Source organism: Caulobacter sp. BE264 (assembly GCF_031457805.1).
Taxonomy (GTDB): Bacteria; Pseudomonadota; Alphaproteobacteria; order Caulobacterales; family Caulobacteraceae; genus Caulobacter.
In genome coordinates this window covers 1-221,833 of the sequence record NZ_JAVDXI010000004.1, presented here as the reverse complement: position 1 = coordinate 221,833, position 221,833 = coordinate 1, and the positions used below count along the sequence as shown (strand labels likewise).

200 protein-coding genes, 4 tRNA genes and 9 pseudogenes are annotated in these 221,833 nt (G+C 67.8%); 97 read left to right on the top strand and 116 right to left on the bottom strand.

Going from position 1 to position 221,833, the window contains the following annotated elements; genetic code table 11:
• The first annotated feature begins 196 nt into the window (after window positions 1–196).
• On the top strand, window positions 197–1,186 hold the full coding sequence (locus tag J2X45_RS11685; RefSeq protein ID WP_310214829.1) for a substrate-binding domain-containing protein: 990 nt from the start codon (window positions 197–199) through the stop codon (window positions 1,184–1,186).
• 33 nt (window positions 1,187–1,219) lie between these two features.
• Here J2X45_RS11685 and J2X45_RS11680 read toward each other — a convergent pair whose 3' ends face one another.
• The 3 genes from J2X45_RS11680 to gloB form a co-directional block, all read right to left on the bottom strand.
• Window positions 1,220–1,660 carry a hypothetical protein gene (locus tag J2X45_RS11680; RefSeq protein ID WP_310214826.1) on the bottom strand — a complete coding sequence of 147 codons (441 nt, stop codon included), beginning with the start codon at window positions 1,658–1,660 and terminating at the stop codon, window positions 1,220–1,222.
• 213 nt (window positions 1,661–1,873) lie between these two features.
• Window positions 1,874–2,344: a cupin domain-containing protein gene (locus tag J2X45_RS11675; protein WP_310214824.1), complete on the bottom strand. Its 471-nt coding sequence runs from the start codon at window positions 2,342–2,344 to the stop codon at window positions 1,874–1,876.
• Window positions 2,341–3,090 (bottom strand): hydroxyacylglutathione hydrolase, encoded by a 750-nt coding sequence (gene gloB / locus J2X45_RS11670; RefSeq protein ID WP_310214822.1) that lies wholly within the window; start codon window positions 3,088–3,090, stop codon window positions 2,341–2,343. Before gloB ends, J2X45_RS11675 begins: the two co-directional genes overlap by 4 nt.
• 65 nt (window positions 3,091–3,155) lie before the next feature.
• Between gloB and J2X45_RS11665 the strand changes: the two genes are divergently transcribed.
• From J2X45_RS11665 to J2X45_RS11655, 3 genes are all read left to right on the top strand, one after another.
• A complete protein-coding gene (locus tag J2X45_RS11665) occupies window positions 3,156–3,962 on the top strand; it encodes a class I SAM-dependent methyltransferase (RefSeq protein ID WP_310214819.1) in 807 nt (268 codons plus the stop codon).
• A gap of 72 nt (window positions 3,963–4,034) precedes the next feature.
• Window positions 4,035–4,379, top strand: coding sequence for a P-II family nitrogen regulator (locus J2X45_RS11660; RefSeq protein ID WP_010918409.1), 345 nt, complete (start codon window positions 4,035–4,037; stop codon window positions 4,377–4,379).
• Between the two features lie 84 nt (window positions 4,380–4,463).
• The gene (locus J2X45_RS11655; RefSeq protein ID WP_310214817.1) at window positions 4,464–5,981 is read left to right on the top strand and encodes a phospholipase D-like domain-containing protein; all 1,518 of its coding nucleotides are present in this window, start codon (window positions 4,464–4,466) and stop codon (window positions 5,979–5,981) included.
• Here the strand turns inward: J2X45_RS11655 and J2X45_RS11650 are convergent.
• The 3 genes from J2X45_RS11650 to J2X45_RS11640 are packed head-to-tail and all read right to left on the bottom strand — an operon-like array spanning window position 5,938 to window position 8,533.
• On the bottom strand, window positions 5,938–6,717 hold the full coding sequence (locus J2X45_RS11650; protein ID WP_310214814.1) for an endonuclease/exonuclease/phosphatase family protein: 780 nt from the start codon (window positions 6,715–6,717) through the stop codon (window positions 5,938–5,940). The two genes, J2X45_RS11655 and J2X45_RS11650, sit on opposite strands and share 44 nt — an antisense overlap.
• A complete protein-coding gene (gene metW, locus J2X45_RS11645; protein WP_310214811.1) occupies window positions 6,714–7,382 on the bottom strand; it encodes a methionine biosynthesis protein MetW in 669 nt (222 codons plus the stop codon). Before metW ends, J2X45_RS11650 begins: the two co-directional genes overlap by 4 nt.
• Entirely contained in the window at window positions 7,379–8,533 is a 1,155-nt protein-coding gene (locus tag J2X45_RS11640; protein ID WP_310214808.1) for a homoserine O-acetyltransferase, read from the bottom strand. The genes metW and J2X45_RS11640 overlap by 4 nt, the downstream gene beginning before the upstream one ends.
• Before the next feature lie 78 nt (window positions 8,534–8,611).
• Here J2X45_RS11640 and J2X45_RS11635 point away from each other — a divergent pair, with 78 nt between their 5' ends.
• The 6 genes from J2X45_RS11635 to J2X45_RS11610 are packed head-to-tail and all read left to right on the top strand — an operon-like array spanning window position 8,612 to window position 12,999.
• On the top strand, window positions 8,612–9,124 hold the full coding sequence (locus J2X45_RS11635; RefSeq protein WP_310214805.1) for a histidine phosphatase family protein: 513 nt from the start codon (window positions 8,612–8,614) through the stop codon (window positions 9,122–9,124).
• Complete coding sequence (locus J2X45_RS11630; RefSeq protein ID WP_310214803.1) at window positions 9,121–9,465, top strand: DUF952 domain-containing protein; 345 nt, start codon at window positions 9,121–9,123, stop codon at window positions 9,463–9,465. Before J2X45_RS11635 ends, J2X45_RS11630 begins: the two co-directional genes overlap by 4 nt.
• On the top strand, window positions 9,462–10,520 hold the full coding sequence (locus J2X45_RS11625) for a quinone-dependent dihydroorotate dehydrogenase (protein WP_310214801.1): 1,059 nt from the start codon (window positions 9,462–9,464) through the stop codon (window positions 10,518–10,520). Before J2X45_RS11630 ends, J2X45_RS11625 begins: the two co-directional genes overlap by 4 nt.
• The gene (locus tag J2X45_RS11620; RefSeq protein WP_310214799.1) at window positions 10,517–11,254 is read left to right on the top strand and encodes a TVP38/TMEM64 family protein; all 738 of its coding nucleotides are present in this window, start codon (window positions 10,517–10,519) and stop codon (window positions 11,252–11,254) included. Before J2X45_RS11625 ends, J2X45_RS11620 begins: the two co-directional genes overlap by 4 nt.
• Window positions 11,255–11,263: 9 nt before the next feature.
• Window positions 11,264–12,757: a HAMP domain-containing sensor histidine kinase gene (locus tag J2X45_RS11615; RefSeq protein WP_310214796.1), complete on the top strand. Its 1,494-nt coding sequence runs from the start codon at window positions 11,264–11,266 to the stop codon at window positions 12,755–12,757.
• A gap of 11 nt (window positions 12,758–12,768) precedes the next feature.
• Complete coding sequence (locus J2X45_RS11610; protein ID WP_310214795.1) at window positions 12,769–12,999, top strand: hypothetical protein; 231 nt, start codon at window positions 12,769–12,771, stop codon at window positions 12,997–12,999.
• A 7-nt stretch (window positions 13,000–13,006) separates the two neighbouring features.
• On the opposite strand, the gene ggt is transcribed toward J2X45_RS11610, so the two are convergent.
• A complete protein-coding gene (ggt, locus tag J2X45_RS11605) occupies window positions 13,007–14,746 on the bottom strand; it encodes a gamma-glutamyltransferase (RefSeq protein ID WP_310214794.1) in 1,740 nt (579 codons plus the stop codon).
• Window positions 14,747–14,999: 253 nt separating this feature from the next.
• Here ggt and J2X45_RS11600 point away from each other — a divergent pair.
• Window positions 15,000–15,076: transfer RNA gene (locus J2X45_RS11600), tRNA-Arg, on the top strand.
• A 602-nt stretch (window positions 15,077–15,678) separates the two neighbouring features.
• Here the strand turns inward: J2X45_RS11600 and J2X45_RS11595 are convergent.
• Window positions 15,679–17,925, bottom strand: a complete 2,247-nt coding sequence (locus J2X45_RS11595; RefSeq protein ID WP_310214792.1) for an FG-GAP-like repeat-containing protein — start codon at window positions 17,923–17,925, stop codon at window positions 15,679–15,681.
• A 199-nt stretch (window positions 17,926–18,124) separates the two neighbouring features.
• On the opposite strand from J2X45_RS11595, the gene J2X45_RS11590 reads away from it, so the two are divergent.
• Complete coding sequence (locus tag J2X45_RS11590) at window positions 18,125–19,945, top strand: alpha/beta fold hydrolase (RefSeq protein ID WP_310214791.1); 1,821 nt, start codon at window positions 18,125–18,127, stop codon at window positions 19,943–19,945.
• A gap of 152 nt (window positions 19,946–20,097) precedes the next feature.
• Here J2X45_RS11590 and J2X45_RS11585 read toward each other — a convergent pair whose 3' ends face one another.
• The 6 genes from J2X45_RS11585 to J2X45_RS11560 form a co-directional block, all read right to left on the bottom strand.
• Complete coding sequence (locus tag J2X45_RS11585) at window positions 20,098–20,826, bottom strand: response regulator transcription factor (protein ID WP_310214789.1); 729 nt, start codon at window positions 20,824–20,826, stop codon at window positions 20,098–20,100.
• 7 nt (window positions 20,827–20,833) lie between these two features.
• Window positions 20,834–23,512, bottom strand: coding sequence for a sensor histidine kinase KdpD (locus J2X45_RS11580; protein WP_310214787.1), 2,679 nt, complete (start codon window positions 23,510–23,512; stop codon window positions 20,834–20,836).
• Window positions 23,512–24,105: a potassium-transporting ATPase subunit KdpC gene (gene kdpC / locus J2X45_RS11575; RefSeq protein ID WP_310214785.1), complete on the bottom strand. Its 594-nt coding sequence runs from the start codon at window positions 24,103–24,105 to the stop codon at window positions 23,512–23,514. The genes J2X45_RS11580 and kdpC overlap by 1 nt, the downstream gene beginning before the upstream one ends.
• Window positions 24,106–24,132: 27 nt before the next feature.
• On the bottom strand, window positions 24,133–26,193 hold the full coding sequence (gene kdpB / locus J2X45_RS11570; RefSeq protein WP_310214782.1) for a potassium-transporting ATPase subunit KdpB: 2,061 nt from the start codon (window positions 26,191–26,193) through the stop codon (window positions 24,133–24,135).
• 11 nt (window positions 26,194–26,204) lie between these two features.
• On the bottom strand, window positions 26,205–27,917 hold the full coding sequence (kdpA, locus tag J2X45_RS11565; protein WP_310214779.1) for a potassium-transporting ATPase subunit KdpA: 1,713 nt from the start codon (window positions 27,915–27,917) through the stop codon (window positions 26,205–26,207).
• Between the two features lie 425 nt (window positions 27,918–28,342).
• Window positions 28,343–28,419 (bottom strand) — tRNA-Arg (locus J2X45_RS11560).
• 84 nt (window positions 28,420–28,503) lie between these two features.
• Here J2X45_RS11560 and J2X45_RS11555 point away from each other — a divergent pair.
• From J2X45_RS11555 to J2X45_RS11545, 3 genes are all read left to right on the top strand, one after another.
• On the top strand, window positions 28,504–29,757 hold the full coding sequence (locus J2X45_RS11555) for a dicarboxylate/amino acid:cation symporter (protein WP_310215298.1): 1,254 nt from the start codon (window positions 28,504–28,506) through the stop codon (window positions 29,755–29,757).
• Between the two features lie 169 nt (window positions 29,758–29,926).
• Window positions 29,927–31,072 (top strand): HWE histidine kinase domain-containing protein, encoded by a 1,146-nt coding sequence (locus J2X45_RS11550; RefSeq protein WP_310214775.1) that lies wholly within the window; start codon window positions 29,927–29,929, stop codon window positions 31,070–31,072.
• Window positions 31,069–31,422, top strand: a complete 354-nt coding sequence (locus tag J2X45_RS11545; protein ID WP_310214772.1) for a response regulator — start codon at window positions 31,069–31,071, stop codon at window positions 31,420–31,422. The genes J2X45_RS11550 and J2X45_RS11545 overlap by 4 nt, the downstream gene beginning before the upstream one ends.
• Before the next feature lie 9 nt (window positions 31,423–31,431).
• Here the strand turns inward: J2X45_RS11545 and J2X45_RS11540 are convergent, their stop codons facing one another.
• The 6 genes from J2X45_RS11540 to J2X45_RS11515 form a co-directional block, all read right to left on the bottom strand.
• Window positions 31,432–32,616 (bottom strand): DUF563 domain-containing protein, encoded by a 1,185-nt coding sequence (locus J2X45_RS11540; protein ID WP_310214769.1) that lies wholly within the window; start codon window positions 32,614–32,616, stop codon window positions 31,432–31,434.
• A gap of 7 nt (window positions 32,617–32,623) precedes the next feature.
• Complete coding sequence (locus tag J2X45_RS11535) at window positions 32,624–33,676, bottom strand: glycosyltransferase 61 family protein (protein ID WP_310214767.1); 1,053 nt, start codon at window positions 33,674–33,676, stop codon at window positions 32,624–32,626.
• On the bottom strand, window positions 33,673–36,129 hold the full coding sequence (locus J2X45_RS11530; protein ID WP_310214765.1) for a glycoside hydrolase family 99-like domain-containing protein: 2,457 nt from the start codon (window positions 36,127–36,129) through the stop codon (window positions 33,673–33,675). Before J2X45_RS11530 ends, J2X45_RS11535 begins: the two co-directional genes overlap by 4 nt.
• A complete protein-coding gene (locus tag J2X45_RS11525) occupies window positions 36,126–36,878 on the bottom strand; it encodes an ABC transporter ATP-binding protein (protein ID WP_310214763.1) in 753 nt (250 codons plus the stop codon). The genes J2X45_RS11530 and J2X45_RS11525 overlap by 4 nt, the downstream gene beginning before the upstream one ends.
• Before the next feature lie 9 nt (window positions 36,879–36,887).
• Window positions 36,888–37,679: an ABC transporter permease gene (locus J2X45_RS11520; RefSeq protein WP_310214761.1), complete on the bottom strand. Its 792-nt coding sequence runs from the start codon at window positions 37,677–37,679 to the stop codon at window positions 36,888–36,890.
• Window positions 37,680–37,812: 133 nt separating this feature from the next.
• Entirely contained in the window at window positions 37,813–38,619 is an 807-nt protein-coding gene (locus J2X45_RS11515) for a hypothetical protein (protein ID WP_310214757.1), read from the bottom strand.
• Between the two features lie 87 nt (window positions 38,620–38,706).
• Between J2X45_RS11515 and J2X45_RS11510 the strand changes: the two genes are divergently transcribed.
• Entirely contained in the window at window positions 38,707–39,714 is a 1,008-nt protein-coding gene (locus J2X45_RS11510) for an AraC family transcriptional regulator ligand-binding domain-containing protein (protein ID WP_310214755.1), read from the top strand.
• Here the strand turns inward: J2X45_RS11510 and J2X45_RS11505 are convergent.
• The 8 genes and pseudogenes from J2X45_RS11505 to J2X45_RS11470 form a co-directional block, all read right to left on the bottom strand.
• Window positions 39,711–40,938: pseudogene (locus J2X45_RS11505) on the bottom strand (NAD(P)/FAD-dependent oxidoreductase); the annotation flags it as partial. The gene J2X45_RS11510 and the pseudogene J2X45_RS11505 overlap by 4 nt on opposite strands.
• Window positions 40,919–41,314, bottom strand: a complete 396-nt coding sequence (locus J2X45_RS11500; RefSeq protein ID WP_404980051.1) for a type II toxin-antitoxin system VapC family toxin — start codon at window positions 41,312–41,314, stop codon at window positions 40,919–40,921. The gene J2X45_RS11500 and the pseudogene J2X45_RS11505, both read right to left, overlap by 20 nt.
• Window positions 41,314–41,553, bottom strand: coding sequence for a type II toxin-antitoxin system VapB family antitoxin (locus J2X45_RS11495; protein ID WP_310214753.1), 240 nt, complete (start codon window positions 41,551–41,553; stop codon window positions 41,314–41,316). Before J2X45_RS11495 ends, J2X45_RS11500 begins: the two co-directional genes overlap by 1 nt.
• A 249-nt stretch (window positions 41,554–41,802) precedes the next feature.
• Window positions 41,803–42,492 (bottom strand): 50S ribosomal protein L1, encoded by a 690-nt coding sequence (gene rplA, locus J2X45_RS11490; RefSeq protein ID WP_310214751.1) that lies wholly within the window; start codon window positions 42,490–42,492, stop codon window positions 41,803–41,805.
• Between the two features lie 4 nt (window positions 42,493–42,496).
• The gene (gene rplK / locus J2X45_RS11485; protein ID WP_310214747.1) at window positions 42,497–42,928 is read right to left on the bottom strand and encodes a 50S ribosomal protein L11; all 432 of its coding nucleotides are present in this window, start codon (window positions 42,926–42,928) and stop codon (window positions 42,497–42,499) included.
• Between the two features lie 178 nt (window positions 42,929–43,106).
• On the bottom strand, window positions 43,107–43,820 hold the full coding sequence (locus J2X45_RS11480; protein ID WP_310214744.1) for a hypothetical protein: 714 nt from the start codon (window positions 43,818–43,820) through the stop codon (window positions 43,107–43,109).
• A gap of 404 nt (window positions 43,821–44,224) precedes the next feature.
• Entirely contained in the window at window positions 44,225–44,854 is a 630-nt protein-coding gene (locus J2X45_RS11475) for a 2-hydroxychromene-2-carboxylate isomerase (protein ID WP_310214741.1), read from the bottom strand.
• On the bottom strand, window positions 44,851–45,588 hold the full coding sequence (locus tag J2X45_RS11470; RefSeq protein WP_310214738.1) for an SDR family NAD(P)-dependent oxidoreductase: 738 nt from the start codon (window positions 45,586–45,588) through the stop codon (window positions 44,851–44,853). The genes J2X45_RS11475 and J2X45_RS11470 overlap by 4 nt, the downstream gene beginning before the upstream one ends.
• A 95-nt stretch (window positions 45,589–45,683) precedes the next feature.
• Between J2X45_RS11470 and J2X45_RS11465 the strand changes: the two genes are divergently transcribed.
• The gene (locus J2X45_RS11465) at window positions 45,684–46,142 is read left to right on the top strand and encodes a helix-turn-helix domain-containing protein (protein WP_310215297.1); all 459 of its coding nucleotides are present in this window, start codon (window positions 45,684–45,686) and stop codon (window positions 46,140–46,142) included.
• A gap of 3 nt (window positions 46,143–46,145) precedes the next feature.
• Here the strand turns inward: J2X45_RS11465 and J2X45_RS11460 are convergent, their stop codons facing one another.
• From J2X45_RS11460 to J2X45_RS11440, 5 genes are all read right to left on the bottom strand, one after another.
• Window positions 46,146–47,675 (bottom strand): cryptochrome/photolyase family protein, encoded by a 1,530-nt coding sequence (locus tag J2X45_RS11460; protein WP_310214737.1) that lies wholly within the window; start codon window positions 47,673–47,675, stop codon window positions 46,146–46,148.
• 12 nt (window positions 47,676–47,687) lie between these two features.
• Window positions 47,688–48,326, bottom strand: a complete 639-nt coding sequence (locus tag J2X45_RS11455; RefSeq protein WP_310214735.1) for a ChrR family anti-sigma-E factor — start codon at window positions 48,324–48,326, stop codon at window positions 47,688–47,690.
• Complete coding sequence (locus J2X45_RS11450; RefSeq protein ID WP_310215295.1) at window positions 48,323–48,934, bottom strand: sigma-70 family RNA polymerase sigma factor; 612 nt, start codon at window positions 48,932–48,934, stop codon at window positions 48,323–48,325. Before J2X45_RS11450 ends, J2X45_RS11455 begins: the two co-directional genes overlap by 4 nt.
• Window positions 48,935–49,012: 78 nt before the next feature.
• Window positions 49,013–49,387 carry a DUF6491 family protein gene (locus J2X45_RS11445; RefSeq protein WP_310214733.1) on the bottom strand — a complete coding sequence of 125 codons (375 nt, stop codon included), beginning with the start codon at window positions 49,385–49,387 and terminating at the stop codon, window positions 49,013–49,015.
• Between the two features lie 93 nt (window positions 49,388–49,480).
• Window positions 49,481–50,782, bottom strand: a complete 1,302-nt coding sequence (locus tag J2X45_RS11440) for a DUF5690 family protein (RefSeq protein WP_310214730.1) — start codon at window positions 50,780–50,782, stop codon at window positions 49,481–49,483.
• Window positions 50,783–50,986: 204 nt separating this feature from the next.
• On the opposite strand from J2X45_RS11440, the gene J2X45_RS11435 reads away from it, so the two are divergent.
• Entirely contained in the window at window positions 50,987–53,305 is a 2,319-nt protein-coding gene (locus J2X45_RS11435; RefSeq protein ID WP_310214728.1) for a PAS domain S-box protein, read from the top strand.
• A 69-nt stretch (window positions 53,306–53,374) separates the two neighbouring features.
• Here J2X45_RS11435 and J2X45_RS11430 read toward each other — a convergent pair whose 3' ends face one another.
• The gene (locus tag J2X45_RS11430) at window positions 53,375–53,878 is read right to left on the bottom strand and encodes a CarD family transcriptional regulator (RefSeq protein WP_024265581.1); all 504 of its coding nucleotides are present in this window, start codon (window positions 53,876–53,878) and stop codon (window positions 53,375–53,377) included.
• A 348-nt stretch (window positions 53,879–54,226) separates the two neighbouring features.
• Window positions 54,227–54,568 (bottom strand): ferredoxin FdxA, encoded by a 342-nt coding sequence (gene fdxA / locus J2X45_RS11425; RefSeq protein WP_096052358.1) that lies wholly within the window; start codon window positions 54,566–54,568, stop codon window positions 54,227–54,229.
• 264 nt (window positions 54,569–54,832) lie between these two features.
• On the opposite strand from fdxA, the gene J2X45_RS11420 reads away from it, so the two are divergent.
• A complete protein-coding gene (locus J2X45_RS11420; protein WP_310214724.1) occupies window positions 54,833–56,923 on the top strand; it encodes an EAL domain-containing protein in 2,091 nt (696 codons plus the stop codon).
• 129 nt (window positions 56,924–57,052) lie between these two features.
• Here J2X45_RS11420 and J2X45_RS11415 read toward each other — a convergent pair whose 3' ends face one another.
• Complete coding sequence (locus J2X45_RS11415; protein ID WP_310214723.1) at window positions 57,053–57,349, bottom strand: RNA-binding S4 domain-containing protein; 297 nt, start codon at window positions 57,347–57,349, stop codon at window positions 57,053–57,055.
• The gene (locus J2X45_RS11410; protein ID WP_310214719.1) at window positions 57,346–59,913 is read right to left on the bottom strand and encodes a helicase-related protein; all 2,568 of its coding nucleotides are present in this window, start codon (window positions 59,911–59,913) and stop codon (window positions 57,346–57,348) included. Before J2X45_RS11410 ends, J2X45_RS11415 begins: the two co-directional genes overlap by 4 nt.
• A gap of 154 nt (window positions 59,914–60,067) precedes the next feature.
• Here J2X45_RS11410 and J2X45_RS11405 point away from each other — a divergent pair, with 154 nt between their 5' ends.
• Window positions 60,068–61,942: an ATP-binding protein gene (locus J2X45_RS11405; protein WP_310214717.1), complete on the top strand. Its 1,875-nt coding sequence runs from the start codon at window positions 60,068–60,070 to the stop codon at window positions 61,940–61,942.
• Between the two features lie 11 nt (window positions 61,943–61,953).
• Here J2X45_RS11405 and J2X45_RS11400 read toward each other — a convergent pair whose 3' ends face one another.
• Window positions 61,954–63,588, bottom strand: coding sequence for an amidohydrolase (locus J2X45_RS11400; RefSeq protein WP_310214714.1), 1,635 nt, complete (start codon window positions 63,586–63,588; stop codon window positions 61,954–61,956).
• Between the two features lie 80 nt (window positions 63,589–63,668).
• Here J2X45_RS11400 and J2X45_RS11395 point away from each other — a divergent pair, with 80 nt between their 5' ends.
• On the top strand, window positions 63,669–64,241 hold the full coding sequence (locus J2X45_RS11395; protein WP_310214712.1) for a methylated-DNA--[protein]-cysteine S-methyltransferase: 573 nt from the start codon (window positions 63,669–63,671) through the stop codon (window positions 64,239–64,241).
• 251 nt (window positions 64,242–64,492) lie between these two features.
• Here J2X45_RS11395 and J2X45_RS11390 read toward each other — a convergent pair whose 3' ends face one another.
• The gene (locus J2X45_RS11390; RefSeq protein WP_310214709.1) at window positions 64,493–64,990 is read right to left on the bottom strand and encodes a DUF3617 family protein; all 498 of its coding nucleotides are present in this window, start codon (window positions 64,988–64,990) and stop codon (window positions 64,493–64,495) included.
• A 265-nt stretch (window positions 64,991–65,255) separates the two neighbouring features.
• On the opposite strand from J2X45_RS11390, the gene rpmB reads away from it, so the two are divergent.
• From rpmB to J2X45_RS11360, 6 genes are all read left to right on the top strand, one after another.
• Complete coding sequence (rpmB, locus tag J2X45_RS11385) at window positions 65,256–65,555, top strand: 50S ribosomal protein L28 (protein WP_010918547.1); 300 nt, start codon at window positions 65,256–65,258, stop codon at window positions 65,553–65,555.
• Window positions 65,556–66,211: 656 nt separating this feature from the next.
• A complete protein-coding gene (locus J2X45_RS11380; RefSeq protein ID WP_062099076.1) occupies window positions 66,212–66,421 on the top strand; it encodes a cold-shock protein in 210 nt (69 codons plus the stop codon).
• A 141-nt stretch (window positions 66,422–66,562) separates the two neighbouring features.
• Window positions 66,563–66,922 carry a DUF6481 family protein gene (locus tag J2X45_RS11375; RefSeq protein WP_310214707.1) on the top strand — a complete coding sequence of 120 codons (360 nt, stop codon included), beginning with the start codon at window positions 66,563–66,565 and terminating at the stop codon, window positions 66,920–66,922.
• A gap of 102 nt (window positions 66,923–67,024) precedes the next feature.
• Window positions 67,025–67,231 (top strand): hypothetical protein, encoded by a 207-nt coding sequence (locus J2X45_RS11370; protein WP_310214704.1) that lies wholly within the window; start codon window positions 67,025–67,027, stop codon window positions 67,229–67,231.
• Window positions 67,232–67,422: 191 nt separating this feature from the next.
• On the top strand, window positions 67,423–67,632 hold the full coding sequence (locus J2X45_RS11365; RefSeq protein ID WP_310214701.1) for a hypothetical protein: 210 nt from the start codon (window positions 67,423–67,425) through the stop codon (window positions 67,630–67,632).
• Window positions 67,629–67,826, top strand: a complete 198-nt coding sequence (locus tag J2X45_RS11360) for a hypothetical protein (protein WP_310214698.1) — start codon at window positions 67,629–67,631, stop codon at window positions 67,824–67,826. The genes J2X45_RS11365 and J2X45_RS11360 overlap by 4 nt, the downstream gene beginning before the upstream one ends.
• Before the next feature lie 136 nt (window positions 67,827–67,962).
• Here the strand turns inward: J2X45_RS11360 and J2X45_RS11355 are convergent, their stop codons facing one another.
• From J2X45_RS11355 to cobT, 4 genes are all read right to left on the bottom strand, one after another.
• Window positions 67,963–68,253 (bottom strand): hypothetical protein, encoded by a 291-nt coding sequence (locus J2X45_RS11355; protein ID WP_310214695.1) that lies wholly within the window; start codon window positions 68,251–68,253, stop codon window positions 67,963–67,965.
• A 262-nt stretch (window positions 68,254–68,515) separates the two neighbouring features.
• Window positions 68,516–68,815, bottom strand: coding sequence for a hypothetical protein (locus J2X45_RS11350; protein ID WP_310214693.1), 300 nt, complete (start codon window positions 68,813–68,815; stop codon window positions 68,516–68,518).
• A gap of 205 nt (window positions 68,816–69,020) precedes the next feature.
• Complete coding sequence (locus J2X45_RS11345) at window positions 69,021–70,097, bottom strand: esterase-like activity of phytase family protein (RefSeq protein ID WP_310214691.1); 1,077 nt, start codon at window positions 70,095–70,097, stop codon at window positions 69,021–69,023.
• Entirely contained in the window at window positions 70,094–72,022 is a 1,929-nt protein-coding gene (cobT, locus tag J2X45_RS11340; RefSeq protein WP_310214689.1) for a cobaltochelatase subunit CobT, read from the bottom strand. Before cobT ends, J2X45_RS11345 begins: the two co-directional genes overlap by 4 nt.
• Before the next feature lie 107 nt (window positions 72,023–72,129).
• Between cobT and J2X45_RS11335 the strand changes: the two genes are divergently transcribed.
• Window positions 72,130–72,312, top strand: a complete 183-nt coding sequence (locus J2X45_RS11335) for a DUF1328 family protein (protein ID WP_310214688.1) — start codon at window positions 72,130–72,132, stop codon at window positions 72,310–72,312.
• Between the two features lie 139 nt (window positions 72,313–72,451).
• Here J2X45_RS11335 and J2X45_RS11330 read toward each other — a convergent pair whose 3' ends face one another.
• Window positions 72,452–73,609, bottom strand: a complete 1,158-nt coding sequence (locus J2X45_RS11330; RefSeq protein WP_310214686.1) for a DUF3089 domain-containing protein — start codon at window positions 73,607–73,609, stop codon at window positions 72,452–72,454.
• Between the two features lie 143 nt (window positions 73,610–73,752).
• Here J2X45_RS11330 and J2X45_RS11325 point away from each other — a divergent pair, with 143 nt between their 5' ends.
• Window positions 73,753–74,844, top strand: coding sequence for an IMCp domain-containing protein (locus tag J2X45_RS11325; protein ID WP_310215294.1), 1,092 nt, complete (start codon window positions 73,753–73,755; stop codon window positions 74,842–74,844).
• Window positions 74,845–74,848: 4 nt separating this feature from the next.
• Here J2X45_RS11325 and J2X45_RS11320 read toward each other — a convergent pair whose 3' ends face one another.
• Window positions 74,849–75,163, bottom strand: coding sequence for a hypothetical protein (locus tag J2X45_RS11320; protein ID WP_096032523.1), 315 nt, complete (start codon window positions 75,161–75,163; stop codon window positions 74,849–74,851).
• Between the two features lie 39 nt (window positions 75,164–75,202).
• Complete coding sequence (locus tag J2X45_RS11315; RefSeq protein ID WP_310214684.1) at window positions 75,203–75,334, bottom strand: hypothetical protein; 132 nt, start codon at window positions 75,332–75,334, stop codon at window positions 75,203–75,205.
• An 88-nt stretch (window positions 75,335–75,422) separates the two neighbouring features.
• Here J2X45_RS11315 and J2X45_RS11310 point away from each other — a divergent pair.
• Window positions 75,423–75,524: pseudogene (locus J2X45_RS11310) on the top strand (hypothetical protein); the annotation flags it as partial.
• A gap of 172 nt (window positions 75,525–75,696) precedes the next feature.
• On the opposite strand, the gene groL reads toward J2X45_RS11310, so the two are convergent.
• Both groL and groES read right to left on the bottom strand, forming a co-directional pair.
• A complete protein-coding gene (gene groL / locus J2X45_RS11305) occupies window positions 75,697–77,340 on the bottom strand; it encodes a chaperonin GroEL (RefSeq protein ID WP_310214683.1) in 1,644 nt (547 codons plus the stop codon).
• A gap of 56 nt (window positions 77,341–77,396) precedes the next feature.
• Window positions 77,397–77,687 (bottom strand): co-chaperone GroES, encoded by a 291-nt coding sequence (gene groES, locus J2X45_RS11300; RefSeq protein WP_013080760.1) that lies wholly within the window; start codon window positions 77,685–77,687, stop codon window positions 77,397–77,399.
• A gap of 175 nt (window positions 77,688–77,862) precedes the next feature.
• Here groES and J2X45_RS11295 point away from each other — a divergent pair, with 175 nt between their 5' ends.
• A complete protein-coding gene (locus J2X45_RS11295; RefSeq protein WP_310214681.1) occupies window positions 77,863–78,273 on the top strand; it encodes a VOC family protein in 411 nt (136 codons plus the stop codon).
• Window positions 78,274–78,291: 18 nt separating this feature from the next.
• On the top strand, window positions 78,292–78,720 hold the full coding sequence (locus J2X45_RS11290) for a DUF4345 family protein (protein ID WP_310214680.1): 429 nt from the start codon (window positions 78,292–78,294) through the stop codon (window positions 78,718–78,720).
• Between the two features lie 59 nt (window positions 78,721–78,779).
• On the opposite strand, the pseudogene J2X45_RS11285 reads toward J2X45_RS11290, so the two are convergent.
• Both J2X45_RS11285 and J2X45_RS11280 read right to left on the bottom strand, forming a co-directional pair.
• Window positions 78,780–79,414: pseudogene (locus tag J2X45_RS11285) on the bottom strand (methylated-DNA--[protein]-cysteine S-methyltransferase).
• 61 nt (window positions 79,415–79,475) lie between these two features.
• The gene (locus tag J2X45_RS11280) at window positions 79,476–80,783 is read right to left on the bottom strand and encodes an acyl-CoA dehydrogenase family protein (RefSeq protein WP_310214675.1); all 1,308 of its coding nucleotides are present in this window, start codon (window positions 80,781–80,783) and stop codon (window positions 79,476–79,478) included.
• Between the two features lie 157 nt (window positions 80,784–80,940).
• On the opposite strand from J2X45_RS11280, the gene J2X45_RS11275 reads away from it, so the two are divergent.
• The 4 genes and pseudogenes from J2X45_RS11275 to J2X45_RS11260 all read left to right on the top strand — a co-directional run bounded on the left by J2X45_RS11275 (window position 80,941) and on the right by J2X45_RS11260 (window position 83,974).
• Window positions 80,941–81,537, top strand: a complete 597-nt coding sequence (locus J2X45_RS11275) for a GNAT family protein (protein WP_310214673.1) — start codon at window positions 80,941–80,943, stop codon at window positions 81,535–81,537.
• Window positions 81,538–81,722: 185 nt separating this feature from the next.
• Window positions 81,723–81,797, top strand: a pseudogene (locus J2X45_RS11270) (hypothetical protein); the annotation flags it as partial.
• A gap of 75 nt (window positions 81,798–81,872) precedes the next feature.
• Window positions 81,873–83,132 carry a hypothetical protein gene (locus J2X45_RS11265; RefSeq protein ID WP_310215292.1) on the top strand — a complete coding sequence of 420 codons (1,260 nt, stop codon included), beginning with the start codon at window positions 81,873–81,875 and terminating at the stop codon, window positions 83,130–83,132.
• A gap of 74 nt (window positions 83,133–83,206) precedes the next feature.
• On the top strand, window positions 83,207–83,974 hold the full coding sequence (locus J2X45_RS11260) for a MerR family transcriptional regulator (RefSeq protein WP_310214671.1): 768 nt from the start codon (window positions 83,207–83,209) through the stop codon (window positions 83,972–83,974).
• 27 nt (window positions 83,975–84,001) lie between these two features.
• Here J2X45_RS11260 and J2X45_RS11255 read toward each other — a convergent pair whose 3' ends face one another.
• From J2X45_RS11255 to putA, 5 genes are all read right to left on the bottom strand, one after another.
• A complete protein-coding gene (locus tag J2X45_RS11255) occupies window positions 84,002–85,618 on the bottom strand; it encodes a carboxylesterase/lipase family protein (protein ID WP_310214669.1) in 1,617 nt (538 codons plus the stop codon).
• Between the two features lie 84 nt (window positions 85,619–85,702).
• A complete protein-coding gene (locus J2X45_RS11250) occupies window positions 85,703–87,031 on the bottom strand; it encodes a cellulase family glycosylhydrolase (protein ID WP_310214668.1) in 1,329 nt (442 codons plus the stop codon).
• 74 nt (window positions 87,032–87,105) lie between these two features.
• Complete coding sequence (locus tag J2X45_RS11245; RefSeq protein WP_310214666.1) at window positions 87,106–87,387, bottom strand: type II toxin-antitoxin system RelE/ParE family toxin; 282 nt, start codon at window positions 87,385–87,387, stop codon at window positions 87,106–87,108.
• The gene (locus tag J2X45_RS11240; protein ID WP_310214664.1) at window positions 87,384–87,647 is read right to left on the bottom strand and encodes an antitoxin; all 264 of its coding nucleotides are present in this window, start codon (window positions 87,645–87,647) and stop codon (window positions 87,384–87,386) included. Before J2X45_RS11240 ends, J2X45_RS11245 begins: the two co-directional genes overlap by 4 nt.
• A gap of 38 nt (window positions 87,648–87,685) precedes the next feature.
• Window positions 87,686–90,775 (bottom strand): bifunctional proline dehydrogenase/L-glutamate gamma-semialdehyde dehydrogenase PutA, encoded by a 3,090-nt coding sequence (gene putA, locus J2X45_RS11235; RefSeq protein WP_404980048.1) that lies wholly within the window; start codon window positions 90,773–90,775, stop codon window positions 87,686–87,688.
• 443 nt (window positions 90,776–91,218) lie between these two features.
• Between putA and J2X45_RS11230 the strand changes: the two genes are divergently transcribed.
• Window positions 91,219–91,686 carry an Lrp/AsnC ligand binding domain-containing protein gene (locus J2X45_RS11230; RefSeq protein WP_096052310.1) on the top strand — a complete coding sequence of 156 codons (468 nt, stop codon included), beginning with the start codon at window positions 91,219–91,221 and terminating at the stop codon, window positions 91,684–91,686.
• Here J2X45_RS11230 and J2X45_RS11225 read toward each other — a convergent pair.
• From J2X45_RS11225 to J2X45_RS11210, 4 genes are all read right to left on the bottom strand, one after another.
• Window positions 91,683–91,847, bottom strand: a complete 165-nt coding sequence (locus J2X45_RS11225) for a hypothetical protein (RefSeq protein WP_310214662.1) — start codon at window positions 91,845–91,847, stop codon at window positions 91,683–91,685. The two genes, J2X45_RS11230 and J2X45_RS11225, sit on opposite strands and share 4 nt — an antisense overlap.
• A 221-nt stretch (window positions 91,848–92,068) precedes the next feature.
• Window positions 92,069–93,472: an efflux transporter outer membrane subunit gene (locus tag J2X45_RS11220; RefSeq protein ID WP_310214659.1), complete on the bottom strand. Its 1,404-nt coding sequence runs from the start codon at window positions 93,470–93,472 to the stop codon at window positions 92,069–92,071.
• 1 nt (window position 93,473) lies between these two features.
• A complete protein-coding gene (locus tag J2X45_RS11215; RefSeq protein WP_310214658.1) occupies window positions 93,474–96,629 on the bottom strand; it encodes an efflux RND transporter permease subunit in 3,156 nt (1,051 codons plus the stop codon).
• Between the two features lie 12 nt (window positions 96,630–96,641).
• Window positions 96,642–97,817: an efflux RND transporter periplasmic adaptor subunit gene (locus J2X45_RS11210; protein WP_310214656.1), complete on the bottom strand. Its 1,176-nt coding sequence runs from the start codon at window positions 97,815–97,817 to the stop codon at window positions 96,642–96,644.
• A 187-nt stretch (window positions 97,818–98,004) separates the two neighbouring features.
• On the opposite strand from J2X45_RS11210, the gene J2X45_RS11205 reads away from it, so the two are divergent.
• On the top strand, window positions 98,005–98,601 hold the full coding sequence (locus J2X45_RS11205) for a TetR/AcrR family transcriptional regulator (RefSeq protein ID WP_310214654.1): 597 nt from the start codon (window positions 98,005–98,007) through the stop codon (window positions 98,599–98,601).
• 179 nt (window positions 98,602–98,780) lie between these two features.
• Here J2X45_RS11205 and J2X45_RS11200 read toward each other — a convergent pair whose 3' ends face one another.
• Window positions 98,781–99,551, bottom strand: coding sequence for a TIGR00730 family Rossman fold protein (locus J2X45_RS11200; RefSeq protein WP_310215288.1), 771 nt, complete (start codon window positions 99,549–99,551; stop codon window positions 98,781–98,783).
• A gap of 146 nt (window positions 99,552–99,697) precedes the next feature.
• Between J2X45_RS11200 and J2X45_RS11195 the strand changes: the two genes are divergently transcribed.
• A complete protein-coding gene (locus tag J2X45_RS11195; protein WP_310214652.1) occupies window positions 99,698–101,290 on the top strand; it encodes an MBL fold metallo-hydrolase in 1,593 nt (530 codons plus the stop codon).
• Here the strand turns inward: J2X45_RS11195 and J2X45_RS11190 are convergent.
• The 3 genes from J2X45_RS11190 to J2X45_RS11180 all read right to left on the bottom strand — a co-directional run bounded on the left by J2X45_RS11190 (window position 101,287) and on the right by J2X45_RS11180 (window position 105,534).
• Window positions 101,287–102,144, bottom strand: a complete 858-nt coding sequence (locus tag J2X45_RS11190; RefSeq protein ID WP_310214650.1) for a rhamnogalacturonan acetylesterase — start codon at window positions 102,142–102,144, stop codon at window positions 101,287–101,289. The genes J2X45_RS11195 and J2X45_RS11190 overlap by 4 nt on opposite strands.
• Before the next feature lie 68 nt (window positions 102,145–102,212).
• Window positions 102,213–103,835, bottom strand: coding sequence for a family 43 glycosylhydrolase (locus tag J2X45_RS11185; protein ID WP_310214648.1), 1,623 nt, complete (start codon window positions 103,833–103,835; stop codon window positions 102,213–102,215).
• A 262-nt stretch (window positions 103,836–104,097) separates the two neighbouring features.
• Entirely contained in the window at window positions 104,098–105,534 is a 1,437-nt protein-coding gene (locus tag J2X45_RS11180) for a sugar porter family MFS transporter (RefSeq protein WP_310214645.1), read from the bottom strand.
• 367 nt (window positions 105,535–105,901) lie between these two features.
• On the opposite strand from J2X45_RS11180, the gene J2X45_RS11175 reads away from it, so the two are divergent.
• The gene (locus J2X45_RS11175; RefSeq protein ID WP_310214642.1) at window positions 105,902–108,100 is read left to right on the top strand and encodes an outer membrane beta-barrel family protein; all 2,199 of its coding nucleotides are present in this window, start codon (window positions 105,902–105,904) and stop codon (window positions 108,098–108,100) included.
• 194 nt (window positions 108,101–108,294) lie between these two features.
• Here J2X45_RS11175 and J2X45_RS11170 read toward each other — a convergent pair.
• From J2X45_RS11170 to J2X45_RS11140, 7 genes and pseudogenes are all read right to left on the bottom strand, one after another.
• Window positions 108,295–108,690: pseudogene (locus tag J2X45_RS11170) on the bottom strand (GNAT family N-acetyltransferase); the annotation flags it as partial.
• Between the two features lie 55 nt (window positions 108,691–108,745).
• Window positions 108,746–108,952, bottom strand: a complete 207-nt coding sequence (locus tag J2X45_RS11165) for a hypothetical protein (RefSeq protein WP_310215286.1) — start codon at window positions 108,950–108,952, stop codon at window positions 108,746–108,748.
• Window positions 108,953–109,161: 209 nt separating this feature from the next.
• Window positions 109,162–110,937 carry a xylonate dehydratase XylD gene (gene xylD, locus J2X45_RS11160; protein ID WP_310214640.1) on the bottom strand — a complete coding sequence of 592 codons (1,776 nt, stop codon included), beginning with the start codon at window positions 110,935–110,937 and terminating at the stop codon, window positions 109,162–109,164.
• Entirely contained in the window at window positions 110,930–111,796 is an 867-nt protein-coding gene (locus J2X45_RS11155) for an SMP-30/gluconolactonase/LRE family protein (protein ID WP_310214637.1), read from the bottom strand. The genes xylD and J2X45_RS11155 overlap by 8 nt, the downstream gene beginning before the upstream one ends.
• 97 nt (window positions 111,797–111,893) lie before the next feature.
• Window positions 111,894–112,640 (bottom strand): D-xylose 1-dehydrogenase, encoded by a 747-nt coding sequence (gene xylB / locus J2X45_RS11150; RefSeq protein WP_310214635.1) that lies wholly within the window; start codon window positions 112,638–112,640, stop codon window positions 111,894–111,896.
• Window positions 112,641–112,645: 5 nt separating this feature from the next.
• Window positions 112,646–114,082, bottom strand: coding sequence for an aldehyde dehydrogenase family protein (locus J2X45_RS11145; RefSeq protein WP_310214633.1), 1,437 nt, complete (start codon window positions 114,080–114,082; stop codon window positions 112,646–112,648).
• A gap of 76 nt (window positions 114,083–114,158) precedes the next feature.
• On the bottom strand, window positions 114,159–115,313 hold the full coding sequence (locus J2X45_RS11140; protein WP_310214631.1) for a fumarylacetoacetate hydrolase family protein: 1,155 nt from the start codon (window positions 115,311–115,313) through the stop codon (window positions 114,159–114,161).
• Window positions 115,314–115,509: 196 nt separating this feature from the next.
• On the opposite strand from J2X45_RS11140, the gene J2X45_RS11135 reads away from it, so the two are divergent.
• Together J2X45_RS11135 and J2X45_RS11130 are read left to right on the top strand one after the other, a co-directional pair.
• Window positions 115,510–115,992: a hypothetical protein gene (locus tag J2X45_RS11135; protein ID WP_310214629.1), complete on the top strand. Its 483-nt coding sequence runs from the start codon at window positions 115,510–115,512 to the stop codon at window positions 115,990–115,992.
• A gap of 82 nt (window positions 115,993–116,074) precedes the next feature.
• Entirely contained in the window at window positions 116,075–116,596 is a 522-nt protein-coding gene (locus J2X45_RS11130) for a hypothetical protein (RefSeq protein WP_310214628.1), read from the top strand.
• A 148-nt stretch (window positions 116,597–116,744) separates the two neighbouring features.
• On the opposite strand, the gene J2X45_RS11125 is transcribed toward J2X45_RS11130, so the two are convergent.
• Genes J2X45_RS11125 through J2X45_RS11110 form a run of 4 tightly spaced genes read right to left on the bottom strand, consistent with a single transcriptional unit; the run spans window position 116,745 to window position 119,115 of the window.
• Window positions 116,745–117,182 carry a DUF1178 family protein gene (locus J2X45_RS11125; protein WP_310214626.1) on the bottom strand — a complete coding sequence of 146 codons (438 nt, stop codon included), beginning with the start codon at window positions 117,180–117,182 and terminating at the stop codon, window positions 116,745–116,747.
• 19 nt (window positions 117,183–117,201) lie between these two features.
• Entirely contained in the window at window positions 117,202–118,038 is an 837-nt protein-coding gene (locus tag J2X45_RS11120; protein ID WP_310214624.1) for a carbon-nitrogen hydrolase family protein, read from the bottom strand.
• Window positions 118,035–118,289, bottom strand: a complete 255-nt coding sequence (grxC, locus tag J2X45_RS11115) for a glutaredoxin 3 (protein ID WP_310214622.1) — start codon at window positions 118,287–118,289, stop codon at window positions 118,035–118,037. Before grxC ends, J2X45_RS11120 begins: the two co-directional genes overlap by 4 nt.
• Window positions 118,290–118,317: 28 nt before the next feature.
• A complete protein-coding gene (locus J2X45_RS11110) occupies window positions 118,318–119,115 on the bottom strand; it encodes a ComF family protein (protein WP_310214620.1) in 798 nt (265 codons plus the stop codon).
• On the opposite strand from J2X45_RS11110, the gene J2X45_RS11105 reads away from it, so the two are divergent.
• Entirely contained in the window at window positions 119,114–120,025 is a 912-nt protein-coding gene (locus tag J2X45_RS11105; protein ID WP_310214618.1) for a methyltransferase domain-containing protein, read from the top strand. The genes J2X45_RS11110 and J2X45_RS11105 overlap by 2 nt on opposite strands.
• A gap of 9 nt (window positions 120,026–120,034) precedes the next feature.
• On the opposite strand, the gene J2X45_RS11100 is transcribed toward J2X45_RS11105, so the two are convergent.
• A complete protein-coding gene (locus J2X45_RS11100; RefSeq protein WP_310214616.1) occupies window positions 120,035–120,208 on the bottom strand; it encodes a Flp family type IVb pilin in 174 nt (57 codons plus the stop codon).
• A complete protein-coding gene (gene mutT / locus J2X45_RS11095; protein WP_096052285.1) occupies window positions 120,187–120,591 on the bottom strand; it encodes an 8-oxo-dGTP diphosphatase MutT in 405 nt (134 codons plus the stop codon). The genes J2X45_RS11100 and mutT overlap by 22 nt, the downstream gene beginning before the upstream one ends.
• 399 nt (window positions 120,592–120,990) lie before the next feature.
• Here mutT and J2X45_RS11090 point away from each other — a divergent pair, with 399 nt between their 5' ends.
• Together J2X45_RS11090 and J2X45_RS11085 are read left to right on the top strand one after the other, a co-directional pair.
• The gene (locus J2X45_RS11090) at window positions 120,991–122,421 is read left to right on the top strand and encodes a DEAD/DEAH box helicase (protein WP_310214610.1); all 1,431 of its coding nucleotides are present in this window, start codon (window positions 120,991–120,993) and stop codon (window positions 122,419–122,421) included.
• A 155-nt stretch (window positions 122,422–122,576) separates the two neighbouring features.
• Window positions 122,577–124,841, top strand: coding sequence for a PAS domain-containing protein (locus J2X45_RS11085; RefSeq protein ID WP_310214608.1), 2,265 nt, complete (start codon window positions 122,577–122,579; stop codon window positions 124,839–124,841).
• Between the two features lies 1 nt (window position 124,842).
• On the opposite strand, the gene J2X45_RS11080 is transcribed toward J2X45_RS11085, so the two are convergent.
• The 7 genes from J2X45_RS11080 to J2X45_RS11050 form a co-directional block, all read right to left on the bottom strand.
• The gene (locus tag J2X45_RS11080) at window positions 124,843–126,402 is read right to left on the bottom strand and encodes a hypothetical protein (protein WP_310214606.1); all 1,560 of its coding nucleotides are present in this window, start codon (window positions 126,400–126,402) and stop codon (window positions 124,843–124,845) included.
• Complete coding sequence (locus J2X45_RS11075; RefSeq protein WP_310214602.1) at window positions 126,399–127,151, bottom strand: ABC transporter ATP-binding protein; 753 nt, start codon at window positions 127,149–127,151, stop codon at window positions 126,399–126,401. Before J2X45_RS11075 ends, J2X45_RS11080 begins: the two co-directional genes overlap by 4 nt.
• Before the next feature lie 141 nt (window positions 127,152–127,292).
• Window positions 127,293–127,595, bottom strand: coding sequence for a glycine zipper 2TM domain-containing protein (locus J2X45_RS11070; protein ID WP_310214600.1), 303 nt, complete (start codon window positions 127,593–127,595; stop codon window positions 127,293–127,295).
• 101 nt (window positions 127,596–127,696) lie between these two features.
• The gene (locus J2X45_RS11065; RefSeq protein WP_310214598.1) at window positions 127,697–128,713 is read right to left on the bottom strand and encodes a glycine zipper domain-containing protein; all 1,017 of its coding nucleotides are present in this window, start codon (window positions 128,711–128,713) and stop codon (window positions 127,697–127,699) included.
• A 129-nt stretch (window positions 128,714–128,842) separates the two neighbouring features.
• Window positions 128,843–129,607 (bottom strand): bifunctional 2-polyprenyl-6-hydroxyphenol methylase/3-demethylubiquinol 3-O-methyltransferase UbiG, encoded by a 765-nt coding sequence (gene ubiG, locus J2X45_RS11060; protein WP_310214597.1) that lies wholly within the window; start codon window positions 129,605–129,607, stop codon window positions 128,843–128,845.
• On the bottom strand, window positions 129,604–129,996 hold the full coding sequence (locus J2X45_RS11055) for a type II toxin-antitoxin system VapC family toxin (RefSeq protein WP_310214592.1): 393 nt from the start codon (window positions 129,994–129,996) through the stop codon (window positions 129,604–129,606). Before J2X45_RS11055 ends, ubiG begins: the two co-directional genes overlap by 4 nt.
• Entirely contained in the window at window positions 129,986–130,519 is a 534-nt protein-coding gene (locus tag J2X45_RS11050) for an AbrB/MazE/SpoVT family DNA-binding domain-containing protein (RefSeq protein ID WP_310214590.1), read from the bottom strand. The genes J2X45_RS11055 and J2X45_RS11050 overlap by 11 nt, the downstream gene beginning before the upstream one ends.
• Before the next feature lie 205 nt (window positions 130,520–130,724).
• Between J2X45_RS11050 and J2X45_RS11045 the strand changes: the two genes are divergently transcribed.
• From J2X45_RS11045 to J2X45_RS11035, 3 genes are all read left to right on the top strand, one after another.
• Entirely contained in the window at window positions 130,725–131,972 is a 1,248-nt protein-coding gene (locus J2X45_RS11045) for an aspartate kinase (protein ID WP_310214588.1), read from the top strand.
• Window positions 131,973–132,137: 165 nt separating this feature from the next.
• Complete coding sequence (locus J2X45_RS11040) at window positions 132,138–132,602, top strand: hypothetical protein (RefSeq protein WP_310214585.1); 465 nt, start codon at window positions 132,138–132,140, stop codon at window positions 132,600–132,602.
• 120 nt (window positions 132,603–132,722) lie between these two features.
• Entirely contained in the window at window positions 132,723–133,076 is a 354-nt protein-coding gene (locus J2X45_RS11035; protein WP_310214582.1) for a CZB domain-containing protein, read from the top strand.
• A gap of 3 nt (window positions 133,077–133,079) precedes the next feature.
• Here J2X45_RS11035 and J2X45_RS11030 read toward each other — a convergent pair whose 3' ends face one another.
• Both J2X45_RS11030 and J2X45_RS11025 read right to left on the bottom strand, forming a co-directional pair.
• A complete protein-coding gene (locus tag J2X45_RS11030; RefSeq protein WP_310214579.1) occupies window positions 133,080–133,523 on the bottom strand; it encodes a nuclear transport factor 2 family protein in 444 nt (147 codons plus the stop codon).
• 90 nt (window positions 133,524–133,613) lie between these two features.
• The gene (locus J2X45_RS11025; RefSeq protein ID WP_310214576.1) at window positions 133,614–134,540 is read right to left on the bottom strand and encodes a PHB depolymerase family esterase; all 927 of its coding nucleotides are present in this window, start codon (window positions 134,538–134,540) and stop codon (window positions 133,614–133,616) included.
• A 120-nt stretch (window positions 134,541–134,660) separates the two neighbouring features.
• On the opposite strand from J2X45_RS11025, the gene J2X45_RS11020 reads away from it, so the two are divergent.
• The 9 genes from J2X45_RS11020 to J2X45_RS10980 all read left to right on the top strand — a co-directional run bounded on the left by J2X45_RS11020 (window position 134,661) and on the right by J2X45_RS10980 (window position 143,971).
• A complete protein-coding gene (locus J2X45_RS11020) occupies window positions 134,661–135,602 on the top strand; it encodes a DMT family transporter (RefSeq protein WP_310214574.1) in 942 nt (313 codons plus the stop codon).
• Window positions 135,603–135,811: 209 nt separating this feature from the next.
• A complete protein-coding gene (locus tag J2X45_RS11015; protein WP_310214572.1) occupies window positions 135,812–136,210 on the top strand; it encodes a glycine zipper 2TM domain-containing protein in 399 nt (132 codons plus the stop codon).
• Window positions 136,211–136,447: 237 nt separating this feature from the next.
• On the top strand, window positions 136,448–138,712 hold the full coding sequence (ptsP, locus tag J2X45_RS11010) for a phosphoenolpyruvate--protein phosphotransferase (RefSeq protein WP_310214570.1): 2,265 nt from the start codon (window positions 136,448–136,450) through the stop codon (window positions 138,710–138,712).
• 159 nt (window positions 138,713–138,871) lie between these two features.
• Window positions 138,872–139,936, top strand: a complete 1,065-nt coding sequence (locus J2X45_RS11005) for a helix-turn-helix domain-containing protein (RefSeq protein WP_310214568.1) — start codon at window positions 138,872–138,874, stop codon at window positions 139,934–139,936.
• Window positions 139,937–140,117: 181 nt separating this feature from the next.
• Window positions 140,118–141,257 (top strand): flavodoxin-dependent (E)-4-hydroxy-3-methylbut-2-enyl-diphosphate synthase, encoded by a 1,140-nt coding sequence (gene ispG, locus J2X45_RS11000; protein WP_310214565.1) that lies wholly within the window; start codon window positions 140,118–140,120, stop codon window positions 141,255–141,257.
• 13 nt (window positions 141,258–141,270) lie between these two features.
• Window positions 141,271–141,678: a hypothetical protein gene (locus J2X45_RS10995; protein WP_310214562.1), complete on the top strand. Its 408-nt coding sequence runs from the start codon at window positions 141,271–141,273 to the stop codon at window positions 141,676–141,678.
• A gap of 117 nt (window positions 141,679–141,795) precedes the next feature.
• Window positions 141,796–142,263 (top strand): hypothetical protein, encoded by a 468-nt coding sequence (locus tag J2X45_RS10990; RefSeq protein WP_310214561.1) that lies wholly within the window; start codon window positions 141,796–141,798, stop codon window positions 142,261–142,263.
• A 2-nt stretch (window positions 142,264–142,265) separates the two neighbouring features.
• On the top strand, window positions 142,266–142,676 hold the full coding sequence (locus J2X45_RS10985; protein WP_310214558.1) for a hypothetical protein: 411 nt from the start codon (window positions 142,266–142,268) through the stop codon (window positions 142,674–142,676).
• Between the two features lie 137 nt (window positions 142,677–142,813).
• Window positions 142,814–143,971: an acyltransferase gene (locus tag J2X45_RS10980; protein WP_310214556.1), complete on the top strand. Its 1,158-nt coding sequence runs from the start codon at window positions 142,814–142,816 to the stop codon at window positions 143,969–143,971.
• Between the two features lie 261 nt (window positions 143,972–144,232).
• Here J2X45_RS10980 and J2X45_RS10975 read toward each other — a convergent pair whose 3' ends face one another.
• On the bottom strand, window positions 144,233–145,000 hold the full coding sequence (locus J2X45_RS10975; RefSeq protein ID WP_310214554.1) for a pseudouridine synthase: 768 nt from the start codon (window positions 144,998–145,000) through the stop codon (window positions 144,233–144,235).
• A 3-nt stretch (window positions 145,001–145,003) separates the two neighbouring features.
• Window positions 145,004–146,074 (bottom strand): peptide chain release factor 1, encoded by a 1,071-nt coding sequence (gene prfA / locus J2X45_RS10970; RefSeq protein ID WP_310214552.1) that lies wholly within the window; start codon window positions 146,072–146,074, stop codon window positions 145,004–145,006.
• 196 nt (window positions 146,075–146,270) lie between these two features.
• On the opposite strand from prfA, the gene J2X45_RS10965 reads away from it, so the two are divergent.
• Window positions 146,271–148,478, top strand: coding sequence for an EAL domain-containing protein (locus J2X45_RS10965; RefSeq protein ID WP_310214550.1), 2,208 nt, complete (start codon window positions 146,271–146,273; stop codon window positions 148,476–148,478).
• Window positions 148,479–148,594: 116 nt separating this feature from the next.
• Window positions 148,595–149,128 carry a DUF1993 domain-containing protein gene (locus J2X45_RS10960; RefSeq protein ID WP_310214548.1) on the top strand — a complete coding sequence of 178 codons (534 nt, stop codon included), beginning with the start codon at window positions 148,595–148,597 and terminating at the stop codon, window positions 149,126–149,128.
• A 3-nt stretch (window positions 149,129–149,131) separates the two neighbouring features.
• On the opposite strand, the gene J2X45_RS10955 is transcribed toward J2X45_RS10960, so the two are convergent.
• Window positions 149,132–149,977: a serine aminopeptidase domain-containing protein gene (locus tag J2X45_RS10955; protein WP_310214545.1), complete on the bottom strand. Its 846-nt coding sequence runs from the start codon at window positions 149,975–149,977 to the stop codon at window positions 149,132–149,134.
• A gap of 61 nt (window positions 149,978–150,038) precedes the next feature.
• A complete protein-coding gene (locus tag J2X45_RS10950; RefSeq protein ID WP_310214543.1) occupies window positions 150,039–150,710 on the bottom strand; it encodes a LysE family translocator in 672 nt (223 codons plus the stop codon).
• Between the two features lie 108 nt (window positions 150,711–150,818).
• Here J2X45_RS10950 and J2X45_RS10945 point away from each other — a divergent pair, with 108 nt between their 5' ends.
• The gene (locus J2X45_RS10945; RefSeq protein WP_310214539.1) at window positions 150,819–152,201 is read left to right on the top strand and encodes a PLP-dependent aminotransferase family protein; all 1,383 of its coding nucleotides are present in this window, start codon (window positions 150,819–150,821) and stop codon (window positions 152,199–152,201) included.
• Between the two features lie 4 nt (window positions 152,202–152,205).
• On the opposite strand, the gene J2X45_RS10940 is transcribed toward J2X45_RS10945, so the two are convergent.
• From J2X45_RS10940 to J2X45_RS10925, 4 genes and pseudogenes are all read right to left on the bottom strand, one after another.
• A complete protein-coding gene (locus J2X45_RS10940; RefSeq protein WP_310214536.1) occupies window positions 152,206–153,096 on the bottom strand; it encodes an endonuclease/exonuclease/phosphatase family protein in 891 nt (296 codons plus the stop codon).
• 716 nt (window positions 153,097–153,812) lie between these two features.
• Window positions 153,813–153,944, bottom strand: a pseudogene (locus J2X45_RS10935) (hypothetical protein); the annotation flags it as partial.
• A gap of 79 nt (window positions 153,945–154,023) precedes the next feature.
• The gene (locus J2X45_RS10930) at window positions 154,024–154,551 is read right to left on the bottom strand and encodes a GNAT family N-acetyltransferase (RefSeq protein ID WP_310214534.1); all 528 of its coding nucleotides are present in this window, start codon (window positions 154,549–154,551) and stop codon (window positions 154,024–154,026) included.
• Between the two features lie 89 nt (window positions 154,552–154,640).
• Window positions 154,641–155,861, bottom strand: coding sequence for a YihY/virulence factor BrkB family protein (locus tag J2X45_RS10925; RefSeq protein WP_310214533.1), 1,221 nt, complete (start codon window positions 155,859–155,861; stop codon window positions 154,641–154,643).
• A gap of 105 nt (window positions 155,862–155,966) precedes the next feature.
• On the opposite strand from J2X45_RS10925, the gene J2X45_RS10920 reads away from it, so the two are divergent.
• Window positions 155,967–156,728, top strand: a complete 762-nt coding sequence (locus tag J2X45_RS10920; RefSeq protein WP_310214532.1) for an MOSC domain-containing protein — start codon at window positions 155,967–155,969, stop codon at window positions 156,726–156,728.
• Here the strand turns inward: J2X45_RS10920 and J2X45_RS10915 are convergent, their stop codons facing one another.
• Together J2X45_RS10915 and J2X45_RS10910 are read right to left on the bottom strand one after the other, a co-directional pair.
• Window positions 156,729–157,019 (bottom strand): type II toxin-antitoxin system RelE/ParE family toxin, encoded by a 291-nt coding sequence (locus J2X45_RS10915; RefSeq protein WP_310214529.1) that lies wholly within the window; start codon window positions 157,017–157,019, stop codon window positions 156,729–156,731.
• Window positions 157,016–157,282 carry a type II toxin-antitoxin system ParD family antitoxin gene (locus J2X45_RS10910; RefSeq protein WP_310214527.1) on the bottom strand — a complete coding sequence of 89 codons (267 nt, stop codon included), beginning with the start codon at window positions 157,280–157,282 and terminating at the stop codon, window positions 157,016–157,018. Before J2X45_RS10910 ends, J2X45_RS10915 begins: the two co-directional genes overlap by 4 nt.
• 73 nt (window positions 157,283–157,355) lie before the next feature.
• On the opposite strand from J2X45_RS10910, the gene prmC reads away from it, so the two are divergent.
• From prmC to clpB, 7 genes and pseudogenes are all read left to right on the top strand, one after another.
• On the top strand, window positions 157,356–158,225 hold the full coding sequence (gene prmC / locus J2X45_RS10905) for a peptide chain release factor N(5)-glutamine methyltransferase (protein ID WP_310214525.1): 870 nt from the start codon (window positions 157,356–157,358) through the stop codon (window positions 158,223–158,225).
• Window positions 158,226–158,262: 37 nt separating this feature from the next.
• Window positions 158,263–158,487, top strand: a pseudogene (locus J2X45_RS10900) (hypothetical protein).
• Window positions 158,484–159,524: a DUF4167 domain-containing protein gene (locus tag J2X45_RS10895; protein WP_310214522.1), complete on the top strand. Its 1,041-nt coding sequence runs from the start codon at window positions 158,484–158,486 to the stop codon at window positions 159,522–159,524. The pseudogene J2X45_RS10900 and the gene J2X45_RS10895 overlap by 4 nt, the downstream one beginning before the upstream one ends.
• A gap of 158 nt (window positions 159,525–159,682) precedes the next feature.
• Window positions 159,683–160,726 (top strand): PAS domain S-box protein, encoded by a 1,044-nt coding sequence (locus J2X45_RS10890; RefSeq protein ID WP_310214521.1) that lies wholly within the window; start codon window positions 159,683–159,685, stop codon window positions 160,724–160,726.
• A gap of 10 nt (window positions 160,727–160,736) precedes the next feature.
• Entirely contained in the window at window positions 160,737–161,078 is a 342-nt protein-coding gene (locus tag J2X45_RS10885) for a response regulator (RefSeq protein ID WP_310215285.1), read from the top strand.
• A 74-nt stretch (window positions 161,079–161,152) separates the two neighbouring features.
• A complete protein-coding gene (locus J2X45_RS10880) occupies window positions 161,153–161,908 on the top strand; it encodes a M48 family metallopeptidase (protein WP_310214519.1) in 756 nt (251 codons plus the stop codon).
• Between the two features lie 157 nt (window positions 161,909–162,065).
• Window positions 162,066–164,645, top strand: coding sequence for an ATP-dependent chaperone ClpB (gene clpB / locus J2X45_RS10875; RefSeq protein WP_310214517.1), 2,580 nt, complete (start codon window positions 162,066–162,068; stop codon window positions 164,643–164,645).
• Window positions 164,646–164,655: 10 nt separating this feature from the next.
• On the opposite strand, the pseudogene J2X45_RS20335 reads toward clpB, so the two are convergent.
• Window positions 164,656–164,813, bottom strand: a pseudogene (locus tag J2X45_RS20335) (hypothetical protein); the annotation flags it as partial.
• A 51-nt stretch (window positions 164,814–164,864) separates the two neighbouring features.
• Between J2X45_RS20335 and J2X45_RS10870 the strand changes: the two are divergent.
• Window positions 164,865–165,197 carry a hypothetical protein gene (locus tag J2X45_RS10870; protein WP_012640079.1) on the top strand — a complete coding sequence of 111 codons (333 nt, stop codon included), beginning with the start codon at window positions 164,865–164,867 and terminating at the stop codon, window positions 165,195–165,197.
• A gap of 98 nt (window positions 165,198–165,295) precedes the next feature.
• Here J2X45_RS10870 and J2X45_RS10865 read toward each other — a convergent pair whose 3' ends face one another.
• Window positions 165,296–167,515 (bottom strand): hypothetical protein, encoded by a 2,220-nt coding sequence (locus tag J2X45_RS10865; protein ID WP_310214516.1) that lies wholly within the window; start codon window positions 167,513–167,515, stop codon window positions 165,296–165,298.
• 131 nt (window positions 167,516–167,646) lie between these two features.
• The gene (locus J2X45_RS10860) at window positions 167,647–168,018 is read right to left on the bottom strand and encodes a hypothetical protein (protein ID WP_310214515.1); all 372 of its coding nucleotides are present in this window, start codon (window positions 168,016–168,018) and stop codon (window positions 167,647–167,649) included.
• A gap of 425 nt (window positions 168,019–168,443) precedes the next feature.
• Here J2X45_RS10860 and J2X45_RS10855 point away from each other — a divergent pair, with 425 nt between their 5' ends.
• The gene (locus J2X45_RS10855; RefSeq protein WP_310214514.1) at window positions 168,444–169,013 is read left to right on the top strand and encodes an OmpA family protein; all 570 of its coding nucleotides are present in this window, start codon (window positions 168,444–168,446) and stop codon (window positions 169,011–169,013) included.
• A 210-nt stretch (window positions 169,014–169,223) separates the two neighbouring features.
• Window positions 169,224–170,603, top strand: a complete 1,380-nt coding sequence (locus J2X45_RS10850) for a M28 family metallopeptidase (protein ID WP_310214511.1) — start codon at window positions 169,224–169,226, stop codon at window positions 170,601–170,603.
• Here J2X45_RS10850 and J2X45_RS10845 read toward each other — a convergent pair whose 3' ends face one another.
• The gene (locus J2X45_RS10845; RefSeq protein ID WP_310214509.1) at window positions 170,604–171,584 is read right to left on the bottom strand and encodes an AraC family transcriptional regulator; all 981 of its coding nucleotides are present in this window, start codon (window positions 171,582–171,584) and stop codon (window positions 170,604–170,606) included.
• Window positions 171,585–171,723: 139 nt separating this feature from the next.
• Between J2X45_RS10845 and J2X45_RS10840 the strand changes: the two genes are divergently transcribed.
• On the top strand, window positions 171,724–172,557 hold the full coding sequence (locus tag J2X45_RS10840; protein ID WP_310215283.1) for a DUF2306 domain-containing protein: 834 nt from the start codon (window positions 171,724–171,726) through the stop codon (window positions 172,555–172,557).
• A 4-nt stretch (window positions 172,558–172,561) separates the two neighbouring features.
• Here J2X45_RS10840 and J2X45_RS10835 read toward each other — a convergent pair whose 3' ends face one another.
• Window positions 172,562–172,831 (bottom strand): GNAT family N-acetyltransferase, encoded by a 270-nt coding sequence (locus J2X45_RS10835; protein WP_310214508.1) that lies wholly within the window; start codon window positions 172,829–172,831, stop codon window positions 172,562–172,564.
• Window positions 172,832–172,976: 145 nt separating this feature from the next.
• On the bottom strand, window positions 172,977–174,164 hold the full coding sequence (locus J2X45_RS10830; RefSeq protein WP_310214506.1) for an acetyl-CoA C-acyltransferase: 1,188 nt from the start codon (window positions 174,162–174,164) through the stop codon (window positions 172,977–172,979).
• A 235-nt stretch (window positions 174,165–174,399) separates the two neighbouring features.
• Between J2X45_RS10830 and J2X45_RS10825 the strand changes: the two genes are divergently transcribed.
• Together J2X45_RS10825 and J2X45_RS10820 are read left to right on the top strand one after the other, a co-directional pair.
• The gene (locus tag J2X45_RS10825) at window positions 174,400–174,903 is read left to right on the top strand and encodes a helix-turn-helix domain-containing protein (protein ID WP_310214503.1); all 504 of its coding nucleotides are present in this window, start codon (window positions 174,400–174,402) and stop codon (window positions 174,901–174,903) included.
• A gap of 90 nt (window positions 174,904–174,993) precedes the next feature.
• Complete coding sequence (locus J2X45_RS10820) at window positions 174,994–177,027, top strand: EAL domain-containing protein (protein WP_310214500.1); 2,034 nt, start codon at window positions 174,994–174,996, stop codon at window positions 177,025–177,027.
• Between the two features lie 6 nt (window positions 177,028–177,033).
• On the opposite strand, the gene mnmA is transcribed toward J2X45_RS10820, so the two are convergent.
• The 5 genes from mnmA to J2X45_RS10795 are packed head-to-tail and all read right to left on the bottom strand — an operon-like array spanning window position 177,034 to window position 182,739.
• Window positions 177,034–178,257, bottom strand: coding sequence for a tRNA 2-thiouridine(34) synthase MnmA (gene mnmA / locus J2X45_RS10815; RefSeq protein ID WP_310215280.1), 1,224 nt, complete (start codon window positions 178,255–178,257; stop codon window positions 177,034–177,036).
• A gap of 43 nt (window positions 178,258–178,300) precedes the next feature.
• A complete protein-coding gene (locus J2X45_RS10810) occupies window positions 178,301–179,539 on the bottom strand; it encodes an FAD-binding domain-containing protein (protein WP_310214497.1) in 1,239 nt (412 codons plus the stop codon).
• Between the two features lie 41 nt (window positions 179,540–179,580).
• Window positions 179,581–180,504: a flagellin gene (locus tag J2X45_RS10805; protein ID WP_310214495.1), complete on the bottom strand. Its 924-nt coding sequence runs from the start codon at window positions 180,502–180,504 to the stop codon at window positions 179,581–179,583.
• 3 nt (window positions 180,505–180,507) lie between these two features.
• A complete protein-coding gene (gene flgK, locus J2X45_RS10800; RefSeq protein WP_310214493.1) occupies window positions 180,508–182,619 on the bottom strand; it encodes a flagellar hook-associated protein FlgK in 2,112 nt (703 codons plus the stop codon).
• A gap of 3 nt (window positions 182,620–182,622) precedes the next feature.
• Window positions 182,623–182,739, bottom strand: a complete 117-nt coding sequence (locus J2X45_RS10795; protein WP_310215278.1) for a hypothetical protein — start codon at window positions 182,737–182,739, stop codon at window positions 182,623–182,625.
• Between the two features lie 1,309 nt (window positions 182,740–184,048).
• On the opposite strand from J2X45_RS10795, the gene J2X45_RS10790 reads away from it, so the two are divergent.
• The 11 genes from J2X45_RS10790 (at window position 184,049) to flhA (ending at window position 195,570) form a co-directional block, all read left to right on the top strand.
• On the top strand, window positions 184,049–184,771 hold the full coding sequence (locus J2X45_RS10790; RefSeq protein ID WP_310215275.1) for a flagellar hook-length control protein FliK: 723 nt from the start codon (window positions 184,049–184,051) through the stop codon (window positions 184,769–184,771).
• An 11-nt stretch (window positions 184,772–184,782) separates the two neighbouring features.
• The gene (locus tag J2X45_RS10785) at window positions 184,783–185,463 is read left to right on the top strand and encodes a flagellar hook assembly protein FlgD (RefSeq protein WP_310214491.1); all 681 of its coding nucleotides are present in this window, start codon (window positions 184,783–184,785) and stop codon (window positions 185,461–185,463) included.
• A gap of 145 nt (window positions 185,464–185,608) precedes the next feature.
• The gene (flgE, locus tag J2X45_RS10780) at window positions 185,609–187,384 is read left to right on the top strand and encodes a flagellar hook protein FlgE (protein WP_310214489.1); all 1,776 of its coding nucleotides are present in this window, start codon (window positions 185,609–185,611) and stop codon (window positions 187,382–187,384) included.
• A gap of 168 nt (window positions 187,385–187,552) precedes the next feature.
• Window positions 187,553–187,834, top strand: coding sequence for a CtrA inhibitor SciP (sciP, locus tag J2X45_RS10775; protein WP_010918787.1), 282 nt, complete (start codon window positions 187,553–187,555; stop codon window positions 187,832–187,834).
• Window positions 187,835–187,855: 21 nt separating this feature from the next.
• A complete protein-coding gene (locus J2X45_RS10770) occupies window positions 187,856–188,080 on the top strand; it encodes a hypothetical protein (protein ID WP_310214486.1) in 225 nt (74 codons plus the stop codon).
• Window positions 188,081–188,098: 18 nt separating this feature from the next.
• Window positions 188,099–189,763, top strand: a complete 1,665-nt coding sequence (gene fliF, locus J2X45_RS10765) for a flagellar basal-body MS-ring/collar protein FliF (RefSeq protein WP_310214484.1) — start codon at window positions 188,099–188,101, stop codon at window positions 189,761–189,763.
• Window positions 189,763–190,785 carry a flagellar motor switch protein FliG gene (gene fliG / locus J2X45_RS10760; protein ID WP_310214482.1) on the top strand — a complete coding sequence of 341 codons (1,023 nt, stop codon included), beginning with the start codon at window positions 189,763–189,765 and terminating at the stop codon, window positions 190,783–190,785. The genes fliF and fliG overlap by 1 nt, the downstream gene beginning before the upstream one ends.
• 10 nt (window positions 190,786–190,795) lie before the next feature.
• Window positions 190,796–191,434, top strand: coding sequence for a flagellar assembly protein FliH (locus tag J2X45_RS10755; protein ID WP_310214479.1), 639 nt, complete (start codon window positions 190,796–190,798; stop codon window positions 191,432–191,434).
• Between the two features lie 15 nt (window positions 191,435–191,449).
• The gene (gene fliN / locus J2X45_RS10750) at window positions 191,450–191,782 is read left to right on the top strand and encodes a flagellar motor switch protein FliN (protein ID WP_310214476.1); all 333 of its coding nucleotides are present in this window, start codon (window positions 191,450–191,452) and stop codon (window positions 191,780–191,782) included.
• A gap of 68 nt (window positions 191,783–191,850) precedes the next feature.
• Window positions 191,851–193,218 (top strand): sigma-54-dependent transcriptional regulator FlbD, encoded by a 1,368-nt coding sequence (flbD, locus tag J2X45_RS10745; RefSeq protein WP_310214474.1) that lies wholly within the window; start codon window positions 191,851–191,853, stop codon window positions 193,216–193,218.
• 249 nt (window positions 193,219–193,467) lie between these two features.
• On the top strand, window positions 193,468–195,570 hold the full coding sequence (flhA, locus tag J2X45_RS10740; RefSeq protein WP_310214471.1) for a flagellar biosynthesis protein FlhA: 2,103 nt from the start codon (window positions 193,468–193,470) through the stop codon (window positions 195,568–195,570).
• Between the two features lie 238 nt (window positions 195,571–195,808).
• Here the strand turns inward: flhA and J2X45_RS10735 are convergent, their stop codons facing one another.
• Entirely contained in the window at window positions 195,809–197,131 is a 1,323-nt protein-coding gene (locus tag J2X45_RS10735; protein ID WP_310214468.1) for an oxygenase MpaB family protein, read from the bottom strand.
• Window positions 197,132–197,254: 123 nt separating this feature from the next.
• Between J2X45_RS10735 and J2X45_RS10730 the strand changes: the two genes are divergently transcribed.
• From J2X45_RS10730 to J2X45_RS10720, 3 genes are all read left to right on the top strand, one after another.
• Window positions 197,255–197,863: a TetR/AcrR family transcriptional regulator gene (locus J2X45_RS10730; protein ID WP_310214466.1), complete on the top strand. Its 609-nt coding sequence runs from the start codon at window positions 197,255–197,257 to the stop codon at window positions 197,861–197,863.
• An 85-nt stretch (window positions 197,864–197,948) separates the two neighbouring features.
• Window positions 197,949–198,473, top strand: a complete 525-nt coding sequence (locus J2X45_RS10725) for a hypothetical protein (protein WP_310214464.1) — start codon at window positions 197,949–197,951, stop codon at window positions 198,471–198,473.
• A gap of 126 nt (window positions 198,474–198,599) precedes the next feature.
• A complete protein-coding gene (locus J2X45_RS10720; protein ID WP_310214461.1) occupies window positions 198,600–198,992 on the top strand; it encodes a DUF4282 domain-containing protein in 393 nt (130 codons plus the stop codon).
• 104 nt (window positions 198,993–199,096) lie between these two features.
• Here the strand turns inward: J2X45_RS10720 and J2X45_RS10715 are convergent, their stop codons facing one another.
• The gene (locus tag J2X45_RS10715; RefSeq protein WP_310214458.1) at window positions 199,097–199,543 is read right to left on the bottom strand and encodes a MarR family transcriptional regulator; all 447 of its coding nucleotides are present in this window, start codon (window positions 199,541–199,543) and stop codon (window positions 199,097–199,099) included.
• Window positions 199,544–199,553: 10 nt separating this feature from the next.
• Window positions 199,554–199,970 (bottom strand): organic hydroperoxide resistance protein, encoded by a 417-nt coding sequence (locus J2X45_RS10710; protein ID WP_310214454.1) that lies wholly within the window; start codon window positions 199,968–199,970, stop codon window positions 199,554–199,556.
• 127 nt (window positions 199,971–200,097) lie between these two features.
• Between J2X45_RS10710 and J2X45_RS20330 the strand changes: the two are divergent.
• A pseudogene (locus J2X45_RS20330) lies at window positions 200,098–200,188 on the top strand (hypothetical protein); the annotation flags it as partial.
• Window positions 200,189–200,200: 12 nt separating this feature from the next.
• Here the strand turns inward: J2X45_RS20330 and J2X45_RS10705 are convergent.
• Window positions 200,201–200,902 carry a DnaJ domain-containing protein gene (locus J2X45_RS10705; RefSeq protein ID WP_310214451.1) on the bottom strand — a complete coding sequence of 234 codons (702 nt, stop codon included), beginning with the start codon at window positions 200,900–200,902 and terminating at the stop codon, window positions 200,201–200,203.
• Window positions 200,903–201,007: 105 nt separating this feature from the next.
• Here J2X45_RS10705 and pdxH point away from each other — a divergent pair, with 105 nt between their 5' ends.
• Complete coding sequence (gene pdxH, locus J2X45_RS10700; RefSeq protein WP_310214449.1) at window positions 201,008–201,676, top strand: pyridoxamine 5'-phosphate oxidase; 669 nt, start codon at window positions 201,008–201,010, stop codon at window positions 201,674–201,676.
• Between the two features lie 15 nt (window positions 201,677–201,691).
• On the opposite strand, the gene J2X45_RS10695 is transcribed toward pdxH, so the two are convergent.
• Window positions 201,692–202,312: a TetR/AcrR family transcriptional regulator gene (locus J2X45_RS10695; RefSeq protein WP_310214447.1), complete on the bottom strand. Its 621-nt coding sequence runs from the start codon at window positions 202,310–202,312 to the stop codon at window positions 201,692–201,694.
• Between the two features lie 143 nt (window positions 202,313–202,455).
• On the opposite strand from J2X45_RS10695, the gene J2X45_RS10690 reads away from it, so the two are divergent.
• Window positions 202,456–203,955 carry an AAA family ATPase gene (locus tag J2X45_RS10690; RefSeq protein WP_310214444.1) on the top strand — a complete coding sequence of 500 codons (1,500 nt, stop codon included), beginning with the start codon at window positions 202,456–202,458 and terminating at the stop codon, window positions 203,953–203,955.
• Window positions 203,956–204,194: 239 nt separating this feature from the next.
• Here the strand turns inward: J2X45_RS10690 and J2X45_RS10685 are convergent, their stop codons facing one another.
• Window positions 204,195–205,955, bottom strand: a complete 1,761-nt coding sequence (locus J2X45_RS10685; RefSeq protein ID WP_310214443.1) for an ATP-binding protein — start codon at window positions 205,953–205,955, stop codon at window positions 204,195–204,197.
• Between the two features lie 237 nt (window positions 205,956–206,192).
• Here J2X45_RS10685 and J2X45_RS10680 point away from each other — a divergent pair, with 237 nt between their 5' ends.
• Window positions 206,193–209,141 carry a long-chain-fatty-acid--CoA ligase gene (locus J2X45_RS10680; protein ID WP_310214441.1) on the top strand — a complete coding sequence of 983 codons (2,949 nt, stop codon included), beginning with the start codon at window positions 206,193–206,195 and terminating at the stop codon, window positions 209,139–209,141.
• A gap of 7 nt (window positions 209,142–209,148) precedes the next feature.
• Here J2X45_RS10680 and J2X45_RS10675 read toward each other — a convergent pair whose 3' ends face one another.
• Entirely contained in the window at window positions 209,149–210,042 is an 894-nt protein-coding gene (locus J2X45_RS10675) for an MBL fold metallo-hydrolase (RefSeq protein ID WP_310214440.1), read from the bottom strand.
• Window positions 210,043–210,225: 183 nt separating this feature from the next.
• Between J2X45_RS10675 and J2X45_RS10670 the strand changes: the two genes are divergently transcribed.
• Complete coding sequence (locus tag J2X45_RS10670; protein ID WP_268066882.1) at window positions 210,226–210,372, top strand: hypothetical protein; 147 nt, start codon at window positions 210,226–210,228, stop codon at window positions 210,370–210,372.
• Here the strand turns inward: J2X45_RS10670 and J2X45_RS10665 are convergent.
• Window positions 210,369–210,785: a TIGR01244 family sulfur transferase gene (locus tag J2X45_RS10665; protein ID WP_310214436.1), complete on the bottom strand. Its 417-nt coding sequence runs from the start codon at window positions 210,783–210,785 to the stop codon at window positions 210,369–210,371. The genes J2X45_RS10670 and J2X45_RS10665 overlap by 4 nt on opposite strands.
• Window positions 210,786–211,390: 605 nt before the next feature.
• Here J2X45_RS10665 and J2X45_RS10660 point away from each other — a divergent pair.
• Window positions 211,391–214,420 (top strand): TonB-dependent receptor, encoded by a 3,030-nt coding sequence (locus J2X45_RS10660; RefSeq protein WP_310214435.1) that lies wholly within the window; start codon window positions 211,391–211,393, stop codon window positions 214,418–214,420.
• A gap of 427 nt (window positions 214,421–214,847) precedes the next feature.
• On the opposite strand, the gene sppA is transcribed toward J2X45_RS10660, so the two are convergent.
• Entirely contained in the window at window positions 214,848–216,632 is a 1,785-nt protein-coding gene (gene sppA, locus J2X45_RS10655; RefSeq protein WP_310214434.1) for a signal peptide peptidase SppA, read from the bottom strand.
• Window positions 216,633–216,816: 184 nt separating this feature from the next.
• Window positions 216,817–216,893, bottom strand: a tRNA-Pro gene (locus tag J2X45_RS10650).
• Window positions 216,894–217,057: 164 nt separating this feature from the next.
• Here J2X45_RS10650 and J2X45_RS10645 point away from each other — a divergent pair.
• From J2X45_RS10645 to J2X45_RS10635, 3 genes are all read left to right on the top strand, one after another.
• Window positions 217,058–217,131 (top strand) — tRNA-Gln (locus tag J2X45_RS10645).
• A 95-nt stretch (window positions 217,132–217,226) separates the two neighbouring features.
• Window positions 217,227–218,987: a site-specific integrase gene (locus J2X45_RS10640; RefSeq protein WP_310214431.1), complete on the top strand. Its 1,761-nt coding sequence runs from the start codon at window positions 217,227–217,229 to the stop codon at window positions 218,985–218,987.
• A gap of 929 nt (window positions 218,988–219,916) precedes the next feature.
• Window positions 219,917–221,638, top strand: a complete 1,722-nt coding sequence (locus J2X45_RS10635) for a hypothetical protein (RefSeq protein WP_310214429.1) — start codon at window positions 219,917–219,919, stop codon at window positions 221,636–221,638.
• The last annotated feature ends 195 nt before the right edge of the window (window positions 221,639–221,833 follow it).

The window sequence follows — 221,833 nt, the reverse complement described above, 5'->3', positions numbered from 1 at the left end:
GCGCCCATAAACGTGCAGTAGCGGTTTACGAGGCTTTTGGGGAACGGTAGTCGATACCGCCTCAACGGTGTCGACGCGCGAACGCAACCTGGCGTCATGCGACGCCAGCGAGCCTTTTCGCTCGGTTACAGGGTCTTATTGTCGCGACATGGTGAACCCCGATACCGCCCAACCGCCCGAGAGAAGCCGCCTGAAGATGGCCGACATCGCGCGCATGGCGGGCGTGTCGATCTCGACGGTGTCCCGGGCCCTGGCGGGTAATCCGCTGATCCCCAAGCCGCTCCGCGATCAGATCGTGGAGATCGCCCAGACGCACGGCTATGTCGTCAACCAGTCCGCCCGGTCCTTGCGCTTGCGCAAGACCGATACGATCGGCGTCATCATCCCGCTGGCTCACGAGACGGGACAACTGATCTCGGATCCGTTTTTTCTGGAGATGATCGGGCGGCTTGCCGATGAGATCACCCGCCGAAACTATGCGGTTCTCCTGCATAAGGTGGTCGTGACGGAGACGGGCTGGCTGGAGCGGATTATCCAGGCGCATCGCGCCGATGGACTGCTCCTGATCGGGCAGAGCAATCAGCACGAGGTCCTGAACAAGGTCGCGCGAACGTACAAGCCCTTGGTGGTCTGGGGCGCCCAGTTGCCCGGTCAGTCCTATTGCTCAGTCGGCAGCGACAATGTCGCCGGGGGGCGTCTGGCGGTGGCGCATCTGGCGAAGACGGGACGCAAGCGGATCGCCTTCCTGGGCGCCGTTGACGCGCCCGAAGCGGCCCAGCGGTTTGACGGCTATCAGCAAGGCCTGGCGGACGCGGGGTTGCCCTTCGATCCGGCGTTGGTCGTCCCGGCGCACTATACGATGGATCAGGCGCGCGAGACGATCGCCGCCTTTATCGCCAGCGGCGTGAGCTTTGACGCGGTCTTCGCCTTTTCCGACGTCATCGCGCTGGCCGCCATCGCCGCCTTGACGGAGGCCGGCAGGAGTGTCCCGGGGGACGTCGCGGTGGTCGGCTTCGACGATATCGTGCTGGCGCGCCACAGCGCGCCGCCCCTGAGCACGGTGCGTCAAGACCTGGCGCTTGCGGCGCGCGAGATGGTGGATCGGCTGTTCGCCCGCATGGCCGGCGACCCCGCGGGGTCGGTCTTGTCGCCGGTGGAACTGATTGTGCGGGGCTCCAGCGCTTAGTTGGGGCCGGGCCGCTGTCGCCAGTCTGACGCGCTAGGCCGCCTCGATGCCGATCGCCTTCAGGTCCTTCAGGAAGCGCGTCAGGCTCTGGTGCGAGCGGCGCAGGCCCTGAAGCACCTCGGGCTTGGTCAGGGCGGAGTGGGGAACGATGAACCCTTCGCGGCCCACGCGTTGGGCCATGCCCTTCTCGAGCATCTCGACGAAGCGGCGACGCACGGTTTCGTAGGGCAGGCCCAGCGAGTCGGCGACCTGGCGAACGGTCAGGGGGCGGCGTTCGTGATCGGGCGGCACGTCATCGACATCGGCGTAATGACCGCCGCGGATATGTGAGCAGTTCCCAGCCCACAGCGTTGTGAAGACAAGCGCGTAAAGCAGGTCCGAGCCGTGGACCTCGTTCGCGATCTCCACCCAGCGCAAAATGTAATCGGTCGCGTACCGCGATGCGGCGCGAGCGTTGGCGTACTCTTCGGACATAGGCGACTTAGTTCCCCCCGGAGTCGGCGCTTCCAATGTGGTTGGAAATGGATTGCATGGCTCACTTAACGACGCCATGCGACCTAGTTGCCCACAATGGGTACCCGCTTTGAGCGCCTGCGGCATGCTGACGCAGGTGGCCTCAAGTTTGGCCAGGAGTGTGTGATCGCGCGCTGATCTGGAACAAGGAAAAGCGTCTTTGCGGCCGCCGACTCAGGGTTGGGAGGGCGTCCAGTCCGGCGGAGCCATCTCGAAACCCTCAAAGCGGAACCCGGGCGCGACCGTGCAGCCGACGAGGGTCCAGGCGCCCAAGCTGACCGCCGTCTGCCACCACAGCGTCGGCACGATCGCCTGCGGGCGGCATCCGGCGCGCAGGTCGGGACCCAGCACATAGGCGGTCGCGCCTTTCCCGTCGGGCGGCGAGAGAGTCAGCGAGATCGGCGCGCCGGCGTAGTAGTGCCAGGTCTCCACCGCATCGACACGGTGCCAGGCTGACATCTGTTCGGCCTCGAGCAGATAGTAGATGCACGTCGACGCGGGTCGCCCGTCGACGCCGGGCGCATCCTGGAAGGTCTGCCGATACCAGCCGCCCTCAGGATGGGGCTGAAGATCGAGCATCCGTACGATTTCCTTGGCGCCCAGATCGCCCGACATGCCCAGGCCTTGCTTGGTCATGTCGCTCATCCCTTGAACCCGTCCTTGGCCGCGCGGATCTCGGCGAAAGCCTCCGCCGGCGAGGGCGCGTCTGGTCGCAGAAGCGGCGCGCGAAGGAACGGGTTGGTGGCCTTCTCGGCGCCGATGCTTGTCGGCACGGTCGGCTCGCCGCGCTCGCGGGCCGCAAACACGGCGTCGGCCCTTTCTGTCACTGCGGGGGCCGTGTCGACGGACAGGGCGAAGCGGGCGTTCGAGGCGGTGTACTCGTGGGCGCAGTAGACGGTCGTGGCGTCCGGCAGATCCGTCAGCCGCTGCAAAGACGCCCACATCTGTTCGGCCGTCCCTTCGAAAAGGCGACCGCAGCCGAGCGCGAAAAGCGTATCGCCGACGAAGGCGATGGCGTTCTTAGCGTCGTGATAGCTGATGTGGCCCAGGGTGTGGCCGCCGGTGTCGATGACCTCGAACCGGGTCTCGCCCAGCATCACGACGTCGCCGTCGACGAGCGCTTTGTCGAGCGGCGCGATGCGGGTCACCTCGGCCGGTCCGACGATCTCGGCGCCCGTCGCCGTCTTCAGCGCCGCATTGCCGCCCGCGTGGTCCGGATGCCAGTGGGTGTTGAGGATCATGTCGAGGGACCATCCCAGCTTGCCCAGCTCGGCGAGGATGGCGTCGGCGTCGGGGGTGTCGACCGTGGCGACCTTGCCGGTCGCCGCGTCGCGAACCAGGAAGCCATAGTTGTCTGACAGGCAGGGGAATTGGTGGACGATCAAGGCCATGGGGGTGCTCTGGTGCGGTGACGCAGGCGAGCCTACAACGAAGGCCTCGTGGTTCGGGAGACTCAATGCGTCGCGACGTGCTCGATCTCAGGGCCTTCTACGCCTCGCCGCTGGGCCGCGCGGCGCGGACCATGCTGACGCGCAAGGTCGAGGAGGCCTGGGGCGACACCCGTGACCTCGACGTCTTGGGCGTGGGCTATGCGACGCCTTTCCTGGACGCGGCGCGCGCCAAGGCGCGTCGTGTGGTGGCCGCCATGCCCGCTCAGCAGGGCGTCGAGGTTTGGCCGCATGGTGGCCGCAACCAGGCATGCCTTGTCGAAGACGCTGCTCTGCCCTTGCCCAACGCGCTCTTTGACCGGGTTCTGGCGGTCCATGCTCTGGAGGAGGCCGACGACCCGGCCGCGCTCTTGGCCGAGATCGGGCGAGTCATGGCCCCCACCGGCCGCTTGATCGTCGCGGTCTCGTCCCGCGACGGGGTCTGGGCGGGCGCCGAGGGCACCCCGTTCGGCCATGGCCGGCCCTACAGCCGCAGCCAACTGGAAAGCCTGATCCGCGAGGTCGGGCTTGAGCCGGCGGGGTGGACGCGGGCGCTCTATGTCCCGCCGGTCGGCGCCATGTCGAGCTGGGCCGAGGGCTTTGAGCAGGTCGGCGCGACGCTGTGGCCCCGTTTTGCAGGCGTGATCCTGATGGAGGCGATCAAGCAGACCTTCGCGGTCAAGCCGCGCGGCCATCGCGCCCGGGCCAGGGTCTTCGCCCCGGGCGTCCTGTTGCCCAGTCCGGCCGGACCGACTCCCGTGCGCCAGGCCGGTGAGCGGCCGGTTCCGGTCAACAAGGCGCCCGTTCCTAAGGCGCCGAGCAGCCTTGATCGCTGAACGCACTTGGAGCTGGGCCTTTGCGCGCCTAGCTTGGACTCGTAGAAACCGTTCGCTCCCGGGAGCCGCGCCATGAAGATGATCGTCGCCGTGATTAAGCCGAGCCGCCTGGATGCAGTGCTCGAAGCGGTCACCGAGGCGGGCGCGTCAGGTCTGACCGTCACCGAGGTGCGCGGCTACGGCCGCCAGAAGGGCAAGACCGAGGTCTATCGCGGCGCCGAATACGAGGTGAAGCTGCTGCCAAAGGTGAAGCTTGAGATCGCCGTGCCGACCGACGTGCTCGAGCCAGTGATCGAGGCTCTCCAGCGTACCGCCAACACCGGCAAGATCGGCGACGGCAAGGTCTTCGTCATGGACCTGGAACAGGCCCTGCGCATCCGCACGGGCGAGCGCGACGCCGCGGCGATCGCGGGCTGATCTGAGCAAGAGTTCACAAGACCGCGCGCTCAAGCGGAGCCATAACACCTTCCCGCGCGTTCCTCAGTGAGTCGCGGCTTTAGGGTGGACATGGTCGAGCGCGCTTCCGTCTTTCAACCGGGCTACAACTGTTGGCGGGTCGAGCCCGCCGACCGCGTCGCCCTGTTCATCGACAACGACGAAACCTTCGACGCGCTGAAGCCCTTGCTGCTGGCGGCGCGCAAGTCGATCTGGATCCTGGCCTGGGTTTTCGACCCCCTGACCCGGCTCGATCCCGACCGTGTACGCAAGAGTCGGGATCCCACCTCCGCCGACCGCATCGGGTTGATCCTGCGTCGGCAGGCGGCCCTCAATCCGGCGCTCGACGTGCGGGTGCTCACCTGGGACATGCCGTTTCCCATCGCCGCCTCGCAGCTGTTCGGGCCGCACCGCGGCGCGGCGTTCTTTGCGGGATCGCGGGTCAAGTACAGACTGGACGCGACGCTGCCGGCCAGCGCCTGCCATCACCAGAAGGCGGTGATCATCGACGGCGTCACGGCCCTGGTGAGCGGCGGCGACATCGGCGTCGACCGCTGGGATGACACCCGACATCTGGATGACAATCCGCTGCGGCGGCTGCCGACCGGCCGACGCTATCCCCCACGCCACGAGGTCTCGATGCTGGTCGACGGCCGAGCCGGCGAGGCGATGGCGGACCTGTTCGTCGATCGCTGGCGGGCGTCGGGCGGCGACACCATCGAGCGACCTGTCCGACCCGAGGAAACGCCGTGGCCGGAAGGCCTCATTCCCGATCTCCGCCGCACGCCCGTGGCGGTCGCCCGCACCTCGGCCGCCTGGCGGGGGCGGCCCGAGGTCACCGAATGCATGCTGCTGCACCTGTCGGCCATCCGCCGGGCCAAGCGGCTGATCTATCTTGAGAACCAGTATGTGACCTCGCCCGTGCTGGTCGAAGCGCTGGCCGAGCGTCTGGCCGAGCCTGACGGCCCTGAGGTGGTCACCATCGGACCGGCGCGGAGTCCCAGCTATTTCGATCAGATGACCATGGACAGCGCGCGAACGGCGGCGATCAACCGGCTGCGCGAGGTCGACGTTCATCACCGCTTCGCGGCGTTCTCGGCCCATACGCCAAAGGGCGGACCGATCATTGTCCATTCCAAGGTGTCGATCATCGACGACCAGGTCTTGCGGATCGGATCGGCTAACCTCAACAACCGCTCGATCGGGCTGGACAGCGAGTGCGACCTGGCGTTCGAGGCCCGCGACGATCGCGAGCGCGAGACGATCAGGGGCTTTCTTGGCCGACTCGTCGGTCATTTCATTGACCGCAGCGCGCTCGACGTCCTGGAGGCTATGGAGCGGGAAGGGGGGCTCGCGGCGGCGATCAACGCGCTCGACGTCCATGGCGGTCCGCCGCGACGGCTTCAGCCCGTGCCGATCCGCAAGCTGACGGGCGTCCAGCAGTTCATCGCCGACTGGAGCCTGGGTGACGCCATCGCGCCCGACGACGCCTGGCGGCCCTGGGGGCGTCGCAAGCGTCTGCGACGCGACCTTGCCCGTCTTACCGCGCCGCCGCCGCTGCCGCCGGACCACCTGCGTCCGTGATCTCCAGATCGACGACCAGCGGCAGGTGATCGGAGGCCAGGCGCGCCCGCGCGTCGTATGGCGACTTCACGGCGCGCGTCTCCAGGCCCTTGGTCAGGAAGACGTGGTCGATCCGCATGAACGGAAAGCTCGAGGGGAAGGTCGCCGTGGCTGGGCGCAGCCAGGCCGGGCTGGGCGCCTGAGCGTCGCGCAACGCCGTGCGGAGCATGCGATAGGTCGCCGAATAGGGCGTCGCGTTGAAGTCGCCCAATACGACCCCGGGCGCTGTCCAGGCGTCATCGCCCATCCAGTCCGGACCCAGCAGCGCGGCGGCCTGGCGCTTCTGTTCCTGCGGCACCAGGCCGAGGTGGGTGTTGATGATCTGGACCTTGGCGCCGCCCACCTCGACCTCGATCCAGAGCGCGCCGCGCGGCTCCAGGCCCGGCACCCGACGATAAAGCGGCAGGCCCTGCGCCTTTATGCGGCGCTCGGGCAAGGCCGTCAGGATCGCGTCGCCATAAAGCTCTTCCTCGACGGCCATGGCCGGATGGAAGTGGAAGCTCATCTTCAGGAGTTCAGCCAGGCGGTGGGCTTGATCGACGCTTTGGGTGCGCGCGCGGCCCACATCCAGCTCCTGAAGGGCCACGACGTCGGGGCGTTCAGCCGCGATGACCTCGGCCACACGCTCGACGTCGAGCTTGCGGTCCGTGCCCACACAGCGGTGGACGTTGTAGGTCATCAGACGAAACGTCTTCATCCGTCGAAGAGATCGCCCGAGCTTGACGGAAGTTCCCGAACAGGCGGCGCGCTGTTGCGGCTGAGCATGAAGAGGCAGGTTTCGGTCCGCCAGTTCTCCAGCGCGCTGGTGGGATTCATGGCGCGCGCCGCGCCCTTGCCGGCGAAGGCCGCGCTGGCGTCGACTCGCAGGTTCAGGTCCTCGGTCAGCGCCATGAAGTCGGCCAGGGTGCACAGGTGAATGTTCGGGGTCGACCACCAGGGCAGGGGCAGGGCCTTGGTCTCGGGCATCCGGCCGCGGCTCAGCAGCGACCAGCGCACGCGCCAGTGGCCAAAGTTCGGGAACGAGACGATGGCGCGATCGGCGATACGCAGCAACTCGTCCAGCACGTGACGCGGATTGCGCGTCGCCTGCAGGGTTTGGGACAGCACCGCATAGTCGAAGGAGCGATCCGGGAAGTGGTCGAGATCCAGGTCGGCGTCACCTTGCACGACCGAGAGGCCGCGCGCCATGCAGGCGGCTACGCCCGAAGCGCTCAGCTCCAGGCCTCGGGCGTCGACCTGCTTTTCGTGGGCCAGCAGGTCCAGCAGCGCGCCTTCGCCGCAACCGACGTCCAGCACGCGCGAGCCCGGACGCACCAGGCGCAGGATTTCGCGGAAGTCCTCGCGGATGACGGCGTTGGTCAAATCAGCCCCCGGTCGCGTTCGGCCGAGGCCAGGAAGCCTTCGAGCGCGGCGTCCATCACCGGTTCGTCCAGCAGGAAGGCGTCATGGCCCTTGTCGCTCTCGATCTCGGCGAAGGCTGCGCGGGCGCCAGCGGCGGTCAGGGCGCGGACGAGGTGACGGTTCTCGGCGGTCGGATAGAGCCAGTCGCTGGAGAAGCTGAGCACGCAGAAACGCACGTGGCGCGCCCGCGTGAACGCCTTGGCCAGCACCCCGCCGTGGCCGGCGGCGATGTCGAAATAGTCCATGGCGCGGGTGATATAGAGATAGCTGTTGGCGTCGAACCGGTCGACGAAGCTGGATCCCTGGTGGCGCAGATAGCTCTCGACCTGGAAGTCGGCGTCAAAGCCCCAGGACAGGCCGTCGCGCTGCAGCTCGCGGCCGAACTTCCGCTGCAGGGCGGGCTCGGACAGATAGGTGATGTGCGCGGCCATGCGGGCGACGGCCAGGCCCTTCTCGGGCCGCACGCCGTGGTCGGCATAGGCGCCGCCGCGCCAGTCGGGGTCGGCCATGATCGCCTGGCGGCCCACCTCGTGAAACGCGATGTTCTGGGCCGAGTGGCGCGAGGCCGAGGCCAGCACTACGGCGCTGAACATCCGCTCGGGATAGTCCACGGCCCATTGCTGCACCTGCATGCCGCCCATCGAACCGCCGACGACGGCGAACAGGGTCTCGACCCCCAGCGCCGAGACCAGCATGGCCTGGGCCCGCACCATGTCGGCGATGGTGATGACCGGGAACGACAGGCCGTAGGTCTTACCCGTGGCCGGATTGATCGAGGCCGGGCCCGTCGAACCCATGCAGCCGCCGATGACGTTCGAGCAGATGATGAAGTGCCGCGCGGGGTCCAGCGGCTTGCCGGGACCAACGAGACGGGGCCACCAGCCCGGCTTGCCCGTCACCGGGTGCGGCGAAGCCACGTACTGGTCCATGGTCAGGGCGTGACAGATCAGAACGGCGTTGGATTTGTCCGCGTTGAGCTGGCCGTAGGTCTGGTAGGCGATCTCCAGGCCTTCGATGATCCCGCCGGAATCCAGCCGCAAGGGTTCGTTGGCGGGAAACCGCCAGGTTCCCCCGCCGGACAGGACGGGTGTGACCAGATCGAGAGCAGCCATGTCGCCTTGGAGCGCTTGGCGAAGAAGGTGTCAACCGCCGGCTTCCTGACAGGGCCTCGGACGGCTATGGAGAGCGCCATGGAGCGACTGATCCTGATGCGCCACGGCAAGGCCGAGCGGCACGCCCAGAGCGGCGGCGACTTCGAGCGCGCCCTGGCTCCGAGCGGCCGCGCCGACGCATCGCTCATGGGCAAGGTGCTGGCGGGTCTGGCCTATGAGCCGGACCTTCTTCTGGTCTCGTCGGCGCGGCGGACCCGCGAGACGGCCGAGCAGGTGACGGCGCATTTCCCCAAGGCGCGCGTGGAGCACCTGCGCGATCTCTATCACGCCGATCCGGAGGAGATCCTCCAGGCCGTCGAGGACGCGGTCGACGCCGCCGGCACGGTGATGGTGGTCGGGCACAATCCGGGCATGCACGAACTGGCCCTGCGGCTTTGCCTGGGCGGTGAAGCCTCGCCGATCCAGACGAACAAGCTGAGGGGCCGCTTTCCCACCTCGACCGTCGTGGTCCTGGCGTGGGACGGGACGGAGAACCCGCGCCTGGAGCATCTGCTTTACGCCAACGAGAACGGGGGAATGGGCGGCGAATGACCCTGATCTACAAGATCCTGTCCCGCGCCGAGTGGGACGCCGCCAAGGCCCAAGGGCGTTTCGAGGGCTCGGCCGTCGATCTGGCCGACGGTTTCATTCACCTGTCCCCCGCCGACCAGGCCCAGGAGACCGCCGCCAAGTGGTTCAGGGGGCAGGCGAACCTCGTCCTGCTGGCCGTCGAGGCCGAGCCGCTGGGCGAAGCGCTAAAGTGGGAGGCCTCGCGCGGCGGGGCGCTTTTCCCGCACCTCTATCGTCCGCTGCTCGCGTCGGAAGTGGCGAGCGAGGCGGATCTTGACCTGGACGCTGACGGCGTGCCGCAACTGGGCGACCATCTCGCATGAGCCTTCACGACATCGCCGCCCGCGCCCTGCACGCCTTCGAGCCCGAGGACGCTCACGGCTGGGCCATCCGGGGTCTGAAGTGGGGTCTTGGCCCGCGGGATGCGCAGCCCGACGATCCGATCCTGGCGGTGAAGCTGGCGGGCCTGGACCTTCCCAACTGCGTGGGCCTGGCCGCCGGCTTCGACAAGAACGCCGAGGTCCCCGACGCCATGCTGGCCGCCGGGTTCGGATTCGTGGAGGCCGGCACGGTCACGCCGCTGGCCCAGGCGGGCAATCCGCGTCCCCGCCTGTTCCGGCTGACGGAGGACCAGGCGGTGATCAACCGCATGGGCTTCAACAACGGCGGCCTGGAGCCGTTCGCCCAGCGCCTGTCGGCGCGTCAGGGCCGAGAGGGTGTTGTGGGCGCCAATATAGGGGCCAACAAGGACGCGAGCGACCGCATCCAGGACTATGTGACCGGCCTTACGCGCCTGTGGGGCCTGTCGGACTATTTCACCGCCAATATCTCATCGCCCAACACGCCGGGGCTGCGCGCGCTGCAGACCAAGGCGGCGCTCGAAGAGCTTCTCGGGCGGCTGGCGGAGACCCGCGCGGCGCTGAAGGTGGCGTCCGGCGTGGACTATCCGATCTTCCTGAAGGTCGCCCCCGATCTGGAGGACGGCGAGGTCGAAGCCATTGTCGAGACCGTGGTCGATGCGGGGCTCGACGCCATCATCGTCAGCAACACCACCATCGCCCGGCCTGAAACGTTGAAGTCGCGCTTCGCCGGCGAAAGCGGCGGCCTGTCGGGCGCGCCGCTGCTGGAGGCCTCGACCGCCGTGCTGGCGCGCTTCCATGCCGCCGCTGCGGGGCGCGTCGCGCTGATCGGCGCGGGCGGCGTGGCCGACGGGGCGGGCGCCTACGCCAAGATCCGGGCCGGCGCGCGGGCGGTGCAGCTCTACTCGGCGCTCGTCTATGGCGGTCCGGGCCTGGTCACCCGGATCAAGCGCGATCTTGCCGCCCGTCTTCGCGCCGACGGCTTCGCCGCCGTCGAGGACGCGATCGGGGCCGCATGACGCGCGCGCAGATCTTGATGCGCTTGCGGCGTTTCGGGCCGTTGGCGGTGGCCGCGATCCTGTGCGTCGCCGCCTTCGCCAGCGGTCTAGTCGAGCATCTATCTCTGGAAGAGCTGCGCCAACGCGGGACCGAGCTTCAGGCCTTCGCCCGGGAGCACCCATGGGCGTGCGCGGCGGCGTATCTGGCCATCTACACCGGCTCGGTGGCGATCTCGTTGCCGGGCGCCCTCATTCTCTCCCTGTCGGGGGGCTATCTGTTTGGCCCGATCGGCGGCGGCTTCGCTGCGGTGGCCGGCGCCACGGCCGGGTCCACGATCACCTTCCTCGTCTTTCGCTCGGCCTTCGGGGACGCCCTGCGCCGAAAGTCGGGCGCCTTCGTCTCGCGGATCGCCGAAGGCTTTAAGGGCGACGCCTTCAACTATCTGCTGACCTTGCGCCTGATCCCGGCCTTTCCGCTGTTGGCGGTCAATGTCGCCGCCGGGGTGATGAACGTCCGAGGACGCACCTTCCTGCTGGCCTCGGTGCTGGGCATGATCCCCAGCTCCTTCGTCTATGCGGGGATCGGCGCGGGCTTGGGACACGTGTTCGCCAAGGGAGGGCCCGTCACGATGGAAAGCCTCTTGTCGCCACGGATCTATCTGCCGATCATCGGTATGGGCGTGCTGGCGTTTCTGCCGCCGTTGTGGCGCCATTGGCGCAATGGGCGCGCGATCGCGTCGCTGGACGAGAAGTAACCGCCCCGGATGGTCGAACCCGGCTCGCCTTCGGAAGACAAAACCCAGAAGCCCCGGAAGCGCTTTCCGTGGCCGGGCGGTCTGTCGGCGCGCCTGCTGTTGTTCACCGCCGTCGTCGTCAACTTTGGCGGCCTGCTGATCCTGCCGCCCGCCCTGGCGGCCTATGAGGAGCAATGGCTCCTGGACCGGGTCCGCGCCGGGGAACTGGCCTCGACCATCGCCGAGTCTGACCCCGAGCTGCGGGTCAGCGACGCGGTCGCCAACCAGATGTTCGACCAGGCCGGCGCGGTCACGGTGGCGGTGCAGGTGGATGGCGCGCGCCGTCTTGTCCTCCCGCCCAAGCAGCCGTTCGAGACGCCGTATCTCGTCGATCTTCGCCGCCAGAACCCCGGCTCCTGGCTGGCCGCGCCCTTCTACACCCTGACCAGCCCCAAGGGCGCGATGGTCCGCGTGATGGCCGAGCCGCGCTTCCGCAAGGCTGAGTTCATCGAGGTGGTGCTGCCCGACGCGCCGCTGAAGGCCAGACTCGTCGCCTATTTCTGGCAGTTGGCGGGTGTGACGATCTTCGTGGCCACCCTGGCGGGCGTGCTGGTCTACGCGTTCCTGAACATCTTCCTGGTGCGGCCGATGCAGCGCATCACCCTGGCCATGGAGGCGTTCCGCAGCGATCCTGACGATCCGGCCGCTCGCATCGCCCTCTCAAATCGCCGTGACGAGATCGGCCGCGCCGAGCTCGAGCTCGACCGCATGCAGGCCGACCTGCTGGCGGCGCTCTCGTCCAAGGCCCGCCTGGCCGCATTGGGTGAAGCGGTCGCCAAGATCAATCACGACCTGCGCAACATGCTGACCAGCGCCCAGATGGCCTCGGACCGTCTGGCGGCCCTGGGCGACCCCAAGGTCGCCCAAGCCCTGCCGCGTCTGGAGCGCGCCCTCGACCGCGCCATCAACCTGGCCTCCGACGTCATGGCCTATGGCAAGTCCAAGGAGCCCGAGCCCGTCACCCGGATCATCCCGCTGCGACCCGCGCTGGACATGGCCGCCGAGGATGCGGGCCTCTCGCCCCAGGGCGTCAGCCTGGAGACCGTCATCGGCCCGCGCGAGCAGGTGCTGGCCGATCCGGACCAGCTGCACCGCATCCTGACCAACCTCTTGCGCAACGCCCGTGAGGCTATCGAGGGCGCGCCCGATCGCGGCGGCAAGGGCAAGGTGTTTGTCGAGCTGCGCCGGGCGGAGGGGACGAGCATCCTGCGCCTGTCCGACGACGGGCCCGGCGTGCCCGAGCGCGCTCGCGCCAATCTGTTCCAGCCGTTCGTGGGGTCGGTGCGTCGGGGCGGCACGGGCCTTGGCCTGGCCATCGCTCGCGAGCTGGCGCAGGGCCATGGCGGCGATCTGGCGCTGGTGGAAACCGGACCCGGGGGTTCGGTGTTCGATCTGACCTTGGCCGGGGCGCCTGAGCCCCTGCCTGAACCTGACGACAAGGCCGCCGACGCGTCGGCGAGCTAGAGGAAGTCGATATGGCCACGACCTGGACCATCGCGGTGAAGTTGGGCGCCTCCCCGGAAGCCGCGCCGATCCATGAAATCACGGTCGAGGCGCCCGACGCGCCCTCGGCCCTGCGCCGGGTGGCGGCGATGGTCGCTGTCCAGAACGCCGCCGACGCGGAGCTTCTGGTCGACGGCCAGGAAGAGGTCTTCTCCCGCGCTGAGGTCGAGGCGGGCCTGGAGGAGCACCAGGCCCAGACCTGAGCGGGGCTTAAAGCCCCTTGGCCACGCCCTCGCGCCGCGGGTCGGCGCCGCCTTCCAGCACATTGCCCGGGCGCACGATCACGCCCTGCAGGCCCGAGGTCTCCAACTGGCCGACCTTGACGGCCACGCCGCGCGCATTGAGCGCCGCCAGCATTTCCGGACCGAAGAGGTCGGCGTCGCCCGAGAAGTTCTCGCCGCGCGCCACCAGGTTCGGCAGCGAGACGGCCTGCTGCATGTTCAGGTTCCAGTAGAACAGCCCGACCATGGCCTTCAGATTGTAGGACAGGATGGCGTTGCCGCCCGGCGAGCCGACGGCGGCCAGGAACTTGCCCTTCTTGTCCAGCACGATCAGCGGCGACATCGACGAGCGGGGCCGCTTGCCCGCCGCGATGGCGTTGGCCGCCGGCGCGCCGTCCTTCTCCACCGGCGAGAACGAGAAGTCGGTCAGCTGGTTGTTCAGGAAGAAACCGCCCACCATCCGGCCGTTGCCGAAGATGCTCTCCACCGTGGTGGTCATCGAGACGACGTTGCCTTGTGTGTCGGCCACCACGAAGTGGGTGGTGCCGCCCGGCTCGTGGGTCTTGTCGTCGCCGACCTTGGGCGCGCCCTTGGGCTTGCCGAACGGCGGCGCGGCGCCGGCCTTGTCGGTGATCAGCTTCGCGCGCTTGGCGACATATTTCGGGTCCAGCAGGCCCTCGACCGGGACGGTGACGAAGTCGGGATCGCCGACATAGCGGTCGCGGTCGGCGTACATCACCCGCTCGGCCTGGGCCAGCAGGGTCCAGGCCACCGGATCGGTCGGACCACGCTTGCCGATGTCGGTGTGCTCCAGCATCCGCAGCGCCTGGATGATCGCCAGGCCGCTGGACTGCGGGTTGGGCGTGCAGACGGTGTAGACCTTCCACGGACGGCACAGGGCGGTTCCCGAGCGCGGCTTGTAGCGCTTCAGGTCGTCCAGCGAGATGCTGCCGGGCAGTTCGCCCTCGCGCACCCGGTCGACGATCGCCTGGGCGATCGGTCCTTCATACATCGCCGAAGGACCCTCTGCGGCGATCCGGCGGACCGTCTCGGCGTAGGCCGGGTTCTTCAGCACGTCGCCGGCCTTGTAGCGGGTCCCGTCCGGCTTGGTGTAATACTTGACCGCGTCGGGCTGCGAGGCCTGCGGCGCGCGGCCGGCGATCATGCCGGCCAGGCGGGGACTGACCACGAAGCCGTCGGCGGCCAGGGTCTCGGCGTCCTTGAAGAGCGTGCGCCAGGCGACCTTGCCGTGCTCCTTCTGCGCCTGGGCCAGCATGGCCACCGCGCCGGGAACGCCGGACGAGCGGCCTGACAGCAACACCTTCACAAAAGGCAGGGGCTTGCCGTCCGGACCCATGAACATGTCGGGCGTCGCGCCGCTCGGCGCAGTCTCGCGGCCGTCATAGGCGGTCACCTTGCCGGTCTTGGCGTCGTACAGCATCAGGAACGCGCCGCCGCCCAGGCCAGAGCTCTGCGGTTCGACCAAGCTCAGAACCGCCTGGATGGCCACGGCCGCATCGACGGCCGACCCGCCGTCGCGCAGCACCCGCAGGCCCGCCTCGACCGCCAGCGGATTGGCCGCGGCGACCATGCCCTTGGCTGGAGTCGAGGTCGCTGCCGGACGCGGCGTCGGCATCGCCAGCGGGATCGACTCGGCCTGCGCGGCGACCGGGGCCAGGGAGAACTGCAACGCGACGGACAGGGCGAGCAGGGAAGCCAAACGACGCATACGGATCCTCATGACGGGCGCTAGGGACGGCCTGCCCGCCGTCCTGGATGTCTCCATGGACACCAAACCTGTGGCGGTGTCACGCCCCGATGGACCGCCCGCAACCCCAAACGCGGTCCCTGAACCGCCGCTGCGCAGGGCTTTGCACGTCCGCGAACAGTGGTGCGCGAAACTTTTCGAAATTATCGTGCAAACCGGGCTTGCGTCCCCGGAACGGCTGGGCTATCTCCCCCGCCTCGCCGCAAGGCAGTGCGCGCCCGTAGCTCAGCTGGATAGAGCATCAGACTACGAATCTGAGGGTCGGACGTTCGAATCGTTCCGGGCGCGCCATTCTTCCAAAGACCGTTGAAAGCCCTGCTGTTTCAACGCTTGGAAGGCAGTCTTCGGACGATTGCTGCGCAAACCTGCTAGACAACCGCGACCGCAATCATGGTCTAAGCGCCTATAAGGGCTCGGGAAAAAGCCGGGTCACGATCGGGAGATTCTCCGGCTCGGCGGCGGTCGCCAGGCGATGAGAGCCGCGCTGGTTGTTGAGGCAGGTCGCTGGCCGGCCCGCTGCTTGATGCGGCGCCGTATGAGGCTAGAGCGACCAACTGACGATCGTTTCCTGGAAAAAAGCCATCACCGTTGAAATCGCCAACAGCGCGACAGGTCACATTGACGGTGAAGATGCCCGGTTCGTGGCGATCGGCGACGATCGGATAGGAGTAGAGCCCGTGGTCTCCCGGATGGACACCGTCAGAAGGCCCAACTGCTCCGCCTTGTAGTAAGCGATCGAAACAGGTGGCTTTTGCGCGCTGAGCGTAACGGGCAAGGCGATCTCCGCGGTGAGCCGGAGGCCGGTCACGGCGCATAGCCTTGCGAACAGGGGCGCGTCGCGCGCCGCGTTGCTGGATCCGCGCCGCCGCCTCGCGGGCGCGCTGCGGCGATCTTCATCCGCCTCCGAAGATGAAGTCCGCCTTGTAGTAGCCCTTGGCGGGATCAAGAATGTCGATCGCGAAGGGCGCGACGCCGTCCGCCAGATCGGTCAGCCAGGCGGCGTTTGATCTGGCCATGACGCCGACGTCCGCCTTTTCCGCCTCGGCCAGAAGCCAGCCCACCATAGCGGCCTTGGTTCCCAGGCCGTTCGGGCCATCCCCGCCGTAGCTCGCGAAGTAGTCGACCCTGGCGTCAATCAGCAGGTGGACCTTGGCGTCGGTCGGCGTCCCGCCGAAGATCGCCGCGTAAGCCTTCTTGGTGGCGTCGAAGAGCGACAGCGAACCATAGTCGGTGGAGAACTTGGCGGCCCCTTCGCCGACCTTGCCGAGGTTGACCGCGAAATTGATATAGCGGTTCTCCAGATTGAAGGTCTGGTAGTAGGCGCTGTTGAGGTTGTTTGCGTTCGGTCCGGTGGACGAGACCAGATAGTCGACGCCAGCCTGGCTGGGGATCTTGCCAGTAAAGAACAGATAGCTGAGCGTCGCGACCGAAGTCGTCTGGTCGGCGGCCTTCACCACCTCGGCGATGGCGGCGGAAGAGGTCAAGGCGCCGGCGGTGATCTTGGCCGTGAGATCGGCTGTAAGAGCCCCGCCGGCGTCCGCCGCTGCGCTGCCGCGCAGCAGCGAAGCGATCGCCAACCCCACCGTGGCGTCGCCCAAGCTGATGGACCTGTCCGCAAAGACCAGGTTTTCGACATTGATCAGGGTGTCGGCGCCGTCGCGCGGATTGGCGCGGGCGTCGGAAACGGTCCAGCCCGACGCCGTGACGCCGATCGTGTAGTCGGTCGAGAGGCCGCCGTAACGCGCTTCGTCGACGCCAGTCCCGCCATCGATCCGGTCCGCGCCCGCGCCGCCGACCAGAATGTCGGCGCCGTCGCCGCCACTCAGCACATCATCGCCCGCGCCGCCGAAGATGACGTCGTTTCCGGCCAGGCCGCTCAGGGTCTCGGCGCGCGCGTCGCCCACCAGGGCGTTGGCGGCGGCGTCGCCGCTCACCGAGACGCCGGCGTCACTGGACAGGTGTATGGCGAAGTGTTCGGCCCCCTCCCAGATCCCGCGCCAGGCGATCACGTCCGTGCGGCCGTCGCCGTTCACATCGGCCGCCTGAAGCCGGTCGTACTGCGAGATGTTCAGCCAGCCCGTGGGCAGCTGCACGAAGCGGCCCGCGCCGTCATTCAGGAACACCGCCTGCCTGTGGCTGTTCGACGCGACAAGGTCGACATAACCATCGCCATTGATGTCGATCACCTGGGTGCGGGCGTACCAGTCTTCGGTGCTCTGGACCGGCAGGCGCTTTGCGGTCTCGTTGGCGAAGCCGCCCTGGCCGTCGTTGATCCAGACCTGGGTCGTACCGGGCTTGAACAGATCCACAACCGTCGTCATGACGAGGTCGAGCTTGCCGTCGCCGTTGATGTCGACGGCCTTGGCGTCGATCACAGTCTCGGAGGCGCCGTTCCGGGGCATCGCGAAGGCGGAGAGGGCGCTGAAATTGCCTTTTCCGTCATTCTTCAGCAGACGGGCGTTCTGGGTCTGGGTCTCATTCGGCGTCAGGAGCAGATCAAGGTCACCGTCGCCATCAGCGTCGAACAACAGGCTGGTCGGCGAATTGTACTGGCCCGCCACGAGGTCGGCCGGCAGGCCCGCGCGGCTCAAGGTGAAGTTGGCGGCGCCGTCATTGAGCAGCAGGTACGACGCTTCTTCGGCGCCGCCGTTGTAGTTGCCGACATAGAGGTCGATATCGCCGTCGCCATCGATGTCTCCGGCCGTCGCCGAGTGGCTGAAGTCGGTCAGGGTCGGGAGCCGCGCGGTGGCGTTGACCACGCCCGTAGCGCCGGAGGACAGAAAAAGGGCGTTGCGCGCGCCGGGGAAGGGCGCGGCGTCATAGCCATGGTCGGCGAAAAAGGCGTCAGCCCGACCGTCCTTGTTGAAGTCGGCCACCACGATCTGGCGATTGTGCACCGTTACGGGGGGCTGGTCGCCGAAGAGAGCGCTCGTCGCGTCTGTAAATCCGCCCGCACCGTTTCCGGTGAGCACCCGGATCGGGATCGCCCGATCTTCCAGCGGATAGAGGAAGTAGCCCAGGGCGATGTCGATCTTGCCGTCGCCGTTGAAGTCGGCGACCGCGATCTCGTGCACCGATGCTGTCGTAAAGCCAGCGCGCAGGTTGAACGCCAGATCCTGGGTTTGAAAGGTGATGGCCATCGAACTTCTCTCGGGTGCGCCGAAACGTGAGCCGGCGCGCAGCGGCAGCTAACCCAACTGCAGCGGAGCGGGCATCGCCATTTGTAAGGGGGCGCCAATGTTCCCTGGACGTCCGGACAAGCGCGCTCCAAGGTCTGGTCACGCGCCGGATCGATCGCTTGAAAGGCGCGCGTGTGATGGCGGAATCGGATTTCAGTTCTTGGTTGAGGGTGGCTTTCCGTCTTTCCTGCAGGCCGTCCTGGATGATGCGGACGCCGTCCTCGCAACGACTCAAGCCGCCCCCGGCGCTTTGGGCGACTTGATCGAGACGGATGCGGCGGAGGCCAGATTTCTGCCCCTGCTGGACGCGCAGAGCGTCGCGGCGGCATTGCTGGACGCTCACGGCGCAGTCCAAGTGGCCTCGCGCGTTTTTTCTGAAGAAGGGGGCGAGCGCTACATCGACGCGGGACTCGCTGACCGCGCGCTGCGGTCGCTCAAGCCCGTCGTGGCGCCTGTCGCTGTTGAAACCGACACCGGTACGGACTCCGCCATATTCGTCTACGCCTCCGCAGCTGCGGCCTTCCCGCGGTGGCATTTGCCGCCTGAGCTCATGACCGCGGCCTCGGCGGGCAAGGTGGTGGTGCTGACCACCCTGGCCGCGCGCGCCGGACCAATCGAACGCGCTTGCGCCGCCTTCGGCCTTACGCCGGCGCAAACTCGCGTGGTGTCGGCGGTGGTTCGAGCGGGGTCGATCAAGGCGGCGGCCGCAAGGCTTGAGCTGTCCCACGTCACGGCGCGCGAGACGCTGACGGAAGTCTATCGGCGCACGGGTGTGCGGCGCTTGCCGGAGCTTGTCGGGCTTCTCTCAGGTCTCGCGTTCGGACTCTTGCCGTCGCGCGCCGATCACTCCGGGTTGCTGGTCGATGTCTGGGGGCTGACCCAGAAGCAGGCCTCGATATCGCTTCTGCTCGCCGGCGGCGCCTCGCGAGAGGAAGCCGCCCGCACACTGGGTCTGTCGGTTTCGGTCGTGCGCAAGGATCTGGAGCAGATCTTCGCCGCTCTACGTGTGACCTCGGCCACCGAACTCGCGCGCACTGTGTCGACCATGAGCATGCTCGGCGCCCTGCTGGGCGCGACCCGCGGACAGCTGGGCTTCTCGGATCCTCGCGCTGAACCGTTGCGATTGCTGCCTCGGGGCGATGGAACACGCATTGCGTGGAGTGACTACGGTCCGGCGGGCGGACGCCCCGTGCTGATCGTACACTCAAGCATGACCTCGCGGCTGGCGCCCTCTGGCCTGGTGGCCGCGTTGCAGGCGGAAGGCTTTCGCGTTCTGTCGATCGATCGTCCGGGCTTCGGTATGAGCGATCCCATCCCCGGTCTGCGGCCGGGCGAGCACGATCCCTTCGAAACGGCCGCCGAAGATTTTATCACCTTGCTGGACGCGCTGCGTCTGCCGACCATCGACATCGTCGCTCGCGGCGGCGCCCAGGCCGTGCTCGCCATGGCCAGACGCGCGCCTGAGCGCCTGGGCAAGGTGGTGCTGGTCAATCCCGACCCGCCTACGAGCGCCGACGGGCGTCGACACGGGCCCCTGGGCGCCTTCAAGGAAGCCTATTTTCGCCGGCCCGAACTGATCGCGACGTTCGCGCGCCTCCTGGCCGGCAGCCTGACGCGTGAGCGTTTGGACAGGATCATGAAGCAGTCGATGCGCGGCAGCCCGCCCGACGAGGCCGCCGCCGCCGACCCGCGTTTCGCCGAGGACTACTGGCGATCGGTGCGCATGTTCGCCACGGGCCGGATCGAAGGCTATGTCAATGAGCAGGTCGCCATCGCGCGCGGCGGTGAGCTCGCGCCGATGCAGGGTCTCTCGCATTGGTCGATCCTGATCGGCGCGCATGACACCATGCACGATCCGCGGCACGTCGAGCGCTATTGGCGCGACGTGCTCCCAGACAGCCACTTCGAGCTCACGCCGGACGCGGGTCGCTTCTTGGCGATGACCCATCCTGAACGCATCGCACGGGTTCTCGCGGGCTGACGCGCCAGAGGCGGCGACGCATCAGCCGCCATCGGCCGGGCTGGTTCGGCGCTGTGATCGGCCGTTCATCTGGCCGACAGCGCGGTTTCACCCGCCGCTCTTAGTCCTGGTCGTGCGGGCTATGGCCCGCGCCACAGGCCGTCCTATCCGGTTTAGCCGGGCCCATCTAAACCAGACGGGCTCCAGCGGGTCTGGGCCTGGAGGCGATAGCCAACCCCAGGTTCGGTCTGGATCAAGGCGGGATGCGCGGGGTTGTCCTCAAGTTTCTGCCGGAGTTGTCCCACAAAGACCCGCAGGTACTGGGTGTCCCCGGCGTGGGCGGCGCCCCAAACGCTGACAAGGAGTTCCTTGTGCGTCAGCACCTTCCCGGGCGAGAGCGCCAATCGTGAGAGGAGCTCAAACTCCTTGGGCGAAAGCTTAACGGCGGCGCCGGATTTGGTCACCAAACGCCGATCGAGATCGATCACGACCTCGCCGAAAGACACCGGCCCCGTCGGCCGCTTCGGCGCCGCCGACTGCCTGAGCGCCACGCGCAGCCGCGCCAGGAGCTCCCCCACGCCGAAGGGCTTTTCGACATAGTCGTTGGCGCCCCGGTCCAGCGCCTCGATCTTCTCGACTTCGCGATCGCGGGCCGAGAGGATCAGGATCGGACCTTCATAGAAGGCCCTGGCCTTTTCCAGGACGTCCTTGCCGTCCATGTCAGGCAGGCCAAGATCCAGCACCACGGCGTTTGGGGACCAGAGGGCGATGCCGCGCAAGCCCTCCTGGCCGCTGTCGGCGCGCAGCGCCTCGTAGCCCGCCGCATCGAGCGCCGGCCCCAGGAAGCGGTGGATCTGCGGTTCATCGTCGATGACGAGGATGCGGTGGCGAAGCGCGCTCATGGGGCCGTCATAGCAGGTGATGCGGCATCGTGACGGACTTGGGCAGGCTGATCAGGATCCGCGCGCCTTTTCCGTCGTGGATCGGGCTGGCGGCGGCGATCCGTCCGCCCAGAGCGTCGATGAAGCCCTTGGCGATCGAAAGCCCCAAGCCTGCGCCCTGGGTGCGATCGCTGGGCTCCTCCATGCGGCGGAACTTGTCGAACACCCGCTCCAGCTCCGACGGCGGGATGCCACGCCCCTCGTCCTCGATGCTGATCACCACGTTCGAGCGGTCCTCATAGGCGGCCATCTCGATGCGCGCCTCGACTGGGCTATAGGCGATGGCGTTCTCCAGCACATTGACCACGACCTGTTCCAAGAGACTCGCGTCGGCCTTAACCAGCGACAGCTCGCGGGGAAAGTCCCGGGTGAGCGCGCGTCCCCCCAGGCGGCGTGACACCCGGTCAGCGGCGGCGTTCAGCACGTCGCGGACGTCGATCCAGTCGGTCCGCAGCCGCAGGGCGCCGCCTTCGATCCGGGTCATGTCCAGCAGGTTGGCCACATAGCGGTTCAGCCGCTCGGCCTCCTCGCGGATGCTGACGATCAGGTCCTCGCGCACGTGCTTGGCCAGCTTGTCGCCGTAGTCGATCAGGGTTGTGGAGGCCCCCAGCACCGTCGAGAGCGGCGTGCGCAGGTCATGGCTGACCGAATTCATCAGGGCCGAGCGGAAGCGGTCCGCCCGGCGAAGCGTCTCGGTCTCGACGGCCTCGGCCGCAAGCTGCGAGCGCTCCAGCGCCACGGCGCCCTGTTCCAGCAGCGCCAGGACGAGCCGCTCCTGGTCCGCGCCGAGCGGCGCCGCCCCCGCCGCCAAACCGGCGACGCCTGTGCGCGCCCGCACGCCGTCCAGAGGCCAGAAGGTCCACCGGGCTTGAGGCAAGGTTCCTGTCCCAAAGCCGGCGGCCTCGCCCTTATCCCAGGCCCAGCGCGCGGCGGCCATCTGCGCGGCGTCCAGGGGCGCGAGCTCGGGCGAGCCATGCGCCAGCGCGATCTCATCCCCCTGCGGCAGAAGGACGACGGCGCTCGCCCCGGCGGCGGCGGAGAGCTGCTCGGCCAGCGCCTTGGCCACGGCGTCGCGACCGCTTGCGGCGGAGAACGTCCGGCTGGCGGCCAGCAGCGTGGTGACAGCGGCGGCGCGGCGCTGAGAGCCCAGCGCCTGTTCGCGCACACGGCCAGCCAGCCCGCCTGACGCCAGGGCCACCGCCCAGAATACGACCAGGGTGATGAAATCCGTGGGCGAACCGACCACGAAACTGTAGCGGGGTTCGAGGAAGAGGTAGTTGTAGACCAGAAACGCCACGGTCGCGGCCGCCAGGGCGGGCCTCAAACCGTGCAGCACGCCCGCCGCCAGCACGGCCGCCAGGAAGATCATCCCGAGGTCGACGCGATTGAACGCGACGTCCAGGCCCCAGGCGGCCAGGGTGGCCGCGGCGATGAACAGAGCCCCGACCGCATAGCCACGCCAACGATCGGGTTGGGGCGGATCAGGCGGTCGCGATGCGCGCTCTGGCGCAGCCTCGGTGACGACGTGAACCGCGACGCCGCGCGCCTCCCGTAACAGCGCGCTCGCCAGGGAGCGCCCCATAAGCTCGCGCCAGCGGCTCTCGATCGACTTGCCGATGACGATCTGGGTGACGTTCTGACGGCGCGCATAGGCCATCACCGTATCGACGATGTCGCCGCCGCTGAGGGCGACGGTGGCGCCGCCCAACTGCTCGGCCAGGCGGTAGGCCTCGCGCAGGCGCGCGGCGTCACCGTCCTTCGCCAGCGGGCGGTCAGTCCGCTCGACATGGGTGACGGTCCATGGGGCGTCCATCATCATGTCCGACAGACGCCGCCCTGCGCGTACGAGGGTGGCCGCCATGGTGTCGCCGCTGACCAGCACCAGGATCCGCTCGCCCGCCGCCCAAGGACCCTCGACGCCCTTTTCGCGCATCGTGGCGATCAGCTGATCGTCCACCGTCTGCGCTGCGCGGCGCAGCGCCAGCTCGCGCAGCGCCGTCAGGTTCTCGATCTTGAAGAAGTTGTCTGCGGCAAGGCGGGCGGTCTCTGGCACATAGACCTTGCCGGCGGCCATGCGCTCGCGCAGCTCGCCGGGCGTGATGTCCACGAGCTCGATGTCGTCGGCGCGCGACAGGGCGCTGTCGGGCACCGTCTCGCGTTGCCGCACCCCCGTGATGCGCTGGACGACGTCGACCAAACTCTCCAGGTGCTGGACGTTGAGGGTGGTCCAGACGTCGACGCCGGCCGCGAGCAGCTCTTCGACATCCTGCCAGCGCTTGGGATGCCGCGAGCCGATGGCGTTGGAATGAGCGTATTCGTCGACCAGCAGGATCTTGGGCTTACGCGCCAAGGCCGTGTCGATGTCGAACTCCATCTGGACGCGGCCGCGATGCTCGATTGGCCTGCGGGGCAGGACCTCCATGCCACGTAGCAGGCTCTCGGTTTCGCGGCGGCCATGGGTCTCCACCACACCGATCAGAACATCGGCGCCCTCGGCCTTTCGGCGGCGGGCGGCGCGCAGCATCTCGTAGGTCTTGCCCACGCCCGGCGCCATGCCCAGAAACACCTTCAGGCGCCCCCGGCGCGCCTTGTTGGCGGCGGCCAGGAGCGCCTCGGGGTCCGGTCTTTTCGGGTCGTCGGCCGGCACTAGCCGCCTTTCTCGTTGGCGATGAGCGGATAGCGAGTGTCGAGCGCCCGGTTTAGGGTCAGAACATTGACGCGCGGCTGGCCAATGAAGCCGAGCAGCGGCGACCGGACCTGACCGTCGATCAGGGCGGTGACCTCATTCTCCGGAACGCCGCGCGCCTTGGCGATACGGGGCGCCTGGAAGCGGGCGTTGGCCGGCGAGATGTCCGGATCCAGGCCCGAGGCCGAGGTGGTGACGGCGTCGGCGGGGATCGTCACGTCCGGGTTTTCCGAGCGCAACGCCGCCGCGTGGGCTTTCTGCCGGGCGATCAGCGTCTCGTTCAGCGGGCCCATGTTGGAGCCGCTCGACGCGCCGGCGTCGTAGCCCGAGCCCGCAGCCGAGGGGCGACCGTGGAAGTACTCGGGCCTGGCGAAGGCCTGACCGATCAGGGCCGAACCGACCACCTTGCCGTCCGCATTGCGGATCAGGCTGCCATCGGCCTGCGTGGGAAAAGCCGCCTGGGCGACGCCCGTGACGGCCAGGGGATAGGCCAGGCCCAGCAGGGCGGTGAACAGACCCATCGAAACCAGGGCCGGGCGAAGATGTGAAAGCATGACGGATGACTCTCCGATGGCTTGTGTTTACGCCAGACCCAGGGCCGAGACCACGAGGTCGATCAGCTTGATGCCGACGAACGGCGCGATCAGGCCGCCCAACCCGTAGAGGGTCAGGTTGCGCGACAGCAGCTTGCCGGCGCCGACGGCGCGGTACTTCACGCCCTTCAAGGCCAGGGGGATCAGGGCGACGATCACCAGGGCGTTGAAGATCACCGCCGACAGGATCGCGCTCTGCGGGCTGTGCAGCTTCATGACGTTCAGCGCGCCTAGCGCCGGCAGCGAGACCACGAACATCGCCGGAATGATGGCGAAGTACTTGGCCACGTCGTTGGCGATCGAGAAGGTCGTCAGGGCGCCGCGGGTGATCAGCATCTGCTTGCCCACCTCGACGATCTCGATGACCTTGGTCGGATCGCTGTCGAGGTCGACCATGTTGCCGGCCTCGCGCGCGGCCTGAGCTCCTGTTTGCATGGCGACGCCGACATCGGCCTGGGCGAGGGCGGGTGCGTCGTTGGCGCCGTCGCCGCACATGGCCACCAGGCGACCCTTGCCCTGTTCCTCTCGGATCAGTCGCAACTTGTCCTCGGGCGTGGCCTCAGCCAGGAAGTCGTCGACGCCGGCTTCCGAGGCGATGGCGGCGGCGGTCACAGGATTGTCACCGGTGATCATCACCGTCCGCAGGCCCATGCGGCGAAGGTCCGCGAAGCGCTCCTTCACCCCGGGTTTGACGACGTCCTTCAGGTGGATGACGCCGACCAGGACGCCGTTCTCACTGACCGCCAGCGGGGTGCCGCCCGAGCGGGCGATGCGATCCACGGCCGCGGTCAGCTCGGTCGGAATGCTCTTGGGCTCCAGCGACAGCGACCGATAGACGGCGTCCACCGCGCCCTTGCGCCAGCTATGACCCTGATGGTCGAGACCGGACTGGCGGGTCTGGGCCGTGAACGGGATCGCGGTCGCGCCTTCCGGTGGCTCGACGGTCAGGCTCGCGTTGCGCGCCAGTTCGACGATCGAACGACCCTCCGGCGTCTCGTCGGCCAGCGAGGCCATCAGGGCCGCTGTCATCGCCGCATCCGGACGCACGCCCGGGGCGGGGATCACCTCGGTCGCCATGCGGTTGCCGAAGGTGATGGTGCCGGTCTTGTCCAGCAGCAGGGTGTCGACGTCACCGGCCGCTTCGACCGCGCGGCCGGAGGTGGCCAGGACATTGACCTTCAGCAGGCGATCCATGCCGGCGATGCCGACGGCGCTCAGCAGGCCGCCAATGGTCGTCGGAATAAGCGTGATGAACAGCGCGCCCAAAACGATTGGGTCCAGCGCGACGCCCGAGAACTTGCCCAGGCCCAGCAGCGTCACCACGGCGATCAGGAAGATCAGGGTCAGGCCGGCCAGAAGAACCGCCAGGGCGATCTCGTTGGGCGTCTTGCGCCGGTCCGCGCCTTCGACCATGGCGATCATCCGGTCAAGGAAGGTCGAGCCCGCCTCGGCCGTGACGCGGACCTTGATCCAGTCGGAGACCACGGTGGTGCCGCCGGTGACGGCTGAGCGGTCGCCGCCGCTTTCGCGGATGACCGGCGCGCTCTCGCCGGTGATGGCCGCTTCGTTGACGCTGGCCATGCCCTCGATGATCTCGCCATCGGTCGGGATGACCTCGCCGGCCTCGACCAGGATCACCTCGCCGACGCCGAGCTTATGCGCAGGGGTCGGGATCCAGGTTCCGGTCTTGGGGTCGATGATGAGCTTGGCCTTGGTCGTCACGCGGGTGGCGCGCAGGCTATCGGCGGCCGCCTTGCCCCGCCCTTCGGCGACGCTTTCGGCGAGGTTGGCGAACAGGACCGTCGCCCACAGCCAGACGGCGATCTGGACGGCGAAGCCCGCAGCCTGGTGGGTGACCACGGCCGCGACCGCCGAGATGGTCGACAGCAGGGCCACCAGCCAGGTGGCGAAGATCACCGGATTGCCGGTCAGCTTGCGCGGATCGAGCTTGAGGAAGGCGTCCTTGGCGGCGCGGGCCAGCACGGCGCCGGACAGGCCGCCCGCCAGGGCGCGTCGCCCCTCGCCAGCGTGGATATCTACGGATGTCATGGGATCACCACTCAGCGGAGGGCGGCGACCGCGTCGAGCGCCTGGAAGTGCTCGACGATCGGTCCCAGCGCCATCGCGGGGAAGAACTGCAGGCCGCCCAGGATCAGGATCACCCCGATCAGGAGGCCGATGAAAAGACCGCCGTCCGTCGGCAGCGTGCCGGCGTTGGGGGTCAGCTTAGGCTTGGTCACGAGGCTGCCGGCGATGGCCAGCACCGCGATGATCGGCAGGAAGCGGCCCAGGGCCATGGCGATCCCGAGGGTCACATTCCACCAGGGCGCGTTGGCCGTCAGGCCGGCGAAGGCCGAGCCGTTGTTGGCCGTACCGGACACATAGGCGTAGAGGATCTCCGACAGGCCGTGCGGCCCGCTGTGCATCAGGCCCTTCAGCGCCTCGGGTAGCACCGCCGCGACGCTTGAGAAGCCCAGCATCGACAGCGGGATGATCACGACCGCCAGGATCGAGAACTGGATCTCGCGCGCCTCGATCTTCTTGCCCAGATACTCCGGCGTGCGGCCGACCATCAGGCCGGCGACGAACACCGACAGCAGGGCCATGACGACCATGATGGCGACGCCCGAGCCGATGCCGCCCGGCAGGATCTCGCCGAGCTGCATCAGGAACATCGCGATCCCGCCGCCCAGGGGCATCAGGCTGGAGTGCATGCCGTTGACCGAACCGTTGGACGCCCCGGTGGTCATGGCGACCCAGGCGGCCGTGGCGGGCGCGCCGAAGCGGACCTCCTTGCCCTCCATGTTTACGCTGGTGTCGACATTGGCCGCGACCTGGGCAGGGGGGGCTTGAGTTTCCGTCGCATAGACGCCCGCCGCGCCGGCGAACAGCAGCACGAAGGCGGCGATGACCAGGGCGCGCACGTCCTTCCTGGCCAGTACGGTGCGACCGAAGGCGAAGAAGGCGGCCCAGCCCAGGGTGTTGATCGAGACGGCCGTGATCAGGTTGGTCAGCGGCGTCGGGTTCTCGAACGGGTGGGCGGAGTTGGCGTTGAAAATCCCGCCGCCGTTGACGCCCAGCATCTTGATCGCCTCTTGGGAGGCCACCGCGTAGAGCGAGATCTTTTGCTCTGCGCCTTCAAGCGTATGGGCGGTGACGCCAGCGGTCAGGGTCTGGGGCAGGCCCAGGGCGGCCAGCACGACCGCGACGACGAAGGCCAGCGGCAGCAGCAGGTAGAGGGTCGTGCGCACGAGGTCGGCCCAGAAGTTGCCGACGCCCTCGCCGCGGTTGGCGACGAACGCCCGCGCCAGGGCCGCCGCGACGGTCGCGCCGGTCGCGGCCGAGACGAAGTTCTGCACCGTCAACACCAGCATCTGGCTGAGCGTCGACATCGTGCTCTCGCCCGCGTAGCTCTGCCAGTTGGTGTTGGTGACGAAGCTGAAGGCGGTGTTGAACGCCAGATGGCCCGACAGGCCCGGAAAGCCCTGCGGGTTCAGCGGCAGAACGCCCTGCAGACGTAGCACTGCGTAGACAAAGACAAAGCCGACCAGATTGAAGGCCAGCAGGGCGGCGGCGTAGCCGTGCCAGCTCTGGCTCTTGCTCGGATCAACGCCGCAGGCCTTGTAGAACAGGCCCTCGACCGGACGCAGGACCGGATCGAGGAAGGTCTTCTCGCCGTTCCAGACGCGCGAAAGAAAAACGCCCAGCGGCCAACCGATGGCGACCGCCAGGCTCAGGGTCAGGGCGATCTCCGCCCATCCTTGCCAAGTCATGGAAAAGGGTCCGTCAGAACTTGTCGGGCCGCAGCATCGCCGCAACCATGTAGCCGGCGATCACGATCGCGCCGGCGCCCCAGAGAATGTTCGTCAGCATCGTCAGACGCGCCTCAGCGCGGCGACGAACGCGCCAAACAGGGCGAACAGGCCTAGCGCCAGCGCCCCCAAGAGAAGATCAGCCATCGCGGCCTCCTTGGATGTTGGAGGCCAAGGACCATGGACCGGCGTAAAGGCTCCATATCGAAGCAGGGGGGGGCGTGTAAGGGCCGCATAAAGATCGGAAGCCGTTGCTTCCGGGCGGCGGGGACGGGTGGGAAGAGCGCCGTCAACAGCGGTGGACGCGTCCGAAACCGACCGCGCTTGTGGGGTCTCTCGAGCGTTTCGGGGCGACGTCAAGTTGCAACGACACATACACTGTGCCCTGGCGGCCCGGGAGGGACTCGAACCCCCGACCTTCGCTTTAGGAAAGCGCTGCTCTATCCTGCTGAGCTACCGGGCCGCGCGGCGCGCGGGTCAGGGTCAATAGCGCAAGACGCGAACGGTTAGAACCCCGTCCGCGAGGCTGGGGGAACGCGTGCGGCATTTGAAGTCGATCTATGTGCAGGTGCTGATCGCGATCGTCCTGGGGGTGCTGGTCGGGGCGATATGGCCGCAGATCGGGGTGGCGCTGAAGCCGCTGGGCGATGGGTTCATCAAGCTGATCAAGCTGGTCATCGCGCCGGTGATCTTCTGCACCGTGGCCGGCGGTATCGCGCGCATGGGCGACATGAAGGCCTTCGGCCGGGTGGGCGTGAAGGCGCTGATCTATTTCGAGGTGGTCTCGACCCTGGCCCTGGTGCTGGGCCTCGTGGTCGGACGGCTGGTGCAGCCGGGCGCGGGGTTCAACATCGATCCGACCACGCTCGACGCCTCGATCGCCGCCGGCTACGTCGAAAAGGCCCAGCACGGCGAGGGCATGGTCGCCTATCTGCTGCACCTGATCCCCGACACCTTCATCGGGGCTTTCGCCGACGGCAACCTGCTGCAGGTGCTGGTGATCGCGATCCTGACCGGCTTCGCCTGCGTGCGGATGGGTGACTTCGGCGAGCGGGTCGCCCATGTGCTGGACGAGACGTCGAAGCTGTTCTTCGGGATCATCCACATCGTCGTGCGCCTGGCCCCGATCGGCGCGTTCGGCGCCATGGGCTTCACCATCGGCAAGTACGGGGTCGAGGCGCTGGTGCAGCTGGGCGCGCTGGTGGCGACCTTCTATGTCACCTCGCTGCTGTTCGTGCTGGTGGTGCTGGGAGGGATCGCCTGGGCCAGCGGGTTCTCGATCTTCCGCTTCCTGGCCTATATCCGCGAAGAGCTGCTCATCGTGCTGGGCACCAGCTCCTCGGAGTCGGTGCTGCCCCAAATGATGGAGAAGCTGGAGAACGCCGGGGCCCGCCGTTCGGTGGTGGGGCTGGTGATCCCCACCGGCTACAGCTTCAACCTCGACGGCACCAACATCTACATGACGCTGGCCACGCTGTTCCTGGCCCAGGCCACGAACACGCCGTTGTCGCTGGGCCAGGAGCTGGCGCTGCTGGGCGTGGCGATGCTGACGTCGAAGGGCGCGTCGGGCGTGACGGGGGCGGGTTTCATCACCCTGGCCGCGACCCTCGCCGTCGTGCCCGACATCCCGATCGCCGCGCTGGCCATCCTGGTCGGCGTGGACCGGTTCATGAGCGAGTGCCGGGCCCTGACCAACCTGGTCGGCAACGGTGTCGCCACATTGGTGGTGGCGCGCTGGGAGGGGGCTCTGGATCGCGGGCGGCTCGACAAGGTGCTGCGCGGCGCGCCTGCGACCGAGTGACGCCCCCCCCCGCTGAAGCTTGAGACTTATCAAGGCGCAGGCGCGGCGGGCGTGCGAGTTTCCACAGGTTCGCGCGGTTTGGCGTCATGATTTGCGCATGGCGGTCGCGCTTGTTCGGCGCCGTCTACATGTTAGGGTTTTACGGCGCAACCATCGTGCGATTGGAGCTATGCGGGAGCTCGACAGCACAGAAAGCATCGGCGACGCCGACACCGGCCTGACGACTCTGATCGAGATGATCGAGGCGCTGTCGGCGACACGCACGATCAACGAGGTCGCCGACGTGGTGCGCAGCGCGGCGCGGCGCATCCTGGGCGCCGACGGCGTGGCCTTCGTCATGCGCGACAAGGACCAGTGCTGGTACGTCGACGAGGACGCGATCGGCCCTCTGTGGAAGGGCAAGCGTTTCCCGATGGATCAGTGCGTCGCCGGGCGCGCGATGAAGAGCGGCCGCGTGGTGATCTGTCCCGACATCTACGCGGATTCAGACGTTCCGCACGACGCCTATCGGCCCACGTTCGTGAAGAGCCTCGTGGTCGCGCCGGTCAGGCCTCGCGACCCGATCGCCGCGATCGGCGTCTATTGGGCGCGCCCGTATGATCCCGCGCCAGAAGTGCTCCGCAAGCTTCAGGTTATCGCGCGGGCGACGGCCCCGGCCCTGGAAAGCGGCCGCCTGAACGACTATCTGGCCGCCTCGCTCGAGCATGGTCATTTCCTGCTGCGCGAGCTGGATCATCGCGTGAAGAACACGCTGGCCATCGTGCAGTCGATCACCCGCCAGACTCTGCGAACCTCTCCGTCGGCCGAAGATTTCGCCGATGTCTTCGAAAGTCGCATCCTGGCCCTGTCGCAGGCGTATGAACTGCTGACCCGCCGTGCGTGGGGACGGCCGCAACTGGAGGAGATCCTGCAGCGCACCGTGGCGACCTTCGCCAACGACTTCGCGACGCGGTTCGACTTTCACGGACCTGCGCTGGCGTTCAACGCCGAGACAGCGGTCTCGGTGCATATGACGATCCATGAACTGATCGCCAACGCCGCGCGACACGGCGCCTTGTCGACGCCGGAGGGGCGGGTCGCGATTACCTGGAGCGTCGACGAGGCCACCGCGCCGGGGCTTCTGACCCTGATCTGGCGCGAACAGGGCGGGCCCCAGCTCTCGGGCCAGCCGTCGCGCCGGGGTTTCGGGTCCAAGATGGTTCATCAAGGCCTGGCGCGGGATCTGGGCGGCCAGGCGGAGCTCGATTTCAGGCCGACAGGATTGGTCTTCACGCTGCGCGCGCCGATCTCCGAACGGATGAGTCTGGCCGCATGAAGACTGCGCGCGTCATGATCGTCGAGGACGAGGCCCTGGTGGCCATGATGGTCGAGGACATGCTCGGCGACATGGGTTGCGAGGTCGCCGGGTCGTTTGGCGCCGTGGGCGCGGCTCTGGCGTGGCTCCGGGATCATCCGTCGCCGGACGGCGCGGTGCTGGACGTCAATATCGGCGGCGAGATGGTGTTTCCGGTCGCCGAGCGCCTGCGCGAGCGCGGCGTGCCGTTCGTGTTCGCCACCGGCTACGGCGACCTGCCGAGGGCGGGGTTCGAGTCGGTGCAGGTTCTGGCCAAGCCGATCAACGCCGGCGCGCTGCGGATGGCCGTCGATCGCTTCCGCGCGGGCTGAGCTGGCGTCTCAGAGGCGAAGATCGGGGCCTTCGGCCGGGAACGGCGCGTCGTCCCAACCCGCCATGGCCCTGCGCGCCTGGGCGCGTTCGACCGCGACGGCCAGCTTCTGACGAAACTCGGCAGGGTCGATGGTGAACGGCTGATTGGCCTGCGGTTCGATCGAATAGAGCCGGGCCTGGCCGTCGGCGGGCAGGATGTAGCCGACGTCATGGCGACGGAAGTTGCCGATCCGCGACTGTACCTCCACCAGCCAGTTCAACGACACCACCTGGCAGCCCTGCGGCGAGAGCAGGGCGTTGTGCAGGCCCGAGCCGAATTCGCCGGCCACCAGTCGCGCACGGGAGAAGAGGCGCGCCTGCTGGTCCCAGCCCAGGGTCTCGGGACGCACCAGGGTAAGGCCGGCCTCCTGGGCGAGGCCTTCGATCTCGGCTTCGTTCTCCAGTTCGCGGAAGGACTGGGCGGTGCGCACGCCGCCCCGGCTAACGAACAGCATGGCCGGCTCGCCGCCGCGGGTCCAGGTCAGGGCTTCCCGCTCCAGGCTCCAGCGCAGGAAGTCGTGGAAGACGTAGTTGCGGTTCAGCATGTGCGGCAGCAGGGCCGCGCCGATCTCCACCGCCTCGTCGCGCGGGTCGTAGGTGACGATCTCCTGTTCGGGCAGCATCATCCGTACGATGCGCGCCACATAGCCGGGCGCGGTCCTCGGCAGCAGCAGCGGCGCGGTGATCCCCGCCGCGTTCAGGGCGCGGATCACGAACAGCTTCGGATACATCTCGGTCAGCCAGTGACCCCAGACGAAGTTGAAGTGGGTGATCACGAAGGCCCGGTCGAGCCGGTGGGTCACCGGCGCGTCGAAGTCCCAGGCCGGGCGCGCGATGTCGTGTTCGTACCAGTGCCGGACGTAATAGGGGTAGGCGCCCTCGGCGTAGACGAGCTGGTCGTCCAGCTTGAGGTGCGCGCCCGAGCCGCCGGCCACCACGCGCCTGGCCACCATCAGGTCGATGTCGGGCGCATGCAGGTCGCCCAGGATGTGCAGGCCGTTCAGCATGTCGCCGGCGCAGGGCCACAGCATCGGACGCGGCGGCACCAGGGCGCCGCCCTTGATCAGCAGCGCGCGGGCCACACGCGCGGGGCCGTGCAGGGCGCCCGAGAGGGGGACGAGGTCGGTCTGCGAAAGGTCGACGAACGAAGCCATCCGCGCCTCAGGCCCTCTGCGCCAGGAACGCCAGCAGGGCGGCCGCGTCGGCGCGCCAGCTAAACGCCGCAGCCGGAGGCAGGATCGGATCCAGCGGTGTGCCAGGCGCCTCTATAGCGCCCGCCGCATCGAAGCCATGCCAGGTCACGCCGACCCGCGCGGCCAGGTCTTGCGCCCACACGCTCGTCGCTCCCGGGGGGCGGATCTCCACGATCCGGGCGTCCGGCGCGCAGAAGAGGATGTTGGCCAGCGCCGCGCCGGTCGGAGCCACGATGGTCTCGGCCTCGCGGAACAGGCTGATCAGCTCGCGCGCCGAGGCCGTCTCGGGACGGACGATCGTGTAGCCGCGCGCCGCCAGCTCGATCTCGACGCCCTCTTCGTCGAGCATCACGGCGTTCATGGCATCGGCGCGGCTGACGTAGAGCTTGGGGCGGGCTTCGCTGGCCGGACCCAGCGCCAGCAGGATCCGCGCTCGGACCTCGGGAAGCAGCGGGTGAGACGGGGCGGGGAGGAGCGGCGGCGACACCATCGCCTCGTCCAGAACTATCCACGGCGCGTCGCTCGTCTGCGGGGCGTCCAGTCCGGCCAGGGCCAGAAGGTCGGCCTGCCACGCCGCCAGCGGCGGCGCCACGAACGGATGCTCGCCAAGCGCCCCGGCCTCCGACGCCGCCAGCAGCGCCGGCAGGGTGTTGAGCAGGAAACCCGCATAGCTGCGCAGATCGCCCCAACCCGCCAGTACTGCGCCCTTGGTTAGGCGCGGCGGCGTGTCGGGCAGGATGAGGCGGCTCGCGCCATCGTTGGCGCGCACCCTCGGCAGCGCCGACAGGTCGGGACTGAAGCTCAGGGCCTGGCTTGCGACGCCGCCCAGCACCTGACCGCCGGAGTCGACCAGCACGCCGAAGGCGGGCGCGCACCAGACATTGCGCACCGTGGTGAAGTCTGGGTTCCCGACCCCATCCAGGCGCAGGGGCAAGGACGGCGGTTCGGGCGCTTTCGGCGTCGGCGCCATGGCCTTCAGCTTGCGACCGACCCGGCGGGCGAGACGGGCCAGTCGAATCACAGCTCGAAGCTCGCGCGATAGCCGGCGCGCTCGACGATGGCCGCCGTCAGGCGCTCGATCGCGTGGGCGGTGGTCCCGTCGACGCGGCCCAGCTCCGGCCCGAAGGCGATCTCAGCGTCTGACAGGTCAGTCAGCGGCGCGAAGGCCTCGGTCCGTCCCCAGAACATCGAGCCGGCGGCGAACGGCGTCTCCGGACGCGGCTTCAGGCCCATGCGCGCCGACAGCCGGTCGGCCTCGGCGCGGTTGTTGTCCATCACGTCGGGATCGCCGATCCGCATGCGGGCGCCGGCGGCGGCCAGCAGGCCAAGCTTCGGATCCTGGGCGAAGGCGCGCAGGGCCAAGGCGGCCGCCTCCCCGCCCAGCAGGCCCTCGACCAACTTGGCCCGCCACTGGTCGCCCTTGGCTTGGTGCGGCGAGCGCTTGGAGTGCAGCTTGCAGAACACCGAATAGCCCAGCGCCCGGGCGCGACGCAGGGTCTCCACGAACGGCCGGATGTCGCGGCCGCGGTTCTCGGCGACCGCCAGATGCGCGGCGGGGAAGGCGACGCGCACGCGGGAAAGATCCGCCTCGCTCCAGGTCTCCGGCACGGTGATCATCAGGTCGAGGACGTCCGTCGTGGCGGCCAGGCGCTCGGCGAACCAGTCGATCAGTTCGGGATAGAACAGGTGCAGCAAGGTCACTGCATCGGCGCGCTTGGCGAACTGGCCTTGCGCTTCGGCTATGATCGGATGGGCGTTGGTCAGGCGCGGCAGCCAGGCGCTGAGCGCCGTTCGGGTGGCGTGCAGATAGCCGTGGCCGAACCACCGGTCGGGCTCCAGATAGGCCCCTTCGCCCCATTCGTTCCAGGCGTTGACGAAGACCAGGGCCTCGCCCTTGGGATGCTTGGCCTCGGCGTGCTTGAGCGCGCCCGACAGCCAGCCGAAATAGCTTTCGGGGTCGGCGTTGTGGAAGGCCACCCCGGCCCAGGGCTTGCGGGCCTGGTTATCCCAGCCGGGCATGACGCCGGGCACGAAGGCGGCCGGGACCTGCTCCAGCTCGTCCAGCTTGTGGCGGGCGACGGCGGGATAGTCATAGACCTTGCCGGTGAAGCCCGCGTGCAGCGGCGTCACCCGGTTGGTGATCTCGCCTTCCACGATCGCATGCGGCGGGAAGTCGACGATGCCGTCGAAGCCGTGGCCGGCGTAGTCCTGGAAGCCGAAGGCGGTGGTGCACAAAAGGTGCAACTCGCCCAGGCCCATAGCCCGCGCCTGCTCGCGCCAGCGGTCTGTGGTGGCCTTGGCGTCGGGCAGGATCTCGGGGCGGTACAGCACCAGGAGCGGCTTGCCGCCCACGCGAAGATAGCGCGGATCGCGCATGTAGCGGGCGAGGTCCTCGAAGACCGCGCGGTCGTCTTCGGGCGAGTGATCCTGACCCATCAGGATGTCGCTCTCGTCGCCGTCCCAGCGTCGGGTCCAGTTCTCGTTGGCCCAGCAGAGGGCGAACGGCAGGTCCAGGCTGGGATCGTTCAGGAACAGGTCCAGTGGTCGCTCCAGAAGGCGCTTTCCGGCGAACCAGTAGTAGTGGAAGCAGAAGGCGTGGACGCCCGCGCCCTTGGCCAGGTCCACCTGCTGGGCCAGCACCTCGCGCTGGCGCAGGTCGTAGAAGCCGAGGTCCGCCGGCAGACGCGGCTGGTAGTGGCCCAGGAACTGCGGCTGGGCCTTGGAGACATTGGTCCACTCGGTGAAGCCCTTGCCCCACCAGGCGTCATTCTCCGGGAACGGATGAAACTGCGGCAGGTAGAAGGCCACCACCTTGGGCGCGTCGGCCGGCAGGGTGATCGGGGCGGCGATCGGCGCGGCGTAGTGCGGGCTGCGCAGGTTGCGGGAGACCGCGATCGCGTGGGCGTAGGTCGCGCCGACCGCGCTCTCGTCGCGTCCCGCCGGACGCGCCACGCGCCCCTTGGCCAGCAACGCCCGCCCACGGCGCCAGGCCGCGCCGGCGGGGCCGCGCAGGGGCCCCAGCATCGGCTTCAGCGCCTGGATCGCCGCGCCGCGCAGGCCGCGCGGATCGCGGCCCAGGTCGCCGATCCGTGTGACCTTGAAGGCCTCGACCGTGAAGGCGCAGGCGCCTTCGGACGGATCCAGCCGCACGCCGTTCAGCTGGAAGCTGCGGGCCGGCAGCGAGGCGAACCAGCCGTCGGGACCGGCCTTCAGGCGGGCGTAGGAATCCTCGGAAAATCCATCGCCCCAGTCGGCGTAGAGCGCCGGGCCGACCAGCTTGCCCTCAACCGCCTCGAGCTTGACGTCGATCCGCACCGCCTTGGCCGCCCGCAGCGCCTTGCGCTCTTCGCGGGTGGGCGTCCAGACCATCTGCGGGTCGCCGTCGCGCGCCGCCAACACCGTGCGGCCGGCCGCGTCGACGCCGGTGACCGACACGTCGCGGCCGGTCTTCAGGCCGGGCGGCAGGCGGCTCATGCGGCCTGGGTTTCGCGGTAGGCCAGCCACGCCTCGGTCGAGCCGAGGAAGGCGATCTTGCCGCCCTGCAGTTCGCAAACCCGGTTGCAGACGCGCTGGACCAGGTCATGGTCGTGCGTGGCCATCACCACGATCTTGGCGTCCTCGACCATCCGGTGCATTCGCTGGGCGGCCTTCTGCACGAAGGCGGCGTCGCCGGCGCTGAGCCATTCGTCCAGCACCAGGATGTCGGCCTCGAACTCGGTGGCTACGGTGAACATCAGGCGCGCCAGCATACCGGCCGAATAGGTTCGCACCGGCAGGTGCAGAAAGTCGCCCAGGCCGGAGAACTCGGCGATGGCGTCGACGCGGCTGTCGATCACCTTGCGCGACAGCCGGCGCATCAGGCCCAGCTTGTGGATGTTGCGAAGGCCCGTGGCCTCCATGTCGAGACCGGCGTTGATGGCGATCATCGAGGTGATGTCGCCGTCGATCGACAGCTCGCCGCGCGTCGGCGAATAGATGCCGGCGATGACCTTCAGCAGGGTCGTCTTGCCCGAGCCGTTGTGGCCGACGAGGGCGATGCGGTCGCCTTCGTTGATCTCCAGATTGATGTCGTGCAGCGCCTTAACGGCGGCCACGTCGCCCGCCGCCTTGTACATCCGTCCGCCGACCGCGAGGTTGAACACGGCGCTGCGCAGCGACTGCGAGCGCAGGCTGTAGACGAAGTAGTCAAGATCGACGTTGGTCAGCTTGATCTGGTGCGTCATCGCGGTCCCCTACAGCCAGAAGACCACGCGCTTGCGGAACATCGCCAGCAGGGTGATGGCGACGACGGCGAGCACGCCCAGGGTTCCGAGCGTCCACCACCAGTGGATGGCCTCGGGCGCATGGCCAGTCAGCGGCGCGCGCAGCAGCTCCACCTGGTGGGTGAAGGGGTTCAACTCGACCACCCAACGGTGCTTTTCGCTGACGTTCGCGGTCATCCAGAACACCGGCGTCACGTAGAACAAGAGCTGGACCACATAGCTCATCATGTAGGCCACATCGCGGAAGCGGGTCGACGGGATGGCGATGATGAAGCCCTGGAAACAGACGATCAGCAGCATCACCACCAGCGCCGGGATCAGCGTCCAGTGTGGGAACGAGAAGCGGTTCAGCACCAGCATCGTCGCCCAGAAGGCGATCGCCTGGAACAGGAAGTTGGTCGCCGACTTCTGGGCGTGCAGGAAAACGTAGAAGCTGAGCGGCAGGCGTTGGCTCTGCATCAGGCCGGCGTTGTAGAGAAAGATCGCCTGGGCCTCGGCGATGGTGGTGCCCACCAGCGACCAGGCCAAAAGGCCCGCCACCACCTGCGGATAGCTCTTCATCATGTCCACGCCCATCAGGGCGCTGACGACGAAGGCCAGGGCGAAGGCGATGACCAGGAGATTGCAGGCCATCCAGAACGGCCCCAGCACCGAGCGCTGGAAGCGCGACGCCGTCTGGTCCAGGCCCAGCCGCCACCACAGGGGCGCGAGACGGATCCCGTCTCCCACATCCTTCAGGGCCGCCATCAGGGGACTCGGCATTCGCAACCTTCCAAAGCGCCGTGAGGCGTTCAGCAAGGCGCTTGCTTATAGGGGCCAAAGCGTCGGGACAATGGCTTGAGCCATCGCCGGGCGGCGGCGAATGACGCTTCCTGCGATGTGTTGCGTAAAAACTTTAGTTTGCGCGCTCGCGACGGCGACGGAGCGCCTCGTCGACATAAACCTTGCCCAGCCAGAACAGCAGGATCGGCAGCGGCGCCAGGGCGGCGACGTAGAGCACGGCCGAATCCTGCAGCGCCTTGGGAAACACCTGCTGCTGGCCCAGGAAGAAGGACCCTGAGGCGATGAACAGCGAAAAGCACATCCGCCAGAGGTGCCGCGCGATCCGTGAGGTCCGGGACAGCTGCTTGCGCAGCAGCGCGTGGGCCTCGCCCGCCGCCGCGAAGACGCCGGCGACCGTGAACAGCAGGAAGGCCTGCGGCGGCGAGCCATCGACTGTCCCGGTAGGACTGGCCGCGCCCATCCGCATGAAGGTCACGCCGGCGGCGGTGATCGACAGGGCGATGATCAGGCCGATGACCTCGGCCGCGCCGGCCTTGGCGTCGCGCCGTCGGGCCGCCATCGTCCCGCTGATCAGCAGGTATAGCGCCATCACGCCGGCCACGAAGTTGGGGCGCTGCCCCGTCTGAAGGAACGGCGCCACGCCTGCGCCGATCGCGTAGGCGGTGAACATCGCCAGGACGAACACCGAGCCCGCCGCGCGGTGGACGCGCTGGCCCTTGCGCGCGGCCAAGGCGATGACGCCGGTGATCATCCCGATCGCCCCGCCGGCGATGTGCGCCCACAAGAGGGCGTTGGCCCCCAGGTGCATCCAGGCTGGATCGCCGGGCCTGGCCTCCAGGTTTTCCGCCAGAGCGATCGAGGGCGCCAGCAGGGCGACGGCGAACAGGATGGGGGCGACAGAAGCGAACCGGGTTGTCATGGCCCATTACTTGTCGATGGGTTGGCTGCGCGCCATGATCGCGGCCGTCGTGCGCATGATCGTTTGTAACACGAGGGGCCCCTGACGATGTCGAACCTGACCACGTCAGCGGGAGTCGCCGCTGGCCTGCTCGCGTTCGCCGTCGAGCGCGGCGCGGATTTCACGATGCTGATGGACCGGGCCGGCCTTGTCCCCGACGACCTGGAGGACCCCGATCAGCGCCTGCCGCTCGCGACCTATATGGCGCTGATGCGCGCGGCTCAGGAGCTTTGCGACGATCCGGCGCTGGCGCTGCATTTCGGCGAGGCGGTCGATCTGGCGGAAATCTCGATCGTCGGGCTGATCATGAACGCCTCGGCCACCATGGGCGACGCCTTCGCCCAGATGCAGCGTTTCGGTCGGCTAACCCTGGAGACCGAGGGACTCAGCGACGGACCACGCTTTGTGCTGACTGTCCGCGACGGTCACCTCTGGGCGGTCGACACCCGCAGGGATCCGAACAGCTTCCCGGAGCTGACCGAAGGGGCCTTCGCCCGGCTGGTCTGCGGTCCGCGTCGCTTCCTGCCCGAGCCGCACGTGCTGGAAGTACAGTTCACCCATCCGGCGCCGGCCTGGCGCGCAGAGTACGACCGCATTTTCCAGTGCCCGGTGACCTTCTCCAGCGGATGGAACGCCATGCGGCTTGATCCCCGCATCGCCACCTGGCCCGTGGCGCTGCAGCCGCGCTACGTGTTCGGAGTCCTCGTTGAGCGGGCTGATGACCTGTTGCGCGAGCTTGAGGACCAGAGGACCGTCCGCGGCCGGGTCGAGGCCGAGCTGCTGCCGCTGCTGCATACCGGCGAGATCAGCGCCGACTCGGTCGCCCGCGCCCTGGGCTTCAGCCGCCAGACCCTGTTTCGCAAGCTGAAGGCCGAAGGCGCCACCTATAAGACCGTGCTGGACGACCTGCGCCACCGCATGGCGCTGCGCTATCTTTCGGGCGCCAAGGCCTCGGTCAATGAGACCGCCTACCTCGTCGGCTTCTCCGAACCCGCCGCCTTCTCCCGCGCCTTCAAGCGCTGGACCGGGAAGAGTCCGCGCGATGTCCGGCTCTAGCCCAGCCGCTCCAGCGCCGTCCGGCCGGCGGCGACGCCGGTGGCGAAGCAGGCCTGCAGCAGGTAGCCGCCGGTGGGGGCCTCCCAGTCCAGCATCTCGCCGGCCAGCAGCACGTCGGGACGCGCCTTCAGCGTCAGGCCGTCCAGGCTCTCAAAGCGCACGCCGCCGGCTGAGGAGATCGCGCGGTCCAGCGGCTGGACTCCGGTCAGGCGCAGCGGCGCGGCCTTGATCGCGGCGGCCAGGGCGGCGGGCTCTACGGGCAGGTCCAGGCCATGGGCCTCGCGCAGCAGATTGACCTCGACCGGCGACAGCTTGACCGCCTTGCGCAGGAAGTTGGCCAGGGTCTGGCCGCCGCGCGGCGCGTGGAGTCGACGCTCCAGGGTCTCGACGGGAATGTCGGGCCGAAGGTCCACGGTCAGAGTCGCGCCGCGCCCCAGGGCCGCGTCGCGCGCCGCCCCTCCCAGAGCGTAGATCGCGCCGCCTTCCAGACCGTAGCGGGCGATGACCGCGTCGCCACGCGCGCGCGCCTCGCCCAGGCGCAAGGCGATGTTCTTCAGCGGCTCTCCGGCGAAGCGGTCACGGAAGACCTCGCTCCAGGCGACGTCGAAGCCGCAGTTGGCGGGCCGGAACGGCGCGATCTCCGAGCCGCCCACCCGCAGCAGCGGCGCCCAGGCGGCGTCCGAGCCGAGCTTGGGCCAGCTGGCCCCGCCCAGCGCCAGGATGGTCAGCCGCGCGCGGATCGCGTGACGGCCGTCGGCGTCCTCGATCAGCAGGGCGCCCATGGCGTCCCACCCTTTCCAGGTCGAGCGCGGCCGCAGCGACACGCCCTGGCTTTCCAGGCGGGCCAGCCAGGCGCGCAGCAGCGGCGAGGCTTTCATCGCCTTGGGAAACACCCGACCGCTGGCCCCGACGAAGGTCTCCTGGCCCAGCCCTTCGGCCCAGGCCACGAGGTCGCTGGGCGTGAAGGCGTCTAGCATCGGGCGCAGCGTTGCGGACCGTTCGCCGTAACGTTCAGCGAAGCGCTCGAAGTCTTCCGAATGGGTCAGGTTCAGGCCGCCGCGCCCGGCCATCAGGAACTTGCGGCCGAAGGTCGGCATCTTCTCGAACACGGCCACGGACCGGCCGGCTTTCGCCACCGTCTCGGCCGCCATCAGCCCGGCGGGCCCGCTGCCGATCACGGCGACGTCGAGGAGGGTGTCGGGCATCAGGCGGCCTCGATGTCGGTCAGGGCGAAATCCTCGCCCTTGTAGAGCAGCGGCACGCCATGAACCCTGGCGCAGGCGTAGGAAAAGCAGTCGCCCATGTTCAGCCTGGCGGGGTGGACGCCCTTGCCGAAGCGGGCGTGGGCGTCGAGGGCGAGGCGGCCCTCCTCGGCGCCGATCGCGACGATCCGCGCGTCCGCGCCGGCGAGCAGCGTGTCCAGGCGAAGGCTGGCGTTCTGAACCGTGTCGCCCGTCCCGCGCACGATTGCGCGAACCGTCTCCCAGACCGCGACGGGCGATGTCAGAACGAGCTCGGCCTCGGCCAGGACGATCAGAAACCGCGCCCGCTCAGGCTCGCGAAGAACGATCGCCGTCCAGGCTGAGGCGTCAACGAACATCAGTCGTCGTTGAGACTGTCGAAGAACGCCTTGTCGGCCTTCAGGCCGGTACGCGGCAGGGCGTCAAACTCGGCGCAAATAGCCTCCATCCGCGCCAGCTTCTCAGCCCGGGCTTTCTCGCGCGCGGCCAAGGCCTCGGTCGCGGCCAGCTTCACGGCCTCGGTGATGCCGAGCTTGGTCTTCTGAGCCAGCTCACGCACCAGGGCGTCGGTCTCGGGGTCGCGAACATGGAAGGGCATCGGAACCTCCGTCTAGACGGAACGTAGCATCGGCTAGCCGGAGCGGCAATGTGAGGCGCTCCCTGCGTCCTTCGAGGCGCGCCCAAGCGCGCACCTCAGGATGAGGGACTCACAAAAGCCGCCCTGATCCTGAGGTGTGAGCCGAAGGCGAGCCTCGAAGGACGCAGGGCCGCCAAGCCCCCCAAACGCAGAACGGGCGCTGGATTGCTCCAGCGCCCGTCCCGGTACGCTTACTAAAACCTAGGTGGCTCAGGCGCCGATCGAGGCGATGTCGACCTTGAAGCCCGGACCCATCGTCGACGACAGGCCGACGCGCTTGATGAACACGCCCTTGGCGCCCGAGGGCTTGGAGCGGTTCAGGGCTTCGATCAGAGCCTTGACGTTGATAACCAGGGCTTCGTCGGTGAACGAGGCCTTGCCGATGCCGGCGTGAACGATACCGGCCTTTTCGACGCGGAACTCCACGGCGCCGCCCTTGGCGTCCTTGACGGCTTGGGCGACGTTCGGGGTCACGGTGCCGACCTTCGGGTTCGGCATCAGGCCGCGCGGGCCCAGCACCTTACCGAGGCGACCGACCAGGGCCATCATGTCCGGGGTCGCGATGACGCGATCGAAGTCCATGAAGCCGCCGGCGATCTTTTCGTACAGGTCGTCAGCGCCGACGTGCTCGGCGCCGGCCGCGGTGGCTTCGGCCGCCTTGGCGTCCTTGGCGAACACGGCGACGCGGACGTCACGGCCGGTGCCCGAGGGCAGGTTCACGACGCCACGGACCTGTTGGTCGGCGTGACGCGGGTCGACGCCCAGGTTGACCGAGATTTCGATCGACTCGTCGAACTTGGCCTTGGCGTTGGCCTTGACCAGGGCGATGGCGGCTTCGACCGAGTGAGCCGCGTCGCGGTCGCCGGTCCAGGCCTTGATGCGCTTGGGTTGCTTAGCCATTGGATTAGGCCTCCACGATCTTCAGGCCCATGGCCTTGGCGGAGCCTTCGATGATCTTGGCCGCAGCCTCGAGATCGTTGGCGTTCAGGTCCTTCATCTTCTTTTCGGCGATCTCGCGCAGCTGAGCGCGGGTCACCTGGCCGACGGTCTCACGACCGGTCAGCTTCGCGCCCGACTTCAGACCGGTGATCTGCTTCAGGTAGTGCGTCGCCGGGGGCGTCTTGGTGATGAAGGTGAACGACTTGTCTTGGTAGACCGTGATCACGGTCGGCAGGGGGGTGCCCTTTTCGACGTTCTCGGTGCGCGCGTTGAACTCCTTGCAGAAGCCCATGATGTTGACGCCGCGCTGACCCAGAGCCGGGCCGATGGGGGGCGAAGGCGTGGCCGAGCCAGCCTTCACCTGGAGCTTGATGTAGCCCAGGATCTTCTTAGCCATAGTGTCCTCACTGGTGAGCCGTGGTGCGGGCTTGGCGTCCCTCCCACGGATTTGAACCCGCCATCACCCAGAACGGATAACGACGAGCACGCCCCAGGACGAGGTCCGGGAGCGAGGCGCGGCGTGTAGCAGGCGGGGGCGGGGGAGTCTAGGGGGTGAGGGGGCTCTTCACTTCCATTCAGATTTGGGGCTCGTCGGTGGGGATCTCAAAAGCGCGGTGGATCTCTGGGCGCAGTAGGCCCATCATTTCTCGATGATGTTCCGAGAGCCTGCTTTTGGCTTCGCCCAAATCCCGGTCCAAGTCTTCGCCGACTTGAAGCCCGGCCATCCCCGTTCGAACTGATACGTGCGCGACCCGCGATAGTCGATCCGCTGCACGCCGCGCATCAAGGACTGCTTTCGGATGTGGCGGGGCTGTTGGAAGTATCGCGTCTAGAGCAGAGGACGCGGCGTTCGCACATGCTCTTAACTCCTCACTCGGGAAGAGTAAGTTTTCGCCCTCCTCTGCAGTCAGTCGCATCCTGTCGATTTGGATCTCCCTCTGCACTTCGGCCATAATTCCGTTGGCTGTTGTAACGAAATCCAAGAGATGGTTTAGCCGTCTCGCTTCATCCGCGCGTCGTGCGTCCACTATGGCTTGGAGACGCTGCGCTTCTTCCCGAGAGCGCTGCTCTTCCCGTGCAGCCTCCGCGTACTCAATCCGCTTGCGTTCAGCTTCTTCTGCTTCCGCCTTAGCCGCGTTGGCGCGCTTGTTTTCCTGGATAAAGGCCCACAGTGCGAAGAAGAGAGCCACAAGCGTGATGAAGCCCTGATTTCGTTCAAGCAAAGGGAACAGGCCTTCATCCCCCCAAGCCCTCTCCCAGCACCATTGCAAGAACCAGATCGGATGCATCGGTCGTCTCCTTGCGCCTTGCATAGCGCGGGAAGCTGCCTTTGACACCCGACCTCCCCAGGTCGGCGCTGTCCTTACATCTCTTGGAGGCTGCAGCGTGCAGGGCGGGTCAGGTCAGTCAAGGACGGCTCCGCCGCCGCGACGCGACCGCCCGGAGGGCGGTCCTTGAGTGACCTGACCGGCCCTGCGATCGTCTCGCCGTGAGATGTAAGGATGGCTCCCTCTCTGGGGAGAGGCGTTCCAAGCTAACCAACACGCCCCGTCATCCCGCGCTTCATGCGCGGGACCCATCTGTCCGCCGCGCGGGAAGCGCAGGCCTGGACGCTCACGGGGAAGCCGCACCATGGGTCCCGCGCATGAAGCGCGGGATGACGGGTTGGGGTAGGGGTTGGATTGGCATTCCGCTACCCCTTCGCCAGTTCCGCCTCGACCTGCCCGAGGCGCTCCTTGCCGAAGAAGATCTCGTCCCCCACGAAGAAGGTCGGGATGCCGAACGTCCCTCGCGCGACCGCCGCCTCGGTGTTGGCGACGAGCTGCGCCTTCACCTCAGGATCGCCGGTCGCCGCCAGGATCGCCGCGCCGTCCAGACCCGCGGCGTTGGCGGTCGCCACGAACACCTCCGGATCATCCAGCTTCTGCGCGTCCTCCCACATGCCCTTCAGCATCGCCTCCAGATAGATCTCGCCGACGCCCATGCGCTGGGCGGCGATCATGCCGCGCATCAAGAGCAGGGTGTTGACCGGGAAGTGCGGGTTGAAGCGGAAGGCGGTCAGGCCGTGGGCGGCGATGAAGCGCCGGGTCTCCAGCATCTCGTAGTCCATCTTCCCCTTGATCCCGCCGAAGGCGACCATCGGAGCCTGGTTGCCGGTGGCCTTGAAGATGCCGCCCAGGAGGCACGGGATCAGCCGGACGCTGGCGCCCTGGCGCGCGGCGATGTCCGGCAGCAGCTTCCACGACAGGTAGGCGTTGGGGCTGCCGAAGTCGAAGATGAAGTCGACGGTCTTCTGGGTGTCGGTCATGGCGGGGCTCCTCACCAGGTCTCGGACCAGGGGCGCAGATCAAGCTCGTGCGTCCAGGCCGAGCGCGGCTGGTTGTGCAGGTGGACGTAGTTGGCCGCGATGTCGGCGGGCTTGAGGATCAGGTCCTGGTCCAGCAGGTCGTCGACCTCGCCCCGCATCGCGCGGATGAAGACGCCGTCGATGGCCCCGTCGACCACCACATGGGCGACGTGGATGCCCTTGGGGCCGAGCTCCCGCGCTGCGCTCTGGGCCACCGCGCGAAGGCCCGCCTTGGCCGAGGCGAAGGCGGAGAAGCCCTCCTTGCCCCGCAGCGAGGCGCTGGCGCCGGTGAACAGGATCGAGCCCCGGCCGCGCGGAGTCATGACACGGGCCGCCTCGCGCGCGGTCAGGAACCCGGCGAAACAGGCCATCTCCCAGACCTTGCTGAACACCTGGGCGGTGGTGTCGGTCAGGTCAAAGCGCACGTTCGCGCCGATGTTGAAGACCACGACCTCCAGCGTGCCGATCTCGGCCTCGATGCGGTCGACCAGGGCGACCATGTCGGCCTCCTGGCGGGCGTCGACGCCGAAGGCGCGGGCGTCGTGACCGCCGCTTCTGATCTCGGACGCCAGGACCTCCAGCTGATCGAGATGCCGGGGCCGGCGGGTCATGCAGACCGTGTAGCCTTCGGCCGCGAAGGCCTTGGCGATGGCGCTTCCCACCCCGTCGCCCACGCCCACCACCAGGCAGGCGCCCTTGGTCGCCGTCATGTCTGTTTCCTCCGCGTCTTGGCGCTCAAGTTCGTATTGAATCTGTACGGAGTCAAATGCAGAATGGCGAAGACCTGAACCGCCGTGAGCCGCCGATGAAGTGGGACGACCTCTCCGCCCAGCCCTGCTCGATCTCGCGGGCCCTGGCCGTGATCGGCGACCGCTGGACGCTGATGATCCTGCGCGACTGCTTCTTAGGCGTGCGGCGGTTCGAGCTGTTCCAGAAGCGCCTGGGCGTCTCGCGCACCATCGTCACCGACCGCCTGCGCACCCTGGTTGACGAGGGCGTGCTGCGGCGCGTTCCGTACCAGGACAATCCCGTGCGTCACGAGTATCGCCTCACCGAGAAGGGGCTCGACCTGCACCCGGTGGTGATGGCCATCGCCCACTTCGGCGACACCCACTACGCCGGCGCCGAGGGGCCGCCGGTGCTGCGCCGGCACAAGGCCTGCGGCTGCGACTTCCACCCCGTGCAGGTGTGCTCCGAATGCGGCGAGCCGGTCAGCGCCCGCCAGGTCGAGGCGCGGGCGGGGGCGGGTTTTCCGGCGCCTTAGCGTCTACCCCGTCACGCCCATCTTCGCGCGCAGCGCCTTGGCCTGCTTACGGAACGCCTCACGCTCGGCGTCGGGCGTCTTCTCCAGGGTCCGCAGCGGCATCATCATCCGGCCGTTGCCCGCCAGCCGCTTGGCGTGACGATCGATGAAGTCCCAGTAGAGGGCGTTGAACGGGCAGGCGTCGTCGCCGAGCCGCTTCTTCACGTCGTAGCGACAGCCTTTGCAGTAGTCGCTCATGCGGTCGATATAGGCCCCGCTGGCCGCATAGGGCTTGGAGCCGACAATGCCGCCGTCGGCGAAGGTGGCCATGCCGCGGGTGTTGGGCATCTCGACCCACTCATAGGCGTCGGCGAACACCACCATGTACCAGTCGTCCACCGCGTCGGGATGCACGCCCAGCAGCATGGCGAGGTTCCCGGTCACCATCAGCCGCTGGATGTGGTGGGCGTATGCGTAGTCATGGGCCGCGCGGACGGTGTCGGCCACGCAGGCCATGTCGGTCTGGCCGGTCCAGTAGAACCAGGGCAGCTTGCCTTCGGCGTCCAGGGCGTTGCGCTGGGCGTATTCGGGCATCTTCAGCCAGTAGATCCCGCGTACGAACTCGCGCCAGCCGATGATCTGGCGGATGAAGCCCTCGACCGCGTTCAGCGGCGCGCGGCCCTCGCGCCAGGCGGCCTCGGCGCGGCGGCAGATGTCGAGCGGGTCCAAGAGGCCGATATTCAGAGCCGGCGAGATCAGCGAGTGCCACAGGAACGGCCGCCGCCAGCTCATCGCGTCCTGCCAGTCGCCGAAGCTGGGCAGCATGTCGGCGATGAAGTGGTCGAGGATCGCGGTCGCCTCGTCCGGATTGGTCGGCCAGCCAAAGCCCTCGGTCGCGCCGAAATGGTCGTCGAAGCCGCGCGAGACCTGCTCCAGCACCGCCTGTGTCGTCGGGTTGGGCGGGATGCGCAGGCGCTCGGGCGGACGCAGGCCCGGCGGCAGCTTGCGGCGGTTCTCTGCGTCGAAGTTCCAGCGACCGCCCGCCGGCTGGTCGCCGTCCATCAGAAGGCCGGTCTTGCGGCGCATCTCGCGGTAGAAGAACTCCATCCGCAGCTCGCGCCGGCCCTCGGCCCAGGCGGCGAACTGGGCGCGCGAACACAGAAAGCGGTCGTCCTCGCGGGTCTCCATCGGGACGGGCAGGTCGAGGCTGAGGAGGTGGCTTTCCAACCCCCACTTGCCGCAGGCGGTGCGGACCACGCGGTCAAAGCCGCCGGCCTCCAGCGCGCGGCGCAGCTCGCCGCCGATCGAGCCGGTGTTGCCGGGGTCTTCCAGCGTCACATAGCGTACGTCGAAACCACGTGCGCGCAGGCGCTCGGCGAACTGGCGCATGGCCGACCAGACGAGAACGAGCTTCTGCTTGTGGTGCTTCCAGGCGGTGGCTTCGACCCGGCTCTCGACCATCAGCACCTGGTCGCGCGACAGGTCAGCGTCCGCCAGGGCCGAAAGGTTGTCGGACAGCTGGTCGCCCAGCACCAGACGCAGGGCGCCAGCCATGTCGAAAACGTTCTAGAGCTTGACGAAAGGCGCGAGCAGCTTGCCCAGACGACCCGGCAGCTGGATCTGGCCGTCCAAGGCCGCCACGCACAGGCACGGCTTGCTGGAGACCACGCGCGGCTGGTGCAGCACGCTGGGATCGGCCTCCTCGAAGTCGCCTTCGCCGAACACGCCGTCCTCGGTCTCGTAGGCGCCCTCGATCACGCAGGTCAGCTCGACGCCGCCATGGGTGTGGCGCGGCGTGGACTGGCCCGGCGCGATCTTCAGCAAGATGACGCGGCAGTCGCCGTCGCGCGGGCCCAGCACGTCGCGCACCCGCACGCCGGGACCCAGCCAGCGCCAGGGGCCCAGCTCGAAGCCGCGCAGCGGGGCGGGCAGGGTGGGGTCGGTCTTGTCCAGGCGCACCGTCGGTTCCCGGGGCGCGGGCGCATCCAAGAGGGCCAGGGTCTTGTCCAGCGCGCCAGCGTCCAGGGCGCTGGGCTCCTGATCCTCCAGCACGCCGCCGCCGACGGCTTGGGCCAGATCGGCCCAGGCGCGGGTCTGCGGACGCAGCGCCAGGTGCGTGGCCACAACCACGGCCTCGGGCGCGCTCAGGGTGCCGGCGCCAAAGGCCAGCAGGCGCTCTTCACTGGGTTGACGACGCAGGCTCACGACGCGGCCCCCGCCTCGCGCTCGATAAACGCGCGCAGTTTCATCATGCCAAAGCGGATACGCGCCTTGACCGTACCGAGCGGCACGCCCAAGGCCTCCGAAATCTGACTGTGGGTCTGTTCCTGGAAGAAAGCCATTTCGATTGCTTGGGACTGGTCGGGATTGAGGGTCTGCATCGCGGAGCGGACGATCTGGGCGTCCTGCATGCCGCTGAGGATCGCATCGGGTTGAGGGGGCTCTTCAGCGCCAAGATTGAGGTCCACGGCATAAAGAGCTGAGGAGCCGCGCCGCAGGCTGTCGATGCGCAGGTTGCGGGCGATGGTGAAGATCCAGGCCGCCGCCGAGGCGCGCTTAGGATCGAAATAGTGGGCCTTGCGCCAGACGGCGAGCATGACCTCCTGGGCCAGCTCCTCGGCTGCGGACGGGGTGGAGCCGCTGCGCACCAGAAGGGTCTTCACCCGGGGGGCGTAGTGCGCGAACAACTCGGCGAACGCGGCGCGGTCCTGCGTCTGCGCGATCCGCGTAATCAACGCGCCGCCGTCGCACTGAGCAGCGTTCACGCGTGCGCCGCCACGAGTTCGAGTTTCTGCATGTCCTGTCGCATACATGCCCTTTATACGCAGGCTCGACCGGAACGGATGACTCAAGTTCCGCGTTGGCGATGTTTTTTTGTGGGGGTCACATGGTCAGCGCTTGCCGCGCCTGGCCTGGATCCCCTCGGGCGTCAGCTTGCGTATCTGGGTGACCGGATAGCGCTGGGGCGCGCCGAAATCGCTGGGCACGATGATCGTGGCGTCCATCCCGGCGCACACCCACGATCCGCCCCGCGCCTGGATGCCCAGATTCATCGTCCAGTCGATGTCGGGCGATGGGGCGAACAGGGTCAGACGATAGACGTTGCGGGGGCTGACCGAGACGTCGACGGTGCGATCGTCGACGACGTTGAAGCCGTTGACGTCCGAGGCGCGGAAGCAGGCGCGTTCGGCTTTGGGTTCCGCCGCCTGGCTCGGCCCGGCGACCAGCAACGCGCAGAGCGCGGCGGATACGGTCAGGATACGCATGGCGTTCACTCCAAAAGGGGCCCCGGCCAATACAGTCTGGCCTCGGAGCGTGGCCGCCTCAAGGCATGACCCGCACGGAGCTGACGGTCCGCGTTAGAGCGTCTTGAGCAGGCGGTTGGCGAAAAACACCCCGATCAGGCCAAGGCCGCAGGCCAGGTACGCGCCATTGGCCAGGAACTGGGCCCAGGCGATGTCGAGCTTGGCGAACGACTTCACCAGCAGCAGCGAAATGCTGCCGATATAGCCGAACGAGTCGGCGACATAGATCAGGAAGCCTGCGGTGCCGATCTTGCCCGTGGCGGCGATCATGCGGTCGAACAGCATGGCGTTGAACGGCGTGTAGCCCATGTAGAGGCCCGCTCCGGCCAGCACCATCCACCAGACCGGGCCCAGGAGCTGCATCTGGAAGGCCAGGGTCGAGGCGCCCAGCAGCGCAAAGCCCAGGGCGACGAAGCCGAGATTGAACGCCACCGCCCGGCGGTTGTCCTTGACCCCCATCAGGGCGGCCAAGCCGATCAGCACGATCGCCGCGACGGGCAGCTCGGACAGGGTGAAGATCGCGGCGGCGTTCTTGAAGCCCAGCTCGGCCCAGATCTCGGCCGAGAAGTTGTCGCGGAAATCGCGCAGGGCCGTCAGGACCATATAGACCGCGATCAGCAGGATCAGGGCGGGAGCGTGGGCGGCGAACAGGGCCGCGCGGTCCTTGGCGTTCATCGGGGCGCGCTTGACCCGCTCGGCCTCGTCGGCGGGAGTCGGTGGGGGCAGTTGCGCCAGAGCCAGCACCGCCACCAGCATCAGCGGCGCGAAGATCAGGCCCGAGACGAACGGCATCCAGGTCTCGCCGACGCCCGCCAGCAGAAGCATCTTGCCGACGGACTTGGCCACGCCCGACGACAGGATGAAGCTGGCGCACAGCATCGCGCCCAACACCTCGGTCAGGCGTCGCCCCTCCAGGAAGCCGAACACCAGGCCCCAGATCATGCCCAGGCACAGGCCGTTGAGGTACATCGCCATCGGCGCGATCACCGTGGGCAGGGTTCCAAACAGCAGCAGCGCCATCTCGGCGCCGAAGATCAGGGTCAGGATCGTCGCAGCGCGCCGGCCGGCGGGCATCTCGGAGATCACCTTGACGCCGATGAACTTGGCGGTGGCGTAGCCGGCGACCTGGGCGATCACGAGGGCGATCTTGAAGTCGAAGGCGAACGGCCAGCCGTCCGGCTGCGCGTACGCGGCGGCCGTGAACGGCTTGCGGTAGCCGAACATGGCGAAATAGACCGCGAACGACGCCAAGCCTCCGTAAAGCGCGAACAGCCAGGGCGGCGCGGAGGCGAGAAAACGCGTGACGCGGCCGCCTGCGGCGAGAGTCTCGCCCGGCGTTGAGGTCAATCGTGTCATGATGCCTTGCCCTCGCCCTCAATCAAGCTTGAGCTAGCCCGCTTCAAGCCGGCGGGGCAATCACGTTCAATCTCACTCCAGGGCAAATATATCGCGTGAATAAAATGAGGTATTCGATCCTTTGTCTGCCTCGGATCCGCGGCACATTGTCGCAATTATAAAGTCTAGTGATGTTGTTGAGGAATTCGGCGCGATGAACGGATTATGTCGACGCCGTTCTCGCATGATATGGACGCCTTGAAGGCGAGTGAGGCCTTTTTTCGTCTTCTGACGGAGAAGGCGGGTGACGTAATCAGCCGTCACAGCCTGTCGGGGGCTGACCATTATGTTTCTCCTGCAGTCGAGCGCGTCATAGGTTGGACGGCTGCGGAGATCCTCGAGGCGGGTTTTCAGGCGTTCTACCATCCCGACGACGTCCAAAAAATCACTGACGCCTATCTCATGATGCGCGGCGGCGCGGCGGATTGCAGCCTGAGGTTCCGTGCTCGCGCCAAGGGAGGGGAACACAGGTGGCTGGAAAGTCACCTGACTCTTCTGAGGGATGACGCCGACGTTCCTTATGAGGTTATCGCGGTGACGCGCGATATCAGCGAGCGAATGAGGCTTGAGGACGAGGCGCGGCAATCGCGAGCAGCCCAACAGCGAGCGATGCTTGCGGAGCGTGTGGCGGAGGTCGCATACTGGCGCGTCGACCTTCTGACGAACGAGGTCTACCTCTCGCCCCGTTTTCGCGAGATTTATGGCTGGTCGGATGACGAGCCAGTTTCGCTCGGCGCCGTCCTCAGTCGCTTCCATCCTGATGATCGCCCCAGCGCGCGTGCGTGGGTCGCCCAGCACCTGGAGCGCCGCCAACCCTCGCGAAACCGGATGGACCGTATTGTCACGCTTGATGGCCGGGTACGGCACATCGTCGGCAGTTTCGAGTTCGATCTCAATGAAGCTGGTTCTCCGGTCGCGATGTCTGGGACCACAGTCGACGTGACAGACCTGGTCGCCGCCCAACAGAGCTTGGCCAAGACCGAGTCGCGGTTCCAGGATCTGGCCAAGGCCACCCGCGATATCGTCATCGAGGTGGACCGGCGCGGAAACATCCTTTTTGTCAGCGCGGCCGTCGAACCGGTGCTGGGCTATGCCGAGGGCGAGCTGCTGGGGCGCAAGGCCGCAAAGCTCACCCATCCCGACGATCTGCCCGAGCTGGTGCGCGCGTTCGGCGAGGCCCTGGCCGATCCCGAGGGCCTGCCGCCCGTTCTCGAGGCGCGCGCCCTGCACAAGGACGGCCACTGGGTCTGGCTGCAGGGCCGCCCTGTTATCAACCGGACTGCGGGGCGGATCGAAGGCGTCATCCGGGACATCACCGTGTACAAACAAGCCCGCGACGAGTTGGCCGCCGAGCAGGCAAGGGCCGAGCAGGCGCTGGAGGCCCGGTCCGCCTTCCTGGCCAACATGAGCCACGAACTGCGGACGCCGCTCACGGCGGTGATCGGGTTCGCCGCCCTGGTCGAAGGACTCGATGATCTGCCGGAACAGGCGCGCGACTATGTCGGGCGGATCTCCACGGCGGGCAAGGCGCTGCTGTCGGTCATCAACGACGTCCTGGAGATGTCGAAGCTGGAAACGGGGCAGGTGCAGGCGCAGCTGGCGCCCTGCGCCCTGGCGCCGCTCGTGGACGACACGGTCCGGATGTTCGCCCTGCACGCGGCCGAGAAGAGCCTTCAGATCGGCGTGCGCATGGTTGATCCGCCGCCACGCGTCTTGATGATCGATCCCGACCGCGTGCGGCAGGTGCTGATCAACCTGATCGGCAACGCCATCCGCTACACTGACAGCGGCTCAATCACGGTCGAGGTGATCTGGCGCGGCGAGCTGGAAGAGCTGTTCGTGGCCGTCAAGGACACCGGCATCGGCATCGATCCGGCCGATCAGGCGCACCTCTTCAAGCGCTTCTCCCAGATCGAGTCCTCGCGCGCCCGTTCGCGCGGGGGCTCGGGCCTGGGTCTTGTCATCAGCAAAGGGCTGGTCGAGGCCATGGGCGGTCGGATCGGCGCCAGCAGCAAGCCGGGCGAAGGCAGCACCTTCTGGTTTGCGATTCCCGCCTCGGCGCCGTTGCGGGATGAAGAGGCCGGCCCGGAGCCAGGGCCCTTGTTCGAGCCGGTGCGCTCTGGCGGACGCATCCTGCTGGCTGATGACAACGCGCTCAATCGCGAGATGACGCGGGCGATCCTCGGGGTGTTCGACGCCGAGGTGGTCGAGGCGCGCGATGGTCAGCAGGCGGTCGAGGCTGCGCGCGAACAGGCCTTCGACCTGATCCTGATGGATATCCGCATGCCCGTGCTGGACGGGCTGGACGCCACCCGCGCCATCCGCGCCGAGCCGGGCCCCAACCAGGGCGCGCCGATCCTGGCCTTCTCAGCCGACATGGACTTCCAGCTGTCCGACATCTTTGACGGTCTGGTGCGCAAGCCGATCACCGCCGCCCAGCTGATCCAGGCGGTGGCGGGGGCGCAGCGTTCGGTGGCGAGCTGAGGTCAGTCCAAACAAAAACGCCCCCCGCTCAGCGGAGGGCGTCTTCGATGTCTTCGGTAGAGCCTAGCCTTAAGCGGCCTTGACCAGCGACTTGGTCAGGATGCCGATGGCGGCTTCGCGGTCGATGCGCTCGATGGCGGCGACTTCGCGGGCCATGCGGTCCAGGGCCGACTCATACAGCTGACGCTCCGAGTAGGACTGTTCCGGCTGGTTCTCGGCGCGGTGCAGGTCGCGGACCACTTCGGCGATCGAGATCAGGTCGCCCGAGTTGATCTTGGCTTCGTATTCCTGGGCGCGGCGCGACCACATGGTGCGCTTCACGCGGGCGCGGCCCTTCAGGGTGGTCAGGGCCTGGCTGACCGTGCCGCCTTCGGCCAGCGGACGCAGACCGGCCGTCTTGGCCTTCTTGGTCGGGACGCGCAGGGTCATTTTTTCGTGGTCGAAGGTGATGACGTAAACCTCGAGCGACATGCCGGCCACTTCCTGGGTCTCGATCGCCTGAATGCTGCCCACGCCGTGCGCGGGATAAACGACGTGATCGCCGACCGAGAATTCCAGACCAGTCTTGCTCATGTTCGTCCTCTTCAATACGGACCCGCGGGGTCCGAACGCCGTCATTCCCAAACCAAAAGCGACAGGTTCCCACTCCGCGGAATACGGGACGCGGGGCTATGCCTGTCAGGATTTGGAATAGACCTCTAAGACACCCTTCGCCTTCGATCGGGCGGGCCGCTTCAAATGGGTTTTCTGAAACGGCTTCTTCGACAAGACGGACCGTCGCGAACGAGCGCGGCTGTCACGTCGTCGAAGACAATAGCATAAAATTAAGCCCCTTGAAAGGGTTGCGTCCGAGCGCGCGGAGAGACGCCGTCAAGCTTTCGCGCGGCGGTCAGGCTCGGGGCTTGAGAAATCGCGTTGAGATCAGGAGCCCTTGCCGGGCTTTTCGCTGAAGTACTTCTCGTACTTGCCCGTCTCGCGCTCGAAATCCTCGCGGTCGGCGGGCGGCTCGCCCTTGACCGTGATGTTCGGCCAGACCTTGGCGTAGTCGGCGTTGATCTTCAGCCACTTGCCGTCGGCCTCGTCCTCGGTGTCGGGCTTGATCGCGTCGACCGGGCACTCCGGTTCGCAGACGCCGCAGTCGATGCATTCGTCCGGATTGATGACGAGGAAGTTCTCGCCCTCGTAGAAGCAATCGACCGGACACACCTCCACGCAGTCCATGAACTTGCAGCGGACGCAGGCGTCGGTGACGATGTAGGTCATCGAAAACTCGGTTGAGAGCGGGCGGAGTTCGGCGGGCGCGTTTTCGAAGTCTGGCGGCCGCTTGTCAATGCGGCTTCCTCCCGTATTGGCTCAGGAATTCTGATCCACTCGCCAGAGCGCGCGCATTTCTGAGGCTGTGGCCAGCTTGCGCCATGCCGTCCCCGCGACATTCGGTTACCCCGGCGAAAACCATTTCTTATTGAACGAACGGAATTATGCCGCTCGGGAAACGCCCAATAAAAACAACGTCGGGAATCCGACTTTATGAAGATTGAAGCCTTGGCTGTCCGACGAGACGTGAAGGTCGAAGACGGTAACCGCGCCCTGGGGAGGGCGCGTGCGCGTGCGTTCGGCGAGTTCATCAGAGAAATTCCCTTCGCTGCGGCGTTGCTGGATCGTGACCTGACACTGATCGCGGTGAGCCGTGATTGGGCGGGACAAGGCATCGCGCCGGGGCTCTTGATTGGCGCCGATGCGACCGCCGGTGGCCTCGTGGCGTCTGAAGACGCGGCCGCCCTGCAGGCCTGCGCCGAGGAGGGGCTGGCCTTCTCGCGCTATCTGCCGGTGACGGACGAGGCGGGGGTCGAGCGGGTCTGGCGCACCGAGTTCAGCGCCTGCCGCGACGGCGAGGAGACCTATGCGGTGATGGTCACCGCCCGCGACGTCACCGGCTACGCCGAAAGCGTTCTGCGCGCCGAGCGTGATCGCCAGCGCCTGACCATGGCGCTGGAGCTCGATGATCTGCTGGTCCGCGAATACGACCTGCGCACCCGGCAGACCTTCTTTTCGGGCCACGCGCCCGAGCTGCAGAAGTACTGCACGTTCAAGGACGACCCGCTCGAGATCGTTCACCCCGAGGACCACCAGCGCTGCGCCGATCTGGTCGCTAGCCGCAAGGTGGGCGAGGCGAAGGTCTTCGAGTTCAAGCTCAAGCGCGACGACGGCGTCGAGACCTGGGTGCGTTCGGTCGGCAAGGTGTTCGTCGGCCAGGACGGCCAGCCCGAAAAGCTGGTCAACCTGTTCAAGGACATCACCGATCGCCGTCGCCAGACCGAGGCGATCGAGACCCTGGCCTTCAAGGATCCGCTGACCGGCCTGCCCAATCGGACCCTTTTCCAGCACCGCTTCCAGGAAGCGGTGTCGGCGTCAGAGACGCTAGGCGAGATGTTCGGCCTGATTATGATCGACGTCGATCACTTCAAGGACATCAACGACACCCTGGGCCACGACGCCGGCGATGCTTTGCTCAAGCGCCTGGCGGGCATGCTGCAGCACGCCTTCCGCGCCGGCGACACGGTGGCGCGCCTGGGCGGCGACGAGTTCGCGGTGATCCTGCGGGGGCTGCACAGCGAGAGCGACATGATCCGGCCGATCGAGGCGCTGCAGGACCTGTTGCGGCGTCCGATCCAGCACGGCGGGCGCAGTTTCACCGCCAGCGCCAGCATCGGCGCGGCCCTGCACGGCGATCCGGACGCCGATCCGGCCCACATGATCAAGAACGCCGACATCGCCCTCTATCGGGCCAAGGAGGCGGGACGAAACCGCAGCATTGTCTTTGAACCGTCGATGCGGTCCGAGGTGGAGCAGCGCCTGGAACTGCTGCGCGACGTCCGCGCCGCCCTCACCGAGAACGAATTCACCCTCTACTACCAGCCCGTGGTCGACATTCGTGAGAACCGGGTCGCCGGTTTCGAAGCTCTGATGCGTTGGGCGCATCCCGAGCAGGGCGTGCTGACCCCGGCGCGTTTCATGGCGGCGTTCGAGGATCAGGACCTTTCACTGAAGCTGGGCGACGTGGCCTTCGAGGCGGCGTTGAAGCAGATGCGGGCCTGGCTGGACGAAGGGGTCGAGTTCGGGCGCGTCGCCGTCAACATCAGCTCGGCCCAGTTCCGCTCGGGACGTCTGGCCGAGGAGATCCAGGAGCGCCTCGCCCGCTGGAACGTGCCTTGCGAGCGGCTGACCATCGAGGTGACCGAGAACGTCTATATGGGCTGGGGATCGGACCTGGTCAGCGACACGGTGCGCCGCCTGCACGAGGCGGGCGTGATGATCGCTCTGGACGATTTCGGCACCGGCTACGCCAGCCTGGCCAACCTGCGTCAGTTCCCGATCGACCGCCTGAAGATCGACAAGTCCTTCGTCCAGAACGGCGAGGACGAGGCGATCGTGAAGGCCGTCATCACTCTAGGCACGTCCATGGGCATGAAGGTGGTGGCCGAGGGCGTCGAGGACGCCGAACAGCTGCAAGCCTTGGCCAGTTATGGCTGCGACCAGATCCAGGGCTACCACTTCGGCAAGCCGATGCCGGCCGGTGAGGTGGCGGGGTTCCTGAAGGGGTTTGGCGGAGTTGACTAAGATGCTCCCCCGCGTTGCGGGGGAGCTGTCGCGGAGCGACTGAGGGGGCTAATGCGGCATAGGTCAAGCTCGCCCCCTCCGGCCCTCTGGGCCACCTCCCCCGCAGCGCGGGGGAGGAACTAGTAGGTCCTAACCCTCCACCGCCTCGTACAGCCCCCGCGCCTCCGACGCCGGGCCCCGGCGTTCGCCGCAGTCGAGAACGCGGACGGCGATCACCCGGCCGGCCAGGCCGAACACCAGCACGTCGCTGGGCTTGAGCGTGCGCGAGGGCTTGTCGATCCGGCTTTCGGTCCCGGCGCGGGTCAGGCGGATGCGGCCTTCCTCGACGAACCGGGCGGCCAGCGAGCGGGTCTTGAAGAACCGCGCCCGCCACAGCCAGACATCGGCCCGCACCGCGTCGTTGATCGCGTCGTCGTGTGTGGTCATGAAGCGGCCTGCTTCGGCGCCTTGGCCGCCGCCGGCTTGCGGCGACGCGGCTTCTTCCGGCGCGCAGGCGCAGGCGGCGGCTCGGTCAGCTTGGCGAGCGCCGCGAACGGCGAGTCGGGACGCGCCTTGACCGGCTTCTGTTCCAGCTTCTCGGCGCCACGACGTTTCCAGACGATCGGCTGGTCGGGCTTGGCGCGGATGGCGGGCGTGTAGTCGAGCGCGCGCAGCACGGCGGCGGCTTGTTTGTCGGTCCAGCTAAGATCGGCGAGGGCCGCCTCGGTCAAGACGACGCCCCCGTGCTGCTGGGCGGCGCGGAGCAGGGCGTCCAGCTTTTCCAGCTGCTCCACCGGGATGCTGAAGCCGGCGACCGCGCGCAGGCCGCTGGCCGACAGCGCGCGCGCGCTGGGCTCGGGCGTGGGGAGTTTCTCCAGCGTGGTCAGGGCGCCACGCCAGCCGGCCGGGTTCAGGGCCCGCGCGCAGGCGATCGCCTCGGCCTTAAGGACGCCCGGGCAGAACAGGCTGAACGCCCCGATCCTCACGCCCAGGCTCTTTAATGTGCGGCGTTCGCCCTGGCTCAGCGCCTTCAACTCCGGATCGACCGGCCGCTTATCGAGCACCCCGCCGGCCTCCAGCAGCCGGTGGGCGATCCCGCGCGGCAGGCCGCGAAGCTCGCCGCCGGCCAGCGCCCGCTCAAGTTTGCGCAGCGGCGCAAGGTGCCGGTCGACTTCGCCGGCCAGAAAGGCGTCCAGCCGCCGCTCGGCCCGTTCGCGCACGGCGGCGGGGCCAAGGTCACCCAACAGGCGGGCGCGCGGGGAGAGCAGGGGCTGGTCGCGGCGCACCGCGCCCGCCACCTCGCCACGCCAAAGGATCGCGCCGTCCGGCGTCAGGGCGAAGGCGTCGTCGGCCTCGCTGGCCAGCAGGCCCAGGCGCCGGGCGATCTCGGGGCCGACCGCCCGCTGGGCGGCGTTGCGCAGGGCCTTTTCCTCCAGCGGCGAGGCGCCCTTGGCCGGGGTGAAGGCCACGCCCGACAGGTGGCCGACCACATGGCCCTCGACCGTCACTTCACCGTCCTGACCCACGCCGGCGTAGAGGGTCTCGCGCTCGCCCAGTTGCTTGAGCAGCACACTGGTGCGCCGGTCGATGAACCGGGCCATCAGCTTCTCGTGCAGGGTGTCGCTGATCCGGTCCTCCAGCTGGCGGGTCAGGCCCTGCCAGTGGGCGGGATTGGCCACCCAGTCGGGACGGTTGGCGATGTAGCTGAGCGTGCGCACGCCCGACAGGCGCGCGGCCAGGCTGTCGATCTCGCCGTCGGTGCGGTCCAAGGCCTTGAACTGCGCCCCCACCCAATCCTCCGGCAGGCGCTTGCGGCCGGTGGTCAGGTCGTCGAACAGGGTCCGCGCCATGCGCTGGTGGTCGTCGTCGGTGGTCTTGCGGAAGTCCGGCGTCTGGCAGACCTCCCACAGGCGGATCAGCGCAGAGCGGTCGGCCTTGCAGCGCTTGATGACATCTTCCTGCTGGGCCAGGGCCCGCAGGGTGCGCTCGTCCAGCGCTTCGTCCGAAAGCTTGAGAGCGCCGCGTCCGGGCGTCTCGGACAGTGACCGCAGCAGGCCGGGCAGCGAGCCGAAATCAAGCTTGGCGTTGCGCCACTCGGCCTGGGTGATCGGCTCGAAGGTGTGGCTCTCGACGGCCTCCACGAGGTCCTCGTCGATCTCCTCGCAGTCGCCGGTGACGCCAAAGGTGCCGTCGCGCGTGTAGCGGCCCGCCCGCCCGGCGATCTGGCCCACCTCCTGCGGATAGAGCCAGCGCGTGCGCTTGCCGTCGAACTTTCGCAGGCCCGCGAAGGCCACGTGGTCGACGTCCATGTTCAGGCCCATGCCGATGGCGTCGGTGGCCACCAGGAAGTCGACCTCGCCGGACTGGTAGAGGGCCACCTGCGCGTTGCGGGTGCGGGGCGAGAGGCTGCCCATGACCACGGCCGCTCCACCTCTTTGACGCCGGATCAGCTCGGCGATGGCGTAGACCGCATCGGTGGAGAAGGCGACGATCGCCGTACGCCGAGGCAGGCGGGTCAGCTTCTTGGAGCCGGCGTAGGAGAGGTTCGAGAACCGCTCGCGGCTGACGATCTCGGCGTCGGGCAGAAGGCGGCGCACGAGCGGGGCCATGGTCCCCGCGCCCAGGAACATGGTCTCGAACTTTCCGCGCGCGTGCAGCAGGCGGTGCGTGAAGATATGGCCGCGCTCGGGATCGGCGCACAGCTGGATCTCGTCGACGGCCAGGAACTCGACCTCGCGGCCCAGCGGCATGGCCTCGACCGTGCAGACGAAATAGGCCGCTCGCGCCGGGACGATCTTTTCCTCGCCGGTGATCAAAGCAACGGCGGCCTTGCCGCGCAGCTTGACGATGCGGTCATAGATTTCGCGCGCCAGAAGGCGCAGCGGCAGGCCGATCATGCCCGAGGCGTGACCCAGCATCCGCTCGACAGCCAGGTGCGTCTTGCCGGTGTTGGTGGGGCCCAGGACCGCGGTCAGCTTCGAAGGGGCCAGGCCGGTCGAACGGTCACTCATGAGCCGAAGGTGGGGCGGGAATCGACATGGGGCAAGCGCTGCGGCGACGCAAGGCCGCCCGCGACCTGTCGTCGCACCCGATCAGAGTACACCTTTTCGTTCTGCCTTATCGGCAACACAGTTCAACTTGGTCCTCCACACGGGATTCCAGCGAATGACCACAGGCGCTAACGCCGACTCTTCGCCGAGCGGCAAACGCCGTCTCGAGACGCAGATCGTCGGCGTGGCGTTGCTGTCGACGATCGTCGCGCTTCTCGCCGCCTTCTCGGTCTATCAGTGGCGGAACTGGCGGGTCGACCGCGAGGCCTTGGCGCAGGAAACCCTGGTTCTGGCCGACGCCCTGGCGCGTTCGGCCCACGCCCATGTGGCGCGCGAGGAGGTCGCGGCGGTTGACACCATCCGGGAGCTGATCGCCGCCAGCGATCGAAAGATCGCGGTGACCTACGCCCCAGCCCAAGGGCGCGAGATCCGTTTCGCCAGCCAGGGCGCCACGTTCGGGCCGCCGGCGGTCAAGCCGGTGACGGCGCCGGAGTTCCGTTATCGCGGCGTCCAGCTCGAGGCCTTCGCGCCCATCCGTGTGGACGGCGAACAGGTCGGCGCCATCGCGGTGCTGGTTGACGGACAGGACCTGCTGGTCTCGCGCTTCGTCAACATCGCCATCGCCCTCCTGCTCTCCGCAGCGGCCCTGGCGGGCGCTGGCCTGATGGCCCGGCGGCTGACGCGCCAGGCTTTGGCGCCGCTCAGCGCGCTGGTCGAGGCGGTCGATCAGGCCGCCACCTCCAAGGATTTCAGCGCCCGGGTCCCCGTGGCGCGCCGCGACGAACTGGGCCTGCTGACCGAGCGCTTCAATCGCCTGCTGGCGACGCTGGAGGCCTATGACGCCGATCGCCAGACGGCGTTGCACGAGGCGACGCTGGCGCGGGAGGCGGCGGAGAACGCCAATCGCCTGAAGGAACGGTTCCTGGCCAATATGAGCCATGAACTGCGCACGCCGCTCAATGGCGTCCTGGGGATGAGCCAGTCGCTGCTGCGCGAGCCGATGGTGCCGTCCCAGCGCGAACGGGTCGAGCTGATCGTGAGCTCGGGCTCGGTTCTGCTGATGCTGCTCAACGAGATCCTCGATCTCTCGGACCTTGAGCGCGGCGCCATCCGGCTGGAGAACAAGTCTTTCGACCTCGCCACGACCATCGGCGAAGCGTGCGATGCGGCCGTCCTGATGGCCGAGGACAAGGGCGTCGCGCTGCAGATCGAGGTCGACGCCGAGGCCGAGGGGCGCTGGATGGGCGACGCGCGGCGCCTGCACCAGATCCTCTATCATCTGGTCGCCAACGCCCTGAAGTTCACCGCAGCCGGGCAGGTGCGCGTGACGGCGTCGGCCAAGGCGGGCGAGCTCATCCTGTCGGTCGCCGACACGGGCATGGGGATAGACGCCGAGGCGCTGCCGCGTCTGTTCGAGGCCTTCACCCAGGTTGACGACGCCTCGACGCGGGCCTTCGGCGGCGCCGGGATCGGGCTGAGCGTTTGCCACCGTCTGGTGGGCCTGATGGGCGGCCGGCTGGAGGTCGAGAGCCAGATGGGCCAGGGCAGCCTGTTCACCGTCATCCTGCCGATGAACCGCGACCGGGCGAGCGAGCGCGCGATCAGCCAGGACCAGATGCTGCGCGTGCTGGTGGCCGAGGACAACGAGGCCAATCAACGGGTCGTGCGGACGGTCCTGAACGCGCTCGGCATCGATCCGGTGATCGTGGCCGATGGCGAGGCGGTGGTGCGGGCCTGGCGCACCGGCGCTTGGGATCTGGTGCTGATGGACATCCAGATGCCGCTGAAGAACGGCGTCGACGCCACACTGGAAATCCGTCGCCTCGAGGCCGAGCGCGGCCTTCCCGCCACGCGGATCGTCGCCCTGACCGCCAACGCCATGCCCCACCAGATCGAGACCTACCACGCCGCCGGCATGGACGGCGTGGTGCAGAAGCCGATCATGATCGCCGATCTGCAGGCCGCGCTGGTGGGCGACCGCGCCGCCTGATCAGCGGACGGCTACTTCTCGAACACCACCTTGCCGTTCACCACCGTCAGCACCGGCTGGGCGGTGAGGATCGCCTTGGGCTCCACCGTCATGAGGTCGCGGTCAAAGACGGTGACGTCGGCCTTCTTGCCGACCTCCAGGGTGCCCAGCTCCTTTTCGCGGAACACGGCGTAGGCCGGCGCCAGGGTCAGCATCTTCAGCGCTTCCGCCCGGCTGACGGCCTGGTCGAGATGCCAGTCCTCGTTGGCGAAGCCGTCCAGGCTGTGGCGATAGATGGCGGCGTAGAACTCGATGCGCGGGTCGCCGACCTCCACGGGCGCGTCCGAGCCTGCCGCCACCACGACGCCGGCCTTCAGGAAGTCGCTCCAGCGATAGCCCTCGTGCAGGCGCGCCTTGCCCAGGCGCGCGGGGGCGAAGAAGAGGTCGCCGATGGCGTGGCTGGGCTGCATCGAGGCGATGACGCCCAGCTTGGCGAAGCGCGGGACGTCGGTGTCGGCGACGATCTGCGAATGCTCGTTGCGCCAGCGCGCGGCCTTGGCGTCTGCGCCCAGGCTCTGCTCGAACCAGTCCAGCACCAGGCGGTTGCCGCGATCGCCAATGGCGTGCATGGCGACCTGAGCCCCGGCGGCCTTGGCCCGCTTCATCAGAGCCAGACCTTGCTCAGGCTGGGTCAGCTGCAGGCCCAGGGTGTCGGCGTCGCTGTAGGGCTCCAGCAGGGCCGCGCCGCGCGAGCCCAGGGCGCCGTCCATGTAGAGCTTGATCCCGCGCACGCGGATCAGGCCTGTGGCGTCGGTCTGCGGCCCCTTGGTCAGCACCTCCTCGGCGCCGCTGGGATCCATGTAGTTGTCGATGCGGATGTGGAAGCGGCCTTGGGCGGCCTCGTCGCGCAGCAGGGCCAGGTCGTCGGCCATGACGCTCATATTGGCCATGCCGGTCCAGCCGCGCGCGGCGTAGATCTGGCTGGCCTTGCGCAGGGCTTCACGCTTGAGGGCCTCGTTCGGCGGCGGAATGACCGCGCGGACCAGGGACTGGGCGTGGTCGATCAGCATGCCGTCGGGCTGGCCGTCGGGACCTTTGAGGATGTCGCCGCCGGGGGGCGAGACCGTGGCGGCGGTGATCCCCGCCTTGGCGAGGGCCGCGCTGGAGGCGACGCTGGCGTGGCCGTCCGAGCGGCCCAGCACGATGATCCGCCCTGGCGCGGCGGCGTCGAGGTCGGCCTTGGTCGGGAAGCGCTTCTCGGGCCAGTGGGTCTCGATCCAGCCCCGTCCATAGATCGCGCCTTCGGGATGAGCGGCGGCGTAGGCCTTCACCGTGGCGACGAGGTCGGCCAGGGACTTGGTCTGGTCGAGATTCAAGGTCAGCTCGCGCAGGCCGATCCCGGTCAGATGAGCGTGGGCGTCGACGAAGCCCGGATAGGCGGCGGCGCCTTTCAGGTCGATGGCGCGGACATCCTTGGCGGCCTTGGCCTTGGCGGCGGCCAGCGGGCCGACGAACAGGATCCTGTCGTCGCGGATCAGCACCGCCTCGGCCTTGGGCGCGGCCTCGACGCCCGTATGGATCGGCCCGCCATGGATCAGGAGGTCGCCGGCCTGGGCCGTGGTCAAAGAGGTCGCGGCCAGCAGGGCGGCGAGAACAAGGCGGCGCACGGGCGGTCTCCAAACAGCAAGATCTGGAAAACGTACGGCGGCCGCCTGCCAAGTCGCAACAGGCCTGCTAGCTTTTGCCCATGACCACGCAGGGTTTCGCCCTTTTCGACACCGTGATCGGCCGCTGCGGCCTCGCCTGGGGCGCTGGCGGCCTGATTGGCGTGCAGTTGCCCGAGGCCACGCCCGGCGCGGCCTGGGCGCGGCTGCGCAAGCGCTTTCCCGACGCCGTCGAGACCGAGCCGCCGCCCGAGATCGAAACCGTCATAGACCGCATCCGCGACCTCCTGGCCGGCGGGCGCGATGACCTCGCCGATGTCGTCCTGGACGTGGAGGGGCAGAGCGCCTTCAACCTGCGGGTCTACGCCATCGCCCGGGCCATTCCGCCGGGCGAGACCTCGACCTATGGCGAGGTGGCCCGCGCCATGGGCGAACCCGGCGCCGCCCGCGCTGTCGGCAAGGCCCTGGGCGAGAACCCCTGGCCGATCGTCGTGCCCTGCCATCGGGTGCTGGGCTCGTCGGGCGGCATGGGCGGCTTCTCAGCGCCGGGCGGCTCGACGACCAAGGCCCGGCTGTTGACGATCGAGAAGGCCAAGACCAGCGCCGCGCCGACACTGTTTGATCTGGAGTTCTCGGTCGCCCCGCCGAGGGGGTAGGGGGCTTTGAGCCTGGGCGGACCGACGCCAACGGCCCAACAAGATCCCTCTCTCGAAGAGAGAGGGATTCGTGAACGGCTCCACCCCTCCCGGAAACCGCTGACAACCGCTTAACGCGTGCTAACGCTTCGCCGAACAGGGGCGAAACGAATCAGGACCGAATCGGCGACGTTCGCCAATTCGGTGTTTGTTCCCTACTATCTGTTGTAGCTTAAACCGCATTAACCACAAATCGGTTTCCGCGCGGCGGGCTATTTGGCCGCGGTCTGATCCGGCGGGCAGTCGGCCGACAGGCGCTTAGCGGTCATGGTGCCGGCCAGCGGCAGGCCGTTGATGGTCTTGATGTTGATGTTCAGCTTGAAGCGGTCGGGCGTGTAGCTGCCCTCGGCGGTCACCGGCGCGACGCGGTCCTTCTTGTCGGTCCACGAGCCCTTGAGCCGGATCTTGCCGTTCTGGACCACATTGGTGGTGTAGTCGCAGCGGTACTTGCGGGTGCAGATGCCGCGCGAGAACTGCTCGACATCGGCCGGCTTCAGGCAGCGGGTCTCGCTGCCGGCCGGGATCGGTCCGATCCTGTAGTCGTACTCCCAGTGACCGGGGAGAATCGTCGTCTTGCTGCTCGCGGGGGCCGCCGCCGGGGTCGCGACGCGACTCGCCGCGCTGGCCATCGGCGGGGCCAGGCTGAATCCGGCCACGGCGACGCCGGCGGCGAGGGCCAGGGCGGAGGCGGCGAGGGTGGTCGAACGCATGGGGCGGGTCTCCTTCAGGCGACTTCTATATAGGGCGCCAGATGAACCGTGCTTGAAGGCGGCGCGGGCGGGTGGGGTTCCTTCGCAATCGCAAAAGCCGACCCGCCCGACAAACCCAGACCAGCCTTGACTCAAGGGCGGGCCTTCGCCTATATCGCCCGCTCTCGCGCGGCCGGCTCGTTCGGTTCGCGTGTCCGAATTCATATCTTAGCGGGCCAGGCTCTTCTCAAGAGGGCGGGGCTTCGCCCAAGCCAAGGTAACCACCATGTCGCGCCGTTGCGAACTTACCGGTATCGGTCCGATGGTCGGCCACAATGTGAGCCACTCGAACATCAAGACCAAGCGCCGCTTCCTGCCGGCCCTGTCGCCCGCCACGCTCCAGTCGGAGTCGCTGGGCCAGAGCTTCAAGCTGCGCATCAGCAACGCGGCTCTGCGCACGCTCGACTTCAAGGGCGGCCTGGACACCTTCCTGCTGGGCGCCAAGGACGAGCAGCTGTCGCCGCGCGCCCTGAAGATCAAGGCCCAGGTGAAGGCCAAGGCCAAGGCCGCCGCTCAGGCCGCCTAAGGCTTCCAGCCCTTCAAGGCTGACGAGTTCAAAGCCCGCCAGGAGTAATCCTGGCGGGTTTTTCATCGTGGGGGCGGCAAGCGCGCAGGAGGGTCTCGGCGTGTGAAGACTCAGATCCCCCCCCCCCCCCCCCCTTTGATGGGGGAGTATAGGGTGGGGTGACGCAGTGGTGGACGCCGCGCGCAGACTCTGTCGACAGGTCCGCCTCCCCCATCCCCGCCCCTTCTTGCCCTATCAGGCGGGGATTCTTCCCCGTCCTAAGGCGTCCATCGCCAGGAGCAGCGCGGCTGGCTTGTCCTCGCCGACGACCTCCAAGGCTGCGCCCTTGTCGCCCTGCGTGGCGAAGAAAACTCGCGTGAACGCAGGCCGCAATTTCAATTGCAAATACTGATATATTTCGCGCTGTTGAATGAAATTTCGCTAGAAAATTCGCATCGTAAGTTGAAAAATACTCGTCAAAATTTTCGCCATTAAAACAAAAGATTTGCGCAAAACTTATTTATAGGTCAATATTGCTTTATTGAATATCGCACTGGCTCGGTTGCTCTCCACGCTTGTTCTTCGGATCGGGCTTCGAGCCTGCCAAGAACCTCTCCGACAATTTGATCGCAGGGCCTGCTTGAGGCCTCGCGTCCCCACATCTGAAAGATACAAACATGGCTACCGGCACCGTGAAGTGGTTCAACGCCGCCAAGGGCTTTGGCTTCATTCAACCCAGCGATGGCGGCGCGGATGCGTTCGTCCATATCTCAGCCGTCGAGCGCTCTGGCCTGGGTTCGATTGATGAAGGTCAGAAGCTCAACTACGAGCTCGAACGCGACCAACGCAGCGGCAAGATGTCCGCCGGGCAGTTGTCCGCAGCGTAACGAAAGAGGGCCGGTCAGCACACGCTGCCGGCCCTTTTCTCTCTTCAGGCTCACGGGCGTCTTCATCTGCCCGGGTGAGCGCCAGCCCACGCTGGCTCCGCCGCAGACAGGCAAGCCTGCCCTCAAGCCGCTGAAGGTTTCATGATCCCCACCTACGACACAAAATTCTCCAAGCGCCTCGAAACGGCGGCGGCCGCCAAGGCGCTGCTGGTCACCAAGCTACGCCCCAAGGCGGCGGTGACCGACCCGTTGTTTGCGCAGCGTGACGCCATGCGGGCTGAACAACTCAACGCGGTCCGGGCGACGCGCCTGCAGACACGCGCGAACGCCAAGCAGGCGATCGCCGACGCGCAAGACGCCGCCGTGCAAGCCCAGGCCGCCGTCGATGCCGACGCTCTGGCCGCCAAGCGCGGCGCCCGCAAGGAGGGCAAGGCGCTCAGCGCCGCCGAGGCCAAGGCCAAGCGAGACGCCAAGTACGCTGCGCGCCAAGCCCGTCGCTAACCCCGCCGCCGAGGCGGCCCAGATCTCGGAAGCGCGCTTGCGCGCAACCCAGGGCCATGGCGGCGTTCCAGTCTTTTTGCTCGCTCGCATTCAAGGACAGTCATGAACAAGTTTCTCGGTGAACGCATCGTCATCACGGTCCGCCGCAATGAGGGCCTTTGGGCTGCGGAGGAGGCCGGTGTCTATTTCGGCGCATCGGCGGACAAGGACATCGCCAAGGCGTCAGCCTCGAAACGGGCTCGAGAACGCATCGGTCAGGGTCACGCCTGCCAGATTCGGATATCGGGCGAGCATGGCTTCGCGATCTGACCTGTGTTGGTCAGTTTGGCCGCTCTAGAGCATTTCACGACCTGACTGCGTCAGGCCGTGAGCTCTAATCTTTTGTTTTGGCGCATTTTTCTTCACGCGAACCGGAACCACTTCGCTCGAAAAATGCTCTGGCCGGCTGACTGACGCGCTCCATCTGTCTTCCCATCGCCTCGACGCCCCGCAGGATCCAAATGCAAACGCCCGCCCAAATTCAGCAACGTTGGCGCTTTCTGCGCGACCTTCTTCAGGATCAGCTCGCCCGCTTCGAGGGGGGCACGCTGCACGTGCGTTCCAACACGGTCGATGTCAGCGCATCGGCTATAGCGACGCTCAAGCGGGAAGTTGCGGAATTCGACCGACTGATCCTGGCGGGTCCGACGCACGTGGCGGTCGTCCCATGACCCTCCCCTCCGGTCAGGTGAAGGCGCTGAGGAATCTATCGCGCAAGCGGTCCGGCGAGGATGTCGACTGGATCAATATCCGCGACGCCCGCGCGCTCACCGACCTTGGCCTGGCCGCGCGCGGACGGGCGGGTTGGATGATCACGGACGCCGGCGTCGACCTCGTCCAGCGACTGGATCAGGCTCGCGACTGATCTTCGGCTGGGTACGAGCCGATGGTGCGTAAACTTGGATCGGCGCCCGTCATCGCAACCCCGCATCTGACAAAGCAAAACCCGCCGCGACCTGTGCCGCGGCGGGTTTTGAAAGCTTGGTACTAAATAGGGTCGCTTAGCGCGAAACGACAGCCGGGTTGGCCGTGTTGTAGGCGGTCAGGGCCGGGCTGTTGAGCTTGGCGACGGCGTCGTTGACCGAGGCGCGGATGCAGGCCGGGTACAGGTAGCCGGCCAGGGCTTCGCCGCGGACGTCCTTCCAGCAGACGTTCGAAGCCGCCTTGACGATGTCGGCGCGGACTTCAGCGGCCGGGCGACCGGCGACCTTGATGCGAACTTCTTGAGCCGAGGCCGGAACGGCGACCAGGGTGGCGATGGCCGAGGCGGCCAGAACGAGCGAGCGGATCATGTCGAAGTGTCCAAAAAGGAGGTTGTGATCAACCCCCTCCAGACGCGTTCCTCTGACGGCCGGTCCCCGGTCTGTCGCCTGTTGGGCCGTCACTGAGCGTATAGCGTCGCTTGATTGAGTGATCAATGATTATGTTGCGGCGCACGCGTTGAATTTTTGCGGCGCCGTCATCAGCGCAACTGGCGCCCGGAGGTGAGCAGGTCGCATGAAAGGGCCCGCGAGACGGAGTCCCGCGGGCCAATTCTCGGCAACTGGCGCGCGCTTAGCGCGTGGCCAACCGCAGGTAGGCGGTGCGGCCCTGGCCCTTGTTGTAGGCGCGCAGTTCGGCGTTGTTGGCGCGGACCACGGCGTCGCGGGTGACCTCGCGGATGCAGAAGGGGGTCAGGTCAGAAGCCTGGGGATTGCCCGCCAGGTCCTCTTTGCAGAGCTGCCGGGCGGCGTCGACGATCTCAGCGTGGACGACCGGCGTGGCGCGGCCCCGAACCTTGACGGTGATCTCGCCGGCGTTGGCGGCGGTGGTGGCCATCAGGGCGGTGATGGCGATGACAAGCAGTCGGATCATGTTGGGTAGTCCCGGAAAGGAGGTTGAGTGCAACCGCCTCCCGACGCGTTCCTCTGACGGCCCCCAGGATCTCGCCTCGTCGTCCGTCGCTGTCATTTGTCTATGACAACGTTGTCTCTCGCAAGTGCGAAGAGCGCCATCTCACGAAAATGTTAGCGGTACCATTTCGTTGCCAACGAAACCAGTTGGCCGCGCTCAAGTCGGCTCAGCGCTTGCGGACGGGCTTCTTGGCGGGTTTGGGCGGCAGGGCCGGCGGCGGTGGGGGTGGGACCCAGTCAAACGCCAGCAGCAGGGTGCGCTGGCTCTCGGCGGCGTTGTCGTCCGAGATCAGGTAGAGCCGCGTGCCGCCCGACGGTGAGCGGGTCAGGGCCACGCCCTCGAAATTGTCGCGTGTGGTCGAGCCTTCCAGCCGCAGGGTGGCTGAGATGCGCTGCCGGGCCGCGGGCACGGTCGGGTCAGCCACGAAGCGGACCATGGCGCGCCAGCCGCGCACCGGGTCGAAGCCTCGATGCAGGGTGGCGACGGCGGGACCGGCGAACGGCGCAAAGCCCGACAGCCCCCAGGTGAAGTCCGGGCCGGACTGCGGCGGCAGGGCCTTGCAATCGGCCGACAGGCGGCAAAGCCAGACCTCTCCCTCCTCGCCGCCCACGATGTAGGCGTCGGGCCCGGCGGACGGATAGGCGGCGATCGCCTCCAGGCCCTCGTTGTCGGGCAGGACCGTGGCGGGCTTGGGGGCGGGGCGGGGCGTTCCCCAGCCGCCGTCCGGCAGCACCGGATAGAGCCAGATGCGGTGATCGCGCTCGAAGCTGACCAGCCGGTCGCCATTGGGCAGCACCGCCAGGCCCTCGGCGTCGGCCTGCTGCTTTCCCTGGATCGGTTGACCGTCGAGGCCGCGCAGCGGGCGCAGCTTGCCGTCGGTGAGGCCCGACAGACGACCGTTGGGGTCCAGCTGGATACGGGCCTCGAACAGATCGCCGTCGTCGGTAAGGGCCATCAGCTGGCCCTCCGCGCCGACCGCCAGGTCGGACAGGCCGTGCAGCCGCGTCGTGGTAGCGCTGGTCAGCACCAGCCCCCCGGCATACGTAAAGCCGCCATCCAGAGTGGTCTTGGCCGGGTTGGCGGCGTCCAGCGGGACGGGCGTGGCGGTGACCGCGATCTCAGGGCCGACCTTGACCGGCGCGGGAGCCGCCACGACCGGCGGACGACGCGGCGCGCACTGGGTGGCCATGCCGCCCAGGCCCGCGATGACGCCCAGCACCAGCGCCGTGCGCAGACCGATCACGCGAGAACCTTGCCCGCCGTCTTCGGCGCTTGGGGCGTGACGACCGGCGGCGGCGCCAGCAGGCCGCGCGTGCGGGCGATCTGCCGGGGCTCTTCCTCGAAGAGGGCCGCCAGCTGCTCGACCAGCACGCCGCCCAGCTGCTCGACGTCAACGATGGTGACGGCGCGGCGGTAGTAGCGCGTGACGTCGTGGCCGATGCCGATGGCGATCAGCTCGACGGGGCTCTTGCCCTCGATCTCGGCGATGACCTGGCGCAAGTGGCGCTCCAGATAGTGGCCCGAATTGACGCTGAGGGTGGAGTCATCCACCGGCGCGCCATCAGAGATCACCATCAGAATGCGGCGCTGTTCGGGCCGGGCGATGATCCGCTGGTGCGCCCACATCAGGGCCTCGCCGTCGATGTTCTCCTTCAGCAGGCCCTCGCGCATCATCAGGCCGAGGTTCTTGCGCGCGCGTCGCCACGGCGCGTCGGCGGCCTTGTAGATGATGTGGCGCAGGTCGTTCAGGCGGCCCGGCGCGGCGGGCTTGCCGGCCTTGATCCACTCGTCGCGGCTGGTCCCGCCCTTCCAGGCGCGGGTGGTGAAGCCCAGCACCTCGGTCTTGACCCCGCAGCGCTCCAGCGTGCGGGCCAGGATGTCGGCGCAGATCGCCGCCACCATGATGGGGCGCCCGCGCATCGAGCCGGAGTTGTCGATCAAGAGAGTCACGACCGTGTCGCGGAACTCCTGGTCTTCCTCCTGCTTGAACGACAGCGGCGCGGTCGGGTCGATGATCACCCGCGTCAGGCGGGCGACGTCCAGCATCCCTTCCTCGAGATCGAAGGTCCACGAGCGGTTCTGCTGGGCCAAGAGGCGGCGCTGCAGCTTGTTGGCCAGGCGCGAGACCACGCTCGACAGGGCCGATAGCTGCTGGTCGAGATAGGCCCTAAGCCGGGTCAGCTCCTCGGCGTCGCAAAGGTCCTCAGCGCCGATGATCTCATCATGGGCCGTGGTGAAGATCTTGTACTGCGGCTCGCCGCCCTGGCCGGCGCTGGTGTCGGGACGGGCCGGCTTGGCGCCGTCGCCCATCTCGGGGCTCTCGTCGGACTCCTCCGGTTCGCCCTCCTGGTCCGACTGGACCATCTCCTCGTCGCCGGACTCGCTCTCGCGGTCGGTGGCCTCGCTCTCCTGCGGGGCCGAGCCTTCCTGCTGCTCGCCTTCGCCCTCGCCCTGATCCTCGTCGGAGTTCTCGGTGGGGGCGTCGTCCTCGCCGTCTTCCTCGTCGGCGCTCTCGGTGGCGTCGGCCATGTCTTCGGAGAGATCAAGGTCGCGCAGGATCTCGCGGGTCACCTTGGCGAAGGCGGCCTGGTCGTCGATGGCGGCGGCGAGGCGATCGAGGTCCTTGCCGGCCCGAGCCTCGATGTCATGGCGCAGGATGTCGACCAGGGCCTTGGCGCCGTCGGGCGGGGCGTCGCCGGTCAGGCGCTCGCGCACCATCAGGCCCAGGATCTCGGCCATCGGCGCGGTCTGGCGGTCGGTGGCGACGGCGCGGGTCAGGCCCTGCTTCTCCAGCCGGGCCTCCAGGGCAGCGGTCAGGTTGGCGCGCACGCCGCCCAAGGCGTTGGCGCCGATCGCCTCCAGCCGCGCCTGCTCGATCGACTCGAAAGCGGCCTGACCGTCGGGCGAGCTGGGCCGCGCGCGGGCGTGGGCGATAGGATCGTGGTGGGCCAGGCGCAGGGCCATCTGGTCGGCCAGGCCGCGGATGCGCGCGGCCTCGCGGCTGTTGAGGTCACGCGGCGGATGCGGCAGGACCGCCCGGTTGCCCAGGAGCTGGGGACCATCGCCCGAGAACACGACCTCCAGATCCGGCGTCTCGGCGAGCGAGCGCGCGGCGTGCGCCAGGGCGCGCTTGAAGGGTTCGGTCGGGCTTTCGGGCTTGGAGGCCATGGGGTTCGAGTTAAAGGCGCCGGGCGGGGAAAACAAGGAACGCCGCACGCTGGGGCGACGTTGATTTGCCAACCGCGCCGTCGGCGCGCTCCTGAAGGAAACCAAGAATGCTCAAATGGGCCATCATCCTCGCCATCGTCGCCCTGATCGCGGGCGCCCTGGGCTTCACCGGCGTGGCCGGCGCAGCCGCTGGCGTCGCCAAGATCCTGTTCTTCCTCTTCCTGGTCGGCTTCGTGCTGGTGCTGCTGCTCGGCGGCACGCTGTTCAAGGCCGCGACGGGGCCGAAGTAGGGGGTAAACTTTCCTCCCCCGCATCGCGGGGGAGGTGGCCCAGAGGGCCGGAGGGGGCCAGCTGGACGCAGACCGCGCTCGCCCCCTCAGTCGCTCCGCGACAGCTCCCCCGCATCGCGGGGGAGCAGAAGGAGCCGCCTCACTTCACCCCGTAGGCCTTGGCCTGACGGCCGGCCAGGGCGACCAGGTCGCCCATCTGCAGGTTCACGTCGATCAGATGCAGGCCCCAGTCCTTGAGGGTCACGGGCCCGACGACGACGTCGCCGCTGATCTCGTCGGTCCGCGGGTCGGCCGGGTCGGCGTTCACCTTGACGGACAGATAGGTGAAGTCGCCCTCGGCCACGCACTTGGCCGACAGCAGGCCCGGCATCGACACGAACGGCGTCGACACCGTCAGGTCCTTGGCGAACGGCTTGGGCGGCGCGCCCGACACCGCGCCGAAGCCCTTGGCGCTGAGATAGGCCTGCAGCGGCGCTTCATCCGTTGACGCCCTGCCCGCCAGCAGAGCGGCGGGGCTGACGCAGGCGGCGCGGCGGCCCTCGGGGTCGGTCTTGCCAAACCGGCTGATGGGCGGCGGCGGGCTCGTCTCGCGGAACGAGACATAGCTGACCAGGCATCCCACCTGGTCGGCCTTGTCGCACAGCGGGATGGAGCCGTACTTGCCGCCCTCGACCGGGGTGTTCATGCCGATGATGTAGGCGGCGATCATCTGCTTCTGGACGGGCTTGCCGTCGATCTCGCTGGTCAGCAGCCCCTGCAGGACGCGCGCGCCCTGGCTGTGGCCCATCAGGATCACGCCCCGGCCCTTGTTCTCGTTTTGCAGGTACCAGTTCCAGGCGTCGCGTACGTCGCCATAGGCCAGGGCCGCGTTTCCGGGCGAGCCTTGGCCCATCATGACCGCGCGGAGGGCCGCCAGGGTCACCTGCCGGTACATCGGCGCGAACACCCGACAGGTCGAGGCGAACCGCGCCAGCTGCTGGTCGACCACCCGGCGCTCGGCCTCGTCGATGGTCATGTCGCTGTTGCCGCCCGGATCGGTCGACACTGTCGGATAGACATAGAAGCAGTCATAGGCCGGGGCGGCCGCGGCCTTGAAGGTCTCGACCGAGGTCTTGCCGTCGGCCTGGACGATGGTGGTGGTCTGGTCGACGGCGCAGGCGTCGGCGCGGCCGGGCAGGCACAGCCACGACTCGGGCTTGCCATAGTCGTTGGGCGCCGGCGCTGCGGTCTGCGCGTTCGCCGCGCTCGCCAGCCCAAGGACCGCCATCGCCGCGAGGCCCGTCAAAGTCCGCTTCATCCTGGTTCGCTCCCGCTCTCAAACGCTCGTTTGGTCGCGACAATGATCAAAAGAACGGCGGCCGCCAAGAGGGCTTGGCCTGATCATTGCGCGACGGCGAAGCCGCGTCCCGGTTCGGGACGGTCAGCCGGAGCCTGCGTGTGGTGATCAGCTTCAAGACCCTTTGCCGCCTGGGCGTCGCCATGCTCGCCGCGCTTTCGCTGGGCGCCGCGCCCGCCCTGGCCGACGGCTTCCCGGGCGCGCCGACGCGCAGCCCTGTCCCGAAACAGGCCGCCCCTAAGCCGCGCACCAAGATCGTCTATGTCGATCGCCCGGTGGTCTTCGAAAAGCGCGTCTATATCGACCGTCCCACCACCCAGATCGTCGAGAAGGTGGTCGAGAAGCCGGTGATCATCGAGCGCCCGGTGGTCGTCGAAAAGCGCATCGAGGTTCCGATCGAGAAGCTGGTCGAGGTTCCTGTCGAAAAGAAGATCTACGTCGACCGACCGGTCGAGAAGAAGGTCTACGTCGACCGTACGGTCGAGAAGAAGGTCTATGTCGACCGCGTCGTCGAAAAGCCCGTCGAGAGGATCGTCGAAAAGGTCGTGGAGAAGCCGGTCTATGTCGATCGGCCCGTGCCCAGCGAAAAGCCCGGCGAGGTGGTCGAGAAGATCATCCAGGTGCCGATCTATGTCTATGTCGACCGCCCGGTCCCGACGCCGTCGCCGGGCTGCGTCCAACCGTGCGGCTATGTCGAGCGTCCCTCACCCTGCGCCCTTCCCTGCGGTCCAGTCGCCCCGGCGCCCTGCGCCAGTTCCTGCGGTTACGCGCCGCCGTCGCCCTGCGCCAGCCGCTGCGACGTCCATTGGCGACCCGCGCCGCCGCCCAGCTGCGGCCGGCCTTGCGGACCTGTCCACACGCCGCCGCCCTGCGCCAACCCTTGCGGCTACAGCGGGGTGATCCAGCATCGCGACGAGCGCTATGAAGAGCGCTCGTCCTACTATGAAGACCATGACGGCTACGGCGAGCTTCCGCCCCTGCCGCTGGGTTATCTGGGCCAAGCCTCGGGCGGACGCGGCGGCGGCTATGGCGGGGTCGGGCTGGTGGGCGGCGGCGGCTGGCGCGGCGGCGGCTTTGCGGGCGGCTCAGCGTCTGCGAGCGCTTCGGCCACCGCCTCGGCGACGGCCTCGACCTCGATCCGCATTGGCGGGGGGAGCGGCGGCGGTTGCTCGGGCTGCGGCGGCAAGCGCCACTGACGCGTTACAGCGACAGCCAGCGGCGCGGGTTCTTGTCGCCCAGCGCCCGGGCCTCACCGGGCTTGAGGCCAAGATCGCGCATACGATAGGCGACGATCTCGCGCAGGGCTTCGACCGGCTCGTGGCCGCCGACGGGACTGGAGGCTACTGGCCCGGCGTTCATCGCCAAATCCACGGCGGTCCACTCGGCCTGGGCCCGGTCGGCCTTGCCGACGGCGAAGTAGTGGCGCACCGGCGCCCGCTCGCCGGGGACCTCGACCATCACGCCGATGACCCAGCCTTGAACGATGAGATCGGCGTCGGGGCGCTGGCGGAACATGCAGGCGGTGTAGCCGGGCGCGGCGACGTCTGAAAGGGGCTAGCCGATCAGCTGGAACGCCGCCTGGCTGATCAGGCCCAGCGCCAGCCAGGCGCCCAAGGCCAGAACCACGACCGACGCCCGTACGGGCCGCCGACGATGCTGGGTAGACTGCAAACGCACATACGCCATGGACGCCTCCATGTCCTGATTTCCGAACGGGAGGTTAACGCGGGACGGCGCGTTCGGCTCCGCGACCCATTGACCCGGCGGAGGGGGCTCGCCCTTCGACACGCTCAGGGTGAGGACGACTGTTGCTCTCGGTTCGCACAAAATCCTCATCCTGAGCTTGTCGAAGGACGAGGATTTCCAGCCGCGTTAGCGCCCACACTCAACGCGCATACAGCTAAGAAAAAGGGCGGAACCTTTCGGCTCCGCCCTCATCCATTTCAGCTCTTGAGCTTTATGGACTTCCTTAGAAGTCCATGTCGCCGCTCTGGATCGGCGGGGCCGATCCAGATCTCTTTGGGAGATGGGCGACTTTATGGACTTCCTTAGAAGTCCATGTCGCCCATGCCGCCGGGCATGCCGCCCGGGGCGCCGCCGGCCGAGGCCTTCTTCGGGGCTTCGACGATCGCGGCTTCCGTCGTGATCAGCAGGCCGGCCACCGAGGCGGCGTTCTGCAGAGCGGTGCGGACCACCTTGGCCGGGTCGATGACGCCGTCGGCGACCAGGTCGACATACTGCTCGGTCTGGGCGTTGAAGCCGAACGAGCTGCTGTCGTTTTCCAGGATCTTGCCGACCACGATCGAGCCTTCGACGCCGGCGTTTTCGGCGATCTGGCGGATCGGGGACTGCAGGGCGCGGCGGACGATGGCGATGCCAGCGGTCTGGTCATCGTTGTCGCCGGTGACGCCGGCCAGGGCCTTGGAGGCCTTCAGCAGGGCCGTGCCGCCGCCCGGGACGATGCCTTCGTCGGCGGCCGCGCGGGTCGCGTTCAGGGCGTCGTCAACGCGGTCCTTCTTTTCCTTCACTTCGACTTCGGTCGAGCCGCCGACGCGGATGACCGCAACGCCGCCGGCCAGCTTGGCCAGACGCTCTTGCAGCTTTTCCTTGTCGTAGTCCGAGGTGGTGTCTTCGATCTGGCGCTTGATCTGCGCGATACGAGCCTCGATGTCGGCCTTCTCACCGACGCCGTCCACGATCGTGGTGTCGTCCTTGGTGATCGAGACCTTCTTGGCGCGGCCCAGCATGTCGAGCGAGACGTTCTCGAGCTTGATGCCGAGGTCTTCGCTGACGACTTGAGCGCCCGTCAGGATCGCGATGTCTTCCAGCATGGCCTTGCGGCGGTCGCCGAAGCCCGGAGCCTTGACGGCGGCGACGCGCAGGCCGCCACGCAGCTTGTTGACGACCAGCGTGGCCAGGGCCTCGCCTTCGACGTCTTCAGCGATGATGACCAGCGGGCGGCCCGACTGGACGACGGCTTCCAGCACCGGCAGCAGCGGCTGCAGCGACGACAGCTTCTTTTCGAACAGGAGGATCAGCGGCTCTTCCAGCTGAACTTCCATCTTGTCGGCGTTGGTGATGAAGTACGGCGACAGGTAGCCGCGGTCGAACTGCATGCCTTCGACGACGTCGAGTTCGGTTTCGGCGGTCTTGGCTTCTTCGACGGTGATGACGCCTTCGTTGCCGACCTTGTCCATGGCCTTGGCGATCATCTCGCCAACTTCCTTGTCGCCGTTGGCCGAGATGGTGCCGACCTGAGCGATTTCAGCGTTGGTGGTGACCTTTTTCGAGGACGCCTTGATGTCCTCGATGGCGATGGCGACGGCCTTGTCGATGCCGCGCTTCAGGTCCATCGGGTTCATGCCGGCGGCGACCGACTTGAGGCCTTCCTGGACGATGGCTTGGGCCAGGACCGTGGCGGTCGTGGTGCCGTCGCCGGCCTTGTCGTTCGTCTTCGACGCGACTTCGCGGATCATCTGCGCGCCGAGGTTCTCGAACTTATCCGACAGTTCGATTTCCTTGGCGACCGAGACGCCGTCCTTGGTGGTGCGCGGAGCGCCGAACGACTTTTCGATGACGACGTTGCGGCCCTTGGGACCCAGGGTCACCTTCACCGCGTTGGCGAGGATGTTGACGCCGCGCAGCATGCGGTCACGAGCGTCGGACGAGAAATAGACGTCTTTAGCGGCCATGTTAGAGCCCTTCTAAAAGAGAGATAAGCGGAAAGCGGTGGTGAGCGGGAAGCCGATTAGGCTTCGACCACGCCCAGGACGTCGCTTTCCTTCATGATCAGGAGGTCCTGACCGTCGACCTTCACTTCGGTGCCCGACCACTTGCCGAACAGGATGCGGTCGCCAGCCTTGACGTCCAGGGCGACGACTTCGCCCTTGTCGTTGCGCGCGCCGGGGCCGACGGCGACGACTTCGCCTTCCTGCGGCTTTTCCTTGGCGGTGTCGGGGATGATGATCCCGCCCTTGGTCTTGGTTTCTTCTTCGACGCGCTTCACGAGGACGCGGTCGCCCAGGGGACGAAACTTCATGGTGTTCTCCGTCGGAACGGTTTGAAATAAGACTTCGTCGGCCATCGGGGAGCGGGACTGTTAGCAGTCGCTCCCTCCGAGTGCTAACGACGCTGGTGAGTTAGGCGCCGGCCCTCGGGGAGTCAAGGACGCCCTGGATGAAGTTTTTTCGGCGCAGGGAACGGGAGCGGCTTCGATGATCGACCATATGGGCGTGACGGTGCGCGATCTCCAGATCTCCAAGGCCTTCTATGACGCCGCGTTCGCGCCGCTGGGGATCGCCGTGGTGATGAGCGTCGGCGCCGAGGAGACGGGGAGCACGGCCTTCATCGGCTATGGCCCGACCGCCGATCGCCGCGACATCCAGGCGGGCAAGCCGAGCTTCTGGATCAGCCAGGGCGAGGCCGTGACCGGCCCCATGCATGTGGCCTTCCTGGCGGCGAGCCGCGCCCAGGTCGACGCCTTCCATGCTGCGGCCCTGGCGGCGGGCGGCCGCGATAACGGCCCCCCGGGGGTCCGGCCTCATTATCACCCCCACTATTATGGCGCCTTCGTTCTTGACCCGGACGGGCGGAACGTGGAGGCGGTCTGTCACGCGCCAGCCTGATCGCTGTTAGGAGACCCGATGTCGAGCTACGTCCTGTCGCTGCTTCTGGCCGTGATCGCCTGCGTGATCGGCGGAACCCTGGGCGGCATGATCCTGGCGCGGCCAGCCACGCTGCTGGAGGCCGCAGGTCTCGCAGGTGACGACACGCCCAAGCCGCCGCTGTTCGCCGAGGGGCGCGCTCTGGGCGGGGTGCTGATCGCCTCGCACGGCGTGGCGGCGCTTTATCTCGGCTATCAGCCGAGGATCGGCGCGGCCATGGCGCTGGCGCTGGCGCTTGCCTGGCTGGGCGCGGCGGTGGGGCGGGCGGTGTCCTTGGCTCTGGACGGCGACGCCGGGCGCTACAATCGCGGCGCGCTGCTGTTCAACGTCCTGATCGGGGTCACCCTGGCCCTGCCGTCGTTCCAGATCGGCAAGGTCGTGCTGCGCGGCGCGCTGGGGCTGGCCTAAAGCCTCGTGCGGAAAAGTGGGAACCGGTTTTCCGCAAAAAACGACGCGAAAACAGAAAGCTAAAGCGCGCCCTCGTGCGTCAGCAGCCAGCGCTTGCGGTCGATGCCGCCGGCATAGCCGGTGAGGGCGCCGTTGCTCCCGATCACCCGATGGCAGGGCGCGACCAGGCTGAGCGGATTGGCCCCGTTGGCCGCGCCCGCCGCCCGGATCGCCAGCGGCTTGCCGATGCGGCGCGCCAGCTCTGAATAGGGGATGGTCCGGCCGGCGGGGATCTCTGTCAGCGCCCTCCACACCGCCTGCTGGAACGGCGTGCCGCCCGTCTTCCAGGCCAGGGCCGTCAGGGCGTTCGTCGCCCCGTCGAAGTAGTGTGTGAAAGCCGTTCGGATCACCGTCGGCGCAGGCCCGGTGTCCAGGGCCAGATCGCCATAGTGCAGCCGCGCCAGGCGCCGCATCCGGGGCTCGAAGTCATGGAAGTCGACGGCGCGCAGCAGGCCGGTCTCGTCGGTGACGAGCAGGATCTCGCCGATCGGCGAGGGCAGGCGGTCGATAAAGAGGCGGGCGGGACGGGTCATGGGGCGAAGATCGCCGAGGCCAGCGCCGCTGTCCGCCCGGATTTTGCGGCGAAGGTTCCTCCCCCGCGGTGCGGGGGAGGTGGCCCAGAGGGCCGGAGGGGGCGTACGCTGTGTAGGTCCAGCGCGCCCCCTCAGTCACTCCGTGACAGCTCCCCCGCATTGCGGGGGAGCATCTGGGCTCCCCTACCTAATCCCCGGCACGTGCAGGGCGGCTTCCTTCTCGGCCTTCTGTTTGTACATCAGGTCGCCGTACTTGCTGTATTCCATGCGGGCGATCGTGCGCTGGTGCACCTCGTCCGGACCATCGGCCAGACGCAGGGTGCGGATGCCGGCATAGGCCTTGGCGAGGCCAAAGTCGGTGGTCACGCCGCCGCCGCCGTGGGCCTGGATGGCGTCGTCGATGATCTTCAGGGCCAGGCGCGGCGCGGCGACCTTGATCATCGCGATCTCCAGACGGGCCGACTTGTTGCCGGCCTTGTCCATCATGTCGGCGGCCTTCAGGCAGAGCAGGCGGCACATCTCGATGTCGATGCGGGCGTCGGCGACGCGCTCTTCCCACACCGAGTGGTCCGAGACGTACTTGCCGAAGGCTTTGCGGCTCATCAGGCGCTGGCACATCTTTTCCAGCGCGACTTCCGCCGTGCCGATGGTGCGCATGCAGTGGTGGATACGGCCGGGGCCGAGGCGCCCCTGGGCGATCTCGAAGCCGCGGCCCTCGCCCAGCAGCAGGGCGTCCTCGATCGGCACGCGCACGTCCTTGAGGATGACCTCGGCATGGCCGTGCGGGGCGTCGTCATAGCCGAACACCGGCAGCATGCGGACGATCTCGATGCCCGGGGAGTCCAGCGGCACCAGGACCTGGCTCTGCTGGGCGTGGCGGCTGGGGTTGTCCGGATCGGTCTTGCCCATGACGATGGCGACCTTGCAGCGCGGATCGCCCACGCCCGACGACCACCACTTGCGGCCGTTGATCACATAGTGGTCGCCGTCGCGCTCGATGCGGGTCTCGATGTTGGTGGCGTCCGAGGAGGCCACCGCCGGCTCGGTCATCAGGAAGGCCGAACGGATCTCGCCGTTCATCAGCGGGCGCAGCCACTTTTCCTTCTGCGCCAGCGTGCCGTAGCGCATCAGCACTTCCATGTTGCCGGTGTCGGGCGCCGAGCAGTTGAACACTTCCGACGCAAAGCCGACCTTGCCGAGCTGTTCGGCGATCAGGCTGTATTCCAGGTTGGTCAGCTGCACGCCTTCGAACTGGAAGGTGTCGTCGACATGGGTCTGGCCGCTGTGCGGCGGCATGAAGAAGTTCCACAGGCCCGCGGCCTTGGCCTTCTTCTTCAGGTCCTCGACGACCTGAACCACTTTCCAGCGCTCGGCGCCCAGGACGTTCATCTCGGCCTCATACGCCGGGATCGCCGGATAGACGTGCTCGTCCATGAACGCGGTGACGCGATCCAGGAACGCGCGTTGCTTGGGGGAAATGTCGAAGTCCATGGCCGTTCCCTCTACCCGCTTATTTCGGTGTCAAACAGTTGTTTGAAGCATTTGTAGACCGGCTTTCCGCGGGCGGCAAGCGGGCAGGACGACGTAGGTATCGGCCAGCGCGCGGCTTTCGGTTGTCTTCACGCCGATCATCGCCGACAACGTCGCCATGCTGAACCTGACCGCCGACATCCTGCAGGGCCGCTACGTCCGGCTCGAACCCGTCACCGTCGATCATCGCGACGAACTGAAGGCCGCCATCGACTGTGATCCCGAGAGCTGGGAGATCATGTCGGTCAACGGCTGTGGCGAAGGATTCGAAGATTTCTGGGGCGCGCTGCAGGGCGAGACCGACCGGGGCGAGCGTATCGGCTTTGCCATCCGGCGCCTGGCCGACGGCAAGGTGGTGGGGACCTCCAGCTATCTGAACATCCGGCGCCTGCACCGCGGTCTCGAGATCGGCGCGACCTTTCTCAATCCCGAGGCGCGGTCGGGCCCGGTGAATCCCGAGAGCAAGCGCCTGATGCTGGGCCACGCCTTCGACAAGGCTGACGCCATCCGGGTCGAGTTCAATGTCGACGTCCGCAACGCCCGCAGCCAGGCGGCCGTCGGCAAGCTGGGCGCCACGAAGGAGGGCGTGCTGCGCAACCACAAGGTCACCTGGACGGGCCATATCCGTGACACCGCCGTCTTCTCGATCACCGATTACGACTGGCCGGCCATTCGCGAGCGCCTGGAGTTCCGGCTCAGCGAGACGTTCGCCTGATCGCGCGCCAATCTGACGCGAAGCTCGCGTAACAACACTTTCGCAAAAGCTTGGCCATGAATGCTCGTCCATGGCTGGAAGGCGTCTCTACGCATTTGCATCGAGCACGGCGCGCGGAGCGTCTCCGTTGACCGCGTCACGCCGGCCAAGATCGACAGGGCCAGCAGGACCTGTGCATGCGGACCTTCGAGGGCGACCCCAGGCTCAGGGCTTGGGTCGGCGTGCGCCTCTGGAGCGTGGCGCGGGGAGGACTGCGCGAGGCGTTTAGCCGCAAGCGTGTGAAATCCACCGCCGCCCTAACGATTTGTCGAGGAATGGCGGCGCATGCTGCGCGCATGACGGCCATTGCCTGCCTTCGCATCCTGTTCACCGCCGACGGCGACATGCGCCCCGGCGATATGCCCAAGCACAAGGCGCAGGGCGTGGCGGACGCGTTTCTGAAGGCCAAGTGGCGCGCGCCCCGCAAGTGCGGCGCCGTCGCACCGCTGGCGTTCGTCCTGGCCGATCATCGCGCTGAGCAACTGGACCCGGCGGAAGTGCAGGGCCTGGCGGTCGAGCTGGAAAAGACCCTGTTTCCCAACCGGCCTATCGGCCAGATCGCCTTGATGACCTTCGAGGGCGACGAAACTGCGGTGCTGCACTTCTCGGCCCTCTCGCAAAAGGAACTGGCCGCTCTGATGGCCGGCGAGGGCTATGGCGGCGAACCGGGGCGGATCCACGTGGTGACCGCCGACGCGATCAAGCCGATGCCGGCCACGCGCGAGGAAGCCAAGGTCTACGCCGCCGAGAAGGCCAAGGCCGCTGAAGTTGAGCCCCCGCCCGCCAAGGCCAAGCCCGCGGCCAAACCCGCGCCCGCGGCATCGCCCACCGCAGCCGCCGCCAAGGTTGTCACCCCCGAGCGGCCGGCCGACACGGGCTGGTGGGGCGTCTACGATCTGTCCCAAGGTGTCTTCATCGGCTCCGCCATCGGCATGCGCGCCGATCTGGTCGAGGCGCCGCCAGAGGATGACACCAAGCTGCTCAAGCGCGACCTTGTGGCGCTGACCGACCTCCAGGCCGCGCTGAAGACCGCGTCGTTCGGCGAAATCCAGGCCTCGTTCGGGTTCTGGAACCTGATCACGCCCGCCTCGCAGGAGTCCTACAAGGCCCGCCTGTCGCGCTATCCGCTGGACGCGCGCCCCCGCCTGACCGCGTCGATCTACGGCGCTCCGCGCGAGGCCTCGATCGGCATGCTGCAGCAGATGCGCAGCCTGCTGGCGGGCGCGTTCGCGGCGATGGATCTTCGCATCACCGACCCGACCTTCCCGGTCCAGGGCCTGCCGCCGGAGCTTCTCGAGAGCGTGACCCTGGTGCTGTCGGGCGAGACCGAGCATGACCGTCTCAAGCAGATCCTCAAGTTCGTCGAGCGCAAGTCCGCCTATGCCGCCAAGGGCGTGATGCAGTGCGTGGCGAACGTCACCTCGCCCGTGGAGCTTGAAGCCTGCAAGGCCGCCGGCGTCGTCCGCGTTCAGGGACCGGCGGTCACCGACTTCATGGAAAAGCCTGTGGCCGCCGCCGACGGCGCGCCTGCGGCCCTGGCCAAGAGCGCGGCCTGACAGCGCAAATCCGCCGCTTGACCCTCACGCCACGTCAGACCTGATGGCTCTCGTCATTGAGAGGGAAGGTCGCGTTGAGCGTCTATACGGTCAAACAGATGGCGAGGCTTTCGGGCGTCTCGGTGCGCGCGCTGCACCATTATGACGCCATTGGCCTGCTGAAGCCCCGCGCCGTCGGGGCCAACGGCTATCGCTACTATGATCGCCAGGACCTGCTGCGCCTGCAACAAATCCTGTTCCATCGCGCCTTGGAAACGCCGCTGAAGGACATCCAGGCCGCCTTGGACCAGCCGGGGTTCGACCTGGCCGCCGCCCTGCGCGCCCAGCGCGCGCGGCTGGCGGCCGAGGCCGAGCGCTACGCCCGGCTGGTGGACGTCGTCGACCGCACCCTCGCCGACCTCGAAGGAGACGAGACGATGGATGACAAGATGCTTTTCGAAGGCTTCGACCCCAAGAAGCAGGCGGGATACGAAGCTGAACTGGTCGAACGCTACGGCGACGAGGCCGTCCGGCGGATCGCTGACGCCAAGGCCGGCATGAAGGACTGGGGCAAGAAGGACTGGTCCCAGTTCCAGGAAGAGGCCAAGGCGATCGAGCACGATCTGGCCAAGGCCCTGACCCAGGGCCTGCCCGTCGACAGCCAGCCCGTGACGGCGATCATGCGCCGGCACTGGTCCTGGATCGGGAGGTCCTGGAACCGTGAGCCCACGCCCGACGCCTTCGCCGGCCTGGCGCATCTCTATGAGGACAATCCGGAGTTCACCGCGCGCTACGAAGCTATCGCGCCGGGCCTGACGGCGTATTTCGCCGAGGCGATGCGGGTGTTCGCTCGAGCACGCTGATCCGTCGGCTCAAGCCGTGCTGTGCGCCTACGTCCCAAACTGAGTGAAGGGCACGCGGTTGAAGAATTCGCGCTCGACCCCGCGCGGGTCGTCCTCCAGCCGCGAGACGGTGTCGAACACCATCGTCTGGCGGCGGGGCAGGGTGTAGGGCTCCCACTTGGGGAGGCTTCCGCCGTTCGGATCGCCGCTGCGGGCGAAGGCGATGAAGGCGTCGCTCATGGTGTTGGACATCGCGACCGACTCCGGCCCCGTCCCGACGATCGAGCCCTTGGCGTCCAGCGTGCCGAACACCAGGCCGATGTCGATAGTGTGCGGCGCGCCGAAGATCCCGCCTTGGATCGGCGAGCGCCAGTTGACCTGGTAGGCGTAGGCCGGCGCGCCGGCCTTGGCCCGCTCCTCATCCTGGATGATCGCCGCCTTCCACGAGCGCCCCGCCGTCGAGGCGGCGAAGAAGACGTCTGCCGGCGAATAGCTAGGATAGGTCTGGCGGTAGAAGGCCACCACCGTCTCGGAATCGATGTCGATGCGCGCGGCGAACTGCCCGGGCAGGCGGGCGATCACCTCGTCCCAGGTCTGGGGGAAGGCCTTGGCGTCCCAGCCGATGAAGCCCTTGGTCTCGTCGTGGGTGTTGCCGACCATCATCGGGATCGACAGGCTCTGGGGCGCGGCGTCGGGGAAGAACGGGTGGCGGGTCAGCGACCGCTGGTCCAGCACCGGACCCATATAGACCCCGCCGGCCCCGGCGATCGGGTCGACCGCTTTAAGGCCCGCCAGCATCTCGGCGGCGGGCAGGGCGCGCAGAGCGGCCAGGTCCTTGATCCCCAGCTTGTCGAGGAAGGCTTTCGCGCGCTTGGTCGCGTTGAACGGGCCGCCGACCGTGACCTGCTGGCCGCTCATGGTGGCGACGCGATGGAACAGGCCCTTGGCGGCCGGCATGGCCATCAGGGTGGCGATCTTGGCCCCGCCGCCCGACTGGCCAAACAGCATGACGCAGTCGGGATCACCGCCGAACCTGGCGATATTGTCGCGCACCCACTGCAGGGCCAGCACCAGATCCAGTTGTCCGACATTGCCGCTGTCGGCGACCGACGGATCGTTGAACAGGCGCGCCAGATACAGATAACCGAAGGCGTTCAGGCGGTGGTTCACGGTCACCACCACGACGTCGCCGCGCTTGGCGAGCTTTGTTCCTTCATACCAGGGACTGGCGCCCGAACCGCCGTTATAGGCGCCGCCGTGGATGTAGACCATCACCGGCCGTTTGACCCCATCGGCCAATCCCGCCTTCCGCGAGGCCTTGGCCGGTGTCCAGACATTGAGGAACAGGCAGTCTTCCGAGAGGGCCTCGCCCTCCTCGCCCTTGCCGGTCTGCATTGAGGCCGGACCATAGGCGAGGGCGTCTTTCACGTCGGTCCAGGGCTCGGGTTTGGCCGGCGGCATGAACCGCCGCGCCCCGCCGGTGTCGGCGCCGTAGCGCAGGCCCTTGAAGACGCTGACCCCGTCCTGGACGTAGCCGCGCGCCTTGCCGTTGGTGGTCGCCACCACGGGCGAGCGCGCCTCGCCCGCGAAGCCCGCGCGGGGCAGGGCGGCGTAGGCGGCCACGGCGGCGGCGCCGGTGATCAGCGTGCGGCGGGTGGCGGTCATCGGGTTTCCTCCGGCGCTTTCTGACGAGCGGTCCGAAGCGGTATCATGAGTGACACCGGTGACAATCCCTTTATCGCCGGGTGGCTAGACCAGCGCCTTCACCGCCGCGGCGTGCGCAGTGATCACCGCTAGGGTCGAGGCGTCGGCGTCGAACACGCCGAACAGGCCCTGCTCCTCCTGGGGCGGATCGCCGACATAGCTCTTGTCGCCCTTCTTGAACCAGGCGTCCGGCTGCTGGGCGCGGCCCTCGCCGTTCCAGGCCCAGAAGTTGACGCCGGCGGTCGGCCCCCCGGCCTTCATGTCGGCCAGGGCGAGATCCAGCATCGTCTTGTAGAAGCGGTCGCGATAGGTGGTCGGCGAGCCGGGCGCAAACTGGCGGCCGTCGCGGATCAGGCCGAACTCCTCGATGGTCAGGGGCTTATTCAGGCGCTTGGCGAGAGCGATGTGCTGGGCGACATAGTCTCGGCACTTCTGCTCGCCGGCCTCATAGGTCGAGGGCTGGTCGGTCATGCTGATCCAGCCCCAGTTGTTGGGCCAGATGTGGATCGTCATGTAGTCGATCACCGGCGGGGCGTGGGCGTCGATGACGCAGGACTCAAGGCCCATGCAGCCCATGGTCCCCTCACTGCCGGTGGTGACCAGGTGCTGGTTGTCCAGGCGCTTGATCAGGCTGGCGGTGTCCCGGATCCAGGCCTGGTAGGCGGGCATGTTGCTCTTGCCGAAGGCGTCTGAGCCGCCGGGGCGCGGCTCGTTGGCCAGCTGCCAGGCCATGATCGTCGGATCGTCGCGATAGGGCTTGCCGGTGACGGTGCTGACCCGGCTGACGAGGCTCGTGACATAGTGGCGGAAGCGGGCGTTGGCCTTCTGGTTGGCGTAGAACCGCGCCGAATAGTCCGCGTACTGAGGCCACGGATGGGCGGGATCGCCCTGCTGGAACCAGGGCCCGTCGCCGACCCAGTTCAGATAGGCCGGCATGCCGCCTGACCAGTCCCAGAAATTGTTGACGTAGATGACCGCCTTCATGTCGCGCTGGGCCATCTCGGCCAGGGTGATGTCGAGGCCTTTCAGCAGGTCGGCGTTATAGTCCTCACCCGGGCCGCGGAAGGTCGGGTCCATGGCCACCTTGGCGGGAGACTGCTCCCCCGCGCCCAGGATCCGCAGGTTGGTCACGCCCATAGCCTTGAGGCGATCCAGTTCGCGGCGCAGACGGCCAAGGTCGCCGTAGCCGGCCGGCGCGCCCAGCCAGGCGGCGTACCAGACATTGGTCCCGGCGAAGCGATAGGGCTTGCCGTCCAGATACAGTCGGCCGCCCTTGACGGTGACGAAGCCCTTCGGCGCGCCGATGGGCTTAGCCGCGCCGATCGCAGGCAGGGCCGCTGCGGCGGCGATCAGGTGGCGGCGGGAAAGGGTCATGGCGTCCTCCGACGAACCTCTACGGGGTCTCGGGTCGCACCATGCCGCGTGCTGATAGCGCTAACAACTCACTTCTACCGCTGCTCAAGGCTATGCCAGATTCGGGTGACATAGACGTTGGAGCCGCTGAGACGGTAACGCATCACATAAGCGCTCTGACCAAAAGGTATGCTGATCTCGCGGGTGGTAGGACCAACCGGGCGGCCTCGTGATGGCGCTTCAGTCAAACTATCGATGGCGCTTTCCAGAAGTGGGCCCAGTCTCGCCGCCGCCCGGGCGTCACGCTCGAAAAGCCAGACGATGAGACGGTTGAAGTTTCTCTTGGCTCTGGCGGATACCGAAACCGTAAAGGTCAACCCAGGCCCGCAGTTACGCGACGTATGTGAGCGCGGAATTCATCGCGTGAGATGACCGGTTCGTCGCCCCGTTCGATGGCGTCGGCGATAGCCTCGTCGATGGTCGGGTCTGGATCGATTGTTTTAGGAACCGCGCCTGTCAGGCCTGCGTCGATCAACGCCACGGCGTACTCGGTCACGGTCATGCCCAGGCGGTCCGCCAGGACCTTCAGCCGGGCGGCCTGCTCCTGATCGATATGAATGTCGAAGCCATCGGCCATGGGCGGAGAGTCCCGCCGATGGCCGATGGCGTCAAGGGTTACAGGTTCAGCAGCGCCGGGTCGCCGCCCTGGGCGGTGATGTTGACGCTGACCGCGCGCTCGACCGCGAAGCGGAGCAGGGCGTGGGGGCCGCCGGCCTTGGGGCCGGTGCCCGACAGGCCCTCGCCGCCGAACGGCTGGACGCCGACGACCGCGCCGGTCATCGAGCGGTTCACATAGGCGTTGCCGGCCGGGACCAGGCGCTGGACGTCGGCGGCGAAGCTCTCGATCCGTGAATGGATCCCCAGCGTCAGGCCATAACGACGGGCCGCCAGGGCGCCGGCGACCTTTTCGAGGTTCTCGGGCTTGTAGCGCACCACGTGCAGCACGGGGCCGAACACCTCGCGCTCCAAGAAGTCGGCGGTCGGGATCTCGGCCAGGACGGGCGCGAAGAACGTGCCGCCGCCGGGCGCTGAGAGCGCGTGCAGCACCTTGGCCTCGCGCGTCAGGCGCTCCAGGTGCTTGTCGAGCGCGGCCTTGGCCTCGGCGTCGATGACCGGGCCGACGTCGGTGACGGCCAGGGCCGGATCGCCCAGCACCAGCGCGTCCATGGCGCCCTTGAGGCCGTCGATGATGTGGTCGGCGGTGTCCTGCGGCAGGAACAGCAGGCGCAGGGCCGAGCAGCGCTGACCGGCCGAGCCGAAGGCCGACACGATCACGTCGTCGATCACCTGCTCTCGCTGGGCGGTGGTGTCGACGAACATGCCGTTCAGGCCGCCGGTCTCGGCGATGAACGGCACGATCGGGCCCTGGCGCGTGGCCAGGGTCTGGTTGATCCGCCACGCCGTGTCGGTGCCGCCGGTGAAGGCGACGCCATCCAGGCCCTCGTGGCTGGTCAGGGCCGCGCCGACGGTCTCGCCGCGACCGGGCAGCAGGGCCAGCAGGCGCGGGTCAAGGCCGGCGGCGTGGTAGAGCTTCACCGCCTCGAAGGCGATCAGCGGCGTCTGCTCGGCCGGCTTCGCCAAGACGGCGTTGCCGGCCGCCAGGGCCGCGGCGATCTGGCCGGTGAAGATGGCCAGCGGGAAGTTCCACGGGCTGATGCAGACAAAGACGCCGCGCCCGGCCAGGCGCAGGCTGTTGGTCTCGCCGACCGGGCCCTTGAGGATCTCGGCCTCGCCGAACTGGTCCTCGGCCAGCATCGCGTAGTAGCGGCAGAAGTCGACCGCCTCGCGGACCTCGGCGACGCCGTCCGACAGCGTCTTGCCGGCCTCGCGCGACAGGATGGCGATCAGGCGCTCGATATTGGCCTCCAGCGCGTCGCCCATGGCGCGCAACACCTGGGCGCGGGCGACGCCGCCGGCGCGGTCCCAGGAGGCTTGCGCGGCGCGGGCCAGCTTGAAGGCCTCGTCGATCTGCGGCGGCTGGGCTTCCGAGACCACGCCGACCGTCTTCTGCGCGTCGGCGGGAGCGATCACCGGCAGCGGCGCGCCGCCGGCCACGACCTTGCCGCCGACCAGCGGGCCGGCCGACAGGGTCACGCCGTCCAGAGCGGCGACAGCGGCGCTCAGGCGATCGCGGTCAGCCTTCACCGAAAGATCGAGGCCGGCGCTATTCACGCGACGCTCGCCATAGACATGGATCGGCGTCGGGATCTTGGCGTGGCGGTCGGGGTGGGCCTCGACCGTGTCGATCGGGTCGGTGACGACCTTCTCGACCGGCACGCGCTCGTCCAGCAGGGCGTGGACGAACGATGTGTTGGCGCCGTTCTCCAGCAGGCGACGGACGAGGTAGGGCAAGAGGTCCTCGTGACCGCCCACCGGGGCGTAGGCCCGCAGGGTGATCCCGTCATAGAGGTCGTCGGCGGCCTTATAGAGCGCCTCGCCCATGCCGTGCAGGCGCTGGTGTTCGATCTTCACGCCCGCGTTCTTGGCCATGCGGACCACGGCCGCCAGGGTGTGGGCGTTGTGGGTGGCGAACTGGGCGTAGAGGTGCGGGGCGGCGTCGATCAGGGCCTTGGCGTTGACCAGGTACGACAGGTCCGTGGCCGGCTTGGTCGTATAGACCGGATAGTCCGGGCGGCCGGCGACCTGGGCGCGCTTGATCTCGCTGTCCCAGTAGGCGCCCTTGACGAGACGCACCATCAGGCGACGGCCGGTCTCTTCCGACAGGGCCTTCAGGCGCGCGATCACCTCGCCGCAGCGCTTCTGATAGGCCTGGACGGCGAGGCCCAGACCCTTCCAGTCGCCCAGCTCCGGCTCGCGGCACAGCTTGTCCAGCAGCTTCAGCGACAGGGCCAGGCGGTCGGCCTCTTCGGCGTCGATGGTGAAGTTCAGGTTGTGGCGCGCGGCGATCTTCGCCAGGCGCAGAGTGCGGGGATAGAGCTCTTCCCAGACGCGGTCTTCGTGGGTGGCTTCATAGCGCGGGCACAGGGCCGAGAGCTTGACCGACACGCCGTGGCCGGCCTCGGGACCGGCCCCGTTCGACAGCTTGCCGACGGTCTCGATCGCGTCGGCGTACGACTTTTCATAGCGCGCGGCGTCGGCGGCGGTGCGGGCGCCTTCGCCCAGCATGTCGAAGCTGCACATGTCGCCTTCGGCGGCGGCGCGCTTGATGGCGGCCTCGATCGTGCGGCCCAGGACGAACTGCTCGCCCATGATGCGGATGGCCTGGCCGACGGCGGCGCGGATCACCGGCTCGCCCAGGCGCCCGGCCAGCTTCTTGATGAAGCCCGGCAGGTCCTTCTGGGCCTCGGCGTCGGGCTCGACGATCTTGCCGGTCAGCATCAGGCCCCAGGTCGAGGCGTTGACGAACAGGCTGTCGGAGCCGCCCAGGTGCGAGGCCCAGTCGGCCGAGCCGATCTTCTCGGCGATCAGCTTGTCGCGGGTGTCGTCGTCGGGCGTGCGGAGAAGCGCCTCGGCCAGACACATCAGGGCCAGGCCCTCGCGGGTGCCCAGGCTGAACTCCTGCAGGAAGCTTTCGACCACGCCCTGTTTCCGAACGCTGCGGCGGGCGCCGCGCACCAGCGCCTCGGCCTCGGCGCGGACGGCCGCACGGTCTTCGCTGGAGAGCGGCTTGGCGGCGAGCAGGTCGGCGATCACCGCGGCTTCGTCGCGATACTTGCCGACGTCGAGGCTGTCCCAATCGGTCATGGTCGTTTCCGCTTGTTGGTATATCGTCGGTCTAACTCGGCTCTGACGGAAGGTGCTTCGTTTGTTGGTCTGCAGGGGCGAAACTTGTTCGGCCGAAATGCGAAAAATGTTCGTCTGCTCCAGCGAACGGCGGGGCGCAGGCCGGATGCGCGCGCAAGTCCGCGCGAAAGACGAAGATAAGGGGAAATGGGGAGGGAGGAAGGGACGCGTTCAGGGGGGGAGACGCTCGCGTCCCTTCCTCTCTAGCGCGACGCCCGGTTAGGGGGAGAAGGGCGAGCGTCGCGTCGGTTCCAGGCTACGGCGGCTGGCCGTTTCCGCAGGCGCCTTGAGGAGGAGGGCGGCGCCAGGCGGCGCTGGAACGATGCGGGGTATACCCCTGCATTCTCCGAATGTGCTACGTTTGTATTGTTTAATTTTCGAAGCTTCTTCGGTGAAAATGCAATATGGCCATTTCTGCTCTAGATGACACCGATCGCCGGCTGTTGAAGGTTCTGCAGGCCGACGGCCGCATCACCAACGCCGAGCTCGCCAAGCGCTGCAATCTGTCGCCGGCGGCCACCTTCGACCGCGTCCGGCGACTGCGCGAGCGCGGTTTCATCACCGGCTACGCCGCCTTGCTGGACCCGGCCAAGGTCGACCGGGCTCTGCTGATCTTCGTGGAGGTGGTGCTGGAGCGCACGACCGGGGACGTGTTCGAGGAGTTTGGCGCCGCCGTCCGCCGCGCGCCCGAGATCCTGGAGTGCCACATGGTGGCCGGCGGCTTCGACTACCTGATCAAGGCCCGCGTGCGGGACATGGAAGCCTATCGCGGTTTCCTGGGGGACATCCTGGTCAAGATGCCGGGCGTTCGTGAAACGCGGACCTACGCCGTGCTGGAAGAGGTCAAGAGCACCGTGCAGCTGCCGCTTTAAAGCGCGCCGTGGCTCGAGGCCGCAAAGGTCCAAGCCCGCTCGGGCGTCAGGTCCTGCGGCGGGCAGGCGGCCGCCAGCACGATGGCGGTGATGGCCAGCACCGTCGCTACGACGATGCCCATCAGATGGAACGCTTGCTCTCTTTCTTTCGAGGGCGACATGAGTCGACTCCGAGTCAATACCTGCGCGGAGTTTAACTCAATCGATTGCGTAAGTGTGATCACAGTAGAGTAAACCTCCCCGTTTCGAGGAGGCCGGGCGCGTCTGCGAAGGTGGAACGGGCGGCTCAGGGGGGGGGAGGAGCACGCCCGTTCCGTTCGCGACCATCGGGGGGATGATGGACAGCGAACTCCCCCGGCTAGGCCGGGGAAGCGGTTTAGCCTCAGGCTGCGGGCGCGCCGCCGCCGAGGGTCTTGTAGAGGGTCACAAGGTTGGTCGCCTGCGCCAGGCGCGCGCTGATCAGGCCCTGTTGCGCCGTATAGAGGCTGCGTTGGGCGTCGAGCAAGGTCAGCGCGCTGTCGAGGCCAGCGTCGCGACGCTGCTGCGACAGGCGGGTGCTGTCGGCGGCGGCGGCGGTCAGGCGCTCCTGGGCGGCCAGGCGATCGGCGACCGTGGCGCGCACCGACAGGGCGTCGGAGACCTCGCGGAACGCGGTCTGCACCGTCTTCTCATAGGTCGCCACGGCGATGTCGCGGTCGGCCTTGGAGATGTTCAGGTTCGCGACATTGGCGCCGCCGGCGAAGATCGGCAGGCTGATCTGGGGCGCGAAACTCCAGACGCCCGTCCCGCTCTTGAAGAGATCGCCAAGCTCGGTGCTGGCCGACCCCGTCGAGCCCGTCAGGCTGATGCGCGGGAAGAACGCCGCCCGCGCCGCGCCGATGGTGGCGTTGGCCGCTTGCAGTTGGCGCTCGGCGGCCAGCACGTCGGGACGACGGGCCAGGACGTCGGAGGGCAGGCCCGCCGGCAGGTCCGCCAGTACGCTGTCGGCGTCCAGCCTCCCCGAAGGCAGCAGGTCGGCGGGCAGCTCGCCGCCGGCCAGCAGGGTCAGGGCGTTGCGGTCCTGGGCGACCTGGGCGGTGTAGACCGCGACGTCGGCGCGGGCCGTTTCGGCCAGGGTCTCGGCGTTGCGCAGGTCCAGCAGCGAACCGGCCCCGCCGTCGACCCGCTGGCGCACGAGGCGCAGCGAGTCCTCGCGGGTGGCCAGGGTGCTCTGCGCCAGCGCCAGGCGCTCCTGGTCGGCGGCGAGGGTCAGCCAGGCGTTGGCGGTCTCGGCGATCAGGCTGACCTGGACCGAGCGGCTGGTCTGCTCGGTGGCCAGGTAGCTCTGCAGCGCCGCGTCCTTCAGGCTGCGGACCCGGCCGAACAGGTCCAGTTCATAGGCGGTGAAGCCGATGGTGGCGCTGTAGACCTCGGTGTCGAAGGCCTGGCCGGTCTGCGAGGTCGAGGCCGGGGTGCGGCCGCGCTGCTCGGAGACCGCGCCGTTGATCCCCGGGAACAGGGCGGCGCGCTGGACGCCGTACTGGGCGCGGGCCCGTTCGATGTTCAGCACCGCCACGCGCAGGTCGCGGTTCTGCTTGAGGGCCAGATCGACCACGCCCTGCAGGCGCGGATCGACCAGCACCTGGCGCCAGTCGAGGTCGGCGGCCGAGACGGTGGTCGCCGCCTCCGGCGTCGTCGTCGACCAGGTCTGGGCGACCGGGAGGACCGGGCGCTCGTACTTGGGGGCCAGGGTGCAGGCCCCGACCGCCGTCGAGGCGACCAGGATCAGGGTGAGGTTACGCAGCATCTCAGTGAGCCTCCGCCGACGGGGTGTCGCCTTGAGGGGCGTCATGACCGGCGTGCTTGGGTTTGAAGATCTTCTCGACGACCACGAAGAACAGCGGGACGAAGAAGATGGCGAGGACGGTGGCCGAGATCATGCCGCCGATGACGCCGGTGCCGATCGCGTGCTGGGCCCCCGATCCGGCCCCGTTGGAGATCGCCAGCGGCAGCACGCCGAAGACGAAGGCCAGCGAGGTCATGATGATCGGGCGCAGGCGCAGGCGAACCGCCTCCAGCGTGGCCTCGATCAGGCCCATGCCCTTCTCGTAGAGGTCCTTGGCGAACTCCACGATCAGGATGGCGTTCTTGGCCGCCAGGCCCATGGTCGTCAGCAGTCCCACCTGGAAGTAGATGTCGTTGCTGAGGCCGCGCAGGAAAGTCGCGGCCAGAGCCCCGACGACGCCCAGCGGCACCACCATGATCACCGCCAGCGGGATCGACCAGCTCTCATAGAGCGCGGCCAGCAGCAGGAACACGACCAGGATCGAGATCGCGTACAGGGCCGGCGCCTGGTTGCCAGACTCCCGCTCCTGGGCCGACAGGCCGGTCCACTCGAAGCCGACGCCCTTGGGCAGCTGGGCGGCGAGCTTCTCCATGGCGTCCATGGCCTGGCCCGAGCTCTTGCCCGGGGCGGGCGCGCCCTGGATGTTCATCGACGACAGGCCGTTATAGCGCTCCAGACGCGGCGAGCCGTAGGTCCAGGACGCCGTGGCGAACGCCGGGAAGGCGACCATCTGGCCCTGGTTGTTGCGCACGTACCAGCGGTTCAGGTCCTCCGGCGTCATGCGGAACGGCGCGTCGGCCTGCATGTAGACCTTCTTCACGCGGCCCCGGTCGATGAAGTCGTTGACGTAGGCGCCGCCCCAAGCCGCGCTGAGCGCGCTGTTGATGTCGGCGGTGGTCAGGCCCATCGCCCCGGCCTTGGCCTGGTCGACGGTGATCTTCAGCTGCGGGGTGTCGTCCTGGCCGTTGGGGCGCACGCCGACCAGGTTCGGATCCTGGGCGGCCATGCCCAGCATCATGTTCCGGGCCTGCATCAGGGTCTCGTGGCCCACGCCGCCGACGTCCTGGAGCTGGAAGTCGAAGCCCGACGAGGTGCCCAGTTCCGGCACGGCCGGCGGGACCACGGCGAACACCATGGCGTCGCGGATCTGGCTGAACGCGCCCATCGCGCGGCCGGCCACGGCGGGAGCCTTCAGGTTGGCGGCCTTGCGGTGCTCGAAGTCCTTCAGGCGAACGAAGGCCAGGCCCGCGTTCTGCCCAGCGCCGGCGAAGCTGAAGCCCGAGACGGTGAACACCGACTGCACAGCCTCCTTCTCGCCGACCAGGAAGTGGTCGCGGACCTTGTCCAGCACGGCCAGGGTCTTTTCCTCGGTCGCGCCGGCGGGCAGCTGGACGAGCGTCAGCATGGTGCCCTGGTCTTCCTCGGGCAGGAAGGCGCTGGGCAGGCGGACGAACAGCAGGCCCATGGCCACGATGATGGCGGCGTAGATCGCCATCCAGCGGCCGCTCTTGCCCAGGATCTTGCGCACGCCGCCCTGATAGCGCGACGACACGTCGTTGAAGCTGCGGTTGAACCAGCCGAAGAAGCCGGTCTGGTGGTCCTTGTGGCCCGCCGCGACGGGCTTGAGCAGGGTGGCGCACAGCGCCGGCGTCAGGATCAGGGCGACGACCACCGACAGGGCCATGGCCGAGACGATGGTGATCGAGAACTGGCGATAGATCACGCCTTGCGACCCGCCGAAGAAGGCCATCGGCACGAACACCGCCGCCAAGACGAGGGCGATGCCGATCAGGGCGCCGGTGATCTCGCTCATCGACTTGCGGGTGGCTTCCAGCGGCGAGAGTCCCTCTTCGGACATCACGCGCTCGACGTTCTCGACCACGACGATGGCGTCGTCGACCAGGAGGCCGATGGCCAGCACCAGACCGAACATGGTCAGGGTGTTGATCGAGTAGCCGAAGACCGCCAGCACGCCGAACGTGCCCAGCAGCACCACCGGCACCGCTATGGTCGGGATCAGGGTCGCGCGCCAGTTCTGCAGGAACAGGAACATGACGATGAACACCAGCACGATGGCTTCGATCAGCGTCTTGACCACTTCCTCGATCGACAGCTTCACGAAGGGCGTGGAGTCGTAGGGGACCACGTACTTGTAGTTGGCCGGGAACGATTGCTCGAGCTGGGCCATCCGGGCCTTGACGGCGGCGGCGGTGTCGAGCGCGTTGGCGCCGGGGGCCAGGCGGATGGCCAGGCCGGCGGCCGGCTTGCCGTTGAACTTGGCGACCGAACCGTAGTTCTCAGCCCCGAGCTCGACGCGGGCCACGTCCGACAGGCGCACGGTGGCCCCGCCGGCGGTGTTCTTGACGATGATGTCGCGGAACTGCTCGGGCGTCTGCAGGCGCGACTGGGCGGTGATGGTGGCGTTCAGGCCCGTGCCCGGCAGGTTCGGCGCGCCGCCGATCTGGCCGGCCGAGACCTGGGCGTTCTGGGCCCGGATCGCGGTGGCCACGTCGGCCGGGGTCAGGCTGAAGCTGGCCAGCTTCTGCGGGTCCAGCCAGATACGCATCGCGTACTGGGCGCCGAACAGCTGGATGTCGCCCACCCCGTCGACGCGGCTCAGCGGGTCCAGGATGTTGGAGGCCAGATAGTCGGCGAGGTCGGTGTTGGTGGTCTTCGGGTCCTCGGAGAAGAGGCCGACCACCATCATGAAGTTGCGCGCCGACTTGGCGACCGTCAGGCCCTGCTGCTGCACTTCCTGCGGCAGCAGCGCCGTGGCGGTCTGCAGCTTGTTCTGGACCTGGACCTGGGCGATGTCGATGTCGGTCCCGGCCTTGAAGGTCAGGGTGATGGACGCCGCGCCGGAGCTGTCGCTGGTCGACGACATGTACTCCAGGCCGTCCAGGCCCTTCATCTTCTGCTCGATGACCTGGGTGACGCTGTCCTCGACGGTCTTGGCCGAGGCGCCGGGATAGACGCCCGAGATGGTGACCTGGGGCAGGGCGATGTCGGGATACTGCGCGACCGGCAGGGTCCGGATGGCGAGCGCCCCGGCCAGCATGATCACGATGGCGATGACCCACGCGAAGATGGGCCGGTCAATGAAGAAACGCGAGAGCATGGGGAGCCGGCCTTAGCGCTGGGCTTGAGCGGGAGGGGCGGCGGTCGAGCCGGCAGGGACCGGCTTGATCGGCGCGCCGGGGCGCATCTTCTGCAGACCCTCGACGATGACCTTGTCGCCGGCGTTCAGGCCGCCGGTGATCAGCCACTTGTCGCCGACGGTCTGGCCCAGGGTGACCGGACGCGGCTCGGCCTGGCCCTTGGCGTTGACCACGGTGACCAGGGCGCCGCCCTTGGGGTCGCGCTGGATCGCCGTCTGCGGCGCCAGGATGCCGCCCGAGGCGACGCCCTGGCTGAGGACGGCGCGGACGTACATACCCGGCAGCAGCACGCCATTCGGGTTGGCGAACACCGCGCGCAGGCCCACCGCGCCCGTGCCCGGATCGACGGTGATGTCCGAGAACTCCAGGCGGCCGGGGATCGGATAGGTCGAGCCGTCCTCCAGCTTCAGCGTCACCTGGGCCGAGCCGCTGCGGCCGACCTTGCCTGAGGCGAACTGCGCCTGGAGCTTCAGGAGTTCAGCCGAGGTCTGGGTCAGGTCGACATAGACCTTCGACAGGTCCTGGACGGTGGCCAGGGCGGTCGCCTGGTTGGCGGTGACGAGGGCGCCGGCGGTGACGCTGCTCTTGCCGATGCGGCCCGAGATCGGCGCGGTCACGCGGGCGTAGTTGAGGTTGATGCGGGCGGTGTCCAGCGCGGCCTTCTGCACGCCGACGGCGGCGGCGGTCTGCAGCGCGGCGGCCTGGGCGTCGTCATTGTCCTGCTTGGAGACCGCGCCGGTCTCGACCAGGGCCTTGTAGCGGTCGGCCTTCAGCTTGGCGGCGGTCGCCTGGGCCTGGGCCTGGGCGAGGGCGGCGGCGGCGCTGTTGTAGGCGGCCTGATAGGTGGCGGGGTCGATCTGGTACAGCGGCTGGCCGGCGCGGACGATCGAGCCTTCCTCGAACAGCCGCGCCTTGATGACGCCGCTGACCTGGGGGCGCACTTCCGAAACCAGATAGGCCGAGGTGCGGCCGGCCAGTTCCGTGGTCAGGCCCACGGGCTGGGACTGCACGACGATGTAGCCGACCTCGGTGGGTCCGCCCATGCCCATGCCCCCGCCTCCGCCGGGCTTCTGGCCGCAGGCGGTGAGGGTGAGCGCAATGGCGGCGAGTCCCACGGTCGTCGCCGCGACCGAGCGTTGGAAGTGCATGTTTGACCCCGGGGAGGAGAGGGTCGCGTGGGCTATTACCCTTGACGCGGCCGGTATGATGAACAATGTGAGAATGAACGTTCATTCTCAAGCGGGCTGGACATAGGAGCGCGAGTGTCGCAAGTCAACACCCAGCCCCGACGGTTTGGCTGACCTAACGGAAATGTAATGGCGACCAGGATTTTCAATGGCTGACGAAACACACGCGGGGCGTCCGTCGCCTGAAACGCGCCGCCAGCAGATCCTGGATGCGGCCTGCGAGCGCGTGCGTCAGTCGGGCTTCCACGGCGCAAGCATGGCCGACATCGCCAAGGCCGCCGGTCTCAGCGTCGGGCAGATCTACCGCTACTTCGAGAACAAGGAGGCGATCATCGCCGCCATCGTCGCCCAGGACCTGGCCGAGATGCGCGACAAGTTCGCCGAGTTGGAGAAACAGCCGGGCACGCTGCGCGACTCCATCGATGACCACCTGCCCGAGGCGATCGACAAGTGTTTCGACCCACGCCGCGCGGCCCTGGCGCTTGAGGTGGTGGCCGAGGCGGCCCGCAACTGCAAGGTCGCCGCCATCGTTCGCTCGGCCGACGAGCAGGAGCGCGCCCTGGCCCGCGCCATGATGGAGCGCGACCGCAAGCCCGAATGGACCGAAGCCGAGTTTCAGGCGCGCTGCGAGGTGGTCGGCCTGTTGTTCGACGGCCTGCTGCTGCGGGGCGTAAACCACCCCGACCTCGACCGTGACGCTCTGACCTGCGTGCTTCGATCCACCGTGCGGCACCTGCTCAGCTAGAGCGTGAGGCGGACGCACAAGCTAGCGCAATACCAGTACGACCAATTTCTCGTCATCCCGGAAGCCTCGCAGAGGCTATCCGGGACCCAGGGGTTGCAGGGGCTCTGTGCGACCCGCCCCTGGGTCCCGGCTCTCCGCGCTGCGCGCTGCGGCCGGGATGACGACGGGAGATGTGGGCTCTAGGGCGTTGCAGGCAGCTTCAGCCCGCAGTCCACCAGCTTCTCCCAGACGCCTTCCGCGTCATCGGCGAAATGCAGCAGGTCAAGGTCCGACGCCGCGATCATGCCGTGCTCGACCAGGGCGTCGAAATTGATGATCGACCGCCAATAGGCCTCGTCGAACAAGACCACCGGGATCGGCGGCGCCTTGTCAGTCTGGCGCAGGGTCAGGATCTCGAACAGCTCGTCGAAGGTGCCAAAGCCGCCGGGGAACACCACCAGCGCATTGGCGCGCATGGCCAGGTGCATCTTCCGCATCGCGAAATAGTGGAAACGGAACGTCAGCTCCGGTGTGCTGTACGGGTTGGGGACCTGCTCGTGCGGCAGGGTGATGTTGAAGCCGATCGACGGCGCGCCGGCTTCAAAGGCGCCCCGGTTGGCGGCCTCCATCAGGCCCGGTCCGCCGCCGGTGGCGATGACGTTGTCACGGACCTTGTCGCCGTTCTGATGCTTGGCCCCGCCGCGCTCGGAGACGATCTGGCCCAGCCGCCGCGCCTCGGCGTACCAGCGGGCGCGCTGGGGCGGTCCGTCCTCACGCACCCGGGCGCTGCCGAACACCACGATGGTCGAGCGCACGCCCCAGCGGCGCAGCGCTTCATCGGCCTTGGCGAACTCCAGCAGGAACCGCACGCCCCGCATCGAGTCGCCGAGCAGAAAATCCTGGTCCAGCGCCGCCAGCCGATAGGACGGCGAGGCCAGCTGCGCCAGGTTGTCGGGGCCGGAAGGGGGCAGGGGAACTTCAGTCACGATTGCGTCTCACGGTGGCGTCACGGCGCAGACTATGCGGTGATGGCCGCGCGGACTTGACCTAGATCAGGGCGGCGGGGGTCCGCGCAAGCCTTGGTGCGGGCCCGCGATGCGCAGGAAGAGACAATCGAATGACCATGACCTTGACCTTCCACGGCGCGGCCGGTTGCGTCACCGGCTTTTGCGCCCGGCTGGTCACCGACCACGCCACGGTGCTGATCGACTGCGGCATGTTCCAGGGCTCCAAGACCCTGAAGGCCTTGAACTACCAGCCCTTTCCGTTCGATGCGGGACGCGTCGACGCGGTGCTGCTGACCCACGCCCATATCGACCATTCGGGCCTGTTGCCCAAGCTGATGCTGGCCGGGTTCGAAGGGCCGATCCACGCCACGGCCGCGACGCGGGACCTGGGCGCGGTGATGCTGGTCGACGCCGGCGGCATCCAGGAAAACGAGGTCGAGAGCCTCAACCGCCGCAATCTGCGTCGCGGCCTTCCTCCAGTCGAGCCGATCTATACCGAGCGCGATGGCGAGCGGGTCGCGCGGCAGTTTCGCAAGGTCAAGCTGGGCGAGCCGGTCCGTATCGCCGAAGACATCGTCGCCACCTGGTGGCCGGCCGGGCATATGCTGGGCGCGGCCTCGATCTCGGTCGATGTTGGCCCGGAGGGCAAGACCAAGCGCATCCTGTTCTCGGGCGATCTTGGGCCCGGCGGCAGTCCGTTCCTCGACGATCCCGACGCGCCGGTGGGCGTCGACCACCTGATCCTGGAGTCGACCTATGGCGACCGCGACCGCGTCGGGATCGACAGCGCCGCGCGCAAGCAGCAGCTGGCCGACGAGGTCCGCGCCGCGCACGCCGCCGGCGGTCCCCTCTTGATTCCCGCCTTCGCGGTCGAGCGCAGCCAGGAGCTGTTGGTCGACCTGCTGGACCTGATGGACCAGGGCGAGGTTCCCCGGGGCGACATCTTCCTGGACTCGCCGCTGGCCATCGAGGCCACCAAGGTCTTCCAGGAACGCGGCTGGAATCCGCGCACCCAGACCAATCCCTTCGAGGTGCTGCGGCCCTCGCAGCATCTGCGGTTCCTCGACTCGCCCGCCGAGAGCGATGGGCTGGACCGCCTGAAAGGCTGGCACGTGATCCTGGCCGCTAGCGGCATGTGCGACGCCGGGCGAGTGCGCAAGCATCTGCAACGCCTGCTCTGGCGGCGCGAGGCGACGGTGCTGCTGTGCGGCTACCAGGCGACCGGCACGTTGGGGCGGCTACTGGCCGATGGGCGCAACCGGGTGACGATCCGGGGCGACGAGATCAGCGTCCGCGCCCGCATCCGGCAACTCGACGCCTATTCGGGTCACGCCGACGCGGCGGGGCTGGTGGCCTGGGCCAAGGACCGGCTGCCGGTGGCGGGCTCGATTTTCCTGGCTCACGGCGAGCCTGACGCGACCGAGGGCTTGCGGCGGCGACTGACCGAGGCGGGCTTTGCGCCCGAGCGCCTCGTGATCCCGGCGCTGGATGAGAGCTTTGCGCTGGACGGCGTCGGCGCGGCGCAGCCGGTCGGCGAGGCGCGGCCGCGTCTGCCGGCCGAGGCTCCGGGCAAGCTGGACTGGCACAATCAGCGCGTGGCGTTTCAGGTGGCGCTGGGCCAGGCCCTGGCCGCCGCGCCGGACGACCGCGCGCGCGAGGCGCTGCTTCGGGCGCTCACGGCGACGCTGGATAGCCGAAGTTAGGGCAGCAGGTTGCGCCGCAGCTCTGGCGCGACGTCCGCCAGCGCCTTGGCGACCATGGCCGAGAACAGCGCCGCGCCCTCGGGGCCCAGGTGGGTGTAGTCGAACACCGGCCTGAAGCTCCCCATCGCGCCGGGCGCAGGCGGCGGGGCGGCCGGCGGACGGGGCGGGGCCTCTGCCCCGGGAAGGACCGGCTCGTAGAACATCGCGCCCGTGGTGGTTCCCGACGCGGCCGAGGCGAGGATCTCGGGCGGCGGCGGGATCTCGGCGAGCCGCATCGCCGCCGCCGGCCCCATGGCCTGGACGGCGTCGCGGCTGAGCGCATGCAGGTCCACCAGCGGGGTGTTGGTCTCGGCGGCCAGCTTGCGGATCGCCTGCGCCCAGGGGGCGAGGTCGTCGAATACCTGGCCGTCCTTGAACTGCCGGCGGATCAGGGGTGTGACCAGCACCGGCTTGGCGCCCGCCGCGCGCGCCTCCTCGACGAAGCGCCGCATGTTGGCGGGGAACTCGGTGGCCAGGTCCGTCGAGCGCTCGGGGCGGCCGGGCTGGTCGTTGTGACCCAGCTGGATCAGCACGAAGGTCTGCTCGAAGCCGCCCGCGCTGATCTCCTTCAGGGCCAGGTCCCACGAGCCTTCCTCGCGATAGGTGCGGCTGGACCGGCCGCCGCGTCCCAGGTTCACGCAGGCGATGTTCGAGGTCACGTGCGTGGCGCAGAACGCCCCGCCCCAGCCACTGTTCACCGCCACGGTGGAGTCGCCCACCAGCACGATCTTGGACGCCTTGAAGATCGGTTCCTGGGCGTGGACGGCGATAGGCGCGACCAGCAGGGCGGCGGCGATGAGGAGGGGTTTCAGCATCACAATCTTCCGAGTTTCCCGGCGAATCCCGGGATCCAGATTCAGTCGGGGAGATCGGCGGTTCGGGCCTAGTCCAACGCCCGATACTTGAACCCCCGGAACCGCGCCGAGCCCTTGCCGGCGGCGTAGATCCCCGGCTTCAGCATCAGGAAGCCGCCGCGCACATTGTGGTGGTAGCCGCTGACCTCCATGCCGCGATCAAAGCGCTTCCAGGTCTTTCCCCCGTCACCGCTGGTGTGGAAGCTGACGATGTGGCGGTTGTTCCGCAGCCGCATCAGCATCCTGCCGCCGTGCGGATTGGCCGGACGGCCGCGCTCGATGCCGTACTGGTGGGTGACGAAGTTCTTCGTGTCGAAGCCCAGGCCGCAATAGAGCTGGCGGTCGTAGAACAGGATCAGGCCCGCGCGGGTCTCCGGTTCGATCTCGATCTCGCACTCGATCTCGTAGGCCTGGTCGCCGTTGACGAAGATCAGCGGCGAGCCGGTGGACGGCGCCTCGCCCGCGCCCTTCAGGATCAGGGCGCCGCCTTCGCGCTTGATGCGGTCTTGCTCGCCCGGCTTGGGATCGAAGAAGTTCCATTGCACGCCGTACTTGTCGGTCGACAAGTCGTCCGACAGCGCCATGCCGTGCGGGCCGGACTTGCCGCCCTTAGGCTTCTTGATGGGCTGCGAGAGGTCGCCGCCGCCGATGTCGAACCAGCCGTCGGCCGTCCAGGTGACCGGGGCCAGCAGCGTCTGGCGGCCCAGGGTGTAGTAGCCGTTTTCGTAGCCGTGATAGACGGCCCACCAGTCGCCGGGCGTGGGGCCCTCGACCAGGGTGGCGTGGCCGCGCGACCACCATTTCTCGGCGTTGTCGGCGGTGCGGACCAGCGGGTTGCGCGGGTGGTTCTCCCACGGACCGGCCAGCGACTTGGCGCGGGCGGCGATGACCATGTGACCGGTCGGCGGGCCGGCCGTGCCGCCCACGGCGGTGATCATGTAGAAGTACTCGCCCCGGCGCATGACCTTGGGCCCCTCGGGCGAGAATCCCTCGACGTCCCAGTCATCGGGATAGCGCCAGGGATCATAGACGTGCTCGGGCTGGCCCACGGTCGACAGACCGTCCGGCGCCAGCTTGATGCGGTCGCCGCCCGACAGGAACAGCCAGCGCTCGCCCGTCTCGTCGACGATGTGGCCGGGGTCGATATAGCGCGGCAGCTTCAGGTCGATCGGCTCGGACCACGGCCCTTCGATCCTGTCGGCCCAGATCACATAGCTGGTGTTGTTCCCCGGGAACTTGGCCGGCAGGTAGATGTAGTAGCGGCCCTTGTGCTTGCAGAGCTCGGGCGCCCAGATCGCGCCGACATTGGTCTTCAGCGTTGTCGTGACCGGCGTCCAGTTCACCAGGTCACGCGAATGCCAGATCAGCAGGCCCGGATAGGCGTCGAACGAGCTGTGGGTCATGTAGTAGTCGGCGCCGTCCTTCAGGATCGACGGGTCAGGCCGGTCGCCGGTCAGGATCGGATTGAGGAAGGTCCCATCGCCCAGGTCGGCCTTGCGCTGGCCTTCGATCCCCTTGGCCCAGGTCGGTCCGCTGGTCGGCTTGGCGGGGAGCAGGCCCATTTGGGCGGCCTCGCCGGACGCAGGCAGGGCGGCCAGGCCGGCGCCGGCCAGCAGCGAGCCCAGCGCGCCCCGGCGGTTGATGTCGACCATGGTGTTTCTCCCGAACGCGGACTTGTTTTGTTGTCAGCAAGCTAGCGGCTGGGACGGTTTTGTCCACCGGTGTCATTTTGAATGAGGCGCAAAAGAAAACGCCCGGAAGCGAGGGCTCCCGGGCGGTTCTTGAAGATGCTCCCCCGCGATGCGGGGGAGCTGTCGCGGAGCGACTGAGGGGGCGGGTTGGAGGTCGGCCGAATTCGCCCCCTCCGGCCCGCTGGGCCACCTCCCCCGCGACGCGGGGGAGGAACGACCGTGGTCACCCCTGCATCGCTTCCAATTCCTTGCCGCGCGTTTCGTGGACCAGCTTCTGGACCAGGAAGAACGAGACGACCGCGCTGAGCGCATAGAAGCCATAGGTCATCGGCAGGCTGGCCGCGGCCAGGGCCGGGAAGCTGACCGAGATGACGAAGTTGGCGATCCATTGGGCGAAGCCGCAGACGGCCAGGGCCGAGCCACGCATCTGGTTGGGGAACATCTCGCCCAGCATCACCCACATGACCGGACCCCAGGAGAGGTTGAAGAAGATCACATAGAGGTTGGCGGCGATCAGCGCCGTCAGGCCGACCTGATCGCCCAGGGTCAGCACGCCGTTGACCGTGGTGGCGGTCGAGAAGCACCAGGTCATGACGCCGAGCGTCACGGCCATGCCGGCCGAACCGATCAGCAGCAGCGGCTTGCGGCCGATCTTGTCGATCACGGCGATGGTCAGCAGACAGGCCAGGATCGACAGCGTGCCCGACAGGATGTTGATCTTCAGGCTGTCGTCCTCGGTGAAGCCCACCGACTGCCACAGCACCGAGCCGTAGTAGAAGACGATGTTGATGCCGACCAGCTGCTGGAACACGGCCAGGACGAGGCCCGCCCACAGGATGACGCGCAGCTTCTTGGTCGTCGGGTCCAGCAGGTCCGAGAACTTCGGCTTGTGGTCGCTGCTCAGCGAGGCGCGGATTTCCTCGACCTTCTTGGCGCCTTGACCCGCGCCGAACAGGCGCGAGAGGATCGCTTCGGCCTGGGCGTCCTTGCCCTTGGCCACCAGGTAGCGGGGGCTTTCCGGAATGCCCAGCAGGCACAGGAAGAACACGCCGGCGGGGATGACCTGCATCCAGAACATCCAGCGCCAGGCCGGCAGGCCCAGCCAGAACTCGGCCGTCGAGCTGCCGGCGGTGTGGGCCAGCACGTAGTTGGCCACGAAGGCGCCGGTCAGGCCGGTGATGATCATGATCTGCTGCACGGACGACAGGCGGCCGCGGATGTTCGCGGGCGTCACTTCCGAGATGTAGACCGGGCACAGCACGCTGGCGGCGCCGACGCCCAGGCCGCCGATCAGGCGGAAGATGATGAACACGATCGAGCTCTCGGCCGCGCCGGTGCCGATGGCGCTGATCACGAACAGCAGGGCCGAGATGATCATCACCGTGCGGCGGCCCCAGACGTCGGCCAGGCGGCCCGCTGCGAACGCGCCGATGGCGCAGCCGATCAGGATGGCGCCGACGTTCAGGCCGGTGCCCAGCTTGCTGAGATTAAAGGCGCTCTCCAGGCCCTCTTGCGTGCCGTTGATGACGCCGCTGTCGTAGCCGAACATGAAGCCGCCGATCGTGGCGACGGCGACGATCGCGGCGACGAAGGTCATGTTGACCTTCCCGCCGTCGGCGCTCATGCCGGCGCTGGGACCGGCGTTGGATACTGAAGCCACAGGTTTCCTCCCCATGGGGCCGGACCGGCCCGTTGATGCCCTACTGATCCTTGTCGGACCTTTGGTTGCCGGCGACCTTAGTGTTACCGGTATCAGCGCGCAAGCGGTGGTTCTGACGACCACATCGACTGCGCGCGGGACTCGCTCCTGCAGACGCATCGATAGCAGACAGCGGCCGGCTTCCGCGACGTTAGAGTGCCGAGGTGGGGTGCATACGCCTGTGGCGCGAATGCCACTCGGAGTCCCCGACCAGCAACATTGCCGAAAAGAAATTTGTCCCGGCGCGCGGGAACGTCTTTACGGCTGTCGGTCGAGACCGCGCGGACGTCCGCGGCGTAACGCTCGACGCTTGATGTTGAGGTCTGCCTTGCGACTGAAGTTCGCCCTCCTCGCCGCCGCGGCCGTGATCGCGCCGCCGGCCCTCGGTCTGGCCCAGACGGCCCCTGCGCCCTCCGCGCCCGCCCAGACCACCCCGGCCAAGCCCTCGGATGCGCCGACCGCCGTCGAAGGCGTGGTGATCCGCAGCGACGCCACGGCGATGCGCACCGACATCGACCGCCGCAGCTACAGCGTCGCCAACGATCTGAGCGCCAAGACCGGCTCGATCAGCGATGCGCTGCGCAACGTCCCCTCGGTCGAGGTCGACGTCCAGGGCAATGTCAGCCTGCGCGGCGACTCCAACGTGACCATCCTGATCGACGGCAAGCCGTCGGGCATGTTCAACGGCGACAACCGCGCCGACGCGCTGCAGCAGCTGCCCGCCGACCAGATCGACCGCGTCGAGGTGATGACCAACCCCTCGGCCGCCTATCGCCCGGACGGTTCGGCTGGCGTCATCAATCTGATCACCAAGAAGACCCAGAAGGCGGGCGTCACCGGCACGGTTCGCGCCAATGTCGGCCCCGACGGCCGCTACAACGGCGGGATCAGCGCGCAGCGCCGCGAAGGCAAGGTCACGCTGTCGGGCGACGCCAGCTATCGCTATGACCGCCAGGAAGTGACCTCGATCGTGGACCGCCAGTCGCTGAACGCGGCCGGCGCTGTCACCCTGGACGCCGACCAGACCGCCGAGGTGTTGAACAAGGGCGGGGCGCTGTCGCTGCGCACGGGCGTCGACTACGACCTCGACAAGAAGACCCGCCTGTCGGCCGAGGTGCGTTATCGCGGCATGGACTACGAGGGCGACGGCCGCGAGACCTATCTGTCGCGCAACGCCGCCGGCGTCACCCAGCAAGCCTATCTGCGCGACAGCACCGGCGTGATGATCCGCGACAACGCGGCGATCGCCGGCGACTATCGCCGCCAGTTCACCGGCGCGGGCCACGAGCTGACCTCGCGCGCCGAGTACGAGATCACCCGGTTCAAGCGCGGCGGCGAGGCCTTCGCCGACTACACCGCAGGCGCGCCCGACCTCTATGAAGGCTTCAGCTTCGGTTCGGAGCAGAAGCGCGCCAACTGGAAGCTCGACTACACCAAGCCGCTGGCCGACCAGGCTAAGCTGAAGACGGGCCTGGATTTCGAAGCCGCCGACAACGACTACAACAACTACGGCGCGCGCGGGACCACGCTGAACGGCCAGACCGTCGACCCGGCCCGCACCAACCGCTTCACCTATGACCAGGACGTGTTCGCGGCCTATGTCACCTACGAGCGCCCGTTCGGCGACCTGACGGTCCAGACCGGTCTTCGCGCCGAACAGGTCGAGATCCGCACCGACCAGATCACCTCGGGGCAGAAGGGCGAGAACGACTATCTGCGGCTCTATCCGACGCTGAACGCGGGCTACCGCATCAACGACGCCAACAGCCTCAGCGCCGGCTTCAGCCGCCGGGTGGCCCGTCCGGGCGCACAGGATCTGAACCCTTATCCGATCTACCAAGACCCCTATAACTTCCGGGCGGGCAACCCGAACCTGAAGCCGCAGGTCACCGACTCGTTCGAGCTGGGCTGGCAGTATCGCAAGGGGCCGACGACCTATCTGGCCACCGCCTTCTATCGCGACACCCGCGACGGCGTGACCGACGTGGTCAAGGACCTGGGCGGCGGCGTGTTCCTGACCACCCGCGAGAACCTGGCCAAGAGCCGCAACGGCGGTCTGGAGTTCGTGGTCGTCGGCCGCCTGACGCCGAAGCTGACCTACAATGTCAGCGGCCAGGCGTTCTGGAACGAGATCGATGCGGCGAGTCTTGGCTTCACCGGCAAGCGTTCGGACACCAGCCTCTCGGGCCGGGCCAATCTGAACTATCAGGCCACCCCGAAGGACTTCTTCCAGATCAACGCCTTCACCTCGGGCCGTCGCATTACGCCGCAGGGCTATCGCGAGCCGTTCGAGATGATCAACCTGGGCTATCGCCGCAAGGTCAACGACAAGCTGAACTTCGTCGTGACGGTCAATGACGTGGTCGACAGCTTCAAGATCGCCGGGGTGACCAACGCCGCGCGCCTGCGCGACCGGAACGAGACCAAGGTCAATGTCCGCACCGCGTTCATCGGCTTCAGCTACGCCTTCGGCGGCGGCAAGCCCCGCCCCGAGCAGTTCGACTTCAGCACCGGCGGTCCGAACTAGGGGGCGGCGCAAAATGTGGTGTCATCCCGGCCCTAGCGCGCAGCGCTTAGAGCCGGGACCTAGGGGCGGCGCGCACCGTTCCTTGTCACCCCTGGGTCCCGGATAACGCCTTCGGCGTTTCCGGGATGACACGGGCTTTAGAGGGATCGTTGATCCGGCTAAGCCGCCACGCGGTCCGGTTTTCAGTCACCCGTCAGCCCCAGATGCCGCTCGGCCTCCGCCAGCCCGGCGGCGATGTCGAGCTCGGCGTAGAGATCGCCGGCCTCGCGCCAGGGCTGAAGCGCCGGACGGCCCAGCGCCTCCAGCGCCAGGGCGGTCAGCCGCAGGGCGTTGGCGAGATCCAGCCGGTGCTCGCGTCCCAGCGCGCCGTAGAGCGTGGCGGCCTCCTCGGCGGCGGCGAGGGCGGCCTCGAAGCGGCCCGCCTCGCGGTCGATGTCCGACAGGTGACGTTGGGCGTTGGCGAGGGCGGCGGTGTCCTGTTCGCTTCGGGCTTTGTCCGCAGCTTCGGCGTACAGGGTTCGGGCCAGGGCGGCGTCGCCGCGTTCGCGCAGCGCGTGAGCCTCGGTCAGCAGCCAGTCGATATCCCGCATCCGCCCTCCCTGGGACCCGCGTATAGTGGCGAGGCGCGTGTTCCGCGCCAAGGTTTCAAGAGCCGATGGGACGCTTGACCCTTGAGGGTCGAAAGAAGCCGCAGGCTGTCTTGACGAGCAAGAGCGTTAACGCCGCCAGCGCGGCTGGGACTAGCGCCACCAACCAAACCAGCACGACCAGGCCCAATTGAAGAGCGGTCGTGGCGACCACCAGACTGGGCGACTCGGGACGCTGACCTAGGGCTCGGTTCACCGACAACATCTTGTCCGCGCTCAACAACTGCCCCGACGATGTCTTTTCTACACCCGAAATGGGTTTCAACCCAGGGAAGAATTTTACAATTCGCAACGTTGTTCTTAAGGCTTTTTCAGCCTTCGGCAAATGGCCACGGTTGTTTGTAGCCGCTGCCGGCGTGACGTGCTCAAGCCCCGAGCAAAAGGGCCTCCGGATCGCTCCGAAGGCCCTTTGTCTTAGTGGTTGTGCCGGGGCAGCTTGGCCGCCAGGTCCTGGTACTTGACCGCGAACTCCAGCACCCCGCCGGTGTCGAGCTGGCTGGCGTGGGCGCGGTAGATCTCCTGCCAGGGCGTCATGGTCGCCGGCACGGCCGGGATGCCCTCCTGCTTGCGCGCGGCGATCGTCGCCTCGTCCACCAGGGCGTCGCAGCGGCCGGTGTTGAGGTCGATGCGGATGGTGTCGCCGGTGCGCAGCCACGACAGGCCGCCGCCGACCGCGCTCTCGGGCGAGGCGTTCAGGATCGAGGGACTGTCGGCGGTGCCCGACTGACGGCCGTCGCCCAGGGTGGGCAGGCTCATGATCCCCTTCTTCAGGAGGTGATCCGGCGGCTGCATGTTGACCACCTCGGCCGAGCCTGGCCAGCCGATCGGACCCGCACCACGGATGACGAGGATGCAGCGCTCGTCGATCTCCAGGGCGGGGTCGTTGATGCGCTTGTGGTAGTCGTCCGAGCCGTCGAAGACGACGGCGCGGGCCTCGAAGACGCCTTCCTGGCCGGGCTGCGACAGGTAGCGCTTGCGGAACTCCTCGCCGATCACGCTGGACTTCATGATCGCGAAGTCGAACAGGTTGCCCTTCAGAACCAGGAACCCGGCCTTCTCGGCCAGCGGCTGGTCGTAGGGGAAGATCACCTCGCGGTCGGACGTCTCGCGGCCCTCGAGGTTCTCGCCCATCGTCTTGCCGGTGACGGTCAGGACGTCGCCGTGCAGGCGGCCTTGCTGCAAGAGCTCCCACAGCACCGCCGGCGCGCCGCCGGCCCGGTGGAAGCGCTCGCCCAGATACTTGCCGGCCGGCTGCATGTTGACGATCAGCGGGATATCATAGGCCGCGCGCCAGTCGTCGGCGGTGATCTCGACGCCGGCGTGGCGGGCCATGGCCACGATGTGCGGCTGGGCGTTGGTCGATCCGCCGGCCGCCGCCACCAGGGCGATGGCGTTCTCGAAGGCCTTCTTCGTGAGAATGTCGAGCGGTTTGACGTCCTCATAGGCCAGGTCGACGATCCGCTGGCCGGTCTTGTAGGCCATCTGGCCGCGCTCGCGGTACGGGGCGGGGATCGCCGCGCAGCCGGTCAGCGACAGGCCCAGCGCCTCGGCGACGGCGTTCATGGTCGAGGCCGTGCCCATGGTGTTGCAGTGGCCCGCCGACGGCGCCGAGCTGGCGGCGCGGTCGATGAACTCTTCTTCGGTGATCTCGCCGGCGGCCAGCTTGCGGCGCGAGCGCCAGATCACGGTGCCCGAGCCCACCAGCTCGTTCTCGTGCCAGCCGTCCAGCATCGGACCGCCGGAGAGGACAATGGCCGGGATATTGACCGTGGTGGCGGCCATGATCCCCGCCGGAGTGGTCTTGTCGCAGCCGGTGGTCAAAACGACGGCGTCGATCGGATAGCCGTGCAGGGTCTCCACGAGACCCAGGTACGAGAGGTTCCGGTCCAGCGCCGCCGTCGGGCGACGGCAGTTCTCGAAGATCGGATGGACCGGAAACTCCATGGGGATGCCCCCGGCGTCGCGGATCCCGTCCCGCACCCGCTGGACCAGGTCCAGGTGGATGCGGTTGCAGGGCGAGATGTCGCTGCCGGTCTGGGCGATGCCGATGATCGGCTTGCCGCTGCGCAGCTCCTCCGGCGTGATCCCGTAGTTCATGAAGCGCTCCAGATAGAGCGCGGTCATGTCGATATGGTCGGGGTTATCGAACCAATCGCGGGACCGGAACCGGCGGGGCGTGCGGTTAGACAAGGCGGACCTCATGCTGGGGTTGGCCGGCGATGGGGACCTCGACAGCGAACACCCCGCCGGCCAGCGGATACTGGGCCAGGGTCTCGTCGCTCAGGCCCTTGCGGGCGGTGGTGAAGTAAAGGGTCTTCAGGTCAGGCCCGCCGAAGCAGGGCTTGGTGACGTTCGGCGCGGGCAGTTCGATGCGCGCCACGGCCTCGCCGGTGGGGGCGAAGCGGATCGCGCCGAAACCGCCCCACAGGGCCGTCCACAGATAGCCTTCGGAATCGACGACCGAGCCGTCCGGGTAGACGTCGTCGCCCACGGCGATCTTCACGAAGACGCGCTTGTTCGACAGCAGGCCGTCCTCGGACAGGTCGAAGGCGTAGATCGTCTTTTCCAGGGTGTCGGTGTGGTAGAAGGTCTTGCCGTCGGGCGAGACGCACGGGCCGTTGGTGATGCAGATGTCGCGGTCCATGCGGGCGACGCCGGTGGCGTCCATCCGGTACAGCGAGCCGCTCTTGTTCTCTTCCCCGTCATGCATCGTGCCGAACCACAGGCGGCCCTGGGCGTCGACGGTCGCATCGTTGGGACGATTGTCCAGAGCGGCGTCCTCGACGACCGTGATCGGATGGAAGCCCGCCAGCGGGTTGAACCGATAAAGTCCCGACTTCAAGCCGGCGACGAAGCCGCTGCCATCGGCCAGGGGCGCCAGGAAGGTGACCTGCTCAGGCGCGGCGATCGTCAGCGCCTCGGTCGTGACCGGGTCGTAGCGATGGATGCTGTGGCCCTTGATATCCACGAACCACAGGGCGTTGTCGCTCCAGATGGGACCTTCGCCCAGAGTGGCCTTGAGATCCCAGACGCAAGTGACGGCGGTCATGCTCAACCGTTCTCCGTAAAACTGATGTTGGCCGTTCGATAAGGCGTGGCGCATTCCCAGGGAAGCCCCCGCCCGTCGCACGGCCGACCTCAGCCTCCTAACGCCAGCCCGCGTCGATCCAGTATTCGTGGCCGGTGCACAGCGACGCGTCGTCCGAGGCCAGGAACAGCACCAGCGAGGCGACGTTCTCGGGCAGGATGCGACCCTTCAGGCACTGGGCCTTGACGATCTCGGCCTCGCCCTCGGGCGTGTACCACTTCTCCTGGCGCTTGGTCTTGACGTTGCCCGGCACCACGCAGGTGACGCGGATGTCGTCGGGACCCAGCTCACGGGCGAGAGCCCGGGTCATGCCCTCGATACCGGCCTTGGCGGTTTCGTAGAGGACGAGGTCCTCCAGCCCCAGGTGCCAGCTGATCGAACCGAAGTTGATCACCGCGCCGCCGCCGCGCTTTTTCATGCCCGGCGCGACGGCCTGGGTGCAGAACAGCATGTGGCGCAGGTTGACGTTGATCCGCTCGTCCCAATAGGCGCCGGTCACGTCGGCCAGGCTGTGGCGGTCGTCATTGCCGGCGTTGTTGACCAGCACGTCGACGTCGCCGATCTCGGCGAAGGTCGCCTTGATCGCATCGAGGTTCATCAGGTCGCAGCGCTTGTAGACCGGCGGGATCGGCGAGCCGGCCAGCTCGGCCTCCAGGGCCTTGGAGTCTGCGTCGGCGATGTCGAGGAAGATCACTTCCGCGCCCTGGCGCGCGAAGCCGGCGGTCAAGCCGGCCCCGATCCCCGAGCCGCCGCCGGTGATGACGACGCGCTTGCCCTTCAGGCTGGGATAGATGGCTGAGGACATGCTGCTTACGACCACGAGTAGGAGGTTTTGGTCTGGGTGAAGAACTCGACCGCCGCGAAGCCTTGTTCACGAGCGCCGTACGAGCTGCTCTTCGTGCCGCCGAACGGCACGTGATAGTCGACGCCGGCGGTGGCCAGGTTGACCATGGTCATGCCCGCGCGGGCGTAGCGCTGGAAGTGGCGGGCGTGCTTGAGCGAGGTCGTGGCGATGCCCGCCGACAGGCCGAACTCGACGCCGTTGGCGATCTCCAGGGCTTCCTCGTAGCTCTTGATGCGGATGGTCGAGGCGACGGGGCCGAAGACCTCTTCGTTGTTGATCCGCATGCCGGCCTCGGTGTCGGCGATCAGGGTCGGACGCACGTACCAGCCCGGATTGTCGAGCTTGATGCGGTCGCCGCCGGTGACCACGCGGCCGCCTTCGGACGTCGCGATGTCGATATACTTGTAGCTCGTCTCCATCTGGTCTTCGGAGACGGCTGGGCCGATCTGGGTGTTGGGGTCCAGAGCGTCGCCCACGCGCAGGGCGGCGACCTTCTCGGCCAGCAGGGCGACGAACCTGTCGTGGATGCCGTCCTGAACGATCAGGCGCGAGCTGGCGGTGCAGCGCTGGCCCGTGGCGAAGAACGAGCCGTCCAGCGCGATGGCGACAGCGCGCTCCAGGTCGGCGTCGTCCAGCACGATCAGCGGGTTCTTGCCGCCCATCTCCAGCTGCACGCGGGCCTGACGGGCCATGGCGGCGGCGGCGACCTGCGCGCCCACGCCCTGCGAGCCGGTGAACGAGATCCCGTCCACGTCCTTGTGCTTGATCAGGGCGTCGCCCATCGAGCCGCGACCGAACAGCATGTTGAACACGCCGGCCGGGGCGCCGCACTCGGCCATGATGTCGGCCAGCACATTGGCGGTGGCGGGCGTCGGGCCGGCCGGCTTGATCACCACGGTGTTGCCGAAGGCGAGCGCCGGGGCGGCCTTCCAGGCCGGGATGGCGATGGGGAAGTTCCAGGGCGTGATCAGGCCATAGACGCCGACCGCCTGGCGGTAGGTCTGGATCTCGACGCCCGGACGGGTGCTTTCCAGGTTCTGGCCGTGGCGGCGCAGGGCTTCACCCGCAAAGTACTTGAAGATGCGGCCGGCGCGGACGGTTTCGCCGACGCCTTCGGCCAGGGTCTTGCCCTCTTCGCGGGCCAGCAGGCGGCCGATGTCGGCGCTGCGAGCGATGATGGTCGAGCCGACCTTGTCCAGCAGGTCCGAACGCACTTCCGGCGAGGCGTCGGCCCAGGCCGGGAAGGCCTTGCGGGCCGCGTCGACGGCGGCGTCGACCTCGGCCTGGCCGCCCATCGGGACCTTGGCGACGACGTCGTTGGTGTTGGACGGGTTCAGGCTCTCGGCCGGCGCGTCAGCGGCGACGCGTTCGCCGCCGATATAGTGGCGCAGGGTGTCGGTCATCGCGGGAAGCTTCTCCAAGCATTTTCGAGCGAAGTGGGTACCGGTTCGCGCGAAGAAAATGCGTTAAAACAAAAAGTTAGAGGAGGCCGCGGCCGGCCAGGTTGCGGATCAGGGCCGAGATGCCGAACGTCCACGGCTTGGCCTTGTCGCAGGTGGTGACTTCGTTCTCGAGCACGCCCAGCTTCGGCGTCGAGACGCGGACGCGGTCGCCGACCTTGTGGGTGAAGCCCTGACCGGGCGTATCCCGGTCCTGGATCGGCGCGAACATCGTGCCCAGGAACAGCGCAAAGCCGTCCGGATACTGGTGCTGCTTACCGTAGGCCTGGCCGGCCAGCACGGCCGGATCGCGGCTGATCAGGCTCATGTTCGACTTGCCGTCGAGCACGAAGTTGTCGCGGCCGGTGATCTTCAGCTCGACCTCGGCCGAGCGGACGTCGTCCAGGCTGAAGGTGTCGTCGAACAGGCGGAAGAATGGACCGATGGCGCAGCTGGCGTTGTTGTCCTTGGCCTTGCTGAGCAGTAGGGCCGAGCGGCCCTCGAAGTCGCGCAGATTGACGTCGTTGCCCAGCGCCGCGCCGCGGATCTGGCCCGAACCGTCGCACAGCAGCACGACTTCCGGCTCAGGGTTGTTCCAGTGGCTGTCGCTGCGGACGCCGACCTGGTCGCCCCAGCCCATCGACGAGAGGGTCGGGCCCTTGGTGAAGATCTCGGCGTCGGGGCCGATGGCCACTTCCAGGTACTGCGACCAGAGACCGTCCTTGATCAGGGTCTGCTTCAGGCGCTCGGCGCCTTCCGAGCCCGGGTTCACGCTCTTGAGGTCGCCGCCCATGCTGGCCGACAGCTGCTCGCGGATCTTCAGGGCGGCGGCGGCGTCGCCGCGCGCGCGTTCCTCGATCACCCGCTCCAGGGTCGAGACCGCGAAGGTCACGCCGGCGGCCTTCAGGCATTGCAGGTCGACGGGGGCCAGCAGCTTGACCGGCGCGGCGCCGTCCGGGTCTTCCCAGACCGGGCGGATGTCGAGCGCTTCCAGCGGGCCCTTGTCCTCGCCGCGCGGGATCGCCGCGCCGGGGCCAAAGGCGTTCATCAGGTCCGCCAGGGTGGGGGCGATCTTCGAGACGTCCTCGACGCGGCCGCCGCGCACCAGCACCGGCGTCGGACCTTCGCCGAAATCAATACGCCCCAGCAGGGTCGCGTCTTTCCAGTCTTCCGGAAGGAATTCACTCACGCCCACGGCGTCCGTCTCCCCAAATCTCGAGCGTCTGAAGCGCCGACACCGTCGGCGGCGCGCGTTCGTCGGCACTTGGTAGCGCTAACATCAAGCGACGGCAAGTAGGTTGTCTGACCAGTCCCCGGAATTGGTCGCGTCCCCGGCCAAAGCGTTCCGTGCTAGAAGCCGCCGACGAACCACGCACCGGAACATCGCTCCCATGACCGACCTCACGCCCGACCAGGAAGCCGCCCTGCTGTCCGCGCTCACCGACACCTGCCGCGCGGCGGGCTATGTCGTCGAAGCGATCGACCGAGGCCTGGAGATCTCGGGCGAGGACCAGGACGAGGGGGCCTTCTATCTTCTGCCCGACCACGGCTGGCTGCAGATCCGCTGTCTGGTGCTGGACCATGAAGACCTGGACGCCGCCCGCGACCTGACAGCCCTGTTCGAGACCATGGCCCGCGCCCAGTTCCGTCTGATCGGCTGCCGCTTCGCCTTCGATCCGGGGGCCGGTCTCTGGCTTGTGGAAGACCTGTATCCGGGCTTCGATCCGGCCAGCGTCCCGACTGTGATGGAGCAGATGACCTTCATCTGGTCGTCGCTGGAGGACTTGTTCGACGCCGCGCTGGGCGGGGCCACGCCCAATGACGACGCCTTCGACGCGGCGTTCGATCTGGAAGCCGGCGGCCCGCCGAACTAACTTGCACGCTGAGGGACTTGCGACGGGAACCGGCGGCGAGGCTTGCCGTTCCCGCAGCGTGTTTTGTCGGGAAGGCGTTGCGATGTCGAAGAAGCTGCTGATCATGGCCGGGGCGGCCGCCCTCCTGCTGGCCTCTGCGGCCCACGCGCAGGTCAAGCCGCCGGCCAAGCCGGACGAGCCCTCCGGCCGCTGGGGCGAGGCGGGCAAGAAGGCTGTCGACATCGGCACCCAGCCGGTGCGCGACGTCGGCCTGTCCAAGCGCGACATCCCGCCGGTCCTGGTGAAGGCCTTCGACGACCCCTACAGCCTCAAGGGCCTCAAGTCCTGCCAGGCCCTGGCCAACGAGGTGAAGGCGCTGAACGTGGTGCTGGGCCCCGACTACAAGGTCGGCGCCGAATACGCCGAGAACCGCGCCGGCAAGCTGGCCGAGGCGGGCGGCAAGACGATCATCAACAGCATCATCCCGTTCCGCGGTCTGGTGCGCGAAGTCACCGGCGCGGCCCCCGCCGACCGTCAGATGAACGCCGCCGTCGACGCGGGCCTGGCCCGTCGCGGCTTCCTCCGCGGGGTGCATCTGAAGCAGGGCTGCAAGACGAAGTTCTGACCTCTCTCCCGACGTCCCCGGCGAAGGCCGGGGTCCAGATCGAACCCTCCGGCGTCGCTGGGTCGGCGGAGGCTGTGGGCGGGCCCACCCCAAACGTTCCGGATGAATCTGGGCCCCGGAATTCGCCGGGGAGGTCGGGTTTGGAGCCTCAGTTCACGTCCGTCTTCTTCGGCGGTCCGGGCGGCAGCGGGGCGACCTTTACGCCGTCCTCGACCAGGGCTTTCACCTCTGAGGGCGAGGCCTCGCCGTAGATGCCGCGCTCTTCGGACTTGCCCTCATGGATGGCGCGGGCCTCCTTGGCGAAGGCGTCGCCGACATAGTCGAAGTTCTCCTCGACGTGCCGGCGGACCTCGCCCATGGCCGTCATCATCATCTCGCGCATCTTGGGATCGACGGCGGGCTCGGCGGAGCGCTGCGCCTTGGTGCCGGCGACGGCCGGGGCCATGATCTGCTTGGACACGCCGGTCGAGCCGCACACGGGGCATTCGACCAGACCGCGCGCGGCCTGATCGTCATAGTCGGCCGAGGAGCCGAACCAGCCCTCGAATTCATGAGTCCGGTCGCACCGGAGCGCGTACTTGATCATGGGATTGAAATGGTGACGCTCACGGGCCGGTGAAAGCCCGGGCGTTCTTCAGGGCGGGGATCGCCGCGCGGGCCCTGTCGGCGGCGGGCAGGTCGAGGTCGGCCAGCAGCACGCCGGGTTCGTCATGGTTGAGCGCGGCGATCACCTCGCCCCACGGCCCCACCACGATCGAGCGGCCCCAGGTGCCGCGCCCGTCCTCGTGGAACCCCCCTTGCGCGGCGGCCAGCACGAACGAGCCCGTCTCGATGGCGCGCGAGCGCAGCAGGATCTCCCAGTGGGCCTCGCCGGTGGGGCGGGTGAAGGCGGCCGGAACCGTCAGCACGGTCGCCCCGGCCAGGGCCAGGGCCCGGTGCAGAGCGGGAAAGCGCATGTCGTAGCAGATGGTCAGGCCAAGCCTGGCCCAAGGCGTGTCGACCACCACGGCCGCCTCGCCGGGCTCATAGGCCGAGGACTCCCGAGCCGTCTCCCCGGTCGGCAGATCCACGTCGAACATGTGCAGCTTGTCATAGGTCGCCACGATCGCGCCGGTCGGGTCGATGACGACCTGGCGGTTGGCGGCCTTCTCGCCGGCTTCGCGACGCACCAGGGCCGAGCCGATGTCGATCCAGGTTCCCGTCTGGGCGGCGATCTCGCGCAGGCCCGACACTACCGGATCCTCGTCCAGGGTCTTGAGCGCCGGCAGCAGCAGGCTGCGGTCCTTCTGGACGACGTTGGTGCATTCGGGCGTCAGCACGAACTGGGCGCCGCCCGCGATCGCCTCGCGCACCAGCGGCGCCACGTGGTCGAGCGCGGCGGCGTGGGTGGCGGGGGTGCGGGTCTGGATCAGCCCGACGCGGAGCGGCGCGGTCTGGCTCATGCGTTCAGCAGCGCGTCCAGCTTGCCCTCGCTTTCCAGGGCCATCATGTCGTCGCAGCCGCCGATATGCTGCTCACCCACGAAGATCTGCGGGAAGGTGTTGCGGCCCGAGCGCTGCATCATCTCCTGGCGCAGCGCGGGATCCATGCCCGCCTCGATCTCGGTGAAGTCGGCGCCCTTGTCGTTCAGCAGCGCCACCGCGCGCGAGCAGTAGGGGCAGAAGGGGCGGGTGTAGATGGTGACCTTGGCCATGAGGTGACTCGCTGGTGTTTCGCCGTCCTCATATAGGACGCGCCTGTTGTTCTGTAACGCGCGCGACGACGGATAGGGTCACGCTGGCCGCGCCAGCCGTCAGCAGCGCCCGCGCGCAGCCCTCGGCGGTGGCGCCGGTGGTCAGGACGTCGTCAACCAGCAGGATCTTGCGCCCCTCGACGAGCTGTCGGCGGGCAGGTGGGACGACGAAGGCCGCCGCCACGTTGCGTCGCCGCCCCGAGGCGGACTTGCCGCCCTGGCTGGCGGTGTCGCGTCGCCGCACGAGCGCGTCGGGGAGGTAGGGGCGCTCCGCCAGACGGGCGAGCGGCCGGGCGATCTCGGCGGCCTGGTTGTAGCGCCGCGTGAACATCCGGGATCTGTGCGTAGGGACGGGGGCGATGGCGTCCGCCTCGTCCAGCAGGTCGACCGCCGCGCGCGACAGCCAGCGGGCGAACAGGCCCGCCAAGTCGACGCGGTCGGCGTGCTTAAGCATCAGGATCAGATCCCGCGAGTGCTCGTCATAGACGCAGGCCGCGCGGGCCCGCGCGAACGCCTTGGGCTTGGCCTGGCAGGCCAGACATCGCTCGGCCGCCGCGTCGGTGTAGGGCATCGCCAGGCCGCAGCCGTCGCAGACTGGATCGTCGATGAAAGTCATCTTGGCGAACGCCGCTGGCGACAGGCCGCCGGTCAGGGCGCTGGCCCCGTCCAGGCTGGCGGGCGGCAGGATGAGGTCCAGCAGACCGCGCCCCAGGCCGCGCAAATGCGGGACGATCTGGCGGGGAGCGGCTTTCCATGTCGGTTCGAAATCGCCATGTTCCGCCCGCATGACCGCTTCTCCGCTCCTGTTCGACCGCGCCCTGCATCGCCAGCGCCTTGACCGCGCCGCGCCCGACTTCGCTGCGGCCGACTTCCTGAAGGCCCGCGCCGCCCAGGACGTGGTGATGCGGCTGGAAACGATCCTGCGACGCTTTCCGGTCGCCGTCGACCTCGGCGCGAGAAATGGTCATTTTTTCAAGGCGTTGAGCGACAGCGACGCGCGCGCCAATATCGATACGCTGCTCGAGACCGACCTTTCGGGCCGCATGTTGGCCGGGCGCGAGACCCTGCGCGTCGTCGCCGACGAAGAGCGACTGCCGTTCGGCGACGCGTCCCTGGACCTGATCGTCTCGACCCTGTCGCTGCACTGGACCAACGACCTTGTGGGCGCTCTGATCCAGATCCGCCGGGCGCTACGGCCTGACGGCCTGTTCGTCGGGGCCATTTTCGGCGGGGCGACCCTGACCGAGCTGCGCCAGTGCCTGCTGGCGGCCGAGGCTGAGCTGTCGGACGGGGCGTCGATGCGGGTCTCGCCGTTCGCCGACGCCATCGACGCGGCGGGCCTGTTGCAGCGGGCGGGCTTCGCCCTGCCGGTGGCGGATGTTGATCGGGTGAAAGTGCGCTACGCCCACCCGATCGCGCTGCTGCGGGACCTGCGCAAGATGGGCGAGACCAGCGTGCTGCTGGACCGCGCGCGCAAGCCCCTGACCCGCAAGGTGCTGTTCAGGGCGATGGAGCTCTATGTCGAACGGTTCGCCGAGGCCGACGGCAAGGTGCCGGCCACCTTCGAGATCGTCTCGGTCACCGGCTGGGCGCCGCACGACAGCCAGCAAAAGCCCCTCCGGCCCGGCTCGGCCAAGATGCGGCTGGCCGATGCTCTGGGGACTCAGGAGCAATCGACCGGCGACAAGGCGGGTTAAGGGGCGCCTCTAGCCGCCCATCGCGTCGGCGGACTTGGTGAAGGCGGTCTTGATGCCGTCGCTCAGCACGGTCATCGCGCCGATCAGGGCGATGCTGATCAGCACCACGATCACGCCGACCTCGACCGCCGTGGCGCCTGACTGGTCGCGCCAGAACGCGCTCAGAGGACGTCGCGTAGCCACGCCACCAGAGGCTCGTCGGCCGGCGGCATCGGATAGTCGCTCAGCTTGTCCGGTTTTACCCATGCCAGCGCCTCGTGCTCCTTGCGCGTCACTTGGCCTTCCCAGCGACGCAGCAGGTAGAGTGGCATCAGGAGGTGAAAAGACTCGTAACTGTGAGACGCAAAAACAAACGGCGCCAGGCAGGCGTGCGCGACCTTGATCCCGAGCTCTTCCTGAAGTTCGCGGATCAGGCATTCCTCAGGCGTCTCGCCGGCCTCGACCTTGCCGCCCGGAAACTCCCACAGGCCCGCCAGCTGCTTGCCCTGCGGGCGCTGGCAGATCAGCACGCGGCCATCGACATCGATCAGGGCGGCGGCGGCGACGAGGACGATGGGCTTGGTCATGGGCGCGGTTTGGCGCGGCGCGGTTGCGTTGTCCAGATGCTCCCCCGCGTTGCGGGGGAGCTGTCGCAGAGCGACTGAGGGGGCTAGCCGAAGAATAGCCGCGTTCGCCCCCTCCGGCCCTTTGGGCCACCTCCCCCGCGTTGCGGGGGAGGAACTGGCCGGATTTTCCACAAAACTTGACTTTCCCGCTAGGATAACCCATATCCGCCTCGCGCCACTTCGGCGCTATTGGCGCTCCAGCCGCGTGAGGGTCCGTTTTCGGACCAGCCTGTCGAGCGCCTTGAGAGCTTTTCTCACCGATCGCCCGTGCACGCGGGGCGCTCCCCGAACGACAGCCGATGGGCCAGCCGTGCGAGGAACGCATGCGCTGTCTTTCGGCGCATGAAAGACACAACACACGTGACTCAATTTTCCGACCTTGGCCTGGCCAAGCCGCTGCTGAAGGCGCTTGCTGAAAAGGGCTACAAGGAGCCGACCCCGATCCAGGCCCAGGCCATTCCGGTGGTGCTGCAAGGTAAGGACCTGCTGGGCATCGCCCAGACGGGCACCGGCAAGACCGCCGCCTTCGCCCTGCCGATCCTGCAGCGCCTGGCCGAGGACCGCAAACCCGCCCCGCGCCGCGGCTGCCGCTGCCTGGTCCTCTCTCCGACGCGCGAACTGGCCACCCAGATCGCCGAGAACTTCAAGGCCTACGCCGTTCACATGGGCCTGTCGGTCCACACCATCTATGGCGGCGTCAAGTACGGCCCGCAGATGAAGGCCCTGGCCGGCGGCATCGACGTGCTGGTCGCCACGCCCGGCCGCCTGATGGACCACATGGCCGAGAAGTCGGCCATCGTCTCGGGCACCGAGATCTTCGTGCTCGACGAAGCCGACCAGATGCTGGACCTGGGCTTCGTGGTGCCGATCCGCAAGATCGCCGCCCAGCTGACCAAGAACCGCCAGAACCTGTTCTTCTCGGCCACCATGCCCAGCGAGATCGGCAAGCTGGCCGGCGAGCTCCTGAACAACCCGGTGCAGGTCTCGGTGGCCCCGCAGGCCACCACGGTCGAGCGCATCGACCAGCGCGTGCTGTTCATCGAGGCCCAGCGCAAGCGTCCGCTGCTGGCCGAGCTGTTCGCGGACTCGAGCTTCTCGCGCACCATCGTCTTCACCCGCACCAAGCGCGGCGCCGACCGGGTGGCCAAGTACTTGAACGCCGCCGGCGTCGAGGCCGCCTCGATCCACGGCGACAAGACCCAGGGGCAGCGCGAACGCGCGCTCGCCGCCTTCAAGGCGGGTGAGATGCGGGCTCTGGTGGCCACCGACATCGCCGCGCGCGGCATCGACGTCAACGACGTCAGCCACGTCATCAACTACGAGCTGCCCAACGTGCCGGAGGCCTATGTCCACCGGATCGGCCGCACCGCTCGCAAGGGCAAGGACGGCATCGCCATCAGCTTCGTCAGCGATGACGAGCGCAACCTGCTGAAGGACATCCAGAAGGCCACCCGCCAGACGATCCCGTCCTTCGACCGTCGCAACGACAAGCAGCTGGCCGCCGCCGCCGCCGTCGCCGACAAGCTGGTTCCGGCCGAGAAGTATGTCGATCCGCGCAAGGCCGACCCGCGCAACGACGTCCCCTCCGAGCTGCGCCGCAAGCGCCAGCGCAACCGCAATGGCGGCGGCGGTGGTCGCCCCGAAGGCGGGCAGAAGGCTCAAGGCCGTGGTCCGGGTCAGGGCAAGGGCCCCGGCAAGCCGGGGCAGAAGTCCGGCGAGGGCCAGAACGCGTTCCGCGGTCCCAAGCGCCAAGCCGCCGTGGCGGAGAAGCGCTGGTCGCCTATCGATTGATCCTTCGGGATTACAATAGGTTGTAACTTGGGAGGTGAAGAGGCTTCTTCGCCTCCTAAGGCGACGTTTCGTCACGCCGACGCTTGAATACGCCTTCGCTATGGGTTCACCTTACGGTTAAGGCCGGTCGGGGGGCCGGATGGGGGATCTTGCGGATGGGCGAGGGCGGCCACAAAGCCACGCCTGCTTTGACGAGGATCGTGGGCGGCGACATGGCCGCGCGCGTCGCCGCGTTCGACTGGTCCAAGACCCCCCTCGGCGAGCGAGAAAACTGGTCGCCGGCGTTACGCCTGGCGACCGACATCGTTCTGGCCAGCAACTTCCCGATGGCCCTGCGCTGGGGCCCCCAGCTAGTCCTGATCTACAACGACGCCTATGCGCCGGCCTTGCACGAGCGCCATCCCAGCGCGCTGGGCCAGAGCTTCTACGACACCTCGCCAGGTTTCCAGGCTGCGTTGCGCGGGTTGCACGAAGACATCATGACGGGATCGAGCCGAGGCCACGCCTTCGAGCGACTGCCGATGAAGGTGTTGCAGAACGGCGCCCTTGAGCTCGCCTACTTCTCAGTCAACTACAGCCCGGTGCCCGACGCCAGCGCGCCTACAGGCATTGGCGGGGTGCTGGTCGCCGCCGTCGAGATCTCGCAGTCGGTCGAGGCGGAAAAGGCGCTGCAGGTCACCCAGGAGCGCTATGAGATGGCGCGGTCGGTCGCCGGGGTGGTGGGGGCCTGGGAGTGGGACATCAAGGCTGACAAGGTCTATGCCGACCCGCGCTACGCCGAATTGCACAACGTCGATCCTGAACTGGCCGGACTGGGCCTGCCGGTCCAGAAGTTCGTCCCAGCGATCCATCCTGATGACCGCAGCCGGATCCAAGCGGTCGCCACGAAGTCGGCCGCGACGGGCGATATTTTTTCTGAAGAATACCGTCTGATCCAGTCGGACGGTTCGATCCGCTGGATCTACACGCGCGGTAAGGCCTATCTGGATGAGGCTGGCCAGCCGTCGCACAACACTGGCGTCATCATCGACATCACTGAGCGCAAGGCGGTGGAGGCCGAGCTTGCCGCCGCCCGTTTTGATCTCGACCTCGCCGCCCAGGCGTCGGGCATGGGGCGATGGGTCTTGCGGCCGCAGCTTGGCCAGCTGTACTGGGACGCGCGCGCGCGCGCGATACTTGGCCTCACTGAAGACGAACCTGCCAGCACCGAACGCTTCGCGCAGCTGTTGCATCCCGATGATCGCGACGCGGTGATGGCGGAGATGCGCGCCGCCATCGAGCCGCACGGTCCGGGGACAATCAATCGAGAGTTTCGTATCGTCAGAGCCAACGATGGCGCCCTCCGCTGGAACGAGGCGTTTGGTCAGGCCTTCTTTGAAGACGGCGTCTGCACGCGGTTCGTCGGCGTCGTATCGGACGTCACCGAGCGGCGGGAGTCGGTGGAACGCCTGCTGCGGCAGGAGGAGACCTTGCGTCTGGCCCTGGAAGCCGCGGACGTGGGAACCTGGGACCATGACCTTGAAAGCGGCCAGGTGCGGCTCTCGGACCGCTGTTATGCGATGTTCGGGGTGCCGATCGGCGAGCCGGTCACGCTGGAGCAGCTCCTGCCGCTCACCCACGAAGCCGATGCGGCGCGCGTTCAATATGCGATCGAGCGCGCCCTGAGCCCGGCTCTACGCGAAGACTACGCCGTGGAGTTTCGGGTGACCGGTCGGGACGACAATGTCGAGCGCTGGCTGTCGGTGAAGGGCAAGGCGTTCTTCGACGAAAATGGCGCCCCCGTGCGCTTCATCGGGGCTGCGGTCAACATTACGGAGCGAAAGCGCGCCGAGTTGCACCTGCGTCTGCTGGTCAATGAGCTGAACCATCGCGTGAAGAACAGTCTGGCCACGATCCAGGCGATCGCGGCGCAGAGCTTCAAGGGGCAGTCGTCTCTGGAAGAGGCGCGCGCAGCGTTTTCGGAGCGGATCATCGCACTGTCCGAAGCCCATGACCTGCTGACGCGGGAAAACTGGGAAGGCGCTGACATGCACGCCGTCGCCGCGCGCGTCGCCGCGCTCCACGGTGGGGATAGTCGCTTTGATCTCAGCGGCCCCTCCGTTCGTCTGTCGCCCAAATCGGCGTTGTCGCTGTCCATGGCGCTCCACGAACTGGCCACCAACGCGGTGAAGTACGGCGCCTTGTCCCTGCCGGACGGGCGGGTCCATATCGCCTGGGGGCTCGCCCCCGAACCCGGCGCGCCCCGCCTCGACCTCACATGGACCGAACGCGGCGGTCCCGTCGTCAAGCCGCCCGAGCGGCGCGGCTTCGGCTCGCGCCTGATCGAGCGCGGGCTCGCCGCCGAGCTGGCCGGCGCGGCGGTGATCGACTTCCAGCCCGAGGGCGTGGTCTGCCGGATCCGGGCGCTGCTCGAGGCTTGAACTAGTTGGACGCCGCTGAGGCGGCGCGCAGGGTGGCGGCGATCTGGTCGTCCGTGCGGCGCATCGCGATCGTCAGCGCCCCGGCCACGATCAGCGGGATCACCGCCCAGACCAGCAGGCCCGCCACGGCCAGGGCCGTGGCCCCGCCGATCAGGGTGGCGATGAACACCCCCGCCAGGCCGGCCAGGAATGAGCCGCCGTGACGCCGCTTGAAGTCCGCCCGCTTGCCGGGCCTCTGATGCCACACGCCGATCAGCCCGGCCGCCCAGGCGGTCAGCGCCGCCCCGAGCGCGGTCCACAGCCCCGCCAGCGGCGCATACCAGGTCAGGACCGCGATGGGGACGACCAGCAAGAGCGCGACGGGGATCAGGGCGGCGGCCAGCTTGGCGCGGTTCAGCACGCGCATGGGCGTCGGCGAAATGGCCAGCAGATCAGGGGTGTCTTCGGCCGACACGGTGATCCAGACCAGGCTTGCGGCCACCTGACCGGCTAGGAAGGTGACCGCCGCCGCCGGACCCGCCAGGGCCCAGGCGGGCATGTGCTCGGCGCTGCGGGCCATCACGAAGGCCAGGGGCACCATGTAAAGAACGCGCAGCAACACCTGCGACAGCAGCGCCGCGTCACGGCTGACCAGGCGCAGCTCCTTGCGCAGCGTGGCCTGGAAGGCGCCGCCGGCGAAGTCGCGGGCCGGGCCCTTGGCCGCCTTGCGGGTCTCGGCCCCTTGGGTGGCGGCGGCTGCGTCGGCGAAGCGCCGGCCCAGAACGCGGGCCGCGAACAGGAACACGCTAAGGCCGATCGCCATCAGGATCAGCAGCGGGATCGGTTGGCCCACCGCCGCGCGCAGCGGCAGGTCGGCGAACGGCGGCGGCTGGATGCGGCCGTCCCGCACGTCGAGCGCGATGCGCGCGAACAGGCTTTCCGAGGCGTCCTCGCCCATCAGGTTGCGATACTGGCTGGCCAGGAAGAAGGCCGCGCCGATCAGCGCCGCCAGGACCTGGGCCACGGTGCGGGTGCGACGCGGGCCGATCAGAGCGAACAGCGCCATGGCCAGCAGGAGACCGATCCCGGACGCGCCCAGCGCCGCGGCGATCAGCACCCCGAACACGCCAGCCCAGTGCGGATGACCCATGAAGAGCGACGGCGCCAGGATCAGCGCCGCCGGCAGCAAGAACCATAAGCCCGCGCCGACCGCCAGGCCCAGGGCGCGGACGAACAGCACCTTGCGCGGCGACAGCGGCGAGGAGAACAGCAGGTCCAGATCGCCGCGCTCATAGAGCGCGTTGGCGGCGGCCGCCAGGGTGTTGGCGAGCATCAGCGTCAGGATCACCGCCAGCGCCATGTCGACGATGATCACCGAGAACGGCGTGATCGGGACCTCGTAGCCCCGCGTCGCGAACGCCAGCGCTGCGCCGCCGAGCAGCGCGAAGGCCCCCAGCACGCCGAAGGCGATGATCGAGCCGACGCCGCTGGACTTGCGGCCCGCCGAGACGCCGCGCCAGGCCAGACGTATTTCGTGGGCCAGGAGCCAGGGCGTGCTGGCCGGCTTGAACGGCAGGCTCACGCGGCGGCCTCGGCCGTCAGTTGCAGGAAGACGTCCTCAAGGGTGCGGCCGCTGGCCTCGCCGGCCCGGCTGCGCAGTTCGTCCAGCGTGCCTTCGGCCAGCAGACGGCCGCCGGCGATGATGCCGATGCGGTTGGCCATTCGCTCGGCGACTTCGAGGATGTGGGTGGTCAGGATCACCGTGCCGCCCGCGTCGACGCGGGCCTGCAGCATGTCTTTCACGAGACGCGCGGCGGCGGCGTCGAGGCCCGTCAGCGGCTCGTCCAGGATCAGCAGCTTGGGGTCATGGATCAGGGCGCCGGCCAGGGCCACCTTCTGCTTCATGCCGCGCGAGAAGCCCTCGCAGCGGCGGCGCGCTTCGGAGGCCAGGCCCAGGGTCGTCAGGAGCTCCTCGGCCTTGGCCTTGGCGGTGCGCGGATCGATGTTCCAGAGCCCGGCGACGAACTCCAGATATTCCAGCGGCGTGAGCTTGTCGTAGATCATCGCCTCGTCGGGCGCCCAGGCCAGCAGCGCCTTGGCCGCCGACGGGTCCTTGCGCGCGTCGACGCCGAAGATGGCGATCTCGCCTGCGTCCGGTTGGGTAAGGCCCGCCACCATCCGCAGGGTGGTGGTCTTGCCCGCGCCGTTGGGTCCCAGAAGGGCGTAGAGCTCACCGGCGCGGACCGTCAGGTCCAGGTCTGAGACCGCAGGCTTGGCGAACGTCTTGTTCAACCCGCGAATGACCAAGGCTTCCGTCAACACCGCCCCCAAAGCACAACACAGAGTCGGCTATTGAGCCTGATGCGGCCCCTCAGGCAAGCAGAGCCTCTAGCGGGCGCGTCGAGACGCATACGCAAAGGGCGCCGGACTTGTGTCCGACGCCCTTGCTGGCCTTCCGAAGACCGAACCGCCTTAGCGGTAACGGTACTCGTAGTGGCACTTCTTCTTGCTCTTGCCGATCTCGTGGCCAGCCACGGCGCCGACCGCGCCGCCCAGGAGGGCGCCTTCGGTCTTGTTGCCGCGGGCCGCGACGGTGTTGCCCAGCAGGGCGCCGCCCAGGCCGCCGATGATGGCGCCGTTCTTGGCCTTCGACTTCTTGCAGACCAGTACGCGATAGCGGCTGTTCGACTGAGCGTCGGCGGTGGTCACGGCCACGGTGCTGGCGGCGAAGCCGACGGCGGTGGCCAGGATGATGGCTTTCAGGGGCGCGCGCATGACGAGCTCTCCGTTTGTCGTTTCTTGTTTCGATCCCTCGGAAGTTCAACGCTCAGGCCGGCGAGCGGTTTCCAGATCGCCGGCCCGGCGTGAGACGAGGATCAGCCTTGGACGCGGTAGCGACCGTCGGCGTCGGGGCAGACGCGGACGTAACGGGTCTCGACGCGACCGTTGTATTCCGTGGGGGCCGGCGCCAGGCGGCAGCGCTCATCGGCGGCGGCGTAGCGGCCGTCGCTGTAGCGATAGGGCTGGGTCTGCTCGTAGGTGTAGTAGCTACCCTGCGTGTCGCATTTGGCCGAGGCGTTGCCGACGGCCGCGCCGACGCCCGCGCCGACCAGGGCGCCCAGCACCGTGCCTTCCGGACGGGCGTTGCGGGCGGCGACGTTCGAGCCGAGGGCCGCGCCGGCCAGGGCGCCGATCACGCCGCCGACGGTGGCGTTGCGCTTGGCGTCCTGACGGCAGTCGGGGCCGTAGTTGGTGTTGGCGCCGATATTGGTGCTTGTGTCGATGCTGTAGCCGCCGGCGTACGGCGCGCCATAGCGGCTGGCCTCGCCCGGATAGCGGCGGTCATAGCTGCCATAGCCGTTGCGGCGATCATAGGCGTCGCGGGCGGCGATGTAGCGGTCGCGGTCGCGCTCCCACTGGTCGCGGTTGGCGTCATAACCGGCGTAGCTGACGCCGCTCACCCGAAAGCGGGCGGCTTGGCTGGGATAGCGGCGGTCATAGGCGCCGTCGCCCTTGCGGCGGTCGTAGTTGTAGCGGGCGCGCTCATAGTTGGCGCGGGCGCGTTCGAACTCGGCCTGCTCGGCGTAGTAGGCGGCGCTGTCGCGATACTGCGCCACGCGGTAACGCTCGGCGTAGCTCGGATAGCGGCGGTCATAGGCGCCGCGCCCATAGCGGCGGTCATAGTCGTCGCGAGCGCGCACATAGTTGGCGCGGTCGCGCTCATAGGCCGCCTGGCGCTGCTGATACTCGGCCACGCTTTCATAGTAGTTCGAACGCTGAGCGTCGTAGCGCTCGAGGCTGCGCTGATAGGCCGGGTCCTGCGCGAAGGCGGGGGCGACGGCGCCGCAGGCCACGGTGGTGGCGAGCAGCGTGGCCAGGAGTCTCGAAGTCATGGTGGTGGTCTCCGTTCAGATCGAACGGATCGACGGCCGACCCCCGATAACCAGGTCGCCAATCCGGGGGCGTCCGCCCCTGCGGAGACGATAAGCGCCAGTGGGCGCAGAGGTTCCCTGAGGCCGTCCTCAGTCCCTCGTCACCGTCATCATGTAGTTGATGTCGGTGTCACTGGACCGGCTCCAGCGGCCGGTCAGCGGATTGTAGGCCACGCCGAACGGGCCCTGCATGGCCACCGGCTCGCCGGCCAGGAAGGCGCGCAGCTCCTCGGGTTTGAGGAACTGCTTCCAGTCGTGGGTGCCCGGCGGCACCCAGCGCAGCACGTATTCGGCGCCGATCTTGGCCAGGGCCAGGGCCTTCAGCGTGCGGTTCAGGGTGGCCACGACCATGATCCCGCCGGGCTTGAGCAGCTTGGCGCAGGTGCGCAGGAACTCGCCCGGATCGGCGACGTGCTCGATGACCTCCATGGTCAGGACCACGTCGAACGGCCCCGCGCCCTCGGCCAGCAGCTGCTCGGCGGTGGCGGGGCGGTAGCCGATCTCCAGACCCTGTTCGGCGGCATGGGTGGCGGCGGTCTTGATATTCTTCTCCGAGGCGTCGATCGCCGTGACGTCGAAGCCCAGCCGCGCCATGGGCTCGCTCAGCAGGCCGCCCCCGCAGCCGATGTCGAGCAGGCTGAGGCCCTCGAACGGCGCGCGGGCGGCGCCATCGCGGCCGAACCGCGCCAGGGCCTGCTCGCGGATGAAGGCCAGGCGGCAGGGGTTGAACACATGCAGCGGCGCGAACTTGCCCTTGGGGTCCCACCACTCGGCGGCGATGGCCGAGAAGCGGGCCACGTCGGCGGGGTCGATGCTCCAGGAGGGGGCGGCGGAGGCGGGCGCGGCGTTCGTCATGATCCGCGTATCAGCACGACTTCCACCGGCAGGTCCAGATCGGACCACGCCGTATCGGCGGTCAGTAAGGGCAGGCCCTCGCGCATCGCCAGGGCCAGACAGGCGCGGTCGCCCGGGGAGAGGCCCTTGTGGCGGGTTGTCTTGCGCAGCAGGGCGGCCTGAATGGCCAGGTTGCGATCGAAATCCGCCACGGCGAGCGATAGCGCGTCCAGTTGGCGGTCGATCCGCTCAGGTGACAGGCCGCGATCGAGCATCTTCGACATCACCTCGGCGAGATTGACCGCGCTGATCGACGCGCCGGGCAGGGCGGGGGCGACGGATTCCCGGCCCCTTTCCTGAAAGACCACAGCCAGGACGGCCGAGGCGTCGACCACCACCCTAGTCGTCACGACGAAGCCCGGCCTCGTCCATCTGGGCTTCAAGTTCCTCGATCGCGGCTTCGCGCCGGCGCTCTTCGATCAGCTCGAGCGAGGCCAGCGCACCAGGCGGCGGCGGCTGCGCCAGCCGCGCCTTCATGAGCTGGATGCCGGCCTTGCCGCTGACCAGGGTGAAGCGCTCATCCTCGAGGTCGGCGATGATAAGCCCCCCCGGCCGCGCCCCCAGGGCCTTCAGCACTTCGGGGGGCAGGACCACCGATCCATTGGCGCCGACACTCAGGAAATAGGTGTGCGGCGGCGTGTATTGGAAGAAGGCCGCGTCGGCCTCGGCCATGCCCTCCATCGCCATCGCCAGCGGTTCCGTAGTGGCCAGCTTGGGCGGCCCCGGCTCCTCCAGCACGTTCCTGACATGCTGGTAGCGCTTGCCCAGCAGGCGGGCGATCTCGGCGCGCGGATAGCCGGCTGCGTCCAGGGCGCGGATCTTCGCCGCAACGGTCTTGCAGCCCGCCAGGGTTTTCTCGAGCTCGGGCGACATGCAGTCCTCCGGCGTGGGAAAAAGGACATTAGATAGTTAGGTAGGTTGCATGGGGAGTCAAGGCGAGCGCCTCATCCGTCAAAAAAGACACCGCCGCGACATTGCCGTTGCGCCATCGGCTCGCTAGAAGGCGCGGGCTTGCGCGAGGGGGAGCGATCCGGCCGCGCGGGCGCAAGAAATAACCAAGTGTCGAGGTACCAGGGACGTGTCACGTCTGGTGATGAAGTTCGGCGGCACGTCGGTGGCCGACCTGGAGCGCATCCGCCGTGTGGCGCGCCTGGTCGCCGCCGAGGTCGCCACGGGTAAGCAGGTCGCCGTCGTCGTGTCGGCCATGTCGGGCAAGACCAACGAGCTGGTCGCCTGGACCGACGGCGCCGGCCGCGCTGCGGCGGGCCTGCCGGAGTCGGACGACGAGTACGACGCCGTCGTCGCCTCGGGCGAGCAGGTGACCGCCGGCCTCTTGGCCATGACCCTGCGCAACATGGGCCACAAGGCCCGTTCGTTCCTGGGCTGGCAGGTGCCGATCCTCACCGACGAGGCCCACGGCCGCGCGCGGATCGAGGAGATCCCGCCGGAAAACCTCGAGGAATGCTTCGCCAACGGCGAGATCGCCGTGATCGCCGGCTTCCAGGGCGTGACCCCGAACCGCCGCATCACCACCCTGGGCCGGGGCGGTTCGGACACCAGCGCCGTGGCCATCGCCGCCGCCGTCAAGGGCGACTGCGACATCTATACGGACGTCGACGGGGTCTACACCACCGACCCGCGGATCGAGAGCAAGGCCAAGCGCCTGGCCAAGATCTCCTACGAAGAAATGCTCGAAATGGCCTCGCTGGGGGCCAAGGTTCTGCAGACCCGCTCGGTCGAGATGGCCATGGCCCATCGCGTCCCGGTGCGGGTGCTGTCCAGTTTCGTCGAACCGGGCGAAGCCCCGGGCCAAGGTACGATCGTCTGCGACGAGGAAGAAATCATGGAAAAGCGCATCGTCTCGGGCGTCGCCTACAGCCGCGACGAAGCCAAGATCACCCTGCTGGGCCTGCCCGACCATCCGGGCGTGTCCTCGCAGATCTTCGGCCGCCTGGCCGACGCCAATGTGAACGTCGACATGATCGTGCAGTCGCGCGCCCGCAGCGCCGACACCGCCAACATGGAGTTCACGGTCGGCAAGCGTGACGCCACGCGCGCCGTCGAGATCGTCCAGGCCGCCCAGAAGGAGATCGGCTTCGAGGCCGTCGCCGTCAACGAGGACGTCGCCAAGGTGTCGGTCATCGGCGTGGGCATGCGGTCGCACGCCGGCGTGGCCCAATCGATGTTCCAGGCCCTGGCTGAGAAGAACATCAACATCCAGGTCATCTCGACCTCGGAGATCAAGATCTCGGTCCTGATCGACGCGGCCTACACCGAACTGGCCGTCCGCGCCCTGCACGCGGTGTACGGGCTGGATCAGCTTTAGTCCTTTAAACTGTCATCCCGGCCAAGCGCGAAGCGCGCCGAGCCGGGACCGCCGGAAGCTGAGTTCGTGGCGGTCCCGGCTCTTCGCTTCGCTGCGGCCGGGATGACAGCTTAGATGAAAACGTCGCGTTCGGACGTTATGAGGGCGTCAGCCCAAGAGAGTCCCATGCCCGACGTCTTCAAGTTCGACCCCGACGCCAAGACCGTCACCTTCCACGGCGACGCCGGCCTGGAGCTGCTCTACGACCTTTTGCTGCGCGCCAAGTTCGGCGACGGCTATGAGAAGCCGCTGCTGGTCAGCCCCTGGCTGGCGTCGCTGCTGAAGCAGTTGGACAAGGCCCTGCCCGACGATGGCCAGTGGTTTCCCGAAAAGCCAGGCCAGCCGATCTTCGACACCGACGACCTGCTGGCCATGGGCGACGCGGTCATCGAGGAAGGCCATACCGTCGGCTGGTGGTCGATGAGCGAGGCTGAAAAGCGCATCTATCTGCGCGAGACCATCGCCGCGCCGCACCCGCTGACCGACCTTGAGGTCGAGTTCATCGAGAACGACATCGACGCGGCGCTTGAGCAGGCCCGTCGCCTGGTGGCCGACGCCGACGAGCCCCTGGCGATGCCGGGGCACGGCTGACCGTTGTCGCAGATGTCCCCTTAAGGGGACGAAGCGAAGCCGTTAACGCTGCTTGGTCACCGATCGACAGCCAAGTTTGGAATATTCGCCGCTCAGTGAATTTGAGTTGCGAGGTACCTCATGGATTTCGACGCCGCCATCGCCGCCCACGCTGACTGGAAAGTGAACTTCCGGATCGCCCTGGCCACCCACAGCACCGTGGACGCCCAGCGCGCCTGCTCGGACAGGAACTGCGCCCTGGGCCACTGGCTGCATGGCGAGGCGAAGGCCAAGCTGTCCGGCGACAAGACCTATCTGCAGTGCGTCGAGGCCCACCGCGACTTCCATGAGGCCGCCGGTGAGGTGGCCAGCGCCATCAACCGTAAAGACTTCCAGCGCGCCGCCGACATGATCGACGTCGGCTCGAAGTTCCATGACGCCTCGATGCGCGTGGCCGTGGCGGTGCGTCGCCTCAAGACCATGGCGCCGGTCTGACTGCTAATTCGCGGCCGGCCTCGGCTTGGGATACCAGAGCGCGTTGACGATCACCCAGCGCTCGCCGAACCGGCCAAGGCTCAGGTGATCGACGAACCAGGGCGTCTCGACACGCGCGATCGCCACATCGCCGGCCACGTCCAGCACCCGGACGGTGCGGTCCCACTGATCGCGCGGGGTCTTCAGGGCGCCTTGGCGCGTCAGGTCGATCAGTTCGTCGCGGCTCATCCGGCGCAGGGCCAGGACCTCGTCGGGATCGGCCTTGGCGCGGACGGCGCGCTTGGCGAGGTCGGGATGCAGGGCGCGGGTGACGCGGGCGGTGTCGCCTTCCAGCTGACCGTCGACATAGTCGAACGCCACCGCCTCCACCGCCTTGACGGTCGCCGGGTCCAGCGCCGGGGGCGGGGCGGCTTGCAGGGCCAGGGCGGTCAGCAGGGCGGCGATCATGCGCGTCTCCGGTCGAGTCGTTTGCGGCGCCGCAAGCTCGCGACGAATCGTGACGCTTACGTGGCGAACCGGCGTTCTTTCAGTCGTCCCCTAGCGTCCCTCCCGCCGGTAGCGCGAGAGGAAAGCCCACAGGGCGTCGTTGTCGGCGAGCCAGGTGTGGCCGCCCCCGACCGTCATGCGCCCCACCACGTCGGCGTCGCTCCGACAGCCGGAATAGCGCTCCTCATAGACGCTCGGCGCGACCCATTGCGTGGTCGGCGGCGCCTGGCAGCCGTTCAGCGCCGCCCAGCGCTGCTCGGCCGCGTGCATCGTGTACTGCCAGTAGCCCGCGCCGCCGCCCTGGGTAGGATTGGTCGTGTCGGTGTCACCGGCGAAGGCGATCACCGGCATCGGACGCGCCGGCTGGCAGGTGGCCGGATCGGGCTCGTCCGGCTTCTCGCGGCGCGGATTGCCCGCCCGCAGGCCCACCACCGGCGCGATCGCCGCGTAGCGGTCCGAGGCCACGCAACCCAGCCAGGATGCCATGCGTCCGCCGCCCGACAGGCCGGTGACATAGACGCGGGCGGGCTCGACGCAGCCCGCCGCGACCAGACCGTCGACCAGCGCCGCCAGATAGGCCACGTCGTCGGCGTCCGAGGCGTCGGGGATCTTGCCGGTCACGGTCGGCACGCCCGGGATGTTCCACGCAAAGCCCTTGCCGGCCGATATGGCGGCGGTGGGCGCGGCCACCAGGAAGCCGTGACCCTCCGCCGTCGCTTCCAGCCGGGAGGCGGCCAGCATCCGCGCGCCGTCGCCGCCGCTGCCGTGCAGGAGGATCAGCAAGGGCGCGGGCTGGTCCGCTGCGAGGCCGGCGGGACGCCGCAGCAGGAAGGGCCGCCCGGTCGCGCCGGCGTCCACGCTGACGGTCGCGCCCGGCGAACCGACGGCGCAGGCGGCGTGGGCCGTCGCGGCGCCTCCGAGCCCCGCCAGCACGGCCAGCAGCGCCACAAATCCGCGCTTGAACGCTCCCGCCGTCATTGGTCGTCTCCTGCCCTTGGTCTGTGCGGGCAGCTTAGCCATCGGGCGAAGGCTTCGAAACCGCGTTGTGAGACCCTGTCGGCGCGAGCCAAGCCGGCGGCGGACTGCTATGCGGGCCTCATGACTCCCTCGCGCAACCTCCTGCTTGGCCTCCTGTGCGGCGTCATCGCCGGGGCGTTCTGGGGCGGGGTGTTCCTGGCGCCCAAGCTGCTAGCGGACTTCACGCCGCTGCAGGCGACGGCGGGGCGGTATCTGGCCTATGGCCTAGCGGCCGCCGTGCTGCTGCTGCCCAGCTGGAAAGCGGTCATGGCGCGGATGGACGGACGCGACTGGCGCGACCTCATCCTGCTGAGCCTCTTGGGCAACCTGATCTACTATGTGGGCCTGGCGCTCGCCGTGCAGAGCGCGGGCGTAGCCCTGGCCTCGCTGGTCATCGGCCTCTTGCCCGTGACCATCACCCTGGTCGGCGCGCGGCCGGGGGAGGGCACGCCCTTGCGGCGCCTGATCTGGCCGCTGGCGCTGATTGTCGCCGGCGGGGTCTGCATCAATGTCGACGCCTTCGCCGCCGCTGGGCGAGCGGGGATGGGCCGAACCCTGGTCGGCTTGCTGGGGGCCTTGCTGGCGCTGGCGGTCTGGACCGCCTACGCCGTCTGGAACGCCCGGCGCCTGGCCGCGACGCCCAAGTTCAACAGTCACGAGTGGTCGCTGCTGACCGGCGTCGCCACGGGCCTGCTGTCGCTGGTCATCGTGGTCCCGGCCTTCGCCCTCGACGGCAAGGCGCATCCGGCCAGCGCCTGGGGCCTCTTCTGGGGCGTCAGCTTCGCTGTGGCCGTCGGCGCGTCGGTGATCGGCAACGGCCTGTGGAACGCCGCCAGCCGCCTGCTGCCGTTGTCGCTGTCGGGGCAGCTGATCGTGTTCGAGACGGTGTTCGCCTTGCTGTACGGTTTCCTGCATGAGGGCCGCTGGCCGCGCGCGCTGGAGAGCGTGGCCATGGCGCTGATGCTGGCCGGGGTGCTGTGGTCGGCGCGATTACATCGGGGACCTACCCGAGAGACCGGCTAGGCGCTGCGTCCTTCGAGGCGCGCTTAGGAGCGCGCACCTCAGGATGAGGGGTTCATGGCTGTAGCGTCCTCATCCTGAGGCGCCCGCGCAGCTGGCCTCGAAGGACGCACGGCCTCCCCCCGAACCTAAACCCCACCTGAACGACCGGTCCCGATCTCGTTCAGGGCGGCGGGTCTACAACGCCTATCAACAGAGATAGGAGACCCGCCATGAAGACCCTCGGCACGTTCACCAAGACCGCCATCGCCGTCACCGTCGCCGGCGCGCTGGTCGCCCCGGCCTCCGCCGCCTTCGCCGGCGAAAAGACCGAGCGCGCCATCATCGGCGCGGTGATCGGCGGCATCGCCGGCGCGGCGATCGGCGACGGCAAGACCGACGCGGTCGCCATCGGCGCCGTGGCGGGCGCGGCCCTCGGCGCGACCACGGCTAAGGACAAGTACGACCGTCGTTACAGCCAGTCGTACCGGACCGCCCCGCGCTACGGCTACGACAACCGCTACGCCTACGACAGCCGCGCCAACAGCCGCTACGCCTACGATCGTCACGGCCACCGCTATGAGCGCCACGATCGCTATGACAGCCGCTACGCCTACGGCTATCGCCGCTAACCCATCGCCGCTGGAGTTCTGATCCCTCCTCCAGCGTGCCAGACTGCGCCGCCCGGCTCCCCTCCGGGCGGCGCTTTTTCGTGAGCGCGCACCTAATCGCCGTTCGGTTGACGAGCGCGACTGGTCCCCGGGCGAAATCTGCTGTAGCCCCCATCTTGGAGGTAAGAGCCGTCTTAACCCTTGGCGTCCGACGCTGGGCTAGGAAGGCTCTAGGGACAGGGAGCGCGTACAGGCGTCATGGCGGCATCCGGCATCGCCGTTCGAGGACCACGCAGCCTGCTGCGGCAGATCCGCGAGGCCATGGCCGGCGCGGGTCCCGCTCAGGGCAAGCTGGACATGGTGGTCCGCACCATCGCCATCTCGATGGTGGCCGAGGTCTGCTCGATCTATCTGCGCCGCGCCTCGGGCGATCTTGAGCTGTTCGCCACCGAAGGCCTGGCCCGCGAGGCCGTCCACGTCACCCGCCTGAAGCCGGGCGAGGGCCTGGTCGGCGAGACCATGCGTCTGGGCCGGCCGCTGAACCTGTCGGACGCCGCCAGCCACCCGTCGTTCTCATACCGCCCGGAAACCGGCGAAGACCCGTACCACGCCTTCCTGGCTGTGCCGCTGCTGCGCGGCGGTCGCGCCATCGGCGTGCTGGTCGTCCAGAACCGCACCGAGCGCAACTATGACGAAGAGGAGGTCGAGGACCTCCAGATCATCGCCATGGTGCTGGCCGAGATGGTCAGCTCCAGCGAGCTGCTCGGCGCCGACGAACTGAAGGACGTCGAGCTGGCGCCGCACAAGCCCGAGCGTCTGAAGGGCTCGCGCTTCGCCGAGGGCCTGGCCTATGGCGTGGCGGTTCTGCACGAGCAGCCGGTGGCGCCCGAGACCCTGCTGTCCGACGACGCCCTGGCCGAGGAAGCCCGGCTCTCCTACGCCATCGAGGCGCTGCAGACCCAGATCGACCAGATGCTGGAGGGCCAGCACGGCCTGGTCGGCGCCTCCTACGAGGTGCTGGAGACCTATCGCCTGTTCGCTCATGACCGGGGCTGGAACCGCTCGCTGCAGGAGGCGGTGCGCTCGGGCCTGACCGCCGAGGCCGCCGTCGAGCGCGTCCGCTCCGAGCACCGCGCGCGCCTGGGCCAGGCTCGCGATCCCTATCTGCGCGAGCGGCTGCACGACCTGGAAGACCTGAACGACCGGCTGCTGCGGCACCTGTCGGGCGATGTGCACCATGTGCGCCAGCTGCCCGAGGACGCCATCCTGATCGCCCGGAACCTGGGTCCCGCCGATCTTCTGGAATACGACCGCACCAAGCTGAAGGGCATCCTGCTGGAGGAGGGCAGCGCCGCCAGCCACGCCGGCATCGTCGCCCGCGCGCTCGACATCCCCTGCGTGGGGCGCCTGGCGGGCCTGCGCGACCGCGTCAACGAGGGCGACCCCGTGGTCGTCGACGGCGAGACGCAAGAAGCCTGGCTGCGCCCGCGTCCGGACGTGGTCAAGGCGCTGAAGGCCCGGATGGAGGTCCGCGCCCAGCGCAAGGCCGAGTTCGCCCGTCTGCGTGACACCCCGCCGATCACCAAGGACGGCTCGAAGGTCACGCTGCTGATGAACGCGGGCCTGGCTGTCGATCTCGACATCCTGGGCGAGACGGGCGCCGAGGGCATCGGCCTGTTCCGCACCGAGTTCCAGTTCATGGTGGCCGAGGAGCTGCCGCGCCTGGAGGCCCAGACGGCGCTCTACGAGAAGGTGCTGGATGCGGCCAACGGCATGCCGGTGACCTTCCGCACGCTGGATCTCGGCGGCGACAAGCTGCTGCCGTACATGGAGCTGGAGCGCGAGGACAACCCGGCGCTGGGCTGGCGCGCCGTGCGCATGGGCCTGGACCGTCCGGCCCTGCTGCGCATGCAGATCCGCGCCCTGATCAAGGCCGCCAACGGCCGGCCGCTGCGGATCATGTTCCCGCTGGTGGCCAATGTGGACGAGTTCCGCGCCGCCCGTTCGTTCGTCGACCAGGAAGTGGCCTGGGCCCTCAAGCGCGGCCGGCCCGCGCCGGCGCGCCTGGACGTCGGGGCCATGGTCGAGGCGCCGTCGCTGCTGTGGCATTTGGACGCGCTGCTGCCGATGACCGACTTCGTCTCGGTCGGCACCAACGACCTGATGCAGTACCTGTTCGCGGCCGACCGGGGCAACCCGCGTGTGTCCGACCGCTATGATCCGCTGTCGCCGGCCGCGCTGCGGGCGCTGAAGACGATCCAGCAGGCCTGCGCCGACACCGGCACCCAGGTCTCGGTCTGCGGTGAGATGGCCGGCCGCCCGCTGGAGGCCTTCGCCCTGGTGGCGCTGGGCTTTGATCGACTGTCGATGCCGCCGGCCGGTATCGGGCCGGTCAAACAGATGGTCCTGTCGCTGGACCGCGAGGCCGCGCGCCGCAATGTCGAGGCTCTGCTGAAGGGCTCTGGCGGATCCTTGCGCGGCGAGATCGAAACCTTGGCGCGCAAGCTTTACGTCGCCGTGTGACAAAAGCTTGGCCGTTAACCAAGCGTCACCGTTTAGTACATTGAATCCCGCTACTTAGTTTGATATTCACAAACACATATTAAGAACTCCGTATAACCGGGGTGGGGGAGTGCGGCGCGCTTCGCGTGCGGCGCGATTTTCGGGGGCGTTTAGCCGATTATGCCGCTGGATACGGGGAACGTGAGGCGTTTGCACCTCGTGGCCGATGTCGATACGGACGAAGCGCCGGTCGCCGTGGGTCAACCTTCGCTGGAAGACGGCGCGGACATTGGTCTGGCGCTGAAGGCCGCCCGTGAGTTTCGGGGGCTGACGACCCAGGACGTCGCCGACGGCACCCGCATTCGCCAGAGCTATATCGAGGCGCTCGAGGACATGCGCCTCGATGATTTGCCCTCGCGGCCGTTCACCATCGGCTATGTCCGCGCCTATGCCGGCCTGCTGGGCCTGGACGCCGAGGCGGCCGTGGCCCGCTTCAAGAACGACGCGCCCGACGAAGGCGCCGAGCTGCGTGCGCCGGTCGGCGTGCGCCGCGAGCGCGATCCGCGCCTGGCGCTGATCTTCGCCGGCGGCCTTCTGGTGGTCGGCGCCATCCTGCTGTGGAACGTCGCCCAGCGCGCCATCACCAAGGACGACCCGCCGCCTCAGGTCGCGCCGGAGTCGGCCCAGGTTCGCGTCGCGCACGGCGGAACTGTTGGTCCCGGCGGCTCGGTGTCGCTGGGCGCGCCGCTGCCCGCGCCGGTCGAGTCGACGACGCCCGAACCCTACAAGACGCCCGGTCTGGACGACGCCGCCGCCAATGGCGGTTCGGTCGACGCCGCCAAGATCGCCGCCAAGGCCCGCGCCGAGGCCGAGGCCGCCGCCGGGATCACCGACACCACCAATGCGGTCGTGATCGGCGCGCCGTTCAAGCCCAAGGGCCAGATCCTGGGCGCCAGCGCCGCCGACGCCTCGGGCGTGCTGATCCAGGCCCGCAAGGCCGGCGCCCTGACCGTCCGTCGCGCCGACGGCGGCATCGCGATGACCCGCTGGCTGTCGGCCGGCGACGCCTACAGCGCCCCGCGCACGCCCGGCCTGATCCTGGACGTGGTCGAGCCGTCGCTGTTCGATGTCTATTACAACGGCCGCCTGACGGGGCGTCTGTCCTCGAACCAGACCTCGGTCGCCAAGCTGATCCCGGCGGCGCCGGTGGCGGCGCCTCAGGCCGTGGCGCCCGCAGCGCGGTAATTTTCCTTCTCCCCTTGCGGGAGAAGGTGGCCGCGTAGCGGTCGGATGAGGGGTGGAACACCCTCTCGGCTGACTCAGCGCGACCCCTCATCCGTCGCCTGACGGCGACACCTTCTCCCGCAGGGGGAGAAGGAGAGGGAAGCCCCTTCTATCCCGCCCCAACACCCTCTAAATTAGCGCCATGGCCGCAGACCACACGCACGTCCGTCCCTGGCGCATGATCACGCGCCGGCAATCGCGCAAGATCCGCGTCGGCAATGTCGAGGTGGGCGGCGACGCGCCGATCTCGGTGCAGTCGATGACCAACACCCTGACCAGTGACGCCAAGGCGACGCTGGAGCAGATCCGCCAGCTGGAGGAGGCCGGCGCCGACATCGTCCGCGTCAGCTGCCCGGACGTCGAGAGCACGGCCGCGTTCAAGACCATCGCCCGCGAGGCCAAGGTCCCGCTCGTGGCCGACATCCACTTCCACTACAAGCGCGGCATCGAGGCGGCGGAGGCCGGCGCGGCCTGCCTGCGGATCAATCCGGGCAACATCGGCAGTCCCGATCGCGTGCGCGATGTCATTCAGGCCGCCCGCGACCACGGCTGCTCGATGCGGATCGGCGTCAACGCCGGCTCGCTGGAGCGCGAACTCCTGGAAAAGTACGGCGAGCCGTGCCCCGAGGCGATGGTCGAGAGCGCGCTGAACCACGCCCGCATCCTGCAGGACCACGACTTCCACGAGTTCAAGATCTCGGTGAAGGCGTCCGACCCCTTCATGACTGTGGCCGCCTATTACCAGCTGGCCGAGGCCATCGACTGCCCGCTGCACCTGGGCGTCACCGAGGCCGGGGCCACGCGCACCGGCACGGTGAAGTCGGCGATCGGCATCGGCTCGATGCTGTGGGCCGGCATCGGCGACACCATCCGCGTCAGCCTGGCCGCCGATCCCGTCGAAGAGATCAAGGTCGGCTTCGATATCCTCAAGTCGCTGGGCCTGCGCCACCGGGGCGTCAACATCATCGCCTGCCCGTCGTGCGCGCGGCAGGGCTTCAACGTCATCAAGACCGTCGAGGCCCTGGAAGAGCGGCTGGCCCACATCGCCACGCCGATGTCGCTGTCGATCATCGGCTGCGTCGTCAATGGTCCGGGGGAGGCGCTGATGACCGACATCGGCTTCACCGGCGGCGGGGCCGGGGCGGGCATGGTCTACATGGCCGGCAAGCCCGACCACAAACAGTCCAACGAGGGGATGATCGATCACATCGTCGACCTCGTCGAGAAGAAGGCGGCCGAGATCCAGGCCGCGAAAGCCGCGGAGACCCTCGCGGCGGAGTAGGGAGATCACGTCCATGCGCGTTAAGCTGAACGGACTTGTGGCCTTGCTGGCCCTCTCGGCGGCGAGCGCGGCGAGCGCGGCGACCCCCAAGCCGCCGCCGGAACAGGTCTTGGCCAAGATGCTCGACGGCCGCACTGCCGGCGCGCCGGTCAACTGCATCGACCCGCGGGGCGTCGAAACCGTGGACATCGTCGACAAGACCGCGATCGTCTATCGCCTACGCGGCGGACGCGTCTATGTGAACCGCCCCAGGATCGGCGCCGAGGCCCTGCGGCGCGATCAGATTCTGGTGACCAAGACCTTCGGCACGCGGCTGTGCAATTTCGATCCCGTGAACCTGCTGGAGTCCGGCGGGCGGTTTGACGCGGGTTTTGTCAGCCTGGGAACGTTCACCCCGTACGACAGGCCCAAGGCGCGCTGACCGCGCGCGGGTTGAGCTGAGGCGTAATTGCCCGGTTTGACAATCTGAGGGTGTGTGTCATCGTTGCCCTCAAGCGTGGGTGAACGATGGGTTCGGCCCGCTCGCAGGGAGGGTTCGATGGCGATGTTCACCCTTGGCGCGAAGCTTCGCAGCGCCGGCGTCCTGGCCGTGGCGGCCATGATCGCGCCCGGTCTCGCGACGGCGGGCGACCCGCGCGCCGACGCCTATCCGAGGGGCGAGGTCAGCCTTGTCCGGGAACTGAACGGTCGTGTGCCGGGGCAGCCGGTTGCGTGCATTACCCGTCGCCTGGTGGTTGAGACCCGCGTGATCGATCGCACCGCCATCTTGTTCCGCATGCCGGACGGCACGATGTTCGTGAACCGGCCGGCCAAGGGCGCGGAGTTGTTGCCGCGCGAAGGCGTTGTGAGTGAGATCGGCGCGACGCCGCGCGCGATCTGCCAGAACGACTTTGTGGCGGTGAATGAGCCCGGGGGCTCGACGGTCTATATCCGCGGCGACAAGGGCCTGCGCCGTCCGGGCGCCTCGACGCAACTGGGCGCGTTCGTTCCCTACTTCGAGCGCTGAACATGACCCGCAGGGTCTGTAGCGCCCTGGGCAGCGTCGTCCTGGCGCTGGCGATGACGTCGGCCGCGTCGGCGGCCGACGACGGCGCCCGCCCGGGGGAGGCCAGCCTTGCGCAGGAGCTGAACGGTCGCGCGCCCGGTCAGCCGGTCAGCTGCATTCTCGGCCGCAAGGTCAGCGATGTCTGGGTCGTCGAGCAGACGGCGATCCTCTACCGCATGCGTGACGGGACCGTGTTTGTCAGCCGCCCGATCATGGGCGCCCAGGGGCTGGCCCGTGATGCGGTGCGCACCTCGGTTGGTCCCCGCGTGCTGTGCCAGGGCGATGGCGTGGCGCTGACCAGCCCGGGCGGCAAGGGCGTTCGCGGCCACACCGCCATACGCCTGGGCGCGTTCACGCCGTACACGCGCCCCTGAGGCAAGGCGCACCTCAGGGCGCATGCCCCAAGAGACCCGGGCGGCGATCCCTGGAATGAGTTCCCGCGATCCCGTCGGCGCCGGTTTTGGCAGATCCGTTGCAGAGGGCGCAGGAGAACCATTCGAGTCTCCGTCCGATGCCTTTGCGTCCGCCCATTCCGTCCCAGGCTGAGACAGCCGAGCCGCAGCCTGGGAGCTCCAGGCGTGTCGTCCTGGACAGTCTGAGGTTTCTGACCGCGGGCCTGATCGTGCTGTTCCACTACCAAAGCGAGGGGCCACGGTCGTTGGAGGGCTTTAGCCCGCTCTTTCAGCGGGGCTATCTGGCGACCGATTTCTTCCTGATCCTCTCGGCCTATGTGCTGGGACGCGCCTACGGCCGAAAGGTCCTTTCTGGGGCGGTCAGCGATGAGCGCTTCCTGGCCAAGCGGGTGCTGCGCGTCTGGCCAGCCCATCTCATCGTCCTAGCGGCGTTCGCGGTGGTGGTGGGGCTGTCGGCGACGGTGGGGCTGACGACGCATGATCCAGCGCAACTGGAATGGCGCAACCTTCCAGCCCAGGCGCTGCTGATCCACGCTTGGGGTCTGGACCTGGGCGCGGGCTGGAACCTTCCAACCTGGTCGCTGTCGGCCCTGGTCGTTTGCTATGCGGCCTTTCCGACGCTGTGGCGCAAGCTCAGCCGCGTCAGCGGGGCTTTGCTATTGTTCGGTGGCGGCGTCGCAGTCATCTGGGCGGCCAACGGGTTCAGCCAGAGCCTCTACGGTCGCGCGCTGTATGATCTGCCTTTCAACCTGGGGGTTCTGCGGGCGCTGCCGTTGTTCGCGTTCGGCGCCTGCATCGCTCGCGCCAGCGAGCTGAACTGGCCCAGCGAGCGGCTGGCGCCGGTGGTGGCCGTCGTCGCCGGGGTAATGGTCACCGGGCTGCAGTTCGTCGGGCGCTTCGATCTGCTGAGCATGATCCTGCTGGGGCTGCTGATCGCCGCCGGGGGCGCGATCCGGGTTCCGCAGGGCGGGGCGGTCGCGGCCCTCGCCGGCCGGATATCCTTCGCGCTCTATATCACGCACATTCTGGTGGCGATGATCTGGTTCCGGCTCACCCACATCGTAATCGCCCGCCTCGACCTGTCCGAGCCCACGCAGTGGGCGCTCTGGGCGCTGGCCTTTCCGCTGGCGGTGGCCACGGCTTTCGCGTTCGAGCGCTGGATCGACAGTCCCATACAGGCGGTGGTCACCCATTGGGCTGATCGGTTGACCTTCCGCAGGGCCCCGCAGGTCGCGCGCGAGGCGGCCCCTCGCTAGAGCATTTTTCGAGCGAAGTGGTTCCGGTTCGCGTGAAGAAAAATGCGCCAAAACAAAAGATTAGAGCTCACGGCCTGACGCAGTCAGGTCGTGAAATGCTCTAGAGCCTCGCGCGTCGAAACGGCGTCGTTTCAACGCGATAACGAGGCTCTAAATCAAACACTTAGAGCGTGTCTCGCACCGAAACCGGTTCCCACTTTCGGCGTTACGCTCCAGCGCCGCTCGAGGCAGCCTGTTGCCGAGGGCTGCGACGCTGCGCCGCTAGCCCGCCACCAGCGCCGCCCGCTCGGCGGCCGTCAGTGGACGCCAGTGGCCCTCGGGCATGTCGCCCAGGTCCAGCGGGCCGACGCGCACGCGGAACAGGTCGACCACCTTCAGGTCCACCAGCTCGCACATCCGGCGGATCTGGCGGTTGCGGCCTTCGCGCAGCACGAAGCGCAGGCGCTGGTCGGAGATGACCTCGACCTCGGCCGGGCGCAGTTCGCGGCCGTCCAGCTCCAGGCCAAAGCGCAGAAGCTCGAGCTTGTCCTCGGTCAGCTCGCCCATCACCGCGACGCGGTATTCCTTCTCCAGCTCCGACTGCGGGCCGATCACGGCCTTGGCCACCACGCCGTCCTGCGACAGCAGCAGAAGGCCGCGGGAGTCCTTGTCCAGGCGCCCGATCGGCGGGATCAGGTCGCCCGACTGCGGGATCGCCACGCCGCGCGCGTCGCCCCACAGATTGGCCCGCGTCAGCAGGCGCGCTGCCGGAACCTGGCCCGGATCGGGCTGGGATGAGACGACGCCGCGGGGCTTGTGAACGAGATAGGTCGGGACGGCGTCCAGCTTGGCGGTGGCGCGGTCAGCCAGGGTCAGGGTCTGGCCGGGCTGGATCTTGCGACCCACGTCCTCGACCACCTCGCCGTCGATCGACACGAGGCCGTCGCTGATCAGCTGCTCGGCCTCGCGGCGCGAGCACACCCCGCTCTGGGCCAGCCACTTGTTGACCCGCTGGGGCTCGGCCTCGTCATAGGTGCGGGTGAAGGCCATGACCTAGCTGAAGCTTTCTTCGAGGCTCGCCAGACGCTCGGCCTGGTCCTCGGCGATCAGCGGGTTGATCACGTCGTCGAGGGCGTCGCCCTCCATGATCCGCGCCAGGTTGTAGAGCGTCAGGTTGATGCGGTGGTCAGTCACCCGGCCCTGCGGGAAGTTGTAGGTGCGGATGCGCTCTGAGCGATCGCCGCTGCCGACCTGGCTCTTGCGAGCCTCGGAGCGGGCGCTGTCCAGGGCCTCGCGCTGCATGTCGTACAGACGCGCCTTCAGGTTCTTCATGGCCCGGGCGCGGTTCTGGTGCTGCGACTTTTCCGAGGAGGTGACCACCACGCCGGTCGGCAAGTGGGTGATGCGCACGGCCGAGTCGGTCTTGTTGACGTGCTGACCGCCCGCGCCCGACGAGCGGTAGGTGTCGATCCGCAGGTCGCTTTCCTTGATCTCGATCTCGACGTCCTCGGCCTCGGGCAGCACCGCGACGGTGGCGGCCGAGGTGTGGATGCGGCCTTGCGCCTCGGTGGCCGGCACGCGCTGAACCCGATGGACGCCGCTCTCGAACTTCAGCCGGCCGAACACGCCCTCGCCGGTGATCGAGGCGACGATTTCCTTGTAGCCGCCCATTTCGCCTTCCGAGATGCTGTCGATCTCGACGCGCCAGCCCTGGGTCTGGGCGTAGCGCTGGTACATACGGAAGAGGTCGCCGGCGAACAGGGCCGCCTCGTCGCCGCCGGTGCCGGCGCGCACTTCCAGAATGGCCGAGGCGTTCTCGTCCTTGTCCTTGGGCGCCAGCATCAAAGCCAGCTCGCGCTCCATCACCGGCAGCTTTTCGTCCAGCGCCTGGATCTCGTCGCGGACCATCTCGGCCATCTCGGGATCGGCGGCCATGACGTCCAGCTCGGCGCGTTCGGCCGACAGCTTGGCCAGCCGCTCGACGGCCTCGGCCACGGGGCGCAGCTCGGCGTGCTCCTTGGAGAGCTTGACGATCTCGGCGCCGTCGGTGGCCGCGCCCATGCGCGCCTCCACTTCGCGGAAACGGTCGAGAACCTGGTCGAGGCGGGCCTGGGGCAGTCGCAAGGGAATTTCGCACGGCTGGAGGGACGGGCGGTCTCTCTAAAGCCTTTCCCGATCAAAGGGAATGTTCGCTGGACGCTCAGCGCGCCTGGCGTGGCGCAGCGGTGCGACAAGTTGCCTCAGGCGCTGTTAGCCCGAGCTTAGCCATGGCTTGCGAGAACAGGCTTTGTCTTCCGTCCGGGATTGGACTTTCACGACGATGAAGGGTGTCGAGGCCCGACTTTCCGCGCCCCTGGCGGCCATGGCGTTGCTGACGGTCGGCGTCCTGGTGGCGGTGCTGTTCATGATCGCCGCCCGCGTCGATGGCGACGCCCTGCGCCATGAGCAGGAGCTGGTCGGGCGCGGCGTCGACTCCAAGATCGCCGACATACAGCGGGTCGTCTCGCCGCAGGTCCTCTGGGACGAGGCGGTCAAGAACCTCGATAACCAGTTCGACCTAGGCTGGGCCGAGGAGAATATCAGCGCCTACCTGATGGGTCAGGCCGGCTTTGACATGATTTTTGTGGTCGACGGCCAGGATCGCCCTCGGCTCAGCGCGCGGGTCGGGCAAACGACCTCCGCGGCGAACTACGAGCGCCACTCGCCCCGGCTCGCGCCGCTGATCGGCAAGCTTCGAAGGCTGGAGGCGGCCCGGCCAAGGGTTACGGGACCCCGAAGCGACGGTGGCCTGGTGTCCGCGCCGCTGCAGGTCAGCTCCATCGAGTCGCTCGATGGCGAGGCCTATATCGTCACGGCCAGCCTGGTGCAGCCCGACTTCGGCAAGGCGGTCCTACGTCAGCCCCGTGCGCCGGTGGTGATCACCGCCTTGAAGATCGACGCGCTGTTCCTCGAGGCCTTCTCCAGCCGGTTCCTGCTCGCCGGCATCCATCTGCACAAGGGCGACATGCGGCCCGAAGCCGAAGACGCCCATGTGGCGCTGCGCGATCACACGGGCAAGGTTGTGGCGACGCTGGACTGGACCCCGCCTCATCCTGGCCAGCGGCTGCTTCGCAAGGCGGTGGTTCCCATTCTGCTGGCGGTGGGGGGCCTCGCGGCAGTGGCCCTGATCTTCGCGCGGCGCAGCCGGCGGATCGCCGAGGGGCTGCTCGCCAGCGAAGCGCGCGCCAAGCACATGGCGATGCACGACGCCCTGACGGGCTTGCCCAACCGGGTCCTGTTCGAGGAACGCCTGCGGCAGGGCGTCGATGGTCTGGCGCGTCGCCGCGGCGCGCTGGCGGTGCTGGCCATCGATCTGGACCGCTTCAAGGCGGTGAACGACACCCACGGCCACGCGGCGGGGGACGAGCTGATCCAGGTGATCGGCGCCCGACTGGCGGGCCTGTGCCGGACCAGCGAGACCCTGGCCCGGCTGGGCGGCGACGAGTTCGGCGTCGTGGCGGCCGATATCGACCCCAATGGCGCAGCCGCCCTGGCCGAACGGCTGGTGGCGGCGCTGGGCGCCCCGGTCGAGCTGTCGTGCGGCACGGTGTTCGTCGGCGGCTCGGTCGGCGTGGCCATCATCACGCCGGAAGAGGCCTATGTCGGCGCCGTCGAGGCCGCACGTCGGGCCGACGTGGCCATGTATCGCGCCAAGGACGAGGGACGCGGCCGCTACTGCTTCTTCGAAGCCGAGATGGACGCCGCCCTGAAGGCCCGGCGCGGGCTCGAGGCCGACCTGCGCAAGGCGCTCAAGGACGGCGGGGTCTGGGTGGCGTATCAGCCCCAGGTCGACGCCGCGGGCCAGGTGCTGGGCGTCGAGGCCCTGGCCCGCTGGACCCACCCGGAGAAGGGCGCGATCTCCCCGGCCGCCTTTGTGCCTCTGGCCGAGGATTGCGGGCTGATCGACGATCTGGGCCGGTTGATCATGCGCCGCGCCTTCACCGACAGCCTGCGCTGGAAGGACCTGAAGGTGGCGGTCAATGTCTCGGCTCTGCAGATGCGTCAGGTCGGCTTCCCCGATCTCGTCGCCGAGATCCTGGCCGAGACGGGCGCCCGCGCCGACAAGATCGAGCTGGAGATCACCGAGGGCGCGCTGCTGGGCGACGACGAGGCGACGCACGACGCCATTCGCCGCCTGCGCGATATGGGCTTCTCGCTGGCGCTTGACGATTTCGGCACCGGCTACAGCTCGCTGAGCTATCTGCGGCGCTATCCGATCGACAAGATCAAGATCGACCGCAGCTTCATCACGCCGCTGGGTGGAGACCAGGAGGCCAGCGACGTGGTCGCGGCCATCGTGCGTCTGGCCAAGGCGCTGCGGCTCGCGGTCATCGCCGAGGGCGTCGAGACCAACCAGCAGCGCGAGCAGCTGCAGGAGATGGGCTGCGTCCAGGCCCAGGGCTTCCTGTTCAGCGCGCCGGTGACGGCCGATGCGATCGACAGCATCGTCGACGATGGCGGCCGCATGCACCTGGCGGCGGTGGCCTGACGATCCCGACTGCTGACGCCTATTGTCATCCGTCGTCATTGAAAACGGACATAGGCGCGCTTAACTCGCCCTACAGCTTGGCTGGAGCGTTCCGCCGAGCTTAGCGAGGAAACACCATGTCCCTGTCCCTTCACGCCGTCACCGTGACCCCGGTCTCGCGCGGGCTCAACATGTTGCTGACGGTGCTCGAGAAGGCCAGGGCGCACGCCGAGGCGACGGGCGTTGATCCCGACACCTATGTCTCCGCCCGTTTGATTGACGACATGCTACCGTTGTCAGGCCAGATTCAGCGCGCTTCAGACGCCGCCAAGGGCGCTGTGGCGCGTCTGGCCGGACTGGAGGCGCCGGCCATGGCCGATGATGAGACCACGCTGGCGCAACTTCGCGACCGTGTGGCCCGCACCCTGGTCTATGTCGACAGCGTGGCCTCTGACGCCTTCGCCGGCGCCGAAGGGCGCATGATTGTCGTGCCGGCCGGCCCGGGCGTCACGCTGGAGTTCGCCGGCCTCGACTATCTGTTGGAATTCGCGATCCCCAACTTCCAGTTCCACGCCGTCACCGCCTACAACATCCTGCGCCACAAGGGCGTGCCGGTGGGCAAGCGAGACTTCCTGGGCATCGGTCCCGAGCGGCTGAAATCGGCGGGGTAAGGGCTAGCGCCGCCGGAACTCCGTCGCGGCCGTCGAGGTCTGGGCCGCCAGCGCGGTCCGGGCCTCGGCGTCGCCCAGCACCGCCGCCTTCAGGAAGGTGATGCTGAGCGCCACCGCTTGGGGAAAGGCGGGGTTCTCCGGATGGTGCGCCAGGCCATGGTCGACGCTCTTGCAGATCCAGGCGTACTTGTCGCCCGCCGGGCTTTCCTCGAACGCGCGGAGGTGAGCGCGCCAGTCCGGCGCCATGCCCGGCACGACGTCCTGTTCGCCGGTGAGCATCAGGGTGGGGACGTTCAGCGTCTGGAAGGTGGCCGGACCCATCAGGCCCTGGATGGTCCCGGGGCTGGAGAAGCACAGCACGGCCTTGGCCTTGGGGTCCCGGGCCGGGATCATGGTCTCCAGCGCGCCGCCGCGCATCAGCGACATCAGCGAGCCGTATGAGTGGCCCGCATAGGCCAGCGGCAGGCCCGGGGCCTCGCTCGCCGCCCAGCCGGCCGCTGCGCCGACATCGGCGAGCCGCACCGGGAAGGCCGATTGCAGCGTGTACGCGGACTTGCGGGGGTGCTTCAGAGAGTCGACGTGCAGCGGCGCGACCACCAGGAATCCGGCCTGGCTCCAGGCCTCCAGCAGGGCGGCGTAGTTCTCCGCCGATCCGCCCGCCCCGTGCGAGAACACGATCACGCCCTTGGGCGCGGCGGGCCGGAAGACGGTGAGCGCCAGCTCGCGGTCGCCGACGTTGATGGTGGTGGTCGCCGCCGCGCGCGCCAGGCTGGGCGCGACGACGGGCGTCACCGCCAGGGCCAGGGCGCCGGTCAGCAGGGCGCGGCGGTGAAGAAGGCGTTCGGTCACGGGACTCTCTCAACTGCGGTCAGCCCACGGTTGAATGCTTCGTCGCGGCTGTCCAGAGGCCTCAGCGCCGGACGTCGACGGTCAGCAGAACGGCGGGCGCGCTCGCCGTCGTCTGCGCGGGGCTCGCCAGGCCGTGACCGCCGCCCGCCACCATCGGAACCAGTGAGGCCACCAGCAGTACGGCCATGGTCACGTTGAACGTCCTCAGCACCGCCGGGCGGTCGAGGAACGGCCGCAGGCCCTGGCCAAAGCCGGCCCAGGCGGCGCTGCACGGCGCGCCCACCAGCATGAAGGTCCCGGCCAGCAGCGGCACGATCGTCCAGCCGGAGTTCTCGGGGGCGTAGGTGGTCACCGCGCCCAGCGCCATGGCCCAGGCCTTCGGGTTCACCCACTGGAAGGCCGCGGCCTGCAGGAAGGTCATGGGCTTGCCCAGCGCGCGGTCGGTGACCGTGCTGGAGGTCGCGATCTTCCAGGCGAGCCACAGCATGTAGGCCGCGCCGACCCACTTCAGGATCTCATGCAGCACCGGATAGGCCCTGAACACCCCGCCCAGGCCCAGCCCCATGGCCAGCACCATGAAGCCCAGCCCGCCGCTGATGCCCAGGATGTGCAGGACCGTGCGGCGGAAGCCGAAGTTCGCGCCCGAGGCCAGCAGCATCATGTTGTTGGGGCCCGGCGTGCCCGCCGTGGCGAAGCAGAACACGACATAGGCCAGCATCAGTTCCGGAGTCATTCGGGCCTCCTTTGTCTCGGAGAATGGGCTTGAATGTCACCGTGATGATTTTGATTGTATCGAGAGTCAAAGGTCATATTGTTCTCGTGACAATATAGGACCGCCCGTGTGATCCCGACCTGGACGCCCGTCATTCCCGCTGGTGAGGCGCCGCTGTACGAGCGGCTGGTGGCGGCCCTGCGCGCCGACATCGTCTCCGGCGCCCTCAGCCCCGGCGTGCGCCTGCCGCCGCAGCGGGACCTGGCCTACCGCCTGGGGCTTGGGCTGGGCACCGTCACCCGCGCCTATGTCGAGGCCGAGAAGGCGGGGTTGGTCAGCGCCCATGTGGGGCGTGGCAGCTTCGTCAACGCGCCCGCCGAGCATCGCCCCTACGAGCGGGAAGGGCCGATCAACCTGGCCCAGAACATCGCCCCGGCCTCCGCCGCCGCCTCGCGGATCGCCGAGGCCCTGGCGCGCCTGCGCCGCCGGGCGGACCTTTCCGAACACCTGGCCTACGCCCCGCCGGCCGGCCACGAGGCCCAGCGGCGGGCGGGCGCAGCGTGGCTGGCCCGCACCAGCAGCTATGAGGCCGTCGACTGGCGGCGGCTGATCTGCTGCGCCGGCGCCCAGCAGGGCCTGGCGGTGGCGCTGAACACCGTGCTGCGGCCCGGGGACGTGCTGCTGACCGAGGCTCTGGCCTATCATGGCCTGAAAGCCCTGACCCGCTACAACGGCTGGCGCACGCGCGGCCTGCCGATGGACGCCGAGGGCCTGCGCCCGGACGCCTTGGAAGACGCGGTCCGCGCCACCGGCGCACGGGTGCTGGCGATCCTGCCCACCCTGCAGAACCCCACTGGCCGGATCATGAGCCGCGCCCGCCGCGACGCCATCGTCGAGATCGCCCGCCGCTACGACCTGACCATCGTCGAGGACGACATCTACGGCGCCTATGCGGAAGACGCGCCGCCGCCCTTCGCGGTGCTGGCGCCCGAGCGGACCTTTCACGTCTCGGGGGTGTCCAAGACCCTGGCCCCGGGCCTGCGCGCCGGTTTTCTGGTGGCCCCCGCCGCCGAGACCTTCGAGCGCGCGGTCGAGGCCCTGCGCATCGTCGCCTACGCCCCGCCGGCCTTCGGCGGGCTGATCGCCACCCAGTGGATCGAGGACGGCTCGGCCGACGCCATCCTGGCCGAGACGCGGGACGAGGGGCGGGCGCGCCTGGCTCTGGCCCGCGAGATCCTGGGCGACGCCGTCGAGACCCCGCAATCGCCTATGGCCCCGCACATCTGGCTGCCGATGAGCGAGCTGGAGGCCGAGCGCCTGGCCGGCCGCGCCCTGCGCGGCGGCGCCGAGGTCACCGCCCCCGACGCTCCGGTCGTCGAACCCGGCCACGAAAGCGGGGTCCGCGTGTGCCTGGGCGCGGTGGCCGACCGCGAGGCCCTGCGGCGAGGCCTGGAGATCGTGGCGGCGGCCCTGTCCAGCGAGGTGGGGGAGCGGTCGCGCGCGGTGATCTAGGGGGCTATCGCTTCGGCCCAGCGGGCTTGCGCGGCGACAGCGTGATCTCCGCCAGCACCGGGAAGTGGTCCGAGATCACGCCGGCGTCGGACATGTCCGTCGGCACGGCGAAGCGCGCGACGTTCAGTCGGCGGTCCACGAAGATGTAGTCGATGGGCGGGCCGATCGACGCCGGCGTGAACCGGTTGAAGGTGCCCGTCATCGGTGCGAACACGCTGGACGCGGCCGCGCGGGCGTCGCGATAGGGGGCCTTCGGCGCGGTCAGCAGGCGATAGGGCGCATCGTCGGGCGCGCTGTTGAAGTCGCCCAGCGTGATCAGCCGCGCGCTGGGCCAGGGGGCGAGATTCAGGATCTGGGCGGCGCATTGGGCCCGGGACTCAACGCCCACATGGTCCAGATGCGCGTTGCGGACATCGAAGGTCACGCCCGTCAGCCGGTCTTTCAGGACCAGCCGCGTGACCGTGCGGGGAAAGGCCGCGTCATAGGCCTTGCCCGGCGTCTCGGGCGTCGGCGAGCACCAGTAGGTCTTGGCCAGCACGCGCTGGAACCGGTCGGCCCGATAGAAGATCGTGGTGGTCTCGCCGCGTCCGGCGCCATCGTCGCGGCCGACGCCGTAGCGGGCGTATCCCGAAAGCCCTCCGGCCAGATCGTCGACCATGGTCGGCAAGGCCTCCTGCAGGCCCAGGATGTCGGGCGCGAAGAAGCGGATCTGCTCGACCATAGGTCCCCGCCGCGCCCGCCAGTCGGGTCGGTCGTCGGGGCTGTCATAGCGGATGTTGTAGCTCATCACCCACAGGGCGTGGCCGGCCTCGGCGGCCTGCGACGCGGTGGCGGGCGAGAGGCTCGCGAGGACGGCGGCGGCGAGGGCGACGGACAGGGATCGTGCTTGGCTCATGTCGGGCCCCTTAGGATGCGATCGCGACGGTTGCGCGACGCGAGAGCAGGGCCGCGCGGCGAAGCCGGGTCGCCCGCCTACCACAATAACGTCTTCACCCACATGGAACCATCCGGCGCGGGGGAGGCGTTCTTGATCACCACCTGGCTGTCCTTGGCCAGCCAGAACGTGGTCGGCTTCCAGTCGGGACGGTTGTAGTCGGTAGTCACCACCCAGCAGTCGACCTTGCCGCCGGCCGAGCTGGTCAGCACCTCGGAGCCGACCACCTTGAACACGTAGGGCGCCGGCGCGCCGCCGCCCGGATGGTGAAAGACGATCTGGGCCTCGTAGCCCTTGGCCAGCGGCAGGGCCTGGAGGAACTCCATGTCGGTCTCGAAATTGAAGGTCGGCTGCGGCGAGGCCACGTCATAGGCGGCCTGGCTGTTGCCCTCCAGGTCCGCCAGTCCCACCGTGCGGTCAGGCTTGAAGTCGAAGCCTTCGATCTTGGTCACGCCGTCCTTGCCGGTGGTGCGGCGGACGTGGGTGAACGGTCGGAAGGTGCCAAGCTCGAACCAGCTGTCCAGGGTCTTGACCGTCCCCGGCGTCGCGCCGTCCCAGTGCTGGACGATGCGCAGCCGTTTGACGCCGGCCTTGTCGGGCTCGATGCGGATCTCGCGCGTCCAGACGTCCAGCGGCGTTATGGTGTCGCCCACCTGCTTGTAGCGCAGGTAGCGGTGCGTGGCGGGCTTGAGCTTGTCGAACCGCGCCAAGGGCTGGCCGACGGGCACGGGCGTGACCGCCGCCTGGGCCGATCCGGCGGCGACGAGAACGAGGGCGGCCAACGCGGCCGCGCGAAACTTGAACGCCATGAGGAGCCCCTGACCCTAAGACGCGGCATCTGAACGCGCCGCGCGAGGCGAGGCTACTTGAGCTTCGGTAATGGGGTCCCTACAGCCCCTTCTCCATCACCACAAACGCCAGGTCGTCGCGCTGGGGCAGGCCGAACCGTTCGTCGCCATAGGGGAAGGGCTGGGTTTCGCCGGTCAGGCGGTAGCCGCGCCGTTCGTACCAGGCGATCAGGGTGTCGCGCACCGAGATGACGGTCATGCGCATGACCTTGCCGCCCCGGGCGCGGGCGTGGGCTTCGCAGGCCTCCAGCACCGTGCGGCCCATGCCGCCGGCCTGGCGGGGCGGGGTGACGGTGATCATGCCCACGTACCAGACGTCGTCGGCCTGCGGCTCGAGCCAGGCGCAGGCGAACGGCTTGGCGTCCGGTGTGTCGCGGAAGGTCAGGAGGCTCGCACCGGGCTTGGCGGCGAGATCCTCGCGCAGGCTGTCTTCGTCGGTGCGCTGACCGCCGAGCAGATAGCTTTCGCTGGTCCAGCCCGTCGCCGCCAGCTCGCCGCGATAGGCCGAGTTCACCAGGGCGGCGACGTCGGCCAACTCGTGGTCGGCGGCGGGGGCGAGGATCGGCATGGCGAGGGCTTCCAGACAGCAAGGGCCGCCAAGCTAGAAACCCGCCTTGGCCGCAACAACCCGATTTCGCGATCGTCGCTCACAAAAGCTCAGCGCCCGCGCATCCGTTTCCACGCTCCGCCGGTCACGCGCCGCATTGTGCCGGCCTCGCGCCGGATGACTTCCCAGGGGTGGAACGCCAGGCCCACCGTGTCGGCCATGGCCGCGCCGCGCGCGCCCATCGGCTGTTCGGGGCCGGTGGTGGAGTCGACCGCGGTCTGGTGTTCGATCTCGGCGTTCAGCTCGGCCCCGACCAGGATGGCCATGATCGAGAACCAGACCCAGACCATGAAGGCGATCACCGCGCCCAGCGGTCCGTAGGTGGCGTCGAAATGGGCGATGCGGTTCACGTAGACGGAAAAGCCCAGCGAGCCGATCAGCCAGCCCGCCGCCGCGAAGGCCGCGCCGATCCACACCCACCGCCAGCGCGCCTGGGCCCGGCTGGGCGCGAAGCGGTAGAGCACGGTGAAGGCCACGGTCGTCATCACCAGCACGATCAGCCAGCGCACGGGCGCCAGCAGGCCTTCCAGGGCCGAGAGGCGGGCGGCCTCCAGCAGCAGCGGCGTGGCGATCAGGACCCCGGCCACGGCGACCGCATAGACCAGGGCGCAGAGGGTGAAGGCGTAGGTCAGCAGCAGGCGCGGCGCGAAGGGGCGCTTTTCGTCCTCATCATAGGCGATGTTGAGGCCATCGAAGAGGGCGCGCATGCTGGCGTTGGCGCTCCACACCGACAGCAAGAGGCTGGCGACGAAGGCTGCGCCCAGCTCGCCGTCCTTCTGCTGGGCCAGGCGCAGCATCTGCTCGCCGACAATCTGGATCACGCTGGGCGGAAAGACCCCGACCATGCCGCGCAGCTGCTGCTCGACCGCGCCGACGTCGGCGAACAGGCCGTACAGCGCCACGAAGGCGCCGATGGCCGGGATCAGCGCCAGCAGGGTGTAGAAGGTCACGCCGCCCGCCACGGCCGGCAGCCGGTCGACGCTGATCTCCCGCACCGTGCGCCAAGCGATGTCGCGCCAGCCACGCCAGGGGATATGGGCCGGATGGGCCGCCGCGCGGCCGCGCAGCGGCTCGACCGTATCAAACGCGTCCGGCGGCAGAACGCGGTCTTCGGAGAGGCCCGGCGGGGGCGTGGCCGGCTCTGCGGGCGGCGGCGGGGCGCGACGCGGGAAGGCGAACGGCGCCAGGGCTATAAGCATGATCCAGGGGGTCAGGTGATAGGGCCGGGATTTCAGCCAGGACCGGACCTGACGCGGCGCTGGTTTGGTCATGAAACGCTCTCCAGGCCCTCAACAACCCGGCGCGGCGCGGGGCGTTCCGCATCACCGCGAGCTTGGCCTTGCCTTCGCCCGAGTCGAGACCGATGGTCCCGGCCCATGGAAGCCCGGATCGTCTCCCTCTACCGCCATCCCGTGAAGGGTTTCACGCCCGAGCGCCTGGCGCGCGCCGATCTTGTGGCCGGCGCCTGCTTTCCCTGCGACCGGCTCTATGCGGTCGAAGATGGTCCCAGCGGTTTTGATCCCGCCGCGCCGCAGCACGTCTCGAAGATGAAGTTCACGGTGCTGGCCAAGATCCCCGCCGTGGCCAAGGCGCGCACCGCCTTCGACGAGGCCAGCGGCGTGCTGACCGCTCGCGCTGAGGGTCGCCCCGACTTCGCCGGCGACCTGCGCGCGTCCGCTGGACGGGCCGGCTTCGAGGCCTGGCTGGCCGACCTGTTGGGCGATGAGGCGCAAGGGCCGCTGAAGGTGATCGAGGGGCCGGGCGCGCACCGGTTCATGGACAGTCGCTCGGGCTATGTCTCGATCGTCAACCTGGCCAGCGTGCGCGATCTTTCGGCCAAGATCGGGCGGGACCTCGATCCCCTGCGCTTCCGCGCCAACCTCTATGTCGAGGGCTGGCCCGCCTGGGCCGAAAACGACATGACCGGCCAGACCCTGAGCGTCGGCGCCGCCAAGGCCGAGGTGATCAAGCCCATCGTCCGCTGCGCCGCCACCCATGTGGATCCCACCAGCGCCGCGCGCGACGTCGATCTGGTCAAGGCCTTGTTCGACCACTACGGCCACATGTTCTGCGGCATCTATCTGAACGTGACGCAGAGCGGGGCGGTGGGTGAGGGGGATGCGGTGGTGGCGGGGTGATCAGCCAAGGTACGCCTTGGCGTTCATGCTTTGGTGCAGCACGCGGATAATCTCGACCCTGGCGCCCACCCGGTAAAAGACCACATGCGAGCCGGTGGCGCATCGCCTGTAGCCATACCGAAGACTGTCATCCGGCTGGCCCATGCCGGGATGCTCCGCGATCATCTCGATGGTGGCCTGGAGGTCGCGGGCGTAGTCGGCGGCCTGCTCAACGCCCCATCGCTTCTCCGAATAGGTCCAGATGTCATCGAGGTCGGCTTTGGCGCGACGGGATATCCGATAGGGCTTCATTCCTCGTGGAAGCCCTTCGGCACAGACTCCCTTGATCTTTCCTCAATGAAAGCGTCGAAGTTGAAATCCTCGATGAAGCCGCTCTCCTCGCCTTCGATCAGGGCGGCGCGAAGGGCGGCTAGTTTGGCCTCGTTCTCTTCCAGAAGCCTCAGTCCCGCACGGATGACTTCGCTGGCTGAGCCGTAGCGCCCGTCAGCGACCTGACTGTCGATGAACGCCTGGAAGTGATCACCCAGGACAACGGAGGTGTTCTTGCTGGCCATCCCGCAAACATACCAAAAACTGGTACCGCATTCAATCTCGCCTCCTGACCGCCGACGCGCTAAATCCCCGGTCATGACCCTGACTCTCGTCAAAGCCTGGACCGCCGCCAAGGATCGCCTGAAGAACGCGGGCATCGACCAGCCGTCGATCGACGCGCGCCTGATGCTGGAAGTCGCCGCCGGCGTCACCCGCACCGAGATCGTCACCGATCCCTATCGCGAACTGACCGACGAGCAGATCGCGACCCTGGACGCCTACCTTGAGCGCCGCGCCCGTCGCGAGCCGGTCAGCCACATCATCGGCCGCAAGGGCTTCTGGAAGATCCTGCTGCAGGTCAACAAGAACGTCCTGACCCCTCGTCCCGAGACCGAGGTCATTGTCGACGAGGTGCTCAAGGCCTTCCCCGAGACCATGGCCTTCTCGATGCTGGACCTGGGCGTGGGCTCGGGCACGATCCTGCTGGCGGTGCTGGCCGAGCGTCCGGCGGCCAAGGGGCTGGGCATCGACGCTTCCAGCGAGGCGCTGGCTGTGGCCCGCGAGAACGCCGCCAATCTGGACCTCAACAATCGCGCGGCCCTGCTGCACGGCGACTGGACGACGGGCCTGGGCAGCGAGAGCTTCGACCTCGTCGTCTCCAACCCGCCCTATATCCCGACCGCCGTCATCGACACGCTGGAGCCGGAGGTCCGTGACCACGAACCGCGTCTGGCCCTGGACGGCGGCCCCGATGGTCTGGCCGCCTATCGCGACCTCGCGCCCGAGATCCTGCGGGTGCTCAAGCCGGGCGGCCTGTTCGCCGTCGAGATCGGCTACGACCAGTCCAAGGACGTCGAAGCGCTGTTCCGTGCGGCGGGCGCCACCGAGGTTCGGACGGTCAAGGACCTTTCGACGCACGACCGCGTGGTGCTGGGGGTGAAAAATCCCTTGGAAACCCCTGCGTGAACCGCTAGACGAGTCTCGTCTCCTTCCAGATCGCCGGGTGACGGGAAAAGCAGTCGTCGAGGACGCTTCGGTGTCTGACGTTTGCGAGGCTCCCCTGGCAGGCGCGCCCGGTCCGCCGGTCGCCGCGCCGAAAGAGCAGGATGGGGGCTCTACGGAAACCAGAGTCTCTGACACCGACCAGGGTTAGACCCGCCCAGAGACCAGCAAGGCCGGACGCGCCAGCGCAAGACTGACCTCCGGACAGGTTCAGAAGAGAACATGAGAGATTTCAAAGGCATGAAGCGCCAACGTGGCCGCAACAATCGCGGCGGCAATGGCGGCAAGCCTCAACAGCACAACGCCAACCGCGCGTTCGACTCCAACGGCCCCGAGGGCGTGAAGGTCCGTGGCGCGGCGCAGAGCGTGTACGAAAAGTACCAGCAGCTGGCCCGCGACGCCTCGTCGTCCGGCGACCGGGTGCTGGCCGAGAACTATCTGCAGCACGCCGAGCACTATTTCCGCGTTCTGCGCGCCATCCAGCCGAATCGTCCGGTGGCCGACATCGTCGGCAAGGACGTCTACGCCGCCTACGAGATCGACTTCGAGGCCGAGCCGCCGGAAGAGCCGGAGGTCGTCGAGACCCCCGCCGAGGGCCAGGCCGAGGGCGGCGAGAGCGGTGAGGGCGGCGAACAGCGCCGTGATCGCTTCGAGAATCGTGACCGCGACCGCAACCGCGATCGTGACCGCAACTTCGAAGGCCGCGACCGCGACCGCAATCGCGACCGCGATGACCGCCCCCGCGACGGCCGTGACGGCGAGGGCCGCCGTGACCGCTGGCGCGACCGCGACGATCGCCCGCGCGATGACCGTCCCCGTGATGACCGCCCGCGCGATGATCGCCCCCGGGATGATCGTCCGCGCGAGGACCGTCCCACCGCCGAGGGCGACCAGCCGCAGGGCGAGGGCGAATACCGCGAAGGCCGCCGTCGTGACCGCAACCGCAACCGCGATCGTGACCGCGACTGGCAGCCGCGCGGCGAGCGCGACCCGCTGGCCGTGATCGAGCCGGAAGCCTCGCCGCTGACCGCCGAGGCTCCGGCCGGCGAAGGCTCGCCGATGCTGCGTGGCCAGGACGGCGCCGTCAGCCACGCCCCGGCGTTCCTGGGGCGCAAGGCCGAGCGCGCTGAAGCCGCCCCGGCGCCGGAAGCCCCGGCCTCGGATGACGGCGAAGAGGTCAAGAAGCCCCGCCGCCGCCGCGCCCCGCGCAGCTTCGAAGCGGGCGAAGGCGCGCCGGCCAAGCCGGAAGCCGAAGACGCGTAAGGTCGACTTTCAGCCGACAGATCAAAGCCCCGTTCCTCGGTTGAGGGACGGGGCTTTTTGTTACGGATTCGCAGTTATTCTTCCTTGGGTTGAGTTGTGGCCTAGCAAGGCGACAACTCCGGCGTTAGGGTTTCGGTCTCAGAAGCCGAGTCCTTTGCATGGCGAGTAAGCTTAACTCCCCTTCCAAGACGACGGCGAAGCCGGCCGCGGCGGACGCGCGCTACCGGGCCATCGTCGATACGGCGGTCGACGCCATCGTCGTGATCGACGAGCGCGGGAGGGTCGAGGCCTTCAATCCCGCCGCCGAGCGCCTGTTTGGCTATGCGGCCGCCGACATGGTCGGCCAGAACGTCAATATCCTGATGCCCGAGCCCTATCACGGCGAGCACGACGGCTATCTGTCCCGCTATCGCGAGACCGGTGAGCGGCGGATCATCGGGATTGGCCGCGAGGTCGAGGGACGGCGCAGCGACGGGACGACCTTTCCACTGGAGCTGTCGATCGCCGAATGGAACGACGGCAAGCAGCGGTTCTTCACCGGCGTGATGCGCGACGTCACTGATCGTCGCCGCGCTGAGGAACTGCAACGGCTGATGATCAACGAGTTGAACCACCGGGTGAAGAACACCCTGGCCACGGTGCAGTCTGTGGCCGGCCAGACCCTGCGCAACGCCGAGAACCTGGACGACGCCCGCGACAGCCTGACCCGGCGGCTGCTGGCCCTGTCGCGCGGCCATGACATCCTGACCCGCGAAAGCTGGGATGGGGCGGCCCTGACCGACATCGTGGCCACCGTCGTCGCCGCCCACGGCGAGGCCGAGCGGTTCGCCCTCGACGGGCCTTCCGTGCGCCTGGCGCCGAAGGCGGCGCTGGCCCTGTCGATGGCGCTGCATGAGCTGATGACCAACGCGTCAAAGTACGGCGCGCTTTCCAACACGGCGGGCCAGGTGCGCATCACCTGGCGGCGTGAAGCCGAAGTCGGCGACGCGCGCCTGAAACTGATCTGGGAGGAAACCGATGGGCCAACTGTTGCGCCCCCGACCCGCCAGGGCTTTGGGACCCGCCTCATCACCGGCGGGCTCGCCCGGGAACTCGGGGGGGAGGTTCGCCTCGGCTATCCGGCGAGCGGCGTCGTCTGCGAGATCGACGCGCAACTCGGCAAGACCGGCGAGTCTAACCGCTTCTTCCGAGGCGCGGCCTGACGCGCTGCGGATCCTGGTGGTCGAGGACGAGCTGTTCGTGGCCATGCTGGTCGAGGACCTGCTGTACGACCTGGGCTGCGCGGTTGTGGGCCCCGCCGCCTCGGCCCGCGAGGCGGTGGCGGCGGTCGAGGCCGACGGCTTCGACCTGGCCTTGCTGGACGTGAACCTGGGCGACGGCGAGACCTCGTTCCGCGCCGCCGAGATCCTGCGCGAACGCGGGGTGCCTTTCGCCTTCGTCACCGGCTATGGCGACCAGGGCGTGCGTCCCGACCTGCGCGACGCGCCGATCCTGTCCAAGCCGATCGATCCGCGCCAGCTGGCCAAGGTCATCGCGCGGCTCGGAGAGGCGTAAGCGTTACGGTTGCGTCGGCGGCGTGCGCCGGAGATAAGGCATGTGTCGACTTCGAAACACAGTTCGCCGAGCCCATGACCCTGCCGCGCCTGATCCTTCCGCTGCTGATCGCCGCCGCCTGCGCCCTGGGCGGCTGCGCGTACAACGCCGATCTGGGCCGCGACCAGCTGCTGATCGTCAATGACAACAACCTGGCGGCCCAGGGCGAGAAGGCCTGGGCCGAGACGCTGCGCAACAGCTACGTGTCGAAGGAGCCGCGCAAGAACGCCCGCGTCCAGGCCGTGGGTCAGAGGGTGATCAGCGCCGCCGGCCTGGCCAGCCGGCCGTGGGACTATGCGGTTTTTCTGGACGAGGCGCCCAACGCCTTCGTGCTGCCCGGCGGCCATGTCGGCGTAACCGTGGGGCTGCTGACCCTGGTCGAGAACGATGACCAGCTGGCCGCCGTGATCGGTCACGAGGCCGGCCACGTCGTCGCCCGCCACGCCGCCGAGCGCGTCTCGCAGGAGACCACCTCCAAGGTGCTGCTGGGCATCGCCAAGGCCGCCGCCGGCGGCACCGAGTTTGGCAAGCTGCTCAAGGACCACGGCGACGACGCCACCCGCTATGGCCTGCTGCTGCCGTTCTCGCGCAAGCAGGAGCTGGAGGCCGACAAGCTGGGCGTCGATTTCATGCAGCGCGCCGGCTACCGCCCCCGCGAGGCGGTGAAGCTGTGGCGCAACATGCAGGCGCTCGATGGCGGCAAGTCGGGGGGCGAGCTGGGCTCGACCCACCCCTCGGACGCCGTGCGGATCGAGGAGCTGGAACGATATCTCAGCAGCAAGGGCTGGTGAGCCTTGTGTGGCTGATGGGCCACACCTACATCCCCTTTCGGAGCGCCAGGGTCAGGCCGATGGCTGACCCGCTCGAAGCGTTCCGCAACGTCTGAAGCCGGACGCCTTGTGCTTGATCAAGGCAGCGCGTCCTGATCCGCCTAGTTGAGGGGACATCATGAATATCGACCTCTATTCCGATCGCGCCAAGCAGGCGGTCCAGTCGGCCCAGAGCCTCGCGCTCGCCCGCGGTCACCAGCAATTCGCGCCCGAACACATCCTGAAGGTCCTGCTCGAGGAGAAGGACGGGCTTTCCCGCGCCCTGATCCAGAGCGCCGGCGGCCGCCCCGACCAGCTGGACGGCGGCGTCGAGACCCTGCTGGCCAAGACCCCGCGCGTCGACGGCGCCGGCGGCCAGCTCTACATGAAGCCCGACACCGCCCGCGTGTTCGCCGAGGCCGAAAAGTCGGCCAAGGGCGCCGGCGACGCCTTCGTCACGACCGAGCGCCTGCTGATCGCCATCGCCAAGGAAGGCGGCGACGCGGCCAAGCTCTTCAAGGAGGCCGGCGCCAGCGCCCAGGCCCTGGAGACCGCCGCCAACGCCCTGCGCAAGGGCCGCACCGCCGACAGCGCCAACGCCGAGGAAGGCTATGACGCGCTCAAGCGCTACGCCCGCGACCTGACGGCCGCCGCGCGCGACGGCAAGCTGGACCCCGTGATCGGTCGCGACGAGGAGATCCGCCGCACCATCCAGGTCCTGTCGCGTCGCACCAAGAACAACCCTGTCCTGATCGGCGAGCCCGGCGTCGGCAAGACCGCCATCGTCGAGGGCCTTGCTTTGCGCATCGTCAACGGCGACGTGCCCGAAAGCCTGAAGGACAAGAAGCTCCTGTCGCTGGACATGGGCAGCCTGATCGCCGGCGCGAAGTATCGCGGCGAGTTCGAGGAGCGGCTGAAGGCCGTGCTGAACGAGACCACGGCCGCCGAGGGCTCGATCATCCTGTTCATCGACGAGATGCACACCCTGGTCGGGGCCGGCAAGGGCGACGGGGCGATGGACGCCTCCAACCTCCTCAAGCCCGCCCTTGCGCGCGGTGAGCTGCACTGCGTCGGCGCCACCACGCTGGACGAGTACCGCAAGCACGTCGAGAAGGACGCCGCGCTCGCCCGTCGCTTCCAGCCGGTGTTCGTCAGCGAGCCGACGGTCGAAGACACCGTCTCGATCCTGCGCGGCCTGAAGGAAAAGTACGAGGTCCACCACGGGGTGCGGATCAGCGACAGCGCCATCGTCGCCGCCGCGACGCTGTCGAACCGCTACATCGCCGACCGCTTCCTGCCCGACAAGGCGATCGACCTTGTGGACGAGGCCTCCAGCCGCGTGCGCATGGCGATCGACAGCAAGCCCGAGGAACTGGACGAGATCGACCGGCGCCTGGTGCAGCTGAAGATCGAGCGTGAGGCCCTCTCGAAGGAAACCGACGCCGCCTCCAAGCAGCGGCTGGAGAACCTGGAGGTCGAGATCGACGACCTGCAGTTCCGCAGCGACGAGATGACCGCCAAGTGGAAGGCCGAGAAGGAGAAGGTCGGCGGCGCGGCGCAAGCCCGTGAAGCCCTCGACCGCCTGCGCGCCGATCTCGCCAACGCCCAGCGCGCCGGCGACTTCGCCCGCGCCGGCCAGATCCAGTACGGCGAGATCCCGGCCCTGGAACGCCGCCTGGCCGAGGCCGAGGCCGGCGACACCCAGGCGCTCACCCCGGAAGTCGTCGACGCCGAGCAGATCGCCGCCGTCGTCAGCCGCTGGACCGGCGTGCCCGTCGAGAAGATGCTGGAAGGCGAGCGCGAGAAGCTGCTGAAGATGGAGGACGAGCTGCGCGGTCGCGTGGTCGGCCAGGACGAGGCCCTGGAAGCCGTCTCCGACGCCGTCCGCCGGGCCCGCGCCGGCCTGCAGGATCCGTCCAAGCCGATCGGCAGCTTCCTGTTCCTGGGCCCGACGGGCGTGGGCAAGACCGAGCTGACCAAGAGCCTGGCCGAGTTCCTGTTCGCCGACGAGTCCGCCATCACCCGGATGGACATGTCCGAGTACATGGAAAAGCACTCGGTCAGCCGCCTGATCGGCGCGCCTCCCGGCTATGTCGGCTACGACGAGGGCGGGGCGCTGACCGAGGCCGTTCGCCGGCGTCCCTACCAGGTCGTCCTGTTCGACGAGATCGAAAAGGCTCACCCGGACGTCTTCAACGTGCTGCTGCAGGTGCTGGATGACGGCCGCCTGACCGATGGCCAGGGCCGCACGGTCGACTTCCGCAACACGCTGATCATCATGACCAGCAACCTGGGCGCGGAATACCTGGCCAACCAGGAGGAGGGTGAGGATGTCGAGGCCGTCCGGCCGATGGTGATGAACACGGTGCGCGGCCACTTCCGCCCCGAGTTCCTCAACCGGATCGACGAGATCATCCTGTTCAAGCGCCTGTCGCGCCACAACATGGGCGATATCGTCCGCATCCAGCTGCAGCGCTTCGAAAAGCTGCTGGCGGACCGCCGCATGGCGCTGGCCCTGGACGCCGAGGCCCTGAACTGGATCGCCGACAAGGGCTACGACCCCGTCTACGGCGCGCGCCCCTTGAAGCGCGTGATCCAGAAGGAGCTGGTCGACCCGATCGCCAAGAAGCTCCTGGCCGGCGAGATCGAAGACGGCGGCGTCATCGCCGTCGGCGTCGAGGACGGGCAGCTGTCGTTCGGGAAAGCGGTGCTGCAGTAGGGCGTATCGGCCCCTCTCCCCTTGTGGGAGAGGGTGGCCCCGGCGAAAGCCGGGGTCGGGTGAGGGGTTGAAGACAGTATCCGCCGCGATCGGCATTCCCGCTGGTCGCGGCGGTTTTCGTATGCGCGACCCCTCATCCGTCGCTTTCAGCGACACCTTCTCCCGCAAGGGGAGAAGGGGGAGGCTTTTTCTCCGCCGCCCTTCGCGGTATCTCCCCGCATGGCCAAGACCACCAAACTCATCACCGAATTCGACATCGAGGTCGACGGCGACCCCTATGTCTGGCGGCTGCACCGCCTGCCGCAGTGGTCGTATGACCCGTCCGAACGCCACGGCAAGGTGATCGCCGCGCGGCACAAGGAAGGCCAGCGCGAGGCGCTGATCGAGTTCCCGCCCGGCCCCAAGCCCAAGTTCAGCGCCCCGCCGCTGAAGCCCTCGCAGATCCCCGTCCGCATCGTCGCCAAAGCCATCGCCTCGGCCATCGAGGCCGGCTGGGAGCCGCTGTCCCGCGGCAAGCCGGTGGTGATCTATGTGGACGAGGAGGGGGCTTAAGGCCCCTCTGGCCGGCGAGGCCTCCACGTCGCCGGCAAAGAAAAGGGCGCTCCACCAAGGGAGCGCCCGTTCACGGCTCGTCCGGCGGGGGACGAGGTCTACCCGTAGTGAATGTCGTAGCTGCCCGCGCCCGTGCCGACGGTCAGGCCGGTGACGCCGACCAGCTTGATCAGGCCGTCGCCGCCGCCGGCCTCGAGGGTGTTCATGGTGACACCCACGATGTGATCCTGGTTGTAGATGTAGGTGTCGCCGTTCCAGGTGAAGATGGCGCCCGTATTCACCGCCACGTGGGCGGAGACGGCGATCAGGGCGTCTTGCAGTGACGTCTTGCCGTCGGCGTACTGCTGGACATTGGCGGTCAGGCTGTGGATCTGAGCGTCTAGCACGAAGTGGTCGACGCCCTTCTGGAAACCGATGATTTCGGGCGGGGCGCTGAGGATGGCGCCGTCCTTGATATGCAGATTGGCCAGCCGGCTCTCCGGTGCGCCAGCGTAGTCGCTATAGCTGAGGCTGATCGTGTCGACGCCGGCGCCCAGATACACCTTGGACACCGCCGGCGCCAGGTTGGGGCTGACGTTGTACCCGAAGTGGAGGGCGAGCTTGTTAGTCCCGTCGCCTAGGCGGAAGGTCTGCGCGATGTCGGACACGGCGATCGAGTAGGTCAGGTCCAGGTCGCCGGCCAGGGTGGCGTCGACATTGGTGAAGGTCCCGCTGATCTGAGCCTTGAGTTTTCCCGGACCCACGATATCCAGATTGGGTAGCGGGCCACGATAGTTCGGGCCCAGGGCCGACGATGTCGAGTAGCCGTAGATCAGGCCAGCCGTACTGTCGGTGTCGACATGGAGGATCAGTTTGCCGTTGTTGTCCAACTGATCGGGCGCGTTGACGTAGAGGCCGATCGCGCCGCCATTGGGCACGAAGTATCCGCGTCCGACTTGGGCGTCGGTCGTCGGCGCGCCCTGGAAGTTCTGCAAGTGCAGGTCAACCTTGGCGCCGCGCGCGGGGTCGGCCGATGAATAGAGGACGCCGGCCGCGCCATTGTCCTTGAAGACCAGCGTCTGGCTACTGTCGATTGAGAACGATCCGCCCGCCATCGCATAGATCGTGCCGGCGCCGATGACCTTGGGAAGGCCGCCCGAGTGCAGATAGATCGTCTGGAAGCCGCTGATCTCGCCGTCGTAGAAGGTTGTGTCCGTGGCCCCGGTGCGGTCGATGTGCAGCACATTGCCCGTGCCCGCCGCCGTCAGCTTCGTGCCTTGGGCCATGCTGCCCTTGAGCGTCACGACATTGTTGTCGCCCGCCACGGTGACGGTCCCGTACTGGGCGGGGACGCCCAGGGTCGGGGTTGTGGACAGCAGATGGCCCAGGGTGAGCGTGTCGCCGCCGTCGCTGGTCCGGATCGTGCCGAAGGTTCCCAGCGTAACCGTGATCGTGTCACGACCGGCGCCGGCGTCGATGGTCACCCCGCCCGTGATGTCGCCGGTGACGGTGATGGTGTCGTTGTTGGCGCTCGACTTCAGGCCTGCGTCCGCCGCGGTCGGCGAGACGGACTTGTCGCCGGCGACCGTGAGGGTGAGGCCCGCCGTGCCCGGCGCCGGCGGCGAACCGTAGGCGACCAGCAGGTCGCTGCGGAACTGCGCCACGCCGTCGTCGCCGAGGTCGGCCAGGAAGGCGTTGTTGGCCGTGGCGTAGGGCCCGATGTTCTCCTTGGCGGCCACCGACAACAGCCAGCCGACGATGGCGGCCTTGGTGCCCTGGCCCTCCAAACCATCCCGGGAGAAGGCGGCGAAATACGCCTGGCGCGTGAAGGTCCCGCCCTGGCCGTCGGGCACCATGTCGCCCAGCAGGCTGTCGACCTTGGTCGGGCTAGGGACGACGCCGAAGATCTCGGTATAGGCCTTGATCAAGCTGTCCCGGGCGCTCAGCGCGCCGAAGTTGGCGTTGAACCAGGCCGCGCCTTCGCCGGCCTTGCCCAGGTTCATGGCGAAGTTGATGAACCGGTTCTCGACGTTGAACGTCTTGTAGTAGTCCGAATTCAGGTTCGTCGTGTTCGGCCCGGTCGGCGAGACCAGGTAGTCGAAGCCGCCGGCCCCCGGCACGCCGGGCGTGAAGAAGCTGTAGGCCATGCTGGCCACGGTGGTGGTCTCCAGGGCCAGCCTGGCGATCTGGGTGCGAGCATCCGCGACGCTGAGCGCACCGCTATCGATCTGGCCCGAGAGGTTGGTCAGCAGTGTCTGGTGCGCCGCCGGAATGTGCGCGGCGTCCGTCCGCAGGATATTGCCGTAGTAGATCTTCAGGGTCTGCAGGGGCGTGACCATGATGCGCGAACTCCAATCCCTCGCCTTTCGACGAACTCAGCCCCCCGTCGCAGCCTATATAGAGTTTACTAAACACCCTCAAGCTGAGCTGTGGAAAATATAGCCCTTGGGTGGAGGATGGCGTGGCAGACCTATCGCCGCTTCAGCTTCCGCAGCGCCGCCTGCATAGCCACCGCTTGAGCCGCCATCGGGGCCGCCGGCTGGGCGGCGCGGTGTTTCTGGGCTTCGGCGACGAGAGGGCCGGTGGTGGCCTCCAGGCGGTCGAAGGCTTCGCGGATCGCGGCGGGCGGCTTGCTGGGTTTGTCCGGCTTGGGGTCCAGGGCCAGCACCTTGCGGGCCTCGCTGGCCAGTTGGCCGCAGGCGCGGGCCCGGTCGCGGGCCTTGGCCAGCACGGCGGGATCATCGCTGGCCTCCACCATCGCCCAGGCGGCGTCGATGGCGTCCATCAGCTTCTGTTGCAGGCGATCGCACCAGGTGCGGGTCGAGGATCGGGTCTGGCTCATGCGCTACAGCATGGGGGCGTCGGCGCGGGCGGGGATAAGAAACGTGCGTTTTCGTGTAAGTCGCCGGTTTTCAACGGAAACGTCGGTTACTGAGCGGGGATAGACGCCGCCATTCACCGCTCCGACCTCCCCGGCGTTCGCCGGGGAGGTCGGGTTTGTTGCAAGGGCTGTGGATAACTTCGCGAAGGGCGAGGATTTCCGGCCAAACCAGCCTCGCTCCGCCGCACGGATCCGGACAAAAAATTCGCGGAACCAAACGCGCCGTCGAGCGATCGCGCGCGGTATAAATGTGTTTGAAGTTCAATGGTCTAGCTTGTCCCGGAAGCGTCGGAATCGCGCCTCGCTTTGGCCCCTTTCGGCTGCGCGTTTGGCAAGGGCGAGCGTTGCAGGACGTCTCGCGCCCCTACCACGGACGAGACCCGAACATGATAGCAAGCAGGAAGACCTTGATGGTCGCCGCCGCCCTGGTGATGGGCGGCCTGACGGTCAGCGGCTGCGCGACCAAGAAGTACGTCAACACCCAGGTCGGCGCGGTCAACGAGCGCGTCAACACGCAGGGCGCCCAGATCGGCGAACTGGACAAGACCTCGAAGGAAGCCCTGGACCGCGCCATCGCCGCCGGCAAGCTGGCCGAGGGCAAGTTCCAGTACGCGCTGGTGCTGAGCGATGACTCGGTGAAGTTCCCGGTCAACGCCTCGACCCTGTCGCCGGAAGCCGAGCAGCGCCTGGGCGAGTTCGCCGAGAAGCTGAAGGCCGACAACAAGAACGTCTATCTCGAGATCCAGGGCCACACCGACAATTCGGGCGCCCCGACCTACAACAACGAGCTGGGCGAAAAGCGCGCCGAGGCCGTGCGCAGGTTCCTCAGCCAGCATGGCGTGGCCCTGAACCGTATGGCGACGATCTCGTATGGCGAGGACGCGCCGGTCGCGCCGAACGAGACGCGCGAAGGCCGGGCCCAGAACCGCCGCGTCGTCGTGATGGTGCTCAGCTAGTTTCGCGTTCCGGCGCGGTCGTCCTGGTCGGCATCAAGCCGGGACGACCGCCTGGACGGACTCGTCGGCGCGGTCGTGAGCGCCGCGCCGACGAGGATCCGTTCACGCCTTGCGGGCTGGATCCGGGACGGACGATGGGAAAATGGCTTGCGCGGCGCGAGCTTGGCCTGAAACCTGCGCGCCTTGGATTTCCCGCTCGTCGGAGCCCTCATGCGCCTGACTCTCGCCCTCGCCGCCGGCCTCGTCTTCGCCAGCGCCGCCCACGCTCAAGCCCCCGCCCAGCCCTCCACCGACCAGCCGCTGCTGCGGACCCTGGCCGCCGAGGTCGATCCCAAGGCGCTGGAGAGCACGATCCGGTCGCTGGTGGGCTTCGGCACCCGCCACACCCTGTCGGACACCAAGTCGGACACGCGCGGCATCGGCGCGGCCCGCCGCTGGACCAAGGCGCGCTTCGAAGCGATCTCCAGGGACTGCGGCGGCTGCCTGACCGTCGAGACGCCGTCCCAGGTCGTCACCGGCCGCCGCGTGCCCAACCCGACCGAGGTGATGAACGTTCTGGGGATCCAGAAGGGGACCACCGACCCCAACCGGGTGATCATCATCGCCGGCCACATCGACAGCCGCGTCACCGACGTCATGGACTTCACCAGCGACGCCCCGGGGGCCAATGACGACGCCTCGGGCGTGGCGGCGGTGCTGGAGGCCGCGCGGATCCTGTCCAAGCACAAGTTCCCGGCGACGCTGGTCTATGCGGTGCTGTCGGGCGAGGAGCAGGGCCTGTTGGGCGGCAAGATCCTGGCCGACTACGCCAAGGCCAACGGCTGGAAGGTCGAGGCCGACCTCAACAACGACATCGTCGGCAACAGCCGCGGCCAGAGCGGGCTGATGAACAACACCCAGGTCCGGGTGTTCTCCGAGGGCACCAAGGCCGTCGAGACGCCCGAACAGGCCAACAGCCGCCGCTACAACGGCGGCGAGGTCGACAGCCCCTCACGCAACCTGGCCCGCTACCTCGATGGCCTGGCGGACCGGTACCTGACCAATTTCGACGTCGTCATGGTCTATCGCACCGACCGCTACGGCCGGGGCGGCGACCAGGTGCCGCTGCTGGAGGCCGGCTATCCGGCCGTGCGCGTGACCGAGGCCGTCGAGAACTACGACCGCCAGCACCAGAACCTGCGCACCGAGAACGGCAAGGCCTATGGCGACACCATTGAGGGCGTGGACTTTGCCTACCTGGCCCAGGTCACGCGCCTGAACACCGTCGCCATGGCCAGCCTCGCCTCGGCCCCGCCGCCGCCGTCGGGCGTCAAGATCGAGGGGGCGGTCAGCGCCGACACCAAGGTCTCCTGGACCCCCACGCCCGGCGCGGCCGGCCACCGGGTCTGGTGGCGCGTGACCACCGACCCGCAATGGCGCCTGAACCGCTGGGTCCCGGGCCCCGCCGCCACGGCGACTCTGAAGGACGTGGTGATCGACGACTACTTCTTCGGCGTCTCGGCGATCAGCCCGGACGGCTGGGAGAGCCCGACGGTGTTCCCGGGCGCGGCGGGCAGCTTCGAGAGCGTGGTTCCGGCGGCGCCGAAGTAGTCAGGCCGCCCGCCGGCTCTTGCGGAACGCCTGGGGCGTCACGCCGGTCTTGGCCTTGAACGCCCGGTTGAACGGGCCGATCGAGCCGAAGCCGCAGTCATAGGCCAGGGTCAGGATCGGCAGGTGGTCGAACGCCGGGTCGGCCAGCCGCCGCTTGGCCTCCTCGATCCGGACGTGATTGACCATCTGGTTGAAGTTGCGAAAGCCCAACGGGCCGGTCACGCACTGGGTGACCTTGTAGTCGGGCTCGCCCAGGCGGCGGGCGAGGTCGGCCACCCGCAGATCGGGCTGGGCGTAAAGGCCGTCATCGACCACCGACCGCACGATCTCCTGGGCCAGGTCCTCAGCGTTGGCGGGTAGTGGCGTCTGGCGGGTGGGGCGCGCGGGCTCCAGCGGGTGGCGTTGGCGGTAGGCGACAGAGATCCCCATTCCGACCAGGGCGGCGAGCGCGCAGAACGGTTTGATGAGGGGGCTCCAGGGCGCGATTGGCGCGCCGTTGGCCCAGAGCACGGACACGGTCAGCAGGGCCGCGTAGCCGCCGGTGAACGCCAGGCGAAACCGCCGCTCGGCGTGCAGGGTCCGTGCGGACAGTCCCTTCAGCGGCTCCAGCGTGGCCATCAGCAGCATGGCCGAACTGATCAGTCCGCCCAGGTTCTCCGCCATCCGGGAGAGCGGCGTGGTCAGGTCTCCCGAGGCGCGCAGAAGCGCGCCAATCGCGACGAGCGTCAGGACCAGAAACAGGGGCCATCGCGCCCGCTGCGTCTTGGGAGGCTGGAACAGGGCGCGCACGAGTAGCCATGACCAGCCGCAGGTCGCGTCGCCCGCGATCGCCACCAGGGCGGAGGCTGGGCCCAGTCGCGGCCCAAGCCATTGGGCCAGGCAGAAGGCCATGATCGCCGCCGTGAACAGGCCGCCATAGAGATAGGTCTCGGGCCAGCGCCCGTCGGGACGGTCCATCGCGGTCTGGATGTGGGCGCGCATGCGCGGCTACTCCTCGGATAGGCCCTGACGCTTCTGGAAATAATCCATAGCCGATTTCCAAATCGGCAAGACCCCGCGTTGCGCCTGCGTCACGCCCTGTCGCCAGACGAGCGGACATGGGAGCGACCGGCGCGTGACGATGACAGACACTCAACCCGCCAAGAGCGGGGACCCCGGCGCGGCGCGGCTCGCGGCCGACCGTATGCTGCGGCGCGCCGCCCAGGCCTGGTTCTGCGTAGCCGCCATCGGGCAGACGGCTTTCGTCTGGATGATCCTGGCCCACTACGGCCGCAAGACCGTGTCAGGCGATATGGCGGGCTGGAACGACAAGCCGATCATCAAGGGCTATGTGGCCGGGGACTCGCTGGGGAACCTCCTGTTCGCCGTGCACGTGCTGCTGGCGGTGGTCGTCACCTTGGGCGGGCTGATGCAGCTGGTCCCGGCGATCCGGGCGAAGGCGCCGGCGCTGCATCGCTGGACCGGACGGGTGTTCTTCGTCACCGCGTTCGTCATGGCCCTGGGCGGGCTCTGGCTGACCTGCGGGCGGCCGACCTACCTGTCGCTGGTTTCGGCGGGGCTGGTGTCGCTGAACGGGGTGCTGATCCTGGCCTTCAGCGTCCAGGCCTGGCGGATGGCCGTCGCGCGGCGGATCGACGCCCATCGCCGCTGGGCGCTGCGGGCGTATCTGGCGGTGAACGGCGTCTGGGTCCTGCGCGTGGCCCTGATGGTCTGGGCGCCGCTGACCCGGGGCTGGGGCATGGACCGCACGCTGTCCGGACCGGCGGACATCGCGCTGCAGCTTTGCGCCTATGTCCTGCCGCTGGTGGTGCTGGAGTTTTACCTTCGAGCCCAGGAGAGCGTGAGCGCCAAAGCCAAGCGCGCGGTCGCCGGCCTGCTGGCGCTCGTGACGGTCCTCACGGCCCTGGGCGTCGTCGGCGCCGTGGTCATCCTGTGGGGACCGTACATGCTCTGAGCGGTCAGGCGATCAGGTCCGGATCGTTCCGCTTCAGCCACGCCGCCGCGTAGGAGCAGAGTGGGGTGATCCGCATGCCTTCGGCGCGGGCGGTCTCGGCGACCTTGGCCATGAGACGGCCGGCGGCGCCCTGGCCGCGCAGGGCCGGATCGCTCTCGACGTGGGGGATCACCAGGCGGTGTCCCGACCGCTGATAGTCGGCGAAGGCCAGGAGGCCGTCGACCTCCAGCTCGTAGCGGCTGAGTTCGGGGTTGTGGCGGAAGGTGTCGGTCATGGGGTTTCCAACGCTTGATCCTCCCCCGCGTTGCGGGGGAGGTGGCCCAGCGGGCCGGAGGGGGCCAGCGCGGCTCATGCAGCATGAGCCCCCTCAGTCGCTCCGCGACAGCTCCCCCGCATCGCGGGGGAGCATCTCGTTGGCCTCAGACCAGCTCCACCGCCATCGCCGTGGCTTCGCCGCCGCCGATGCAGAGCGAGGCTAGGCCCTTCTTGCCGCCGCGCGCCTGCAGGGCGCTGATCAGGGTGCAGAGGATGCGCGCGCCGGATGCGCCGATGGGGTGGCCGAGCGCGCAGGCGCCGCCGTTGACGTTGAGCTTGTCGTCCGGGATGCCCAGCTCCTTCTGGGCGATCATGGCCACGACCGCGAAGGCCTCGTTGACCTCGAACAGGTCGACGTCGGCGACGGTCCAGCCGGCCTTCTTCAGGGCCTTCTGCATGGCCGGCACCGGGGCGGTGGTGAAGAGGCCCGGCTCGTGGGCGTGGGCGGCGTGGCTGACGACCTTGGCGACGATCGGCAGGCCCAGGGCCTTGGCGACGCTCTCACGGGTCATGACCAGGGCGGCGGCGCCGTCGCTGATCGAGCTGGAGTTGGCCGCCGTGATCCCCCCGTCGCGGCTGAAGGCCGGACGCAGGGTCGGGATCTTGGCCGGATCGGCCTTGCCGGGCTGCTCGTCGGTGTCGACCACTTCGGTCCCCTTGCGGGTGACGACGCTGACCGGTGTGATCTCGGCCTTGAAGGCGCCGCTCTCGACCGCCGCCTTGGCCTTCATCAGGCCCTTGGTGGCGTAGTCGTCCATGGCCTCGCGGGTGAACTGGTAGGTCTGGGCGCTGTCCTCGGCGAAGGCGCCCATCAGCTTGCCGGGGGTGTAGGCGTCCTCCAGGCCGTCCAGGTACATCGAGTCCCACATCTGGTCGTGGCCGATGCGGGCGCCGGCCCGGTGCTTGGACATCAGATAGGGGGCGCCGGTCATGCTCTCCATGCCGCCGGCCACGACGACATCGACGCTGCCGGCCGCCAGGGCGTCGTGGGCCATGATCGCCGCTTGCATGCCGCTGCCGCACATCTTGTTGACCGTGGTGGCCTCGACCGACAGGGGAAGACCCGCGCCCAGCGCCGCCTGACGGGCAGGGGCCTGGCCAAGGCCGGCGGGCAGCACGCAGCCCATGATGATCTGCTCGACCTTATCGCCCGCGACGCCCGCGCGCTCGATCGCGGCCTTGACCGCGCTCGCGCCCAGCTCGGTGGCCTTCACGCCGCCCAGCGCGCCCTGAAAGCCGCCCATGGGCGTGCGCGCATACGAGACGATGACGACGGGATCGGCGGCGGACATGGATCAAGCTCCCTGAAGATATTTTTGGGGTGGGATAGGCCCTCATCGCGTCTGTCCGTGCAAGAGGGTTGCGGAAACGTGATGCGAAAGGGGCGAGCGGCGCCGCCGGAAAAGCGGGCCGCCCGCCAGTTGGCAATGAACCGAGAGAGTCAATTGCGAAAAAAAACCTATGCCGGTTCATCTTCAAACGCAACGCTCTCTTGCTTTCCCTCGCGGAACGCCTCACCCTCGCGAAATGGGCCGCACAGCTGACTATACGAACGAACGTTGCTCGGTCGCCGCCACGCTGGAAGTCGTCGGCGACCCCTGGACGCTGCTGATCCTGCGGGACGCCTTCGCGGGCGTGAAGCGCTTCGAGCAGTGGCAGGAGCGGCTAGGCGTCGCCCGCAACGTCCTGGCTGCGCGGCTGAAGACCCTGGTCGGCCATGGCGTCATGGAGACCCGGCGCTATTCGGAGCGTCCGCCGCGCCACGAATACTGGCTGACCGAGAAGGGCCTAGCTTTGTCGCCGGTGTTGCTGACCATGGCCGAGTGGGGCGATCGCCACGTCTATGGCCGCGACAAGTCGCCGGTGCTGTTCCGTCACAAGACCTGCGGCTGCGCCTTCCATCCGGTGCTGGCCTGTGAGGCCTGCGGCGAGGTGGTCGATCGGCGGGATATCGAGCGGGCCGGCCCTCAGGACCTGACCGCGCCGACCGTGGGCGAGGCGCTGGACGCGGTGAAGATCGCCGCCGAATAGGGCGGGACGGAAACTCCGCGACAATCCGCCACACCCTGCCCCGTGGCCGGATTCGGGAAGGGTTCACCGTTCTCTGAACAGGGTTTGGGCATGTTCGGCGCCTCAACCCTGTCTCGACGGATCAAGAGTCTCTTCGCCATTCGACGGGATCAGCCCGAGCTGGTGATCGCCCAGGCGCGGGCGCTCTCCTGGCAAGTGCCGCTGATGTACGTGGTGGTGCTGGGCAACGCCTATGCGCTGGCGGCCACCCACCTGCACGTAGCGCCGCTGTGGCAGACCATCGGCCTGCCGATCGCCCTGACCCTGGCCTGCGCGGTCCGGAGCGTCGGCTGGCTGAAGATCGGCGGCAAGGACGTGGATCCCGATCAGGCCGCCCGGATGCTCACCAGCACGCTGAAGACCTCGGGTCTGCTGGCGGCGCTGTTCGCGGGCTGGTCGCTGTCATTGTACCCGTACGGGAACGCCTATCAGCAGTCCCACATCGCCTTCTACATGGCCATCACGGTCATCGCCTGCATCTTCTGCCTGATGCATCTGCGCGGCGCGGCGATCCTGGTGACCACCGTGGTGCTGGGCTCGATGGTCGCCTTCTTCGCTACGACCGGCCAGCCGGTGTTCCAGGCGGTCGCCGTCAATATCCTCGTCGTCTCGGCGGTGATGATCGTCATCCTGCTCACCCAGTACCGCGAGTTCGCCGACCTCGTGCGCTCGCGCGTGACCCTGACCCAGAAAGCCGAGGAAGCCCGCCGCCTGAGCGACGAGAACGATCGCCTGGCCAATCTGGACAGCCTGACCGACCTGCCTAACCGCCGCCGCTACTTCGCCGAGCTGGACGCCCGCGTGGAGACCGCGCGCGCGCGCGGCGAGGGGTTCGTGGTCGCGGTCATCGATCTGGACGACTTCAAGCCGATCAACGACGCCTTTGGCCACGCCACCGGCGATCGCCTGCTGATCGAGGTGGGGCGTCGCCTCAAGGCGTTCGACGGACCGCCGATCCTGGCCGCGCGCCTGGGCGGCGACGAGTTCGGCCTGATCATCGACGCGAGCCTCGATACGGACGCCCTGCGCGCGCTAGGCCGTGAACTGTGCGCGGCCCTGAACGCCACCTACGATCTGCGGGGCGTGCGCGCGCAGGTCGGCGCCTCGATCGGCTTTTGTCCGTTTCCGTGTGGCGGCGACAGCAGCGAGCAGCTGTTCGAGCGCGCCGACTACGCGCTCTATCACGCCAAGCAGAGCATCAAGGGCACGGCCGTGGTGTTCGACGAACGCCACGAGGCGGCGATCCACGACATGGCGGTGGTCGAGCATTCGCTGCGCCACGCCAACCTCGACAAGGAAATGAGCGTCCACTTCCAGCCGCTGGTCGATATCGTCGCCCATCGCACGGTGGCGCTGGAGGCCCTGGCCCGCTGGACCAGTCCCCAGATCGGCCTGATCCGTCCGGACGTCTTCATCCGGGCCGCCGAGCGCTCGGGACAGATCGTCGAGATCACCCGCCTGCTGGTCGCCAAGGCCCTGCGCGAGATGCGCGCCTGGCCGATGGACGTGCGGGTGTCGATCAACCTTTCGGCCCGCGACATCGCCTCTATGGAGAACGTCGAGCGACTGCTCGACATCGTCCGCGAGAGCTGCATCGCGCCGCACCGCATCGATTTCGAGATCACCGAGACAGCGATCGTCTGTGACTTCGACCAGGCCCGCGACGCCCTGGCCGCCTTCCACGCGCTGGGCGTGCGCACGGCGCTGGACGACTTCGGCACCGGCCATTCCAGCCTCAGCCACCTGCGACTGCTGCCGCTGGACAAGCTGAAGATCGACGCCAGCTTCGTCTCGGACATCGAGCACAACCAGGTCAGCGAGGACATCGTCCGCACCGTGCTGCAACTGGGCCGCAACCTGCGCATGGAGTGCGTGGTCGAGGGCGTCGAGACCGAGGTCCAGCGCGACCGCGTGGCCGCTCTGGGCGCGACGGTCATGCAGGGTTACCACTTCGCGCGGCCGATGCCGGCCGAGGCCGTGTCAGGGTATCTGAGCGGCGAAGCGGTCACCGCCGCCCGCCGTCGACGTGACCGCGGGGCGGGAGCGGCGGAGTGGGGCGGTGACTTCTGCCGCGAGGCTGGCTGAGGCCGGTCAGGCCGGCGCCAGATCCACTGTCCGGGTCGTGCCGGCGATGAAGCCGCCGCCCAGCACCCGGTCCGGATCGGCGGGGTCGTAGAGCACGCAGGCCTGACCCGGCGCGACACCCTCTTCGGCGCCGTCGAACACGACCGACAGCGCGCCGTCGATCAGGGCCAGGCGCCCCGGAACCGGCTCGCGGGTCGAGCGCACGCGGGCCAGCACCCGCTGTCCGTCCTCGGCGGCGGCCTCCAGGCTGTCCTGGCCGCCCAGCCAGCTGCCCTCCTTGAGGGTCAGGGACGCGGTGAGCAGCGCCTCGCGCGGGCCGACGATCACTTGGCGCTTGTCGGCGTCGATGCGGACGACGAACAGCGGATCGCCGACGGCGATGTTCAGGCCCCGGCGCTGGCCGATGGTGTAGCGGGTCACGCCCTCGTGGCGGCCCAGAACCCGGCCGTCCAGATGCACGATGTCGCCGGCCTCCGCGCCCTGCGGCCGGATGCGGTCGATGACGGTGGTGTACTTGCCCTCGGGCACGAAGCAGATGTCCTGGCTGTCGGGCTTGTCGGCGATCGACAGGCCAAGGCCGGCCGCGACGGCGCGGACCGTCGGCTTGTCCATCCCGCCCAGCGGGAAGCGCAGGAAGTCCAGCTGCTCGCGCGTGGTGGCGAACAGGAAATAGCTCTGGTCCTTGGCCGGATCGGCGGCGCGGCGCAATTGCGGACGGTTGCCGCCATTTCCGGGCATGGCGCGCTGCACATAGTGGCCGGTGGCCATCGCCTCGGCCCCAAGGTCACGGGCCACGTCCAGCAGGTCGCGGAACTTGACCGTCTGGTTGCAGCGCACGCACGGGATCGGCGTCTCGCCGCGCAGGTAGGCGTCGGCGAAGTCCTCGATGACCTGCTCGCGGAAGCGGCTTTCGTAGTCGAGCACGTAGTGCGGGATGCCGATGCGCTCGGCGGCCATGCGGGCGTCCAGGATGTCTTGTCCCGCGCAGCAGGCGCCCTTGCGCGAGATCGCCGCGCCGTGGTCGTAGAGCTGCAGGGTGACGCCCACCACGTCATAGCCGGCCTTGGCCAGCAAGGCGGCGGTGACGGTGGAGTCCACGCCCCCGGACATGGCCGCGACGATCCGCGTTCCCTCGGGCAGGCCGACAGCGGCGCGCACCTGCTCGACCGCGCGCGCGATCAGCGTGTCGGAATCGGAAGCAGGGGTCGTGTCGGTCGTCGCCAGGTCCATCGCCGCCATATAGCGGCTCGACCCGGATTTTGCGAGGCGAGGGCTATAGCAGGGTGGGTTGGGCGTTTGGCCGCAGGTCCAGTTGGTCCAAGAGGCGCGGGATCCGCTTCTTGAGCCCGAAGAAGCCGCCCCGGCCATGCGGCCAGGTCAGGGCGTCGTAGCGGCGGGCCAGGCGCTTTATGGTCACGCCCCGCGCGGCCAGTTGCGGCGCCAGGACGTCCAGCCGCTCGCGTGTTGGTCCGACAGGGGCGTAGGCGGTGACGACCGTGCTGACCCCGGCGGCCGAGGCGGCCGGCGCCAGGGTGTCAGCGTCAAGCGGGCCGCGATGGACGGGCCTATCGGGCCAAATTAGCCGGACGCGGGCGGCGACGTCGTCGAGGGCCTCGTTAGTGAAGGCCCGGACGAGGTCGGAGCGGGGGCGCCCCTGCATCTCCACGGCGTCAACGACCTGGATCGCCGCCACGGCCGCGTCGGCGGGCAGCAGGCTTTCGGGATGCAGGTCCTCCTCGGTGATCAGCAGCAGGACCGGCCCCTCAGGAGGGGTCAGATCGAGCGCTGCCGACGCCCAGGTCTCGGCGAACGGCGGCTCTTCCAGCGGCGGGGCGTCGCTCGCCAGGCCTTTGGGCTGGAACCGGCCTTCGGTGTAGCGCGCGATGTTGTCGGCTCGGGCCAGATAGGTCTTGCCCGGCGTGTGCAGGCCCACCACCCAGCGCCATGACAGGGTGTTGGCGGCCGGATCGCCGTCCAGCAGCCGCGCGTGCATGAACGCTGCGCCCAGCGCCCACGGCAGGCCAAGGGTGTGGGTCCAGATCGAGGCGAACCACATGCGGGCGTGATTGTGCAGGTAGCCGGTCGCCTCAAGCTCGCCCACCCAGGCGTCGAGCGCGTCGATCCCGGTGCGGCCGGCCACGGCGTCGGCGTAGCGGCGGGCGAGGGCGGGGTCGCGGTCCAGCGCCGCCTGGCCTTGGACGAGCGCGGTCTGGTAGCGGGTCCAGATCTCGGGCTGGCCCTCCAGCCGGCCCTTGAAGTGGGCGCGCCAGAACACCTCGTCGATGAACTTCTCGGCCGCAGTCTCGCCATGGCGCGCCAGGACGCTGGCCAGCACCTCGCGTTCGGTCACCATACGGCGGCGCAGGTAGGGCGAGAGGCCGGATACGGTCGGCGCGACGACCGCGTGGTTGCGCCGCGCGGCGTACGCTCGGCCGGCGTGCGGCAGGAAACCGTCCAGGCGAGCGAGGCCGGCGGCGCGCGTGGCGGGCCAGGTCGAGAACAGCGAGCTCATGCTTGCGCTTACGGCCAGGCCGGCCGGACGGATGGGCTCGCTTACTTCAGAACGTTCAACAGCGAGGAGGCCTGCAGGCTGGTGAACACCTGGGCCGAGGCCTGAACCGCCAGCTTGGCGGCTTCCAGGCGCGTGACCGCCTCGGCCATGTCCACGTCGACAATGCCGCCGACCATGGTGGTCAGGGTGTCGGCCTGGTTGGAGAGATCGGTCTCCGCGGCCTCGAAGCGCTTCTGGTTGACGCCGTTCTTGCCCTGGATGTCGACCACCGACTTGTAGGCCGCATCGAAGGTGGGCAGCAGGCCCTTCAGGAAGTTGACCTGGGTGTCCGTCAGATTGCCGGTGAACGGGCCGTTGGCGTCGATATAGGCCTGGACCTGCTTGAAGGCGTCGAAGGTGCCCGTGCCCAAGGCGTCGCCCAGCACGCCGGTCTTGGCGTTAGTCTGTTCATCGACCCGGTTGGTGGTGATGTACTGGTCGTTCTGGAACAGCGACGCCGTCGACGGCGCCAGGGTCAGGTCCGCCATGGTGGTGGCGGTGGTGGTCGCGGTCTGGGTCTGGGCGCCGGAAAACACGTAGAGCCCGTTGGACTTGGTGTTGACGCCCTGGACCACCTCGCTGAACGCCGCCTGCAGCTGCTGCATCAGGGTGGTGGCGTTGCCGGCGGCCAGGGAGTTGGCGATCGCCTCGCGCGCGTCCTTGGTGGCGTCGGCCACCCGGCCGATGCCGGTGTTCTGCATATCCAGCCGATTGTTGACCAGCTTGATCTGGTCCAGCAGGCCATTGATCTTGGTCTGGGCGCTGCGCATGGCGGTCAGCACCTCGGCGTTCTTGGCGTAGCCGCGCAGGTCGGTGGCGACCTTCTGGCTGGCCACCTGGGCGCCCACGTCATTCTGGCGGATCTGCGCCTTCATGAGGTTGGACGTCATGATGTTGTAGTTCTGGACGGTCGAGACGCGGGTCATGGCTTACCCCAGGATTCCGGTGAGCACGTCGAACATGTCCTTGGTCGCCTGGATCAGGCGGGCCGAGGCGTTGAAGGCTTGCTGGTAGGTGGTCAGGTTGATCAGTTCTTCGTCCAGGTTCACGCCCTCTTCGGACTGGCGCTGGCTGTCGACTTCGCTGGACACCGCCGCGGCGGCGTCCTTGCGGCTTTCGGCGGTGGCGGCCTTGCGGGCGATCGAGCCCCCGAAGTCGGCGGCGTAGCGCGCCACCGTCATGGTCACCGAGGCGGCGCTGCCCGCGACGCCGAACGTCGCGGTGTTCTCGCCGGCGTTGGCCAGGGCCAGCGCGCCGCGACCGTCGCCGATCGCCAGGGCGGCGGCGCCGCCCACCGCCTGGGTCAGGTCCAGCTTGGCGAACGGCAGAAGCTTCGGGTTCTGGTCCATCGCCGTGTTGAGGAAGAACTTCTCACCGCGCGTGCTGCGTTCGGCGGGGCCGATGCCGAACAGCTGGCTGGCCGAGGGACCGCCGGCGCCGCGCTCGGTGCTGTCAGCCACGATCGACATCGTCACCGGTGTGTTGGTGTTCGACGTGAAGCTGATCTGGCCCCGAGCGTTCATCGAGAACTGGCCATAGAGGCCGACCCCGGACGCGCGAGAGTTCAGCGCGTCAAGCATGTTCTGCATCGTCCCGCCCACAGGGGGCGTGAAGGGGATGTCGCGGATGCGCCCGCCCTCGACATCGGTCAGGCGGATCGTCATCTCGCCGGCCGTGAACCCGTGAGGGTCCGCCGCCGTCAGGCCCGTTTCATAAGGCGAGTAGCCGCTTGTGCGGACGATGTCGTTGAGGCCGAAATAGTGGCTGAAGCCCTTGCCGGCCTTGTTGGAGGGCGTGGTGGCGTCATCGGCGATCGCCACGCCCAGGCCGCCGACGCCGTTGATGCTCAGCGCGCCGTTCGAAAAGCCCGCCGCCCCCTGACCGCCCAGGGCGGTGTTCAGCTGGGTGATGAAGTTGGCCGGGGTGAAGGCCGGACCGGCCGCGCCGTTCACCGTCATGGTGCCGGCGGTGAAGTCGATATCGATCCGGCGCTGGATCACGCCGCTCGCATTGGTCAGGGCGATCGTGGTCTTGCCCGTGAAGCCGGTCATCGCCGCCTGGGCGTCTAGACCGGTGTCGCGGCCCGTCAGGCTGGTGGGCGCTGGCACCGACGAGGCTGCGTTGGCGGCGCGGTTGATCTCTTCGGTGGCGCGCGAGGTGAACTCACCCAGCTGGTCGGACAGATTGACCAGCTCGATATTGCGCACGTCCATCAGGCCGCGGATCTCGCCGCTCGAGATGTTCAACGGGACCGGATAGTCCGAGCCGTTGGCCAGCTGCACCGTCAGGAAGCCCGTGGCGGTGGCGGAGGTCTGGTAGGTGACCTTGGCCGCGCCGTCGCCCGCCAGGTTCAGACCTTCGGTCGAACGCACCACGATCCCGCCCAGGGTGCGCGGTGAGATCTGCACGTTCATCAGCGTGGACAGTTCGTCGACCAGCTTGCTCTGGACGTTCTCGGCGCCCGTGGCGTCGGCTCCGGCCACCTTGGCGCGCGTGATGTCGGTGTTCAGCGCGTCGATCTGGCTGAGCAGGTCATTGACCCGGCCGACGTCGGCGGCGATCCGCGTATCGGCGTCCTTGCCCAGCTTCGACAGCGAGGCGGTGATGCGGCTGGACTCGCTGAGAAAGTCGTCCAGCCGGGTCAGCGCCTGGGTGCGCAGCAGGCTGGAGGAGGGGTCGTCCTGCGCCGAGGAGAACGCGGCGTAGACGTCGTCCAGCACCGTGAAGAAGCTCGTCGAGCCGCTCGGGTCGCCGAACAGCTGCTGGGCGCTGTTGAGCGTGCTGGCGACGATCGACGCGCGGCCGCTCTCGGAGGCGGCGTTCAGGCTGGCCGACTGCAGGAAGGCGTCGGTGGCGCGCTTGATGGCGTCGATACTGACGCCCACGCCCATGCCGTTGGACAGCAGGTTCGACTGGCTGACCGTCTTGCGGACATAGCCGGTGGTGTTGACGTTGGCGATGTTGTCCGACGTGACGCGCAGACCCGTCTGCGCGGCCATCATGCCGGACGTCGCCGTGCTCATGATCGCATTGAGCGACATGGATCAGGCCTCCTTCGGCTCGGCAAACCGCGCAACGCACGACGCGCCCTTGCCCGGCGAAACTTGCCGGGTCGCGGTGGGGCATGATCCCCGGTGATGTGCCAAGCCATTGAAATTCATGGCGATATGTTCCGGCGGTCGGAAATTCGACGAGAGGTCTTCCGCAAGGACGGCGCCAACCCGGGGCGTGACGCGGCGACGCGGCAAGTCCCGTCCCTTACGGTCCTTCGAGCTCGGCAAAAAGCGCCGCATCCGGCGCGATTTTGGTTCGTAAACAAGCCATTAAAATCATTTAAAACAGTGTCTTAGGGGGTATTCTCCGAGTTGGCCCGACCGTTGCTGAGGGAAGCGGCGAAGGCGTGTCCGTCATGGACCGCCGCCAACCGAGCAACGACTGCGCATGACCGCGATCGCCGCACCCACCGCCGCTCTTCCCGCCGCGCCGACCCCGGCCGCCGGCGGCAAGGCGTCCGCCGACGGCTTCGACGCCCTGCTGGCCATCGCCGGCCGGTCGGATGACACCCCGTCTCCGCGTCCGACGGCCAAGCGCGCCGAGTCCAAGAACGAGGACCGCGACGTGAAGGCGGCCGACAGGCCCGCGCGTTCGGACGCCAAGGTCGCCGAGCGGAGCGATGAGCCCCGCGCCGAGACCAATGAGGCCGTCGACGGCGTTCGTGACGCCAAGGCCAATGACGACACGAACGCTGACAAGGCGTCCGGCGCCGAAGCCGAGGCCGTCGAGGCGGACGTCGAGACCCCGGTCGCGGCGGACACGACGCTCGCCTCGGCCCAGGTCGCCGCGACGCTAATCGCCGCGATGTCGGCCGAGCCCGCGCCGACGGCGCCGACGGAGATGTCGGTCGAGCCGGCCCTGACGACCGCCGCAACCTCGGTCGAAGACGTCGCAACCTTCGCCGCCGCCGTCGAGGCCGCCGCGGACGCGACGCTGGCGGCGCCGCAAATGGCGTCGTCTTCCGCGACTGCGCCGGAGGCCGCCGCGGCTCCGGCGCCGCAAGCCGCTTCGGCGCCGACGACGGCTGCCGCCGGTGCTCAGGCGCTGGACGCCGCCGCACTCGACGCTCTGACCACTCTCGCCGGAGAGGCCGAGACACCGATCGACGCCGCGAGCCTGGCCGACGCGCCGACAGCTCCGAGCGCGCTGGCCAAGATCGCCGAACCCCCCGCCGCGGCCCCGCTCGCCATGGCCGCTAACACCGGCGCGCTCGCGACGCCGCCCGCGCCGAGTGCGCAAGTCGCCACGCTCGTCGAGGCGGGGATCGTCGCCGACACCACCCCCGCTGCGACCGACGCGGGCGCGGACGCCGCCGCGGACGTCCCGGCTGTCGTGACTCCCGAGGTCGCGACTGTCGTGGCCAAGTCTGCGGACACGACCAAGGCCCAGGCCGCACCCGGCGCCGCGCCGACCGCGCTGCCAGCCGCCGAGGCGGTCGAGACTCCCGAAGCCGTAACAGCGGTCGCCGCGAGCGCCGGCGGCGGCGATGCGGGCGTCAGCGGCGACGCTTACGCCAACGCCAACGGCTCGGAGGCTTCAGCCGGCGCGATCGTCACTCCCGAAGCTTCCGCCGCCGGCGCGAGCGTCGCTGAAGCCGCGCCGTCCTCGACCCCCGCGCCGCCGGTCCAGTTGCGGGCCGCCAACACCGCCACGCCCGCCGCCGCGCCGGCCCCGGTGCGCGGCTCTCCCGAGACCGTCGCGGCCCTGTCGGCCGAGATCCTCAAGAAGGCCGACGCCAAGACCACGCGCTTCGACGTGGCCTTGACCCCGGACGGTCTGGGCAAGGTCGATGTGCGGATCGAGATCGGTCGCGACGGCGCCCTGACCGCCTCGATGCGCTTCGACACCGTCCACGCCGCCCAGGAGCTGCGCGGCAAGGCCAACGAGCTGCGCCAGGCGCTGTCCGACGCCGGCTTCAACGTCGCCGACAACGCCCTGAGCTTCGACGTCTCCAGCCAGGGCGGCCAGAGCCAGAACCCGTTCTTCGCCTTCGAGGGTTGGGGCGACCAGGGACAGCGCGCCTTTTCGGGCCGCGCCTTCCAGGCCGCGCTGACGGGCGAAGAGGACATCACCATCACCCCCGAACTGCTGCCCGGCCTGAAGACGGTCGCCGACAGCGGTCTGGACATCCGGATCTAGGAGAGACCGACATGGCCACCGCCGTCTCGTCACAGAACACCTCGTCGGTCCTCGACAAGATCAACAACTCGCGCACGTCGCTGGCGACCAACAAGGAGACCTTCCTCCAGCTGCTGACCACGCAGCTGAAGAACCAGGATCCCCTGGCGCCGACCGACACCACCCAGATGACCCAGCAGATCACGCAGATGACGGGTGTGGAGCAGCAACTGGTCACCAACGACCTGCTGGCCGCGCTGGTGGGCATGAACACCGGCACGGGCCTCTCCGAGGGCGTCGCGATGATCGGCAAGCAGGTTTCGGCGATCAGCGACACCTCGACCCTCAAGAACGGGACGGCGACCTTCTCCTGGACCCAGCCCAGCGCGTCGGCCTCGCTGAAAGTCGAGATCAAGAACCCGGCCGGCAAGGTGGTGCGCACCCTGACGCCGGATGACCAGAAGAGCGGCGACCACATCATCACCTGGGATGGCAAGGACGACAGCGGCGCCAAGCTGCCCGATGGCGGGGTCTACGGCATCGTCGTGACGGCCAAGACCGGCGACGGCAAGGAAATCAAGGCGACCAACATCAAGGGTCGCACCGAGGGCGTCGTGACCGCGGTCGACAACGCCACCGGTCAGCCGATGGTCGTCGTCGATGGCAAGACCATCCCTGTCGACAACGTCGTCGGCATCAAGGCGGCGGCCTAGACCACCCAACAGGCCGAGGCGGCCTGATCCCCCATCGACCGGGCGTCAGAAAGACGCCGACGCGGTCCCCGGAAGACGGTCTTCCCGCGGACCCAAACGCAAACAGCGCTGAACCCTCGTCCCCCCTTTTTGTAGGAATTCAGTCATGAGCATCAACAGCGCCATGCTCGCCGGCGTTTCCGGTCTGGTCGCCAACTCGTCGGCCCTGGCCGCGATCTCGGACAACATCGCCAACGTCAACACGGTCGGCTTCAAGCGTTCGACCTCGAACTTCTCGACGCTGGTCACGTCCGGCAACAAGAACCAGACCTACAGCGCCGGCGGCGTGAAGGCCCAGACTCACCAGTTCATCAGCCAGCAGGGCCTGACCCAGTCGACGACCTCGAACCTGGATATCTCGATCTCGGGCGCGGGCTTCTTCGTCACCACGGAAAAGCCTGAGAACCTGACGGCGACCGATACGCGCTCGTTCACGCGCGCCGGCTCGTTCCAGCTCGACAGCCTTGGCTATCTGCGCAACGACGCGGGTCTCTATCTGCAGGGCTGGCTGGCTGACCCGGTCAGCGGCCTGATCACCCCCGACCCATCGGACCTGACTCAACTGGCGTCGATCAATGTCGGCAGCGTCGGCGGTACGGCCGAGAAGACCACCCGCGTCGGCGTCAACGCCAACCTGCGCTCCGAGCAGCCCGTGGCGGCGGCGGTGTCGTACAAGGTCGGTACGGCGGGTTCGCCGTCCAAGACCAACGTCGTCGACTCGGCGTCAAACTCGCACAACTATGATGTCATCTACAGCTCGACGGGCATCGCCAATCCGGTTGGCGGCAACAACGAGTACCTGGTCGACATCAAGGAAAACGGCGTGATCATCGCCACCGGCAAGGTGGCCTACGACGCCGCGACGAATGAGATCGTCAGCTCGACGATCGACTACAAGGGCGCCTCGCCGGTCGTCGGCTCGACCACCACCACCCGGATCAACGCCGCCGGCGACACGATCGACCTGGAAGACCTGGGCATCATCGACACCGCCGGCGCCGACGACGCCGAGGTCGTGGCCGGCAAGCTCTATGATCCTTCGACCTGGTCGATGTCCGACTACGCCAAGGACAACAGCAAGGGCGTCAAGCCGGACTTCGAAGTCCAGATCCCGCTGTCAGACTCCAAGGGCGGTCAGCGCACGGTGACGCTCTCGCTGCTCAAGGGGCCGGGCCCGAACCAGTGGTACGCCGAACTGCGCGCCAAGCCGGGCGATCTGGCCAACAACGGCAACGGCCAGATCAGCACCGGCATTGTCGAGTTCACCACCGACGGCAAGCTCAAGAGCACCGGCAATCTGTTCGGCAACACCAGCCCGACGGCGATCACGATCAAGAGTTCGGGCTATATCGCACCGGCGGTCGTGCCGCCGGCCGTGCAGCCCCCTGCGCCGCCGACCTGGGCCGACGGCCTCGGCATCGATGAGCAAGAAGTCCAGATCGATCTCGCCAGCGCCGCCGGCGGGCTGACCCAGTACAACAGCCAGTCGGTGGTCCAGTCGGTGAACACCAACGGTACGGCCTTCGGTAACCTGACCAATATCGAGGTCGACGAGAACGGCTACGTCTCGGCCATCTTCGACAACGGCGTCACCCGCCGGATCGCCCAGGTCGCCATCGCCACCTTCTCGAACCCCAATGGTCTGAAGGGCGTCAACGGCAATGCTTATCGCGTCACCAACGAGAGCGGCACCTACAGCCTGAAGGCTCCGTCGCAAGGCGGCGCCGGCGCTCTGGCCCCCTCTACCCTTGAAGCCTCGACCGTTGATCTGTCGCAGGAGTTCACAGGTCTGATCACTACTCAGCGCGCCTACTCGGCTTCGTCGAAAATCATCACGACAGCCGATCAGATGCTTGAGGAGCTCTTGAATATTAAGCGCTAATAACGGGGCTTAACATTCTTTAATTCTTGTGTTTCACACTGAGACACTACGGACTGCTAAGGAGCCATCTTGTTTAGGCCTTTCTTTACTATTGGAATTAAGCCGCTGTTATTAGGCGGCGCCTATAGTGGCCTTCAACAGTGATGGTTGTGGGAAAGGCGTAAAGCCATGTTGCAGCAGCAGCGCACCAACAGCCGGGGTGAAAAGTACGTCATCGGTCCGACCGGTGCGCCTCTCACTCTGGCGGATTTGCCGCCCGCGGAGACCCAGCGTTGGGTCATCCGTCGGAAGGCCGAGGTCGTGGCCGCCGTTCGCGGGGGTCTGCTCTCGCTGGACGAGGCGTGCGATCGTTACAAGCTGACGAACGACGAGTTCCTCAGCTGGCAGCAGTCGATCGATCGGCACGGCCTGGCGGGCCTGCGGACCACCCGGATCCAGCAGTACCGTTAAGACGGGGCGGGGTGTGTTGATGTGACCGCCCTTCCTCGCCTTGAAAACCCCAAGGGCTATGCGCCGCAAGGGTTTCACGATGTTCAGCGGCCGCGCCCGAGAGGGCGCGGCCGCGACGTTTTGGCGCCCGCGGAACGCACGGCGGCCGGCAGATATAAACGCCTCGTTTACCTTGTACTGGGTAAATCCTGCCTACCGGCGAGCGCTTCGTATGCGTTTGGCGGGCTTCCCCTCGGGGATTGTTGACGCAGGGGATGGGGCTTCGTGGAAAGCTTTCTGGGTTCAATCAGGCAGTTCGGCGTCGGGCGTCTCGCCGCGATGCTGGGTGTCGGCGCGGGCGTCGTCGCGGTGCTGGTGGCCCTGGTCATGTTCATGGGCCGGGAGCCCAGCGAGCTGCTCTATTCGAACCTGGACCTCAAGGAAGCCTCGGAAGTCACCCAGGCCCTGGACCAGGCCGGCATCAAGTATGAAACTAAGGGCGACGGCTCGACCATCATGGTGCCGCGCGACAAGGTCGCCAGCGCCCGCCTGATGGTGGCCGGCAAGGGGCTCGTGAGCTCCGGTTCGATTGGTTACGAGATCTTCGACACCAGCAATGCGCTGGGCCAGACCGACTTTGTCCAGCAACTGAACCGCCAGCGCGCCCTGCAAGGCGAGCTGGAGCGCACGATCAAGGCGATGCAGGGCGTCAACAGCGTCCGCGTGCACCTTGTTCTGCCCAAGCGCCAGCTGTTCGAGGAAAACGCCGAGCAACCTTCGGCCGCCGTCACCATCGGCGTCGGCTCGCGCGAGCCGTCGTCTGACATGGTCCGCGCCATCCAGAACCTGGTCTCGTCGGCGGTGCCGAACATGAAGGCCGAGAAGGTCGCGGTCATCGACCAGCACGGCAAGACCCTGTCGGCTCCCAGCGACGAGAGCCTGGCCGGCAAGATGGCCCAGGACCGCAAGTCCGAGGTCGAGGCCCGCATCGCCAAGACCGTCAAGGACATGATCGAGGGCGTGCTCGGCCCGGGCAAGGCGCGTGTGAACGTCACCGCCGAACTGGACCTGAACCGCGTGACCACCCAGGAAGAGCGCTTCGACCCGGATGGCCAGGTGGTTCGTTCGGAAAGCACCACCGAGGCCTCCAGCCAGGAAAACAAGAACGACGACAACGCCGGCGTCACGGCGGCGGCCAATGTGCCGGGCGGCCAGGGCGCCAACGGCTTCCAGCAGCTGGGTTCGCGTTCGGGGCAGAACGACAGCGTCACCAACTACGAGATCTCCAAGTCGGTGAAGACCACCGTCCAGGAGCCGGGCACGATCAAGAAGGTCGCTGTGGCGGTCGCCATCGACGGCGTCAGCGCGCCGATGGGCAAGGACGGCAAGCCGGGCGCCTACACGCCGCGCACCGCCGAGGAGATCCAGCAGATCGAGGAACTGGTGAAGACCGCGGTGGGCTTCGACGCCGAGCGTGGCGACCAGGTCAAGGTCACCAACATCAAGTTCCCGCAGCCCGAGGACCAGGGCCTCGAAAAGCAGGGCCTGCTGTCGGGCTTCGACAAGAACGACATCATGCGTGTCGCCGAACTGGGCGTGCTGGCGGTCGTCGCCCTGCTGATCCTGCTGTTCGCGGTCCGTCCGTTTATCAAGAACCTGTCGGCGCCGGCGCCGGGCCAGATGGCCTTGGCCGCGCCGTCGGGCGGTCAGCCCGTCACGCGTCTGGTGACGCTGTCGGATGGCACCCAACAGCAGGTGGTGGTCGATCAGTCGGGCGAGCCGATCGCGCTCGCCGGCCCCGCGCCCAGCGACATCGACCAGCGTATCGACATCGCCAAGATCGAGGGCCAGGTGAAGGCCTCGTCGATCAAGCGCGTCTCCGAATTCGTCGAGAAGCATCCCGACGAGTCCGTCGCGATCCTGCGTAACTGGCTGCACGAGTCGACCTGATGGCCATGAAAGTCGCCGTCTCCGACGTGAAGAACCTGTCGGGGCCCGAAAAGGCCGCGATCGTTCTGCTCGCCCTGGGCGAGGAGCACACCAAGATCTGGGAAGCCCTGGACGACGAGGAGATCAAGGAAGTCTCCCAGGCCATGGCGGGCCTGGGCACCGTCTCGGCCTCGGTGGTGGAAGACCTGCTGGTCGAGTTCGTCTCGGGCATGAGCTCGACGGGTGCGATCATGGGCTCGTACGAACAGACCCAGCGCCTGCTGGCCTCGTTCATGCCGGCCGACAAGGTCGACCAGCTGATGGAGGAGATCCGTGGTCCTGCGGGTCGCACCATGTGGGACAAGCTGGGCAACGTGAACGAAGCGGTGCTCGCCAACTATCTGAAGAACGAGTACCCCCAGACCGTCGCCGTCGTGCTGTCCAAGGTGAAGAGCGACCACGCCGCGCGGGTGCTGGCCTGTCTGCCGGAAGACTTCGCTCTGGAATGCGTCACCCGCATGCTGCGGATGGAGCCGGTTCAGCGCGAGATCCTCGACAAGATCGAGATGACGCTGCGCACCGAATTCATGTCGAACCTGGCGCGCACGTCCAAGCGCGACAGCCACGAGATGATGGCCGAGATCTTCAACAACTTCGACCGTCAGACCGAAGCCCGCTTCATCGCCGCCCTGGAAGAGCGCAACCGCGAAGCCGCCGAGCGTATCCGCGCCCTGATGTTCGTGTTCGAGGATCTGTCGAAGCTCGATCCTGGCGGCATCCAGACCCTGCTTCGCGGCACGCCCAAGGAGCAGCTGGCCCTGGCCCTCAAGGGCGCCTCGGACAAGCTGCGCGACATGTTCTTCTCCAACATGTCGGAGCGCGCGGCCAAGATCATGCGCGAGGATATGGACAGCATGGGTCCCGTGCGCCTCAAGGACGTCGACGCCGCCCAGGTGGGTATGGTGCAGGTGGCCAAGGATCTCGCCGCGAAGGGCGAGATCATGCTGGCCGGCTCCGGCTCCGATGACGAACTGATCTACTGAGGGGCATGCGATGACCGACATCCCCCACCGCAAGTTCTCCTTCGACACCGTCTTCGACGACCACGGCGGCGTGGCCTACACTGCGCCGCGCGTGAAGAAGAGCTTCACGCCCGAGGAGGTCGAGGCCGCCAAGGCGCAGGCCTATGCGGAGGGCGAGCGCTCGGCGGTGGCCCGCGCCGAACAGGAAGCCGCTCACGCCCTGGCCGAGGTGGCGCAGGCCGTGCAGCAGGCGTTCCATACCCTGGCCCATGTGGCGCACGAGCATCGCGAAGGCTCGGCGATGCTGGCCCTAGCCTGCGGCCGCAAGATCGCCGACGCGGCCTTGACCCATTTCCCCGAGGCTCCGGTCACGGCGGCGCTCGAGGCCCTGGCCCGCGAGGTCGAGGCCCAGCCGCGCATCTTCGTGCGCGTCTCGCCCGAGCTTGAGGAGCGCACCCAGCAGGCGCTGGAGAATGTCGCCGCGCAGATCGGCTTCCAGGGCCAGATCGTGGCGCGCGCCGACGGCGCCATGGCGCCGGCGGCTTTCACCTTCGACTGGGGCGACGGCCGTGCGGCCTTCGATCCCGACGGCGCCGCCCAGCGCGTCGCCGAGGCGCTGGAGGCGGCCATCGCCGCCGAAGGCCTCCACGCCGAACCCCTGTTTACCTAGGAAGGCTGACGAACGATGGCCGAAGACAATCTCCCGCTCGACGAATTCGGAGGCGCCATGCTGGCCTCCGAGATGCCGATCGAGCTCAGCGACAAGACCGCTGCGGACCTGGCGCCGGTCTTTGACGTGCCGGTCAACATCTCGGCCGTGCTGGGCCGCGCCAACATGTCGGTGGCGCAGCTGCTGCAGCTTGGCCAGGGCTCGATCCTGGAGCTGGACCGCAAGGTCGGCGAGGCGATCGATATCTACGTCAATAACCGCCTGGTCGCCCGGGGCGAGGTCGTCGTCGTCGATGAGCGCCTGGGCGTGACCATGACGGAAATCATCAAGGACGGCGACCAGAACTAAGGTTCTGAGCGCCAAGGAAATTCTGGGATTTGGGTTCTTCCCTCGGAAGGGCTTCGGGAGAGTAAGAGATGCGGCTTCTGGTCGTCGGAAAACTGAACGGGCAGCTCTCGGTCGCCGTGAAGATGGCGATGGGCGCGGGCGCGAAGGTCTCGCACGTCGAAACGACGGAGCAGGCGACCAACGCGCTGCGGGCGGGGCAGGGCGCCGACCTTCTGATGGTCGACTACGCGCTCGACATCGCCGGTATGATCGCCGCCAACGAGGCCGAGCGGATGCGGGTGCCGGTGGTGGCCTGCGGCGTCGACGCAGACCCGATGCGCGCCGCGAACGCCATCAAGGCCGGCGCCAAGGAGTTCATCCCGCTCCCGCCGGACGCCGAGCTGATCGCCGCCGTCCTGGCCGCCGTCACCGACGACGAAAAGCCGATGGTCGTCCGCGACCCGGCCATGGAGCAGGTCATCAAGCTGGCCGACCAGGTCGCGCCTTCGGAAGCCTCGATCCTGATCACCGGCGAAAGCGGTTCGGGTAAGGAGGTCATGGCGCGCTATGTCCACGGCAAATCGCGCCGGGCCAAGGCGCCGTTCATCAGCGTCAACTGCGCCGCCATCCCCGAGAACCTGCTGGAAAGCGAGCTGTTCGGACACGAGAAGGGCGCCTTCACCGGGGCCATGGCCCGCCGCATCGGCAAGTTCGAGGAGGCCGACGGCGGCACGCTGCTGCTGGACGAAATCAGCGAGATGGACGTGCGCCTGCAGGCCAAGCTGCTGCGCGCCATCCAGGAGCGCGAGATCGACCGCGTGGGCGGCTCCAAGCCGGTCAAGGTCAACATCCGCATCCTGGCCACCAGCAACCGCGATCTGGCTCAGGCGGTGAAGGACGGGACATTCCGCGAGGACCTGCTCTATCGCCTGAACGTCGTGAACCTGCGCCTGCCGCCGCTGCGCGAGCGTCCCGCCGACGTGATCAGCCTGTGCGAGTTCTTCGTGAAGAAGTACTCGGCCGCCAACGGCATCGAGGAAAAGCCGATCTCGGCCGAGGCCAAGCGCCGCCTGATCGCTCACCGCTGGCCGGGCAACGTCCGCGAGCTGGAAAACGCCATGCACCGCGCGGTGCTGCTGTCGACCGGTCCGGAGATCGAGGAGTTCGCCATCCGCCTGCCCGACGGTCAGCCGATGGCGCCGGCGCCGGACGTCGCGGTGGCCCGCGGCGCCCAGATGGCCGCCGACGCCGCCTCGCGCGCCTTCGTCGGCTCGACCGTCGCCGAGGTCGAGCAGCAGCTGATCATCGACACCCTGGAGCACTGCCTTGGCAACCGCACCCACGCGGCCAACATCCTGGGCATCTCGATCCGCACCCTGCGCAACAAGCTGAAGGAATATTCCGACGCCGGCGTATCGGTGCCGCCGCCGCAGGGCGGGGTGGGGGCTGCGGCTTGATGTCTTGTCCTGTCATCCCGGCGAAAGCCGGGACCGTCGCAGGCTCTGCGCTTGCCGTGGTCCCGGATCGGCCTTTGGCCGTCCGGGATGACAGAAAGAGGGGCAGCGCCGCCCTTTGGGCGAAACGGGCCGCCGCCGCGACCATCGGTCCGGCGCCGCGACACGCAAAGTTTGGTTAACAAGATGGCGGCGGGCCGCAAATCGCTTCAAGCGAAAGCCTAGCCTTCCATCCACGGTTCAAGGTTCCGAATGGCCGACGCCGCCGCCCCGACCGCCAGCGCCATGCCCAGCCCCAAGTCGTTGCTCGACGGGCTGATGCGCGGCGAAATGGGCCTGGCCCTAGGCGTGGTCGGCATCATCGTGCTGCTGATCCTGCCGGTCCCGGCCTTCCTGCTGGACCTGCTGCTGGCTATTTCGCTGACAGGATCGGTGCTGATCCTGATGACGGCGATCCTGATCAAGAAGCCGCTGGAGTTCACCTCGTTCCCGACCGTTCTGCTGGTCGCGACGCTGTACCGGCTGGGTCTCAACATCGCCTCGACCCGCCTGATCCTGGCCCACGGCCAGGAGGGCACCGGCGGCGCCGGCGCGGTGATCGAGGCCTTCGGTCACCTGATGATGCAGGGCAACTTCGTCATCGGGGTGATCGTCTTCATCATCCTGATCGTCGTGAACTTCATGGTCGTGACCAAGGGTTCGGGACGGATCGCCGAAGTGGCGGCCCGCTTCACCCTGGACTCCATGCCCGGCAAGCAGATGGCGATCGACGCCGACCTGTCGACCGGCCTGATCAATCAGGACGAGGCCAAGATCCGCCGCAAGGAGCTGGAGCAGGAGAGCACGTTCTTCGGGGCCATGGACGGCGCCAGCAAGTTCGTGAAGGGCGACGCGATCGCCGGCCTGATCATCACGGCGATCAACGTCATCGGCGGCATCATCATCGGGGTCGCCCAGCACAAGCTGCCGTTCGGCGACGCGGCCGCGACCTACACCATCATGACCATCGGCGACGGCCTGGTCAGCCAGATCCCGGCCCTGATCATCTCGATCGCCGCCGGTATGGTCGTCTCGAAAGCCGGTGTCGAAGGCTCGGCCGACAAGGCCCTGACGACCCAGCTGGCCATGAACCCGGTGGGCCTGGGGATGGTCTCGGCCTCGTCGGGCGTCATCGCCCTGATCCCGGGCATGCCGATCTTCCCGTTCGCGGCGATGTCGCTGGCGGCTGGCGCCCTGGCCTACAAGCGCATCCAGGACGCCAAGAAGCCCAAGCCGATCGATCCCGCCGATCTTGAGGCCGCCGCGCCGTCCGAGCCGGAAGAGGAGCCGATCAGCGCGTCCCTCGCCATCGACGACGTCAAGATCGAGCTGGGCTATGGCCTCCTGACCCTGATCAACGACCTGGACGGCCGCAAGCTGACCGACCAGATCCGCGCCCTGCGCAAGACCCTGGCCAGCGAGTTCGGCTTCGTCATGCCGCCGGTCCGGATCCTCGACAACATGCGCCTGGCCAACCAGGGCTACGCCATCCGCATCAAGGAGATGGAAGCAGGCGCCGGCGAGGTCCGCCTGGGCAGCCTGATGTGCATGGACCCGCGCGGCGGTCAGGTCGAACTGCCGGGCGAGCACGTGCGGGAGCCGGCCTTTGGCCTGCCCGCCACCTGGATCACCGACGACCTGCGCGAGGAAGCCACCTTCCGCGGCTACACGGTCGTCGATCCGGCCACGGTGCTGACCACGCACCTGACCGAGATCCTCAAGGAGAACATGGCCGACCTGCTGTCCTACGCCGAGGTGCAGAAGCTGCTGAAGGAGCTGCCCGAGACGCAGAAGAAGCTGGTCGACGACCTGATCCCGGGGACCGTGACCGCCACGACGGTGCAGCGCGTGCTGCAGTCGCTGCTGCGCGAGCGCGTCTCGATCCGCGACCTGCCGCAGATCCTGGAAGGCATTGGCGAGGCCGCGCCCCACACCGCCTCGGTCACCCAGCTGGTCGAGCAGGTCCGCGCGCGCCTGGCCCGCCAGCTGTGCTGGGCCAATCGCGGCGACGACGGCGCCCTGCCGATCATCACCCTGTCGGCCGACTGGGAGCACGCCTTCGCCGAGTCCCTGATCGGTCCGGGCGACGACAAGCAACTGGCCCTGCCGCCCTCGCGCCTGCAGGACTTCATCCGCGGCGTCCGCGACAGCTTCGAGCGCGCCGCCCTGGCCGGCGAGGCCCCGGTCCTGCTGACCAGCCCCGGCGTGCGCCCCTATGTCCGCTCGATCATCGAGCGCTTCCGCGGCCAGACCGTGGTGATGAGCCAGAACGAGATCCACCCCCGCGCCCGTCTGAAGACGGTGGGGATGGTCTAGAGCATTTCACGACCTGACTGCGTCAGGCCGTGAGCTCTAATCTTTTGTTTTGCCGCATTTTTCTTCACGCGAACCGGAACCACTTCGCTCGAAAAATGCTCTAGGAACGGGTTTGCGTCCTTCGAGGCGCGCTCAGGAGCGCGCACCTCAGGATGAGGTGTTCAGCAAACAGATTTCCTCATCCTGAGGTGCGAGCCGCAGGCGAGCCTCGAAGGACGCACAGGGCCCTCAACGCGCTTCACGCCGCGGCCTTGGACCCCGCCGCTGGCCGGTACTTTTCCGCGTCCGATGTGAACTCGGCATGGCCATAGCGCGCCAGCTGCTTCTTCAGTCGGGCGACCAGCCGACGGTCCGCCAGTTCGGCGACCCCCGGCACATTCCGCGCCAGCCGGTAGGCGGCCAGTTGGCTGCTGACCAGCAGGGCCACCAGGCCAAACAGCATGAAGTCGCGCGGGCCGATCTCGACGCCCATCCGCCGCGCCGCCGCCCGGTCGCCGTTCAGGAAGTTCTTCAGGAAGAACACCTTGGCGAAGCCGCGCTCGACCTTGTCGAACAGTCTGTTCTCAGGGCTCTCGTTCGGCGGCAGGTAGGCGTTGAGGGTGGCGCGGACCAGCTCGCCGCAGGTGGCGTCGTCGAAGCCGGCGCGCAACGTGGCGCTGCGGGCGTTCATGGTGTCGACCACGCCCTGCGGGGTGTCGGCCAGCAGGTCCTCGGGCAGGCCCAAGAGGAAGCAGCGATAGCGGGCCAGCTCCACGCGGGCGCGCTCTTCGGGCGTGAACACGGTCCGGCCCGTGGCCACGATCTTGTAGCTCATCAGGAAGATCGGGATCAGGCCGGCGGGCATCTGGTCGACCTGCGGGATCGGGATCCCATAGACGCCGACGTCCCACAGGTTCGAGCGCTTCAGCGCATTGAACCGCACCATCGAGTGCATCAGCCGCACCATGGCGGCGGCCTTGAACCCCGCGCCGTGACGGTCCAGCGATCCCGGCAGCAGGGTGGTGGTGAAGAAGGTCGCCGTCTCGTTGACCCGGCGCGCGGCGGTGTCGTTCGACAGCGTCCCGGTCAGCGCCATCGGCAGGGCGGCGTACTTGTTCATGAAGGTGGCGATGAACGCGCCCCGGATCGCGAACGGCCCCAGATTGGCGGCGGCGTTGCGGTCCAGCTTCTGGCCCTCGCGGACCAGCTCCATGTCCAGCCAGTCGGGCACGCGCTCCATGTCGGCGATGAAGGCCGCCAGCTCCGGCGGCGCGTCGGGCACGGCGGCGATCCCCTTGTCGCAGGCCGTGGTGAGCATCTGGATCAGAGGCCGGAAGCCGTACCTGGGCATCAGCGCCGCATAGGCGTCGGCCACGACGTCGCCCAGCATCGTATAGGCCTTGATCAGGGCCAGCTTGTCGGGATCCAGCTTGGCGCGGGCCAGCTTCGGCGCGACGCTGGCCTTGGCATCGTCGGTGAACCGCTCGGGCGTGATGTCGAAGTCGACGTCGCCATACAGGGCGGGAAGGGCCTCCTTCTGCGAGGCGACCTTGGCGCGAACCTTCTCCAAAGCAGCGGTCATGCGATCCTCGTCCGGCGGCGGTCCGACATGGACCCTCGTGTGGGATCAAAGCCTATGTAATCGTCGTTCATCGGCCTACTCGCCTTGCCCGCCGGGCGGGGCAATGCAGGAGCGACGCGGCAAGTGACTGAAAAAACAAGGCGAACGCCGCGCCAGCCGCGGTCCGAGGCGACGGTCGAGGCGATTCTCGAGGCGACCTTTCAACTTCTGGAGCAGGGCGGGGTCGAAGCCCTGACCACCAACCACATCGCCGAACGGGCAGGGGTGAGCGTCGGCACGCTCTACCAGTACTTCGAGGGCAAGCAGGCGATCCTGGCGGCGCTGGCCCAGCGTCAGGCCGCCGCCGCGCGCGACCGTATCGCCCGCATCGTCATTGATGGGCCCCGGATCAGCGCGGTTCGCCTGATCGTCCGCACCCTGGCGACCGCTTTCGAGGGCGCGCCCGCGACGCGGCGGGCGTTGCTGGACGCCTTCGCCGACCAGGCCGGCGACGCAGCCGTGATGCGTCATCACCGCCTGTTCTTCGACGCGATCGCCGGCAAGGCCCGCTTCGACTTCGACATGACCCCGGAGGCGGGGTTCGTGCTGACCCACGCCGTCATCGGCCTGTTGCGCGCGGCCACCGTGGAGAACGAGTTGGCTCTGGACCCGCATCGGCTGGAGGATGAGCTGGTCCGGCTGATGGAGGCCTACATCCTGGCGCTGGTCGAGGTGAAAGGCGCGTCCGCATAGCCCTCGTGTCGGATCCCCGACGGAACCCCGCCCAACGGGTCACGTTATTCTCGTCCGGGAGGGGCCCTCGACGGAGAGTTCCAACATGACGCACAAGCTTGCCTTGCTCGCCGCCGCCGCGTCCCTGACGTTCGCCGGCGCCGCTATCGCCCAGACCACGACCACGCCGGCCAATCCGACCGGACCGATGCCGCCGGCTCAGACCGCGTCGCCGGCTCAAGCGGCGACCCCGCCCTTCAGCTCGCCGCCCGCCAACCCAGCGGATCCCGCCGCGCCCGCCCAGCCCGGCATGAGCCCCGCCCAACCCGCCAATCCGGCCCTGCCGCCCTCGGCCAACCCGGCCGACAGCGCCGCGACGCCCAGCTCGGCCAATGTCGCGGCTGCCTTCAAGGTTGGCATGGCGGTGAAGGACTCACAGGGCGTGTCGGTCGGCCAGATCACCGGAACCAGCACCGGCGCGGATGGCTCGACCAACGTGATCGTGACGAACGGCGGCGTAAAATTCGCCCTGCCCAGCGCCAGCCTGAGCGCCACCACCGACGGCGGCGTCCAGACCACGGCCACCAAGGCGCAGATCGACGCCACGGTCGCGGGCGCCAAGCCCCAGTAAACGCGTGGGGTAAATGCGTCGGGTCGCCGACCCTGAAAACGACGAGGCCCGCTTGGCATTGCCGAGCGGGCCGGTCGCTGGTAGCGATGGGGCAAAGAGGCGCTTTTCGCCGTCTTGGGGTGACGTATGCCTCCGGCCAATAAGACCAAGCGTGGGTCCAGCTCGCTGCTTTGGGATCTCCTGACCTTCGATCGCCTGGTCACCGGGCCGGTGATTCACTTCATCTATTGGGCGGGCCTGGGCGTCGTGGCCCTGTTCGGCTTCTCGGTCGTCGGCGCCGCCGTCGGCCTGGCGTTGAAGGAGCCGGGCGTCGGCTCGCTCCTGCTGGCCTTCCCGGTTCTGGTCGCGGGTCTGCTGGTCGCGGGCGCCCTGGTGCTGCTGTGGCGCGCCTTCTGCGAGTTCTATGTCGCCATCTTCCGGATCAGCGAGGACCTGCGGGCCCTGCGCCAGACCAGCGACGCCGACCACGCCGCGCACCGGGCGCGTCAGGCCCAGAAGGCCGCCGCCGAGACGCACTAGAGCATTTCACGACCTGACTGCGTCAGGCCGTGAGCTCTAATCTTTTGTTTTGGCGCATTTTTCTTCCCGCGAACCGGAACCACTTCGCTCGAAAAATGCTCTAGCTACTTCGCCAGCACCTTGAGCCGATCGCGCAGGGCGCCCACAGCGTCCAGCGGCATGTCCAGCGCGCAGAACAGTTTTTCCGGAATGCTCACCGCCTGATCGCGCAGGGCGCGACCCTGGTCGGTGAGGGACACGATCACGCGCCGCTCGTCCTCGGGATCGCGGTCGCGGGTGACCAGGCCACCCGCCTCCAGCCGCTTGAGCAGCGGGGTCAGGGTGCTGGAATCAAGGTCCAGCGCCTCGCCCAAGGCGCCGACGGTCCGGGGACTGGCCTCCCACAGCACCAGCATCGCCAGATACTGCGGGTAGGTCAGGCCCAGGGCGTCGAGCATCGGGCGATAGAGCCGCGTCATCCGGTTGGCCGCGCCGTAGAGGGCGAAGCACAGCTGGTTGTCGAGACGCAGGATCTCGACGGGCTGGTCGGATGACGCGGGCTTCTGAGTCATGGGAACCCTGTTAGGCGGCCTTGACGCTGATGGCCACGTCGATGTTGCCGCGCGTGGCGTTCGAATAGGGGCAGACGGCGTGGGCGCTGGCGACCAGGGCCTCGGCGTCAGCTTGCGACAGGCCTTGGGTCTCGACCTCAAGCGCCACTTCCAGGCGGAAGCCGACCTCGGCGGTCGCCAGGCTCACCTGGCCGGTCACGGTCGAACCGGTCAGAGCGATCTTCTGGGTGCGGGCGACATGGCCCATGGCGCTCTGGAAACAGGCGGCGTAGCCGGCGGCGAACAGCTGCTCGGGGTTGGTGCCGGTTTCCTTGCCGCCCAGCGACTTGGGCATCGACAGCTGAACGTCCAGCAGGCCGTCCTCGGTGCGGGCGTGGCCTTCACGGCCGCCAACGACGGTGGCGCGGGTGGTGTAGAGGGTGGTCATCCGGAAGCTCCTTGGCTTGAAATCGTACGAACGATTTAATCGTGCGCGATATGATTTCAAGGGCGAGGCGGCGAAAAAAGATCGTGCGCGATTAATTGTCCCCCTAGCGGGGGAAGCGGCGCGAAGCGCCGGAGGGGGAAGTAAAGCTGAGATTGCGGAGAGGGCTTCCCCCTCCGTCGTCCCTTCGGTCCGACACCTCCCCCGCTAGGGGGAGGATTTGGGAGAACGCGCTAAGCCGCCCAGGCGGCCGCGAAGCGCTTCAGCAACGAGCGGGCCGGGCTCTCGCCGCGACTTTCGGCGGCTTCCAGGCGCAGGAAGAGGTCGCCGGCCTTGTGGTTTGCGCGGGCGGGCAGGCCCTGGCCGGGCAGGCGGACCAGGCCCCTGGCGGCCGCCTTGGTTGAGATCCAGGCGGGGCGGGGGCCCAGCGGCGTGTCGGCGTCGACGCGGCCGCCTTCGGCCAGCACGCGCGGATCGACCTTGCCGGTCAGCCACAGATCATCGCCGCGCACCAGGGCGCCATCCTGGCCGCGCAGGCGGACCTCGAAACAGACCCCTTCGACCCGCACCTTGTCGCCCTCGCGCAGGCCGGCGGGCAGCTTCAGGCGCAGGCGTCGACCGTCGATGGCCAGCTCCTCGGCCCCGCCCGTCAAGGCGGTGGCGATGTCGATCTCGAGAAAGACGCGGTCGGCGATCGGCGCCGGCTGGGCGACCGCCGGCGGATAGTGATGGCGAACGATCGGCGTGTCCTGCAGCAGGCGATAGGCGGCCAACACGTCGCGGAACAGGGCCGCGTCGCCGGTCGGACGGTCTGGATGGGCCCGCTTGGCGGCCTCGCGATAGGCCTTGCGCAGCTCGCGCTCGTCGGCGTCGGCCGCCACGCCCAGCAGGGCTCGGGCGGCGGAAAGCGTCAGGGCGGCATGCCGGGCGGTCATCCCGGGACCCTGCCGCCGGGATGGTCAACGCCCGGTTAAGTTAAGACTTTCGCTTTGGGGCGCTGGGTGGTGGTGGCGCCGCCGCTTGAGGACTATACCCACCCCATGAGCGCCGACCCGACCCTGATCCCCGCCTCGCCCAGCGAGGACGACTATGTCCGCCAGGTGCGGGAGGCCACGCCGCCGCCGCTGCTCAGCGAGGAGGACCCCTTCGCCCTGTTCGCCGAATGGCTGGAGGAGGCGGGGAAAAAGGAGCCCAACGATCCCAACGCCATGACCGTCTCGACGGTTGACGCCGACGGCATGCCCGACTCGCGCATGGTCCTGCTGAAGGACTTCGACGCGCGGGGCTTTGTTTTCTACACCAACACCCAGAGCGCCAAGGGACGGGCGCTGAACGCCCATCCCAAGGCGGCGCTGCTCTTTCACTGGAAATCGCTGCGCCGTCAGGTGCGGATTCGCGGGACGGTCGAGCCGGTCACTGAGGCCGAGGCCGACGCCTATTTCGCCAGCCGCGCCCGCCACAGCCAGATCGGCGCCTGGGCCAGCGACCAGTCGCAGCCTCTGCCTGATCGCCTGGCGTTGGAGAAGCGCGTCGCCGAGATGGGTCTGAAGTTCGGCCTCGGTAAGGTGCCACGCCCGCCGCACTGGTCGGGGTATCGGATCGTTCCGGTGACGATCGAATTCTGGCGCGACCGGCCCTTCCGCCTGCACGAGCGGCTGGTGTTCGACCGCGCCGAGGGCGGCTGGACGACCAGGCGGCTGTTTCCGTAGGCGGCGGACCGCGCTTCAGCGCGCGCCGTAGCGGGCCAGGAAGGTCTCCACCGCGTCATTGGCGATAGCGCGCACGGGCCGACGAGACTGAACGTCGTCGCCGGCCGACAGGCCCAGCACCAGGGTCACGTGATCCAGCATGCCCATCAGCTGGCCGGCCGCCCACGAGGGCTTCTCGACCCTAAGCTCGCCGGTCTTCACCAGGTCATTGATCACGGCGATCGCCGCGCCGCCCAGTTCGTCGCGGGCGCTTTGCAGGACGTACTCGGCGACGTCCGGGAAGCGACGTCGCTCGGTCGTCACCATCCTGAACAGCGCGCGGGTATCGGGACGCGAAAAGAAGGTGACGTAAGCCGTGGCCAAGCTGGTCAGGCGCGTGCGGGCGTCGCCCTTGACGCGAACAGCCTCGCGCACGGGCGCGGCGACGCCGCTGATCGTCTCCATGACGATCGTCCGGAACAGGTCGGCCTTGCTGGGGAAGTAGGCGTACAGCGTGGCGGTTGAGATCCCGGCCGTTCGCGCCATCACCTCCATGCCCGCGTCCGCGTAGCCTTCGCGCAAGAACATCGCCCGGGCCGAGCCGAGGATCGCCTCACGCTTGTCACCCACTCGCTTCAGACCCACCCCGATCAGCATGCCACAACTCGCGTCAGCCACTCGATGCAATCTAGCCGTGAATTTTACATGAGATCAAGGGAGGCGCGAGAGGACTTGCGGGCGGCTTTGGGCTATGGAGCCCCGGCGCTGCGTTCTGCGCGCGAAGAGATGGGAATGTCGGCGTGATCAAGGACGCGGAAGCGGCGCGCGAACAGGAAGTAGCCGCGTGGTTTGGCGAGCGGGCGGAAAACACGATCGAGACCTCGTGCGCGCGCGTGTTCCTGATCGGCGAGTCGGCGTTCAAGGTGAAGCGTCCGGTCGATTTCGGCTTTCTCGACTATTCGACGCTGGAGCTGCGCCGGTGGGCGCTGGAGCGCGAGCTGACCTTCAACCGCGCCGCCGCGCCGGATATCTACCGGGAAGTGCGCCGCCTGACGCGAGCCGATGACGGCGGCATCGAGATCGACGGCGACGGCGAGATCGTCGAGTACCTGCTGGAAATGCGCCGCTTCGACCAGAACGGCGTGCTGGCCACCCAGCCGTGGGCCATTGACGACGCGCTGGAGGACTCGCTGGGCCGCACCGTGGCGCGCTTCCACGCCGGCGCGGCGCCGCGCCCGCAGGGCGGAGGCGTCTCGGCCCTGGGCTACACGATCCGCTCCAACGCCAACCTGCTGCGGGGTCTGGCGCCGCGCCTGGGCAAGCAGGCCGTCGAGCGCCTGGTGCATGAGACCGATCTGGCGCTGGAGCGCCTGGGGCCCCTGCTCGACGCGCGAGCCGGCGAAGGCTTCGCGCGCCACTGCCATGGCGACCTGCACCTGGGGAACATCCTGATCGAGAACGGTCAGCCGATCCTGTTTGACTGTATCGAGTTCAACGACACCCTGTCGGACATCGACATCCAGTACGACCTGGCCTTCCTGCTGATGGACCTGGATTTCCGACGCCGGCGCGATGCGGCGGGTCGTGTGCTGAACGCTTATCTGGACGAGGCCGCCCGCACCTTCGGCGACGGCCTGTGGACGGGTCTGGCGGCGCTGCCGCTGATGCTGTCGGTCCGCGCCGCCGTGCGCACCCACGTCTGGGCCTACACCGGCGATGACGAGGCCGCGCGCGCCTATCTGCAGACAGCGCTTGAGCACCTGGCGCCCAAGCCGGTCAGCCTGGTGGCGGCCGGCGGGCTGTCGGGCTCGGGCAAGTCGACCTTCTCGCGCGTCTGCGCCCCGGGCCTGGGCTCGGCGCCCGGCGCGGTGGTGCTGCGCACCGACGAGATCCGCAAGCGCCTGTGGGGCGTGCCGTCGCTGCAAAGGCTCCCGCGCGAGGCCTATACCCCGGAGATGAGCGCCAGGGTCTACGACCAGCTCTTCCATGACGCGGAGCTGTGCCTGAAGGCCGGTCGCTCGGCGGTGCTGGACGCGGTGTTCCTCAAGCCCGAGGAGCGCGCCCGCGCCGAGGCCCTGGCCAAGACCTGCGACGTCGCCTTCCTCGGCGTCTGGCTGGAGGCGCCGCCCGAAGTGCTGCGCGCCCGCGTGGCCGCCCGCGTCAACGACGCCTCGGACGCCGACGTGGCCGTGCTGGAGACCCAGCTCACCCGCGACACCGGCGAGATCACCTGGCGCAAGGTGGACACCGTCAGCGCCTTTGAAGACGAGGCCCGCGCGCTGGCCGAGGCGATGGGATAGGGGCGGCGGCGACTGAGCTGACGTTTGGGCCGTCTGGACGGGGTGGAGGCGGGCGTTAGATGCTCCCCCGCGATGCGGGGGAGCTGTCGCGGAGCGACTGAGGGGGCAAGCCGGGCGAGCCCCGCATTAGCCCCCTCCGGCCCTCTGGGCCACCTCCCCCGCATTGCGGGGGAGGATCTGTCCTCTAACGGTCGCGAGCGGCCTTAAACGCCTCTCCACAAACCCGACCCCAAGCCGCCTCAGGCCGCTCGGCGCCCCGCGTTCGGCGGCTCCGGGTTCACAGCCTTCGCGATGGCGGTGATCAGGTCGACCGGCTTGACCGGCTTGCCCAGGTGATCGTCGAAGCCGAGCCCTAAGAAGCGTTCGCGGTCGCCGGACATGGCCGAGGCGGTCAGGGCGATCACCGGCATGGCGGGATTTCCCGTCCGGCCTTCGCGGATGGCCTCCAGGGCCGTAATGCCGTCCATCACCGGCATGTTGATGTCCATCAGCACACAGTCGAACCGGCGCTCGCCCATCGCCTTGAGGGCCTCCTGGCCGTTATCGACCACGGTGAGGGCGACGCCGAGCGGCTCCAGCATGGTGCGGACGACCAGCTGGTTGATGGCGTTGTCCTCGGCCATCAGAACCTGGATCTGCTCGAGGTCCTCCGCGTTCGGTTCGACGTTCTGGGCGAGCGCGATGGGCGCGGCGCAGGCGGGGGCTGTGAACGTAAAGTCAAAGCACGCGCCGCGCTCTGACGGCGCCAGCACCAGATCGCCGCCCATCTGGCGGGCCAGGGCGCGCGCGATCGACAGGCCAAGGCCCGCGCCGCCATGCTCGCGCGAGATCGTCTGGTCGGCCTGGGTGAAACTGTCAAACACCCGCTCGGCGGCGCCGGCCGGCACGCCCGGGCCGGTGTCTGCGACGGTGATCGAGACATGCTGTTTTCCTTCCGCCCCCGACGTCGCCGTGACCCGCAGGCTGACGCCGCCTTCGACGGTGAACTTGATGGCGTTGGAGACGAGATTGGTCACGACCTGACGGATGCGCAGCGGATCGGCGTGGACGCCTGGCGGCAGGTCCGGCGCATAGTCGACGGTCAGGGACAGGTTCTTGAACACCGCCGCGTCGCGCCAGGCGTCGACGACCTCGCCGACCACGTCCTGCAAGGTCATGTCGATCGGCGCCAGCTCGACCTTGCCGGCCTCGACACGCGAGAGGTCCAGGACGTCGTTCAGCAACTGCATCAGGCTGTCGCCGGACTTGATCATCAGCGCGATCTGCTCGCGCTGGACGGGATCGAGCGTTGAGCGTTGCAGCGCGTGCGCCATGCCCAGCAGGCCGTTCATCGGCGTGCGCAGCTCGTGGCTGGTCACGGCGATGAAGGTTGACTTGGCGCGGGTCGCCTCCAGGGCCTTTTCGCGTTCCTCGCGCAGGCCGCGCGTCAGTTCGTCCATCCGCTTGGCCGCCGCGCGGTTCTGGGCCATCACATTCAGAGTGGTCCCGACCAGCAGGACGAGGCCCCAGCGTGCGGTCTGCGCGGCCGGACTGGCGTCGGGCATGAAGAAGATCGGAAAGATCAGGAGGCTCGCCAGGGGGGCCAGTCCGTTCAACACCAGCATCGGCACGGACTGGTGGCGGAAATTCTGGGTGTAAACGATCTGGCCCGCCCAGATGGAAACGGCGGCGATCTTCAGCAGGTCCTGGCCCTCGAACCAAAGCAAGGTCGCCAGCGTCGACCAGCTGATTGTGATCGGTATGGAGGCCCAGACGAACCAGGCCCGCTCACGCGGCGTGCCTGCGCGCCCCTTCCTGAAGCGGCGTGTCGCCAGAAGAGCCAGGCCCTCGCCCATGTAGAGGCTGAGCAGCCACAGGAAGGCGACTTCCGCGCGAAGCACGAACACCATCAGCCCCGCCACGAGGGCGGCGATCACCAAGCGCGAGGCGGTCAGCCGATAGGTGTCGGCTGCGACCTCGTCCAGTCGCTCATCGGACCATGCCTTGGCTAACCAGCCCAAGTCGCCTCACAGGTTTGAATTCAGGGCGCGCGAAGCACGCCCACCGCACGGCGAAATATCGGCCGTCCGCAACCAAAAGTCCCTGAACGACGCCTGCGACCGATGATCGCGCCGTGTCGGCTGATCGACCCACGATCACATTCCTGCTCGCGTGGCGAGCGCGGCGCGTTGCGTGTTGCGCCGCACACCGATAGCCTTGTCTTAACAACGATAAGCAGACGGGAGAGCTGAGGGCCGATGCAGGGGCTGATGCAGCACGGGGCGCTGACCCTCGACAAGATCATCGATCACGCCGCGATGTGGCATGGCGGCCGCGAGGTCGTCAGTCGCTCGGTCGAGGGGCCCATCGTCCGCACGACCTATGGGGCGATCCGTGAGCGGGCCAAGCGGGTTTCCAACGCCCTCCTGGGCATGGGGATCAAGCCGGGCGACCGGGTCGGCACCCTGGCCTGGAACACCGGCCGCCACATGGAGGCCTGGTACGGCATCATGGGCATCGGCGCGGTGTGCCACACGCTGAATCCGCGCCTGTTCCCCGAGCAGATCGCTTGGATCGCCGATCACGCCGGTGATCGGGCCATCTTCACCGACCTGACCTTCCTGCCGATCATCGCCGCGATCCTGCCGCGTCTGCCGCATGTGGAGCACGTGGTCGTCTTCACCGATCGCGCGCACATGCCGGCCGATTTCGCACCGACGGGCGAGGCGCCGCACTTCAAGGGCCTGCTCTGCTACGAGGAGCTGGTCGAACAGCACCACGCCGACTGCGCCTGGGGCGGCTTCGACGAGGGCACGGCCGCGGGCCTTTGCTACACCTCGGGCACGACCGGCGATCCCAAGGGGGTGATGTACTCCCACCGCTCGAACTTCCTGCACACCCTGATCACCCTGCAGCCCGACGTGATGGGCCTGTCGCAGAAGGACGTGATCCTGCCGGTGGTGCCGATGTTCCACGCCAACGCCTGGGGCGTGGCGTTTTCGGCGCCGGGGTCGGGCGCGAAGATCGTGATGCCGGGCGCCAAGATGGACGGCGCCTCGATTTTCGAACTTCTGGACACCGAGGGCGTCACCTTCTCGGCGGCCGTGCCTACGGTCTGGCAGATGCTGTTGCAGCACCTGGAAGCGACGGGCGCCAAGCTGCCCAACCTCAAGAAGGTGGTGATCGGCGGCGCGGCCTGCCCTGAAAGCATCATCCGCGCCTTCCACGACAAGTACGACGTCGAGGTCGTCCATGCCTGGGGCATGACCGAAACCTCGCCGGTCGGGACCCTGTCTGTGCTGACCGACGACCTCGCCAAGCTGCCCTATGACCAGCAGATGGCCTGGCGCCTGAAGCAGGGCCGTCCGCCGCTGGGCGTCGAGATCTGCCTCAAGGACGACGAGGACAAGCGCCTGCCGCACGACGGCAAGGCCTTCGGCCATCTGAAGATCCGCGGCCCGATCATCGCGGCCGAATACTTCCGGGGCGCCGGCGGCAAGATCCTCGACGACGAGGGCTTCTTCGACACCGGCGACGTCGCCACGATCGACGAGCACGGCTTCATGCAGATCACAGACCGCGCCAAGGACGTGGTCAAGTCGGGCGGCGAGTGGATCTCGACCATCGAGATCGAGAACATCGCCGTGGGCCACCCCAAGGTCGCCCTGGCGGCGGTGGTTGGCCAGCCTCATCCCAAGTGGGACGAGCGCCCGGTGCTGCTGGTCAAGCTGAAGGACGGCGAGACCGCCACGCCGCAGGAGTTCATCGACTACCTGCAAGGCAAGATCGCCAAATGGTGGATGCCCGACGACGTGCTGATCGTCGACGACATCCCGCTGGGCGCGACCGGCAAGATCGACAAGAAGCTGATCCGCAAGCGCCTCGCTGACGACGGCTACACCCTGCCGGCCACGCCGCTGCAGCCCAGCCCGCCTGCGCCCAAGCCGACCCTGGCGGCGGCGGACGGAAGCCAGGCGACCAAGATCTATGCGCCCGAGCCGGTCAAGGAGGCCGACCAGCAAGAGGAGACCCAGCCGGCGGGGGAGCCCCTGGCGGCGTCTGAGGCTCCGTCGCCTCAAACGCCGCCCGAAGCCAAGCTGATCGCGGTCGAGCCTGAGGTCGAGGCCAAGGCCCCCGAGGCGTCCCCGCCCGAGGCCAAGCCGCTCTCCGCCGCCGACGCCATCATCGCCGAAGCCGCCGCCATCGCCGCCGCTGGGCCCAAGCCTGCGGACCCGGTGACCGTCGTCGAGGCTAAGGCGCCGGAGGCCAAGCCCGAGCCTGAGGCCCCGCTGCGCCTGCACGAGCCGGACAAGGCCGACGCGCCGAAGTCTCCACCGCAGGCCAAGCCGGTCTCGGCCGAGGCGACGCCTTTCGCCGTGCCGATCACGCCGGGGCGCAAGGCCAAGGCGAAGGCGAAGGGCGAAAAGTCCAAGCCCGGCTGGGCGTCGACCTATCTGGACTTCGCGGTCCTGGTGGCCCTGACCCCGGCGATCCTGGCCGGCGGCGGCGCGCTGGGCGTCAAGCTTGGCCTGATCGACCTGCCGTTCGGCTACAACATGATGACCCTGGACTGGGCGCCCCGCGCGGCCCAGGCCAGCGTCGCGACGGGTCTGATCGGTCTGGTCATCGCCCTGTTCGCCGGCTTCGGACGGTTGTGGAAGGCGGCGCTGCTGGCCCTGCTGATCACCGGGGCGACCTTCGGGGTGATGTTCGGCGCCAAGGCGCTGTTTGGCCAGGCTCCGCCGATCCATGATGTGGCGACCGACTGGAAGACGCCGCTCGGCTTCTCCGATGCGGCGCTGGCGGCGCGGGGTGGGGCTGCGGCCTTGGTCGACGCCGACCCCAGCCTGCCGGTCGGATCAGCCGCCTTTGCGGGTCGCCGCATCGCCGAGATCAACGCCGAGACCTGCCCGGCGGCGCGACCGCTGGTCAGCAGTCGAACCCCGGCCGACGCCTATGAAGCGGCCAAGGCCGCCGTCCTGGCGTCGGGCATGACCCTGATCACCGACGATCCGATGGATGGCCGGCTGGAGGCGACCGCCCGTAGCTTCTGGTACGGCCTGACCGACGATGTCGTGGTGCGGGTGCGCCCGGACGCGGCGGGTTCGCGCTTGGACATGCGTTCCATCGGCCGTGACGCGGGACCAGACCTTGGCCGCAACTGCGACCGGATCGGCGCTCTGCTGACGGCGATCAAGGGGGGCTGAAGCTCCGTCAGGCGAGCCGGTACTCGGCGTCGAGGCTGGCCTCGCCGGCCGTGGCCACGCGGCCCTCGCGGACCAGCTGGATCATGTGGGCCAGCACGGACAGGGCCGCCGCCGGATGCAGGCGCGGATCGACCGCCGCATAGAGGCTGGGCACCATCGCCTTGATGGTTGTGAGACCCGCGCCAAGGGCTTCCAGGATTTGAGCCTCGCGCGCCCGGCGGTGGGCGACATAGGCGTCGATGAACGGCGTCACCTCGCGCACGGGCGCGCCGTGCGTCGGCCAAAGCGTGTCGAAGCCTCGCGCCCGCACCTTGGCCAGGCTGGCGAAGTAGTCACCCATGTCCCCGTCGGGCGGGGTGATCACCGTGGTCGACCAGCCCATGATGTGGTCGCCGCAGAAGAGGGCGTTCTCCTCGCGCAGCGCAAAGCACAGGTGGTTGGAGGTGTGACCCGGGGTGGCCACCGTCTCCAGCGTCCAACCCGGTCCTGTCAGCGCCTGCCCATCGGCCAGCACGACGTCTGGCCGGAAGCGCGCGTCAGCGCCTTCTTCCAGACCCGGCGCGGCCGCCTCGCCGTGATCGGCCGGCGCGGGCAGGCCGTAGACCTTCGCGCCGAACGCCTGCGCCAGCGGGTGGGCGAGGGGGCTGTGGTCCAGGTGGTGGTGGGTGACCAGCACGTGCGTGACGCGCTCGCCGACCAGCGCGGCCTTCAGCGCCTCGAAGTGCTCGGGCAGGTCGGGACCCGGATCGATCACCGCCACCTCGCCCTGGCCGACGATATAGACGCCGGTGCCGGTGAAGGTGAACGGCCCCGGATTTCGGGCGATCACCCGCCGGATCAGGGGGCTGACCTGGTCGCAGCGGCCGTATTCGAACTCGAGCTCGCGGACGAAAGGAATCATCGGATCGCTCCTCAGCTAGAGCCTCGCGCGTCAAAACGGAATCGTTTTGACGCGATAACGAGGCTCTAAATCAAACACTTAGAGCGTGACTTGCGCCGAAACCGGTTCCCACTTTCGGCGTCACGCTCTAGGACGGCGCCGGTCTTGCGCTGCGGCTCTCCAGTACCCGAGGGAGAACCGGCCATGGCGGCGGACGCGGCGATTTTTGTGTCAAAACGGCTTCAGCGCGCAGCCTTCGCCATCCTGTGTATCATCCTGGCCCAGTTCGTCCTCGCCAGCTGCGAGGCCGAACCGACGCCGATGGCGGCACGCGAGTCCGCCGCGTTCTAGAAGATCTCGACCGGCAGAACGCCAGAGAGGTCGTAGCCCGCTTGGCGGCCCTGGGCGATCAGGGTCTCGCGATCCGCGCCCGCCAGGGCCTGGCCGACCGACCAGGTCACGATCGATCGGGTGCCCGAGCGACAGAAGGCCAGCACCGGACCGCCCGCGGCGTCGAACGCCGCGCGCATGATCTCGACCTGCTCGGGGGTCGGCCCCCCGCGCACCGGCACGTGCAGATAGTCCATCCCCGCAGCCCGCGCCGCCGCCTCGACGCTGGCGCTGGACGGCTGGCTGGGATCCTCGCCGTCGGGCCGATTGTTGATCACCAGCACGAACCCCTGCGCGGCGGCGCGCGCCATGTCGGCCGGATCGACCTGCGGGCTGACGGACAGAGATTCGGTGACGTATCGGAAGTCGCTCATACGGGTCTGAGTCTCAGGAACGCGCGGCGCGATTTCGCCGCCCGATATCTTCGCGAGGGCGCAGCGCCTACGCAATGGGCGTTGGCCGTCTCCCCCTGCTCAAGCATCAGGCTTTCAAGCAAGAACATTGCTCTTTCGGGGGTTAAAAATAAAACAGATTTATGAAAATCGTGACCTTCCAAGCAAGGAATTGGCAGAAGTCAAGGTGTGCGAGCCCGTGGCTTGCGCGTCGATCTTCGAAAAAACGATCGGGCGAACACCGTTTTCAAAGCCGCAAATAGCCGAGAAAAAACAACCTGCTGGTTGCGTCGCCGCGCCAGATTCGACGCTAGCGCATCCAGATTAAGCAATGATTTTCCGAAAAGTGTCCCGCCTGTGGCGATTTTGCGACAGGGGGGTGCGGATAATGATTACTTTTTTGCAATCACAATTGACCCTCGCCCGACGCACCCCCTAACGTCGGTGCAACCGGAAGAGTTTGTTCCGGGACACAAGTGATTGCGTGGTGGGGCTACAGCGGGTTTCGGCTCGAATTCGGACAAGACGCTAGAGGGGCTTCTTGTTCGTCTTACCGCTGCCAGCGCGTTCAGAGGGGACTAAACAGCATGAATTCGACCAAAAGCAGCGCGCGCGCGCGCCTGCTCTCCAAAGGTGCTAGCCGCCTGGCTCTCGGCGTGGCGCTCAGCGTCGTCGTCGCCGGCTCGGCCTTCGCGCAGTCGCAAGGCGCGCTGCGCGTCACGATCACGGGTTCGAGCGGCCAGCCGGTCGCCGGCGCGACCGTGGTCATCAAGTCGCCGGACAGCCTGGTGAGCCGCACGGCCACCACCGACGCTGAAGGTAAGGTTCGCGTCAGCGGTCTTGACCCGGCCACCAACTACTCGGTCTCGATCGTGTCGTCGGGCTACAAGGACTTCAGCGCCAGCAACGTCGCCGTCTCGGCTGGTAAGGACCTGTCGGTCGGCTACGCCCTGGCTTCGGACGAGAACGCCGTTGAGCAGATCGTCGTCACCGGCCGTTCGCTGGCCGCCGTCGACGTGACCTCGGCCACTGTCGGCACCACCCTGACGCTCGGCGTTGTGGAATCGCTGCCCACCGGCCGTAACTATCAAAGCTACCTGCAGCTGGTTCCGGGCGTGAAGCCCTCGAGCGGCGGCAACCCGGCCTCGCGTTCGGGCGTCAACTATTCGGACGTCGGCGGCACGATCGGTCAGTCGACCGACAACGTCTACTACCTGGACGGCGTCAACGTCACCGACCCGCTGACCGGCACCTTCGGTTCGAACTTCAACTCGGAAATCATCCAGGAACAGCAAGTCACGGTCGGCGGTCTGCCGGCTGAATCGGCCGGCGGTTCGGGCCTGGTGTCGCGCGTCGTCACCAAGTCGGGTTCGAACGAGTGGCACGGCTCGATCAACTACTACCTGCAGAACGACAAGCTGGTCGCCAAGGACAAGCACTCGACCTCGGGCGGCTTCAAGACCTACGACACCGCTTTCACCCTCGGCGGCCCGATCATCAAGGACAAGCTGTGGGTCTTCGGTTCGTACCAGAAGAAGCACCGTTCGGACGAAGTGCTGGATCCGACGACGGGCGCGGTTCGTCGTAACGTCACCAACGACGCCAAGTACGCCTTCTTCAAGACCACCTGGCAGATCACCGACAACGACCGTCTGACCGGTACGTTCTTCAACGACCCGACCGAGATCAGCGGTTCGCGCTCGGCCTCGACGCTGAATAACCGTGACTCGGCGACCAAGCAGGGCGGCGACAACTACAAGATCGACTACAGCCGCACCTGGGGCGACCTGCTGATCAACGCCTACTACTACAACCACAAGGCCGAGCTGACGACGCTGGCCGCTGACCAGTCCATCCGCAACACGGTCACCTTCCGTGGCGCGGGTTCGACCCAGGCTCAGCGCGAGCTGGGCGGCGCCGGCGCTAACAGCGAAACGCACCGCAACTCGGAAGAGTGGGGCGCCAAGCTCGAATACTACCTCGACACCGACTTCGGCAGCCACACCTTCAAGGGCGGCTACTCGATGACGGACAACATCTACAAGCGTAACGCGACCGTCCCGGGTAACGCGACCTACACCTCGATCGCTTCGGCGTTCTCGGGCCGCACCTACCTTGACTACACGACCGCCTCGTCGGGCTGGACCTCGCGTCCGTTCGCCTCGACCGACATCCCGCGCATCCAGGCGGCGATGGCGGCAAGCGCCAACGCGTCGTATTTCCGCGGTCTGCTGGACACCAACAGCGACGGCACGATCTCGGCCGCCGAAGTCAACGCGCTGACCTTCACCAGCACCGCCGGCAACCCGGGCGGTCAGATCAACGCCTACCGCGCCCTGCGTACGGTGGACGCGCCTTACTCGATCAAGAGCGAAGGCCAGACCGCCTACATCCAGGACACCTGGACGCTGAACCAGCTGACGCTCACCGCCGGCCTGCGCGCCGAAAAGTGGAGCCACTTCAGCTCGGCCGGCGACAAGCTGTTCACGTTCGACTGGGAACTGGCCCCGCGCGTCAGCGTCGTCTACGACGTCAAGGGCGACGGCCGCAGCAAGGTCTATGCGTTCTACGGCCGTTACTATGACCCGATCCGTTCGGACATGGCCAACTTCGCCGGTAACCTGACCGGCCCGGTCACCGAAGAGCAGATCTATATCGGCAACCAGTGGTTGACCTTCCGTACCCGCGGCGGCGCCGTGGTTCCGGACTCGGTCTTCGGCCCGGCGACCAAGACGCCCTACACCGACGAATTCATGGTCGGTGGCTCGACCACGATCGGTTCGAGCATCGGCGTGTCGACCTCGCTGACCCGTCGCGTCACGAAGGACATCTTCGAAGACTACGATCTGGCCATCTACTCGGATCCGAACTGCACCGTGGCCACCTGCGCGGCCCTCGGCCACGCTTCGCCGGGCACGGCGTTCTACCTGCCGTACTCGTACTTCGGCTTCTCGTCGGCTCCGAACGCGAACTACGTTCTGGGCACCCTGGCGGGCGGCAAGCGCGAATACACGGGCTTCGAACTGTCGGTCACCAAGTACAAGACCGGCAACTGGCAAGGCCAAGCCTCGTACACCCGCAACTGGGCCGAGGGTAACACCAACTCGGACGGCAACGCCGACTTCCAGGGCGACTGGATCGCCATCGATCCGCGCGCGCCGAACATGTGGGGCCCGCAAGCTGGTAACATCAAGCACCAGTTCAAGGCCTACGGCTCGTATGACTTCGACTTCGGTCTGCAAGTCTCGGGCGTGTTCAACTGGAACAGCGGTTCGCTGTTCACCCCGGCTGACCCGGTCTCGGGTCGTTACTTCGCGCCGCAAGACGCCGCCTACACCTACGCAGGCGTGACCGACACCTACACCACGGCAGGTACGGTCGGCAGCGAGAAGAACCCGTCTTACTACACGTTCGACATGCGCCTGCGTTACCAGCACGAAGTGCCGGGCCTGGGCGGCAAGGTCGAGTTCTTCCTCGACGCGTTCAACATCCTGAACAAGCAGTCGACGACGAGCGTGCAGAAGCTGCTGGCTGGCGACGGCACCTACGCCTTCAAGCAAGCCAACGGTTGGGTTGAACCCCGCCGCTTCTACCTGGGCGCCCGCTACTCGTTCTAATCGAACGAGCAGACCGCTCTGAAGTTGAGCGCCGGTGCGAAAGCACCGGCGCTTTTCTTTTGGCTGGTCCGGCCGTCAGCTTTCCGCGGCGGACGTCGTACCCTTCTCCCCTTGCGGGAGAAGGTGTCGGCCGAAGGCTGACGGATGAGGGGTCTCTCGCGAGCTTTGTCGGGTCGGGCTTTCAACCCCTCATCCGACCTGCTTCGCAGGCCACCTTCTCCCGCAAGGGGAGAAGGGACGAGGTCGGCACGGGGGGGCGGCGACTGCCGAGTGTCCGACGTGTCGTCGCGGGCTTTCAAGGGCCCACCGAAGCGGCCTTTTTCCGGAGCATCTGCGGGTTATTGGAGCCATCACCGCCGCCCCGCCGCCCACGAAAAAGCCGCCCGGGTCGCCCCGGGCGGCTTCGTCGTTGCGCGGCGTCTAAGTTCTACCGCACCGGCATGTCGGCCAGCACCGAGGCGCCGCCGGGGGCGGAGCGGAGGCGGGCCTTGGCCATCTCGTCGAGGATCGCCTGCGAGCGCGGGTCGCCCAGCACCCAGGCGGCGGCCGCCAGGGTCTTGGCCGAGGTCTCCGACACGCCGAGGAACTTCTCGAACGCTTCGAACGGCGACTTGCCGCTGTCCATGTGCTTGATGCGGATGTCGCCCTTGACCTTGGCCAGGGCCTTGGCCTTCTCGACGGCCTCGTAGTAGCCGCCCAGATCGTCGACGAGGCCCAGCTGCTTGGCCTGCTCGCCGGTCCAGACGCGACCCTTGGCGATCTCGCGGACCTTGGCGGGCGGCAGGTTGCGACCCTCGGCCACGCGGGTGATGAAGCCGGCGTAGATCCGGTCCATCCAGCCGGCGAACTTGGCGCGCTGCTCGGGCGTGAAGCCCTCGGCCGAACCGAAGGCCTGCGAATAGGCTCCGCCCACGTGCAGGTCCTTGGTGTCGACGCCGAAGCGGGCCAGGGCGTCGCCGATGGCGAACTTGCCGCCATAGACGCCGATCGAACCGGTCAGGGTCGAGGGCTGGGCGATGATCGAGTCGGCCTGGCTGGAGATCCAGTAGCCGCCTGAGGCCGCATAGGTCCCCATGCTGACCACGACCGGCTTTCCAGCCTTCTTGGCCCCTTCCAGGGCCGCCAGGATCTGCTCCGAGGCGGTGTCGGAGCCGCCGGGCGAGGAGACGCGGAAGACGATCGCCTTGACGTCCTTGTCCTCGGTGGCGTTGCGGAAGGCCTGGGCCACGTCGTCGGAATAGACATTGCTGTCGCCGCCGAACGGCGAACCGCCGCCGTCCGTGCCCGTGACGATCGCCCCTTCGGCGCCGATCACCGCGATCGCCGGGCCGCCCTTGACCGCCGGCGGCTTCGAGCGCGAGGCGTAGTCTTCGAAGTCCACGAGCTTGGCGCCCTTGCCGGCCTTCTCCAGAGCGAAGGTCTGGATGTCGCTGACCTGACCGACCTTGTCGATCAGGCCCTTGGCCTGGGCCTCCTGGGCGATGTAGGGGCCGTTCTCCAGCGTCTTGAGCAGCTTGGCCGGATCCTGCTTGCGATCGGCGGCGGCGCTGGTCAGGGCGGTGCGATAGACCGAGCCCATCCACGACAGGGTCGATTCCCGGTGGGCGGGCGTATAGTCGCTGTAGAGATAGGGATTGACGGCGTTCTTGTACTCATAGCGCTGCTCGTACTCGGCCTTGACGCCGTACTTGTCGAAGAAGCGCTTGAAGAACATCGACTCCGAGGCGATGCCGACCGCCTGGAAGCTGCTGTCGGGCTGCATCCAGAACTCGCTGGTCGCCGCGCCCAGCATGTAGGTCGAGGTGACCATGCCCGAGGGGTAGAGACCCTGGCTGTGGGCGTAGATCGGCTTCTTGCCGACCTCGCGGAAGTGCTTGAAGGCCAGGCGCAGCTCGTCGGCGGCGGCCGGGGCGACGCCGCCCTCGGGCAGGCGCACCAGGATGGCCTTGACCTTGTCATCCTTCTCGGCGCGCCGCAGGGTTTCGATCACCGAGATCACCGAGCCGCTGCTGGAGCCGAAGGCGGCGAACGGGCTCTTGGGCTCCTGGTCCGAGAGACCGTTGCGCAGGTCCAGCTGCAGGACGGCGTGCGCGGGCACGGGGGCGGGACGCGCGGCGCCGGCCGCCATCGCGATCAACAGGAAAGGCACGCCAACCAGGAACAACAGAAGGCCGACGAACACGCCGGCGACGGTCAGGAAGAACTGCTTCATCGGAGGTCCTGTTTGCGAACCGCCGACAAGCTAACCGGTGTTCGGGTTGCAACCAAATGAAGAGCGCGCAACGTGGGGGAGCTTTTCTTGCGCTCAACACCACGCACGCCGGCCAGCGCCGCTTTCGCGGCGCAGAGCGCTTTGATTTTCTGTGATTTTCCCGCTTCTGGTCAGCGGGGAGAAGTGGTCGGAGTGGCAGGATTTGAACCTGCGACCCCTGCGTCCCGAACGCAGTGCTCTACCAGACTGAGCCACACTCCGACTTGGAGGCCGGCCTTATAGGGGGGTGTTCCGGAGGGCGCAAGCGCCTTTTTTCAGGTTGTTTGGAAGCGCCGAAAAAAGTTCTGAAAAGGCCGTTGCATCCGTCCGAGTCGTGAGCTATCTCCACCGCCTCGCCGGGCCCCGAGGGGTCTCGCCGTTCCTGCTGGGGAATGGTGTAATGGTAACACTGCGGTTTTTGGTACCGTCATTCTAGGTTCGAGTCCTAGTTCCCCAGCCATCTCCTCCTTAACCTGTTGTAGACGTTGAAACCCTTACAGCGTAAGGGTTTCCGGAGCTGTATCTGCTACGGACGCCTGCTACGGAATGCGGTTTATGCAGAACGTCTGCACGCGCGGTAAGGGGCGCACATTTTACGTCAAGAAGGACATCCCTTCCGACGTCCGCCACGCGTTTGGCGGAAAGGCGCAGGTCTGGCGATCCCTCGGCACGGCTAGTAAAGCCGAAGCCCTGCCCAAAGCGGCCGCGATCTTGGCCGAACTTGACGCGCGGATTGCTGCCGCGCGTGCTCCGGCTGCTGTTTCAGCATCCCCCGAGGCGGAAGTTCCGAGCGTGCCCACTGTGCTGCCGGCTAAGCCTAATGTGCGGCGTGAACAGCTTCTTGAAGCGATCGAGGCTTGGAGGAACGCGACCATCGACGCGGCCCAGGACGCATTTTTCAACGGCGTCGCCGAAACCTTCGAAGATTTCAGCTTAGAGGATATGGCGACCTCGACGCGTCATAGTCGCCTTCAGGCTGGGCAATGGTCCGCGATCGAAGGCTTCGATGAGCATCTAGTCGATGCCCTTGGTTCGCGGGGTATCGCCCTACCGGTGAGCCATCCTGCTCTTGTTCACCTACGAGGTGCCTTCGGTTCCGCATGGTGCGATGTCGAGACCTTTATGCGCAGGTTCCGGCGTGGCGAATTCGACAGCTGGCCAGAGGACGCTGACGATGCCCCTCAGATTGCTCTACGCGCCCCTGCAGGTGTTGTTTCGCTCCCAGGTGCCCCTAATGAGTTGTTGACCCTTGGCGAGCTTGCCGAGCGCTATATTGTCTCGAAGCGCCCGTCCAACGCGACGGCAGTGCGGAGTTATGTGCGCCGTTTGAACGAAGCGCTTGATACGCCTCACGTGCATCAGGTGACGCCGGCGCAGATGGACGCCTTCGCGGTAGACCTGCGGCGCTTTCCAATTATCAAGCGCCCAGCACTCGACAAGCTGTCGTTCCGAAAAGTGCTGGACTGGCAGGCGCGGAATCCTAGCGCCCGCCTGCTGTCTAAGAAGACCCAGTGGAAGTGGTTTCTCGTCTACAAGAAGCTGTTCGACTATGCCGTTAGCGTCGGAGTGGTCGCCGCGAACCCCGTCACGCCTGTCATGCCCAAGGCTAAGGGCGAGGAGGAGGAGCGGCTGGCCTACGACGCCGACGACATCGCGCTGATTTTCTCGCAGCCCATGTTCCTGGGTTGTGCTCGGACGCACAACAGCGCCGGTCAACTTTGGGGCTATCGCGATGAGCTGGGCAGCTTGTTGCTGAAAGATGCGTACTACTGGCTCCCGATCCTTGGCCTATGGACGGGGTGCCGCCTTGAGGAACTGGCTGCCGCCAAAGCTGCCGATGTGAAGCTGGATGCCGAGGGTACGTGGTTCCTCGATCTTACGGGTCGCAAGCTCAAGAACCGTCAGTCGCAGCGACCTGTGCCAATCCACAAGGCGTTGATCGAGCTTGGCTTCGTGAAATACGCCCTGGATGTGCAGCGGCGCGGTGAAGTCTACCTGTTTCCCGAACTGCCTCACGATCCGGCTGAGGTTTTGTCGTCGTCCCGAACCTTCACCAAGTGGTGGGGCGTGTGGTGCGAACGCAATGGTGGGGAGGGGAGCGGCGGCATCAACGACCCGAACAAGACCTTCCATTCGTTCCGGCACTCGTTCAAGCGGGCCTGCCGGGATGCCGGATTGGGCGAGGAAATCCACGATCTCCTGACCGGGCATAAAGGAATGTCCGTTGGACGTGGTTATGGCCAGGGAGCTGGGCTTAAGATTCTGGCCGAAGCTATGGAGCGCGTCGCGTATCCGAGTTTCCCGGCACTGCCTTGATCTTTGGAAGCAGCGCGTGCTTTGGTGCGAGCACGACAGGATGGAAAGTTCCGCCTGTTAAGTATAATCTGAAATGATGATGCGAGTTTGCCGATGCTCCACTACGAAGCATCTGAATATATTCAAGGTTAACGATTATTTTCTGTTGCCAAAAGAATTTAAGGCGTATTATGGTTTGGGTCTTAATCGGGTGTGTCTCGATGACTTGATCTGGGCTGGTTAGCCGCTCCACGCAAAGGGTTCGATCCCCTTTCAGATTTCCAACGAACTGACCGACGGGGAATTCTCGTCGATCCGAGTAGGTCGCCGCAGTGGCCTTTCTCGCGGAATTTCCCAGTGTTCGTCGGGAGCAACTGCGAATGGAAGTTCTCATTTATGACCACGCGGCCGAGTTTTTCCCGGCCATATGCGCGCTAGAGGTCGAAGAGCATCTGAGCGGCGGGTACAATCTCGCCGAACAGCACCCCCCAAGTGGCCAAGTGGCTGGAAGAGTAAGGCGTCTCGGTTACTCTGCGCTTCGACAACTAAGTTTACGATGGCTCTAGCGGCCATCAAAACGGCTGGCTCTACCCAACGCGTTTTACTGTGTCTTCGATAATCCAGCGGACGGGGAAGCGTTTGCTGAGAAAATTGGGCCCCTCAATGATTTCGCGGTGGGTTAGTATTGCCTGACAGGTCTACTAGTAGCAGGTGTCATGAGATTCTCGATACCTGCTGCTGCAGGCTGAAGCTCTGCGGCCTTTTGCGTCGCGGTGGAGGCGCATCTATCTATCATCGCGACGCGTCGCAGTGATCTGTGCTGGGAGGCTTCGGCGCTCCTGGGTATCGTAACCCACCAGCATTCCTAGCAGCCCTTCGGGGTGGTTAGCGCGGGCAGACCCCGTGTTCATCAGCGACCTGCAAGGCGGGCCGCACCTAGGAATGCGACTTTGAGCAATAACCAAAATCACATCGCTATCGTTGAGGCCGCCACGGCTGCGGACGAACTCAACGGCCGCCTCAACCCCATTCGCGACACCGTTCTGGCTTTGGATCGAGACATCCAAGACCATGCCAAGGCCACCAAAAGGCTCAGCGGCCAAAAGACCAAGACGACCAATGAAACGGTCGCGGCGGTGGCGTTGCTGGCGAATGATTTCTCCAAGCCCGGACACCGTGCGGCGCTTTTGGCGGCCGTCGCGCAGGCAGGCATTCAGCGCGCCTTCCGTGAAGGGGATGATGAAAACGCCTCCTTCATGCTGCTTGCGACCCACCTCACGCACCCCACGGAGACGGTGACTGGCCCGGTTGGGCCGGTTCCCAAGCCTGTCGCCAACCGGTTGTTTGAGAAGCACACGCCGGCGGTCACGCAACTTCGCCATCTGATGACTGGGCCTATGGCACCTCAGTCAGGACAACCCATTACGGTCGAATACCTCGTTGAACTCATTGAAAACTACGTCGATCCGATCACAAGGGCGAAGGGCCTAACGGGCCTAGCTGACAGTCATCGTCAGGCCCTGCGCGACACCGAGCAGGAAGTCGAAGAGGTTGTTGCCGAGGCCTCGATCTTGGCCGGTGTCGAACAGGCCGTGACAAGTCAGGCCACTGTGATGGCCATTCCGGTCAGCGACCTGCCTGGCAGTGTGCCGATGACTGGTCGCGTCATCCAGCTCGTCGGGATTGTGGAGGGGGACGACATCGTCATCCGCGTGGCGCCGAGCCAGGATCTCGCGGCTCTCCACGCCAGCATCCCGACCTCGAACGGATCTGGCGCGCCGCTTGAGGTCAGGCAGGTCGCCGAAATGCTGTGTCTCGGCCAACTTGTGCCGGAGGGGCTGAGCGAGATTCCCGTTGATCCCACGGCCAGCAAGACGGACAACTCCAAGGGGAAGGTTCCCGCCAAGCGCCAGTTCATTCTCGTTGACGGCGTATGGACGATTACCCAAGCGCGCCAAGAAAGCCCGAACTTGGTCATCGAAGTGGTCCCTAATGGTGGCAGCGTCATTACGCCGGGCTATCCAGCGTTCATGAACTCGGGAATGCGTGCGAACGCGGACTTGTATTTCGCACCCGCGCATCTGCGTGAGCGCTTCAAGAGGCCCAGCGCGATCACCACGCCGGACAACGTCTTCGCCCTGGAGTTTGGTGTGCGAGATGGCGTGAAGGCAAAGACCGTCGCGATCAGTCTTCCGCCGATGACCGCCTTTGGTCAGGGGCGACGGGAAATGGCTGCGCACTTGCTGAACAAGGACCTGTTTAAGCCCTCGGGAACATGCGTGGTCAGTCAGTTGGAAGAGCTATCGACCAAGTTCGTGCGACCCCACTTGTCGAAGGCCATCGGCAAGGTCGCGACGGTGAAAGTCGAAATGGGCGGGTCGATCAAAGTGGGTTCCGCACCTGCCTATGACCTGGGTGGCGCGACGGATGGCACCGGCACGATTCAGGTTTCGGCCGAGAACCTGATCAAAGCGTTGACCGCTATCTTGGCCCTCAAGCCGAACGACCTGATTTTTGCGCTCGACCCTATGGGGCTGCTCGAAATCAAGTTCGGCACGGATGTGAACAGCTATCGCGTGTTCCTTCCGAGCGCTGATCGCAAGGGCGACATCATCGTGACGAACCACGGCGGTCGCCTGCTTCGCATCACCCGCGACAACTTCTCGGCCTAAGCGCCCGCCGACCCTTTCCCCGAAATAGTGGGGAAAGGGTCTGGTCCCTTCGGAAAATCATTATGAGCAACCAACCCCTCGGGCTGAACCGCGCCCAATATGTGTTTCGGCTTGCAAAAGTGACCCCCATCTCGGGGATATCGGCGTCCAAAAATGACCCCCTGTCCTTGAGGCTTTGATGGCCAGATCGGCGGC

What these genes read in the sequence shown, in the direction of transcription:
- J2X45_RS11465 (WP_310215297.1), top strand. Translation starts at nt 45,684, where the DNA reads ATGAAGTGGGACGACCTCTCCGCCCAGCCCTGCTCGATCTCGCGGGCC.
- pdxH (WP_310214449.1), top strand. Translation starts at nt 201,008, where the DNA reads ATGAGCGCCGACCCGACCCTGATCCCCGCCTCGCCCAGCGAGGACGAC.
- flhA (WP_310214471.1), top strand. Translation starts at nt 193,468, where the DNA reads ATGGCCGACGCCGCCGCCCCGACCGCCAGCGCCATGCCCAGCCCCAAG.
- prmC (WP_310214525.1), top strand. Translation starts at nt 157,356, where the DNA reads ATGACCCTGACTCTCGTCAAAGCCTGGACCGCCGCCAAGGATCGCCTG.
- J2X45_RS11255 (WP_310214669.1), bottom strand. Translation starts at nt 85,618, where the DNA reads ATGACCGCCACCCGCCGCACGCTGATCACCGGCGCCGCCGCCGTGGCC.
- J2X45_RS10910 (WP_310214527.1), bottom strand. Translation starts at nt 157,282, where the DNA reads ATGGCCAGCAAGAACACCTCCGTTGTCCTGGGTGATCACTTCCAGGCG.
- J2X45_RS11230 (WP_096052310.1), top strand. Translation starts at nt 91,219, where the DNA reads ATGGCCATTTCTGCTCTAGATGACACCGATCGCCGGCTGTTGAAGGTT.
- rplK (WP_310214747.1), bottom strand. Translation starts at nt 42,928, where the DNA reads ATGGCTAAGAAGATCCTGGGCTACATCAAGCTCCAGGTGAAGGCTGGC.
- J2X45_RS11360 (WP_310214698.1), top strand. Translation starts at nt 67,629, where the DNA reads ATGACCCTCCCCTCCGGTCAGGTGAAGGCGCTGAGGAATCTATCGCGC.
- J2X45_RS10925 (WP_310214533.1), bottom strand. Translation starts at nt 155,861, where the DNA reads ATGACCAAACCAGCGCCGCGTCAGGTCCGGTCCTGGCTGAAATCCCGG.
- J2X45_RS11155 (WP_310214637.1), bottom strand. Translation starts at nt 111,796, where the DNA reads ATGACCGCCGTCACTTGCGTCTGGGATCTCAAGGCCACTCTGGGCGAA.
- fdxA (WP_096052358.1), bottom strand. Translation starts at nt 54,568, where the DNA reads ATGACCTACATCGTCACCGACGCCTGCGTCCGCTGCAAGTTCATGGAC.
- J2X45_RS10860 (WP_310214515.1), bottom strand. Translation starts at nt 168,018, where the DNA reads ATGAGCCAGACCCGATCCTCGACCCGCACCTGGTGCGATCGCCTGCAA.
- J2X45_RS11540 (WP_310214769.1), bottom strand. Translation starts at nt 32,616, where the DNA reads ATGGCTTCGTTCGTCGACCTTTCGCAGACCGACCTCGTCCCCCTCTCG.
- J2X45_RS11105 (WP_310214618.1), top strand. Translation starts at nt 119,114, where the DNA reads ATGACCGCTTCTCCGCTCCTGTTCGACCGCGCCCTGCATCGCCAGCGC.
- J2X45_RS11275 (WP_310214673.1), top strand. Translation starts at nt 80,941, where the DNA reads ATGCTGAACCTGACCGCCGACATCCTGCAGGGCCGCTACGTCCGGCTC.
- J2X45_RS11525 (WP_310214763.1), bottom strand. Translation starts at nt 36,878, where the DNA reads ATGACGCACCAGATCAAGCTGACCAACGTCGATCTTGACTACTTCGTC.
- ptsP (WP_310214570.1), top strand. Translation starts at nt 136,448, where the DNA reads ATGGCGGCATCCGGCATCGCCGTTCGAGGACCACGCAGCCTGCTGCGG.
- J2X45_RS10795 (WP_310215278.1), bottom strand. Translation starts at nt 182,739, where the DNA reads ATGAATTTCAATGGCTTGGCACATCACCGGGGATCATGCCCCACCGCG.
- J2X45_RS11640 (WP_310214808.1), bottom strand. Translation starts at nt 8,533, where the DNA reads ATGGCTGCTCTCGATCTGGTCACACCCGTCCTGTCCGGCGGGGGAACC.
- J2X45_RS11635 (WP_310214805.1), top strand. Translation starts at nt 8,612, where the DNA reads ATGGAGCGACTGATCCTGATGCGCCACGGCAAGGCCGAGCGGCACGCC.
- sciP (WP_010918787.1), top strand. Translation starts at nt 187,553, where the DNA reads ATGTTGCAGCAGCAGCGCACCAACAGCCGGGGTGAAAAGTACGTCATC.
- J2X45_RS10845 (WP_310214509.1), bottom strand. Translation starts at nt 171,584, where the DNA reads ATGCGCGCCCACATCCAGACCGCGATGGACCGTCCCGACGGGCGCTGG.
- J2X45_RS11350 (WP_310214693.1), bottom strand. Translation starts at nt 68,815, where the DNA reads ATGATCCGACTGCTTGTCATCGCCATCACCGCCCTGATGGCCACCACC.
- J2X45_RS11660 (WP_010918409.1), top strand. Translation starts at nt 4,035, where the DNA reads ATGAAGATGATCGTCGCCGTGATTAAGCCGAGCCGCCTGGATGCAGTG.
- J2X45_RS10950 (WP_310214543.1), bottom strand. Translation starts at nt 150,710, where the DNA reads ATGACTCCGGAACTGATGCTGGCCTATGTCGTGTTCTGCTTCGCCACG.
- J2X45_RS11165 (WP_310215286.1), bottom strand. Translation starts at nt 108,952, where the DNA reads ATGTTGTCGGTGAACCGAGCCCTAGGTCAGCGTCCCGAGTCGCCCAGT.
- J2X45_RS11120 (WP_310214624.1), bottom strand. Translation starts at nt 118,038, where the DNA reads ATGAGCCAGACCGCGCCGCTCCGCGTCGGGCTGATCCAGACCCGCACC.
- J2X45_RS10825 (WP_310214503.1), top strand. Translation starts at nt 174,400, where the DNA reads ATGGGCCGCACAGCTGACTATACGAACGAACGTTGCTCGGTCGCCGCC.
- J2X45_RS11050 (WP_310214590.1), bottom strand. Translation starts at nt 130,519, where the DNA reads ATGTCGCCCGAGCTCGAGAAAACCCTGGCGGGCTGCAAGACCGTTGCG.
- J2X45_RS10975 (WP_310214554.1), bottom strand. Translation starts at nt 145,000, where the DNA reads ATGGCCTTCACCCGCACCTATGACGAGGCCGAGCCCCAGCGGGTCAAC.
- J2X45_RS11675 (WP_310214824.1), bottom strand. Translation starts at nt 2,344, where the DNA reads ATGAGCGACATGACCAAGCAAGGCCTGGGCATGTCGGGCGATCTGGGC.
- J2X45_RS11370 (WP_310214704.1), top strand. Translation starts at nt 67,025, where the DNA reads ATGAACAAGTTTCTCGGTGAACGCATCGTCATCACGGTCCGCCGCAAT.
- flbD (WP_310214474.1), top strand. Translation starts at nt 191,851, where the DNA reads ATGCGGCTTCTGGTCGTCGGAAAACTGAACGGGCAGCTCTCGGTCGCC.
- J2X45_RS11355 (WP_310214695.1), bottom strand. Translation starts at nt 68,253, where the DNA reads ATGATCCGCTCGCTCGTTCTGGCCGCCTCGGCCATCGCCACCCTGGTC.
- J2X45_RS11190 (WP_310214650.1), bottom strand. Translation starts at nt 102,144, where the DNA reads ATGCTGAAACCCCTCCTCATCGCCGCCGCCCTGCTGGTCGCGCCTATC.
- J2X45_RS10985 (WP_310214558.1), top strand. Translation starts at nt 142,266, where the DNA reads ATGACCCGCAGGGTCTGTAGCGCCCTGGGCAGCGTCGTCCTGGCGCTG.
- J2X45_RS10855 (WP_310214514.1), top strand. Translation starts at nt 168,444, where the DNA reads ATGATAGCAAGCAGGAAGACCTTGATGGTCGCCGCCGCCCTGGTGATG.
- J2X45_RS11420 (WP_310214724.1), top strand. Translation starts at nt 54,833, where the DNA reads ATGAAGATTGAAGCCTTGGCTGTCCGACGAGACGTGAAGGTCGAAGAC.
- clpB (WP_310214517.1), top strand. Translation starts at nt 162,066, where the DNA reads ATGAATATCGACCTCTATTCCGATCGCGCCAAGCAGGCGGTCCAGTCG.
- J2X45_RS11625 (WP_310214801.1), top strand. Translation starts at nt 9,462, where the DNA reads ATGAGCCTTCACGACATCGCCGCCCGCGCCCTGCACGCCTTCGAGCCC.
- J2X45_RS10810 (WP_310214497.1), bottom strand. Translation starts at nt 179,539, where the DNA reads ATGAGCTCGCTGTTCTCGACCTGGCCCGCCACGCGCGCCGCCGGCCTC.
- J2X45_RS10835 (WP_310214508.1), bottom strand. Translation starts at nt 172,831, where the DNA reads ATGACCGACACCTTCCGCCACAACCCCGAACTCAGCCGCTACGAGCTG.
- J2X45_RS11135 (WP_310214629.1), top strand. Translation starts at nt 115,510, where the DNA reads ATGACCGACCTCACGCCCGACCAGGAAGCCGCCCTGCTGTCCGCGCTC.
- J2X45_RS11110 (WP_310214620.1), bottom strand. Translation starts at nt 119,115, where the DNA reads ATGCGGGCGGAACATGGCGATTTCGAACCGACATGGAAAGCCGCTCCC.
- J2X45_RS10930 (WP_310214534.1), bottom strand. Translation starts at nt 154,551, where the DNA reads ATGCCGATCCTCGCCCCCGCCGCCGACCACGAGTTGGCCGACGTCGCC.
- J2X45_RS11295 (WP_310214681.1), top strand. Translation starts at nt 77,863, where the DNA reads ATGATCGACCATATGGGCGTGACGGTGCGCGATCTCCAGATCTCCAAG.
- J2X45_RS11020 (WP_310214574.1), top strand. Translation starts at nt 134,661, where the DNA reads ATGACTCCCTCGCGCAACCTCCTGCTTGGCCTCCTGTGCGGCGTCATC.
- J2X45_RS11025 (WP_310214576.1), bottom strand. Translation starts at nt 134,540, where the DNA reads ATGACGGCGGGAGCGTTCAAGCGCGGATTTGTGGCGCTGCTGGCCGTG.
- J2X45_RS11390 (WP_310214709.1), bottom strand. Translation starts at nt 64,990, where the DNA reads ATGCGTTCGACCACCCTCGCCGCCTCCGCCCTGGCCCTCGCCGCCGGC.
- groES (WP_013080760.1), bottom strand. Translation starts at nt 77,687, where the DNA reads ATGAAGTTTCGTCCCCTGGGCGACCGCGTCCTCGTGAAGCGCGTCGAA.
- cobT (WP_310214689.1), bottom strand. Translation starts at nt 72,022, where the DNA reads ATGGCCTCCAAGCCCGAAAGCCCGACCGAACCCTTCAAGCGCGCCCTG.
- J2X45_RS11215 (WP_310214658.1), bottom strand. Translation starts at nt 96,629, where the DNA reads ATGCTCTCGCGTTTCTTCATTGACCGGCCCATCTTCGCGTGGGTCATC.
- J2X45_RS10785 (WP_310214491.1), top strand. Translation starts at nt 184,783, where the DNA reads ATGGCCACCGCCGTCTCGTCACAGAACACCTCGTCGGTCCTCGACAAG.
- J2X45_RS11145 (WP_310214633.1), bottom strand. Translation starts at nt 114,082, where the DNA reads ATGACCGACACCCTGCGCCACTATATCGGCGGCGAACGCGTCGCCGCT.
- J2X45_RS11315 (WP_310214684.1), bottom strand. Translation starts at nt 75,334, where the DNA reads ATGGCGTATGTGCGTTTGCAGTCTACCCAGCATCGTCGGCGGCCCGTA.
- J2X45_RS10865 (WP_310214516.1), bottom strand. Translation starts at nt 167,515, where the DNA reads ATGGTCACGCCCCTGCAGACCCTGAAGATCTACTACGGCAATATCCTG.
- fliN (WP_310214476.1), top strand. Translation starts at nt 191,450, where the DNA reads ATGGCCGAAGACAATCTCCCGCTCGACGAATTCGGAGGCGCCATGCTG.
- J2X45_RS11585 (WP_310214789.1), bottom strand. Translation starts at nt 20,826, where the DNA reads ATGAGCGCGCTTCGCCACCGCATCCTCGTCATCGACGATGAACCGCAG.
- xylB (WP_310214635.1), bottom strand. Translation starts at nt 112,640, where the DNA reads ATGTCCTCAGCCATCTATCCCAGCCTGAAGGGCAAGCGCGTCGTCATC.
- flgE (WP_310214489.1), top strand. Translation starts at nt 185,609, where the DNA reads ATGAGCATCAACAGCGCCATGCTCGCCGGCGTTTCCGGTCTGGTCGCC.
- J2X45_RS11650 (WP_310214814.1), bottom strand. Translation starts at nt 6,717, where the DNA reads ATGAAGACGTTTCGTCTGATGACCTACAACGTCCACCGCTGTGTGGGC.
- J2X45_RS11430 (WP_024265581.1), bottom strand. Translation starts at nt 53,878, where the DNA reads ATGAGCAAGACTGGTCTGGAATTCTCGGTCGGCGATCACGTCGTTTAT.
- J2X45_RS11375 (WP_310214707.1), top strand. Translation starts at nt 66,563, where the DNA reads ATGATCCCCACCTACGACACAAAATTCTCCAAGCGCCTCGAAACGGCG.
- putA (WP_404980048.1), bottom strand. Translation starts at nt 90,775, where the DNA reads ATGACCGATTGGGACAGCCTCGACGTCGGCAAGTATCGCGACGAAGCC.
- J2X45_RS11545 (WP_310214772.1), top strand. Translation starts at nt 31,069, where the DNA reads ATGAAGACTGCGCGCGTCATGATCGTCGAGGACGAGGCCCTGGTGGCC.
- J2X45_RS11435 (WP_310214728.1), top strand. Translation starts at nt 50,987, where the DNA reads ATGTCGACGCCGTTCTCGCATGATATGGACGCCTTGAAGGCGAGTGAG.
- ubiG (WP_310214597.1), bottom strand. Translation starts at nt 129,607, where the DNA reads ATGACGAACGCCGCGCCCGCCTCCGCCGCCCCCTCCTGGAGCATCGAC.
- J2X45_RS11520 (WP_310214761.1), bottom strand. Translation starts at nt 37,679, where the DNA reads ATGCCGAGTCCCCTGATGGCGGCCCTGAAGGATGTGGGAGACGGGATC.
- J2X45_RS10965 (WP_310214550.1), top strand. Translation starts at nt 146,271, where the DNA reads ATGAAGGGTGTCGAGGCCCGACTTTCCGCGCCCCTGGCGGCCATGGCG.
- J2X45_RS11405 (WP_310214717.1), top strand. Translation starts at nt 60,068, where the DNA reads ATGACCACAGGCGCTAACGCCGACTCTTCGCCGAGCGGCAAACGCCGT.
- ggt (WP_310214794.1), bottom strand. Translation starts at nt 14,746, where the DNA reads ATGCGTCGTTTGGCTTCCCTGCTCGCCCTGTCCGTCGCGTTGCAGTTC.
- kdpC (WP_310214785.1), bottom strand. Translation starts at nt 24,105, where the DNA reads ATGCTTTCACATCTTCGCCCGGCCCTGGTTTCGATGGGTCTGTTCACC.
- grxC (WP_310214622.1), bottom strand. Translation starts at nt 118,289, where the DNA reads ATGGCCAAGGTCACCATCTACACCCGCCCCTTCTGCCCCTACTGCTCG.
- J2X45_RS11335 (WP_310214688.1), top strand. Translation starts at nt 72,130, where the DNA reads ATGCTCAAATGGGCCATCATCCTCGCCATCGTCGCCCTGATCGCGGGC.
- J2X45_RS10870 (WP_012640079.1), top strand. Translation starts at nt 164,865, where the DNA reads ATGGCCAAGACCACCAAACTCATCACCGAATTCGACATCGAGGTCGAC.
- J2X45_RS10720 (WP_310214461.1), top strand. Translation starts at nt 198,600, where the DNA reads ATGCCTCCGGCCAATAAGACCAAGCGTGGGTCCAGCTCGCTGCTTTGG.
- J2X45_RS11085 (WP_310214608.1), top strand. Translation starts at nt 122,577, where the DNA reads ATGGGCGAGGGCGGCCACAAAGCCACGCCTGCTTTGACGAGGATCGTG.
- J2X45_RS10990 (WP_310214561.1), top strand. Translation starts at nt 141,796, where the DNA reads ATGGCGATGTTCACCCTTGGCGCGAAGCTTCGCAGCGCCGGCGTCCTG.
- fliG (WP_310214482.1), top strand. Translation starts at nt 189,763, where the DNA reads ATGGCCATGAAAGTCGCCGTCTCCGACGTGAAGAACCTGTCGGGGCCC.
- J2X45_RS11210 (WP_310214656.1), bottom strand. Translation starts at nt 97,817, where the DNA reads ATGCACTTCCAACGCTCGGTCGCGGCGACGACCGTGGGACTCGCCGCC.
- J2X45_RS10695 (WP_310214447.1), bottom strand. Translation starts at nt 202,312, where the DNA reads ATGCTGATCGGGGTGGGTCTGAAGCGAGTGGGTGACAAGCGTGAGGCG.
- rpmB (WP_010918547.1), top strand. Translation starts at nt 65,256, where the DNA reads ATGTCGCGCCGTTGCGAACTTACCGGTATCGGTCCGATGGTCGGCCAC.
- J2X45_RS11130 (WP_310214628.1), top strand. Translation starts at nt 116,075, where the DNA reads ATGTCGAAGAAGCTGCTGATCATGGCCGGGGCGGCCGCCCTCCTGCTG.
- J2X45_RS10710 (WP_310214454.1), bottom strand. Translation starts at nt 199,970, where the DNA reads ATGACCACCCTCTACACCACCCGCGCCACCGTCGTTGGCGGCCGTGAA.
- J2X45_RS11500 (WP_404980051.1), bottom strand. Translation starts at nt 41,314, where the DNA reads ATGTTCGTTGACGCCTCAGCCTGGACGGCGATCGTTCTTCGCGAGCCT.
- J2X45_RS11225 (WP_310214662.1), bottom strand. Translation starts at nt 91,847, where the DNA reads ATGTCGCCCTCGAAAGAAAGAGAGCAAGCGTTCCATCTGATGGGCATC.
- J2X45_RS11410 (WP_310214719.1), bottom strand. Translation starts at nt 59,913, where the DNA reads ATGAGTGACCGTTCGACCGGCCTGGCCCCTTCGAAGCTGACCGCGGTC.
- J2X45_RS10680 (WP_310214441.1), top strand. Translation starts at nt 206,193, where the DNA reads ATGCAGGGGCTGATGCAGCACGGGGCGCTGACCCTCGACAAGATCATC.
- J2X45_RS10880 (WP_310214519.1), top strand. Translation starts at nt 161,153, where the DNA reads ATGACCCTGCCGCGCCTGATCCTTCCGCTGCTGATCGCCGCCGCCTGC.
- J2X45_RS10725 (WP_310214464.1), top strand. Translation starts at nt 197,949, where the DNA reads ATGACGCACAAGCTTGCCTTGCTCGCCGCCGCCGCGTCCCTGACGTTC.
- J2X45_RS11480 (WP_310214744.1), bottom strand. Translation starts at nt 43,820, where the DNA reads ATGCATCCGATCTGGTTCTTGCAATGGTGCTGGGAGAGGGCTTGGGGG.
- J2X45_RS10915 (WP_310214529.1), bottom strand. Translation starts at nt 157,019, where the DNA reads ATGAAGCCCTATCGGATATCCCGTCGCGCCAAAGCCGACCTCGATGAC.
- J2X45_RS10890 (WP_310214521.1), top strand. Translation starts at nt 159,683, where the DNA reads ATGGCGAGTAAGCTTAACTCCCCTTCCAAGACGACGGCGAAGCCGGCC.
- J2X45_RS10665 (WP_310214436.1), bottom strand. Translation starts at nt 210,785, where the DNA reads ATGAGCGACTTCCGATACGTCACCGAATCTCTGTCCGTCAGCCCGCAG.
- J2X45_RS11125 (WP_310214626.1), bottom strand. Translation starts at nt 117,182, where the DNA reads ATGATCAAGTACGCGCTCCGGTGCGACCGGACTCATGAATTCGAGGGC.
- J2X45_RS11510 (WP_310214755.1), top strand. Translation starts at nt 38,707, where the DNA reads ATGTCGAACCTGACCACGTCAGCGGGAGTCGCCGCTGGCCTGCTCGCG.
- J2X45_RS11240 (WP_310214664.1), bottom strand. Translation starts at nt 87,647, where the DNA reads ATGGCCGATGGCTTCGACATTCATATCGATCAGGAGCAGGCCGCCCGG.
- J2X45_RS11320 (WP_096032523.1), bottom strand. Translation starts at nt 75,163, where the DNA reads ATGTTCCGCCAGCGCCCCGACGCCGATCTCATCGTTCAAGGCTGGGTC.
- J2X45_RS10840 (WP_310215283.1), top strand. Translation starts at nt 171,724, where the DNA reads ATGACAGACACTCAACCCGCCAAGAGCGGGGACCCCGGCGCGGCGCGG.
- groL (WP_310214683.1), bottom strand. Translation starts at nt 77,340, where the DNA reads ATGGCCGCTAAAGACGTCTATTTCTCGTCCGACGCTCGTGACCGCATG.
- J2X45_RS11470 (WP_310214738.1), bottom strand. Translation starts at nt 45,588, where the DNA reads ATGACGGCGACCAAGGGCGCCTGCCTGGTGGTGGGCGTGGGCGACGGG.
- J2X45_RS11265 (WP_310215292.1), top strand. Translation starts at nt 81,873, where the DNA reads ATGACGGCCATTGCCTGCCTTCGCATCCTGTTCACCGCCGACGGCGAC.
- J2X45_RS11680 (WP_310214826.1), bottom strand. Translation starts at nt 1,660, where the DNA reads ATGTCCGAAGAGTACGCCAACGCTCGCGCCGCATCGCGGTACGCGACC.
- rplA (WP_310214751.1), bottom strand. Translation starts at nt 42,492, where the DNA reads ATGGCTAAGCAACCCAAGCGCATCAAGGCCTGGACCGGCGACCGCGAC.
- J2X45_RS11205 (WP_310214654.1), top strand. Translation starts at nt 98,005, where the DNA reads ATGGCTGACGAAACACACGCGGGGCGTCCGTCGCCTGAAACGCGCCGC.
- J2X45_RS11550 (WP_310214775.1), top strand. Translation starts at nt 29,927, where the DNA reads ATGCGGGAGCTCGACAGCACAGAAAGCATCGGCGACGCCGACACCGGC.
- J2X45_RS11195 (WP_310214652.1), top strand. Translation starts at nt 99,698, where the DNA reads ATGACCATGACCTTGACCTTCCACGGCGCGGCCGGTTGCGTCACCGGC.
- ispG (WP_310214565.1), top strand. Translation starts at nt 140,118, where the DNA reads ATGGCCGCAGACCACACGCACGTCCGTCCCTGGCGCATGATCACGCGC.
- J2X45_RS11415 (WP_310214723.1), bottom strand. Translation starts at nt 57,349, where the DNA reads ATGACCACACACGACGACGCGATCAACGACGCGGTGCGGGCCGATGTC.
- J2X45_RS11665 (WP_310214819.1), top strand. Translation starts at nt 3,156, where the DNA reads ATGCGTCGCGACGTGCTCGATCTCAGGGCCTTCTACGCCTCGCCGCTG.
- J2X45_RS10805 (WP_310214495.1), bottom strand. Translation starts at nt 180,504, where the DNA reads ATGACCCGCGTCTCGACCGTCCAGAACTACAACATCATGACGTCCAAC.
- J2X45_RS10820 (WP_310214500.1), top strand. Translation starts at nt 174,994, where the DNA reads ATGTTCGGCGCCTCAACCCTGTCTCGACGGATCAAGAGTCTCTTCGCC.
- J2X45_RS11440 (WP_310214730.1), bottom strand. Translation starts at nt 50,782, where the DNA reads ATGACACGATTGACCTCAACGCCGGGCGAGACTCTCGCCGCAGGCGGC.
- mnmA (WP_310215280.1), bottom strand. Translation starts at nt 178,257, where the DNA reads ATGGACCTGGCGACGACCGACACGACCCCTGCTTCCGATTCCGACACG.
- J2X45_RS11015 (WP_310214572.1), top strand. Translation starts at nt 135,812, where the DNA reads ATGAAGACCCTCGGCACGTTCACCAAGACCGCCATCGCCGTCACCGTC.
- J2X45_RS11380 (WP_062099076.1), top strand. Translation starts at nt 66,212, where the DNA reads ATGGCTACCGGCACCGTGAAGTGGTTCAACGCCGCCAAGGGCTTTGGC.
- mutT (WP_096052285.1), bottom strand. Translation starts at nt 120,591, where the DNA reads ATGACCAAGCCCATCGTCCTCGTCGCCGCCGCCGCCCTGATCGATGTC.
- gloB (WP_310214822.1), bottom strand. Translation starts at nt 3,090, where the DNA reads ATGGCCTTGATCGTCCACCAATTCCCCTGCCTGTCAGACAACTATGGC.
- J2X45_RS11365 (WP_310214701.1), top strand. Translation starts at nt 67,423, where the DNA reads ATGCAAACGCCCGCCCAAATTCAGCAACGTTGGCGCTTTCTGCGCGAC.
- J2X45_RS11005 (WP_310214568.1), top strand. Translation starts at nt 138,872, where the DNA reads ATGCCGCTGGATACGGGGAACGTGAGGCGTTTGCACCTCGTGGCCGAT.
- J2X45_RS11615 (WP_310214796.1), top strand. Translation starts at nt 11,264, where the DNA reads ATGGTCGAACCCGGCTCGCCTTCGGAAGACAAAACCCAGAAGCCCCGG.
- J2X45_RS11620 (WP_310214799.1), top strand. Translation starts at nt 10,517, where the DNA reads ATGACGCGCGCGCAGATCTTGATGCGCTTGCGGCGTTTCGGGCCGTTG.
- J2X45_RS11460 (WP_310214737.1), bottom strand. Translation starts at nt 47,675, where the DNA reads ATGGCTGGCGCCCTGCGTCTGGTGCTGGGCGACCAGCTGTCCGACAAC.
- J2X45_RS10995 (WP_310214562.1), top strand. Translation starts at nt 141,271, where the DNA reads ATGCGCGTTAAGCTGAACGGACTTGTGGCCTTGCTGGCCCTCTCGGCG.
- J2X45_RS11495 (WP_310214753.1), bottom strand. Translation starts at nt 41,553, where the DNA reads ATGCCCTTCCATGTTCGCGACCCCGAGACCGACGCCCTGGTGCGTGAG.
- J2X45_RS10895 (WP_310214522.1), top strand. Translation starts at nt 158,484, where the DNA reads ATGAGAGATTTCAAAGGCATGAAGCGCCAACGTGGCCGCAACAATCGC.
- J2X45_RS11595 (WP_310214792.1), bottom strand. Translation starts at nt 17,925, where the DNA reads ATGGCCATCACCTTTCAAACCCAGGATCTGGCGTTCAACCTGCGCGCT.
- flgK (WP_310214493.1), bottom strand. Translation starts at nt 182,619, where the DNA reads ATGTCGCTCAATGCGATCATGAGCACGGCGACGTCCGGCATGATGGCC.
- J2X45_RS11450 (WP_310215295.1), bottom strand. Translation starts at nt 48,934, where the DNA reads ATGTATGCGACAGGACATGCAGAAACTCGAACTCGTGGCGGCGCACGC.
- J2X45_RS10960 (WP_310214548.1), top strand. Translation starts at nt 148,595, where the DNA reads ATGTCCCTGTCCCTTCACGCCGTCACCGTGACCCCGGTCTCGCGCGGG.
- kdpB (WP_310214782.1), bottom strand. Translation starts at nt 26,193, where the DNA reads ATGACATCCGTAGATATCCACGCTGGCGAGGGGCGACGCGCCCTGGCG.
- J2X45_RS11330 (WP_310214686.1), bottom strand. Translation starts at nt 73,609, where the DNA reads ATGAAGCGGACTTTGACGGGCCTCGCGGCGATGGCGGTCCTTGGGCTG.
- J2X45_RS10660 (WP_310214435.1), top strand. Translation starts at nt 211,391, where the DNA reads ATGAATTCGACCAAAAGCAGCGCGCGCGCGCGCCTGCTCTCCAAAGGT.
- J2X45_RS11445 (WP_310214733.1), bottom strand. Translation starts at nt 49,387, where the DNA reads ATGCGTATCCTGACCGTATCCGCCGCGCTCTGCGCGTTGCTGGTCGCC.
- J2X45_RS11630 (WP_310214803.1), top strand. Translation starts at nt 9,121, where the DNA reads ATGACCCTGATCTACAAGATCCTGTCCCGCGCCGAGTGGGACGCCGCC.
- J2X45_RS11290 (WP_310214680.1), top strand. Translation starts at nt 78,292, where the DNA reads ATGTCGAGCTACGTCCTGTCGCTGCTTCTGGCCGTGATCGCCTGCGTG.
- J2X45_RS11185 (WP_310214648.1), bottom strand. Translation starts at nt 103,835, where the DNA reads ATGGTCGACATCAACCGCCGGGGCGCGCTGGGCTCGCTGCTGGCCGGC.
- J2X45_RS11220 (WP_310214659.1), bottom strand. Translation starts at nt 93,472, where the DNA reads ATGCTGCGTAACCTCACCCTGATCCTGGTCGCCTCGACGGCGGTCGGG.
- J2X45_RS10735 (WP_310214468.1), bottom strand. Translation starts at nt 197,131, where the DNA reads ATGACCGCTGCTTTGGAGAAGGTTCGCGCCAAGGTCGCCTCGCAGAAG.
- J2X45_RS11250 (WP_310214668.1), bottom strand. Translation starts at nt 87,031, where the DNA reads ATGACCCTTTCCCGCCGCCACCTGATCGCCGCCGCAGCGGCCCTGCCT.
- J2X45_RS10850 (WP_310214511.1), top strand. Translation starts at nt 169,224, where the DNA reads ATGCGCCTGACTCTCGCCCTCGCCGCCGGCCTCGTCTTCGCCAGCGCC.
- J2X45_RS10830 (WP_310214506.1), bottom strand. Translation starts at nt 174,164, where the DNA reads ATGTCCGCCGCCGATCCCGTCGTCATCGTCTCGTATGCGCGCACGCCC.
- kdpA (WP_310214779.1), bottom strand. Translation starts at nt 27,917, where the DNA reads ATGACTTGGCAAGGATGGGCGGAGATCGCCCTGACCCTGAGCCTGGCG.
- J2X45_RS11530 (WP_310214765.1), bottom strand. Translation starts at nt 36,129, where the DNA reads ATGAGCCGCCTGCCGCCCGGCCTGAAGACCGGCCGCGACGTGTCGGTC.
- J2X45_RS11065 (WP_310214598.1), bottom strand. Translation starts at nt 128,713, where the DNA reads ATGACTTCGAGACTCCTGGCCACGCTGCTCGCCACCACCGTGGCCTGC.
- J2X45_RS11685 (WP_310214829.1), top strand. Translation starts at nt 197, where the DNA reads ATGGCCGACATCGCGCGCATGGCGGGCGTGTCGATCTCGACGGTGTCC.
- J2X45_RS10705 (WP_310214451.1), bottom strand. Translation starts at nt 200,902, where the DNA reads ATGACCGCCCGGCATGCCGCCCTGACGCTTTCCGCCGCCCGAGCCCTG.
- sppA (WP_310214434.1), bottom strand. Translation starts at nt 216,632, where the DNA reads ATGAAGCAGTTCTTCCTGACCGTCGCCGGCGTGTTCGTCGGCCTTCTG.
- J2X45_RS10980 (WP_310214556.1), top strand. Translation starts at nt 142,814, where the DNA reads ATGCCTTTGCGTCCGCCCATTCCGTCCCAGGCTGAGACAGCCGAGCCG.
- J2X45_RS10755 (WP_310214479.1), top strand. Translation starts at nt 190,796, where the DNA reads ATGACCGACATCCCCCACCGCAAGTTCTCCTTCGACACCGTCTTCGAC.
- J2X45_RS11515 (WP_310214757.1), bottom strand. Translation starts at nt 38,619, where the DNA reads ATGACAACCCGGTTCGCTTCTGTCGCCCCCATCCTGTTCGCCGTCGCC.
- J2X45_RS10940 (WP_310214536.1), bottom strand. Translation starts at nt 153,096, where the DNA reads ATGAGCCAAGCACGATCCCTGTCCGTCGCCCTCGCCGCCGCCGTCCTC.
- J2X45_RS10640 (WP_310214431.1), top strand. Translation starts at nt 217,227, where the DNA reads ATGCAGAACGTCTGCACGCGCGGTAAGGGGCGCACATTTTACGTCAAG.
- J2X45_RS10920 (WP_310214532.1), top strand. Translation starts at nt 155,967, where the DNA reads ATGGAAGCCCGGATCGTCTCCCTCTACCGCCATCCCGTGAAGGGTTTC.
- J2X45_RS11610 (WP_310214795.1), top strand. Translation starts at nt 12,769, where the DNA reads ATGGCCACGACCTGGACCATCGCGGTGAAGTTGGGCGCCTCCCCGGAA.
- J2X45_RS10675 (WP_310214440.1), bottom strand. Translation starts at nt 210,042, where the DNA reads ATGATTCCTTTCGTCCGCGAGCTCGAGTTCGAATACGGCCGCTGCGAC.
- J2X45_RS11280 (WP_310214675.1), bottom strand. Translation starts at nt 80,783, where the DNA reads ATGGACTTCGACATTTCCCCCAAGCAACGCGCGTTCCTGGATCGCGTC.
- J2X45_RS11395 (WP_310214712.1), top strand. Translation starts at nt 63,669, where the DNA reads ATGACCACGCAGGGTTTCGCCCTTTTCGACACCGTGATCGGCCGCTGC.
- J2X45_RS11070 (WP_310214600.1), bottom strand. Translation starts at nt 127,595, where the DNA reads ATGCGCGCGCCCCTGAAAGCCATCATCCTGGCCACCGCCGTCGGCTTC.
- J2X45_RS11040 (WP_310214585.1), top strand. Translation starts at nt 132,138, where the DNA reads ATGCCCGACGTCTTCAAGTTCGACCCCGACGCCAAGACCGTCACCTTC.
- J2X45_RS11035 (WP_310214582.1), top strand. Translation starts at nt 132,723, where the DNA reads ATGGATTTCGACGCCGCCATCGCCGCCCACGCTGACTGGAAAGTGAAC.
- J2X45_RS11030 (WP_310214579.1), bottom strand. Translation starts at nt 133,523, where the DNA reads ATGATCGCCGCCCTGCTGACCGCCCTGGCCCTGCAAGCCGCCCCGCCC.
- J2X45_RS10715 (WP_310214458.1), bottom strand. Translation starts at nt 199,543, where the DNA reads ATGACTCAGAAGCCCGCGTCATCCGACCAGCCCGTCGAGATCCTGCGT.
- J2X45_RS10670 (WP_268066882.1), top strand. Translation starts at nt 210,226, where the DNA reads ATGGCGGCGGACGCGGCGATTTTTGTGTCAAAACGGCTTCAGCGCGCA.